Annotated in this window: 204 protein-coding genes, 4 tRNA genes, 1 rRNA gene, 1 other RNA gene and 1 riboswitch; of the genes, 94 read left to right on the forward strand and 116 right to left on the reverse strand. The window is 41.8% G+C overall.

The genetic code is table 11. The features are described 5' to 3' along the window. Positions 1–86 (forward strand): 5S ribosomal RNA (gene rrf, locus DFQ04_RS11440); the annotation flags it as partial. Between the two features lie 203 nt (positions 87–289). Here rrf and DFQ04_RS11445 read toward each other — a convergent pair. The 3 genes from DFQ04_RS11445 to DFQ04_RS11455 all read right to left on the reverse strand — a co-directional run bounded on the left by DFQ04_RS11445 (position 290) and on the right by DFQ04_RS11455 (position 4,229). After that, on the reverse strand, positions 290–730 hold the full coding sequence (locus DFQ04_RS11445) for a DinB family protein (protein WP_133555957.1): 441 nt from the start codon (positions 728–730) through the stop codon (positions 290–292). A gap of 74 nt (positions 731–804) precedes the next feature. Next, positions 805–3,201 carry a ribonucleoside-diphosphate reductase subunit alpha gene (locus tag DFQ04_RS11450; protein ID WP_133555960.1) on the reverse strand — a complete coding sequence of 799 codons (2,397 nt, stop codon included), beginning with the start codon at positions 3,199–3,201 and terminating at the stop codon, positions 805–807. 41 nt (positions 3,202–3,242) lie between these two features. Further along, entirely contained in the window at positions 3,243–4,229 is a 987-nt protein-coding gene (locus DFQ04_RS11455; RefSeq protein WP_133555962.1) for a ribonucleoside-diphosphate reductase small subunit, read from the reverse strand. A 579-nt stretch (positions 4,230–4,808) separates the two neighbouring features. On the opposite strand from DFQ04_RS11455, the gene rplU reads away from it, so the two are divergent. From rplU to DFQ04_RS11470, 3 genes are all read left to right on the forward strand, one after another. Beyond that, entirely contained in the window at positions 4,809–5,120 is a 312-nt protein-coding gene (gene rplU, locus DFQ04_RS11460; protein WP_133555964.1) for a 50S ribosomal protein L21, read from the forward strand. A 35-nt stretch (positions 5,121–5,155) separates the two neighbouring features. Beyond that, positions 5,156–5,416, forward strand: a complete 261-nt coding sequence (gene rpmA / locus DFQ04_RS11465; RefSeq protein WP_133555966.1) for a 50S ribosomal protein L27 — start codon at positions 5,156–5,158, stop codon at positions 5,414–5,416. A gap of 148 nt (positions 5,417–5,564) precedes the next feature. Beyond that, the gene (locus tag DFQ04_RS11470; RefSeq protein ID WP_133555968.1) at positions 5,565–8,627 is read left to right on the forward strand and encodes a VPS10 domain-containing protein; all 3,063 of its coding nucleotides are present in this window, start codon (positions 5,565–5,567) and stop codon (positions 8,625–8,627) included. A 38-nt stretch (positions 8,628–8,665) separates the two neighbouring features. On the opposite strand, the gene DFQ04_RS11475 is transcribed toward DFQ04_RS11470, so the two are convergent. From DFQ04_RS11475 to lipB, 6 genes are all read right to left on the reverse strand, one after another. Then, positions 8,666–9,295: a rhomboid family intramembrane serine protease gene (locus DFQ04_RS11475; protein WP_133555970.1), complete on the reverse strand. Its 630-nt coding sequence runs from the start codon at positions 9,293–9,295 to the stop codon at positions 8,666–8,668. A gap of 3 nt (positions 9,296–9,298) precedes the next feature. After that, positions 9,299–10,285: a polyprenyl synthetase family protein gene (locus DFQ04_RS11480; protein WP_133555972.1), complete on the reverse strand. Its 987-nt coding sequence runs from the start codon at positions 10,283–10,285 to the stop codon at positions 9,299–9,301. After that, entirely contained in the window at positions 10,248–12,455 is a 2,208-nt protein-coding gene (gene rnr / locus DFQ04_RS11485) for a ribonuclease R (protein WP_133555974.1), read from the reverse strand. Before rnr ends, DFQ04_RS11480 begins: the two co-directional genes overlap by 38 nt. A 154-nt stretch (positions 12,456–12,609) precedes the next feature. Further along, a complete protein-coding gene (locus DFQ04_RS11490) occupies positions 12,610–13,359 on the reverse strand; it encodes a 3'-5' exonuclease (protein WP_133555976.1) in 750 nt (249 codons plus the stop codon). Positions 13,360–13,370: 11 nt separating this feature from the next. Beyond that, positions 13,371–13,772, reverse strand: coding sequence for a hypothetical protein (locus DFQ04_RS11495; protein ID WP_133555978.1), 402 nt, complete (start codon positions 13,770–13,772; stop codon positions 13,371–13,373). Continuing rightward, positions 13,773–14,495: a lipoyl(octanoyl) transferase LipB gene (gene lipB, locus DFQ04_RS11500; RefSeq protein WP_133555980.1), complete on the reverse strand. Its 723-nt coding sequence runs from the start codon at positions 14,493–14,495 to the stop codon at positions 13,773–13,775. Positions 14,496–14,577: 82 nt separating this feature from the next. On the opposite strand from lipB, the gene DFQ04_RS11505 reads away from it, so the two are divergent. Then, entirely contained in the window at positions 14,578–14,934 is a 357-nt protein-coding gene (locus DFQ04_RS11505; protein WP_133555982.1) for a YraN family protein, read from the forward strand. 19 nt (positions 14,935–14,953) lie between these two features. Next, on the forward strand, positions 14,954–15,481 hold the full coding sequence (locus DFQ04_RS11510; RefSeq protein ID WP_133555983.1) for a YSC84-related protein: 528 nt from the start codon (positions 14,954–14,956) through the stop codon (positions 15,479–15,481). Here the strand turns inward: DFQ04_RS11510 and DFQ04_RS11515 are convergent. Further along, on the reverse strand, positions 15,478–16,338 hold the full coding sequence (locus DFQ04_RS11515) for a toxin-antitoxin system YwqK family antitoxin (protein WP_133555985.1): 861 nt from the start codon (positions 16,336–16,338) through the stop codon (positions 15,478–15,480). The two genes, DFQ04_RS11510 and DFQ04_RS11515, sit on opposite strands and share 4 nt — an antisense overlap. Before the next feature lie 221 nt (positions 16,339–16,559). Here DFQ04_RS11515 and DFQ04_RS11520 point away from each other — a divergent pair, with 221 nt between their 5' ends. Together DFQ04_RS11520 and DFQ04_RS11525 are read left to right on the forward strand one after the other, a co-directional pair. Then, a complete protein-coding gene (locus tag DFQ04_RS11520; RefSeq protein ID WP_133555987.1) occupies positions 16,560–17,762 on the forward strand; it encodes a pyridoxal phosphate-dependent aminotransferase in 1,203 nt (400 codons plus the stop codon). A gap of 92 nt (positions 17,763–17,854) precedes the next feature. Beyond that, on the forward strand, positions 17,855–18,565 hold the full coding sequence (locus tag DFQ04_RS11525; RefSeq protein WP_133555990.1) for a glycosyltransferase: 711 nt from the start codon (positions 17,855–17,857) through the stop codon (positions 18,563–18,565). 1 nt (position 18,566) lies between these two features. Here DFQ04_RS11525 and DFQ04_RS11530 read toward each other — a convergent pair whose 3' ends face one another. After that, entirely contained in the window at positions 18,567–19,346 is a 780-nt protein-coding gene (locus DFQ04_RS11530; protein WP_133555992.1) for a glycosyltransferase family 2 protein, read from the reverse strand. A gap of 302 nt (positions 19,347–19,648) precedes the next feature. Between DFQ04_RS11530 and DFQ04_RS11535 the strand changes: the two genes are divergently transcribed. Further along, complete coding sequence (locus DFQ04_RS11535) at positions 19,649–20,674, forward strand: DUF4421 domain-containing protein (protein ID WP_133555994.1); 1,026 nt, start codon at positions 19,649–19,651, stop codon at positions 20,672–20,674. 59 nt (positions 20,675–20,733) lie between these two features. Further along, on the forward strand, positions 20,734–22,278 hold the full coding sequence (amaB, locus tag DFQ04_RS11540; RefSeq protein WP_133555996.1) for an L-piperidine-6-carboxylate dehydrogenase: 1,545 nt from the start codon (positions 20,734–20,736) through the stop codon (positions 22,276–22,278). A 40-nt stretch (positions 22,279–22,318) separates the two neighbouring features. Here amaB and DFQ04_RS11545 read toward each other — a convergent pair whose 3' ends face one another. Then, complete coding sequence (locus tag DFQ04_RS11545; RefSeq protein WP_208110531.1) at positions 22,319–23,284, reverse strand: polyphosphate kinase 2 family protein; 966 nt, start codon at positions 23,282–23,284, stop codon at positions 22,319–22,321. A 151-nt stretch (positions 23,285–23,435) separates the two neighbouring features. Here DFQ04_RS11545 and DFQ04_RS11550 point away from each other — a divergent pair, with 151 nt between their 5' ends. Both DFQ04_RS11550 and DFQ04_RS11555 read left to right on the forward strand, forming a co-directional pair. Continuing rightward, positions 23,436–24,527, forward strand: coding sequence for a 6-phosphofructokinase (locus tag DFQ04_RS11550; protein WP_133555998.1), 1,092 nt, complete (start codon positions 23,436–23,438; stop codon positions 24,525–24,527). Between the two features lie 35 nt (positions 24,528–24,562). Beyond that, the gene (locus DFQ04_RS11555; protein ID WP_133556000.1) at positions 24,563–25,882 is read left to right on the forward strand and encodes an acetylxylan esterase; all 1,320 of its coding nucleotides are present in this window, start codon (positions 24,563–24,565) and stop codon (positions 25,880–25,882) included. 22 nt (positions 25,883–25,904) lie between these two features. On the opposite strand, the gene DFQ04_RS11560 is transcribed toward DFQ04_RS11555, so the two are convergent. After that, on the reverse strand, positions 25,905–26,285 hold the full coding sequence (locus tag DFQ04_RS11560) for a hypothetical protein (protein ID WP_133556002.1): 381 nt from the start codon (positions 26,283–26,285) through the stop codon (positions 25,905–25,907). 3 nt (positions 26,286–26,288) lie between these two features. Continuing rightward, positions 26,289–26,711: a hypothetical protein gene (locus DFQ04_RS11565; protein ID WP_133556004.1), complete on the reverse strand. Its 423-nt coding sequence runs from the start codon at positions 26,709–26,711 to the stop codon at positions 26,289–26,291. Positions 26,712–26,987: 276 nt separating this feature from the next. Between DFQ04_RS11565 and DFQ04_RS11570 the strand changes: the two genes are divergently transcribed. Both DFQ04_RS11570 and DFQ04_RS11575 read left to right on the forward strand, forming a co-directional pair. Then, a complete protein-coding gene (locus DFQ04_RS11570; protein ID WP_133556006.1) occupies positions 26,988–27,383 on the forward strand; it encodes a PAS domain-containing protein in 396 nt (131 codons plus the stop codon). Continuing rightward, positions 27,380–28,213: an MBL fold metallo-hydrolase gene (locus tag DFQ04_RS11575; RefSeq protein ID WP_133556008.1), complete on the forward strand. Its 834-nt coding sequence runs from the start codon at positions 27,380–27,382 to the stop codon at positions 28,211–28,213. Before DFQ04_RS11570 ends, DFQ04_RS11575 begins: the two co-directional genes overlap by 4 nt. Positions 28,214–28,216: 3 nt before the next feature. On the opposite strand, the gene DFQ04_RS11580 is transcribed toward DFQ04_RS11575, so the two are convergent. The 7 genes from DFQ04_RS11580 to DFQ04_RS11610 form a co-directional block, all read right to left on the reverse strand. Then, entirely contained in the window at positions 28,217–28,957 is a 741-nt protein-coding gene (locus DFQ04_RS11580; RefSeq protein WP_133556010.1) for an MBL fold metallo-hydrolase, read from the reverse strand. A gap of 66 nt (positions 28,958–29,023) precedes the next feature. Next, a complete protein-coding gene (locus DFQ04_RS11585; protein WP_133556012.1) occupies positions 29,024–30,346 on the reverse strand; it encodes a Zn-dependent hydrolase in 1,323 nt (440 codons plus the stop codon). A gap of 167 nt (positions 30,347–30,513) precedes the next feature. Further along, entirely contained in the window at positions 30,514–31,152 is a 639-nt protein-coding gene (locus DFQ04_RS11590) for a hypothetical protein (protein WP_133556014.1), read from the reverse strand. A gap of 104 nt (positions 31,153–31,256) precedes the next feature. Next, the gene (locus tag DFQ04_RS11595) at positions 31,257–32,330 is read right to left on the reverse strand and encodes an alpha/beta fold hydrolase (RefSeq protein WP_208110532.1); all 1,074 of its coding nucleotides are present in this window, start codon (positions 32,328–32,330) and stop codon (positions 31,257–31,259) included. A gap of 142 nt (positions 32,331–32,472) precedes the next feature. Continuing rightward, entirely contained in the window at positions 32,473–34,242 is a 1,770-nt protein-coding gene (locus DFQ04_RS11600; protein ID WP_133556016.1) for a S41 family peptidase, read from the reverse strand. Between the two features lie 37 nt (positions 34,243–34,279). Then, entirely contained in the window at positions 34,280–35,443 is a 1,164-nt protein-coding gene (locus DFQ04_RS11605; RefSeq protein ID WP_133556018.1) for a hypothetical protein, read from the reverse strand. A gap of 98 nt (positions 35,444–35,541) precedes the next feature. Further along, a complete protein-coding gene (locus DFQ04_RS11610; RefSeq protein WP_133556020.1) occupies positions 35,542–36,159 on the reverse strand; it encodes a hypothetical protein in 618 nt (205 codons plus the stop codon). 194 nt (positions 36,160–36,353) lie between these two features. Here DFQ04_RS11610 and DFQ04_RS11615 point away from each other — a divergent pair, with 194 nt between their 5' ends. Further along, complete coding sequence (locus DFQ04_RS11615; protein WP_133556022.1) at positions 36,354–37,250, forward strand: winged helix-turn-helix domain-containing protein; 897 nt, start codon at positions 36,354–36,356, stop codon at positions 37,248–37,250. Positions 37,251–37,622: 372 nt separating this feature from the next. On the opposite strand, the gene DFQ04_RS11620 is transcribed toward DFQ04_RS11615, so the two are convergent. The 7 genes from DFQ04_RS11620 to DFQ04_RS11650 form a co-directional block, all read right to left on the reverse strand. After that, positions 37,623–37,934 (reverse strand): HNH endonuclease, encoded by a 312-nt coding sequence (locus DFQ04_RS11620; protein WP_133556025.1) that lies wholly within the window; start codon positions 37,932–37,934, stop codon positions 37,623–37,625. Positions 37,935–37,937: 3 nt separating this feature from the next. Further along, positions 37,938–38,804: a GIY-YIG nuclease family protein gene (locus tag DFQ04_RS11625; RefSeq protein WP_133556027.1), complete on the reverse strand. Its 867-nt coding sequence runs from the start codon at positions 38,802–38,804 to the stop codon at positions 37,938–37,940. A gap of 389 nt (positions 38,805–39,193) precedes the next feature. Next, a complete protein-coding gene (gene tnpA / locus DFQ04_RS11630) occupies positions 39,194–39,667 on the reverse strand; it encodes an IS200/IS605 family transposase (RefSeq protein WP_133556029.1) in 474 nt (157 codons plus the stop codon). 58 nt (positions 39,668–39,725) lie between these two features. After that, positions 39,726–41,264, reverse strand: a complete 1,539-nt coding sequence (locus tag DFQ04_RS11635; protein WP_133556031.1) for a YifB family Mg chelatase-like AAA ATPase — start codon at positions 41,262–41,264, stop codon at positions 39,726–39,728. Positions 41,265–41,329: 65 nt separating this feature from the next. Then, positions 41,330–41,698, reverse strand: a complete 369-nt coding sequence (locus DFQ04_RS11640; protein WP_133556033.1) for a hypothetical protein — start codon at positions 41,696–41,698, stop codon at positions 41,330–41,332. 29 nt (positions 41,699–41,727) lie between these two features. Then, positions 41,728–43,560, reverse strand: a complete 1,833-nt coding sequence (locus DFQ04_RS11645; RefSeq protein ID WP_133556035.1) for an ABC transporter ATP-binding protein — start codon at positions 43,558–43,560, stop codon at positions 41,728–41,730. Between the two features lie 101 nt (positions 43,561–43,661). Beyond that, entirely contained in the window at positions 43,662–45,353 is a 1,692-nt protein-coding gene (locus DFQ04_RS11650; RefSeq protein ID WP_133556037.1) for a hypothetical protein, read from the reverse strand. A 190-nt stretch (positions 45,354–45,543) separates the two neighbouring features. Between DFQ04_RS11650 and pafA the strand changes: the two genes are divergently transcribed. Further along, entirely contained in the window at positions 45,544–47,172 is a 1,629-nt protein-coding gene (gene pafA, locus DFQ04_RS11655) for an alkaline phosphatase PafA (protein ID WP_133556039.1), read from the forward strand. Positions 47,173–47,226: 54 nt separating this feature from the next. Here pafA and DFQ04_RS11660 read toward each other — a convergent pair whose 3' ends face one another. Further along, positions 47,227–48,390: a homogentisate 1,2-dioxygenase gene (locus tag DFQ04_RS11660; RefSeq protein ID WP_133556041.1), complete on the reverse strand. Its 1,164-nt coding sequence runs from the start codon at positions 48,388–48,390 to the stop codon at positions 47,227–47,229. 129 nt (positions 48,391–48,519) lie between these two features. Between DFQ04_RS11660 and DFQ04_RS11665 the strand changes: the two genes are divergently transcribed. Next, positions 48,520–49,314 carry a glycoside hydrolase family 16 protein gene (locus tag DFQ04_RS11665; RefSeq protein WP_133556043.1) on the forward strand — a complete coding sequence of 265 codons (795 nt, stop codon included), beginning with the start codon at positions 48,520–48,522 and terminating at the stop codon, positions 49,312–49,314. A 93-nt stretch (positions 49,315–49,407) separates the two neighbouring features. Continuing rightward, a complete protein-coding gene (locus tag DFQ04_RS11670) occupies positions 49,408–50,058 on the forward strand; it encodes an MCP four helix bundle domain-containing protein (RefSeq protein ID WP_243739674.1) in 651 nt (216 codons plus the stop codon). Here the strand turns inward: DFQ04_RS11670 and DFQ04_RS11675 are convergent. The 5 genes from DFQ04_RS11675 to DFQ04_RS11695 form a co-directional block, all read right to left on the reverse strand. Further along, positions 50,055–50,948 (reverse strand): sugar phosphate isomerase/epimerase family protein, encoded by an 894-nt coding sequence (locus tag DFQ04_RS11675; RefSeq protein ID WP_133556045.1) that lies wholly within the window; start codon positions 50,946–50,948, stop codon positions 50,055–50,057. The two genes, DFQ04_RS11670 and DFQ04_RS11675, sit on opposite strands and share 4 nt — an antisense overlap. 65 nt (positions 50,949–51,013) lie before the next feature. Beyond that, positions 51,014–51,568, reverse strand: a complete 555-nt coding sequence (locus DFQ04_RS11680) for a gluconate 2-dehydrogenase subunit 3 family protein (RefSeq protein WP_133556811.1) — start codon at positions 51,566–51,568, stop codon at positions 51,014–51,016. Positions 51,569–51,588: 20 nt separating this feature from the next. Then, the gene (locus DFQ04_RS11685; protein WP_133556048.1) at positions 51,589–53,268 is read right to left on the reverse strand and encodes a GMC oxidoreductase; all 1,680 of its coding nucleotides are present in this window, start codon (positions 53,266–53,268) and stop codon (positions 51,589–51,591) included. 25 nt (positions 53,269–53,293) lie between these two features. After that, the gene (locus DFQ04_RS11690) at positions 53,294–54,166 is read right to left on the reverse strand and encodes a hydroxypyruvate isomerase family protein (RefSeq protein ID WP_133556050.1); all 873 of its coding nucleotides are present in this window, start codon (positions 54,164–54,166) and stop codon (positions 53,294–53,296) included. A gap of 7 nt (positions 54,167–54,173) precedes the next feature. Beyond that, positions 54,174–55,406, reverse strand: a complete 1,233-nt coding sequence (locus DFQ04_RS11695) for a nucleoside permease (protein WP_133556052.1) — start codon at positions 55,404–55,406, stop codon at positions 54,174–54,176. 244 nt (positions 55,407–55,650) lie between these two features. Here DFQ04_RS11695 and DFQ04_RS11700 point away from each other — a divergent pair, with 244 nt between their 5' ends. From DFQ04_RS11700 to DFQ04_RS11715, 4 genes are read left to right on the forward strand one after another with little or no spacing between them, the layout of a single operon-like run. Continuing rightward, complete coding sequence (locus DFQ04_RS11700) at positions 55,651–56,820, forward strand: Gfo/Idh/MocA family protein (protein WP_133556054.1); 1,170 nt, start codon at positions 55,651–55,653, stop codon at positions 56,818–56,820. Between the two features lie 32 nt (positions 56,821–56,852). Beyond that, complete coding sequence (locus DFQ04_RS11705) at positions 56,853–57,905, forward strand: sugar phosphate isomerase/epimerase family protein (protein WP_133556056.1); 1,053 nt, start codon at positions 56,853–56,855, stop codon at positions 57,903–57,905. 19 nt (positions 57,906–57,924) lie between these two features. After that, entirely contained in the window at positions 57,925–58,350 is a 426-nt protein-coding gene (locus DFQ04_RS11710; protein ID WP_133556058.1) for a c-type cytochrome, read from the forward strand. A 2-nt stretch (positions 58,351–58,352) separates the two neighbouring features. Next, on the forward strand, positions 58,353–59,093 hold the full coding sequence (locus tag DFQ04_RS11715; RefSeq protein ID WP_133556060.1) for a DUF1080 domain-containing protein: 741 nt from the start codon (positions 58,353–58,355) through the stop codon (positions 59,091–59,093). A gap of 35 nt (positions 59,094–59,128) precedes the next feature. On the opposite strand, the gene DFQ04_RS11720 is transcribed toward DFQ04_RS11715, so the two are convergent. Beyond that, the gene (locus tag DFQ04_RS11720; protein ID WP_317129598.1) at positions 59,129–59,758 is read right to left on the reverse strand and encodes an SH3 domain-containing protein; all 630 of its coding nucleotides are present in this window, start codon (positions 59,756–59,758) and stop codon (positions 59,129–59,131) included. 183 nt (positions 59,759–59,941) lie between these two features. Here DFQ04_RS11720 and DFQ04_RS11725 point away from each other — a divergent pair. The 5 genes from DFQ04_RS11725 (at position 59,942) to DFQ04_RS11745 (ending at position 63,263) form a co-directional block, all read left to right on the forward strand. Next, positions 59,942–60,014 (forward strand) — tRNA-Lys (locus DFQ04_RS11725). A gap of 35 nt (positions 60,015–60,049) precedes the next feature. Then, positions 60,050–60,123: transfer RNA gene (locus DFQ04_RS11730), tRNA-Pro, on the forward strand. Positions 60,124–60,152: 29 nt separating this feature from the next. After that, positions 60,153–60,226: transfer RNA gene (locus DFQ04_RS11735), tRNA-Arg, on the forward strand. A gap of 38 nt (positions 60,227–60,264) precedes the next feature. Next, positions 60,265–60,337 (forward strand) — tRNA-Lys (locus DFQ04_RS11740). 364 nt (positions 60,338–60,701) lie between these two features. Then, positions 60,702–63,263 carry a M1 family metallopeptidase gene (locus DFQ04_RS11745; RefSeq protein ID WP_133556064.1) on the forward strand — a complete coding sequence of 854 codons (2,562 nt, stop codon included), beginning with the start codon at positions 60,702–60,704 and terminating at the stop codon, positions 63,261–63,263. 1 nt (position 63,264) lies between these two features. Here DFQ04_RS11745 and DFQ04_RS11750 read toward each other — a convergent pair whose 3' ends face one another. Next, positions 63,265–63,885 (reverse strand): LON peptidase substrate-binding domain-containing protein, encoded by a 621-nt coding sequence (locus DFQ04_RS11750; RefSeq protein ID WP_133556066.1) that lies wholly within the window; start codon positions 63,883–63,885, stop codon positions 63,265–63,267. Between the two features lie 75 nt (positions 63,886–63,960). Continuing rightward, the gene (gene gap / locus DFQ04_RS11755; RefSeq protein WP_133556068.1) at positions 63,961–64,965 is read right to left on the reverse strand and encodes a type I glyceraldehyde-3-phosphate dehydrogenase; all 1,005 of its coding nucleotides are present in this window, start codon (positions 64,963–64,965) and stop codon (positions 63,961–63,963) included. 245 nt (positions 64,966–65,210) lie between these two features. Between gap and DFQ04_RS11760 the strand changes: the two genes are divergently transcribed. Beyond that, the gene (locus DFQ04_RS11760) at positions 65,211–66,083 is read left to right on the forward strand and encodes a S1 family peptidase (protein WP_133556070.1); all 873 of its coding nucleotides are present in this window, start codon (positions 65,211–65,213) and stop codon (positions 66,081–66,083) included. Positions 66,084–66,115: 32 nt separating this feature from the next. Here the strand turns inward: DFQ04_RS11760 and DFQ04_RS11765 are convergent, their stop codons facing one another. The 5 genes from DFQ04_RS11765 to DFQ04_RS11785 all read right to left on the reverse strand — a co-directional run bounded on the left by DFQ04_RS11765 (position 66,116) and on the right by DFQ04_RS11785 (position 71,038). Continuing rightward, on the reverse strand, positions 66,116–68,344 hold the full coding sequence (locus DFQ04_RS11765) for an NADP-dependent isocitrate dehydrogenase (RefSeq protein ID WP_133556072.1): 2,229 nt from the start codon (positions 68,342–68,344) through the stop codon (positions 66,116–66,118). Positions 68,345–68,515: 171 nt separating this feature from the next. Next, complete coding sequence (locus tag DFQ04_RS11770) at positions 68,516–69,316, reverse strand: amidohydrolase (protein ID WP_133556074.1); 801 nt, start codon at positions 69,314–69,316, stop codon at positions 68,516–68,518. Then, on the reverse strand, positions 69,316–69,870 hold the full coding sequence (gene def / locus DFQ04_RS11775; RefSeq protein WP_133556076.1) for a peptide deformylase: 555 nt from the start codon (positions 69,868–69,870) through the stop codon (positions 69,316–69,318). The genes DFQ04_RS11770 and def overlap by 1 nt, the downstream gene beginning before the upstream one ends. Further along, positions 69,867–70,280: a Holliday junction resolvase RuvX gene (ruvX, locus tag DFQ04_RS11780; protein WP_133556078.1), complete on the reverse strand. Its 414-nt coding sequence runs from the start codon at positions 70,278–70,280 to the stop codon at positions 69,867–69,869. The genes def and ruvX overlap by 4 nt, the downstream gene beginning before the upstream one ends. Further along, the gene (locus DFQ04_RS11785) at positions 70,280–71,038 is read right to left on the reverse strand and encodes a hemerythrin HHE cation-binding protein (RefSeq protein ID WP_133556080.1); all 759 of its coding nucleotides are present in this window, start codon (positions 71,036–71,038) and stop codon (positions 70,280–70,282) included. Before DFQ04_RS11785 ends, ruvX begins: the two co-directional genes overlap by 1 nt. A gap of 158 nt (positions 71,039–71,196) precedes the next feature. Between DFQ04_RS11785 and DFQ04_RS11790 the strand changes: the two genes are divergently transcribed. After that, positions 71,197–72,852 carry a S41 family peptidase gene (locus tag DFQ04_RS11790; protein ID WP_133556082.1) on the forward strand — a complete coding sequence of 552 codons (1,656 nt, stop codon included), beginning with the start codon at positions 71,197–71,199 and terminating at the stop codon, positions 72,850–72,852. 100 nt (positions 72,853–72,952) lie between these two features. Beyond that, the gene (locus tag DFQ04_RS11795; RefSeq protein ID WP_166637305.1) at positions 72,953–73,384 is read left to right on the forward strand and encodes a VOC family protein; all 432 of its coding nucleotides are present in this window, start codon (positions 72,953–72,955) and stop codon (positions 73,382–73,384) included. A gap of 6 nt (positions 73,385–73,390) precedes the next feature. Here DFQ04_RS11795 and DFQ04_RS11800 read toward each other — a convergent pair whose 3' ends face one another. Further along, complete coding sequence (locus tag DFQ04_RS11800) at positions 73,391–74,122, reverse strand: nitroreductase family protein (RefSeq protein WP_133556084.1); 732 nt, start codon at positions 74,120–74,122, stop codon at positions 73,391–73,393. Positions 74,123–74,199: 77 nt separating this feature from the next. Here DFQ04_RS11800 and DFQ04_RS11805 point away from each other — a divergent pair, with 77 nt between their 5' ends. Genes DFQ04_RS11805 through DFQ04_RS11830 form a run of 6 tightly spaced genes read left to right on the forward strand, consistent with a single transcriptional unit; the run spans position 74,200 to position 79,612 of the window. Further along, complete coding sequence (locus tag DFQ04_RS11805) at positions 74,200–75,687, forward strand: DUF5687 family protein (protein WP_133556086.1); 1,488 nt, start codon at positions 74,200–74,202, stop codon at positions 75,685–75,687. Then, complete coding sequence (locus tag DFQ04_RS11810) at positions 75,684–76,379, forward strand: ABC transporter ATP-binding protein (protein ID WP_133556088.1); 696 nt, start codon at positions 75,684–75,686, stop codon at positions 76,377–76,379. The genes DFQ04_RS11805 and DFQ04_RS11810 overlap by 4 nt, the downstream gene beginning before the upstream one ends. Before the next feature lie 42 nt (positions 76,380–76,421). Beyond that, a complete protein-coding gene (locus DFQ04_RS11815) occupies positions 76,422–77,354 on the forward strand; it encodes an aldo/keto reductase (RefSeq protein WP_133556090.1) in 933 nt (310 codons plus the stop codon). 25 nt (positions 77,355–77,379) lie between these two features. Continuing rightward, positions 77,380–78,405, forward strand: a complete 1,026-nt coding sequence (locus DFQ04_RS11820) for a zinc-binding alcohol dehydrogenase family protein (protein WP_133556092.1) — start codon at positions 77,380–77,382, stop codon at positions 78,403–78,405. 3 nt (positions 78,406–78,408) lie between these two features. Continuing rightward, positions 78,409–79,221 carry a sugar phosphate isomerase/epimerase family protein gene (locus tag DFQ04_RS11825; RefSeq protein WP_133556094.1) on the forward strand — a complete coding sequence of 271 codons (813 nt, stop codon included), beginning with the start codon at positions 78,409–78,411 and terminating at the stop codon, positions 79,219–79,221. 49 nt (positions 79,222–79,270) lie between these two features. Further along, entirely contained in the window at positions 79,271–79,612 is a 342-nt protein-coding gene (locus tag DFQ04_RS11830; protein WP_133556096.1) for an L-rhamnose mutarotase, read from the forward strand. 11 nt (positions 79,613–79,623) lie between these two features. On the opposite strand, the gene DFQ04_RS11835 is transcribed toward DFQ04_RS11830, so the two are convergent. Beyond that, on the reverse strand, positions 79,624–79,977 hold the full coding sequence (locus DFQ04_RS11835; protein WP_133556098.1) for a hypothetical protein: 354 nt from the start codon (positions 79,975–79,977) through the stop codon (positions 79,624–79,626). A 118-nt stretch (positions 79,978–80,095) separates the two neighbouring features. Then, positions 80,096–80,497, reverse strand: a transfer-messenger RNA (tmRNA) gene (gene ssrA / locus DFQ04_RS11840). Positions 80,498–80,770: 273 nt separating this feature from the next. On the opposite strand from ssrA, the gene DFQ04_RS11845 reads away from it, so the two are divergent. Continuing rightward, complete coding sequence (locus tag DFQ04_RS11845) at positions 80,771–81,913, forward strand: DNA polymerase III subunit gamma/tau (RefSeq protein WP_133556100.1); 1,143 nt, start codon at positions 80,771–80,773, stop codon at positions 81,911–81,913. A gap of 281 nt (positions 81,914–82,194) precedes the next feature. Beyond that, the gene (locus DFQ04_RS11850) at positions 82,195–82,488 is read left to right on the forward strand and encodes a hypothetical protein (RefSeq protein WP_133556102.1); all 294 of its coding nucleotides are present in this window, start codon (positions 82,195–82,197) and stop codon (positions 82,486–82,488) included. Here DFQ04_RS11850 and DFQ04_RS11855 read toward each other — a convergent pair. From DFQ04_RS11855 to DFQ04_RS11870, 4 genes are all read right to left on the reverse strand, one after another. Then, positions 82,485–83,477 carry a DUF3078 domain-containing protein gene (locus tag DFQ04_RS11855; RefSeq protein ID WP_133556104.1) on the reverse strand — a complete coding sequence of 331 codons (993 nt, stop codon included), beginning with the start codon at positions 83,475–83,477 and terminating at the stop codon, positions 82,485–82,487. The genes DFQ04_RS11850 and DFQ04_RS11855 overlap by 4 nt on opposite strands. 23 nt (positions 83,478–83,500) lie before the next feature. After that, the gene (locus DFQ04_RS11860) at positions 83,501–85,093 is read right to left on the reverse strand and encodes a lytic transglycosylase domain-containing protein (protein ID WP_133556106.1); all 1,593 of its coding nucleotides are present in this window, start codon (positions 85,091–85,093) and stop codon (positions 83,501–83,503) included. A 62-nt stretch (positions 85,094–85,155) separates the two neighbouring features. Next, positions 85,156–85,800: an O-methyltransferase gene (locus DFQ04_RS11865; RefSeq protein ID WP_133556108.1), complete on the reverse strand. Its 645-nt coding sequence runs from the start codon at positions 85,798–85,800 to the stop codon at positions 85,156–85,158. A 1-nt stretch (position 85,801) separates the two neighbouring features. Then, positions 85,802–87,028 (reverse strand): M16 family metallopeptidase, encoded by a 1,227-nt coding sequence (locus tag DFQ04_RS11870; RefSeq protein WP_133556110.1) that lies wholly within the window; start codon positions 87,026–87,028, stop codon positions 85,802–85,804. Between the two features lie 128 nt (positions 87,029–87,156). Between DFQ04_RS11870 and DFQ04_RS11875 the strand changes: the two genes are divergently transcribed. After that, on the forward strand, positions 87,157–87,990 hold the full coding sequence (locus tag DFQ04_RS11875; protein WP_133556112.1) for a glycosyltransferase: 834 nt from the start codon (positions 87,157–87,159) through the stop codon (positions 87,988–87,990). Positions 87,991–87,997: 7 nt separating this feature from the next. Next, complete coding sequence (locus DFQ04_RS11880) at positions 87,998–89,287, forward strand: aminopeptidase P family protein (protein ID WP_133556114.1); 1,290 nt, start codon at positions 87,998–88,000, stop codon at positions 89,285–89,287. Between the two features lie 49 nt (positions 89,288–89,336). Here DFQ04_RS11880 and DFQ04_RS11885 read toward each other — a convergent pair whose 3' ends face one another. The 10 genes from DFQ04_RS11885 to DFQ04_RS11930 form a co-directional block, all read right to left on the reverse strand. Next, positions 89,337–90,494, reverse strand: coding sequence for a DUF4221 family protein (locus DFQ04_RS11885; RefSeq protein WP_133556116.1), 1,158 nt, complete (start codon positions 90,492–90,494; stop codon positions 89,337–89,339). Between the two features lie 51 nt (positions 90,495–90,545). Continuing rightward, positions 90,546–90,725, reverse strand: coding sequence for a hypothetical protein (locus DFQ04_RS11890; protein ID WP_133556118.1), 180 nt, complete (start codon positions 90,723–90,725; stop codon positions 90,546–90,548). 178 nt (positions 90,726–90,903) lie between these two features. Beyond that, positions 90,904–91,734 carry a translation elongation factor Ts gene (gene tsf / locus DFQ04_RS11895; protein WP_133556120.1) on the reverse strand — a complete coding sequence of 277 codons (831 nt, stop codon included), beginning with the start codon at positions 91,732–91,734 and terminating at the stop codon, positions 90,904–90,906. Positions 91,735–91,911: 177 nt separating this feature from the next. Beyond that, complete coding sequence (rpsB, locus tag DFQ04_RS11900; protein ID WP_133556122.1) at positions 91,912–92,673, reverse strand: 30S ribosomal protein S2; 762 nt, start codon at positions 92,671–92,673, stop codon at positions 91,912–91,914. A 38-nt stretch (positions 92,674–92,711) separates the two neighbouring features. Further along, positions 92,712–93,098 carry a 30S ribosomal protein S9 gene (gene rpsI, locus DFQ04_RS11905; RefSeq protein WP_133556124.1) on the reverse strand — a complete coding sequence of 129 codons (387 nt, stop codon included), beginning with the start codon at positions 93,096–93,098 and terminating at the stop codon, positions 92,712–92,714. Positions 93,099–93,108: 10 nt separating this feature from the next. Continuing rightward, complete coding sequence (rplM, locus tag DFQ04_RS11910; RefSeq protein ID WP_133556126.1) at positions 93,109–93,552, reverse strand: 50S ribosomal protein L13; 444 nt, start codon at positions 93,550–93,552, stop codon at positions 93,109–93,111. Positions 93,553–93,816: 264 nt separating this feature from the next. Further along, positions 93,817–94,527, reverse strand: coding sequence for an RluA family pseudouridine synthase (locus DFQ04_RS11915; protein WP_133556128.1), 711 nt, complete (start codon positions 94,525–94,527; stop codon positions 93,817–93,819). 112 nt (positions 94,528–94,639) lie between these two features. After that, positions 94,640–95,704 (reverse strand): sensor histidine kinase, encoded by a 1,065-nt coding sequence (locus tag DFQ04_RS11920; RefSeq protein ID WP_133556130.1) that lies wholly within the window; start codon positions 95,702–95,704, stop codon positions 94,640–94,642. 3 nt (positions 95,705–95,707) lie between these two features. Next, entirely contained in the window at positions 95,708–96,397 is a 690-nt protein-coding gene (locus DFQ04_RS11925; protein WP_133556132.1) for a response regulator transcription factor, read from the reverse strand. A 150-nt stretch (positions 96,398–96,547) separates the two neighbouring features. After that, positions 96,548–97,336: a DUF3108 domain-containing protein gene (locus DFQ04_RS11930; RefSeq protein WP_133556134.1), complete on the reverse strand. Its 789-nt coding sequence runs from the start codon at positions 97,334–97,336 to the stop codon at positions 96,548–96,550. A 175-nt stretch (positions 97,337–97,511) separates the two neighbouring features. Between DFQ04_RS11930 and recA the strand changes: the two genes are divergently transcribed. Then, positions 97,512–98,540, forward strand: a complete 1,029-nt coding sequence (gene recA / locus DFQ04_RS11935; protein ID WP_133556136.1) for a recombinase RecA — start codon at positions 97,512–97,514, stop codon at positions 98,538–98,540. A gap of 55 nt (positions 98,541–98,595) precedes the next feature. On the opposite strand, the gene DFQ04_RS11940 is transcribed toward recA, so the two are convergent. Next, on the reverse strand, positions 98,596–99,843 hold the full coding sequence (locus tag DFQ04_RS11940; RefSeq protein WP_133556138.1) for an ABC transporter permease: 1,248 nt from the start codon (positions 99,841–99,843) through the stop codon (positions 98,596–98,598). A gap of 126 nt (positions 99,844–99,969) precedes the next feature. Here DFQ04_RS11940 and queA point away from each other — a divergent pair, with 126 nt between their 5' ends. The 5 genes from queA to DFQ04_RS11965 all read left to right on the forward strand — a co-directional run bounded on the left by queA (position 99,970) and on the right by DFQ04_RS11965 (position 104,577). Continuing rightward, on the forward strand, positions 99,970–101,019 hold the full coding sequence (queA, locus tag DFQ04_RS11945) for a tRNA preQ1(34) S-adenosylmethionine ribosyltransferase-isomerase QueA (protein ID WP_133556140.1): 1,050 nt from the start codon (positions 99,970–99,972) through the stop codon (positions 101,017–101,019). Between the two features lie 106 nt (positions 101,020–101,125). Then, positions 101,126–101,803 (forward strand): 2-C-methyl-D-erythritol 4-phosphate cytidylyltransferase, encoded by a 678-nt coding sequence (locus tag DFQ04_RS11950; protein WP_133556142.1) that lies wholly within the window; start codon positions 101,126–101,128, stop codon positions 101,801–101,803. Between the two features lie 136 nt (positions 101,804–101,939). After that, a complete protein-coding gene (locus DFQ04_RS11955) occupies positions 101,940–102,773 on the forward strand; it encodes a LiaF transmembrane domain-containing protein (protein ID WP_133556144.1) in 834 nt (277 codons plus the stop codon). A 35-nt stretch (positions 102,774–102,808) separates the two neighbouring features. Beyond that, the gene (locus DFQ04_RS11960) at positions 102,809–103,849 is read left to right on the forward strand and encodes a sensor histidine kinase (RefSeq protein WP_243739675.1); all 1,041 of its coding nucleotides are present in this window, start codon (positions 102,809–102,811) and stop codon (positions 103,847–103,849) included. Beyond that, positions 103,846–104,577, forward strand: coding sequence for a LytR/AlgR family response regulator transcription factor (locus tag DFQ04_RS11965; protein ID WP_133556146.1), 732 nt, complete (start codon positions 103,846–103,848; stop codon positions 104,575–104,577). Before DFQ04_RS11960 ends, DFQ04_RS11965 begins: the two co-directional genes overlap by 4 nt. Positions 104,578–104,623: 46 nt before the next feature. Here the strand turns inward: DFQ04_RS11965 and DFQ04_RS11970 are convergent, their stop codons facing one another. Continuing rightward, positions 104,624–104,845, reverse strand: a complete 222-nt coding sequence (locus DFQ04_RS11970) for a DUF2795 domain-containing protein (RefSeq protein ID WP_026952747.1) — start codon at positions 104,843–104,845, stop codon at positions 104,624–104,626. Between the two features lie 72 nt (positions 104,846–104,917). Continuing rightward, positions 104,918–106,168, reverse strand: coding sequence for a DUF349 domain-containing protein (locus tag DFQ04_RS11975; protein WP_133556148.1), 1,251 nt, complete (start codon positions 106,166–106,168; stop codon positions 104,918–104,920). 132 nt (positions 106,169–106,300) lie between these two features. Between DFQ04_RS11975 and ettA the strand changes: the two genes are divergently transcribed. After that, positions 106,301–107,980: an energy-dependent translational throttle protein EttA gene (gene ettA, locus DFQ04_RS11980; RefSeq protein WP_133556150.1), complete on the forward strand. Its 1,680-nt coding sequence runs from the start codon at positions 106,301–106,303 to the stop codon at positions 107,978–107,980. A gap of 76 nt (positions 107,981–108,056) precedes the next feature. On the opposite strand, the gene DFQ04_RS11985 is transcribed toward ettA, so the two are convergent. Then, on the reverse strand, positions 108,057–109,289 hold the full coding sequence (locus DFQ04_RS11985) for a metallophosphoesterase (protein ID WP_133556152.1): 1,233 nt from the start codon (positions 109,287–109,289) through the stop codon (positions 108,057–108,059). Between the two features lie 491 nt (positions 109,290–109,780). Here DFQ04_RS11985 and DFQ04_RS11990 point away from each other — a divergent pair, with 491 nt between their 5' ends. Together DFQ04_RS11990 and DFQ04_RS11995 are read left to right on the forward strand one after the other, a co-directional pair. After that, complete coding sequence (locus tag DFQ04_RS11990) at positions 109,781–109,960, forward strand: hypothetical protein (RefSeq protein WP_133556154.1); 180 nt, start codon at positions 109,781–109,783, stop codon at positions 109,958–109,960. 119 nt (positions 109,961–110,079) lie between these two features. Then, positions 110,080–111,384, forward strand: coding sequence for a pyridoxal phosphate-dependent aminotransferase (locus DFQ04_RS11995; protein WP_133556156.1), 1,305 nt, complete (start codon positions 110,080–110,082; stop codon positions 111,382–111,384). 1 nt (position 111,385) lies between these two features. Here DFQ04_RS11995 and DFQ04_RS12000 read toward each other — a convergent pair whose 3' ends face one another. Then, on the reverse strand, positions 111,386–112,333 hold the full coding sequence (locus DFQ04_RS12000) for a zinc dependent phospholipase C family protein (protein ID WP_166637306.1): 948 nt from the start codon (positions 112,331–112,333) through the stop codon (positions 111,386–111,388). A 210-nt stretch (positions 112,334–112,543) separates the two neighbouring features. Between DFQ04_RS12000 and rpsT the strand changes: the two genes are divergently transcribed. The 9 genes from rpsT (at position 112,544) to DFQ04_RS12045 (ending at position 120,791) form a co-directional block, all read left to right on the forward strand. Next, on the forward strand, positions 112,544–112,798 hold the full coding sequence (rpsT, locus tag DFQ04_RS12005; RefSeq protein WP_133556158.1) for a 30S ribosomal protein S20: 255 nt from the start codon (positions 112,544–112,546) through the stop codon (positions 112,796–112,798). A 99-nt stretch (positions 112,799–112,897) separates the two neighbouring features. Then, positions 112,898–113,593 carry a RadC family protein gene (radC, locus tag DFQ04_RS12010; RefSeq protein WP_133556160.1) on the forward strand — a complete coding sequence of 232 codons (696 nt, stop codon included), beginning with the start codon at positions 112,898–112,900 and terminating at the stop codon, positions 113,591–113,593. A gap of 3 nt (positions 113,594–113,596) precedes the next feature. Beyond that, positions 113,597–114,214: a DUF1684 domain-containing protein gene (locus DFQ04_RS12015; protein WP_133556162.1), complete on the forward strand. Its 618-nt coding sequence runs from the start codon at positions 113,597–113,599 to the stop codon at positions 114,212–114,214. A 101-nt stretch (positions 114,215–114,315) separates the two neighbouring features. Then, the gene (gene pheT, locus DFQ04_RS12020) at positions 114,316–116,730 is read left to right on the forward strand and encodes a phenylalanine--tRNA ligase subunit beta (protein WP_133556164.1); all 2,415 of its coding nucleotides are present in this window, start codon (positions 114,316–114,318) and stop codon (positions 116,728–116,730) included. A gap of 3 nt (positions 116,731–116,733) precedes the next feature. Then, positions 116,734–117,018 carry a hypothetical protein gene (locus tag DFQ04_RS12025; protein ID WP_133556166.1) on the forward strand — a complete coding sequence of 95 codons (285 nt, stop codon included), beginning with the start codon at positions 116,734–116,736 and terminating at the stop codon, positions 117,016–117,018. Between the two features lies 1 nt (position 117,019). Continuing rightward, the gene (locus DFQ04_RS12030) at positions 117,020–117,304 is read left to right on the forward strand and encodes a cell division protein ZapA (protein WP_133556168.1); all 285 of its coding nucleotides are present in this window, start codon (positions 117,020–117,022) and stop codon (positions 117,302–117,304) included. A 64-nt stretch (positions 117,305–117,368) separates the two neighbouring features. Further along, positions 117,369–118,934 (forward strand): ribonuclease Y, encoded by a 1,566-nt coding sequence (gene rny, locus DFQ04_RS12035; protein WP_133556170.1) that lies wholly within the window; start codon positions 117,369–117,371, stop codon positions 118,932–118,934. Between the two features lie 64 nt (positions 118,935–118,998). Beyond that, positions 118,999–119,763, forward strand: a complete 765-nt coding sequence (locus DFQ04_RS12040) for a zinc-dependent peptidase (protein WP_133556172.1) — start codon at positions 118,999–119,001, stop codon at positions 119,761–119,763. Next, a complete protein-coding gene (locus tag DFQ04_RS12045; RefSeq protein WP_133556174.1) occupies positions 119,760–120,791 on the forward strand; it encodes a Gfo/Idh/MocA family protein in 1,032 nt (343 codons plus the stop codon). Before DFQ04_RS12040 ends, DFQ04_RS12045 begins: the two co-directional genes overlap by 4 nt. Positions 120,792–120,886: 95 nt before the next feature. On the opposite strand, the gene DFQ04_RS12050 is transcribed toward DFQ04_RS12045, so the two are convergent. Further along, complete coding sequence (locus DFQ04_RS12050) at positions 120,887–122,521, reverse strand: ABC-F family ATP-binding cassette domain-containing protein (RefSeq protein ID WP_133556176.1); 1,635 nt, start codon at positions 122,519–122,521, stop codon at positions 120,887–120,889. 168 nt (positions 122,522–122,689) lie between these two features. Here DFQ04_RS12050 and gndA point away from each other — a divergent pair, with 168 nt between their 5' ends. The 3 genes from gndA to DFQ04_RS12065 all read left to right on the forward strand — a co-directional run bounded on the left by gndA (position 122,690) and on the right by DFQ04_RS12065 (position 127,440). Further along, complete coding sequence (gndA, locus tag DFQ04_RS12055; protein WP_133556178.1) at positions 122,690–124,588, forward strand: NADP-dependent phosphogluconate dehydrogenase; 1,899 nt, start codon at positions 122,690–122,692, stop codon at positions 124,586–124,588. A 194-nt stretch (positions 124,589–124,782) separates the two neighbouring features. Further along, positions 124,783–126,150 (forward strand): amidohydrolase family protein, encoded by a 1,368-nt coding sequence (locus DFQ04_RS12060; protein ID WP_133556180.1) that lies wholly within the window; start codon positions 124,783–124,785, stop codon positions 126,148–126,150. A 153-nt stretch (positions 126,151–126,303) separates the two neighbouring features. Beyond that, complete coding sequence (locus DFQ04_RS12065) at positions 126,304–127,440, forward strand: aldose epimerase family protein (protein WP_133556182.1); 1,137 nt, start codon at positions 126,304–126,306, stop codon at positions 127,438–127,440. Positions 127,441–127,452: 12 nt separating this feature from the next. On the opposite strand, the gene DFQ04_RS12070 is transcribed toward DFQ04_RS12065, so the two are convergent. The 14 genes from DFQ04_RS12070 to DFQ04_RS12130 all read right to left on the reverse strand — a co-directional run bounded on the left by DFQ04_RS12070 (position 127,453) and on the right by DFQ04_RS12130 (position 142,137). Beyond that, positions 127,453–128,562, reverse strand: a complete 1,110-nt coding sequence (locus tag DFQ04_RS12070; RefSeq protein WP_133556184.1) for a sterol desaturase family protein — start codon at positions 128,560–128,562, stop codon at positions 127,453–127,455. Between the two features lie 127 nt (positions 128,563–128,689). Further along, positions 128,690–130,174, reverse strand: coding sequence for a phage tail sheath family protein (locus DFQ04_RS12075; protein ID WP_133556186.1), 1,485 nt, complete (start codon positions 130,172–130,174; stop codon positions 128,690–128,692). Positions 130,175–130,349: 175 nt separating this feature from the next. Then, positions 130,350–130,631, reverse strand: a complete 282-nt coding sequence (locus DFQ04_RS12080) for an addiction module antidote protein (RefSeq protein ID WP_133556189.1) — start codon at positions 130,629–130,631, stop codon at positions 130,350–130,352. Beyond that, a complete protein-coding gene (locus DFQ04_RS18495) occupies positions 130,632–130,937 on the reverse strand; it encodes a type II toxin-antitoxin system RelE/ParE family toxin (RefSeq protein WP_208110539.1) in 306 nt (101 codons plus the stop codon). It lies immediately after the preceding gene. Continuing rightward, entirely contained in the window at positions 130,876–131,169 is a 294-nt protein-coding gene (locus DFQ04_RS12090) for a type II toxin-antitoxin system RelE/ParE family toxin (RefSeq protein ID WP_133556191.1), read from the reverse strand. The genes DFQ04_RS18495 and DFQ04_RS12090 overlap by 62 nt, the downstream gene beginning before the upstream one ends. Then, positions 131,163–131,336: a hypothetical protein gene (locus DFQ04_RS18355; RefSeq protein ID WP_166637307.1), complete on the reverse strand. Its 174-nt coding sequence runs from the start codon at positions 131,334–131,336 to the stop codon at positions 131,163–131,165. The genes DFQ04_RS12090 and DFQ04_RS18355 overlap by 7 nt, the downstream gene beginning before the upstream one ends. Before the next feature lie 15 nt (positions 131,337–131,351). After that, positions 131,352–132,851: a glycoside hydrolase family 3 protein gene (locus tag DFQ04_RS12095; protein WP_133556193.1), complete on the reverse strand. Its 1,500-nt coding sequence runs from the start codon at positions 132,849–132,851 to the stop codon at positions 131,352–131,354. A gap of 89 nt (positions 132,852–132,940) precedes the next feature. Next, complete coding sequence (locus DFQ04_RS12100) at positions 132,941–134,203, reverse strand: MFS transporter (RefSeq protein WP_133556195.1); 1,263 nt, start codon at positions 134,201–134,203, stop codon at positions 132,941–132,943. Continuing rightward, positions 134,200–134,679: a GNAT family N-acetyltransferase gene (locus DFQ04_RS12105; protein ID WP_133556197.1), complete on the reverse strand. Its 480-nt coding sequence runs from the start codon at positions 134,677–134,679 to the stop codon at positions 134,200–134,202. Before DFQ04_RS12105 ends, DFQ04_RS12100 begins: the two co-directional genes overlap by 4 nt. Beyond that, positions 134,676–136,319 (reverse strand): glycoside hydrolase family 10 protein, encoded by a 1,644-nt coding sequence (locus DFQ04_RS12110; RefSeq protein ID WP_133556199.1) that lies wholly within the window; start codon positions 136,317–136,319, stop codon positions 134,676–134,678. Before DFQ04_RS12110 ends, DFQ04_RS12105 begins: the two co-directional genes overlap by 4 nt. Before the next feature lie 6 nt (positions 136,320–136,325). Next, positions 136,326–136,994: an N-acetylmuramoyl-L-alanine amidase gene (locus DFQ04_RS12115; protein ID WP_133556201.1), complete on the reverse strand. Its 669-nt coding sequence runs from the start codon at positions 136,992–136,994 to the stop codon at positions 136,326–136,328. An 81-nt stretch (positions 136,995–137,075) separates the two neighbouring features. Then, entirely contained in the window at positions 137,076–139,157 is a 2,082-nt protein-coding gene (locus DFQ04_RS12120; RefSeq protein ID WP_133556203.1) for an acylase, read from the reverse strand. A 153-nt stretch (positions 139,158–139,310) separates the two neighbouring features. Next, positions 139,311–140,981, reverse strand: coding sequence for a bifunctional metallophosphatase/5'-nucleotidase (locus tag DFQ04_RS12125; protein WP_133556205.1), 1,671 nt, complete (start codon positions 140,979–140,981; stop codon positions 139,311–139,313). Positions 140,982–141,153: 172 nt separating this feature from the next. Then, positions 141,154–142,137: a c-type cytochrome gene (locus DFQ04_RS12130; RefSeq protein WP_133556207.1), complete on the reverse strand. Its 984-nt coding sequence runs from the start codon at positions 142,135–142,137 to the stop codon at positions 141,154–141,156. Between the two features lie 229 nt (positions 142,138–142,366). Here DFQ04_RS12130 and DFQ04_RS12135 point away from each other — a divergent pair, with 229 nt between their 5' ends. From DFQ04_RS12135 to DFQ04_RS12155, 5 genes are all read left to right on the forward strand, one after another. Continuing rightward, positions 142,367–143,791, forward strand: coding sequence for an amidohydrolase (locus tag DFQ04_RS12135; RefSeq protein ID WP_133556209.1), 1,425 nt, complete (start codon positions 142,367–142,369; stop codon positions 143,789–143,791). Positions 143,792–143,821: 30 nt separating this feature from the next. Continuing rightward, complete coding sequence (locus tag DFQ04_RS12140) at positions 143,822–146,170, forward strand: patatin-like phospholipase family protein (protein ID WP_133556211.1); 2,349 nt, start codon at positions 143,822–143,824, stop codon at positions 146,168–146,170. Between the two features lie 100 nt (positions 146,171–146,270). Next, positions 146,271–146,810 (forward strand): gluconate 2-dehydrogenase subunit 3 family protein, encoded by a 540-nt coding sequence (locus tag DFQ04_RS12145; protein WP_133556213.1) that lies wholly within the window; start codon positions 146,271–146,273, stop codon positions 146,808–146,810. Between the two features lie 12 nt (positions 146,811–146,822). Next, entirely contained in the window at positions 146,823–148,520 is a 1,698-nt protein-coding gene (locus DFQ04_RS12150) for a GMC oxidoreductase (protein ID WP_133556215.1), read from the forward strand. Positions 148,521–148,609: 89 nt separating this feature from the next. Continuing rightward, a complete protein-coding gene (locus DFQ04_RS12155) occupies positions 148,610–149,476 on the forward strand; it encodes a sugar phosphate isomerase/epimerase family protein (protein ID WP_133556217.1) in 867 nt (288 codons plus the stop codon). A gap of 15 nt (positions 149,477–149,491) precedes the next feature. On the opposite strand, the gene DFQ04_RS12160 is transcribed toward DFQ04_RS12155, so the two are convergent. Then, positions 149,492–150,172, reverse strand: a complete 681-nt coding sequence (locus tag DFQ04_RS12160) for a response regulator transcription factor (RefSeq protein WP_133556219.1) — start codon at positions 150,170–150,172, stop codon at positions 149,492–149,494. Continuing rightward, positions 150,169–151,713, reverse strand: coding sequence for a sensor histidine kinase (locus tag DFQ04_RS12165; RefSeq protein ID WP_133556221.1), 1,545 nt, complete (start codon positions 151,711–151,713; stop codon positions 150,169–150,171). The genes DFQ04_RS12160 and DFQ04_RS12165 overlap by 4 nt, the downstream gene beginning before the upstream one ends. A 116-nt stretch (positions 151,714–151,829) precedes the next feature. On the opposite strand from DFQ04_RS12165, the gene DFQ04_RS12170 reads away from it, so the two are divergent. From DFQ04_RS12170 to DFQ04_RS12180, 3 genes are all read left to right on the forward strand, one after another. After that, the gene (locus DFQ04_RS12170) at positions 151,830–152,669 is read left to right on the forward strand and encodes a GLPGLI family protein (RefSeq protein ID WP_133556223.1); all 840 of its coding nucleotides are present in this window, start codon (positions 151,830–151,832) and stop codon (positions 152,667–152,669) included. Positions 152,670–152,689: 20 nt separating this feature from the next. Continuing rightward, a complete protein-coding gene (locus DFQ04_RS12175; RefSeq protein ID WP_133556225.1) occupies positions 152,690–155,365 on the forward strand; it encodes a TonB-dependent receptor in 2,676 nt (891 codons plus the stop codon). A 248-nt stretch (positions 155,366–155,613) separates the two neighbouring features. Continuing rightward, a complete protein-coding gene (locus DFQ04_RS12180) occupies positions 155,614–156,600 on the forward strand; it encodes a c-type cytochrome (RefSeq protein ID WP_133556227.1) in 987 nt (328 codons plus the stop codon). 7 nt (positions 156,601–156,607) lie between these two features. On the opposite strand, the gene DFQ04_RS12185 is transcribed toward DFQ04_RS12180, so the two are convergent. The 3 genes from DFQ04_RS12185 to DFQ04_RS12195 all read right to left on the reverse strand — a co-directional run bounded on the left by DFQ04_RS12185 (position 156,608) and on the right by DFQ04_RS12195 (position 163,529). Next, complete coding sequence (locus DFQ04_RS12185; RefSeq protein WP_133556229.1) at positions 156,608–158,029, reverse strand: DUF1501 domain-containing protein; 1,422 nt, start codon at positions 158,027–158,029, stop codon at positions 156,608–156,610. A 52-nt stretch (positions 158,030–158,081) separates the two neighbouring features. Next, entirely contained in the window at positions 158,082–160,496 is a 2,415-nt protein-coding gene (locus tag DFQ04_RS12190) for a DUF1549 domain-containing protein (RefSeq protein ID WP_243739676.1), read from the reverse strand. Between the two features lie 222 nt (positions 160,497–160,718). Continuing rightward, complete coding sequence (locus tag DFQ04_RS12195) at positions 160,719–163,529, reverse strand: PQQ-dependent sugar dehydrogenase (protein WP_133556231.1); 2,811 nt, start codon at positions 163,527–163,529, stop codon at positions 160,719–160,721. Between the two features lie 257 nt (positions 163,530–163,786). On the opposite strand from DFQ04_RS12195, the gene DFQ04_RS12200 reads away from it, so the two are divergent. Both DFQ04_RS12200 and DFQ04_RS12205 read left to right on the forward strand, forming a co-directional pair. Beyond that, positions 163,787–165,148: a M20/M25/M40 family metallo-hydrolase gene (locus tag DFQ04_RS12200; RefSeq protein WP_133556233.1), complete on the forward strand. Its 1,362-nt coding sequence runs from the start codon at positions 163,787–163,789 to the stop codon at positions 165,146–165,148. 148 nt (positions 165,149–165,296) lie between these two features. Next, entirely contained in the window at positions 165,297–166,964 is a 1,668-nt protein-coding gene (locus DFQ04_RS12205; protein WP_133556235.1) for a formate--tetrahydrofolate ligase, read from the forward strand. A gap of 73 nt (positions 166,965–167,037) precedes the next feature. On the opposite strand, the gene DFQ04_RS12210 is transcribed toward DFQ04_RS12205, so the two are convergent. Then, entirely contained in the window at positions 167,038–167,484 is a 447-nt protein-coding gene (locus DFQ04_RS12210; RefSeq protein WP_133556236.1) for an Hsp20/alpha crystallin family protein, read from the reverse strand. A 266-nt stretch (positions 167,485–167,750) separates the two neighbouring features. On the opposite strand from DFQ04_RS12210, the gene DFQ04_RS12215 reads away from it, so the two are divergent. Further along, a complete protein-coding gene (locus tag DFQ04_RS12215) occupies positions 167,751–168,788 on the forward strand; it encodes a patatin-like phospholipase family protein (protein WP_133556238.1) in 1,038 nt (345 codons plus the stop codon). Positions 168,789–168,829: 41 nt separating this feature from the next. Here DFQ04_RS12215 and DFQ04_RS12220 read toward each other — a convergent pair whose 3' ends face one another. Together DFQ04_RS12220 and DFQ04_RS12225 are read right to left on the reverse strand one after the other, a co-directional pair. Continuing rightward, entirely contained in the window at positions 168,830–169,792 is a 963-nt protein-coding gene (locus tag DFQ04_RS12220; protein WP_133556240.1) for an NAD(P)-dependent alcohol dehydrogenase, read from the reverse strand. A 35-nt stretch (positions 169,793–169,827) separates the two neighbouring features. Continuing rightward, entirely contained in the window at positions 169,828–170,604 is a 777-nt protein-coding gene (locus DFQ04_RS12225; RefSeq protein WP_133556242.1) for a CHAD domain-containing protein, read from the reverse strand. Between the two features lie 173 nt (positions 170,605–170,777). On the opposite strand from DFQ04_RS12225, the gene DFQ04_RS12230 reads away from it, so the two are divergent. Further along, positions 170,778–171,233 carry a hypothetical protein gene (locus tag DFQ04_RS12230; RefSeq protein ID WP_133556244.1) on the forward strand — a complete coding sequence of 152 codons (456 nt, stop codon included), beginning with the start codon at positions 170,778–170,780 and terminating at the stop codon, positions 171,231–171,233. Positions 171,234–171,284: 51 nt separating this feature from the next. Here the strand turns inward: DFQ04_RS12230 and DFQ04_RS12235 are convergent, their stop codons facing one another. From DFQ04_RS12235 to DFQ04_RS12255, 5 genes are all read right to left on the reverse strand, one after another. Then, positions 171,285–173,702, reverse strand: coding sequence for a penicillin acylase family protein (locus DFQ04_RS12235; protein ID WP_133556246.1), 2,418 nt, complete (start codon positions 173,700–173,702; stop codon positions 171,285–171,287). A 78-nt stretch (positions 173,703–173,780) separates the two neighbouring features. Further along, a complete protein-coding gene (locus tag DFQ04_RS12240; RefSeq protein WP_133556247.1) occupies positions 173,781–174,200 on the reverse strand; it encodes a rhodanese-like domain-containing protein in 420 nt (139 codons plus the stop codon). A 68-nt stretch (positions 174,201–174,268) separates the two neighbouring features. Then, positions 174,269–175,510, reverse strand: a complete 1,242-nt coding sequence (locus DFQ04_RS12245; RefSeq protein WP_133556249.1) for a glutamate-5-semialdehyde dehydrogenase — start codon at positions 175,508–175,510, stop codon at positions 174,269–174,271. After that, a complete protein-coding gene (gene proB / locus DFQ04_RS12250) occupies positions 175,503–176,585 on the reverse strand; it encodes a glutamate 5-kinase (RefSeq protein WP_133556251.1) in 1,083 nt (360 codons plus the stop codon). The genes DFQ04_RS12245 and proB overlap by 8 nt, the downstream gene beginning before the upstream one ends. 138 nt (positions 176,586–176,723) lie before the next feature. Continuing rightward, complete coding sequence (locus DFQ04_RS12255) at positions 176,724–177,581, reverse strand: geranylgeranylglycerol-phosphate geranylgeranyltransferase (RefSeq protein WP_133556253.1); 858 nt, start codon at positions 177,579–177,581, stop codon at positions 176,724–176,726. Between the two features lie 151 nt (positions 177,582–177,732). On the opposite strand from DFQ04_RS12255, the gene DFQ04_RS12260 reads away from it, so the two are divergent. Next, positions 177,733–179,103: a Gfo/Idh/MocA family oxidoreductase gene (locus DFQ04_RS12260; RefSeq protein ID WP_133556255.1), complete on the forward strand. Its 1,371-nt coding sequence runs from the start codon at positions 177,733–177,735 to the stop codon at positions 179,101–179,103. A 183-nt stretch (positions 179,104–179,286) separates the two neighbouring features. Here DFQ04_RS12260 and DFQ04_RS12265 read toward each other — a convergent pair whose 3' ends face one another. Genes DFQ04_RS12265 through DFQ04_RS12280 form a run of 4 tightly spaced genes read right to left on the reverse strand, consistent with a single transcriptional unit; the run spans position 179,287 to position 181,937 of the window. After that, positions 179,287–179,901: a DUF4230 domain-containing protein gene (locus DFQ04_RS12265; RefSeq protein WP_133556257.1), complete on the reverse strand. Its 615-nt coding sequence runs from the start codon at positions 179,899–179,901 to the stop codon at positions 179,287–179,289. Positions 179,902–179,945: 44 nt separating this feature from the next. Beyond that, the gene (locus DFQ04_RS12270; RefSeq protein WP_133556259.1) at positions 179,946–180,896 is read right to left on the reverse strand and encodes a carbon-nitrogen hydrolase family protein; all 951 of its coding nucleotides are present in this window, start codon (positions 180,894–180,896) and stop codon (positions 179,946–179,948) included. Between the two features lie 7 nt (positions 180,897–180,903). After that, positions 180,904–181,335 carry a VOC family protein gene (locus tag DFQ04_RS12275; protein ID WP_133556261.1) on the reverse strand — a complete coding sequence of 144 codons (432 nt, stop codon included), beginning with the start codon at positions 181,333–181,335 and terminating at the stop codon, positions 180,904–180,906. Positions 181,336–181,355: 20 nt separating this feature from the next. Beyond that, complete coding sequence (locus DFQ04_RS12280) at positions 181,356–181,937, reverse strand: hypothetical protein (RefSeq protein WP_133556263.1); 582 nt, start codon at positions 181,935–181,937, stop codon at positions 181,356–181,358. Positions 181,938–182,092: 155 nt separating this feature from the next. Between DFQ04_RS12280 and DFQ04_RS12285 the strand changes: the two genes are divergently transcribed. The 5 genes from DFQ04_RS12285 (at position 182,093) to DFQ04_RS12305 (ending at position 186,444) form a co-directional block, all read left to right on the forward strand. Then, positions 182,093–182,632 (forward strand): hypothetical protein, encoded by a 540-nt coding sequence (locus DFQ04_RS12285; RefSeq protein ID WP_133556265.1) that lies wholly within the window; start codon positions 182,093–182,095, stop codon positions 182,630–182,632. A gap of 12 nt (positions 182,633–182,644) precedes the next feature. Continuing rightward, positions 182,645–183,745, forward strand: a complete 1,101-nt coding sequence (locus DFQ04_RS12290; protein WP_133556267.1) for an endo-1,4-beta-xylanase — start codon at positions 182,645–182,647, stop codon at positions 183,743–183,745. A gap of 289 nt (positions 183,746–184,034) precedes the next feature. Continuing rightward, on the forward strand, positions 184,035–184,607 hold the full coding sequence (locus DFQ04_RS12295) for a YceI family protein (RefSeq protein WP_133556269.1): 573 nt from the start codon (positions 184,035–184,037) through the stop codon (positions 184,605–184,607). Positions 184,608–184,619: 12 nt separating this feature from the next. Continuing rightward, positions 184,620–185,909 (forward strand): hypothetical protein, encoded by a 1,290-nt coding sequence (locus tag DFQ04_RS12300; RefSeq protein WP_133556271.1) that lies wholly within the window; start codon positions 184,620–184,622, stop codon positions 185,907–185,909. Positions 185,910–185,919: 10 nt separating this feature from the next. Further along, positions 185,920–186,444 (forward strand): hypothetical protein, encoded by a 525-nt coding sequence (locus DFQ04_RS12305; RefSeq protein WP_133556273.1) that lies wholly within the window; start codon positions 185,920–185,922, stop codon positions 186,442–186,444. A gap of 85 nt (positions 186,445–186,529) precedes the next feature. Here DFQ04_RS12305 and DFQ04_RS12310 read toward each other — a convergent pair whose 3' ends face one another. The 3 genes from DFQ04_RS12310 to DFQ04_RS12320 all read right to left on the reverse strand — a co-directional run bounded on the left by DFQ04_RS12310 (position 186,530) and on the right by DFQ04_RS12320 (position 188,918). Next, positions 186,530–187,846 carry a polysaccharide deacetylase family protein gene (locus DFQ04_RS12310; protein WP_133556276.1) on the reverse strand — a complete coding sequence of 439 codons (1,317 nt, stop codon included), beginning with the start codon at positions 187,844–187,846 and terminating at the stop codon, positions 186,530–186,532. 179 nt (positions 187,847–188,025) lie between these two features. Then, positions 188,026–188,523: a heme-binding domain-containing protein gene (locus tag DFQ04_RS12315; protein WP_133556278.1), complete on the reverse strand. Its 498-nt coding sequence runs from the start codon at positions 188,521–188,523 to the stop codon at positions 188,026–188,028. Next, complete coding sequence (locus DFQ04_RS12320) at positions 188,523–188,918, reverse strand: heme-binding domain-containing protein (RefSeq protein ID WP_133556280.1); 396 nt, start codon at positions 188,916–188,918, stop codon at positions 188,523–188,525. The genes DFQ04_RS12315 and DFQ04_RS12320 overlap by 1 nt, the downstream gene beginning before the upstream one ends. A gap of 290 nt (positions 188,919–189,208) precedes the next feature. On the opposite strand from DFQ04_RS12320, the gene DFQ04_RS12325 reads away from it, so the two are divergent. Further along, the gene (locus DFQ04_RS12325; protein WP_133556282.1) at positions 189,209–189,928 is read left to right on the forward strand and encodes a class I SAM-dependent methyltransferase; all 720 of its coding nucleotides are present in this window, start codon (positions 189,209–189,211) and stop codon (positions 189,926–189,928) included. Positions 189,929–189,937: 9 nt separating this feature from the next. On the opposite strand, the gene DFQ04_RS12330 is transcribed toward DFQ04_RS12325, so the two are convergent. The 6 genes from DFQ04_RS12330 to DFQ04_RS12355 form a co-directional block, all read right to left on the reverse strand. Then, positions 189,938–191,266 (reverse strand): ADP-ribosylglycohydrolase family protein, encoded by a 1,329-nt coding sequence (locus DFQ04_RS12330; protein ID WP_133556284.1) that lies wholly within the window; start codon positions 191,264–191,266, stop codon positions 189,938–189,940. A gap of 27 nt (positions 191,267–191,293) precedes the next feature. Continuing rightward, on the reverse strand, positions 191,294–194,296 hold the full coding sequence (locus DFQ04_RS12335; protein WP_133556286.1) for a PVC-type heme-binding CxxCH protein: 3,003 nt from the start codon (positions 194,294–194,296) through the stop codon (positions 191,294–191,296). Between the two features lie 62 nt (positions 194,297–194,358). Then, positions 194,359–195,018, reverse strand: coding sequence for a CDC27 family protein (locus tag DFQ04_RS12340; protein ID WP_133556288.1), 660 nt, complete (start codon positions 195,016–195,018; stop codon positions 194,359–194,361). Between the two features lie 44 nt (positions 195,019–195,062). Next, positions 195,063–196,043 carry an ABC transporter ATP-binding protein gene (locus DFQ04_RS12345; RefSeq protein WP_133556290.1) on the reverse strand — a complete coding sequence of 327 codons (981 nt, stop codon included), beginning with the start codon at positions 196,041–196,043 and terminating at the stop codon, positions 195,063–195,065. Positions 196,044–196,045: 2 nt separating this feature from the next. Next, positions 196,046–197,065, reverse strand: a complete 1,020-nt coding sequence (locus DFQ04_RS12350) for an iron ABC transporter permease (RefSeq protein WP_133556292.1) — start codon at positions 197,063–197,065, stop codon at positions 196,046–196,048. After that, positions 197,062–198,228 (reverse strand): ABC transporter substrate-binding protein, encoded by a 1,167-nt coding sequence (locus DFQ04_RS12355; protein ID WP_243739677.1) that lies wholly within the window; start codon positions 198,226–198,228, stop codon positions 197,062–197,064. Before DFQ04_RS12355 ends, DFQ04_RS12350 begins: the two co-directional genes overlap by 4 nt. A 98-nt stretch (positions 198,229–198,326) precedes the next feature. Beyond that, a riboswitch (cobalamin riboswitch) is annotated at positions 198,327–198,555 on the forward strand. A gap of 122 nt (positions 198,556–198,677) precedes the next feature. On the opposite strand from DFQ04_RS12355, the gene DFQ04_RS12360 reads away from it, so the two are divergent. Further along, a complete protein-coding gene (locus DFQ04_RS12360; RefSeq protein ID WP_133556294.1) occupies positions 198,678–200,522 on the forward strand; it encodes a TonB-dependent receptor plug domain-containing protein in 1,845 nt (614 codons plus the stop codon). Further along, on the forward strand, positions 200,519–201,571 hold the full coding sequence (locus DFQ04_RS12365; RefSeq protein WP_133556296.1) for a YncE family protein: 1,053 nt from the start codon (positions 200,519–200,521) through the stop codon (positions 201,569–201,571). Before DFQ04_RS12360 ends, DFQ04_RS12365 begins: the two co-directional genes overlap by 4 nt. A gap of 45 nt (positions 201,572–201,616) precedes the next feature. Here the strand turns inward: DFQ04_RS12365 and DFQ04_RS12370 are convergent, their stop codons facing one another. Beyond that, positions 201,617–202,030: a nucleotidyltransferase substrate binding protein gene (locus DFQ04_RS12370; RefSeq protein ID WP_133556298.1), complete on the reverse strand. Its 414-nt coding sequence runs from the start codon at positions 202,028–202,030 to the stop codon at positions 201,617–201,619. 60 nt (positions 202,031–202,090) lie between these two features. Beyond that, positions 202,091–203,536 carry a S1C family serine protease gene (locus DFQ04_RS12375; protein ID WP_133556300.1) on the reverse strand — a complete coding sequence of 482 codons (1,446 nt, stop codon included), beginning with the start codon at positions 203,534–203,536 and terminating at the stop codon, positions 202,091–202,093. 218 nt (positions 203,537–203,754) lie between these two features. Here DFQ04_RS12375 and DFQ04_RS12380 point away from each other — a divergent pair, with 218 nt between their 5' ends. Next, on the forward strand, positions 203,755–204,921 hold the full coding sequence (locus tag DFQ04_RS12380; RefSeq protein ID WP_133556302.1) for a 1-deoxy-D-xylulose-5-phosphate reductoisomerase: 1,167 nt from the start codon (positions 203,755–203,757) through the stop codon (positions 204,919–204,921). Further along, positions 204,922–206,241 (forward strand): RIP metalloprotease RseP, encoded by a 1,320-nt coding sequence (gene rseP, locus DFQ04_RS12385; protein WP_133556304.1) that lies wholly within the window; start codon positions 204,922–204,924, stop codon positions 206,239–206,241. A 45-nt stretch (positions 206,242–206,286) separates the two neighbouring features. Here the strand turns inward: rseP and DFQ04_RS12390 are convergent, their stop codons facing one another. From DFQ04_RS12390 to DFQ04_RS12400, 3 genes are read right to left on the reverse strand one after another with little or no spacing between them, the layout of a single operon-like run. Then, a complete protein-coding gene (locus DFQ04_RS12390; RefSeq protein WP_133556306.1) occupies positions 206,287–207,558 on the reverse strand; it encodes a cation:proton antiporter domain-containing protein in 1,272 nt (423 codons plus the stop codon). After that, complete coding sequence (locus DFQ04_RS12395; RefSeq protein WP_133556308.1) at positions 207,558–208,253, reverse strand: hypothetical protein; 696 nt, start codon at positions 208,251–208,253, stop codon at positions 207,558–207,560. The genes DFQ04_RS12390 and DFQ04_RS12395 overlap by 1 nt, the downstream gene beginning before the upstream one ends. Before the next feature lie 11 nt (positions 208,254–208,264). Beyond that, entirely contained in the window at positions 208,265–210,655 is a 2,391-nt protein-coding gene (locus DFQ04_RS12400) for a P-loop NTPase family protein (RefSeq protein WP_133556310.1), read from the reverse strand. Positions 210,656–210,938: 283 nt separating this feature from the next. On the opposite strand from DFQ04_RS12400, the gene DFQ04_RS12405 reads away from it, so the two are divergent. The 5 genes from DFQ04_RS12405 to DFQ04_RS12425 all read left to right on the forward strand — a co-directional run bounded on the left by DFQ04_RS12405 (position 210,939) and on the right by DFQ04_RS12425 (position 219,087). Next, positions 210,939–212,204 carry a hypothetical protein gene (locus tag DFQ04_RS12405; protein ID WP_133556312.1) on the forward strand — a complete coding sequence of 422 codons (1,266 nt, stop codon included), beginning with the start codon at positions 210,939–210,941 and terminating at the stop codon, positions 212,202–212,204. Between the two features lie 4 nt (positions 212,205–212,208). Continuing rightward, positions 212,209–214,242 carry a hypothetical protein gene (locus DFQ04_RS12410; RefSeq protein WP_133556314.1) on the forward strand — a complete coding sequence of 678 codons (2,034 nt, stop codon included), beginning with the start codon at positions 212,209–212,211 and terminating at the stop codon, positions 214,240–214,242. Positions 214,243–214,374: 132 nt separating this feature from the next. Further along, a complete protein-coding gene (lon, locus tag DFQ04_RS12415; protein WP_133556316.1) occupies positions 214,375–216,852 on the forward strand; it encodes an endopeptidase La in 2,478 nt (825 codons plus the stop codon). A gap of 73 nt (positions 216,853–216,925) precedes the next feature. Next, entirely contained in the window at positions 216,926–218,323 is a 1,398-nt protein-coding gene (gene hslU / locus DFQ04_RS12420; protein WP_133556318.1) for an ATP-dependent protease ATPase subunit HslU, read from the forward strand. Between the two features lie 32 nt (positions 218,324–218,355). Further along, complete coding sequence (locus DFQ04_RS12425; protein ID WP_133556320.1) at positions 218,356–219,087, forward strand: SDR family NAD(P)-dependent oxidoreductase; 732 nt, start codon at positions 218,356–218,358, stop codon at positions 219,085–219,087. Here DFQ04_RS12425 and DFQ04_RS12430 read toward each other — a convergent pair. Continuing rightward, positions 219,084–219,575: a SixA phosphatase family protein gene (locus DFQ04_RS12430; RefSeq protein WP_133556322.1), complete on the reverse strand. Its 492-nt coding sequence runs from the start codon at positions 219,573–219,575 to the stop codon at positions 219,084–219,086. The genes DFQ04_RS12425 and DFQ04_RS12430 overlap by 4 nt on opposite strands. Positions 219,576–219,664: 89 nt before the next feature. Here DFQ04_RS12430 and DFQ04_RS12435 point away from each other — a divergent pair, with 89 nt between their 5' ends. Next, complete coding sequence (locus DFQ04_RS12435; protein ID WP_067545283.1) at positions 219,665–219,856, forward strand: cold-shock protein; 192 nt, start codon at positions 219,665–219,667, stop codon at positions 219,854–219,856. A gap of 37 nt (positions 219,857–219,893) precedes the next feature. Here the strand turns inward: DFQ04_RS12435 and DFQ04_RS12440 are convergent, their stop codons facing one another. Together DFQ04_RS12440 and DFQ04_RS12445 are read right to left on the reverse strand one after the other, a co-directional pair. Then, positions 219,894–221,561 (reverse strand): mechanosensitive ion channel family protein, encoded by a 1,668-nt coding sequence (locus tag DFQ04_RS12440; protein WP_133556325.1) that lies wholly within the window; start codon positions 221,559–221,561, stop codon positions 219,894–219,896. A 386-nt stretch (positions 221,562–221,947) separates the two neighbouring features. Further along, positions 221,948–222,388 carry a hypothetical protein gene (locus tag DFQ04_RS12445; RefSeq protein ID WP_133556327.1) on the reverse strand — a complete coding sequence of 147 codons (441 nt, stop codon included), beginning with the start codon at positions 222,386–222,388 and terminating at the stop codon, positions 221,948–221,950. Between the two features lie 196 nt (positions 222,389–222,584). Here DFQ04_RS12445 and DFQ04_RS12450 point away from each other — a divergent pair, with 196 nt between their 5' ends. The 3 genes from DFQ04_RS12450 to DFQ04_RS12460 all read left to right on the forward strand — a co-directional run bounded on the left by DFQ04_RS12450 (position 222,585) and on the right by DFQ04_RS12460 (position 226,049). After that, entirely contained in the window at positions 222,585–223,013 is a 429-nt protein-coding gene (locus DFQ04_RS12450) for an Hsp20/alpha crystallin family protein (RefSeq protein ID WP_133556329.1), read from the forward strand. Between the two features lie 164 nt (positions 223,014–223,177). Next, entirely contained in the window at positions 223,178–224,680 is a 1,503-nt protein-coding gene (locus tag DFQ04_RS12455; RefSeq protein WP_133556331.1) for a S1C family serine protease, read from the forward strand. A 91-nt stretch (positions 224,681–224,771) separates the two neighbouring features. Then, positions 224,772–226,049, forward strand: a complete 1,278-nt coding sequence (locus DFQ04_RS12460) for a serine hydrolase domain-containing protein (RefSeq protein ID WP_133556333.1) — start codon at positions 224,772–224,774, stop codon at positions 226,047–226,049. A 43-nt stretch (positions 226,050–226,092) separates the two neighbouring features. Here the strand turns inward: DFQ04_RS12460 and DFQ04_RS12465 are convergent, their stop codons facing one another. Further along, complete coding sequence (locus DFQ04_RS12465; RefSeq protein ID WP_133556335.1) at positions 226,093–226,764, reverse strand: HAD family hydrolase; 672 nt, start codon at positions 226,762–226,764, stop codon at positions 226,093–226,095. A 166-nt stretch (positions 226,765–226,930) separates the two neighbouring features. On the opposite strand from DFQ04_RS12465, the gene DFQ04_RS12470 reads away from it, so the two are divergent. Next, a complete protein-coding gene (locus DFQ04_RS12470; protein ID WP_243739678.1) occupies positions 226,931–227,617 on the forward strand; it encodes a dioxygenase family protein in 687 nt (228 codons plus the stop codon). A 37-nt stretch (positions 227,618–227,654) separates the two neighbouring features. Here the strand turns inward: DFQ04_RS12470 and DFQ04_RS12475 are convergent, their stop codons facing one another. Together DFQ04_RS12475 and DFQ04_RS12480 are read right to left on the reverse strand one after the other, a co-directional pair. Then, positions 227,655–229,055 carry an MFS transporter gene (locus DFQ04_RS12475; RefSeq protein WP_133556337.1) on the reverse strand — a complete coding sequence of 467 codons (1,401 nt, stop codon included), beginning with the start codon at positions 229,053–229,055 and terminating at the stop codon, positions 227,655–227,657. A 77-nt stretch (positions 229,056–229,132) separates the two neighbouring features. Next, the gene (locus tag DFQ04_RS12480; protein WP_133556339.1) at positions 229,133–230,617 is read right to left on the reverse strand and encodes an amidohydrolase family protein; all 1,485 of its coding nucleotides are present in this window, start codon (positions 230,615–230,617) and stop codon (positions 229,133–229,135) included. Positions 230,618–230,686: the final 69 nt, after the last annotated feature.

A 230,686-nucleotide genomic window follows, 5' to 3' on the forward strand; every position in this document is an offset into this window, starting at 1 on the left:
CCTCTTCCCATCCCGAACAGAGAAGTTAAGCCCTGCAGCGCCGATGGTACTGGGGTTACACCCGGGAGAGTAGGTCGCCGCCACATTATTCAAAAAGCCCTTCGATCATTCGGAGGGCTTTTGGCGTTTATAGGGGTTAAGAACAAAGACACTAGACACTAGACCTAAGACCTATAAAGGATACTTTTGCATCTTAGCACACAGGAAAGAAGCCGACAATGGTCAAGGGGCTATAATATGATTCAAGCCAGCTGGAAGCTGGAATTTTTATTACCAGATTTTATACTTTTTAAACTCCAAACTGGCCCAAGTGGTGGCCAATATGTTTTCCATGGAAGATTATCCACTCATTTTGAGTTAATTTTCCAAATCGTGGATGGGTTGGTTTTGCTTCTGGATTTTGTGAAAAGTAGTCTTCGAATCCCTGAATGCTTTTAATTAATTCCTCCTTTGCAGCTTCCAAACTTGGAAATCTAAGATCCATCAATTGATCATTCAATCCTGGTGCTTTTGCACCAATTGGAAATATCATATCAGTATGGATCAAAGCATTCTTCTGAGCGAGTTGCTTTTCTGTAGGCTCAAAATCCGGAATTTTAATTCTCCCATTTGAAATCTTGAGTGTTAAAATGAGATGCTCCACCATATGTTGAGGTGTCATGATTCCAAATTTCGCAGGAGTATCTACTTCTAATTTGGAAAGTCTATTTTTTACTTGTTCTTTTTCCATGTCTTGAAATTTAATTCAAAAAAAAAGCACTTGAAACTATCAAGCGCCTTTCTCCATTTTACGAACTCTAGATTTTAGCTTCCGCACATTTCGCATCCTTCTGGATTATCCAAAGAACATGCGATTGCATCCTGCTTTTGATTTTTTATGGTTTCTACTTCGTTGGCCTTTTCTACTTTAGGTTCCAAAGCAGATTTGTCTAAGGTAAATTTGATTGCAGCTGCAGCAGCCTGAGATCTTAGGTAATACATACCTGTTTTTAATCCTTTTTTCCAAGCATAGAAGTGCATAGAAGTAAGCTTTCCGAAGTTAGGATCTTGCATAAACACGTTCATACTTTGAGATTGACAAATGTATGCACCTCGATCAGCGGCCATGTCAATGATCACTTTTTGAGAGATTTCCCAAACGGTCTTGTAAAGATCCTTGATATTTTGTGGGATTCCAGGCACGTTTTGAACAGATCCATTGGTCGAAATAAGTCTATTTCTCATGTTCTCATTCCAAAGACCAAGATTGATCAAATCTTTCATGAGGTGCTTGTTCACCACGATGAATTCACCTGAGAGAGTTCTTCGGGTATAAATGTTTGAAGTGTATGGCTCGAAACATTCATTATTTCCAAGAATCTGAGAAGTGGAAGCAGTTGGCATTGGAGCAACCAAGAGAGAGTTTCTCATGCCATATTTCTTCACTTTTTCTTTCAGGTCAGTCCAATTCCATCTGCCTGATTTTGGAGTAACTCCCCACATGTCAAACTGAAGAATACCTTGAGAAGCTGGACTTCCTTCATAGGTCTCGTAAGTTCCTTGAGTTTTTGCCAGCTCCATGGAAGTTTCTACTGCAGCATAGTATATGGTCTCAAAGATGTCTTCATTAAGCCCTCTTGCTTCTTCAGAATCAAAAGGCATTCTCAACATGATGAATGCATCTGCCAAACCCTGTATACCCAAACCAATTGGTCTATGTCTGAAGTTGGATCTTCTTGCTTCTTCTACTGGGTAGTAGTTAATATCAATTACCTTATTGAGGTTCTTGGTTGCAACTTTGGTGATCTCATAGAGCTTCTCGTGATCAAAATAAAGCTTTCCATCAGGTCCAGTTGTAATGAATTTTGGAAGTGCAATAGATGCTAGGTTACAAACTGCAACTTCGTCAGGTGCAGTATACTCTATGATTTCTGTACAAAGATTTGAGGACTTAATGGTTCCCAAATTTTTCTGGTTGGATTTTCCATTTGCTGAATCTTTGTAAAGCATGTATGGAGTTCCGGTCTCGATTTGAGACTCAAGGATTTCAAACCAAAGTTCTTGTGCCTTGATAGTTTCTCTTGCCTTTCCTTCACGCTCGTATTTTTCATACAATCTTTCAAACTCTTCTCCATGGCAGTCAGAAAGTCCTGGTGCTTCATTTGGACAGAAAAGAGACCATTCCTCGTTCTTTTCCACTCTTTTCATGAAAAGGTCAGGAATCCAAAGCGCATAGAACAAATCTCTTGCTCTCATTTCCTCTTTTCCGTGATTTCTTTTCAGTTCAAGAAAATCCTTGATATCAGCATGCCATGGTTCCAGATAGATCGCAAAGCTTCCTTTTCTTTTTCCACCACCTTGATCTACATAACGAGCGGTCATGTCAAAGTTTCTCAACATGGGCACAATTCCATTGGAAACACCATTGGTGCCTTTAATGTAGCTGCCCTTGGCTCTGATATGATGAATTGATAGTCCGATGCCACCTGCAGATTGAGAGATCTTAGCACACTGCTTAAGCGTGTCGTAGATACCATCAATGCTATCATCCTTCATGGTCAAAAGGAAGCATGAAGATAACTGTGGCTTAGGAGTTCCCGCATTGAAAAGAGTAGGAGTGGCATGTGTAAACCACTTTTCAGAAAGCAGATTGTAAGTTTCGATCGCTGATTCAATATCCTCTCTATGGATTCCCACGGCAACCCTCATCAACATATGCTGAGGTCTTTCTACTACTTTGCCATCCAAACGGATCAGATAGCTTCTTTCTAAAGTCTTGTACCCAAAATAATCATACCCAAAGTCCCTTTTGTAATCAATAGCTTCATCCAACTTGGCAGCGTGCTTTTTGATGATCCCGTATACTTCTGTGTCGATCAACTGGGCGTTTTCACCAGTTTTTGGATTGACATAAGTATAAAGTCTCTTCATGGTATTTGAAAAAGACTGACTTGTAGTTTTATGAAGATTCGAGATGGCAATTCTTGCAGCTAAAATGGCGTAGTCTGGGTGACGTACAGTCAAGGAGGCACAAACCTCAGCGGCTAGATTATCCAATTCTGAGGTGGTCACCCCATCATACAATCCGTCGATTACTTTTTTGGCAACCTCGATAGGTTGGATGAATTTTGGATCCAATTCATAGCAAAGATTTTCTATTCTTGCTGTGATCTTGTCGAATCTAACTGATTCTCTTCTGCCGTCTCTTTTGATTACTAACATACTATGGGAATTTTTAGGTTGATGGGTTAGAAAAGTGGTGGTTAAAAATCTTCTTCAATTGAAAAACGAGAAGAAGAAGATTCGGTGGTTTCTGTAGATTTCATTACTCCGGCCTTTTGGTAGTCACCCACTCTCTTTTCGAAGAAGTTGGTTTTACCCTGCAAGGAAATCATGTCCATGAAGTCAAATGGATTAGTACTGTTCCAAACTTTTTCACAGCCTAATTCCATCAATAGTCGATCAGCTACAAATTCAATGTACTGACACATCAAATCTGAATTCATACCGATCAATCTCACAGGAAGCGCGTCAGTCACGAATTCCTTTTCAATAGCTACAGCGTCGATAATGATTTCTCGGACAGTATCTTTTGGAAGTTGGTTGACCACATGTTTGGTATAGAGGTGGCAAGCAAAATCACAATGCAGTCCCTCATCTCTTGAAATCAATTCGTTGGAGAAAGTCAAACCAGGCATCAGACCTCTCTTTTTCAACCAGAAAATAGAGCAGAAAGAGCCAGAGAAAAAGATTCCTTCAACCGCCGCAAAAGCGATTAGACGCTCGTGGAAGGAACCATTGTCGATCCAGCGAAGAGCCCACTCTGCTTTTTTCTTTACACAGTCAATGTGCTCAATAGCATTCAACAAACGATCTCGCTCAACACCGTCCTTTATATAGGTGTCGATTAATAGGGAGTAGGTCTCTGAATGGATATTCTCCATGGCAATCTGAAAACCATAGAAAAACTTTGCCTCTGTGTATTGTACTTCAGCAACGAAATGCTCAGCTAAGTTCTCATTTACTATCCCATCACTTGCAGCGAAAAATGCCAACACATGAGAAATAAAATGTCTTTCCCCGTCATTAAGGTTTTTCCAATCTGATAAGTCTTGACTTAAATCGATTTCTTCCGCAGTCCAAAAGCTAGCCTCAGCTTGCTTGTAGAATTGCCAGATATCTGGGTGCTGGATCGGGAAAAGAACAAATCGATTGCTATTCTCTTGTAAAATGGGTTCTTGCTGCATCATTCTCTCTGTTTTGTAATTTTTTAATTGAGTGAAAGCAAAAAAAGCTTTCTTAATAGCGCTTGGGGATAGCAAAGGCTGCCTTTTCAGAACAGCCTTGAACAAATATGTAAAGCAAAATCATAAAAAAAAACCGCTAAAGTGCCGGTTTAATGTTGTTTTTGACCAAAAGTCGAAAAACAAATATCTAGCTATAAATCAATATAATAAATGTTGCTATATAAACTCAAGAATCAATCAAATGGGCCTTTTTGGGGGTTTGGAATAATTTTCAACATTTTAAAAAAAGTTTTCCACAAAGATTTTCGACTTATATTTTGACTGATAGTCAGAAAATAATCCTGATTGCTGAAGAAAATTTTAAATTGATCTTCAACGAGTTAGGCTGTTTTGTGAATTTTCCAGACTCAAACTTAGGTGATTTATTGGGGTAAATAGTGTATAGACCCATTCCGTATCATCTCCTGCACTTCCATTGGTTAATTATTTTCAGGTCAATCATTAGCTTGAATTTGGCACTTTGTTTTTTTCTTCAAAATCTCTTCCCTATATTTGCACTCCGATTTCGATAAATCAATTCTCATGTACGCAATTGTTAACATCGCAGGAAAGCAGTTCAAAGTAACAAAAGATCAGTTCGTTTACGCTCCAAAATTGGACGGCGAAGCTGGCGCTTCCGTGGAATTCGACCAAGTACTATTAGCTGAGGCTGATGGTAATGTGTCTGTAGGTGCTCCTATTATTGCAGGAGCCAAGGTATCCGGGAAAATCCTGGATCATGTAAAAGGTGACAAAGTGATTGTCTTCAAAAAGAAGCGTAGAAAAGGCTACAAGAAGAAGAACGGTCACAGACAAGACTTCACCAAAGTATTGATCGAAACTATTACTCTATAAGATTTTCCCCTCGAAAATCATAAACGAATAAAACCATGGCACACAAAAAAGGTGTAGGTAGTTCCAAAAACGGTCGTGAGTCACATTCCAAAAGATTGGGTGTGAAGAAGTTTGGTGGCGAGGCAGTAATCGCCGGAAATATCCTTGTAAGACAAAGAGGCACTAAGCATCATGCTGGCCTTAATGTTGGAGTTGGTAAAGATCACACATTGTTTGCTTTGGCAAATGGTGTTGTAGCTTTCAAAACCAAATCTGATGGCAAGTCTTACGTAAGTGTTGTTCCTTCTGAGGCTTAATACTTACCTACAAAAAATATAAACCTCTTCCTCGGAAGAGGTTTTTTTTTGCCCTGATCTGATTAATTCGCCTTTGATCATTTTTTAGAAAATATATCTTTTTATTCCTTCTAAATTCTAAATTGAAACATCACCAATCAGACCTTACATGAAAAATATCATGAGAATTAGTTGGTCAGGACTACTGCTCGTCCTGATCCTTTCTGGAAATATGCTCTTTGGGCAGCAGGTTCCAGATCCCAAAGTTTACGATGCAGTACAATGGAGATTAGTCGGCCCGTTTAGAGGTGGACGTGCAGATGGAGTAGCTGGGGTAAAGGGTAGTGAAAAGACTTATTATTTTGCCTCAACTGGAGGTGGAATTTGGAAGACCACCAATGCCGGACAAACATGGAAGTCAGTTTCTGATGGATTTTTTGGAGGTTCTATGGGAGCAGTGGCAGTAGCAGAAAGCGACACTTCTGTAGTCTATGCAGGAGGTGGGGAAAAGACTGTTCGCGGTAACGTTTCTTTTGGCTATGGGGCTTGGAAAAGTACCGATGCCGGGAAGACCTGGTCAAGAGCGGGCCTTGATAAAACCCGCTTTATTTCCAGAATGAGAATTCACCCTTCCAATCCCGATGTAGTTTATGCAGCAGTTTTGGGAGATATTTTTCAGCCTTCCGACATGCGGGGTGTTTACAAGACAACAGATGGCGGTAAGAATTGGGAAAAAGTTCATTATGTCAATGATCAAGCTGGGGCGGTGGATTTGATCTTGGATCCAAATAATCCAGAAATCTTGTATGCTACCACCTGGGAAATAAAAAGAACACCTTATAGTTTGGAAAGTGGTGGACCTGGGTCCAAAATGTTCAAATCTGTAGATGGAGGTAAAACTTGGGATGAACTTTCTGCGAAAGAAACTTTCCCTAAAGGTGTTTTGGGAATCATGGGAATTACCGTTTCTCCGAAAAATTCGAATAGGTTGTACGCGATTATTGAGAATGATAATGGAGGAGTTTTCACTTCTAAAGATGCCGGTCAAACCTGGGAAAAAGTCAATGAAGACCGTAGCCTTCGCCAGCGAGCTTGGTATTATTCCAGAATTTTTGCAGATACCCAAGATGAAGAGACTGTTTACGTCCTCAATGTGAGCTATCACAAATCCACCGATGGAGGAAAGACTTTCAAAAGTGCAAATGCTCCACATGGAGACCATCATGATCTTTGGATAGATCCATCGAATAATCAAAGAATGATCATTGCTGATGATGGGGGAGCGCAGATTTCCGAAGACGGAGGAGCGACTTGGTCTACTATGATGAACCAACCTACATCTCAGTTTTATCGAGTGACCACGGACAATAGCTTCCCTTATAGAATTTATGGTGCGCAACAGGATAATTCTACGGTAAGGATCAGACATAGAAATGATGGAAATGCCATCACTGAGAATGATTGGGAGCCTACAGCAGGTGGTGAATCAGGCTGGATAGCACCAGATCCTAAGGATAATGATATTGTGTATGGTGGCTCATACGGAGGACTACTCACACGAGAAAATCATAGAAATGGAACATCCCGAACAGTTAACGTTTGGCCGGATAATCCTATGGGGCATGGTGCAGAAGGAATGAAGTATAGATTCCAGTGGAATTTCCCGATTTTCTTTTCTCCACATGATCCAAATTTGCTTTATACCACAAGTAACCAGTTTCACCGATCTACTAATGAGGGACAAAGCTGGGAAGTATTTTCTCCGGACCTGACTAGAAATGATAAAAGCAAACTAGGCCCATCAGGAGGTCCGATTACAAAGGATAATACCTCTGTGGAATACTATGCGACAATCTTTACAGCTGCAGAATCACCCATCAAAAAAGGAGTCATCTGGGCGGGATCAGATGATGGACTAGTTCATGTCACTACCGATAATGGAGCAACCTGGCAAAATGTTACGCCAAAGGATATGCCTGAATGGTTGCAAATCAACTCTATTGAGCCAAGTCCATTCGAGGCTGGTGAGGCCTATTTTGCCGCCACTGGCTACAAGATGGGGAATTACGAGCCATACCTCTTCAAAACCAAGGATTACGGAAAAACCTGGACCAAAATCGTTTCAGGAATCGATCCAGAGCATTTTACACGAGTAGTTCGTGCTGATCCTGTCAAGAGAGGAATGCTCTATGCAGGTACGGAAACTGGCATCTATTACTCCAAGGACGATGGAGCAAGCTGGCATTCGCTTCAGTTGAACCTTCCGATTGTTCCTATCACGGATTTGACGATTAAGGAAAACAATCTGATTGCAGCTACTCAAGGTCGTTCATTCTGGATTATTGATGATTTGACCGTTTTGCATCAAGCAGAGCCTGGAATGGAGAATAAGGCATTTCATCTTTATAAGCCTCAGGATTCTTATCGAATTGATGGTGTAAAAAGAACTAGCTTGACCGATGGATCGAATAGACCTGGGGGCGTTTTGGTGTATTATTTCTTAAAGGAAAAACCACAAGACGAGCTTAAAATCGAATTCTTCAATGACAAGAACGAGCGCATCCGATGGTTCTCCACCAAAGGAGTGAATGGTGATACCTTGAAAGTTAAATCTGGAGCAGGAGAATTTAACTGGAACTTGAGAGTGGAAAATGCGGAAGGGTTCGATGGACTCATCATGTGGGCAGCCAACCTGAGAGGACCAAAAGTGATCCCGGGAACCTACAAAGTGAAAATGACTGTGGATGGAGAGGCTCAAGAGCAAAGCTTCAAAGTACTTGCAGATCCGCGCTACGAATCCACTCAGGCAGAGCTTGAAGAACAATACAATTTCCTATTGGCAGTTCGAGATAAACTCACTGAAACTCATCAGGCGATTAAATTGATCCGTGCATACAGAACTGAGTTGGATTCTTTGGGATCCAAACCGGAAAATCTGGAGCAAATCCAAGCCGAGATGAAGCAAATTGAGGAGACGCTCTACCAAACTCAAAATCGAAGTGGTCAGGATCCTCTTAATTTCCCAATTCGTCTAAACAACAAATTGGCTCACTTAAGCAGCGTGGTTGGAAACGGAGACTATAAACCTACCGATCAATCAGAAGCGGTGAGAACTGAACTGACCGAACAAATCGATGTTCAGTTGGCAAGGTTCAGGAAGTTAGAGAGAGAACAGATTTCCCGACTGCTCAATATTGAAGAAATGAAAACGAAACTCGAAATCAAAAAGTAATAAAAGAGGCCTCTGGGATTTCCAGAGGCCTCTTTCTTTTAAAATGGTTTAAAATCTTTCAATTGCTCGATAAAATGTAAGGCACTGGAAGGAGATAAAATCAAAATAAAAACAATCCCAAAAATGGCTCCGTACAAATGCGCATCATGGTTGATACCGTCATTTTCCTGCTTCGCTTTGACATAGGAGTAAATCAGGAATAATCCTCCAAGGATGAAACCAGGCAGGCATAAAATCCCAAACAAACAGATATCTGCCAAAGGCAAAATGATGATGCTGGCAAAAACAGTGGCAGCCGTTCCTCCAGATGCACCAAGAGCTCGATAGGAGCTGTTGTCTTTATTTTTACTGTAGGTCGGGAGGTCAGAAATAATTATCCCTAATAGGTAAAAGGCGACAAATAAAATTCCTCCAGTTAGCTGACCAAATTGATACCTCAGAAACATTTCCACGACTCCACCAAAAAAGTAGAACGTAAACATGTTGAAAAGAAGGTGGATGTAATCCTTATGGATAAATCCAGAGAGTAAGAATCTATCCCATTCTTTTCTATGCTTGATCCGATAGGGGATAAACATCCACCGGTTGAGCATTTCATATTTATTAAAGCCAATGATACTCGTGATCGCCGTAAGGACAATCAGAATGGTGGTTATCGATAAATCCATAGCTTATTTTTCCCGGTGAACGAGATCTTGGACAATCGCCGAAAGGTTCTGGAAATAGTCTTCATTTTTGAAGTGAATGCTTTCCAATTGCCTGAAACCAGAATCAAAATAATACTGCATTTTGGCTTCTGTCAGGGCTTTTATTCCCAATTTTTCATAGATACCCTTTACGGCATTTACTTTTTCTTCCTTATTAAAATCCTGAAGAGAAAGCCAATGATTTAATTCCTTGGCATCTGCCCCCTCTGCTAGTTCCAAGGCTTTCAGAAGGAGAAATGTTTTTTTATTGGAAATGATATCTCCTCCGACCTGCTTTCCAAACTTTGCCTTATCCGCATAGACATCAAGCAGATCGTCTTTCAACTGAAATCCCACGCCGATATTCACACCAAAATCATAAAGCTTTTGAGCATCCTCTTTCTCAGCACCTGCTAAAATTGCTCCGAGTTGCAAAGCGAAACCCAGCAAAACTGCTGTTTTGAGCCGGATCATATTGAGATATTCTTCTTCAGATACCGTTTCATAGGTTTCGAAGTTCATATCCAATTGCTGGCCTTCACAGACTTCAGCAGCAGTTTGATTGAATAAACGGATGACTTCAGGAAGTAAAGAGGGTTCTGTACCAAGCAAAAGATCATAAGCCCTTACCAACATCACATCTCCGGAAAGGATGGCAATATTGGAATTCCATTTTTCATGTACCGTTGCCTTTCCTCTACGAAGCGGAGCATTGTCCATGATGTCATCATGCATCAGAGTGAAGTTGTGAAAAACCTCTACGGCAGACGCCTGAGAGAGGATTTCCTCCGGATTTTTTCCATAAATCCCATATGCCAACAAGGAAAGGAGCGGACGGATCCGCTTTCCTCCAAGACTCATGATGTAGGTAATGGGTTCGTATAGTTCGTTTGGTGATTCTCCGAAATTGTGGGAGGTAATATGATGCTCAAGCTTAGTTAAAAGAGCGTGAGCGAGGCTTTTTTCTGTCATTATCTGCAAATTCCAAATCGATTGTCCTGCGGTCGATATCGGTATTAACTACCCTGACCGACACTTTGTCTCCCAAAGTGATCATTTTTTTACTTCTCGTCCCAATCAAACGCATGTTTCTTTCGTCAAATTCATAGTAATCATCGTCCATGTCCTGAACTCGAATCATGCCTTCACACTTGGTTTCTGTGATTTCCACGAATACACCCCACTCAGTCACTCCACTCACAATTCCGTCATAATCTTTTTCCTCAGCAAGGGACATAAACTCCACCTGCTTATATTTAATAGAGGCTCTTTCTGCATCTGCTGCCCGCTTTTCCCGCTCGGAAGAATGCATACACTTTTGCTCCCAAGGCTCTGCATCAGGTGATTTTCCTCCTTCCAAATAGTGCTCCAAGAGTCTGTGAACCATCATGTCCGGATAACGACGGATTGGGGAGGTGAAGTGCGTATAATGTGCAAAGGCCAAACCGAAATGTCCTTTAGGCTCGGTGGTATATTTGGCTTTGGCCATACTTCGAATCGCTAATTGCTCCAAAACATTTTGCTCAGGCTTTCCTTGGATTTCATCCATCAGCTTATTCAATGCAGTGGAGATTTTTTTCTCGCTGGTAACGTCCATTTGGTGTCCAAAGCGCTTGGCGAATCCGGAGAATGTTTCCAATCGATCCAAATCTGGACTGTCGTGAGTTCGGTAGACAAAGGTGTCTGCTCCCTGATGTTTTCGGAAAATAAACTCTGCCACATACTTATTGGCCAAGAGCATAAACTCCTCGATCAGTTTGTGGATGTCTTTTCTTTCTTTGACAAAAAGTCCCAGAGGTGTTCCTTTTTCATCCAGTTTGAATTTGACTTCCACCGTTTCAAAATTGACGGCTCCGTGATCAAAACGTCTTTTTCGGATTTTCTTGGCCAATTCATTCAGAAAGGTCAATTCCTTGAAATAATCCCCGGATTGGGTGTCAATGCATTCCTGAGCTTCCTCATAGGCATAGCGTCGATCGGAATGAATAATTGTCCTTCCAATCCAATGATTGACCACATTGGCCTCTTTATCCATTTCAAAAACACAGGCAAAAGTTAGCTTATCTTCTTTTGGTCTGAGCGAGCAAAGGCCATTGCTTAAGCGCTCTGGAAGCATGGGAATGGTTCGGTCTACCAAATAAACTGAAGTAGCTCGATTGAAGGCCTCTTTTTCTAAGGCAGTTTTTGGCTTGACGTAGTGAGTCACATCTGCGATATGCACCCCGATTTCCAGATTTCCATTTTCCAATTCTCTGTAGGAAATGGCATCGTCAAAATCTTTTGCGTCAATAGGATCTATAGTAAAAGTCAAGACATCTCTAAAGTCTTTGCGAGCCTTGATCTCTTTGGCAGAGATTTTTTCAGGAATAGCGTTGGCTTCCTCATCTGCATCTTTTGGATATTCGAATGGAAGACCAAATTCTGCCATGATGGAGTGAATCTCGACTTCATGAAGACCGGCTTTACCCAATACCCGGGTTACTTTTCCGGTTGGGTTTTTATCATCTTCTCTCCATTCGGTGAGTTTGACGATGACTTTTTCATTGTGCTCGGCGCCCATTAGATCTCCACGATGCACGAAGATATCCTTGTGCATCTTCTTGAAGTCAGGTACCACAAATGCAAAACGAGGAGAAATTTCAACACGGCCCACAAATTCATCTCGGTTTCTTTCTAAAATCTCGAGTACACGGCCTTCAGTCCGACCTGATTTTCCTTTTAATGGAAAAACCATAACCCGAACCTTGTCTCCATCCAAAGCCTGCTTAAGGTCAGCTTCTTTGACTAAAATATCACCGGTCTCCGCCTTTGGGTCCTCAGGAATTATAAAGGCAAATCTGGGATTCACAAAATCCACGGTGCCAACTATAAAATCCGGATCTTGGTTGGAGGAGAAATAGTTTCTAGGAGTTCGGGAGATTTTTCCGGTCTCTACCAGACGGTAGAGGGCTGGTTCCACGCCACCTTTTTGGATGGCGTCGCGAATTTCCAATCGTTTGATGATCTGCTTGGCGTTGAATTCTTCGCCAAAATGTGCGTCTAAAAATTGTAGAATCTTTTTGGCTAGCGTTCCCGAGTCATTGCCTTCCCGGAAGCCTCCTTTATTTTTTTTCGAATGTTTTCTATCTGATTTTCTTCCCATGAGGGTTTTTATTTCTTGTGTTAATGGTTCATTTCAAAGGCCATTTGGAATCCTGCCGAAGAATGAATAATCCTTATGTGTGATTTTTTTGTCAAGCCTTTCTACTTTGGGCAGGCTTGATATCTAAGGTAAAAAGAATTGGATGCCTTAGGCATTAATCTATGTGATCTTTTTTTGAATCTTCTGGTCTGACAATTTCTATTTGGAGTTCTTCGGTTTGTGGATGCATAGCCATGAATATTCTAGCCGTCACTTCCACGTCTCGAAGGCAATAGTTTTTGATTTTTTCCAAGTCCTTTTCTTTATAAAAAGTAGCATTGACTTCACTTCCATCGATGCTTTCCTTGGAAGTTGGGATCCCAAATACTGCTGCCAAAAGTTCCAGCCGGGTGTAATATTTATAATCTCCGAATCTCCACATTTCCATGGTGTCGAAGTGGCGAACCTCCCATGGCTTTTTACCACCAATTTGTAAGGGTTCCGGTAGAGTGATCCCATGGATCAGCATTCTGCGGCAGAGATAGGGAAAGTCAAACTCCTTACCGTTATGCGCGCAAAGCATCCATTTTTTCTTCCCTAATAAGTCTTTTAGTGCTAAAAGAAGTTCCCTTTCCTCTTCATGTGAAAATACTTTCGAGCGGAAGAGGAGTTTTTTATCTTTCTTTTTGCTTTGGAAATAACCTACGCCAACGCAGATTACCTGGCCAAATTCTGCGTGAATTCCTGCCCGATCAAAATACAAAGAACCCGGTTCGGATACGGGTATTTCGGTTCGGATCAGTTTTTCTTTTTTCAGCCATTCCTGCTGAAGGCGTGGATCCACGTCTTCAAAATTCTCGGTTTGGGATGCGGTCTCGATGTCCAAAAACAAGATATCCCCCAATTGGTCTAAAAAATCTGCCATATGGTCTAAACTTAACTGTGAAGGATGCCCTCCAATCCCAATTCTGGAATTACTCGGAGGTTGACAGGGTCAAAACTGCCAGGAGTAAAGATAAACTTTTTGTCAAAAATCTGATCCAGAATGTAATAGCTTACCCAGAATTCATTGGTCAAAACAAATACTGCAGGGTCTATGGGCTCTACTTTTGCCACGGCTTCCGGCCCAAGCTCCTGTATCATGTGACGAAGAGTGGAGGTTTGACGCTTTTCTCCTTCCAAAATCCCATAACCTTTGGAAGTGATCATCACTGTGTTTAATTCAATCAGGTTAAAATTAATGATGTAAACAGCCCATTCGGTACCTGTGGATTTCTCCTCCTTTGCAATCGCCAATTTTACCCCGGTGACAGGAGAGAAGTCTATGTCTTTTTTCATTTAAGTTTCTATAAGATTCATTTCAAAAAGCTCAGCGAGGTGTTTTTTCATCAGAGCTTTGACTTTATTTTCATCCACGGCCTTACCCAATTCTAGATGGAGGGAGGTAACGGCTTTATCATCAATGCCGCAGGGGATAATATGCCCGAAATATGTCAGGTCAACATTCAGGTTAAAGGCAAAACCATGCATGGTGACCCAACGGCTTGATTTTACACCCATCGCACAGATTTTTCTCGGATTCTCCTGTTTGATGTGATCAAGCCAAACGCCAGTCAAACCATCAATTCTTCCAGCTTCGATGTCGTATTCTGCCAAAGTCCGGATCACAGCTTCCTCTAAAAACCTGAGGTATTTATGGATGTCGGTGAAGAAATTATCCAAATCCAAAATCGGGTAGCCCACCAACTGCCCTGGACCGTGGTATGTGATATCTCCTCCACGGTTGATCTTGTAATAGGTCGCATGGTGGGTTTTCAATCCTTCCTCATCCAGAAGTAGGTTTTCAGGTTTTCCACTTTTCCCCAAAGTATAGACATGGGGATGCTCCACGAATAGCAAGTAATTAGGAGTACTGGTTTGAGAGGTTGGTGGGAGATTTCTGTTCTGGATTTTTTGGGAAACAATTTCTCCGAAAATCTTTTCCTGATAATCCCAAGCCTGCTGGTAATCCATGCGTCCGAGATCTCGGAATTCTACTGTTTTGTTGATATTTTCGTTCATAGGATTTCCTTCCGGAATTCACTTTTAAACAGCCCTTTGGGACGTATCGTTCTTGAATTTTTCAAAATTAACTTAATTTCTCATGGCAGAGCACAATGAATCGGGAAGACTGGCTGAACAATTGGCCGCAGATTGGCTAATCAGCAAGGGATATGAAGTGATCACCCGCAACTATCGACACGGGCATGCTGAGATTGATCTGATTTGTCAGCATCGGGGTTTATTGATTTTTATTGAGGTAAAATTTCGATCTGGAACCGGCTTTGGTTATGCAGAGGAATTTGTGGATTCGGTAAAGAAAAAACTCTTGGTTAAGGCTGCAGATCAGTATATTTATGAAAGTGATTGGAAAAAAGACATCCGTTTTGATATTGTCGGGGTGTATCGGGATCGTACGGGAACCATTCATTTCAGGCAATTTGAAGACGCATTTTATTAAACTAATTATAAATCCCACCATGAAAAAACTATCCCTTTTATTATTCATGCTTTTGGCTGCAGCCATTACTTATGCTCAAAATGACTCAAAAAATCAGCGTATTATCGACGATTCAGAGGAGGCAAAAGAAGGCTTTTTGAAAGACGATCCTGAAATGGACAAGTTATTTTCCTCTTCCTATGGATACATAATATTACCCAATGTTGGAAAAGGTGGGCTTGGAGTAGGAGGAGCTACAGGAAATGGAGTGGCTTTCGAACAAGGTGAAAGAATTGGTTTTGCAAGAATGACTCAGGTGACCATTGGTTTTCAAGCTGGAGGACAAGCCTATAGCGAGGTTGTTTTCTTTGAAAATAAGGAAGCTTTCGATCGATTTAAGGAAAGCAAAATTGAAATGTCCGCACAGGTATCGGCAGTTGCAGCAGCTTCTGGAGCTTCCCTAAATGCAAAATATGTGGATGGAGTGATGGTTTTTACCAGAACCAAAGGCGGATTGATGTATGAAGCCTCAGTGGGAGGGCAGCAATTTAAGTTTACAGAGAATTAATTCACGTTTTCTTTCCTATACACCAGATTTCCGTCCTTATCCCATTCCGCTCGGATATAAGGGCGGAAATTTTTTGTATAGGGCTCTTCCTGATATTGAATCTCTCTTTTTCTGACCGCCTTGGTGTTATTGGTGTCCCAGTATTCTGTCCATAGCCCTACTTTTTCACCGTATTTGTATTCTCCGGTGACCGCGATTTGCTGATCCTCGTGGAAGTAGAAATAATTGCCTTCCTTTAATCCATATTGAACCGGGATAATTTCTTCAATAGACTTGGAAGCGCGGTTATAGTAGGTTACGGTGGATTCTCTGGGCCATCCTTCAGCAAAATGGCTTTTATCCTGAAGGACATTATTGGAATCAAATACCATCCAGGTTTTATGCTTCATCCCGTAATAAAACATGCCGCTTTCTACGACTGTTTCATTTACTAATCTTTCATATGGGCCATGGAGCAGGTATCCATTTCCCGGGGTATAGCCTTCTGTACGGATAGCTTTTTCACTTGGATCATACCAATAAATATCGCGGATGTAGGGATTGGGCATCCGCTCCGCATCGGTGTAATTAAAATATTCAAAGTATGACTGTCCCCGAATTTCCCTTCTGGTAAATCCACGTTGGGTTTTGACATCAAACCAAATATTTTTTCTGGCTTTTTTCTTCTTTTCTTTTTTCTCTTCCTTCTCTTTTTCCTCGTCAAACAATAACAAAGGAGCTACTGTAGGCAAAAGGGCTGAGCTGACCACTCCTGTGGAATCTGGGTCAGATTTTTTGTCTTGATCGTTTTTCTGGGCAAAAGCAGATTTACCTAAGCCAAACAAAATCAACAGAAATACAGGAATTGCCTTTTTCATTTCAGAAAAAACGGCCCAAGGGACCAAGTATTTTATTCAAAAATAACATTTCATGCGATTATACCTTGAATTTAATTGGACTCCAAAAATCTTCCAAGACAAGTAACTTCCCATGAGATTTTTCCTGTTCTAAGGGATTTCCACATCAAATCCTTCAGATTGTTTAGAATTACTAATCTTTAGGCTATTTTTGAGGAATTTGTAAAAAATAAACCTAAAAAATGAATTCTATTCTATCAGATCGCATCTTGAATATGGAGGAATCAGCAACTCTTGCTATGGCAAAAAAGGCCAGAGAGCTGAAATCCCAAGGTATTGACATTATCAGCTTGAGTTTGGGTGAGCCGGATTTTAAGACCCCTAAACATATTCAGCAGGCTGCTAAAGATGCGATCGATGAAGGAAAATATTTTGCCTATCCTCCAGTAGCAGGCTATCAGGATCTCCGTGAAGCTATCGCTAAAAAACTTAGAGAGGAGAATAATATCACCCAAGCAAAAGCTGAAAACATTGTGGTTTCTGTGGGTGCAAAGCATTCAATCGCCAATACCTTTATGTGTTTGCTCAATGAAGGGGATGAAGTAGTAATTTTCTCTCCTTACTGGGTGAGCTATGCAGAAATAATTAAGCTCTGTGGAGGAGTTCCAGTATTGATCGAAGGGAATCTGGAAAATAATTTCAAAGCTACCGCTGCTCAATTGGAAGCTGCAATCACCCCAAAAACCAAGGCGGTAATCTATTCCTCTCCTTGTAATCCAACTGGTTCTGTGTTTTCTCAGACTGAATTGGAGGCTATCGCTGAGGTAGTGAAAAAACATCCAAATATGGTGGTGATTGCTGATGAAATTTATGAATTGATCAACTTCACCGGAAAGAATTTCAGCATCGCTTCTATTCCTGGAATGTTCGAAAGAACAGTTACCGTCAATGGATTTTCCAAAGGATATGCCATGACAGGTTGGAGAGTGGGTTATATCTGCGCTCCTTTGGAAATCGCCAAAGCTGTTGAAAAAATGCAAGGTCAGTTTACCTCTGGAAATACGGGTATTGCCCAAAGAGCTGCATTGGCAGGGATTGCAGGTGATCAGACTCCATCCAAGGAAATGGCTGAGCAATATTTGAAAAGAAGAGATTTGGTATTGGGACTATTGAGAGATATACCTGGAATCAAAACTCACGTGCCAGAGGGTGCATTCTATTTCTTCCCTGATGTGACAGCTTTCTTTGGAAAATCTGCTCATGGGCATACGGTTTCAAATGCAGATGATCTGTGTATTTATTTGTTGGCTGTTGCCAATGTTTCCTTGGTTACTGGAGGTGCATTTGGAGCTCCGAATTGTGTGAGAATTTCTTACGCAGCTTCTGAAGCTGACCTAATTGAAGCCCTGAAGCGAATTAAAAAAGCCTTGGGAGACCTGGCTTAATTCAAGCGAATAAAATTTGTTAGCCTCGGTGAAAATCGGGGCTATTTTTTTGCCTTGGCAGAAAGGCTTAATTTTGAACCAAATCTATTTTCATGGCCGAAGTCTTAGTCATTACCCCGGTAAAAAACTCCATTGAAACCACCCTAGATACTGCTAGAGCTATTGCCGGGTCCTCAGTGCAGGTAAAGCATATCATTTTTAATGATTTCAGTTCGCCTGAAACCAAGGAGCAACTTGAAAAGCACAAGAGTGAAATCGGATACGATTTGGTTCATTTGGAGGATTTGACAGATCACCCTTCTCCAAACTACAAATTGGTCCTTCAAATCTCCCAAAAGAAAGCCTTGGAGGAAAATCTTCCCCTTTTGGTAGTGGAGTCCGATGTGGTGATCAAGTCAGATACCATTAAAAGACTTCTTGATAGCCTTCAAAAAGAGAAAGAAGTGGGATTAGTTGGTTCGGTGACAGTGGATGAAAATGGGGTGGTGAATTTTCCCTATCTAAAATTTAAAGGGGTAAAGGAAAAAGTAATTCATACCCATCGAAGTCTAAGTTTTTGTTGCACCCTTTTTTCATTGGACTTTTTGAAAAGCTATGATTTCACAGGTTTGGATGAAGCTAAGGATTGGTATGATACTTTTATATCTAAAAAGTCTATTGAATTGGGTTTCCAAAATACCGTCTTGATGGATGCCCCGGTCTGGCATAGACCACATGCCAGCAGACCTTGGAAGCAACTCAAGTATTCTAATCCTCTGAAATATTACTTTTTAAAATTCTGGAAGGGTTTGGATAAAATTTAAACTAGAGAAGCCCTAGCATTTTCATCAGGGTATTATAGGGTTTTGACCAAGTTCTCTGAATTCTGAGAGGACCATTCAATTCTCTTTCAAAAAAGTCCATGTGTTTGGCATTCAAGTAGGCCAAACGCTCAATTTTCTTTTGATGTGTTGCCGTCTTTTTCCGTTTACTTGTTGGAGTAAGTCTATAAAAATAGCCTGTGAATGGAAGCTGAATCACTTCTCCACCGTCTTTGAGCATCTTGATCCAAAATTCCCAGTCCTCTCGACCCATTCGCATATCCTCTGAAAATCCACCCACAGCTAAGGCATCCTTTCTCCAAAAGAATGCAGAAGGAAAGATCATGTTGTTTCGAGCTAAATTATATCTGCTGAAAGGTTTGAGTTTCCAATTTTTCTGGCCCTGTTCATTGAACTTGATCCCTTTGCAATAGACTACCTTCACTTCAGGTCTTGAAGTCAATGTCTTCACAGCTTCTTCCATGTAATTCGGAGTGATCAAATCATCACCGTCTAAGGGAAGAATGATGTCTCCTTTTGCAGATTGAATCCCATTATTTCTCGCCACGGATACTCCTCCATTAGGCTGATCTAATACTCTTACTTCAGGAAATTCTTTTTCCAGCTCTTTAGCGATCTCTAAGGAATTATCAGTCGAACCGTCGTTGATAATCACCAATTCGATAGGGCGATAGGTAGATTGGAGTGCATTTTCTACCGTTTCCCTTAGGTATTTTGCCTGATTGTAGCAAGGTGTGATGATAGAAACGAGTGGGTTTTTCATGATTTGAATTTACAATCTCGAAAGGTAATCATTAATTTTTTTTGGGTTCGAAACATAATAATATCTGAAAATCATAGGTAAAACCTTATGTAATTATTTCGATTCAAGATTTAAATACAAATAAAAATTTGGATAGTTCTATTTTTGATTTATATTCGTTTCGGTGATTAACAACTTTTCTCTGCTATTCTTTCAAAAAATGAGATTCTCACGAATCCATTTTTCGAACTCTTAGTTTTCTGAAAATCCGGGTCAACCGCCCGGATTTTTTTTTGATATTTACTATCTACAGATCCTATTTTATGAATAAAATCCTTGCCTTTATTTTTTGGTTTTTGATTTGTTTGCCAGCCTTTTCTCAAGACAAAGGAGAAAACTACGACTCCTCTTACTATGTCGAGCTCCAAGAACATATGGTGTTGCGCTTATACTATTCAAAAAAATACACTGATTTAGTGATAGGTAGTACCCAAGGAAGTGACTCCTATACTTATCTCCCTAACTCAGGAAATAATTTAGGTATAGGATTTACCTATCAAAATTTTACCTTAAATCTTGCAGGGCCTTTTTCTTTTCTCAATCCAAATCGTCAAAAGGATTTTCCAAAATATATTGACTTACAAGTCCATATTTATCCCCAAAAGATGATTATTGATTTATTTGGGCAGTTCTACGATGGCTATACTTTGGCAGCGGAGCAATTGCAGAATTCTGATCAGAATTACCTGAGAAAGGATATTAAGGTTCGAAAAATCGGGGCAAATTACAATTACCTCTTTCAAGGAGATAAACTTTCTTTGGAGGCTTCTCTTAATCAATCCAGTATTCAGAAGAAATCTGCTGCATCCCTTATGGCAGGATTTGAAGTTTATGGAGGATCCATCAAAGGTGACTCTCTGATCCTTCCGTCAATTGAAAACCAAAGAGAAATTAATTTTAAAGAAAGTTCCTATTTCCAGTTTGGCCCTAACGTCGGAGCTGCTGGAACTTTGGTTTTTGGAGGTGGATTTTTTCTGACCGGTGTGGCCAGCGCTGGACTTAATTTGGGGACCTCGGGTTTTAATAACGGGGTGAGTCAAAATAAATTTGGCCTAGTGCCCAGCTACTTGCTAAGAGGATTTTTGGGATACAATGGAGAGAAGTTTTCTATTAATGCCAACTATGTGTACAAGAATAATCGCCTAATTCGCCAGGATCCCTTTCAAACTGATTTGATTACGGGTAACTATAGAATCAATATTGTTTACAAAATCAGACCAAGTGAAAAGTTTAAAAATGGATTCAATAAAATCAATCCAATCAAACTTATCGAGAAAGTATTGAATTGATTTCTGGGCATTCCTAGTCATTTGCCTTAGCTTTGAAAAGCAAAAAACCTGAATTAATCATGAAAGACAAATTTGGTATTCAGGACTCCCTGAGAAGATTGGGGATCAAGTCCGAAAATATCGGGACCTCCACCGGAACTCAATGGATAGATACTGGAGGAGAATATATCTCTTCATATTCCCCTGCAGATGGGGAACTTATTGCGAAAGTTCAATTGACCACCAAGGAAGGCTATGAGCAGGTAATTTCCTCAGCTCAGGAGGCTTTTGAACTATGGAGAACTGTCCCTGCTCCGAAAAGAGGAGAAATTGTTCGTGAATTTGGAAATGCCTTGCGCGAGGTCAAAGCTGATCTTGGAAAGTTGGTTTCCTATGAAATGGGAAAATCCTACCAGGAGGGTTTGGGTGAAGTGCAGGAGATGATTGATATCTGTGATTTCGCAGTGGGTCTTTCCCGTCAGCTTTATGGCTTGACCATGCATTCGGAGAGACCAGGCCATCGAATGTACGAGCAATGGCATCCGCTGGGAATTGTTGGAATTATCTCTGCATTTAATTTTCCAGTTGCGGTTTGGTCTTGGAATACAGCCCTTGCCTGGGTTTGCGGTGATGTTTGTGTTTGGAAACCATCCGAAAAGGCACCTCTGTCTGGAGTTGCCTGTCAATTGATTATCGCCGAAATCTTTAAAAAGCACGGGTTACCAGAAGGGATTTCTTCTTTAGTTGTCGGAGATTATAAAGTGGGAGAATTGATGTCCCATGACCCTAGAGTTCCTCTGGTTTCAGCTACAGGATCTACCCGAATGGGAAAACTTGTCGGACAAGCCGTAGGAGCAAGGTTGGGTCGTTCCCTTTTGGAGCTTGGAGGAAACAACGCCATCATCATTACCGAAAATGCCGATTTGGATATGGCGATCCGGGGAGCATTATTTGGCGCCGTAGGTACCGCAGGTCAGCGCTGTACCTCAACCCGAAGATTGATTATCCATGAAAATGTCTTTGAGGAAGTAAAATCCAGATTGGCTTCTGCCTATTCAAAGTTGGTGATCGGAAATCCACTTGATGAAAAAAATCATGTGGGTCCGGTAATCGATAAAGATGCAGTTCATGGCTATTTGAAGGCAATTGAAAAAGTAAAAGCAGAGGGAGGAAAAGCAGTTGTTGAAGGTGGAGTTTTAAGCGGAGAAGGATACGAATCAGGCTGCTATGTGAAGCCAGCAATTTATGAGGCAAAGAATCACTTCGAAATTGTGCAGCATGAGACTTTCGCACCGATTCTTTATTTGATCAAATATTCCACTTTGGACGAAGCTATCGCTATCCAGAATGGAGTTCCTCAAGGCCTTTCTTCAGCAATCATGACTACCAATATGCGGGAGGCTGAGGCTTTCTTGTCAGTTGCAGGTTCGGATTGTGGGATTGCCAATGTGAATATCGGGACTTCTGGGGCTGAAATCGGAGGGGCTTTCGGTGGAGAAAAAGAAACAGGTGGTGGCCGTGAATCTGGGTCTGACGCCTGGAAAGCCTATATGCGTAGACAAACCAATACGATTAACTATTCCTCAGCTTTACCGCTGGCGCAAGGAATCAAGTTTGATATTTAATCAAAAGGCCTCCTGAATTTTCAGGAGGCCTTTTTTGATTTTAAGGTTGGTTTGGTTTAATACCTTCATTCATCAAAACTTCCCGCATTTCTTGAAGCTTGGACTGTTCCTCAAGAGAAAGAGTAGGGTAGGCCAAATCCATCTCGTCCAAAGCTTGGATTATCGCAGAGGCTACTGCAATTCTTGCGTAGGATTTATTGTCTGCAGGGACCACATACCAAGGAGATTCTTTGGTGGAGGTTTTGCGGATAGCGTCTTCATAGGCCTTCATGTATTGATCCCAATAGCCTCGCTCTTTTACATCTCCGGAACTGAATTTCCAGTTCTTTTCCTTTTCATCAATTCTCTCTAAAAATCGCTTTTTCTGTTCCTCTTTGGATACATTCAGAAAGATCTTAATCACTTTGGTCCCATTGCGATGGAGGTATTTTTCAAAATTCCGGATATCCTCCAAACGCTGATCCCAGATTTTTTTGCTGATCAGTTTTTCGGGGAGCTTTTGGTTATTTAGGATTCCTTCGTGCACTCGCACTACCAAAACTTCCTCGTAATAGGATCTGTTGAAAATTCCAATTCTCCCACGCTCAGGAAGTTCTTTAATACATCTCCAAAGAAAGTCATGGTCTAATTCTTCCGCGCTTGGCGCTTTAAATGAGCTTACCTGGCAGCCTTGCGGATTGACTCCAGAAAGTACGTGCTTGATCGCTCCGTCTTTACCTGCCGCATCCATGGCCTGAAAAATCAACAAAAGAGACCATTTGTCCTGAGCATAAAGGATTTCCTGAAGTTCTGCCAATGCTTCAATTCCTTGGTCCAAGGCTTCTTTGACCATAGGCTTATCCTCCGGTCCAAAAGTCATCTTAGGTTGGCTGGAATAATCTTTGAGTTTGAACTTCTTCCCATCACCGACACAATACTTTTTGGACATTTTCTTGGCCCGTTTGATGAGTTCGGCATCGCTCATTTTTTTCAGTTTATCTACGGTGATTCTGTCGTTTTCTAGCATGGATTTCAAAAGTTTAGAAGTTGGAAAAAACCCTGAAAACTCCTTTTTCAAGGATTGAAGCAATAAGTTAAGGTTATTAAATCAAAAAAGTGGTTAACTTCTTAGGTCAAAAGCCAAAACTTAAAATCAGATTACTTTTTATTAACGAATTATGAAAAAGCTATTAATCGCCACTGGAGGTGGAGATTGCCCGGGATTGAATGCAGTGATTAGAGGGGTTGTAAAGAGAGCGGCAAAAGAAAAAGACTGGGAGGTTTGGGGGTCATATGAGGCGTTCAATGGAATTATGGAAGACCCTGTCCGGTTGGTAAGACTCGATGACAAGGCTGTTGCCGGTATTCATGTCCAAGGAGGTACAATTATCGGTACTACCAATAAAGGGAATCCCATGAGTTTTCCTGAGAAGCAGGAGGACGGCAGTGTGAAAATTATCAATAAAATTCCCTGGCTTGTAGAACGGTTTAAATCTAATGGTTTTGATGCGGTCATCAATATCGGAGGAGATGGTTCTCAAGCTATTTCTCAGGCTTTGTTTGAGGCAGGATTGCCAGTTGTTGGTGTTCCAAAAACGATTGACAATGATTTATCTTCTACGGATTTCACCTTTGGGTTCCAGACGGCAGTGCAGACGGCTTCGGATGCTTTTGACCGATTGGTCACTACAGCGAATAGCCACCATCGGGTGATGATCATGGAGGTGATGGGAAGAAATGCGGGTTGGATAGCATTGTATACGGCCATTTCAGGGGGAGCGGAAATTTGCCTCATTCCTGAAATACCTTATGACCTGAATAAGGTGGTTGACAAAATAAAGAGCCGCTATAATAATGGAAGAGGCTTTGTCAATATCGTGATTGCGGAAGGTGCAAAGGCAATAGATGGGACGATCACCGCATCCAAGGGAGAAGAAGGTAGACACGCTGTCCGACTTGGAGGAGTTTGTTTTACCCTAAGTCAGCAGCTAAAGGATGCTGGGGTGGAAGCTGATGTCCGGGAAACAGTCCTTGGCCATACCCAAAGAGGAGGAACTCCGGTCGCATTTGATCGGGTGATTGCCTCAGTATTCGGAGTGAAAGCGATGGAATTGGTACTGGATGGAAAGTTTGGGCAGTTGGTGGTATTGAAAAACAATGACTTTTCTTCTGTACCCATCAAAGAAGCCATCAGTGAATATAATTATGTAGATCCTAATGGAACTCTGGTAAAAGCCGCCAAAGGCTTAGGGATTTCCTTCGGAGACTAAACTTTCAATATACTTTACCAAAAAATACAACCCATATGACCAATTCTCATTTCCAGGCAAGTAAGAAATTCCTTTATGGAATTGTCTTTCTCTTTTTCATTCTTCTTTCTCCAGAAGGATTCTCCCAGATTGCCAAGCAATATTTAGACATCTCGGTTTCCCCGAGTAAGGTGGACTGGAATTACAGTTTGGGTGAGAAAGTGGAATTCATTGTATCTGTGACGCAATCCGGCCGGCCTGTTCCAGTAGAAAATGTCCGATACTTTGTGAAGGAGGAGAAAATGGATCCCTTGCAGGAAGGGCCTTTGGAATTGAAAAATGGAATGGCGACTATTTCAGCTCCAGGAATGAAAACTCCCGGATTCCTGCGCTGTGAAGTCTTTGCTACTATCGATGGGAAGGAATATCGAGGTTTGGGAACAGCAGCTTTTGAAGCAGAAAAAATTCAGCCCACTGTAGCCATGCCTGCGGATTTTGAGGCTTTTTGGAATGCAGGAAAGGAAGAATTAGCAAAGATTCCCATGGATCCCAAAATGATCCATATCCTTGAGAGAAGCACAGAAACAGTGGATGTTTACCATGTCAATTTTCAAAATGTAAAAAACAGCAGAATCTATGGAGTGTTAACTGTGCCAAAAGGGGCAGGAAAGTTTCCTGCAATTCTTCAGGTTCCTGGCGCTGGAATCAGACCTTATACTGGAGATCTTGCGAAGGCTGCCCGAGGAGCCATTGTTCTTCAAATTGGGATTCATGGAATTCCGATAGATATGGCGCCTGAAGTTTATTCCAATTTGGCAAGCGGGGCTCTGAATGGGTATTGGAATTTCAATGTGCAGGACAAGGATATCTATTATTACAAACGAGTTTATTTGGGCTGCATTCGAGCTGTGGACTTTTTGGTTTCACTTCCTCAATATGATGGGGAGAATCTCGCCGTCCAAGGGGGAAGTCAAGGTGGAGCCTTGTCCATTATCACCGCAGCTCTGGATTCCAGAATCAAATATCTGGTTTCCTATTACCCAGCATTGAGCGATATGACAGGATATTTAAATGGAAGAGCTGGTGGATGGCCTCATATTTTCTCACCCGCAAATCAACAGTATTATGCCACTCCAAAGGGTATCGAGACGATCAGCTATTACGATGTGGTGAATTTTGCAAGAATACTAAAGACTCCTGGTTTTTATTCTTGGGGATACAATGACGACACCTGTCCACCCACTTCATTCTATTCCGCCTACAACCAAATCAAAGCTCCGAAGGAGGTTTTCGTAATTCCTGAGACCGGGCATTGGACCTACCCAGAACAAGGAATCAAGGCTGATAATTGGCTTTTTGAAAAGCTGAAAAAATAAATCCGCGATATGCCTGAAAATCCTAAAGTGGGATTTTCAGGCTTAGGGAAGGGATATTCCGGGGTTGACCTGGAAAGATTGAAGGATGATTAAGGGTCTGATTTTTTAAGGAAAGTTTAGCTGCTAAACGGGCATTATTACCTGAGGCTACAACTAGGGGAACCCCAATAATTAACATTGCCGCACCAATTAGACTCATTGTGCCATCACCAGGACCAGTACTTTGGTGAAGGGCATCAGCAATTACAAGTAAACTACCACCGCTTAAAAAGATGATTCCTCCTGTGAATTGGCTATCACTTTTTTTCATGAGATCGGCAGAAGTGATCATTGGATTGGTAGTTTGGGCTTTCAACAAGAAAGGAATCCCAATGAAAAGGGCCATCATTAATAGAGTTTTCATTTTTCAATGGTTTAGTGGAATAGAAAAGGTGACTGTGGGAATTGATTTGCTGGACAAATTCATGTTTGGGTGAATTGCCTTTACAATTTCTGTCCCCAAACTTAATTTGGCGGCTTTCCTAGCTTTGGATGTAGAGCCTATTAATATGGGTATACCAATCACCATCATTGCCCCTCCTCCAACAAAGAGTACCACCCCAGTACCAAATCCCGTGCTTCCCCAATCATCAGAATTAATCATTAGGAGAGTTCCCAGGCCTGTTGTAGCAGCGCCTACCCCTATGAATGTCCATCCCGTCTTTTTCTGTTTTTCACTTTGAGCTAGTAATTCTTCGGCAAGAATTTTATTGGGGTTTTCTTGGGCAAACAAGGGATTTATGATCCCTGTGCAGATAATTAGGAGGAAAAATAGTGCGAATGCTTTCATTTTTTTTCACTTATTGTTTCCTGAAGTTGAGCAGGATTTTTTTTTCACCTTCTCAGAAAATCCTAATGTGTAAAATAGAATTTGCAAAAAATCCCATCCCTCTATTTTTAGTGACAAAAACTATGTTAACTTTTAATCTCTCAAGATTTGCAATGGGTTAAAAAAGAAAAGAGAGACTTTTTGTCGCCCAGTAGTTTTTTTAACTGAAAATCAAGAATGATGAAATAAAATTATTTAACTTGATTCTTAGCTTAAATCCAAAAAACTTTTAATCCTATGCCAGCTCAACCTCTTGAGTTAATTCTTGCAAGGCAATTTGGTGACAGCCTTAACATGCCTGTATTCCTTGTCGATACAGAGGGAAATCTTTTGTTTTATAATGAACCAGCCGAGGAAATATTTGGATTGAGGTTTAATGAAACAGGAGGAATGCGCTTAGAGGAATGGGCAACTATCTTCAAACCTGTTGATGTGGATGGCAATCCCCTTCCACCTGAGGGTTTACCTCTTGTGAAAACCTTGACTACCAGAATTCCCGCTTCAGGATCCTTTTACATCGACAACATGAAAGGAGAGCGGTATTTTATCTCCGTAACCTCAGTTCCAGTAATCGGGCGGGCTAATCGTTATTCTGGGGCTATGGCTATGTTTTGGAAAACGGCATCAATATGAAAGTCAAAATCTGGGGTTGCAGAGGTTCTTTACCGGCACCAGGTCCAGAAAATGTGATCTATGGTGGCAATACTTCCTGTGTTCAAATTACCCATGGGGATACCTTTATTGTATTAGATGCTGGCTCAGGAATCCAACGTTTGGGGAAATACATGAACCCCAACGTAAAAGAAATTCACATCCTGCTTACCCATCTCCATATTGATCATATGATGGGATTGGGATTTTTCCTTCCTCTATATGATCCTGAAGTCAAAGTCCATATTTGGGGACCGGATTCTGGAAAAGAATCCTTGTTAGGAAACTTGAGAAGATATTTCTCTCCGCCACTTTTTCCGGTTACTTTCAGTGAATTGCCGCATCATCCGGTTATCCATGAATTGAGTCAAAACACCTTTTCTCTTGGAGGGTTGACGATTTACACCGATTACCTATGTCATCCAGGGGCGACTTTGGGTTACCGGATCACTGATGGGAAATCCACCGTGGCCTATATTCCCGATCACGAATTGGGTTTGGGTTCTTCAAATTTTCCCCATGATCCAGAATGGACCAGTGGATATGAAATTGCAAAAGCTGCGGATTTGCTACTTCATGATGCTGCCTACAACTCCAAGGAGTATTCAACCAAAATAGGATGGGGACATAGCTCCGTCAGAGATACAATTGGATTCGCAAAGATGTGCAAGGTGAAAAAACTTGCCCTTTTCCATCATGAGCCTACTCGTTCAGATGAGCAGATAAATCACCTTTTAGATACTTCTTTGAGAAATCAGGATTTGGACTTTGAAGTGATTATGTGCGCAGAGGGGGATGTCTTCGAATTTTAGCATTTAATTTTCTGCATACCAGTTTCTCAATCTCACATCCACTTTTGGTGCGGACTGATTGACCAAGGTTTTGAATTTTTCCACATCACTAAAGCCTTGAGAACCTCTGAAATGGTAAGGATAAACAATCCCAGGTTTGAATTCTGATACTGCACTGGCAGCCTGCTCCTCGGTCATGGTAAAAGGCAAATTCATACACACAAAGGCGACATCGATATTTTTCAATGCTCTCATTTCAGGAATGTCTTCGGTGTCTCCTGAGAAATAGAAACTCTTTCCGCCCATTTCTACCACATAGCCATTTCCTCTTCCTTTTGGATGTCGGCTATCTTCAGTTTCCGGAAGATTGTACATTGGAATAGCTTTGATTTTTGCACCCATAAAGGTGGTAGTCTGTCCATTTCCCAGGATTTCAATAGCCTTATATTTTCCCGCTGGAAGTTTTTCAGCCACTTCCTTTGGAGCAATGATGGTGGTCTGGCTTAAATCCAATCCATCCAAAGTCTCCTGATTGTGGTGATCTCCGTGTATGTCTGTAATCAATACCAGATCGGCAGGTTTTTGCGAAGCAAATCTTGCAGCTCCGCCATAAGGATCCACATAAACGGTCAGGTCTCCATAGTCTACCACTAGAGTTCCGTGGAAAATTGGTGTGATGACTACATCATTTCCTTTGGCAGGGATTCGGTCCTGGGCAAAAGAAAGGCTAGGAATAAGCAAAAGGAGGTATATCAGTTTTTTCATGGGTCAATGCTTTTTAGAATTAATCGAATTGGAAACAAATTGTTTCGGATCTTAATGACTTGAGGTTTATCCTTTGTCTAAACTCAGGATGGTATGTAAAAGCACATTGGCTCCATTTTCCATGTCTTCAGCCTTGGTGAATTCATTGGGTGAATGGCTAATTCCTCCAACACTTGGGACGAAAATCATTCCCACTGGAGCTAGCAGGGAAATTTGCTGGGTATCGTGTCCGGCTCCGCTTTGCATATGTTTGGTTTTCAGTCCCAAGGCCATTGCGGATTCCTGAATTTTCATTTGGACTGAAGCATCGGTCAAAGCAGGAAGATTAAAACTTGGCTCTCTTCTGAACATAATGCTGGTCTGGGTTTCGGTTGCTATTTCCTGGGCCTTATTTTGAATTTCCCCAAGCAGCATTTCGATTTTTTCAAAAGACAAATCCCGAATCTCCAAGCCCATGATCACCTTGCCGGGGACCACATTGTAAGCTCCGGGAAAAGCTTCGATTTTTCCCACTGTTCCAACTTGGCTTCCAGGGAAACTGTTTATGATTTCATTTACTGCCACAGTCAGTTTGGAAGCGGCAAGCATGGCGTCTTTTCTGAGTTTCATTGGGGTGGTTCCTGCATGATTGGCGAAGCCCTCCACCGTCACTTCCACATCTAGAATCCCCACAATTCCTTCTACTACGCCGATTTGCAGGCCTTCTGCATCCAGAATCCCTCCCTGTTCGATATGCAATTCCAGCCAGGCATGGAAGGCTCCCTTTTTTCGCTCAGCGGTTCCGATATCTTCCGGTTTTCCGCCTATTCGGCTAATTCCCTCAGCCATTACCAGGCCGCTTTGACTGATCTGTTTTAACCCGTCTTGGGTGAGTTTGCCTACCATGGCTTTACTACCAATCAGGCCTCCTTCTTCATTGGCAAAAATGACGACCTCCAAAGGATGCTCGGTTGAGATCTTATTTTCATTCAGGATTTCGATCACTTCCAAGGCTGCCAAACTTCCCAAGGTTCCGTCGTAATTTCCCCCATCTGGAACCATGTCGATATGCGAACCAAAACCGATTGGTTTTAAGGCAGGATTTTTCCCTTCCCGTCTTCCGATGATATTTCCACCTGCGTCGATTTTTGGATTCAAACCTGCTTTGGACATCAAGTCCATAAACCATTTCCTTCCCTCAATATCCCCCTGGGTATAGGCTACCCGGTAGCCATGGCCTTTTTCATCCTGACCAAATTTGGCCAAAGCCATTATCCGGTCTTCAATTCGTTTTTTATTGACTTTGGGCAGGCTTTGGAAATAAGAAAGTGCCTGGGTCTCCAGCCATCCAAAGGCTGATAATCCCAAACCGGTAAGGGCTGTTTTCTTTAAAAAAGATCTACGACTCATGGGGTAAGAATTGGTGGTGCAAGAAGATAGGGATTTTTTGGGAGAAAGGGGAAAGAGTATGGGTCAGGTAAGAAAAATGGCTCGCCGTTTAGGTAAAAACCTTTCCCTTCGGCGATTAGACGTTGATTTAATTAGAAGTGCTTCACTGGTCCATGGATGGACTTGAATCAATTTTCAGGAAATGAAAGGTAAAGAGCGATCACAAAATAAGGATCCTTTCGGAAGGGATTGTACCAATAGCTGGACAATTCGAACCACCTGTAGGTGAAATCAAGCATGGCTCCAAATTGAGGATCCAGGGAGCTCCGGTAAAGCCGGGTCCTTTGAATACTCAACCCAAACGACATCCAATCCAGTGGAGCATAGGATAGGTCGGTCCAATTGTAGTAAAAGTCACTAGTTCGATCCTTGAAATCGAAAACATATTGGGAACTTGAGTTGAAATTGAATCGATGGAAATCGAGATTGATTTCCAATCCGGGAGAAAGCCCATTGAGATTGCCAACCAGGCCTCCAAGCATCGGAGTAAAAGTGTATTCCAAGTTTTTGCCTCCGCTCAAATTGTAGCCAAACCAAGCGGAGAAAGTATTCAAATCTTCGTAATTGTAGCGAGCCTCCAGATGAAGCCAATCCCGATCTAGCCCATAAATAGGGGAAAATATTACCTGATCAGGCATGAGGTATAGCCAGCCTTCGAGATCGTGGTTCCACTTGGGTTTTGACTCAGTGCTGTGGATCTGCCCAAAGGCAACGGGCTGAGTGAAGAATAAAAAAACATAGAGTACTAGAAAAACAATTTTTTTCATCCATCCAGCTTTTGAAATGATTGTTATCATCGTTTGGATTTTCACAGAGGTGCAAAATGGCTGTCTTCCGAATTTTCGAAGTGGGTAGAGCGCATGGGTAGAAGCTATTTTTCTAACGCATCATGAAATTCAAAAAAAGCCTGTAAAACTTCTTTTGGAGTTTCTAGATGGGGATAATGTCCGGAATTTTCGAGAAGGACAATGTCTGCATTGGGAATCACTTCGGCAAAACGATCTGCGGCATGTTTCCCGGAAATAGGGTCTTCAATTCCGTTGACCAGTCGGATCGGAACTACCGCATTTTCCAGAGGCCTAACCCAACGTTCCCGATTAGTCCTGCGCTCCACCATATAGCGAATTAGTTTCGGGATCATGGTTAAACCCTTGTTTTCTATAGTCAGCATCCAGGTTTCATGGACAAACTCATCTGTTGGAGGATGGGCTTTGCTGAATATTTTGGTAAAACTTTTTTTCATGGACTTTTCTGACATGAAGTTAACCAGTAGCGGTCCGAGAGGAGAGAGCAATAACTTCTGGATCAAAAGAGGTCGGTGGGTTTCCGGGAAAATTCCTCCATTCAAAAAAACACAGGAAAGCCAGTTAATGGTGGATGACTTTTCAAATTGACGGGCTAAAAGTTCCTGAGCCACCGTATCTCCCAAGTCATGGGCTAAGAGATGAGCCTCCCTGATTCCAAGCTTAGTCAGTAATCCTTCGATGATATCTGCCTGTAAACTAATGGTCAAAGACTGCTTGGGTTTTGCAGACCTTCCCAATCCAATCAAATCAGGAGCAATGACCTCAAATCGTTGCGTTAAGGAAGGCCAAATCGCCTCAAAGTCCCAGGAAGAAGAAGGGAATCCATGAATGCAAACCAGCGTCTTGCCTTTTCCTGAACGCTTGTAAAAAACGTTTTGTCCCTGAATTAGGGTTGTTTTTCCGTCCTTATACCAATCTGGTGCGTTCATATTTAGTAATTGCTGTCTAAACTTGGGATCAATTGTAGAAATGGCATTAGGTCGAAAAGAACAATTTTTCTCAGGTAAGAAAGGTTTGTCGTTGGAATAAGTTAGGATTTTTTGGGTAGAAAAGGTGCCTCCTCCAATTGTGTTCTTTTCTGAAGGTTTTTCAAGTAATGGAATTTCAAATCCCCTGAAATAAAAAAGCGTAGGTTTCATCTACGCTTAGGTGGGGGCATTTTCTTTTTTTTGGTCGATTTTCGGAATGAATTTCATCCTCAAAAAACTTCCCTTGATTTATCCAATACCGACCAAGGATTTCATACACTCGGTGAAGTATCATGCTCTTCTAGCTAAAATTCTATTTTTCTTCAATCAGCATTAAGGCGCGGGCTTTTACGGCGTCTATTCTGTTTAAGTATTCGTCCACAGTCTGGGTTACGTAAATATCCGGCAAAATTCCGATTTCATCAGGAAGATCGGTTGCCATGGATTCGTGCGTGTTATCGGCCACAGTATAGACCAACTTGGTATGAGGTAGTCGGAATATTTTTCCCCCAGCGGAACAAAATTGATTAGATCCTAATTCCTCTCCGATGATAGTTCCAAGCTTAAGCACCTTAACGATGGACATAAAATGGCCTGTAGTCGAATTGCCTACCCCATCTATTAAAAAATAGAGATTTCCATCAAACCTGTTTTCATAAGGATTGACACTTTCCTCACCTTCTATTTTTTCCTTTTTGCCCTCAAAATCAGCATTGGAATAATAGGTAAAGGGCTTTTCAACCAAATACCTCAACAAATGAATACTGGCCGATTGCGAACCTCCGCCATTATTTCGAACATCTATAATTAGGTTTTTACTTTTTTTGGAATTGATTTCTACAAAGCTGCTGTCAATAAAATCCTTAAAATACGCATAGCTATTCCTGACTTTATAATAATTGAATGAGCTAATAGTTAACACGGCCGTTTGGTTATTTTGCAGGAATTCCAAACATAAACTCTTTTCACAGTGATGAATCGATGGATCTTCAGACAGGATTCTTTTTTCTTCTGCTTTGTTCAATGTTATTGGATTTGAACTCCCTTTTAGCGTGATGACATAGGAGTCCGGGAAATCCATCGCGTATGGAATTAAACAGGTTGACCAGACATTGAACAAATGCCTTTTGGTAGTTTCTATGTATCCCTGTGAGGGTAAATGCTGATAGATTTCCTGAATAAGTTCCTTAGTCGGCACGCCATTTATACTGGTTATTTCAGCTTTCACTTTTACTTTATTGGCATTGTTGAGCGGATCTATGACAAATAATTTCTCGTTAATCCAGCGAGTCTGCAATGGGAAACTCAAGCCTACAGGAAGCATATCCAATTCCTGATAAAATCCACTTACGGAGGTATGGGAACAGTTCACACTGGCGATTATTTCATCACAATGCCAAATAAATTCCGCGAAAGTGGTGCTTGGTGTAATTAGTTTTTTCTTTGCTTCTATAAGATTCCAGAAGTCTTTTTCGGTAATGAATTTGAAAATATTGGGATGGGTAGCTGTTATTCTTTTCCCCATTTCATCTAGATCCGCTCGATAATCGGCTTGTTGATACACTTTTGAAAACTTATCCCTTGGATTTTCAGGTTTTAGATTCGGGTCAAGTAGCATAGCGATTTGATCCTCGGCATTAAAGTTATCGGGGTTTAGTTCAAGTGATTTTTTGTAATGGATCAAGGCTTGATCTTTGTCTCCGATCGCAAGATTTATTTCACCAAAACTATCATGGGCATTGGATGAATTGGGGAATTCAGTGACGATCAATTTAAAGATCAAAAAGGCCTCCTGTTCTTGATTATTCCAAAGCAATTGGTAGGCATAAAAATTTAAGGCCTCTTCATTTTCAAAGTCATAGGCCGCTGGACTATCCTTTTTGAGTTTGTAGAACAATTCAATTCGCTCCCTCATGGGCAATTGATCCTGCTCTCGAAATACTTGAACGATTGACAGCTTTTCATTTTTATTAGAAGTCGTGTCTAACTCTGCGAGAGGAATTTGCTTTGTTGCATTTGTATGACATGCCACTGTTGTCATGCATATTAAAAAGATACTCCCTAAATGGATATTGAATTTCATAATGTTTTTTTAAGACGGTACTTAAGGCGCAAGAGTCTTATTTTTCATCGTTAATTAACTTCCATATTTCCTCGTTATAATTTGCTTTCGTAATCCCTGTTAGGTTTTCCAAGGTGAGGTAATATTTTTCATTTCCTTTTTCAGCTGGTCCAACATTCAGTAATTCCCAAACACCCTCAAACCCCTTTTCCTTTTCTATTTTTTGAACCAAAAGGGCATTCACTATATAGTCGGCCGAATTGTTAAACCCACTGGTCTTAAAGTAAACTGGAGTCTCTTTGATTTCGGCCCAATTAGTATTTCTATTACTCGCGACTTGTGCTTTAAAAGCCTGGAATATTTCGTTCCAAGTCATACCCCAACTGCCGCCATAAAGGTAGGCACAGCCTTCGTCTACGGCTCTGTTGAGTTTGCTCCTCGAAATCACTAGGCTCAATCTGTCATGAAATAAATCGTGGGGATCAAAATTGTTGAATGTTGCGTTTTGGTTGCCGAAAACGACTACCTTTCTATCACCCAATGTAGAACTCCAGACACTTTGGACGATACCATTATAATCTGATTTATACTGAACACCAACCAGTTTTTGCAATTCAATTAGATTGTCGGTGCAATAAAAATCTGTCAGTTTATTTTCGGATTTGAGTTTTGAATCAAAAGCAAAAGCTAATTTTCCAAATTCCTTTACTTTGGTTTCGTTGATCGTGTTTTTGTAATGAAAAATATTGTTTCCTACCTTCTCAACTTTCCAATTTTGTGTATTTCTTAAAAGCGGTGAAGAAAATACGAATGAGTCATTTTTTTTATGTGCAATCAATTCGAAACTTGCCCTTAAAAATGCGTTGTTTTCATGAGTTCCAATGTAAGATACTTGTATCAAGAAGTTGCTTGCTTCTAGAGCAACCACGTTTGTCAAATAGGGTTTGTAGAAAAAGGCATCATTGAATTCTTTGCTTTCCTGGATGCCATTTATCTCGTCAAGTAAAATAAAGGTTTCTACTTTTTGGCTCTCAAGAACTAGCTTATTTTCATCATTAGGTTTTTGGGCGGCATTCAGGAAATCGTTTAGTGCAGTGGTCAATTTTTCACTCTCGATGCTGTCCTTTAGCAAAACAATACCTGGATTAATCAGTAATTTATTTGACTGAGCATGAACTAAAGTACCAACGATTAAAAGTAAAGAAGTATAGATGAGTTTCATTTTCTGGGTTTAGTAAATTGTTTCTTGATTTGAGTTCTACAACATCGTAATTGATCTAGAGTCATTGGTTAGTTGAATAAATTAGGCCTCTGTTTTAATCAATTCTCACATACACCATGCAGAACTTTTACCTCATTCAGTTTCTCCCATGTTTTATGATCAAATTCTTTGGGAGAGAACTTAAATAAGATAATCGCCTTTTTGGGTTGCTCGCAAAAGTATTGTTCGATGGTGACGTTTAAGGTTAAAGGCTTTTTTGTATATCGGCTTTCGAAAATTTTGATTTTACCTAGGTAAGCGGACGTATTTTTAGTCCTGTTCTTTTCCTCAAAAAAGGCATTGGTTTTTAGCACAGTAGGATCGTTTTTTTGCCATGTTTCAATACTCAATAACCCATCAAAATAAAGCTCCAAGTTATCTTCTAGGGTTGATTTGATTAGTTGATCTTCGGCATCTATTTCCCATACAAAGGCATAAGACCAAAACACTTGACTTTCTGAATTCCCCCATCCTTTTGGAAAAAGAGCTACTTCTTTACCTTGGAATTTGATTTCTGGAGCAAAACTTATCGGGAATTGAAACAACTCTTTGCTCCAGGTGCTATCTGCACTAAGTAATCCTTCAGTCATCTTGTCCTTTTCGTGCTCTTGTCCAAAACTCAATATTGAGTTGAGGAATAGGACTAGGGTAAGAATGATATTTCTTGTTGTTTCCATAGGTCTTAATCCTTGCTAATTTTTCAGGGTATTTAATACTTTTAAAAAGAAGGCAATTCTGAATTATTTTGCCCTTGAAGTAATTTTAGACTGCAGTTGTAAACCTAAGGCTAAAGGCATCAAGAGGTGTCAAATGAATGTCAAATAAGTGTCAAAGACCGTAAGAATTAGACATTTTTTAGCTTATTTAAACTATGATGAGCAGAAGGAAGATTTATTCGATTAGCGTTTTGACGGTTGTAGCATTTTTCATTTGGATTTTCTCGAGCCAGATTGAAAGAGCTGAAGACTTTTCGGGGCAAGTTAAAGTTGCTTTAAGGGTTGTGGGAAACCAACTACTGCTCTCCAATAAAGACTCAACTTCATTGGTTTTGCCAGTTATTGAATTAGACGAATCAAAGTATCAACTTTCTTTTCAAAATAAACTTTCATTGACTCCCGATCACTTGGTGTCCGTTATTGATGAAAGCTTTCAAGCTTCGGGGCTTCCTAATTATTACCGTGTCGAAATAATTCAAAACTCAGATCAAGAAATCGCATACAGCTATGAGATAAAGAATGGTCTAGAAAACAGTCTTATACCTTGTTTGAGCAGAGAAATGTCTCACAATGCATATACTTTGCAGGTGAAGTTTACTGAAATGGAACCTTCTCTTTTGAGTCAAAAAGCACTTCTGTTAGCCCCGGCTATAGCCTCTTTACTACTCTTTGCAATTCCTTCTTATAAAAGAAAGAAGCCTGTGAAAGAGAGAGAAATTCACCGAAATTCTACTTCACTTGGCAGGTTTGAATTTTATCCAACACAAAATAAACTCATGAAGGGCAGCTTGGAAATCCCCCTTTCCAAGAAGGAATGTGAGCTGTTACAGATTTTTTCAAGCAAGCCAAACCAAATTATTACACGAGATGAACTTACCAAAAGGGTCTGGGAAGATCATGGTGTTTTTGTTGGACGCAGTTTGGATACATTTATTTCAAAACTCCGCATGATCCTAAAAGAGGATAAAACAATCAAGCTGACCAATGTGCATGGAGTAGGCTATAAGTTGGAGCTAGGTGAATTTCCAATTCCCGGAAAAAAAGAAGCATAAATGCAATCTACGCTTAGGTCAATTGAGTAGGTTAAAAAGGTACTGGACTACCTTCAGAAGCTAGTCGAGTACCCAAATAAGGTACCTGACTACCCTCTGATCCTAGTCCTGTACCCAAAAAAGCTACACCTGTACCCTATTCGCCTACTGCTGTATTCTAATCGCCTACAGCTGTATCTACAAAAGCTAAATCTGTACCCTCCCAAGCAAACCATTTATCTTTATTCAGAACAGCTGTTCCAAATCAGGGTAAATCAGTAGGCTCCGAAGGTAGAGAACTGGGTAAAAAGGGTACTGGTGTGTGTGTGGAGGTAAATAATCTTAGGGAAATAAAAAAAGGTAGATGGAATCTGGGATTAGGAGAAGGGAGATTTATTTTCCTTTAAGATAATCCAGAACCACAGGAGCCAAAGTAGAATTACCAATTCCCTTTTTCTGACAAAAGTTACTTTCCAGCCAGATTTCTAATTTTTTTGCGCCCTTACTGGCATTGCAGGAGCGGCAACACAAAGCAATATTCTCCGGGCCATTAATCCGAATATCATTGATGATATGCTCCCAAGAAGGATTTGTTTTGGTTAAGCCATTCGATTTTTCAAAGGAAACACCACAATAAACACAGTTTAAATCCCTCGCTTTTACTAATTCTTCAACCTCTTTTGGAATGCCCCAGCGATTAGCCATTTTTCAACTTTCAGATTTTGTTTTGTTATCAGATTCGAAGTCCTTCAGTGGATTCCCATCTTTCATTTTCCAATCTAAAAGACCATTAGAATTCCTTCCTAAAACGATGGTGGAAGCTGTGGAAGGGCTGCTAAAAATATAATCATCTTGAAATTCCAAATAATCCACTTTATCTAAAAGAATTCCTTGATCGATCAATTTTTGTCTTAGTGTTACAAAACTTGTAGTCATTGATGGAACAGTAGATCCTGCTGCTTTTGAACCTTTAAATACTAAAAATCCATCAGAAGTTGGTTCTCCCTGGCCATCAGCACCTCGAGCCGCCTTGGCATAGAAGATTGCTTGTTTTTGTTTGGATTTGATTTCCCTTTTTTCTTCAAACACTTTATGACCAAGAGTATTGACTAACATTTTTATGTATTCAATGAACTCTTCCATTTCTGCTCTATCTGATTCTGAAATGGAGGACTGGGTTGGAATTATTGAATTTTCAACCTTATATCGATTTACTTTTTTTGCAATTTCATGGAGTCTATTCTCCAAATACTTTATATGGGCTTTGTTAAGATTTTCATCTTTGCTGATAAATACAATTGATTCATTCCAAAAGTCCTTGGATGTTAATTGCTGATTTAATCTCCTCAGAATCGATTCTGCTTCCCCTATATAAACTTGATCTTTACCCTCCTCATCTTTTCCAAATAGAAGGTAAACGCCGGTGCTGCTGAGATCATCTCGATCTGTACAATCTTTGATTTTAATTCTTGGGATTTTATAGGCTTTTCCTGACCAGTTTGAAAGTTCACAACTCATTCGCCCATTTGGATCTCCATCAATTAGAAAAATTTTTATTGTCTTCCCGAATTTCATAGTCTCTTTTTCATTTTACAATTTCGAATAAGTAGTCCCTTTAGGGACAGAATATTGGTAGAAGGTAAGCGGCCCTCTTTCTTCCGTCCCATCCGGGACGGGATATTTTTGGTTTGAAACTTTTCTACCCACCTGCAGTGCCTAGCGGCACTAGCTACTATAAGAATCACTCATTCGCCCATTTGGATCCCCATCTATTAGAAAAATTTTTATTGTCTTCCCGAATTTCATAGTCTCTTTTTCATTTTCGAATAAGTAGTCCCTTTAGGGACAGAATATTGGTAGAAGGTAAGCGGCCATCCATCTTCCGTCCCATCCGGGACGGGATATTTTTGGCTTGAATCTTTTCTACCCACCTGCAGTGCCTTACGGCACTTGCTTGAATAATCTCACTCATTACCATACGCCACTTCCCTAAAAATATATCGCTGGTCAAATTCTACTTCGAATTTTTCTAACAGGGTTTTGTATTCTTCCAAAAAGCTCCATTTTTTGTGATGCTCCTCCTGATTTTTGATATAATCAATAACTTGTTTGATATGGGATTTGCTGTAGCTAAAAGCTCCAAAACCTTCCTGCCAAGAAAATTTCCCTTTGGTAAACCTCTTTTGATTGACCCATTTTGAGCTGTCTCCTTTTACATCTTGTATCAAATCTGACAGCGATTGAGTTGGCCTCATCCCGATAAGAATATGTACATGGTCTGGCATACCATTTATCGCAAGGACTTTATGATTGTGGTTTTTTATAATTCCAGAGATATATTTATAAAACTCTTCTTTCCAAGTTTCTTGAATGATGCAATTGCGATTTTGAACAGTGAAAATCACTTGGATGTGAATTTGAGTATACGTGTTAGCCATAAATCTAAAAGTAGTTTTTCGGTTTCACTTTAATTCCCAATTCTTCATTCCTAATTCCTCACCCCGCCCATCCTTCTCTATCCAGGCTTCGATATTGAATTGCTTCGGCTAGGTGTTCCACTTTGATGGTTTCACTTTCGGCGATATCGGCGATGGTTCGGGCGACTTTGAGGATGCGGTCATAGGCTCGGGCAGATAATCCAAGACGCTCCATGGCGGTTTTGAGTAGGGCTTTGCCGGCTTCGTTAATTTGGCAGACTTCCTTGACCATGTGGGAAGGCATCATCGCATTGCAGTAGACTTCGGGATTGTTTTGGAAGCGTTGCTTTTGCCGTTCCCTGCCCAAGATCACCCGCTCCCGAATGGCTTTGCTGGATTCGCTTTTGCGGGTGGAGGTCATCTCGTCGAATTTCACCGGAGTCACTTCCACATGCAGATCGATCCGGTCGAGTAAGGGACCACTGACTTTGTTGAGGTAGCGCTGCACGATACCCGGCCCGCAGACACATTCCTTTTCGGGATGGTTGTAGTACCCACAAGGGCATGGATTCATACTGGCGATCAACATAAAGTTGGCCGGATAGTCCACGGAAACCTTGGCTCGGGAGATGGTGACTTTCCGCTCTTCCAAGGGTTGGCGCATGACTTCGAGAACGGTGCGCTTGAATTCTGGGAGTTCGTCCAGAAACAAGACCCCATTGTGGGCCAAAGAAATTTCTCCGGGTTGGGGATTTCCTCCTCCGCCTACCAAGGCTACGTCAGAAATGGTATGGTGAGGACTTCGAAAAGGTCGCTGAGCGAGAAGGGAACCGTTTTTCCCCAGTTTTCCCGCTACCGAATGGATCTTCGTCGTCTCCAAAGCTTCCTGTAAGGAAAGTGGAGGCAAGATGGAAGGCAGGCGCTTTGCCAGCATGGTTTTTCCTGCTCCGGGTGGGCCGATCATGATGACATTGTGACCTCCGGCAGCGGCGATTTCCATAGCGCGCTTGATATTTTCCTGACCCTGCACATCAGCAAAGTCAAACTCATTATCATCCAGGGAATGGTAAAAGATCTCTCGAGTATCGGTGACCAGAGGTTCGATTTCCAATGTTCCCTGAAGAAAATCGGCCGCCTGATCCAAGGTTTCCACCCCGATGATGTCCAGATTATTGACGATAGAGGCTTCCTTTGCATTTTCTAAGGGAAGAATAAACCCCTTGAAGCCTCTTTTTCTAGCTTCGATTGCGATGGGTAATACTCCCTTTATGGGACGGAGATTTCCATCCAGAGAAAGCTCGCCCATGATCACATACTTTTCCAATTCGGGAAAACTCGCCTGCTCCGAGGCCTGCAAAATCCCGATGGCAATGGGCAAGTCATAAGCCGAACCTTCCTTTCGGATATCCGCAGGGGCCAGGTTGATCACGACCTTTTGACGGGGCATGCGGTAGTTGAAATATTTCAGGGCAGATTCTACCCGCTGCTGGGATTCTTTGACCGCGGAGTCTGGGAGACCTACCATAAAAAAGCTGGTGCCCTGTCCCACATTGACTTCGATGGTGATTAGGTTGGCGTCCACTCCAGAGACGGCGCTTCCAAAAGTTTTTGCGACCATAATTGAAATAAAAAAAGGAAACCTGTTTGGCTTCCTGAATATACTCGATTGAGAAAATTAAATCTTTATTGATCGGTGAAATTTTGCCGAGGTCTAATCGGCCCGGTGCTATCCTCCTGATTTTTTTGAGGAATTGGATTCGTTCCAGGTTTGGTTTTGGGATGCTCTAAATCGTACAACTTGGCCTTTAGCGCATTCATTTCCGATTCCATCTTTTTGATTTTGTCATTCAGTCCACTTTGGTGAATGCCCATAGCTCCCCAAGCTGCCAGGAAAACAATCGTTCCAGTCAGAAATACCTTGACCATGGACTCTGCCAAAATTGGATCCATTCCGAAGGTCGATCCCAGTGTGTCAAAGAAGATGAAGAACATCAAAAACACGAGGAAGAAGATCAACAGGGCTATTTGCAGGTAAAAGGCTATTTTTTTCATGTTCTGAATTCTAATTAATCACTAAGTTATTAAACGGATTGAATACTGGAAAGCTTTTGGTAAAGTCCTTCCACCGCCATCAGTTGGGCATGCGAACCTCGCTGCACGATCTTCCCTTTTTCTACTACCAAGATTTCATCTGCATGCTGAATCGTACTCAATCTATGCGCAATGACCAAGGTAGTTCGGTTAGTCATCAACTTGGTCAAAGCTTCCTGAACCAATAGTTCGGATTCAGAATCAAGGGCTGAGGTCGCTTCATCGAGGATAAGGATTGGGGGATTTTTCAACACGGCACGGGCTATGCTCAATCGCTGCCTTTGCCCGCCGGAAAGCTTACTTCCCCGGTCGCCGATATTGGTTTGGTAGCCATTTTCCAGTTGGGAAATAAAGCCATGAGCATTGGCGATTTTCGCTGCTTCCATTACCTGAGCCTCGGTTGCTCCCTCAATTCCAAAGGCGATATTGTTGAAAACCGTATCGTTGAACAGAATGGACTCTTGGGTCACAATTCCCATCAGACTTCTTAAGTCTGAAGTAGAAAAATCCCGAAGATCGGTTCCGTCCAAAAGGATTTTTCCGGAAGTCGGATCATAAAATCTTGGAACCAAGTCCGCCAAGGTGGATTTCCCACCACCTGAGGGACCTACCAAAGCGATGGTTTTTCCCTTTTCCAGAGAAAAATCAATGTCCTGCAATACCAGGTTATCTTGGTAGGCGAAACTTACTTTTTGGAACTCAATCTTATTCTCAAAAGAGTGAAGAGGCTTTGGAGAAGAAGGAGAGGAGATTTTTGAAGGGGTATCAATGACTTCGAAAATTCGCTCTGCCGAAGCGATTCCCCGCTGTATGCTGCTCATGGCCCGGGAAATTTCCTTTGCAGGATTCAAGACCTGAGTGAAAATGATAATATAGGTGATGAAATCGGATGCACCCAAATTAGACTCTCCACTCAAAACCAAACTTCCTCCATAGACTAGGATTCCAGCGACCACAGTTACGCCCAAGAATTGAGAAATAGGGGAGGCCAATTCATTTTTTCTGGCCATACTCACATTGACCTTGGAGTAGTATTCCGTTTCGGAATCGAATTTTCCCCGGACAAATCGCTCGGCATTGAAGGCCTTTACGACTCGCATTCCCCCCAGCGTTTCATCCAAAATATTGACGATTCGGCCAAGAGATTCCTGACTTTGAACCGCTCTTCGCTTGAGACGTTTGGTGATCCCCCCAATGATTGCCCCTGAAATCGGGATAATCAAAATGGTGAAAAGGGTCAGCTTCACCGACATGAAAAACAGCACAGCGAAGTATAAAATGATGGTAGCAGGTTCTCTGAAGACCACCCTCAGTGATTGTACAATGGTATTTTCAACCTCCTGCACATCATTGGTCATCTTGGACATCAGGTCGCCTTTGCGCTCATTGGAGAAAAACCCAATGTGGAGGCGGCTGACTTTTTCGAAGATGTCCATCCGCATGCCTTTGATCACCACCGCTCGGACTTTGGCCAAAACTACCCCCGAGAGGTAAGTGAAAAGGTTGGAAAGGAAGACTGAAATCACGATGATGATGCAGACAAAAATGAGGGTTCCCATTTTGCCATAGGCATCCTGTACGCTTAGAAAGCGATTGTAAAATAGTGTGGTGAAATACTCAATGGTCAGCGAAAAAGGAGGCATTTCCCGGAATTTCTCGAAAGACTGAGGATCTACCTGCTCAAAAATGACATCGAAAAGAGGCTTGAGCAGGGTGAAATTCAGCAAGCCAAAAACAATGGATAAGAAGGCGTAAAGAATATAAATCGGAGCAAACCTGCTAAATGGGCGGGCATAAGACAGGATCCGAAGGTATGTTTTCATTAAATCACCAAAAGGTTTCGACCCGCAAGTTACGCAAATTTGCGGCAGGAGGTTTTCTTCTCTCCTGCCTCTAGCGATTTGCTTCGTTCTTCAAAAGGCCCTTAGTAGTTAAAATCCGGTCGGATAAAATTCCATCGGAAGGCCAATTGGATGTAATGACTGCTTACTGGAGCATTCAGATCTTGGGCAGTTCTTCTTCTCAAGTAATGGGAGGCATCAATAAAGAAATTATGCTTAACCATATAGGAAGCGGTCAGGTTGGTTTGGATGACTTGATTTTCTACACCTTGTCCTATATAATTCCCGAATAATCCTGTTGGACTTCCTTCCAGACGATTTTTCAAAAGATCTCCACCCCAATTGACCTCCGGACTTTCGTCAGCACCAAAGAGTTGATACATTCCAGTTAGGTTGAGATCGAGCCTAGGTAAAGGCTGATAGCACAGGATTCCGACAAACTCCCTGAAATTCGCCCCTCTTGGGTGGGTGAGGGGAGTTCTCCAATTCGTGTAGGATTGGTAGTCCACTTTTTCCTGAAAGGTGTAGGGTCTAGCCTGATTCCATTCCAGCTGCAGATCCAGATTGTTTAAACCGAAGGCATTGATGTACTTGTAGCCGAGTTGGGCTCCGTATTTATTCCGCTTGGATCCCTTTCCATCAATTCCGAAAAACTCATTGAAGACAAACTCATCCAAGGCAAATTGTCCGTAAAGTTCCATTCCCGGAGTGAAAATCCATTTCCCATCCAAGCCCAACATTACCTTGTCGGGTGTTCCCTGCTGTTGCTCCACCCAACGGAGGAAAATGAAAGGGTTGAAGTAATTGAAGTTGATTTTATCGGTCATGATGGAGGAGAAAAAGCCGAAATTCATGCTTTTGCCCACATTCATGCCCAGTCTGTTGTATGCGAAATATTTTTGAGGATAACGCCCATCGGTGGGTCTGCCGCGGTTATAAAAAACATCCGCGGTCATTTGAGTCCAGAGGTTGGTTAGCTGAAATTTCCAAACCTTGGTGTTGAACTTGACAAACATGTAAGGATTGGAAAAGTCCGAAATCTGGAAGGAGCGATACCCTTCCCCGGCAAAGTTTCGGTCATGTCCCACCTGGATTTCGATGTGTTTGGTTATTTGAAAAGAGACATGTCCCAAGGCGGAAAAATAGTTGTAGCCATCGGTGTTGTATTCCTTCCAGAATCCCTCGCCCGGAACGGCTCCATTGTATTCAGCGTAGTCCTTCACCCATGAAGGAAAATACACTTCTGAAGTAGTCAGGTAAGTATAAAAGCCGACTTTTTTATCCACTGAACCTCTAATGACAAGACCTCTCGCTAATCGGGCAGGATTTCTTTCGTTGTCAGTTTCGGTTCCACCACTCAGGTAAATCACCGGGCTGAGGTGAATCCCGAATTCATCCCCTTCATAATGGGCCAAATCACCCGGCCGTCGATAGAGCGATTTGAGGAATGGCTTTTTAGATTCCGGTAAATCTTGGGATGAAAATTCCCAGTTGTCCTGACTTAAATAAGCGAGGTTAAACTCGTCAGCTTTGGAGCGGATGACCGAATTATCCTCTGCCAGACTATCCAGATACTTGGCTACGATATCTCTTCGGAAAGGCTTAAACCCAGTATTGAATTCGGGATTGTTTCGCTTTTGAAGGATCTCATAGCGCTCGATTTTATGGTAATAATCCCTGTTGTAGGGGATGTAAGAACCTTGAGAAAATGCTTGTTGAGAAAAAAGAAGCAGAAAAATCCTGCTGCAAAAGCATAAAAACCGGAAGGAGAGCATGTTTTTTTCCATTGCCCTAAGCTAAAAAAGATTTGCTGATATCTGCAAAGGAATCCCTCAGCCTATGATTTTCAATTTTATCCCGAGGGCTAAATCCTTCTACCCAATGTAATCTTGGTTTTCAGTTAACAAATGGTATGGCTCTTGTAATCAGGATATCTTTATCTTTGAGTAAAAATAAAGAACAGCTATGCGAAAGGTTTTTGCGGTAGTTTTTGCCCTCCTTACAATTTCTCTATCGGCTTTATCCCAGCAAAAGGCAGAAAAGCCTAAACTGGTTGTGGGTATTATTGTCGACCAAATGCGTCAGGAATACCTGTACCGATTCAGTGATCGATTTGTAGAAGGAGGATTCAAGAGATTCATAGATCAGGGATTTATGATGACCAATGGTCACTACAACTATATTCCAACTTACACCGGCCCGGGACATGCCTCTGTGTACACAGGCACTACTCCAGCTACACACGGAATCATTGCAAACAGCTGGTACCATAAGCAATTGGGAAGATCAGTTTATTGTGCGGAAGACAGCACGGTAACCAATGTGGGAGGAACTCCAGAAAACGGGAAAATCAGCCCGAGAAACATGCTTTCTACCACCATTTCTGATGAGATGAGATTTGCCACCGCCATGCGGTCCAAGACTGTAGGGATTGCTATCAAGGACAGAGGAGCATCTCTTCCGGCAGGACACACAGGCGATGCCTATTGGTACGATGACGCCAATGGAGATTGGATGACTTCAACCTTTTATCATGAAACTTTGCCTGAATGGGTAGCTGGTTTTAATGCAAAGAAGCGTCCGGATTATTACTTGGGATTGACTTGGGAAACACTTTTTCCAATTGATACCTATGTGAATAGCATCGCCGATGACAATGATTTTGAAGGGCCTTTTGTAGGAAAAGACAGACCCACTTTCCCTTATATTTTGGATTCTCTTCGGGCAAATAATGGTGGCTATGGATTAGTTGCTTCCACTCCTTTTGGAAATAGCCTGACGGTGGATTTTGCTATGGCAGCCATTGAGGGAGAGAAATTAGGGCAAAGAGGAGTGACGGATATGCTGGCAGTGAGTTTTTCCAGTCCGGATTATATAGGACATAGATTTGGGCCTTCCTCTGTGGAAATAGAAGACAATTACCTCCGCTTGGATAGAGACTTGGCCAATTTTTTTGAATACTTGGATAATAAGATCGGAAAAGGGCAATACCTGGTATTTATCTCTGCTGACCATGCGGTAGCCGAGGTTCCTAATTACCTGATCAGTCAAAAAGCTCCTGCCGGCAATTTCAATACTACGGTAGCCATCGGACAGCTTAGAGGATACACTCAAGCTAAGTACGGAGAGGGAAATTGGATTTTAAATTATTCCAATGAGCAGATCTTTTTGAACAAGGATTTGGCGAGAGATAAAGGAGTGGATTTTGACATGCTCCAACGAGATATTGCTGATTTCTCCCTGAGAATAAAAGGTGTAAAAGAAGCTTATGCAGCTGTTGATATGAAAACCACGGAATTTACTCAAGGCCGAGCCTCCAGTTTACAAATGGGTTTCAATCATAAAGCTTCAGGTGATGTACTTTTGATTTTGGAGTCGGGATGGCTTGCAGGAGGATTGAGAGGAACCACCCATGGCTCGGGCTTTAGCTATGATACGCATGTTCCGGTTGCTTTTTACGGTTGGGGTATCAAGCATGGCAAAAGCGCTGCTTATACTTCCATCACCGACATTGCTCCTACCATTGCAGTGATGCTGGGAGTGAAATTTCCAAGTGGCACCACTGGACAACCCATAACGGAGATTACAGACTAAATAAAAAACCTCGGCTTCAACCGAGGTTTTTTATTTTCATCAAAGAAAGCCTTTCTATTCGGTCCAGCTCATTGGATATTTTTTGTCTACAAATTCCAAGGCATCTGTTGTAAGCAAAAGTGGTCGGAATGTGTCCAGCATTACTGCATATTCCTTGGTTTCTTTGGCACCGATGGACTTTTCCACCGTTCCAGGATGTGGGCCATGTGGAAGACCTCCCATGTGAATGGTGAAAGATCCCCGGTCAATTCCTTTTCTGCTCATAAATTCCCCTTCAGCATAGTAGAGCACTTCATCAGAGTCGATATTGCTGTGGTTATAAGGAGCAGGAATAGCCAATGGATGGTAATCAAACAGTCTTGGGACAAAAGAGCAAATCACAAATCCCCAAGCTTGGAAAGTCTGGTGCACTGGAGGCGGCTGATGGATTCTACCGGTAATGGGTTCGAAATCATGAATGGAAAGCGCATAGGGATATAAGTATCCATCCCATCCTACAATATCCAATGGACTGTGTCCATAATGGTATTGGTGAAGCATTCCCTGCTTTTTGATTTGGACAAGGTAGTCACCCTTTTCTCTTTCGATGTGTAGTTCATGCGGAGGGCGAATGTCTCGCTCACAATAAGGGGAATGTTCCAGAAGTTGGCCGACCTCATTTCTATATCGCTTTACAGTCTCGATAGGACCATGGGATTCAATCACCAATAGTCTCAAAGGACCGGATTCTTCGAATTCAAATCTGTAGATGGTGGTTCTTGGGATGACCACATAATCCCCTTTTCTGACTTCCAGTTTACCGAATTGGGAGTAAAGCACTCCTTCTCCATCGTGGATGTAGATCAGTTCGTCTCCGTCTGCATTTTTGAAATAATAATCCATTTTTCTCTGCTTGGGAGAGCAGATTCCCATCATGACGTCATTGTTCATCATGAGCATTCTTCTGGCGCTGAGGTAATCCTCGCCGGTCGTTTCTACTCCTGATGTTTTCAGATGGGTTTGGTTGAGACCAAAATCCTTGGCAGGCTCCCATTTGTAGGGTTTTGGCTCGCCTATGGATTTGACTTCGTTGGGATTATAAATGTGATAGAGGTTGGAATAGATTCCTGAAAATCCTTTGGAACTCACCAATTCCTCTTTGTATAAGCTTCCATCCGGCTGGCGAAATTGAGTATGCCTTTTCGGTGGGATTTGTCCAAGTCTAAAATAATAAGCCATGTTTTTGGGTTTATATTGACTGCTAAATTAACATTTATCCTAAAGCCTTTGCGGGAAATTTCCCTTTTCCTGAATTCAACTTGAGCCCAATCGAGAAAGTTTTGTAATTTTCTCCCAAGCCAAAAACCTATGCGATTAAACCTTACCCTTTGCCTATACCTTTTTCTTTCTGGTGTGGCCTTTTCCCAACAAAGTAAAAAAGCCAAACTTATTTGGTCTGATGAGTTTAAAAAAAGCGGATTGCCTGATCCTAGCAAATGGGATTACGACGTCGGAGACCATGGTTGGGGCAACAATGAACTTGAGTATTATTCCAAGGAGGATGAGAGAAATGCCCGGATTGAAAAGGGAGTTTTGATCATTGAGGCACACGCGGATCCCTCTCATCCAAAAGGCTATACTTCTGCTCGTCTAGTGACCAGAGGAAAGGCCGCTTGGCAATATGGATACATTGAGGTAAAGGCAAAACTACCTCAAGGTGTAGGTACCTGGCCTGCGATCTGGATGTTGGCAGAGGAAAATAGGCATGGAGGCTGGCCAAAAAATGGAGAGATCGACATCATGGAGCATGTGGGATATGACCCGGGAACAGTTCATGGGACAGTTCATACCGAGGCCTTCAATCACGTCCAAGGAACCCAAAAAGGAGCTCAAATCCAAGTCCCTACCTTCCATGATGAATTTCATCTCTACGCCATAGACTGGACCGAGGATAAAATAGATTTCTACATGGACGGGGAAAAGTACTTTACTTTTACCAATACCGGGAATGATTATAAAGAATGGCCCTTCGATCAGAAATTTCATTTGATCATGAATATTGCTGTCGGAGGGGGATGGGGAGGTCAGAAGGGTGTTGATCCTTCGATTTGGCCTCAAAGAATGGAAGTAGATTATGTTAGGGTTTATGATAAAAAGCCCTGATTCTAATCTTTTTGAATACAAACTAATTACAACCGATCTTTGAGGATCAATAGCTTTCCAAATTCCGGTTTCAAAAAGCTGAAAACTTAAGTTATGAAGGATACCTATATCAAAAAGCGAAAAATCAAGGCACTTATTGTAATCAGTATTTTGCTCTTGTCTTTGTATGGAAAAAACCTTTTGGAAAGAAGATCCTTCAAGCAAATTAGCAGCACCTTCACTGAAGTTTACAATGATCGCTTGTTGGTTGAGAGCTATATTTTTGATATTTCGGAGCGGCTTTTTCAGATTCAAAAACTGATTGATCACTGTGATTTGGATTACGATTATTCCAAAGTGATTGAGGAGATTTCAAAAAATGAAAATGAGATTCTCGGGATAGTTGTTGAATTTGAACAAACCCAACTTACTCCTGAGGAAGCGACTTATTTATCCGATTTCAAAAAGATTATTACCCAAGATCTTACGATCAAAAATTACGGATTGATTTATTCAGATTCTTCTGGAGTCAATAGAGAACAGGTGAAAATCTACGATCAGAAGATCAGTCGGGCCAGAAAAGATTTGGATGATCTGAGCAAAATCCAGCTTCAGGAAGGAGAAAAAATAATCAGCAAAGCCAAAACCCTTATTAATCGTTCCCAAATCTGGGCTCAATTTGAGGTGGCTCTGCTGATTATCTTGGTGATTGTATTGTTCCTGTTAATTTTTAGAAACAGCGAACGTACAAAAGGAATGATTTAATATTCCAGACTTCCTAGGTATTTGGCATTGGATTCCGCAGCTTCCAATGGAGTTCCTGTTGGAAATCTTTCCTGCTCCACGATGAAATATTCCATTCCCAAATTCAAAGATTCTTTGATCAGTTTGGCATAAGGGATTTCTCCCTGACCTAGCAATACTCCACGCTGATGTGGATCTCCTGTTCCTGCTTCTGCATCTTTCACATGGCAAAGGCGGAATCTTCCGGGATATTTTGCCAAGTATTCTGCTGGATTAATTCCAGCAACATAAGCCCAATACATATCAAGTTCGAAGTCTACAAGCGCCGGGTCTGTTTCCTCCATAAGAATGTCTTGGGGTATTTTCCCTTCCATATCCACAAAGGTGTAATCGTGGTTGTGGTAGGCGAATTTTAAGCCAAACGGTTTCAATTTTTCGCCGATTATATTGAATTCAGCCGCTTTCTTTTTGTATTCCTCAAGGGATTTTTGAGGTCCTATCCATGGGCAAATCAAATATTTCATTCCTACTTCAGCTGCCATTTCAGCCTGGGATTCCAGGTTTTCAAAGACATTGCAATGGGAAGAGACCATTTCAGAACCTATTTCTGTCATTAGGGATTTGAATTCTGTTGGCTGCATACCCCACAGAATTCCTTTTCCCCCATCGAATCCCTCTAATTGTTTGTAGCCAAATCCTCCCAGAGCTCTAAAAGTGGCAATGGGGTCAGTATCCATATCCTCTTTTACAGAATAGATCTGGATTCCAAATTTTTCTAGTTTCAAAAGTCCTGATGCGTTTTCGGTTGAATCCTCTTTTTTTGGAGAGCTGCAATATTGAAGCGGAAGTCCCAAGGCGCCAAGTCCAAGTACAGTTCCTAATTGAATAAATTTTCTTCGTTGGTTAATCATAGGTGGAAAAAGAAAAAAGAAGCCTGCCTCGTATCAAGGCAGGCCAATTAAATAAAAAGGTCTAATTAGATGGCGTATGCTTTATCACCCGCCTTGAAGTCAATGCATGGATCGAATCTTCCAGGAACTTCCACATAATTCAAAGCCTGAGTCGCTCCGATTTCCGAAGTGAAATAGCCTAATACAGTCAAATCTCTCAACATGTTGATGATAATTGGCTGTCTGGCATCTCCGCTAGCTCGGAATTGCTCATGAAGTCCATTTAGGTAAGCCAATCTGTCTTCAGCACTGGCCTGAACGAAATCGCTTCCTTTTTCTGCTTTGAATTCTTTGCGGATGGTATTCAGCCCGTCAATAAATGCTTGTTGCTGTTCAGCATCGTAGCAGTCTTTTACCATCATTTGCATGAACTCACCGATTTTGGTTGCTTTCGCGCCCGGAGTATCGGTAGTTGGGATAATGGTTTCTCCGATTTCATCCAAGAAAGCCAGATCCTCAGGACTGAAGTTTAAATCTTTAATCTGATGCTCTGGAGCACATCCGGTTAAAAGTGCTGTTGCACCGATCATCGTACCTCCCATCATCAAGGCGACACTTTTGAGTGCATCTCTTCTGTTCATTGTTGTCATAACTTTATGGATTAGAGGTTTTGTCTTTTAAGTTCTTCTACCGCAAAGCTTGCAGCTCTTGCAGTAAGCGCCATATAGGTTAAGGATGGATTTTGCGCGGCAGCAGAAGTCATACAAGCTCCGTCCGTCACGAAAACATTCTTCGCATCCCAAACCTGATTGTTGCCATTGAGGACAGAGGTTTTAGGATCACGGCCCATTCTGGCGGTACCCATTTCGTGGATACCCTGTCCGAAGGTGTAGCCGTTGTCGTAGGTTCTTACATCTTTGAATCCTGCCACCTCAAGCATTTCTGCAGCATCATTCATCATGTCCTGGCGCATTTTGAGTTCGTTTTCTTTGATTTCAGCATTCATCACCAATGCTTCCATTCCCCATTTGTCTTTGACTGTATCGCTCAGGCGGATATGGTTGTCATGGTAAGGAAGAATCTCTCCAAAGGCAGTGATACCCATTGACCATGGCCCTGGTTTGGTCAGTTCGTCCTTCATGCCTGCTCCAAATCCTAGTTCAGCTACATCACGACTCCAGCCACTTCTGCTGGCGCCACCTTGGTACCCAAATCCTCTTAGATAATCTCGCTTATCTCCGTTGATGTTTCGGAATCTTGGGATATAAAGACCAGTAGGTCTTCTTCCGAAATAATATTTGTCTTCGAAACCATCATAAGTTCCTGCTGCACCAAGTCTGAAGTGGTGATCCATCACATTATGGCCCAATTCTCCGGAGCTGGAACCTAATCCGCCAGGCCAAATATCAGTGGCAGAACGCATCAAGATCGCAGTAGAATTGAAAGCTGAAGCACAAAGGAAAATGATCTTTGCATCAAACTCGTAGGTCTGATTGGTTTCGGCATCCAAGACCTCTACTCCGGTCGCTTTTTTAGTATCCTTATCATAGATCAATTTTCTTACAATTGACCAAGGGCGGAGAGTAAGGTTTCCTGTAGCCATGGCTGCCGGTAATGTAGAAGCCTGGGTACTGAAATATCCTCCAAATGGACAACCCAAAGAACACTTGTTTCTGTATTGACAACCAGGTCTTCCAGGAAGTGGCTGGGTAATATTTGCTGGACGACCGATGGTCCAAGTTCTTGCTCCTTTATAATGTTCCTTGATTTTCGCTGCGCCAGCTTCTTCAACACAGTTCATCGGCATTGGAGGCTGAAATTCCCCATCAGGAAGAATATCCAATCCGTCTTTGGAACCGGATACTCCAATGAATTTTTCAACATAGCTATACCAAGGAGCGATGTCATTGTATCGAATTGGCCAATCTACTGCGATTCCTTCTTTGGCGTTAGCTTCGAAGTCTACATTTGCCCAACGATAGGATTGTCTTCCCCAAAGCAGGGATCTACCACCTACCTGATATCCTCTGAACCAAGTAAAAGGTTTCTCTTCTACATAAGGAGAATCGCTTTCATGAGCCCACCAATCCAAGTTTAGCTCATTAAGCACATAATCTCTTTTAAGATTAGGGTGGTTATCCAACATTTCTTGGGTTCTTCTTCCTCTGTGAGGAACTTCCCAAGGTGGTAAAGTAGCTGTTTTGTAATCTTTTACATGCTCGACCATCGGGCCTCTCTCCAGGAGCAAAACTTTCAGCCCCTTCTCCGTAAGCTCTTTTGCGGCCCATCCGCCGCTTATCCCTGACCCAACTACGATTGCGTCATACGCTTCATTTGCCATAGGTTATGGTATTTGGTTTAATTAGTTACACGTCACAAACTTGCACTGCATGACCCAGTGCGGCTATTTTATCTTCCCCTTTTGGGATAAATTCATGAGAAACATATCCCTTGAAGCCTGAATCCACAATAGCCTGCATGATTGGAGGATAGTAGATTTCCTGCTTGTCGTCCAAGTCTCTTCTACCGGGATTTCCCGCAGTATGGTAATGACCAAAGTATTGGTGATTGGTTTGAATGGAACGAATAATATCTCCTTCGTCAATCTGCATGTGGTAAATATCAAACAGCAACTTGAAGTTGTCACTGGAGATTCTCTTGCAGAGCTCAATGCCCCAAGCAGATTTATCACACATATAATCTTTGTGATCCACACGGCTATTCAATAATTCCATTTGAATGATTACGCCGTGTTTTTCAGCAGTGCTCAGGATTTTCTTGATTCCGATTTCGCAGTTTTTTAGTCCGGTTTCATCATCCATGCCTCTTCTGTTTCCCGAGAAAGCAATTATATTGGTATACCCGGCTTTCTGAACCAGAGGGATGACCTCCTTATAATTATTTTCCAGCTGATCATGGAATTTTGGATCGTTAAATCCATCTGGTATACCCAATTCTGCGCCATTGCACATGGAGCAGTGAATGTCGTATTTTTTGAGGGTTTCCCAGTTGTTTGGTCCGATGAGGTCAATTGCACCTACACCGACCTTTTTGATATTGGCACAAAGTTCCTCAAGGGAAAGAGGTCTCATGGACCAAGCACATACGCCATGAGTGATATTTCCTTTGAGTTGGAAAGGAGCTTCGTCCTTCCATTGAAAGGAAGAAAGACCACCTAAAGCAGCTCCTCCCAAGGCAAGTTTTTTGAAGGAGTCTCTTCTCCCAGAATTGAATTTCATAGGTTAGTTAGGGTTTGTGTTCAGGTTTGATTTCTTCGCTTTTGAAAAAAGAAATGAAAAATAGCAAAACCAAGAGGGAAATCCCAGCAGGAATCAGCCAAATTGATTTCCAATCGTGAAATCCTTCTGTATTTAAGAAATAATTAGAGATCTGTCCTGCTGCCCAAAAACCAATCAGCATCCCGACTCCATATGTTGCAAGTGTGATTAGACCCTGAGCAGAAGACTTGAATTTTTCCCCGGCATGGGAGTCGGTGTAGATTTGCCCGCTGACGAAAAAGAAGTCATAGCAAACTCCATGAAGGGCAATTCCCACCATCAGCATCCAAACTCCGGAATCGGCATCCCCAAAGGCGAAGAATACATATCGGATCGCCCAAGCCAGCATGGCTACAATAAGGGTCTTCTTGAGTCCAAATCTTGAGAAAAAAACCGGGAGCGCCAGCATGAACAATACCTCCGAGATTTGCCCGATGGTCATTTTTCCCGTTGAGTTTTCAACTCCAATTTCTGTCAGAAAAGGACTGGCATTTTGATAGTAAAATGCAAGTGGAATACAAATCAAGATAGACGACAGGAAAAATATCGCATAGTTTTTATGCTTCAGGAGTGCCAAAGCATCCAGCCCAAGAGCTTCTGAAAGTTTGAATTCTCCTGATCTTTTGGCCCTTGGTGGAGTAGAGGGCAAAGTGAAACTGTATATTCCCAATGCCAATGAAACAAAGGATGCCATTATCCAGGTGTTTTTCAATAAGCCATTGGCCAATCCCTCCTGGCTATCCCAAGCTAAATAGGAAATCAAAATTCCTGCAGCAATCCAGCCGATAGTTCCCCAAACTCGGATCACGGAGAATTCCTTTTCCGGACTTTTCATTTGGTTAAAAGAGATGGAATTGACTAATGCCAGCGTGGGCATAAACAGGATCATGTAAATTAAAAGGAATGGGAAAAAGCCAGAAAATTCCTTTGAGCTATACAATAAATACATCAGCCCAGCTCCCAAAATATGAATGACTCCAAGGATTTTTTGAGCCTGAAAATATCGATCAGCAATCAATCCCACGACAAATGGGGCAATGATGGCACCAAGGGATTGGGTAGAAAATGCAAGAGAAATATCCTGATCCTTTGCCGCTAAATTATTCCCTAAAAAAGTCCCCATAGTCACATACCAAGATCCCCAGACAAAGAACTCTAAAAACATCATGAGGGAAAGGCGAAATTTGGTTGTTGGGTTCATGGGCGATTTTGGTGAAGGTAATTTCTGAATTTAGGCGCTTAAATTTAGAATTTGGCCTTTTTGCCGTATTTTAAGCATCTCCTTTGAAACTCCGAATAAAGGGTTTAAAAAGTTTTGTCCAAGCCATTCATAACCCAATGAAGCTATTGGTCATAAACCGCCTTTTTTGCTGGCAGAATCCTCGAAATTTCAAGGGAAATTCAAGTTTCTTCTCAAAATAACCTGATAAACTAATCATTTGACTATGTCAACTGCTAAAAAACTTAAGCTCGGTCTTGTAGGTGGAGGACCGGGATCTTTTATTGGAGCAATACACCTCAACGGAGCCCTAATGGACGGAATGTTTGAATTGGTTTGTGGGGCATTCAGCTCCAACCCAGCCAAGTCCAAACAAAAAGGCGAAGAACTTATGCTTGACCCATCCAGGGTTTATGGAAGCTACGACGAGATGTTTGAAAAGGAATCCAAGCTTCCAGAAGGAGTAAAAATGGATGTGGTAGCGATCGTTACTCCAAACAATGTTCATTTTGATCCAACGGTAAAAGCATTGAAATATGGATTCCATGTGGCTTTGGACAAGCCGCTTACCCTAAATTATGCCGAGGCAAAGGAGCTATATCATATTGTAAACAACTCCGACCGAAGATTTTTATTAACCCACACCTACACCGGCTATCCCATGATCAAGCAAGCCAAGCAGATGGTCATGGATGGAAAAATCGGAAAAGTGAGAAAAGTCTATGTGGAATATCCTCAAGGCTGGTTGTATAAATTACTGGAAACAGAAAACAACAAGCAAGCCGAATGGAGAACAGACCCTGCCAGAAACGGTTTAGCTGGTTGTATGGGTGATATTGGAACGCATGCTTTTAATATGGTGGAATATGTGACTGGGGAAAAAGTTTCTCATGTCTGTGCGGACTTGTATATCAAAATCCCGGGAAGACCGATTGATGATGACGGTGTTGTTTTGCTTCGATTCGAAAATGGGGCTTCTGGAGTTTTGATGGCTTCTCAGACGGATACAGGTTGTGAAAACAATTTGAAGATCCGAGTGTATGGAGAAAAAGGAGGATTGGAGTGGGAGCAGGAATTGAACAATTCCTTGACTGTAAGATTCCCAAATGAACCTGCCCAGATTTTCAGAGCAGGAACAGGTTATTTGGGTTCTTTGGCACAAGAAAATACCCGAACTCCAGCAGGACATCCTGAAGGCTATGTGGAGGCTTTTGCCAATTTGTACAGAAACTTCGCTCGTTGCATTTATGCGGATCGAGAAGGTGTAAAACCAAAATGGGAATGGGAAGACTATCCGGGCATCGAAGATGGAATCAGAGGCATGGCTTTTATTGACCACGTCCTCAGAAGCAACCAGTCCGAACAAAAATGGACTCCTTTTATCGTAGAAAAATAAAATATCTCAACTTATTTAAACCCGAAACCAAAATGAAAACTATCAAAGGACCTGCGATTTTCTTGGCTCAGTTTGCCGATGACAAAGCTCCTTTCAATAACCTGAAAAACATCAGCCGATATATGGCTGATTTGGGATATAAGGCAGTTCAGATTCCTTCTTGGGATGGACGAATGATCGATCTTCAAAAGGCTGCAGAAAGCAAAACCTATGCAGATGAAATCAAAGGAATCGTCGCAGAAACAGGAATGGAAATTTCTGAGCTTTCCACTCACCTCCAAGGACAATTGGTAGCTGTTCATCCGGCATACAATGAATTGTTTGATGGATTTGCCCCGGCAAATCTTAAAGGTGATTTGAAAGGAAAATCCGAATGGGCTACCCAGCAATTGAAGTATGCAGCAAAGGCTTCTGCCAATTTGGGATTGAATGCACATGCGACCTTTTCAGGTGCATTGATGTGGCATACGGTTTATCCTTGGCCGCAAAGACCTGCAGGATTGGTTGAAACTGGATTTACAGAATTGGCAAAAAGATGGAAGCCGATTTTGGATGCGTTTGATGAAGTAGGAGTGGACGTTTGTTACGAACTTCACCCTGGCGAAGATCTTCATGATGGAATTACCTTCGAGATGTTCTTGGAAAAAGTAGGAGGACACAAGCGGGCTAATATCTTGTATGACCCAAGCCATTTTGTTTTGCAGTGCCTGGATTATCTCCAATTCATCGATTTCTATCACGATAGAATTAAGATGTTCCACGTCAAGGATGCTGAATTTAACCCTACCGGTAAACAAGGAGTTTATGGTGGATTCCAAGGATGGGTAGAAAGAGCAGGAAGATTTAGATCATTGGGAGATGGTCAGGTTGATTTTGCAGGAATATTTAGCAAACTTTCGCAGTACAATTATAGCGGATGGGCCGTTTTGGAATGGGAGTGTGCAATCAAGCATCCAGAGCAGGGTGCAGCTGAAGGAGCACCATTTATTTCAGATCATATTATCAGAGTTACAGAAAAGGCATTCGATGATTTTGCAGGCACTGGCGCTGATGAAGCATTAAACAGAAGAATTTTAGGCATTTAATTATCCAAACTCAATAAACATGAAAATTACAAAACCATTAAACCTTGCGCTTCTTGCTGTAGCAGGATTGACTTTTGCTTGTGGAGGCGGAGAAAAATCAACAGAAACAACGGCTGAAACAGCTGCTCCAGCCGCTGCGCCTGCTCAGGAAGTCAGCTTGGAGGACAAGTACAAAGACAATCCTATCTACATCAAGGGAATTGAAAAAGTAAAAGGGTCCGATTGTACTTCTTGCCACATGGTGGATAGAAAAATCGTAGGTCCTTCCTACGCTGAAGTTGCTGCTAAATATGAGAGCACAGAAGAAAACATTACTATGCTTGCGCAAAAAGTAATCGCGGGTGGAGTAGGCGTTTGGGGTGAAGTTCCAATGCCTGCGCATCCGGGATTAAGTGAAGAGGATGCCAAAGACATGGTTGCCTACGTTTTACTTTTGAAAAAATAAGAATGAAGAAAAGTTATTTGAGCCTTTGGGTAACAGCTGGTTTAATGGCAGCTTGTTCTTCCCCGAAGACAGAAGAAACAGCTACGGCGGATACACTTGCAATTGAAGTTCCTGCAGAGGAATGGATTTCTCTTTTTGATGGACAAACCTTTAATGGCTGGTCCAAATATGGAGGAGGAGAAGTAGGAAAAGCCTGGAAAATTGAAAATGGTGAGATTTATCTTGATGCGGCAAATAAAGACGGCTGGCAAACTGGAGATGGCGGAGATATCGTGACTAACGAGGAATTTGAAAATTTCCATTTTAAGTATGAGTGGAAAATAGCTCCTAATGGAAATAGCGGAGTGATCTTCTTAGTCCATGAATCTCCTGAATACCAATATCCATGGCAAACTGGCCCTGAAATGCAGGTTTTGGATAATGCAGGGCATCCAGATGCTAAAATTATTAGCCACAGAGCTGGTGACTTGTATGACCTAATCGTGAGCAGTCAGGAAACCGTTAAGCCTGCTGGCGAATGGAATCAGGCAGAAATCATGATCAATCAAGGGAAACTGGATTTATTCCTTAACGGAGTAAATATTGTTTCTACCCAGCTTTTCACTCCTGAGTGGGAAGCATTGATCGCCAAAAGTAAATTCAAGGATATGCCGGGATTTGGTAAATACAAGAAGGGGAAAATTTCCCTCCAAGATCATGGAGATGTGGTTCACTACCGAAACTTGATGATCAAAAAACTATAAAACAAAAGGGCTTCGAATTTCGAAGCCCTCTCTTTTTATAGACGTGTAACTTTTTCTTTTTTGATGTAGGCGATTTGATCTTTCCATTCAACTTCATACCAGACGTCCTTGCTGGCTCTGATTTTTACCCGATGGCCTGGTTCTACACGATCGACTAGTTCACCCCCTGCGGATGGCTTAGAGACGATATAGGTAGGACTTCCTGTCACCAGTCCTGTATTAGGACCTTTGAGGAAATTATTCAAAAGAAAGATCAAAGAAATTAAAATTACCGAAGGCCAATAAAATCTAGCTTCAATCAATTTATTGCCGCGAGCCCAAAGGAAGATCAGAGAGATAATTAGAAAAAGAGCAAATGTCCCTACAATGATTTCCTTGTATTCCACAAGCAAAAGAACGAAACGCATGCCGTCACTCACCTCGTAGCCTACCAGTTCATTTTGGCCGGTAAGACTTTTGATTTTGGTAATGGTCTGAGGATTAGGGTTTAAATCGTAATACTTACTTAGGTAAAGCGAAGCGCTTTCTTTATCTCCTATACCTTCAGCTATGAAAGCCATTTTAAGAAGCATGGAAGGTGAGTAAATGCCTAATTGATAATTTACCTGATAGATCTCCATTGCTTCTTTATAGCTTCTCTGATTAAACAAAGAATCTGCTATCATAAGCTGAGGCACATTGGCCTGACAATGAATGCTTTGTAGAAAAAGGAAAAAAATTATAGAAAGTTTTGCTAGAAAGATTGATTTCTGGTTTGGCATTTAGAATTCAGAGTCATAAATTTGCAGTCCAATTACGGCAATGATCTAGCAAAAAGCAAGCTCAGGGAGCCAATTTGGAAGATTTAAGATTCCGTAGCTCAGCTGGTAGAGCAATACACTTTTAATGTATGGGCCCTGGGTTCGAATCCCAGCGGGATCACAAGTTTAACTTGCAAGGAGTTAAAACAATTACTTCGGGGTGTAGCGTAGCCCGGTATCGCGCCACATTTGGGATGTGGAGGTCGTAGGTTCGAATCCTGCCACCCCGACTTTATTAATAACTAGTAGTAGTTATCCAGGTCCGCTAGCTCAGCTGGATAGAGCAACTGCCTTCTAAGCAGTAGGTCTTAGGTTCGAATCCTAAGCGGATCACAAAAAAATGAGCGGAATTACGTTCCGCTTTTTCTTTTGATTCCGTAGCTCAGCTGGTAGAGCAATACACTTTTAATGTATGGGCCCTGGGTTCGAATCCCAGCGGGATCACAAAAGCAGGCTAAGAAGTCTGCTTTTTTGTTTTAAGCCAAGGGAGAAGTTAGGAGAGGTATTTCCAGAGATAGTTTGTATGGGCCCTGGTCCGCGATAGCCATCGGGACGAATCCCAGCGGGATCACAAAAGCAGGCTAAGAAGTCTGCTTTTTTGTTTTAAACCAATGGAGAAATTAAGAGAAGTATATCTAGAGATAGTTTGTATGGGCCCTGGTCCGCGATAGCCATCGGGACGAGTCCCAGCGGGATCACAAAAAGCAGGCTAAGAAGTCTGCTTTTTTGTTTTTGTTGAATTTCTCTTTTCCAAAATCACTCAGATAATTCTGTTTGTAAATCAGCTTGATTTTCACAAGGTTTCGGGATGAAATATTCATTCATCCTATTCACCTTTTTTCTGGGATTAGCTTCTTGTAAGCAGCCGGTTTCTGATGCCCATTTTTATGACCCGGGAATTTCCATTGAGTTGGCGGAGTACCGAAGCCAACAGGTGAAAAATATCCACTATCAATTAGATTTTTCCATTCCTGAGAAAAAGTCCGATCCCATTCCAGCCCGATTAATTCTGGATTTGGAGGTCATGAACCTGGATCATCCCCTGATTTTAGATTTTAATGAATCATCAGAAAAGGTGCTATCAGTCGCGATAAACGGATCTGAAATCCCTGTCCGTCATGAAGAGGAACACTTAATCATTGCTAAAGAGAATCTAATTAAGGGGGAGAATAAAATTGATATTTCATTTATCGCAGGAGACTTATCTCTTAATAGAAACGATGAGTTTTTATATACTCTCCTAGTTCCAGACCGAGCCAGCACCTTATTTCCTTGCTTTGATCAGCCAGATTTAAAAGCAAATTATTCCTTGACCATTTCCGCTCCCAAAGACTGGAAAGTTTTGGCTGGGGCTTCACTAGTTCAGAAAGAGGAAAAAGGAGAATTTGCAATTCACCGGTTTGCCAAGTCAGATTTGATGAGTACCTATCTTTTTTCTTTTGTTGCAGGGAAATTCCAATCCGCCAAATCCGAAAATGGATATGCTCAAGAAATGCTCTACAGGGAAACTAATGAGGAAAAAATCCAAGCTAGCAAGGGTGAAATCTTCAAACTCCATCAGCAAGCTGTGACATTTTTGGAAAACTATACGGGGTATAAGTTTCCATTTCAAAAACTGGATTTTGCGACCATTCCTATCTTTCAGTACGGGGGAATGGAACATGTAGGAGCTATCCAGTATAGGGAAAGCACCCTCTTTTTGGATCCTTCAGCTACTGATTCGGAACTCCTAAGTCGAGCTAAGCTCATAGGACATGAAACAGCCCACATGTGGTTTGGGGACTTGGTGACCATGAAGTGGTTTAATGATGTTTGGATGAAGGAGGTTTTTGCAAACTTCATGGCTGGTAAAATCGCTAATCCTGCTTTCCCAAAAATCAACCATGATTTGCTTTTCCTGACCTCGCTTTATCCAGGGGCCTATGCTGAGGACCGAACTAGAGGGACTAATCCAATCCGGCAGGAACTTGGAAACTTGAAAAATGCCGGCTCCTTGTATGGAGGGATTATTTACAATAAAGCCCCAATCATGATGCGCCAACTCGAGACCCTGATGGGCGAGGAGGCCTTCAAAAAAGGAATTCAATCGTATATAAGAACTCTTGCCAATGGGAATGCAGACTGGAATGATTTGGTCAAAATACTGGATAAGGAAACAGAGGAAGATCTCGTGGCTTGGAGCGAGGTTTGGGTAAATCAATCGAGCAGACCCATTTTTTCTGAGAAGTTAAAGATTAATGAGGAGGGGAAGATTTCTTCTTTAGTCCTCACCCAAACTGCGGAAGACGGTACAGATAAAGTTTGGCCGCAGGTTTTTGATTTGACTTTAGTCTATGAAAATGAGCAGAAGATCGTTCCAGTTTCAATTAAAGGGAAATCATCGGAAATTCTAGAAGTGCAAGGAATGTCTAAACCAATTGCCATTCTTTACAACAGCAATGGATTGGGATACGGAGTATTTCCTGTGGATTCAAATTATATAAGTGAATTCCCAAAAATCGAAGATGAGTTGAGTAGGGCAAGTGCTTACCTTAATTTGTATGAAAATACGCTAAATGGGACTATTAAGCCTTCCCAGAATATTACAGTCCTAAAGCAAGGTTTAGCGTCCGAAAGTAATGAGATTGTAGTCCAATTGATGGCCGGGCAATTGGAATCCCTGTTTTGGAAATTTCTTTCCAAGGAAAAAAGAGAAGCAGAACTTCAGTCACTGGAGCCCTTTATTTGGGATCTTCTTCAGAAAGAGCAATCAGCAAACGTCAAAAAGAATCTGTTCAATTTGTACCAAAGTATAGCCTATTCAAATGAAGGTATTGAAAGGTTATATCAGATTTGGACTAAGAAGATGGAAATAGCCAATCTCAAACTAAGCGCCGACAATTTTACAAGTCTGGCCATGGATTTGGCCTTGTATGGGCATCCAAAAGCCGAAGAAATTTTAGAGGAGGAAAGAACCAGAATTACCAATTCAGATCGTAGGGATAGATTTGATTTTTTAGTTCCGGCGCTTTCGGAAGATGCTTCAGTAAGGGATTCCCTTTTTATCTCATTTAAGTCCCCGGAGATGCGAGAAAAGGAATCCTGGGTTTTGGCTGCTTGTGGGTTTATTCATCACCCACTTCGGCAAGAGGAAAGCTTGAAGCATGTGGAACTGTCTTTGGCTTTGATGGAAGAAATTCAAAGGACTGGAGACATTTTCTTCCCCAAGGGATGGGCAAGTAATACTGTGGGGCAATACACGGCCCCAGAGGCTCTTGAATTAGTGGAATCCTTTCTGAAAAGTAAACCTGACTACAATCCGGTGTTAAAAAACAAAATCCTTCAGGCTACAGACAATCTATACCGAGCTCAAAAGATTATGGAGAAATAACTCAGAAATTCAGCGGGTCGAGGTGCTTGAAATGACCGTTTTGTTTGATTTTCTCTTTTGCTTGTTCGGCGGCTTTAAGGACTGGGATCATTCTCTTGAAATGCTTGATCAAAGTCTCTGTACGCTCTTTTTCTGATTCCATTTTCAAAAGCTCCAATTCCTCCTCCAGAGTCAGTCCAACTTTATGGGAGAAAGTGAATGAAGTGAGCGTAAGAGGATTAACCTCTTGAGAAAAATTAAGCAGGTGGAGCATTTCCTTTAAGTAAAAAATATATTCATGCTGAAGGGTGGAGGTGATGCGCATATCATCTTTTAGAAATTGAACTCTTCCCCCGGCATATAGCTTTCCTTCCATTGGGTTTTCAAAAGATAGAATTCGAAATCTTCTAGTACCCCTAGTTTGGATATCCAATCTTCCGTCTTCGTATCTTTTGTAGACTTTTTCCAAAATAACCTCGGTGCCAAATCCGCTCAGCTGATTTGTATAGGTTAAAATCCCAAAACTGAGTCCTTCCTTTTCTACGTCTTCCAGTAATTCCTTATACCTAGGTTCAAAAATGTGAAGATTTAAGGCTTCCTCAGGAAATGCAACCAGTTTGAGCGGGAAGAGAGGTAAATACATGTACAGACTTAGGTTGATAGGTTTATCCAGAATTGAGCCAAGAAAAAGCCCCGAATCTCTTCGGGGCTTCTTGCTTTATTTTTTCGCAATGTAGGTCAGTAGATCTACTACCTTATTGGAATAGCCCCATTCGTTGTCATACCAAGATACTACTTTTACGAAAGTATCAGAAAGCTGAATTCCAGCTTCTGCATCGAAAATTGAAGTTCTTGCATCACCGATAAAGTCATTGGAAACGACAGCATCTTCAGTGTATCCTAGCACACCTTTCATAGTGGTCTCAGATGCTTCCTTCATTTTAGCACAGATCTCTGCGTACTTAGCAGGCTTCTTCAATCTGACAGTCAAGTCAACTACAGATACGTCTGGAGTTGGTACTCTGAAAGCCATACCAGTCAATTTGCCGTTCAATTCAGGAATAACTTTACCCACAGCTTTAGCTGCACCGGTAGAAGATGGGATAATGTTTTGTCCGGCACCACGTCCGCCTCTCCAGTCTTTAGCTGAAGGACCGTCAACGGTCTTCTGGGTAGCAGTGGTAGCATGCACTGTAGTCATCAAACCTTCCTCAATTCCCCAGTTGTCATTCAAAACCTTTGCGATTGGAGCAAGGCAGTTGGTAGTACAAGAAGCGTTGGAAACGAAAACCATGTCAGGTGTGTAAGAACCTTCATTCACACCCATTACAAACATAGGAGTGTCGTCTTTTGAAGGTGCGGACATGATTACTTTCTTTGCTCCTGCATCGATATGACCTTGAGCGGTGTCTTTGGTTAAGAAGATACCGGTGGACTCAATTACATAATCAGCGCCTACTTCACCCCATTTTAGGTTTGCAGGGCTCTTCTCTGCAGTTACTCGGATAGTATTTCCATTGACGATCAGGTTGCCGTCTTTTACTTCTACAGTTCCTTTAAATTGACCATGGGTGGAGTCGTACTTTAGCATGTAAGCCATGTAATCCACATCGATAAGGTCATTGATAGCGACAACTTGAACGTCGCTTCTTTCTTGTGCAACTCGGAAAGCCAAACGGCCAATTCTTCCGAATCCGTTGATTCCTACTTTAATCTTGCTCATAAGTATTGTTGATTTTGAGTATAGGTTTGATTTCAAAAACTCGATCGGGTGAGCCACTTTTGGCTAAAATTTCCCGAAGGCAGGCTAAGTTATTACAAATAAATGGTCTGCCCAAACTTCTTACCTTCTTCAAAAAAGGGAATTACCAAGATTTCAATTTCAAACGATTTCGTGTTTGAAAATTTTTATTTTGGTCTTTTTAAAGATGAAAATTTTCTAGAATCGGGACTATACCACTAAAATTTATGTTTGTAGAAGCAATCCTTTCTGTCGCACAATTTACCCGATCCATTCATTCCATCTCCAGGAATTTTGGGAGCCAAAGAGTCGAAAGGGGAGCAGCCACCTTATTTTTTATCAATGAAGAAGGCTGGGCTTTGACCTGCAAGCACGTGGCCGAGTGGATCGCGCAAGCAGATACTATCAATAGGCGTTTGGATCAGTACCAAAGGGAATCCAGAGGCCTTTCTGCAAGTCTTTCCAAAACAATCGCCAAGAAGCTTGGGATAAAGGACACCCAAACTGCAGAGATGCGGATCACTTTCGTGGATTGTGTGGATCGGATTACCAATATTCGCTTTCACAATCATCCCGAGTACGATTTGGCTTTGGTGAAAATTGAAGGATTTGAAAAGATGGCGGTTAATAAATTTCCTGTTTTCGTTGAAAATGATCAGGAGGTTCAGCCCGGCCAAATGCTTTGCAGACTAGGATTTCCCTTTCCTGAATTTTCGAATTTTCAATTAAATCTTGAAAAAGATCAGCTTGAATGGACCCAAACCGGGCAGCCTAGGTCCCCAAGATTCCCAATTGAGGGTATGGTTACCCGATTTTTGGGAGATCAGAACGGGAGAATTTATGGAATCGAGATGAGTACACCTGGACTTCGTGGTCAAAGTGGAGGCCCTCTATTTGATACTCAAGGACGAGTAGCCGGGATGCAAAGTAGGACTAAGCATCTTCATCTTGGTTTTGATATTGAGGAGAAAGAAATCATTGCACATGGCAAAGCCAAAAAAATCAATGATTATGCTTTCATCCATTTAGGAGAATGTATCCACTCCTCGGTCATCAAAGAGTTTATGACCCAGCATGGAGTGAAGTTTCAAATGGCATAAAAAAAGCCGGGATACTCTCCCGGCTTATCTTTTTATACCAATTGAGAAAGGATCTCATTGAAGGTAGGGCTAGGTCGCATAGCCTTGGAAGCTTTTGCTTCCTCTGGTCTATAATATCCCCCAATATCTACTGGCTTACCTTGAGAGCCATTGTATTCCCCAACGATTTTTGCCTCATTTTCCTCCATAGCCTTGGCAATAGCGGTAAATTTTGAAGCCAAAGCACGGTCTTTAGTTTGCTTGGCTAATTCTTCAGCCCAATACATGGCTAGGTAATAATGTCCTCCTCGGTTATCCAATTTACCTACCACACGGGCAGGAGATTTATCTTCTTCAAGCCATCTTCCGGTTGCCTTATCCAAAGTTTCACCCAAAAGAAGTGCTGTAGGATTATCGAACGTTTGACCAAGATGTTCCAAAGAAACTGCCAAGGCCAGGAATTCACCAAGGGAATCCCATCTCAAATGACCTTCTTCTGTGAATTGCTCCACATGCTTAGGTGCAGATCCACCAGCACCAGTTTCAAACAATCCGCCACCATTCATCAACGGAACGATAGAAAGCATCTTAGCTGAGGTTCCTACTTCCAAAATCGGGAACAAGTCTGTCAAGTAATCTCTTAGCACGTTACCGGTAACAGAAATCGTATCCTTACCATCTTTGATTCTTTCGCAGGAGAAAAGAGTAGCTTCTATCGGTGACATGATTCGGATATCCAAACCTGTAGTGTCGTGGTTTGGAAGGTATTTATTGACCTTTTTGATCAATTCAGCATCATGTGCTCTGTTTTGGTCTAGCCAAAAAACAGCGGGAGTATCTGAAAGTCGAGCTCTCGTGACAGCTAATTTCACCCAATCTTGAATAGGTGCATCCTTGGTTTGACACATTCTCCAAATGTCACCCGCTTGAACCTGGTGAGAAATCAAAACGGTCCCATTTGCATCTACCACATTGACAGTTCCTGCAAAAGGTATTTCGAAAGTCTTGTCATGAGAACCATATTCTTCAGCTTTCTGGGCCATCAAACCCACGTTAGGTACTGAGCCCATGGTAGCTGGATTGAATGCTCCATTTTTCTTGCAGAAGTCAATTACAGCCTGATAAACTCCAGCATAACTTCTGTCTGGAATTACAGCTTTGGTGTCTTGAAGTTTTCCAGCCTTGTTCCACATTTGACCAGAAGTTCTGATCATGGCAGGCATGGAGGCGTCGATGATTACATCACTTGGAACATGGAGGTTGGTAATGCCTTTGTCAGAATTCACCATTGCAACGTCCGGAGAATCTGCATAACAAGCATCGATATCGGAAAGGATTTCAGCTTTTTTGTCCGCTGGAAGTTTTTCCAGATTGGCTAGAAGATCCCCGAATCCATTATTTACATCCACACCGATTGATTCTAAAGTGGCAGCATGCTTGGTGAATACAGGTTCAAAGAAAACCTTCACAGCATGACCAAAAATAATCGGGTCAGAGACCTTCATCATGGTCGCCTTCATGTGGATGGAGAAAAGAACTCCTTTAGCTTTGGCGTCTTCCTTCGCTTTTTTCAAGAATGCCTTCAAAGCAGAAACACTCAAGCAAGAAGCATCAATCACTTCCCCTTCCTGAAGTTTTAAGCCAGACTTCAATACCTCTTTCTTTCCATCTTCTCCAACCAATTCTATAGAAACAGTGGTTGCAGCAGGCATGGTCATGGATTTTTCACTTCCGTAAAAATCACCGCTACTCATGCTATCCACGTGAGTTTTAGAATCTGAGCTCCACTTGCCCATGGAATGAGGGTGTTTTTTGGCATAGTTCTTCACCGCCAAAGGAGCTCTTCTGTCCGAGTTACCTTCTCTCAAAATAGGATTTACTGCCGAGCCTTTGATCTTGTCATATTTGGCTTTGATGTTTTTTTCTTCCTCGGTTTTTGGCTCCTCAGGATAGTCAGGAAGAGCATATCCTTTTCCCTGAAGTTCCTTGATGGCAGCTTTTAGCTGAGGAACAGAAGCGGAGATATTAGGAAGCTTGACAATATTTGCCTCTGGGGTAGTGGCAATTTGACCTAGTTCAGCAAGATCATCATTGATCTGTTGCTCAGGTTTGAGGTATTCCGGAAAGTTGGCGATGATTCGACCGGAAAGGGAAATATCCCTAGTCTCAACTTGGATTCCAGCCGATTTGGTAAATGCTTGGACGATAGGCAATAAAGAATAAGTGGCTAATGCCGGTGCCTCATCTGTCAGTGTGTACAGGATTTTTGTAGATTTACTCATGTTTTCAATAGGATGCTAAAAAGGATGGGACTGTTTTGCTTTTTGATATTAGGCCGGTGATCTGCCAAAGGGTAAAAAGTAAAACAGGGTCTAAATTCGCGCCTAAAATACGAAAATTAGATAGGTTTCAAACGCCGCTTGCGGAATCGGAAGATATTGGAAAAGTAAAGGCTAGTGAAGAATTTCAAAAGAATCCGAATCCCTCCAAGCTGGAAATTTGGTTCGGTATTCTTCTAAGGACTTTGAGGAAAGCGTAAGGATTTGGATACTTTCTGTTTCTCCTAAGTCCAGTAATTTTTCTCCTTTGAAATCAAATGCAGCTGAATGTCCATTATAAGCAATGCCATTTCCATCTAGTCCAATTCGGTTGACACCAATGCTGAAGGAAAGGTTTTCTATGGCTCTTGCAGGCAAAAGTGCATCCCAGGCAGATATCCTAGCTGCTGGCCAGCTGGCCACATAAAAAATCAAATCATACCCGGCTATTCCATCTTCCCAGCCATTCCTTGACCAAACAGGGAAGCGTAAATCGTAGCAAATCTGAGGGCAGATTTTCCACCCATTGAGGTGAAAAATGGGGAGTTTATTTCCAGAAGAGTAGGTTTCATGCTCATTGGCCATTCTGAACAAATGCCGTTTGTCATAATGTTCGGTGTAGCCATCCGGTGAAACCCAAAGAAGACGATTAAAAAATTTCCCTCCTTCAGTGATGATTGCGCTTCCGGCGATTACAGTTTGTGTCTGGGCGGCAAGTTGACGCATCCATTTTTGGATTCCCAAATTCATGGGTTCTGCCAACTTTTTGGCTTCCATGCTGAATCCTGTTGGAAACATTTCCGGCAAAAGGATAAGATCACATTTGCCCTTTAAATCCCAGATTTTTTCCTCCAGCATCGCAAGATTGGCAGTTTTGTCTTGCCAATGAAGATCCGTTTGGACCAAACCGATGCGGAGTTCTGGACTTTTCTCCATTATTTCAAAGGATAGATCATTCGGTAATCTGTGGAAACCTTACCCTTACTCACGTCGATTAATTTGGATTGGATCAGTCGCTTTTTCAGACCTTTGAGATAGTCCACAAATAGAATTCCTTCCAAATGGTCGTATTCATGTTGGATTACTCTTGCGGTCATTCCTGAAAACTCTTCTTCCTTCAGATTCCAGTTTTCGTCGTAGTATTCAATGGTGAGTTTTTCAGGGCGGATGATTTCAGCTCTTACATCCGGAATACTAAGGCAGCCTTCCTCGAATCCAAAATTGTCTCCGTATTCATCCAGGATGATAGGGTTGATAAAGGCTCTTCGGATACCTTTTTCCTCATCATTTTCGTCCAGCATCAGCGAACTATCAATCACGAATAATCGGATTCCCTGATTGATTTGAGGGGCAGCAAGTCCTACACCACTGGCATGATCCATGGTGGAATACATGTCCTGAATGAGTTGGGAAATATCTGAGCCTTCAGCAATGTCTTCTGCTTCTTTTTTAAGGATCGGATTGCCGTAAGCTACAATTGGGTAAATCATTGTCTTTCTAAATAGGATTGAAGGATAATAGCAGCGGATACTTTATCCAGATTACCTGCTTTCTCTTTTCTGTCTTTTTTCTTACTTCCCATGGCAATCATGGTTTGCATGGCCATTTTGGAAGTAAATCGTTCGTCGATAAGTGAAATTTTTTTGTCGGGAAAAGCTTTTTCAAGTTCTTCCTTGAGTTTCATGACTCTTGGAGTCATTTCATTGTCTTGTCCATTGAGTCGGGTAGGCAGGCCTAAAACAAGCGCTTCCACCTCTTCTTTTGCACAGTAATTCTTTAGGTAAACCATCAACTGCGAAGTCTCTATGGTTTCCAATGGATTTGCGGTGATCTTCAACGGATCAGTAACAGCCAAACCAGTCCGCTTAGTTCCTAGATCAATAGCCAAAACTCTAGCCATCAGTTGGTCCGGATTTGTTTTCGGATTTTTCTGAGGGCTTCTCTTTCGAGTTCAACTGCCTTAGGGAAAAGCAATTCGTCTTCGATTTTGGCATGAATAGAAAGTTCCTTTTCAAAATTTTCAAGTTCATGATAAAGAACTTTCATGGCCAAAGGAGCACTTTCTTCCAAAAAATAATCATGGGTAAGTTTCCGGATTCCCTCCATTTCATCGTCATGGACTTCGTGGTGGTCAGCCAAATGCTGCACAGGATCTTTTTCCAAAATTGTCAAGGCATCGTGAATCTTAAAATGCCCGTCTTCGATATCCTGAAGAAGTTCTATTCGCTTAAATAATCGACTTTCCTCTTCATGAATGTGATGGATGAAGTCCTGAACAAAAAGAGGAAACATGATTCTCAAGTCTGCCATTAAGCTTGAAAACTCCTTTTCAGGTTGAATTCCGGAAATCAAATTGGAAAGAAAGGGAAGTTCCTGTCTGACGAAATAGTAATGCTTTTTCTTAAGGTAAGCGACGAGGAGTTCAATCGGATTGAGGTAGAGTTCCTCAACTGTAGGATCTTTTGCCTCTGCCCAGCTTTCCAGATGGCTAATCAGCTGACGGGGATTGACTTTGTGCTTTTTGCAAACTTTCTCCAAAGAGTCGGTTGGGTACTGGTAAAAGCTGATTCCAAAATAGTGGAGGACCGATGCGAAAACATAGTTTTCTGACACCAATTCGCCAACTGAGGCTTTTTCAAAATCCCGCTTCAACTCCATTGGACAAAAATAATTTTTTTTAGATGAAAAAAGGGGAATAAATCTCACCTTTATCTTTTCCGGCCGTATAAACAATCGTTAATTTTATCTAAAATCCGTTTGATTGGGGATTATTTTAAGCTAGTTTGAGTTAATTCGAGTAGATAAAGAAAGTTAAAGTGAGCGAAACCAAAAATACTAAATCGCAAATCCGATTACCTATCCTCTTGGCACTCTCCATTTCCGCAGGGATTTGGATTGGGGCAACTTTTGCGGAGCCAAAAAGTAATCAAAATGACCTGAGAGCAGCCTTATACAAGCTTCAGGAAATCATGACCTATATCAACCGGGACTACGTGGATAGCGTAAATACCAATGATTTGGTCGAATTCGGGATCAATAAAATGCTGGAGCATTTGGATCCCCACTCCAGCTATATTCCTGCCCGAGATGCCTCATTGGCGCAATCCCAACTCGAAGGCGAATTCGATGGGATCGGGGTAGAGTTTGGTATAATCCGGGATACAATTTATGTAGTTGCTCCTTTGACTGGAGGACCTTCAGAGGCGTTGGGTATTCAATCTGGAGATCAGATTATCAAGGTTGATGGCAAAAATGTAGCAGGAATTGGAATTACCAATCGTGATGTATTTGATTACTTAAGAGGCCCAAGAGGATCTAAGGTTGTGGTGGATATCAAGCGCAGAAACAGCCAAGATTTAATCACTTATGAGATTACTCGGGATAAGATTCCACAGTATAGCATACCAGCTGCCTACATGGTGAATGAGGAGATCGGTTACATCAAAGTGACCCGATTTGCTGCCACTACCTATGATGAATTTAGAAAATCAGTTTCTGACCTTCAGATCAAAGGAATGAAAAAACTGATCATTGATTTGCAGGGAAATCCTGGAGGATACATGGGGGCCGCAATCAATATGGCTGATGAGCTTCTTGGTGACAGAGATTTGATCGTTTCTCAAGAAGGAAAAGTAAGTCAGTACAGCCAAAAAGCTTTTGCCTTTAAGCCCGGTATGTTTGAAGAAGGATCAATTATCGTATTGATCAATGAGGGCTCTGCTTCTGCTTCGGAGATTCTTGCTGGTGCAATTCAGGATAATGACAGAGGATTGATTGTAGGTAGAAGATCTTTTGGAAAAGGATTGGTTCAGATGCCAATTGACCTTTCTGATGGCGCCGAACTTAGATTGACCATTGCAAGATATTTCACTCCATCCGGTAGATCTATTCAAAAGCCTTACGACGAAAACTACGAAGCGTATGAAAGAGATTGGATCAACAGATACGAACACGGAGAGTTTTTCTCAGCTGACAGCATCAAGTTCAATGACAGCTTGAAATATCAGACCAAAAAAGGAAGAATAGTTTATGGAGGAGGAGGTATCATGCCTGATTACTTTGTTCCTTTAGACACTACCATGAACAGTGCCTATGTCACCAAACTGTTTAACTCAGATTCTTCCAGAGAATTCATTTTGGATTACGTGACCAAAAACAAGGCAAATTTCGAGAGCATGACTTTGGATCAGTATTACGCTACTTACAAAGTTTCAGATGGAATGCTGATGGAGTTGGTGGAATATGGGAAAAAGAACAAGGTTGAATTTGATTCCAAGGATTTCAACAAGTCAAAAGAATACTTGAGACTTTTGGTGAAAGCCCATTTAGGAAGACAAATCTATGATGACAATGCCTTCTATAAGGTTGTGAATGACATCAATGAAGTTTACCTCCAAGCCTTGAACTTATTTGACGAAGCTGATAGAATATCCATGGCTACAATTCTTGGCACTACTGTAGAGCAAGAGTGATTTTCACCAATTAGATTTAAATCAGCCAACTCCTTAATTGGGGTTGGCTTTTTTATTTTCTAAAAAATGACCTAACATTAGTATTCTAATCCAAGATGCCATGAAATCAATCCTAACCCTTTTTTTGCTATTCTTTGCCATGAACTCATTTGCCCAGCTCAAAGTCAATCATATTGCGGTCCATGTTTCTGACTTGAAAAAGAGCATGGACTTTTATCAAAATGTTCTTACGCTTAAGGAAATTGAAGAACCATTTAAAGATGGTTTGCACGCTTGGTATGATATAGGAGGAGGGGCTGCTTTGCATTTGATTGAAGCTTCAAACCGCCCAAAGGAAATCTCAAAAACCAATCACTTGTGCTTCAGTATTCCGGATATGGCCGTATTTGTGCAAAATATGAAAGACCGGAACTATCCATTCGAAAGTTGGGCGGGAGTGAAAGGCGAAATCACCAATCGTGTCGATGGGATCAAGCAGATTTACATCCAAGATCCGGATGGATATTGGATCGAGATCAACGATAATTTCTAAGCTTTTTTAGCGAAGTGAAATCAATTCTTCCTTAGGGATTCGGAAACGCTCACCATAAATCCCTTCTGGCAGCCCTTTCCCGCAGCCAATGATCATGCAAATCTCGGCGGCAGCTGGAAGATTCAATAATTTCTTTACCCTGTCGGAATCAAATCCTTCCATAGGGCAGGTATCATAGCCAGAAGCTTTCATACCTAGCATAAAGGTCATAGAGACTAAGGCTGCACTTTTGTGTACAGATATTCTGACTTCAGTCTCTCCAACTTCCCTAACCATAGGACGTCTCAATCCAACCCACCAAGAAATGACTTTCTTGATGATTGACCAGCCAAAGTATTTGCTGTAAAGTTTGGGAATCAGATTGCCATAATAACCCAGAGCCTGTTTTAATTTTTTGTCAGGCTTTCCCTCGTAGGTGCTTTTGATATAATCGTAATTGGCTTTTGCTCTTGATTTCCAAAGGTCTCTCCGCGTCACCACTACCACCAATTCCCTTGCAGTGCTTGCGGCTTTTTGCCCCATGCACAGTTTTGCCAAAGGGCTTTTGAGAGGAGAAGTTTCCGGAACTCGAACTAGTTCAAAGAGTTGAAGATTGGAGGAGTTTGGAGAAAGTATGGCAGCTTCCAGGCATTTCTGGACCACCTCATGGTCAAAAGGACCACTTTGGTCAAAAATCCGTACAGACCTTCGCTGCTCCACCGCCTCAAAAAATCCTAATTCAACACTTGTATTCTGCATTTGTCGGGTTTGATTTTATCGTTCAGGAAGATTGGCCTATTTTAGGCTATCCATAATTGAAGATTCAAATATAGCCTATGTTTTTTACCCTAATAAGGTTACAATTTCTAAAGAGTGTTCGATCTACCTCTTTTGCAAAAAGCCTAATCACCAAATTGGTGATGGGATTTTTGGCACTGCTTCTTTTGACTTATGTCTTGGGGGCAGGATTTCTATTGAAAAGAATCCTGGAGCAATTTTCTGATGGAGGAGACTTGATTCAGATCCTGAATAGTTACTTAATCTATTTCTTCCTTGGGGAATTTATGTATAGGTATTTTATCCAGAAACTCCCCGTCGTGGACTTGGAGAGCCTGTTGCATTTGCCGATTGGGAAGAAAAAGATTATCCATTCTTTATTGGTGAGGTCATTCTTTTCTCCGCTTTCTTTAATTGCCCTACTTCTCTTTTTGCCATTTTCTTTAGAAGTAGTTGGGACTGAGTTTGGTTGGATGGGAATAATCACATGGCTAGGTTCAATTCTGATGACCAGCTGGTCTCTTCACTGGATTATGCTTTGGTTTAAACAGCGATTCGAAGACAGTCTAATAGGCTTATTTGTGGTATTTGGAGTTTTGGTCTTGGGAGCCGGTTCGAGTTATTTGGGTTGGTTTAATCTAGGAGAACTAATGGGTCCTGTATTTGACCTTGCTCTAGTGAATCCGATGCCTTTTTTAGCGCTGATAGGTTTTTTCGCTGGGGCCTATTACTTTTGCTTTTACTATTATGTTTCCAATGCCTACTTGGAAGATCTTACCGAAGAGGAGGAAGTTCGATTTGCTAATCAAAACATTGGATTGTTTTCAAGGTTTGGCTTGCCAGGAGAAATGGCCAATTTGGAATGGAAACTAATCATACGCCACAAAAAGAGCCGGACCTACCTTATGCTAGCCGGTTTTTTTCTCCTGTATGGATTGATTTTCTACAAAAACCCACAATACCAATCTGAAACTGGAATTCATTGGATTTTCATTTTCGTGGGAATATTCATCACAGGGATTTTTATGCTTCAGTATTCCCAACTTTTCTTGAGCTGGAACTCAGGAAATTTTGATTTCTTCCTTTCTAAAAGGAATGGGGTTTCATCCCTTATTCGTGGAAAATACCTGCTATTTATGGGCTCATCACTGGTTTGCTTTCTGCTTTCTGTTCCTTATGCATTCTTCGGATGGCAGATTTTACTTATCCATATCTGCTGTTTCTTCTTCAACATCGGAATCTTGATGCACCTGATCATTTATTTCTCCCTTTGGAAGCCAAAGCCGATGGATCTAAACAAAGGAGCCATGTTCAATTACGAAGGTGTAGGTGCTGCGCAATGGCTGATGATTTTGCCCATGTTCGTATTTCCCTATGCCATATATGTTCCTTTCTGGTTTCTATTTAATGAAGTCATCGGGATTCTGGTCTTAGGGGTTTTGGGACTGGCAGGTGTTCTGGCCTTTAAGCCTTTGTCTCAAATCAATATCAATCGAGTACTATCCAACCGTTACGAAATATCTTCTTCATTCCGTCAAGAATTATGATTCAAATAGCTCAACTCAAAAAACAATACAAAGAAACTGTCGTGCTGGACGTTCCGGCTCTGGAGATTTCCAAGGGGGAATGTTTCGGTTTGGTAGGAAATAATGGTGCAGGAAAGACCACCTTATTCCGAATAATCCTCGACTTAGTCAGAGCAACTTCAGGACAGGTAAAAATAAACGGGGAAGATGTTGCACAAACGGAGGCTTGGAAGTCTATTGTTGGCGCATATTTGGATGAGCATATGTTGCTGGCCTACCTTACTCCGGATGAGTATTTCGAGACTTTGAGAAAAATCTATGGAATGTCAGAGGCGGACCTTAAGCACCATCTGGATAGATTCACCGAGTTGTTCAATGATGAAGTTTTAGGCAAAAAGAAATATATCCGGGACCTCTCCAAAGGGAACTTGAAGAAAGTGGGAATAGCTGCTGCTTTGATGGGAAATCCTGAGGTTGTTATGCTTGATGAGCCTTTTGAAAATCTGGATCCAAGCTCCCAAATCCGATTGAAAAAGTTGATTTTACGGGAAATAGAAAACTCCAAAGTCACCTTTTTGATCTCCAGCCATGACCTTAACCATGTGACTGAAATTTGTGATCGAATAGTCCTATTAGAAAAAGGCAAGGTAATCCGAGACCTTCGTGAAAAAGCCGAGATGATGAGCGAATTGGAAGCTTACTTCACCGGTTGATTTCCCAGTTCATTTGAATTTTAACTTCTTCAAATTTCCTGCATGGACTATAAAATTCTTGGAAAAACAGGGCTTGAAGTATCTGTTTTAGGTTTTGGAGCTTCTCCCATGGGGAATGTTTTTGACCCAGTGGATGAAAAAGAAGCGATCAGTGCAGTTCATTATGCACTAGACCATGGAGTGAATTTTTTTGATGTTTCTCCTTTCTACGGATTGACTTTAGCTGAAGAGCGATTGGGAAAAGCTTTAGAAGGAAGGCGACATGAAGTGGTTTTGGCAAGTAAGTGTGGGCGATATGATTTGCAGCATTTTGACTTTTCCAGAAAGAGGATTTTGGAAAGTATTGATGAGAGTCTACGCCGATTAAAAACAGATTATCTGGATTTGTTTCAGTTGCATGACATTGAATTTGTTGATAAAAAAATCATCCTTGAAGAGGCTGTACCAGCGATTCAGGAAGTGATACAATCCGGTAAGGCGAGATTTTGGGGGATTACAGGTTTGCCGGTCAGATATCTAGCTCAGATTGCCAGAGAAACCAATCCCGATACCGTCCTCTCTTGGGCTCATTACAATCTGCTCGAAAATGAGATCAATGATGAACTTGTTCCGCTCTCCCAAGCCCAAGGGTTTGGGTTGATGAATGCCGCTCCGCTGATGCAAAGGATCCTTTCTGATGCAGAATTGCCGGCTTGGCATAGATCTCCAGAAGAAGTAAAGGCAGTTCAGAGGCCTTTGTTGGATTTGTGCAAATCTTATGGAGTCAGATTGAGCGATGTGGCTTTAAAATTTGCCATGGATCACCCGGCGATTTCCACAACTATCGTTGGGATGTGCGAACTTGAAATTGTCAAGCAAAATATTGCTTCCTTGAATCAGGAAATACCGGGGGAACTTCTTGAAAAAATTCTTGAAATCACCAAGCCAGTCATGAACAAGATGTGGTTTGAAGGAAATCCAGCCAATAATATTTAGCCCATTTTATTAAACCCAAAGAGCCATGAAAGCATTTTTTCTCACCGAGATCGGGAAAACAGAAGTTAGGGAAATTGAAGTTCCTAAACCAAAGTCTGGAGAAGTTTTGCTTGAGGTGGGAATGGTGGGTTTTTGTGGAGGAGACCTTAATGGATTCAAAGGGCTTTTTCCACTACAGGAATATCCCAATATTCTTGGGCATGAAGTCGGAGCAAAAGTCGTCGAATTGGGAGAAGAGGTCCCCGATTCTATCCAAATCGGAGCAAAAGTAACCCTTTACCCATATCAAAATTGTGGAACCTGCGTTGCTTGCAGGAAGGGAAGACCCAATGCCTGCAAAACCAATAAGACCATGGGGGTACGCCGTCCCGGAGCAATGACCCGATACATTACCACTCCTTGGCAGGATTTATTTGAATCAAAGACCCTTTCATTGAAAGAACTCGCTTTGGTTGAGCCTTTGACAGTTGGGTTTCATGCTGTTTCCAGAGGGAAAGTAGAGGCCCAAGATCGGGTTGCCGTGATGGGATGTGGAATTGTAGGCTTAGGTGCTGTTGCCTCAGCTTTAAATAGGGGAGCAGAAGTCATTGCGATTGATATTGATAATTCTAAGCTGGAAATAGCAAAAAAGATTGGGGTGAGGCATACCATCAATCCTTCCCAAGAAGATTTGCACGAAAGGCTTCAGCAAATAACAGAAGGAGACGGGCCTGATGTGATTATTGAAGCCGTGGGTAGCCCAACTACTTATAGGTCAGCTGTAGAGGAAGTGGCATTTTTAGGGAGGGTGGTTTGTATTGGTTATGCCAAAGCCCCGGTTGAGTTTAATACTTCTCTTTTTGTCCAAAAGGAAATTGAAATTTTAGGTTCTAGGAATTGCGTGGGGAAAATTGATTTTCCTGAAGTCATTGCCTACCTAGAAAAAGGAAAATTCCCGGTCAATGAGGTAATCAGTAAGGTGATTTCTATCGATCAGGCGCCAGAAACCATGGATGCTTGGGCTAAAAATTCCCAAGGAATTGTGAAAATCATGTTGGACCTTGAGATTTGAATTATGATTCTTTCCGCTGCAACCATTGCTTTAGTACCTCAGATTAAAACTGGGCCTTGGATTTTTTGGGATGATTTGGAGAGTTCAATGGAAAAAGCTTCCCAGCTTGGGTTTGATGGAGTAGAACTTTTTACTGAATCTGCTGATTCACTCGATCCTGATTTTCTTCAAAAAAACCTGGAGAAACATTCTTTGAAATTAGCAGCTGTTGGAACTGGAGCTGGTAAAGTAATTCATGGATTGACCTTAACAGATCCCAATCCGGAAATCCGAGAGAAGGCTATTTCCTTTATATCAGATATGATTTCTTTAGGGGCAAAGTTTGGCGCTCCTGCAATCATAGGTTCCATGCAGGGAAATGTACCTCAAGGCGGAGATCGGGAGAAGACTTTGGATTTCCTTCGGGAAGGGTTGGAAATTTTAGGAGAAAAGGCAGGAGAGGTAGGAGTTTTTTTGATTTACGAACCGCTAAACCGATACGAAACTAATTTGCTCAACACTTTGGAAGCAGGAGCTAAGTTTTTGGACTCCCTGAAAACTCGACATGTTCGTCTTTTGGCTGATTTATTTCATATGAATATTGAGGAGACTAATCTTCCTGATAGCCTGAGAAAATATGGAAAATTTGTCGGGCATGTGCATTTGGCGGATAGCCACCGTGGGCCTATAGGTTCAGGGCATACTTCCTTTGAACCAATTGCTTCAGTTTTGAAAGAAATCGGATATTCTGGTTTTGTATCTGCTGAGGCTTTTCCATGGCCTGATTCTGAATCTGCAGCGAAAATGACAATCGATACTTTCCTCAAAAATTTCTAACACTCTATTTTCACCACATCCCATTTTAACCTAAAATTCCATCCAGATTATGAAGAGATTTTGCTTGGCTTTGGATTTAGTAGATGATCCTGAATTGATCAAAGAATACGAGCAGTATCATGCTCCCGGGGCTGCCTGGCCGCAAGTTACCCAGCATGATATTGATTGTGGAATTTTGAATATTGAGATATTCCGAACTGGCAACCGGATGTTTATGATTTTGGAAACGGTGGATGAGTTTACTTTTGAGCAAAAAGCTGAAATGGATGCCGCTAATCCGATTATCGCCAAGTGGGAAGAGCTGATGTGGAAATTTCAACAACCCCTTCCCTGGGCCAAACTAGGTCAAAAATGGGTTTTGATGGACAGGATTTTCAAATCCGGTCTTTGACTGGGAAATCCTTACTGAAGGAAAAAGCGCTTATCGTCACAAATCCGCCTAGTTTTGGATTGAATACAACCCCTAAAAATGTATTCTCCGGGTTGGGTTCCCTTGTATTTTTTGGTTAATGAAAAGGTTCCTGCCTTACCCGTGACATCTTGGGTGAAAACATCCTGACCATTTATTTCCCAAACCATTTTCCAGGAATTAGTGGGAGGAAGCCCCCGAGTTACGAGCTTAAGGCCAACGCTGTCCTGGACACTGTGAACTTCTCCTCCTTCAACAGAAACTTCCTCAATAGTATAATCTGAGGGTTCCGGAGGGATCACGTTACAACCAAAAAGAATAAAAATCAGGATGGTAAATTTTCTCATTTTCTTGCCAATCAACCCTATAAAAGAATAAGTGCAAAATAATTAGAAGAATCTTACTTGGGGAAAAAGATTCGAATAAATTAAAAAATCCCTCCCGATTTAATTCAGGAAGGATTTTTAGTGGAGCTGGCGAGATTCGAACTCGCGTCCAGATAAGGAAACACCGTACCGTCTACATGCTTAGTCACCTGTTGGGTTTTCGACCAAACTATGCTGGGTGACACACCTGAGTTTGGCTTAGCTATTGGTCTTAGACCTGCTTAATAGCATCGCAAGTCGCAGCCCGATCAAGTCGACACCTCAATTCCACCCGGATCAGACAACAGGTGGTGAGATGTGGCTGGGGAATCACTCTCGTGACTCAACCCTTTAAGCGATCTATCCTAGTTAGGTTAGATTAAGCAGCCATGGCGTAAGAAGTTTCGCCATTTATCTTTTGTATGAATCTTTCAAGGCCGTACATACTCCAGCCTGCATGCGAGCCCAATCTTTACACTTACTGTCAAAACCGGTCAGCCCCATTAGTACAAGGGAGACAAAGGTAAGAGAAAAAAGGTTCCTTTCAGAAATCCTATTGAGGATTTACGAATGACGAGGGGATGGGAAAAATGGAGGCTTCTTTCCCATAGTATCACATTGAAACCTTACAACTTTGCCACTTCCTAACTTCCCTGCCTCCCAACTTCCCAGCTCCACAATTTTCCTTACCTAGTTCTCAGGATTTTAGGTAAAAACTTTCCAAAAGGGGCTTTTTCCGGCTTTCTGTGTATGCACTTTTTTATATCTTGCAGCGATGGAAAATTTCGTCGTTTCGGCAAGGAAATACAGACCGGCAGATTTCAAAAGTGTAGTGGGGCAGCAGCATATCACCACCACACTTCAAAATGCTATCAAAAACAATCATCTTGCCCAAGCTTTTCTTTTTTGCGGTCCACGTGGGGTAGGAAAAACGACTTGCGCCAGAATTTTGGCAAAAACCATCAACTGCGAAAGCATCACCAAAGACTTTGAAGCTTGCGGAAAATGTGAATCCTGCGTTTCCTTCCAGAATAGCTCTTCTTTCAATATTTACGAGCTGGATGCTGCCTCCAATAACTCAGTAGATGATATTCGGAATCTAGTAGATCAGGTGCGCTATGCTCCTCAAAAGGGCCAGTATAAAGTCTATATTATTGACGAAGTTCACATGCTTTCCACTGCTGCCTTCAATGCATTTTTGAAGACCTTGGAGGAGCCGCCTAAGTATGCCATTTTCATTTTGGCTACTACTGAAAAGCATAAGATCATCCCAACCATTCTTTCTCGTTGTCAGATTTTTGACTTCAACCGTATTCAGATCAAGCATATTTCAGATCATCTGAAATACATTGCCGAGAAGGAAAAAGTCGATTACGAAGAGGAAGCTCTTCGATTGATTGCAACCAAAGCCGACGGAGCTCTTCGAGATGCTTTGTCGATTTTTGATTTGATCGTTACTTATTCCGCGGGGAAAAAGGTCACTTATCAGGAGACGATTGAAAATCTTAATATCCTCGATTATGACTATTATTTCAAAGTCGTGGATGCTTTATTGGCGGAAGATATTTCATCCACGCTTTTGATTTTTGATGAGATTTTGAAAAAGGGCTTTGATGGGCATAATTTCATTGTCGGCTTGAGTGAGCATTTCAGAGATCTTTTGGTAGTGAAGGATGAGGCAACAGTGGAATTGCTTCAGGTTTCCGAATCAGCAAAGGAGAGATACCTTCAGCAGACTCAGGCAGCATCTACCTCCTTTTTGCTGTCTTCTCTCAATCTCGCTAACCAATGCGATATCCATTACAAAACCAGTAAGAATCAGCGTCTCCATGTGGAATTAGCTCTTATGAAAATGGCTAAGCTCCCTCAGGCGTTTCGTTTGGCTGTATTGGCTGAAGACTCAAAAAAAAAAGTCTGAGTGATTCGGAGCCAGAAGCTCCAGCAAAAGTAATTCCTTCAATTCCTTCTCTCCCCAAGTCAAAAAGCAGTGCTTTAAAAACTACTGTTTCTATTCCTACCAGCCTACATCATACCAAAAAACTGGTAGATGAAAAAAGTAAAGAGGAAGCCAAAGTCGAGGTCAAAGAATCTGTACTAGAGGAGGCTTCTCAGGAGGAATCCAAAGTTGTTTTAACTCAAGAAATGTTGAATTCCTGCATTAGCCAAGTCAAGGGTTTTTTCAAGGCGGCTGGGAAAAATATGGAATTGGCCATATTGGATCAAGAAATCAAGGTGGAAAATGGAGTGGTTACCATTGAAGTAGTGGGATCCGTTCAGGAGGAAATTGCTAATAAAATGCGTCCTGATTTGGTAAGTCAAATTAGAAGTTTGTCAGGAGCTGATCAGCTGTCTATTCAAATCCTTCTTAAGGAAGAGGTCGAGACCAATTCGAACAGACTTTACACCAATTCTGAAAAGTTGACCTACTTGAAGGAGAAGCACCCTGCCTTGATGGAGCTTCAGCGTAAATTCGGATTGGAAGTGGATTTCTAAAAATCCAGAGAGACTCCAAAATTAATTAGGTTTTGGAGCTGAACGGCCTGTTTGCTCGTCCCATCATCTTGCTTGATAAATACATCCTCGTCATAGATGAGCACGGTTTCGATTCTGGTCGAAATGAATTTATTGACCTTTAGGCGGATATCTGAACTGAAGTTCACCACCAAGTTCCCAAAGCTTTCATAATTGGAAAACAGGTTGATGTTGGACCTCCAGGTGACATTTTCCATCAAGATAAAATCAGTGATTTTGGCAGACAGGGAAACGCCGGCCTCAGCTCTGACATTTTCTCCTTTGGTTACCCCAAAAGCCCCTGCATTACTCAAAGAATCATTGAGAACAATGGTAAATCGGCCTGTAAAAGGAGAGGCAATTATCGAAAGTTTGCTTTTGTCCCGTAGGGTTTTTCTATAGTTAAGACCCGTGGAGGATTGGATGTATCCCGGTGAAAGTAAGTCTGAGATTTTGGTTCTCAAGTCGGATTCACTTCCAGCAGGACGACTGTATTTGTACCCTTCCAAGAGCTGAGTTCGGGCATCAAGTTGAGTGGATAGGTAGTAAGTTTCTGAAAGCTCCCGGCCATAATTACTGGAGAAGACAAAGTTGTCATTTGTCTTTCGTGTTGGATAAGCCCGGTCATTTTGCTTGCTAAAGCCAAGGTTAAGGGTCATCTGCGTATCCCACACTTTCTTGTCTTTTTTATAATTGGCAAAAACCGTTACGCCTGAGTTTAGAGCAAATGAACTTGCACCCCCTGCAGCCCAATTGCTCAAAGTAACCTGCTGAATATTGAGATTATAATTTCCTCCGGTATTCCAGAAAATTTCTTTCACGGGCTCATCCACCAAAATAGAATCCCCCAGCATGATCAGGGTATCTCCGTTGATCAATACGGTATCAGGTATGATCAACCGGTCCTGAGCAAAGCCTTTTGAGCCAAGGAAAAAAAATAAAATTCCAATGAGAACAAGAATTCTAGGCATTCAATAGGGTGGTAAGAGCGATGTTAGGGCTTGAAGATAACCAATTTCTGTCCGACGGAAATGATGTTTTGGCTTCCGATTTGGTTCCAAGATTTCAGTTGATCGACTGTCACTCCATACCTTTTGGATATTGAATACAGGGTTTCTCCTTTGGAAACGGTATGATAAGAGGAGCTGGTAGAAATGGAATTAGTCTCCCTTTCCTCGTATCTGGATTCTGTTTGCACTGGTTCTTGGTAAGTTTCAGTTGTCGCGATCACAGTTTTTGGGCTTTCCTTAGGCTGAGAAATTGGCACTACTGGGATTTCTTCCCCTCGCTTTCTTGGTTCTCTTAAATTCAATACCATTCCCGGTTTGAGGTCGGTTTCTTTTCTGATTCGATTTTTGGATTTCAAGGAAGAAAGACGAACTCCATATTTTTGAGAAATGCTCCAAAGCGATTCTCCAGGCTGCACAATATGAGTTTCTACCTCAGCGCTGGCCTTTTTCTTTTCTGTGTAATAATATTTGCCAATTTCCACTCGCTCACCAGGCTCCAAGTCATTGAGCTTTCTGAATTTCTTTTCCTTGATTCCAATTTCATCCGCAAACTTGGTTTGAGAAGTTGTTTTGGAAGCTTGTACACCGTCTAGCTCGTTTACTGTAATCTGGTTAGGTTTACTGGCTTGGGTGGTATTTCCGCTAATTCTTGGGTAAGAATTAGCTTGCTTGTAAGCGGGGGAATTTTTGGAAGAGGCCGATTGGCTGGAAGTATTGGTCTTAGGCTTTTCCTGATTCTGGGTGATGGCTGGCTGAACAGGCAAGGAGCCAGAAGCAACATAAAATAAGGTATATGAACCAGCAGGAACTTTCCCGTTAACCGCCCATTTATTGAATTCTTTGAGATGATCTTCCGAAACTCCAAACCTTTTGGCCAAAGCAGAAAAGGTAGTTGGCCCTTGGATTTGAACCTCCGCTAATTTTTGATTGGAAGCAAAAACTCCGATTTGACCTTCATAAGCGACCTTATGAGCTAGGAATTTTTTGAAATACCAATGGCTGTTTCTATCGATCTCGATTACTTTTTTTCCGGAATATTGGTTGCCAAAGTAGGATTTCGCTCCACCCAAGCCCATTTGATAAGACACGACTGCAGTCATCCAATTGTCCATGACCGCTTGGTGTTTTTTCAGGTATTTGGCGGCACCTCTTGAGGAAGTAATGATGTTTTTTCTTTCGTCAACTTGCCCATCTACCCGAAGTCCGACTTCTTCTGCGGTTCCTTGTTTGAACTGCCAAAATCCAACTGCATTGGAAGTAGAAACCGCATCGGGGATAAGTCCACTTTCCTGAATAGCCAAATACTTCAAATCTTCAGGTACGCCTTGGCTTCTCAACTCTCGTTCAATGATCGGCATGTAGAGATTTACCCGGTCTTGTTTGATTTTGAAATAGGTTGGATTTCTGTAAAGTGCATCGACATCCAACTGGATTTCGCGTTTAGCCTGAGGATTGATTCGGATTACTAAATCCGCAAATTCTATCTCCGAAGGCACTTGAGGGATTTGGGCGAAAAGGTATCCTGACTGGATGAAAAGTAAAAGTGTCCAAATGAAGCTAATTCTTCGGAATTTCATGGGAAATACTAGTCTGGTAAGTTTAGTCCAGATTTAGCAAAAATGATTCCCAATTTGATCTTTCAGCGTTTTCTCGCCATTAAAACCCCATCTCGGATAGGAAGTAGAATATTTTCTACCCTTGGGTCATTCTGAACTTTTTGATTGAAATCCAAAAGTGCCTGAGTGTCTTTGTCGATTTTCTTGCCCTCCTCTATTAAGATTTTACCTGACCAGAGGACATTGTCTGCCAGAATAATTCCCCCTTTGCTGACCTTATCGATCACCAAGTCATAATATTCAGCATAGTAAAACTTATCTGCATCTATAAACACCATATCAAATGGACCCTCTAGACTTGGGATAATTTCTCTGGCATTTCCCAGGCGGTAGTCGATTTGACTTGCAAGTCCGCTTTCTTTGAAAAAGCCTCTCACCATGGTTTCCAGTTCATCGTTGATGTCCAAAGTAATTAGCTTTCCTCCGGGTTTGAGTCCTCGGGCAAGGCAAATTCCAGAATACCCGGTATAGGTTCCGATTTCCAAGATGGTTTGAGGATTGAGCATTTTGGTAAACAATTCCAGCATTTTACCTTGGAGATGGCCAGAAAGCATTCTTGGCATCAATACTTTGGCTTGGGTTTCTCGAGTTATTTTTTTCAAAAGAGCATCTTCCTCAGAAGTATGAGTCTCGCAATAAGCCAGAAGTGCCGGGTCAATAAATTCCATTTTAAGCAGGGATATAAGTCAAAGTACTCAATTGGCTGGGGTCAAATATTTCCTGGGCAATGTCCTGGATTTCTTCAGAAGTGGTAGACCTGATTTTTTCAAAAATGAGTTCCAATGGATCTATTTTGTTGTGGTCTATCAGGCTTTTGCCATACACCAGCATCAGGGCAGCATAATTTTCCTCAGCCATAGCCATTTGTCCAATAGCCTGTTCTTTAGCCATATGGAGTTGAAGTGTCCCCAGTTTTTTATTCCGAAGTTTTTCCATTTCCCGGATTACAATGCTTTGGGCTTTTTTCAAGGTTTTCTCTTCTGTTCCAAAATAAATCCCAAAAAATCCAGTGTCAGAAAAGGGTTGATAGCTGGATTCAATGCTGTAGACATAGCCGTAGTTTTCCCTTAGAGAAAGGTTCAATCGGCTATTCATGCTCGGTCCACCCAGAATATTATTGAGCAAATAAAGCTTGTATCGATTGGGATCATGAAGGGAATAAGCGGGTCTTCCGATCGCGCAGAGTGACTGGGTCACTTCTCTTTCGACGATTTTTGTTTTGGGAGAAAAGCCATGAAAGCCATTTCTCACATATAGGGTGTGTTTGGGTTGGATTTCTGAAAGTGGTCCCTCGATAGCTTTTAAAGCTTTTTCAAAAGAAATATTCCCCACAATGGAGAAGATGACCTGAGAAGTGTCCAGGTGAGTGGAAATAAAGTCAAAGAAATCCTGCTGAGAAAATCGGGAAACTGTCTCCTCAGTTCCTAGAATATTTCTTCCCAAAGCATGATTTTCAAAAACCAAGGCATCTAACTCATCCTGAATGGAATCATCAGGAGAATCACGGTACATGGCCATTTCTTCCAGAATTACCTGCCTTTCTTTCTCAATCTGTTTTTCTGGAAATGTACTGTTGAAGGTAATGTCATATAGAAGTTCTGCTGCTTTCGGATAATGATCTTTTAGAACTGAAGCGTAAAAGCAGACTTTCTCCTTGGTGGTATAGGCGTTGAGCTCCCCACCAAGGGATTCCAGTCGGTTGATGATGTGGAAAGTTTTTCGCTTATGGGTTCCCTTGAAAGCCATATGCTCCCAAAAATGGGTCAGTCCTTCCTGCTCCTTGTCCTCGTCCCGACTGCCTATATTCAAAATGAAGCCGCAATGGACCAGCCGGGTATGGGTGACCTGTTGATGAACTATCCGGATGCCGTTTGCAAGTTCTTTGATTTGGTACATGAAATTCAGTTTGAAATTGAAAGTAGCGAAAAAATCAGCTTTTTATCTTCTTTGGAATAGCCTTAAGTTTGTATGGTTGGATTTTCTAACAAGAAAATGCCAAGATGAGTTTGGTTCCGCAAATCTATATGTCAAAATCTTCTTCCCTCAAGTCCTCCCTAATCATTTCTGTCTATAAAAACACGAAGTTTTTGGATGCAGTAATGAAATCAGTGGAGATCCAAACTTTTCGCGATTTTGAGGTGATTATTTCTGAAGATGGAGATAGTGAGGAGATGAAGAGCTACTTGAGCACGCTTAAAACTTCATTTCCAATTTTACATCTTACCCAAGCAGATGTTGGATGGAGAAAAAATCAAGCACTTAATCGGGCCATACAAAGCGCAAAGACTGATTGGTTGGTTTTCATTGATGGGGATTGTGTGCTTCATCCTCGATTTATGGAGTTTCATTGGAAACTTTCAGACAAAAATTCAATTCTCGCGGGAAAACGAATCAAATTAGATCCTCAAACTTCTGATTTACTTCTCAATGGGGAGCTTGCACTGGAGGAAATGAATAAATTCATCCGGCAAAATTCTTCCAAAATCAAAAAAGAAGGAGGAAGTTTTGTTGAAGAAGGACTTTTTATTGATCCCAAGGGTTTATTGGGTTTTATTCCAAGATTAAGAAAAATGAGTCAGCTCAAGGGGTGTAACATGTCCTTTCATCGGGATGCAATTGAAGCGATTAATGGATTTGATGAAGACTATATTCGTCCAGCAGTTGGAGAGGATATTGATTTGCACTGGAGGTTTGAAGGATTGGGATTCAAATTGAAATCCCTGAGAAATCTAGCGGTTCAATACCATCTTTGGCATAAAGAAAGCTGGACCGACCAAGAAGAGAATATGGAAATGATGCGCCTAAATCAGGCGAAAAAACAATTTGTCTGTAAAAACGGAATCAAAAAACTGAATTAAGAAGAAAATGAAATACACTTCCCTAACCAAAGAACTTTACATCCGAAACCGGGATAAGTTTGCTACCAAAATGGCAAAGAATTCCGTGGCAATTTTTAACTCAAATGACATCATGCCGACAAATGCAGATGGTACGATGAAATTTCGCCAAAACAATGATCTTTTTTATTTATCCGGGATAGATCAGGAGGAAACTATTCTTTTGGTCGCTCCGGATTGCCCCAATCCTGCGTGGAGGGAAGTTTTGTTTCTTAGAGAAACGAATGAGCATATCGCCGTTTGGGAAGGACATAAATACACCAAAGAGGAAGCAGAGGCTGCTTCAGGGATTAAAAATATCCAATGGTTATCTGGCTTTGAGTTGATTTTCAATTCCGTAATGGCGCTTTCAGAACGAGTTTACCTGAATACCAATGAGCACCTGAGAGCAGGAGTGGTAGTGGAGACTAGAGATGCCCGGTTTATCAAATCCTGCAAGGAAAAATTCCCGCTTCACGAATACGAAAGAGCCGCTCCGATCATGCACGAACTAAGAGCTGTGAAGGAGCAGGAGGAAATTGATCAAATGCAGATTGCCTGTGATATTACTGAGAAAGGATTTCGAAGAGTTCTTTCTTTTTTGAAGCCGGGAGTGACAGAATACGAAATCGAGGCAGAATTCATCCACGAGTTTATCCGAAATCGAAGCAAAGGCTTTGCCTATGAGCCTATAATTGCCTCTGGACCTTCAGCTTGTGTTTTACATTATATAGAAAACAACAAGGCCTGCAATGCCGGTGAGTTAATCCTTTTAGACGTAGGAGCAGAGTATGGCAACTACAATGCCGACATGACTCGGACTATTCCGGTGAGTGGTAGATTTACCAAAAGACAACGTGAGGTATACGATGCTGTTTTGAGAGTGGAGCGGCAAGCAGCTTCCATGCTTCGGCCTGGAGTGACCATTCAGGAATATCACAAGGAAGTTGGCTTGATCATGCAGTCTGAATTGGTCGGATTGGGATTAATTGACCAAACGGACATAAAAAATCAGGATCCGAATTGGCCAGCGTATAAAAAGTACTTTATGCATGGAACTTCTCATCACTTGGGTTTGGATGTGCATGATGTAGGAACGATGCATTTCCCGATCAAGCCAGGAATGGTATTTACGGTAGAGCCTGGGATTTATATTCCAGAGGAAGGTTTTGGCATTCGACTGGAAAACAATATTGTCGTACAGCAGGAAGGATATTTTGACTTGATGAGAAATATTCCCATCGAGGCGGAAGAAATAGAGGAATTGATGAATTCCTGATAAAAGGAAAAACCCTCTCAAAAATTAATTTGAGAGGGTTTTTTTATGATTATTCTTTTTTTTCTACAAATTCTAAAAGTTCGAATTTAATTTCATCTTCCTTAATTTCTGGATTGAGTGGATGGCTTGTTGAAATGTAAATTCCTTCAGGTGTTATAAAATAGTCGAAAGGATGATATCTGTTCGCAGGAAATGGAGTTTCGCTCATTAGGTTGAGATCTTTATCAAAAACCTGAATGGAAAAAGGTCCTGAATGGTTCCTCATGTCTGAGGGTGAAACACTTTCATCTTGTTCATAGGGATGAAAAGCAAATCTGATAAATACCTCCCGATAAGGATCGTATTCTAAACTTTCATAATGAGGACTGTAATAAGAGTATTTTCTAAAGTCTAGACCATCACCTTTTAGGGGGAACAGTGGAAGAGATTCTGGTAAATAATCACTTTTCCCATTGACAGATTGAAGGGAATCTCCCAATTCCTCCACAAAAAATAACCGATGATCTCCGAAAAGGGAGTACACATATTTTCCAGCTCCTTTTGCAATTGAGGCCTCAAATAGTTTCAATCCATCTGGCATGTAGTCTTTTGGGAATTTGAAATCCAAAAACCATGTTTTTCCTGTTTTCAAGTCAATTTCATAGGCCAATTCTTTTTCTTGAAGTTCACTTTGGGTCATATTCTGAAGTGGTCCATAGAAATGGGTTTTTACCAGAAGCCGGTTATTTTCTAAAATCGGAGGACTGGAAAAGTATGCGTTATGGATAAAAGCTGGACTATATTGATCAGGCGTTTGATAAGCTAATTTGCTTTTGATTCTCCCAGAAGTATCAATCAAGGTTATTTGTGGCTCAAGCTGATTAAAAAGAAAAATGCTGTCCACAGAATGTGGATAGATTCCCATAATATCTAACACCCCAAAAGGACCTTCATATTCAAATTTTAAATCCTTTACTTTCTTTCTTGAATTAAGATCATAAATCTGAATACTGTTTTGCATCCAGTTGAGACTAAATAAGAAATTTTCTTCTTGTAAATAGGTCAAACCATCACTGATATTGGAGCTGCTGTCGTCAATAGGTAGAATTAACTGAATTTGAGACTCATTTAACTCAAAATTTTTGGATTCTTTATCTGACTTTTTGCAAGAATAAAAGGTTAATCCTAAACAAGAAATAATTAAAAGAAAGAGGAATGATTTTTTCATAAATGAATGGATTAATGATAAGGCAGGGGAGAACTCCCCTGCCAAAAACTATTATTGCTCACCAGGACATAATCTGGTACAACTCCCAAATCCCTGTGGATCACAATACTTGGATGGATAGGTCACATCATAAGCAGTTGGGCAAGCAGCATCCGCTTTTTGAATTGGAAGAAACATGGCTAATCCCAGCCCAAAAATGCTGGCAAACAGAATTTTTTTTACGTTTTTCATTTTTTTAAAGAATTGATTGTTGAAAAAACTTTTGGCCAAAAGTGGCTAACCGACTAGTTAGTTAATGCTATTATATTATTATTATTAGGCAAATAGTTTTAATTTTTTTTTTTAATTAAAAGAAAAACCCTCTCAAAAATTAATTTGAGAGGGTTTTTTGATTTAGAGAATTTGGAGATTATCCGATAGAAATTCTCTTGAACGTATTTACTGTCAAGCCTTTGCTTACACCGTCAAGGTATTGAGCGATAGACTTGGAGTTGTCTTTTACGAATTGCTGGCTCAACAAGGTGTTTTCCTTGTAAAACTTCTGAAGCTTACCCATTGCGATTTTTTCCAACATCTCTTCTGGCTTACCTTCAGCTCTAGCCTGCTCCTTACCGATTTCGATTTCTCTTTCGATCATAGAAGCGTCTACTCCATCCTTGTCTACAGCTACTGGATTCATAGCAGCGATTTGCATAGCTACGTCTTTTCCAGCATCTTCTACATCAGCACCGGAAGTATTGACCATACCTACCAATACGCCCAATTTACCATTGGAGTGGATGTAAGGAACAACTTTCTCAGCATTAACTACTTCGTAGTGAGAGATCTCGATTTTCTCACCGATTTTACCGGTCATTTCAATGATTTTCTCAGCTACAGTGATATTATCAAATGGAAGAGCGAGGATTTGCTCAACTGTAGTAGCGTTGTTAGCTACTGCAAGGTCAATCAATGTATTGGCGAAACCACCGAATTCTTCATTTTTTGCTACGAAGTCAGTCTCGCAAGTCAAAGAAAGTAGAATGCCTTTTGCGCCATTATTAGCTACTCGAGTTACTACTACTCCTTCTTTGGTTTCACGGTCAGCTCTGGAAGCAGATACTTTTTGACCTTTTTTTCTGAGGATGTCTACTGCTTTTTCGAAGTCGCCTTCAGCTTCTGTCAAAGCTTTTTTGCAGTCCATCATACCGGCACCGGTCATTTGTCTCAGTTTGTTTACGTCTTGTGCAGTAATTGCCATGTTGTGATCAGTTTTATATCAACGATTAATAAATTCATTCAAAGTCTCCGTCTCAGATTTTTAACTCAAAATCGATTTTGAGGGAACTTGAGAGTCGAGAAGATTGAGTAAAAACAAAAAATTGAACATCGACCGAAGCCAGATGTTCAATTTTTCTGTATTCAAATCGATTGTGGATTATTCTTGTGTTTCAGCATCCACTGCTCTCTTTGCTTCTTCCTCTTCAGAAAGTTTAGCATCGTCCTTATCTTTCTTACGCTCAGAAAGACCTTCTTCGATAGCAGCCCCGAAAGCTTTCACCAACAAAGAAACAGACTTGAAAGCATCGTCATTTGCAGGGATTGGGAAATCCACCTCGTTAGGGTTAGAGTTGGTGTCCACCAATGCAAAAACTGGAATGCCTAATTTTTGAGCTTCAGCGATAGCAATGTGTTCTCTTTTGATGTCCACTACGAAAAGAGCAGCTGGAAGTCTGCTTAGGTCAGCGATACCGCCCAAAACACTTTCCATTTTTTCTTTCTGACGGCTAACCATCAAACGCTCTTTCTTCGCCAAGTTCTTGTAAGAATCTTCCTTCATCAATTTCTCAAGGCCGGACATTTTCTTCAAGGACTTTCTGATAGTAGCGAAGTTGGTCAACATACCACCCAACCATCTTTCGGTCACGTAAGGCATATTTAGACGCTGAGCTTCTGCAGCTACCAAGTCTTTGGCTTGTTTTTTCGTAGCGACAAACATTACTTTTTTGCCGGAACGTACGATTTGCTTGATTGCGTTGGATGCTTCGTCGAGGCAAGCAAGCGTTTTGTTGAGGTCGATAATGTGGATACCGTTTTTCTCCATGAAGATATATGGAGCCATTCTTGGATCCCACTTTCTCGTCAAGTGTCCGAAGTGAACACCAGCATCCAGTAAGTCTTTGTATTCGATTTTTGACATGAATAAAATTGTTTTCTATGGAATGAAGATCGTCCCGATTAACGCTTGGAGAACTGGAATCTTCTTCTTGCTTTTCTACGTCCTGGCTTCTTACGCTCGACCATTCTAGGATCACGAGTAAGGAAGCCTTCTTTTTTCAAAGGACCTCTGTGAGCTGCATCAAATTCGCATAGTGCTCTTGAGATTGCCATACGAGCTGCTTCAGCCTGTCCTTTAATTCCTCCGCCGTCCACATTGATTTGAACGTCGTAGTTACCTTCTACACCTACTAGTGCCAAAGGCTGCTTTACCACGATTTGATGTAAATCGAATGGGAAGTACACTTCAATTGCTTGATTGTTCACGGTAATTTTTCCATTTCCCGGAGTCATGTAGATTCGGGCTACGGAGGTCTTTCTTCTACCGATTTTGTTGATAGTATCCATGATTTAGCGATTAAAGGGTGATAGCTTTTGGCTGCTGTGCTGCATGAGGATGCTCTGCTCCTTCATACACGTACAGGTTACCGTACAATTTTCTTCCCAATCTGTTTTTAGGCAACATGCCTCTTACAGCCTTCTCAACCAAGATCGCTGAAGACTTCTGCTTCAATAATCTAGGTGTAGAGATTCGCTGTCCACCTGGGTAACCGGTGTGGCGCACATATACTTTTGCATCCCACTTGTCACCTGTCAGTCTTACCTTGTCTGCGTTGATTACGATGACGTTGTCACCGCAGTCTACGTTAGGAGTGAAGCTAGGCTTCGTCTTTCCTCTCAAGATTTTCGCAACCTCACTCGCCAATCTTCCTAGAATAGCAGCTTGGGCATCCACAATGACCCATTGCTTTTCTACGGTGGAATTGTTGGCTGAGATGGTTTTATAGCTCAGAGTATCCACTGTGTAACTGTTTAATTTTTAGCTTTTTAAATTATTATCGACCCCAAAAAGGGACACAAAGATAGAAGTATTATTTTTTTCATGCAAACTATTTGCAATCCTAATCCCTAATTTTCATGTGGTTACTTGAGTTTTTCAAGGCCACATGTAATCTCGCGGGGAACTTTGAGCTTATTATTCAGCCAAATTCGCTTGCTCGATTTCATAGGATTAGGATGAATTCTCCAAAGAGAATTTTGTTTTTGAGCGATCCTTTGCCTTTGACTAGGCCGTTTTTTCCAATTGCTGGACCAAAACTTGAAAGTCTTTGGGGTAAGGAGCTTCTACTTTAATCTGCTTTCCATCCAAGCCTTCGAAACTAATCGAGTAGGCGTGAAGAGAAACCCGCTGCATGATGGGTAATTCTTCCGTGTTCTTTTTGAGATTGAAGCGGCGCTTGAGTGAAGAAAGAAATAAAGGGTTCCCACCATATAAGGTGTCCCCACAAATCGGAGACTTTAAATAGGCCAAGTGTACTCTGATTTGGTGAAGCCTGCCCGTAATGGGCTTGCATTCTACCAGAGTGTGTGCATAGTAGGTTTTCAAGGTATTGAAAACTGTCTGCGCTGGCTTGCCTTCTTTACTTACTTTGGCGATTCCTTTATTGTTTGCGAGTAGATTTCTATCCACCAATTCCTGGTGGAATTCTTTAATCCCCTCTACCACGGCATGGTAGACTTTTTCCACTTTTCTATTTTCAAACTGAATGGCCAAGTGCCTGTAGGCCTCTGGATTCTTGGCAATCACCAGACATCCTGACGTTTCCTTGTCCAGTCGGTGACACAGCTGGGCATCTGCTGTGTGAGCCTTGGCAAGGTCTAGGATATTCTGCGCCTCATGCCGGTCGTCTAAGCTCGACAGGTAAGGCGGCTTGTTGATTACCAGGTAATCCCCGTTTTCAAATAGAATAAGGTTTTGAAAATCTACTTTCTTCATGGATCTCCCGCTACTTCAAAGAGGGGGCAAAGGTAGGGAATTCAAATGGCAAAAAGTTAATTTCTTCAAATCCTTGAAGATTCTTTAGAAAATCTTGACCAGGCGGATTTAATTAGGATTCAACAACCTCTTTGATTTCTTTTTTCTCAAGAGGAAGTGAAAAACTAAAAATGGATCCCTTCCCTACAGTAGAGCTCACAGAGATTTTACTTTTATGGCCTTCTAAAATGTGTTTGACTATGGCTAATCCGAGACCTGTTCCGCCTTCTTTTTTATTTCTGCTTTTCTCTACACGATAAAAACGCTCAAAAATCCGCTTCAAATCTTCTGGCGGGATGCCTTGACCATTGTCTTTGATTTCGACCTGAATATTACTCTTCTGTTGCTTTAAACTAACCTTAACCTCTCCTCCATTATGATTGTATTTGACCGCATTGAAAATCAGGTTTTGACAAACTCTGTAGATTTTTTGTCGGTCAGCTAGGGTTAGATATTTCTTTTCGGGGTCAAAGTCAAAAATGATCTTCACATCCCTTTTGGACGCTTTATGCTCGAGCTCTTCGATGACTTCTAAAATAAGGTCCTTAAGGTCAAATTCGCTGAAATTGAATTTAATTACCCCGCTTTCCATCTGGTTAAGCGTAAGGAGATCTTGGACAAGAATGTCCAAAGAATCCAAACTTTTTGCCGCACGCTTCAGAAATTTCATCCGAACCTGCTTGTCTTCTATTGCTCCATCTAGGAGTGTATGTATGTATCCCTGAGTTGCGAAAATTGGGGTTTTGAGCTCGTGGGAAATATCAGCGATAAATTCCCTTCGGAATTCGGCATTTTTTTGAAGCGTTTCGATCTCCCTTTGCCGTGCATTAGCGTAGGAATTAATGACTGAATTGATTCTTCTTAGCGGAGAAAGTGAGGATCTAAGGGATTTGTCGTGGATTTCGGAGAGTTCTTTTTTCTGAATTTTCTCCAGTAAAGAATAAATATTTCCAATCTCCCGATAAACCAGAAACTCCAGCATGATGGTGATCAACAAATAGGAAATGGAGAAACAAAGCACCCAGGTGGCTCCAAGAATAAGCGAGTTGCTTGCGGAGAATAAAGAAAGAAAGGCCATCACCAAGGTGGAAATGGCCACTGCAAGTATTAAAGAAATTCCCCTTGAACCGGTTAGCATTAATTATCCCAAATCGAACTTGTATCCTACACCTTTTACGGTAGTGATGTAGTCTTCTCCGATTTTCTCACGGACTTTACGGATGTGTACGTCTACCGTTCTGGCTAGTACAAACACGTCTGAGCCCCAGATATTATGGAGGAGTTCATCTCTACTAAAAACCATATTAGGGTTTTTGGCAAGAAAATACAAAAGCTCGAATTCTTTCTTGGGAAGGGTAATTGTTTTTCCTCCTTTATCAATAGTGTAGCTACCTCTGTCGATTACTAAATCTTTGATCTTGATTTGGGATTGCTCCACTTCTTTTTTGGATTCCCTGCGGAAAAGAGCAGCAATTCTACTCATTAAAGCTCGTGGCTTTATGGGCTTGGTAATGTAATCGTCAGCGCCTACATCAAATGCGGCTACCTCTGAATATTCTTCCATTCGGGCTGTGAGGAAAATGACAAAAGTGCCTTGCAATTCCGGGACTTCGCGAATTTGTCGGCAAGTTTCCACTCCATCCTGATTTGGCATCATGATGTCGAGAAGAATTACATCGGGAAGAAATTTTTTGGCAGTCTTTACTCCCTTGATTCCATCCTCTGCGGTGGCTACTTCATAGCCTTCTTTTTGAAGATTATATTTAAGGATTTCGACGATATCTGGTTCGTCATCGACTATCAATACTTTAATCTTCTTCTTGTCGCCCATAAAGCTTTTGTAAAGGTTTGGTTAAAAATAATGATTATTTGAAGATTGACCCCAAACAATCATCTGTCATTAGTTTGAAATGCTAAAGAAAAATATCGGATTTCAGGATAGTGTTACCCCAAGGTTAATTTTGAATAAATTTCCTGTAAATCAATTGTGTTTCAATCCTTTGGCCGAAGCAATATCCAGATTTAGGGAACCGATGAACAGATTGGCCTTGATTTTCACTGGGATTTTGTTTTTGTCTCTTGTGACCCAAACTTTGACCGGAAAGTCTCCTCTAAACAGCTTGTTTTGAGGGATTTTGGGTGAAAAAACATAGGTTTCTTTTTCCCCAAGATTGGTTTCCAATCTTTCGGTGCCCTCGTATATTAATTTTAGGTTATATATTTCTTTATCAAAAAATCCGGTGATCAAGATCTCCTGTCCCTTCTTGAGATTTTCGAGATCCATAGTTCTCAAAAAATAAAACCCACTCACCAAATCCTGAACATAACCAGGCAATTTGTATTCTTTGACCTCCTTCAGGACTTTATTGTCCCGGTCATAAAGCTCCATTTTGGCGACTTTATTTTTTTGGTCAAAAATCACCTTTTCATGTTTCCTGTAATTTCCTTCTTCTATATGTCTATAGGAAAGAGAAGGTAAAATGCTGCCTGTATCTAAGTGAGTCCCCCAATTGTCATTGACCCGTCCAAAAATCGTAGCTGCCCCTTTGGTTTTGCCGAAGGCATCGATTTTATAATGAGGTCTTGAATCTTCCATCACAGCTTTCTTCCCAACTTGAAGTTTTGCATCTGCGAGATTCAACCAGCCATAGCTCACTTCAAAATTCAGCTCTTCTCCAAACGTAAAAGCCTGATTTGCACTTCTGTTTTGTGCAAAGAGGAAAGAAATACTAATGAAAATCCCACAAAGCAGGAGTGACAACTTCTTCATTAACTTCTGACAATAGGTGACAAAAACAAAGTTTTTTAAAGAGATAAACGAAAAAAAGACCTGTTTGGATAAATAAAAGTACAAATTTGGGAATCTAAAACAATCCCGCTCCCGCATTGATTATGCAGGGGTATTTGGTAAATTTCCTTAAATCTTTTTCTAATCAGTCATACATATGAGTAACAACGCAGAAAAACTTAAAGCGCTTCAGCTGACCATCGATAAACTCGAAAAAACCTACGGAAAAGGGACAGTCATGAAGCTTAGCGACAATAAGGTTCAGGACATCCCTGCTATTTCCACAGGTTCATTGGGGTTGGATATGGCTTTAGGGGTAGGGGGTATTCCTAGAGGTAGGGTTATTGAAATCTATGGACCTGAATCTTCAGGTAAGACCACGCTTACTTTGCACTGTATTGCAGAAGCTCAAAAGGCTGGTGGTTTGGCTGCATTCATTGATGCAGAACATGCCTTTGATAAAACCTATGCAGAGAAGTTAGGGATCGATACGGAAAACCTGCTCATTTCCCAGCCAGATAATGGAGAGCAAGCTTTGGAGATTGCTGAACATTTGATTCGCTCAGGCGCTATTGATATCATCGTCATAGATTCTGTTGCCGCCTTGGTTCCCAAAGGGGAATTGGAAGGAGAAATGGGAGAAAGCAAAATGGGCCTTCAAGCTAGATTGATGTCACAGGCGCTAAGAAAGCTAACTGGTGCTATCAATAAGACCGGTTGCTCTTGTATTTTTATCAACCAGCTGAGAGATAAAATCGGCGTAATGTTTGGTAATCCAGAGACTACAACTGGTGGTAATGCCCTTAAATTTTACGCTTCAGTAAGATTGGATATCCGAAGAGTGGGTCAGATCAAAGAAGGTGCTGACAATGTTTTGGGTAACCGAACTAGAGTGAAAGTGGTGAAAAATAAAGTTGCTCCTCCCTTCAAAGTTGTAGAATTTGATATCATGTATGGTCAGGGGATTTCCAAAGTTGGGGAAATAATCGACCTAGGCGTGGAATTGGATATTATTAAAAAGGCCGGATCTTGGTTTAGCTACAATGGAGAAAAACTAGGACAAGGCAGAGATTCTGTAAAAAATCTCCTTTTGGACAATCCGGAATTGATGGAAGAGTTGGAAGCTAAAATCAAAGCTGCTTCTGGTCTTTTACCAACTGAGCCAACAGTTGGCGTAGAGGATTGATTTATTTTTAAAGTTTGAAAAAGAGAAGGGCTGCATCACTGCAGCCCTTTTTATTTTATGCCGTTCTGATAGCTTCCACTGGGTCCAGCCTTGCTGCCAAGGTAGCCGGTACAATTCCCGCGACTACTCCGATAATCGAAGAGACACCTATTCCTAGGATAATATTTCCAAATGATAGAATAAGATCAAGACTTCCAATAGGGACAAAACTCAAAAGGAACACCAAAAGTATTCCTGTACCACCTCCAATAAGACTTAAGAAAATAGCTTCAAACAAGAATTGGAATAGGATAAAATAGTTTTTGGCTCCAAGGGACTTTTGAATCCCGATAATATTGGTTCGTTCCCGTACAGAGACAAACATGATATTTGCAATTCCAAATCCACCCACCAAAATCGAAAATCCGCCAATTACCCATCCAGCTACAGAAATTACATCAAATATTGACCCGATTGTATTTTGGATAAACTCAGTTTTATTCAAAGCAAAATTGTTTTCCTGAGTTGGTTTTAGTCCTCTTTTTGCTCGAAGAAGACCAGTTAGTTCATTTTCCAAAGCAACCAATCCTACATCCTCATCTTTACCTTTTAAAGCAATTGTAGGCTCAAGTCCATTTCTGCCTGTGTAATACATTTTGGTAAAGGCCCCATAAGGAATCAAGCAAGCTTCATCTTTGGACGGAAGCTCCAAAAATCCCTCACCTTCCTCCTCAAAAATTCCGATGACGATAAACTTCATCCCTTTAATTTTCACTTCTTTGCCTAAGGCTGGCTGATTGGGAAAAAGTGTAGTTGCGATTTTCTTACCGATAACAGCTAGATTTCTAGAAGCGTTAATTTCTGATTCGGAAAAGTATCTTCCTTCCTCCAAAGCAACTTCATACACATCTTGATAGGTGTAGGCTACCCCGGTTAGGGCCATTCCTTCGAAGGCATTGCTGCCTGCTTGGGCCGTAGTCGTGGATGAGGCTGAAATAGTAACACCTTCTGCATTTTTTATTCTCTCCTCCAGAAATTTATATTCAGAAAAAGTGGCAGCAGGTCTCCTGAAATATTTCCACCAAGGGTAATCGGGTCCTCCTCCTTCAAATGGAAAGCGGTCAACTCGCATCACATTGGTTCCAAGAAATGCAAAAGAGGACTTGATTTTATTCTCCAGTGAATCCACCAAGGTAAAAACCGTAATGATGGCAAATATCCCTACAGTTACACCCAAAAGGGATAAAACGGTACGGGTGAGGTTAGTTTTCAGGGCATTGATCGCAAAGCGGAAACTTTCCCAAGTCAGGCGGAAAAAGAGCATGCTTTTTAATAGTTGGTTAAAACAATTTGTTAAGTTAGCTGAATTTGGACATTATTGTTGTTAACTTTGCATTTTTTAAAGCAAAAAGAATAATTACCAAAAAGGAAAGACTTCTAAATCTCCCATATGAAATTATCAGATTTCAAATTTGACGTTCCAAAGAAACTTATCGCACTTTATCCAACCGAAAACAGAGATGAATCTCGTTTGATGGTTGTACACCGAAAGACTGGTCAAATTGAACATAAATCCTTCAAAGATATCCTAGATTATTTCGATGAAGGTGATGTTTTTGTTACAAATGACACAAAAGTTTTTCCTGCTAGACTTTATGGCAATAAAGAAAAGACCGGAGCTAAAATTGAAGTTTTCCTTCTTAGAGAGCTGAATCCTGAGTTGAGACTTTGGGACGTTTTGGTAGACCCAGCCCGAAAAATCCGAGTAGGAAATAAATTGTATTTCGGAGACAGTGATTTGGTGGCAGAGGTAATTGACAATACCACTTCAAGAGGAAGAACCATCCGTTTCCTTTTTGACGGAACTCCGGAAGAATTCCAAAAGACTATTGATTCCTTGGGAGAGACACCACTCCTAAAGGAATATATCGATAGAAAAATTGAGCCAGAAGATCGAGAAAGATACCAAACAGTTTTTGCTAAAAATCTGGGTGCGGTTGCAGCTCCTACAGCTGGTCTTCATTTTACTCCACAATTGCTCAAGAGGCTTGAATTGAAAGGAATCGATGTGACTCCAATTACTTTACATGTGGGCTTGGGGACTTTTAGACAAGTTGATGTAGAAGATCTTACCAAACATAAAATGGACTCAGAAAACTATGACATTCCGCAAAAAACCGTGGATCTGGTTAATGAGGCTTTAGACAATAAGAGAAAAGTGGTGGCTGTTGGGACAACTTCCCTTAAGACAGTTGAATCTTCAGTAACTGCAGGCGGAAGACTTAAAGTAAGTAGCGGATGGACTGATAAGTTCATCATTCCTCCTTACGAATTCAAAATCGCCAATGCCTTGATCACCAATTTCCATTTACCAGAGTCTACTTTGCTGATGACCGCTGCGGCCTTTGGTGGATATGATTTGATCATGAAGGCTTACAAAGAAGCTATCAAAGAAAAGTATCGGTTTTTCTCCTACGGAGATGCCATGTTGATCTTGTAAAAGATAAGAGCTCCGAAAGGAGCTTTTTTTATGCTTCATATTTTGATAAAACAGAAGGATTATCCCAATTCACCTTTAGTTTTACCTTTGTTTCAAAATTAGCGAAATGAAGAAAGCGGCAATTTTGGTGGCAGGTGGGCGCGGCACTCGCATGGGTGGCCCTGTTTCTAAACAATATCTTCCCATTGGAGGAAAGCCTGTATTGATGCATACTTTGGAGGTCTTCCATGAGGCAGATCCAAGCATGGAATTGATTTTGGTCCTGCCTTCGGATGATTTCGATTTTTGGGAAAATCTTTGTCGTAATTTTTCTTTCAACTTATCTCACCAAGTAGTTGCTGGAGGTAATTCACGTTTTCAATCTGTGAGAAATGGACTCCTAGCTTTATCTCATGATGTAGATCTTGTGGCTATCCATGATGGGGTTAGACCTTTTGTCAAAAAAGAAGTCATTCAGGAAAGCTTTGCTCAGGCCCAAGCAACTGGAAGTGGGGTTGCTGTAGTTTCTTTGAAAGATTCCCTTCGAATGCTTACTGACGATGGGAAAAGCTTTTCAAAGGAAAGACAGGATTATCGATTGGTTCAGACCCCACAGACTTTTCAGGTGGAAAAAATCAAAAAAGCTTTTCAGTCTGAGGAAATTCCTCAATTCACCGATGATGCCACCGTATATGAATACCAAGGCTGGCAGGTGACTTTGATTTCGGGAAATCCTGAAAATATCAAAATCACAACTCCTGAGGACTTGGAATATGCAGATTACCTGATTTCCAAAAGAAAGTAAGTAGGCGAAATTTCACCCTGCATTTTTACCGACGATTTTATCATTTTCACCGACTTTTAGCTTTTTCAGGCCTATTCCTTATTCTCTTGCCTTGGCGGTTGAAGTACTTTTGATCATCAACTTTAACAAACTAGCCATGAGAAATCAAAGAAGATTAAACAATGATGGAAACATCGCCTTCGGGTTTATCATCCTCGGAATAGGGGTGATTTTACTTTTGAAAAAAATGGGAATTTTCATTCCGGGTTGGGTTTTGACCTGGCCAATGATTCTAATTGTCATCGGGGTTTTCACCTTGATCAAACATGAATTCAGAAGCTTTTTCGGTGCGGTCATGCTATTCCTCGGCTCTTATTTTCTCCTTAGAAATGAATTCGATCTTGATTTTGGTTTAGGTCAATACGTCTGGCCTCTGGGATTGATAGCGCTCGGGATTTATTTGATCACCCAAAAGAAAAAGGAAAATAAAATCCTTGAAGAGGTGAGAAAAAACTGGGAAACCAATAGAAAATCAAGCAGCTCTTTTTCTTCCAGTTCAAGTGCAACAGTAGAAGACGCCAAGATTATGGATGACTCTGGAAGTACCCTAGGTGGGGATACCGGATTTACCAGAACCACAGGAACTTCCTTTGCTGACAGATTGAACATTGATGCCATCTTTAGCGGGGTAAATAGAAAAGTGATGTCCAAAAACTTCCAAGGAGGAAAAATAACAGCTGCTTTCGGCGGAGCGGATTTAGACCTGACCCAAGTGGATTTCAATGGAGTGATCACTATTCAGGTAGATATCATCTTCGGTGGAGTAAAAATGATCGTTCCTCCTCACTGGGATATCCGTACCGAAGTGACCAATATCGCTGCAGGTTTGGAAGACAAGAGATTCTTTAGAGAAGGAGGAGTGGATCCTACCAAAGTGGTGGTCTTGAAAGGCACTATCCTCTTTGGCGGTTTGGAAATCAAATCCTTTTAACGACCTTATACCAACTATTAACAACCTACACCGCTTTGCTTTTTAACGCTTTTTCAAATCCCAATTTGGGAAAATGGATCATCCCCGGAACCGGAATCCTCTGGTTCTCGGGATGTTTCTTTTTGTTCAGGTTTTATGGATTAGAAGTCGAGGAAGCTTTTACGGATGCATTTTTCTTTGCCCTTCTCTTTGCATTAGGGATCTGGGTTTTGGATATGGTCTTCAGTCTTTTTTCTCCAAAAGGAAGAAATCTTTGGCTGATCTTCTTGGTGCCAGTGACTTTGAGTTTCCTTTCTGTCTTTGCCCATCGGTTTTTTATGACCTGGTGGATGGAGGATCAGGAGGAATATCTGGAATTCCTTCATCATACGACCTATGTCAGATTGGCTTTTTTGGCACTTTCTGAACAAATGATCGCTTTCCTTGCATTAGTCGTGTCAAAACTGGAACGGCAAGAGGAACTGAATAAGCGGGAAGCTCAAATGCTTCAGTTGTCCAAAGACGCCGAACTAGCTCAATTGAGACAGCAGCTTCAACCCCACTTTCTTTTCAACAGCCTGAACTCGATCAATGCTTTGGTAATTAAGCAGCCTCAAAAAGCCAGAGAAATGGTGCTTTTGCTTTCTGATTTTTTGAGAGGGACGATTAGAAAAGACACCAAATCCTGGATTTCCTTGGAGGAAGAAATGAACTACCTCAAAATGTATTTGGAAATTGAGCGCGTGAGATTTGGCCACCGATTGGATGTCGAATTTTCTATCGATGAGCGCACTGAAAAATTAAAAATCCCTCAATTGCTCATCCAGCCCTTAGTGGAAAATGCGATCAAGCATGGACTCTATGGAGTCACAGGTGAGGTAAAGATTAAAATTGAATGCGAAAAGGAAGGAAATTACCTTCTTTTAAAAGTTGAAAATCCTTTTGACGCTCAAAGCTCAAGTCAGGAAGGAACAGGCTTCGGCCTAAATTCTGTGGAGCGCAGGCTATATTTATTATTCGGAAGGAAAGACCTTTTGGCTACTTCATCAGAAGAAAATGTCTTTCAAGTCCAATTGAAAATACCTCAATACCAATGATCAAGACCTTAATAATTGATGATGAACCTCTGGCCGCGGGAATTGTGGAGGAATACCTGATGGATTTCCCCCAGTTTCAGGTGATTCAAATTTGCCACGATGGATTTGAAGGATTAAAGGCTGTTCAGCATCATCAACCCGATTTGATTTTTTTGGATGTCCAGATGCCTAAAATCACAGGCTTTGAGATGCTGGAATTATTAGATGAACCTCCGGCCGTAATTTTTACTACCGCATTTGATCAATATGCCCTGAAGGCTTTTGATGCCAAGGCTTTGGATTATTTACTCAAACCATTTTCCCAAGCAAGGTTCCGACAGGCCATTGATCGGTATTTGGAACAAGCAGCCAAAGAGCAAATTGAAGAAGAAAAGTCTGCCTTGAATGCTTTAGCCGAAAAGAGCAATCGCCTGGTGGTAAGAGTAAAAAATGACATCAAAATTATTCCAGTGCAGGAAGTCAGTTATTTTGAAGCTGAGGACGACTACATCGGGATTCATACTTCGGAAGGAAAATTTCTGAAGAAAATGACCATGAAGTCACTGGAGGAAAGTTTGGACTCCGGGAAATTTGCTCGAGTTCATCGCTCTTTCATTATCAATTTGAATGAAATAACCGGAATAGAACCTTATGAGCGGGATTCGTATTTAGTCAAACTCCGGAAAGGCGAAAAAATTCCGGTAAGCAAAACAGGGTATTCTAGATTGAGGCAAGTTTTGGGGATGTAATCCCATCAGTTAAAAAGACAAAAGCCCCGCATAGCGAGGCTTTTGATTAATATTCGTCTTCATTGAAGAAGAAATCGTCTTTCGTCGGATAATCCGGCCAAATTTCTTCAATAGTTTCATAAGGCTCTCCGTCATCTTCAAGCTCTTGAAGGTTTTCCACTACTTCCAGTGGAGCGCCTGAGCGGATCGCATAATCAATCAATTCGTCTTTTGTGGCAGGCCATGGTGCATCCTCAAGGTAGGAAGCAAGTTCAAGTGTCCAGTACATAGTGTTTATTTTAAGGTGTTCCGGATTTTTAAGAGTGCAAGAATAGTAAATTTTTGAATATGTAGTTTGTACTCAATATCTGGGAGAAAGTTGTTTCAAAATATAATTTTTTACATCAACTTTTCTTTTTAGCCCTGCGAGCTTCTTTTTCATCATCATTTCGAAGTCCGGAGTCTGCACTCTGAAGTTGTCAGAATTGCTCTGCATGGTCTCCAATTCGCTTTGATCCCGATGTAGCAAGTCCTTCAAAATTGATGACTTGATTTTGTTTTGTTCCTGCACATCTATGGAGTCAAAATCAGCATATTTTCCATGAGCCAATTTTTCCAAAAAGGCCTTTTCAAAGATGATATCCATGAAAAACTGATATGATCTAGCCGGAAGATTAGCCTCTTTAGGTTTTCTCATAGGAAGTTTTTTCCAGTCTTCCTGAATGGCCTTGGCACGATGGGTAAGGGATGGTGAAGTGGGCTGATGCGCCATCTTTTTCAATTCCTCGACCATGCCTTCAATCTTTCGAACTACCTCCCGAGGATGCATCTGAGGTCCTGGATTAAGGCCTCTTTTGTACCGAGAAAATATTCTGTTATTCAGTTTGGAAAATTCATCCCAAAGCGGTTGTCTTCTTTCAGCAGGGACTTTTCCGGCTTCTTTCCACTCTCTTTGGATTCGCTTGGAAATTTCAAAAGCCATTTTTGCATCAGGCAGATCATGGGCTTCTCTGGCCTGAACTACTAATGCTTCATAAACTTTGATGTTTTCTTCGGCCTGAAGAGCTAGTCCTTCAAAGAAATGTCTTCTGTTTTCGAAGAAAGTTTGGACGGCATCATTAAACTCCTGTTCGATTTCATCCTGTATTTCTTTGTCCACAGGACCGGTTTTGATCCAGCGGAGTTTGAGGTCTTTAAATTTTTCTGCGGTTTCTTTCCAGTCTGTATCGTTTTTCAACTCTTCAGCTTCCTGGATTAATACTCGCTTTACTTCAAGGTTTTTGGTTCTATTGGCTTGGATGATTTCATTTAGAAAAGCCTCCTGCTGGTTTAGCTCTTCGATCAATGGAATAAAATCTCCTAAGGCGTCACTTTCAAAAAGAGAATCTCTGAGATGGATCAATTTCATCAGAAAAGAACCCTTGTTTTGGTTTTCCTGAATATCCGATTTGAGTTTTGCTACTTTCTCCTTGATTTGCTCGAATCTAGCCTCAAAATAACTGATCGTGGAGGCCTCATCTTCTTTTACTTCTCCTATTTCCCGGTCAGTTTTTTCTAAAAATCCTTTCAAAAAGACTTTTCCGTCTTTGATATATCCATACGGATGCTCCATTTCGCTACAATTAGGTTATAGGTGGTCGTTTTCAATTTTTTGCAAAATAACCAATTAGCCCCCATTAATCCTAAAAGAGGGATATTTTTGCCATCTTTGCCAACTAGGTTAAAATAAGCATAAAAACAGACGATGAGCGCAGAAAAAATCATCTTTTCCATGGCTGGAGTGTCCAAAGTATACCCTCCCCAGAAAAAAGTACTCAAAGACATTTATCTCTCATTTTTTTACGGAGCCAAAATCGGCGTCCTTGGTCTCAACGGTTCGGGTAAATCATCTTTGCTTCGAATCATAGCCGGAATAGACAAGGATTTCTTAGGTGAGGTCGTCTGGTCTCCGGGTTACACCGTGGGCATGCTCGAGCAGGAGCCCAAACTTGATCCTTCTAAGACAGTCAAAGAAGTGGTGGAAGAAGCGGTAGCTGATACAGTGAACCTGCTTAAGGAATTCGAAGAAATCAACGAGAAATTCATGGATCCGGCCTTGATGGAGGATCCAGATGCCATGGACAAACTCATTACCCGTCAGGGTGAGGTTCAAGAAAAACTGGATGCTGCCAATGCATGGGAACTGGATGTGATGCTGGACAAGGCCATGGATGCGCTAAGACTTCCGCCTTCTGATGCCAATGTGGCTAACCTTTCCGGAGGTGAAAAAAGAAGAGTGGCACTTTGTAGACTTTTACTTCAGGAGCCAGATGTGCTTTTGCTTGACGAACCGACTAACCACTTGGATGCCGAATCAGTTCTTTGGTTGGAGCAGCACTTGCAAAACTATAAGGGTACGGTAATCGCCGTGACCCACGATCGATATTTCTTGGATAATGTAGCAGGCTGGATTTTGGAATTGGACAGGGGAGAGGGGATTCCGTGGAAAGGAAATTATTCTTCTTGGTTGGATCAAAAACAACAGCGACTGAAGCAGGAGGAAAAAACAGAGTCTAAGCGTCAGAAGACCTTAGAGCGGGAATTGGAATGGATCAGGATGTCTCCAAAAGCCAGGCAATCCAAGGGGAAAGCCCGTTTGAATGCCTATGATAAATTGGTCGGAGAGGAAGCAAAAGAGAAAGAAGCGAAGCTGGAGCTATTCATCCCTCCAGGACCTCGCTTGGGAGCTAAAGTGATTGAAGCTAATAATGTCTCCAAGGCATATGGAGATAAATTATTGTTTGAAAACCTAAGCTTTTCCCTTCCTCAAGGGGGTATTGTCGGAATTATTGGTCCAAACGGCGCTGGTAAAACGACCCTATTTAAGTTGATCACCGGCCAAGAAAAACCTGATTCCGGAAATTTCGAAGTAGGGGAGACCGTCAAGTTGGCTTACGTAGATCAAGAGCACGATAGATTGGATGCAAATAAGACAGTTTATCAAACTATTTCTGAAGGAAATGAGCTGATGAAGCTGGGGAACAAGGAAGTGAATTCTAGGGCCTATGTTTCCAAATTCAACTTTGCCGGATCTGATCAGGAGAAAAAAGTTGGGGTGCTTTCTGGTGGAGAAAGAAACCGAGTTCATCTAGCCTTAACTTTGAAAGAGGGCGGAAACTTGCTGCTTTTGGACGAACCGACCAACGACTTAGATGTAAATACACTTCGTGCTTTGGAAGAAGCTTTGGAAAACTTTGGTGGATGTGCGGTGATTATCTCCCACGACCGTTGGTTCCTGGACAGAATCTGTACCCATATTCTGGCCTTTGAAGGAGATTCTCAGGTGTATTGGTTTGAAGGCAACTTCTCCGATTACGAGGAAAACAAGAAGAAGCGACTGGGCGATGTGACCCCGAAGAGAATTCGATATAAGAATTTGAAGTAAGACTGAAAACCAAATTTCTTCATAAAAAACCCTCTAAGTGTCTCTTAGAGGGTTTTTTGCTTAAGGACTTTAGCGATTAAATTGACCTTCTTTTCAATTCCAACACCGTAATCTCCGGCCAAATCCCCACCCTTCCCGGAAAGGCCAAGAATCCAAAGCCTCGGTTTACATGTAGGAAGCGTCCCATTTCCTCATAAAGTCCAGCCCATTTGGGATAGCGAAGAGATGCAGGACTCCATTTGATCCATCCCGGGATTTCAATTCCAAACTGCATTCCATGGGTATGCCCGCTTAGCGTGAGATGGATATGATGCGCAAAGGATTTTACCTCCTCGTCAAAGTGCGAAGGATCGTGACTCATAAGGATTTTGAAGCTTTGGGCAGAAAGATTTGCCGCAGCTTTGGCCAAGTCTCCATATTGAGCAAAGCCTTTTCCCCAGTTCTCTACACCAATCAGATCTATGCTAGCCTCTCCCTTTTGGATGGGTAGGCTTTCATTTCGAAGGAGCTTAAAGCCCAATTCCTCATGGACTTCAAAAAGTCTCTGAAGATTGGCCACTTTAGCCTCCTTGCTTGGCCAGGACATGTAGTCTCCATAATCGTGATTGCCAAGAATGGAGTATTTACCCATACGGGCTTTCAGCTTTTGGAAGGTTTCCATCCAAGGTTCCATTTCACCAGCATGGTTATTGACCAAGTCTCCAGTGAAGAGAATCAAGTCGGACTCTTGTTTATTGATCAGGTCTACACCGTACTCCAGTTTCTTTGGGTCATCAAAGCTTCCCGAGTGGATGTCTGAAATCTGAGTGATTCGAAACCCATCGAATTCCTCCGGTAAGTCATCAAATTCCAAAGTATGTTTGATCACTCGGTATCTGTATTTTCCGATCAAAACTCCATGAAGGATTCCTAAAAATGGGATAGCAGCGATTGCAAAGGCCGTCTGACTGATAAATTTTCTCCGGTCAGGGAGGAAATCTCCTTCCCTCCCACCGGCAAAGGATTGAAAAGCTCCTGAGAAAAATCGCAGAATATCCTCTCCAAACAGAAATGCCAGAATAATCAGCTTGGGAATCAAAGAAAGAATCAGAAGTGAAGCCATCCTTCCAAAGCTTGGATTCATCGCTTCCCTACTGAATGTCAAAAATGCATAAGCCACAAACAGATACACAAAGATGGAAAAGGCCCAATACCCAATTTTTACAAAGGTTTGGGTGGGGAAGATGGTCTTGAAGGCTTGGAAAGAATACCAGTCGATCAGGCCTATTACTAAAAGGAAAATGAAAATGCGAACAAGGATAGAAACCACGTTTAGGAATTTATTTAAGGTAAATCAAGGTTTGAGTTGTATAAACAACCCAAACGGGAAAGGGAATGGCAAGTTTGGAAATGATAGGGAAAGTCAGAATATAGAGCCTAAAAATTGAACATGCCTTGAACTAGTCTGAAGAATTTTTTCAAATAGATTTTTAAGTCCCTACTTTAAGATTAGTTTTAAGAATTATGAGCAAAAGAAAAGTTTATTTCCATTTTTTCATCCTCGTTTCAGCTCTGATTGTAGGAGGATTGTCTTTTTGGTATAGTGGCTTTTGGATGGAGGGGAGAAATAAGGTTCCCAATTTCACCTTGATTGCCATGGTTCTTCTGGTGATTAGTCAGATAGGTTATTTAAAAGCTGAATTAAGGAAAGGCAAATCTAAATTTTAACGCAAATGAGGATTGCAATTTTTACCCTTTCAATTAGTTTTTGGCCACAGGTTTTTCAGGAAAAAGAATCTGTTCAATACTTTTAATTAAAATATGAGCAAGAAAATCATCGATCGATCCTATGGATTGCCATTTGCCTTGATCATTCTAATTCTTTTAATCCAATATTTGGACCTATTTGTGATTCCTGCTTGGATTTTAGGAGGGGTTATATCTTGGGCCGCAGTTACCTTTATTCTAGTGGCGATTCGACGTAGGGAAAAAGGTAATTAAGCTGACTTTATTCTGTTTCCTTGCTGGAAATCCTTTGGCTTTTTAAGCCTATTCTAAAATTTAACCTTGCTTTTACCTTTCTTTGTGGCGGAATATTTTCCAAACCAGCCTATTGACCTATGAGACAGCTACTCCTCCGGCCTGGGGCCGAAGAACTCTCCTATGAAATTCGAGGTATAGTAAAAAAAGCCCGACAAATCGAAGCTTTGGGGTATCCCATGACTTGGGAAAATATCGGAGACCCCATCCAAAAGAGCAATCACGTGCCGGAATGGATGAAAGCGATTATTGCCGATTTGCTCAAGGAGGACAAAACCTATGGCTATGCTGATTCCAAAGGAGTTCTAGAAACCCGGAAGTTTTTGGCTCAAGTAAACAATGAAAAAGGCGGCACCCAGATTACTGCCGAGGATATTCTCTTTTTTAATGGACTAGGAGATGCCATCGCCAAGCTGTATCAATTCTTGATCCCTACAGCACGGATCATTGGCCCTTCCCCGGCTTACTCTACCCATAGTTCGGCAGAAGCTGCTCATGCCAATACAGCTCCGATCACTTACAAACTCGATCCGGATAATCAATGGCTTCCTGATATGGAAGACTTGTATTTGAAGGTGAAATACAATCCCTCCATCGTGGGGATTTTGATCATCAATCCTGACAATCCAACCGGGATGGTTTATCCAAAGGAAGTGTTGGAAGGATTTGTCAAACTCGCGGAGGAGTTTAATCTGCTATTGATTGCGGATGAGATCTACCAAAATATCACCTACAACGGAATTAAGGCGGTTGCTTTGGCCGAGGTGATTGGTAATCGTCCAGCTATTTCTCTCAAAGGCATTTCTAAAGAATTTCCATGGCCTGGGGCGAGATGCGGTTGGATGGAATTTTATAATCGGGAAGCATCGGTAGAGTTTTCCAAACTTTGTCAGACGCTTGAGAATGCGAAGATGATTGAGGTTTGCTCTACTATTTTACCCCAATTGGCTATTCCGAGAATCATGAGTCATCCCCAATACCATGGATATCGGGAGCATGCCAACGCACAAATTGGGAAAAGGAGCGAATTGATGTCCGAGATTTTGGGAGAGATTCCAGGGATTAAATTCAATCCAACACAAGGAGCCTTTTACAATACCATTGTTTTTGACGAAACCTTACTTCATCCAAACCAAAGTCTTCCGATTGAGGATTCTCGTCTTCAATCTCTTTTAAATAGCTGGTTGGAGGATAAAAACATGCCATTAGATAAACGATTCGTCTATTATCTTCTTGCAGCTGAGCGGATTTGTGTGGTGCCTATTTCGTCCTTCTGCTCAGACCTGAGAGGATTTCGGGTGACCTTATTGGAAGAAAATGAGGAGGTATTCAAAAATACCTTCACCAGGTTAGGCGAAGCCATCAAGAAGTACCTTAATTCCTGATTCATAAATTATCATGACTCCTCGCTTTGATTTTGGGGTTGGGAGTCTTTTTTTCTTCTTTTTCGGAATTGACTTCATCTAATTTAGTCAAATCAGGTTGTCCAGCATTAATCCAGGCGGTATACCAAAAGTCAGCGATCATTTTGATAGATTTTCTCATTTGCCTTTCTACCATTCCATCTAATGCTCTGGAATAAGCTTCTGAAAAATCTCTTGAGTAAACCCTAACCGTCAATCCGTTTCTTTCTTCGAAACTGTACTTCTGGTCCTCTGGGAAAAGTCGCGTAAGTTCCCGTTCAATTCTTAATACACTATCTACTTTAGAGGAGGTCAATGCAACCGCTTCCCAGATCGCCAGTTGGGGCTTTTCTATATACTCAGCTTTCCCAACCCAAAAAGAGTAGTCTTTAGCCTGTAATTCAGGTACTCTACTTTCCCAAAAACCATGAATTCCTTCTTGTCCTGTGAGTTGACCATTATAGTTTTGAGTTGTGTGCAAAGGGACATTCAAATCAGCAAGGTAGTGCCCGAGATCTGCGGAAAGTCTAAGAATGGCCGCTTTATTCTTTTGCTCAAAGGCTTTGGTAAGACTCAGAAATGTTTGGTAAGTCGACCATGGGCCGATTCCGTGACTTCGAAGTGAGTCTTCAGAGAGTTTTTCAATTGCCTCAGGCCAATACTTTGGTAGAATAAAAATCGCACTATCTCCGTAATGGTCCAGGTCAATGAAATGTTTTTCAGCCTCACCTTCCACTGCGTATCTTCTTCTGTCAGGATTTACCGCATTTTCAGATAAAAATTCAATTTCAGTTTTAAACAAAACCAACATTTCTGGGGGAAGGGAATAAACAGCCTGTCTATTAATCAATTGGTGACTAAAAAATCCCCAGTAAATACCTTCAGGCAGCCCTAGAAAGAAAGAAAAAGCCCAGATTATAAAAATTCTCATAGGTCAAATTAATCAAAAGAAATATCTTTTAGAATACGAAAAAAGCTATATTTGTGGCCTGTTTTAGCCCAAAAGCCAAATAGTTTGATTTGGTCAAAGTCTAGAATAAAAGGAATGTTTGAAATTCCTTTGGCAGAATTAATTATTTACAATAACTTTGCACTCCAATTCGGACCAGGGGAAGTAAAGAAAATATTTTAAAAACGAGATATGGCAAATCATAAATCAGCTCTTAAGAGAATTCGTGCCAACGAAGCGAAGCGTTTAAGAAACAGATATCAGGCCAAAACAACCAGAACTTTCATCAAGAGACTGAAGGCTGCTACCGACAAAGTAGAGGCTTTGGAATTGTATCAGAAAGTATCTTCTATGTTGGACAAACTGGCCAAGAAGAATGTAATTCATAAGAATAACGCTAGCAACAAAAAGTCAAGATTGGCAAAGTTTGTCAATGCATTGGCTTAATTTCTAAAGACTTTCTATTTCTGAACCCTGCTCCAAAGGCAGGGTTTTTTTATTGAAATTTTTTAAATAGATTTTGTCAAACTTTTTAAATAACTACTTATGGACCAGACTTTTTCTACCAAAATCTCTGAGCTTGCCGAAGAGGATCGTCCCAGGGAAAAGCTTTTGCTAAAAGGGAAATCAGCCTTGACTGATGCGGAATTGATAGCAATTTTGATTGGTTCGGGGACAAGGACTATGAGCGCAGTTGACCTTTCTAGGCTGATTCTTCGAAATGTGGGGAATGACTTGGCTGCTTTAGCCAAACTTTCCATCAAAGACCTGATGAAATTTAAAGGAATCGGTGAGGCCAAGGCAATAACCATTGTAGCTGCAATGGAACTGGGCCGAAGAAGAAAAGAGCAAGAACCCAGCGTCAAACCCAAAATCTCATCTTCTAAAGATGTATATGAATTGATGCGACCCGATCTTTATGATGAAGTTGTGGAGCATTTTTACCTGATCTTGATGAATAGATCCAATCAGGTTATCAAAAAACATCTGATCAGTCAAGGAGGCACTTCTGGCACCGTGGTGGATGCCAAAATTGTCTTTAAAACAGCCTTGGAGCATTTGGCTCAGTCCATGATTTTGGTTCATAACCATCCCAGTGGAAGCCTGACTCCTTCGGAGCAAGACAAAAGATTGACCGAAAGATTGGTGAAAATTGGCAGGGATATGGATTTACCTGTCTTAGACCATGTGATTTTTTCAGATCGTGGCTATTTTAGCTTCGCCGATGAAGGCATTCTTTAATCCATGAAAGCAAACCAAATCATTTTACTAGTAATCGGGATCGTTGTAGTTGTAGCTGTAGGGTATATGTTTACTGCTATTGAGAGCCCTGAGGATTATATTGAGAAAATCGAAAAAGAGCGGGAAAGGCAATTCAAGTATATCCGTTTCAATGCCGAGTCTCCTTTGACTGAAGAACAAAAAGCTAATTTTAAGACCCTGACTTTTTATCAAATCAATCCGGAGTATAAGGTTAAAGCTCGTTTGGTCCCTATTGAAAATAAAAAAGTAAGAGAAGTCCCGCTTACTGATGGTTCCAAAGAGCGATACATCGAGCATTCCTATGCTGAATTCGAACTGGGAGGAAAGACCAACAGCCTTTTGCTTTTGCAATCTGTCAAAGAAATAGATATGAGAAATTTCTTTTTAGCCTTTGCTGATGAAACCAGCGGAAGAGAAACCTATGGTGGTGGAAGATATCTCAACGTTCGACAGGATGGAAAAAACAGCATTACGATTGACTTCAACTTGGCATATAATCCCTACTGTGCCTATAATCCGGAATTTGCCTGTCCGTTGCCACCTAAGGAGAATCTCTTGACGATTTCCATTGAAGCAGGGGAGAAAAATTATTCCAAATAGGCTTCCCCTCCTGCAATTCTTATAAATTTGCCCATTAATTCTAAAAGGTGCCTTTGCACCTTTTTTCTTAAGCCTCGGAGATTCTCCGAAATCAAAAGAATATGAAAATTTCAATCAACCGATTAAAGCAATACATCCATCTCACCGAAACTCCTGAAGAAATAGCCGCCTTGCTGACCCGATCTGGGTTGGAGGTTGAGGCTGTGGAAGAATTTCAGTCCGTTCCGGGTGGTCTTGAAGGAATTGTCATTGGGGAGGTTTTGACTTGTGAGAAGCATCCCGATGCGGACAAATTGAGTATCACCACTGTAGATATAGGAAAAGAAACTCCTTCCCAGATCGTTTGTGGGGCATCCAATGTGGCTGCTGGACAAAAAGTAGTCGTCGCAACAGTGGGTGCTATGCTTTATCCAACCGAAGGAGAGCCTTTCGAAATCAAAAAGGCAAAAATCCGTGGTCAGGTTTCTGAAGGGATGATTTGCGCTGAAGATGAGATTGGAATCGGGACATCGCATGCCGGAATTATGGTGTTGGATACCGATCTGCCCAATGGAACTCCTGCTTCCGAATATTTTGAAATTTCAAACGATTCGATCCTCGAAATCGGACTTACTCCGAATAGAGCTGATGCTGCATCTCATTTAGGTGTGGCAAGAGATCTTGAAGCCCTGCTTCATCGACCGATTTGTCTTCCTGAGACCCAAGAATTGAAGATTGAAAAATCAGGTCCAGCTATCTCTGTGGAGGTGAAAGATCCTTTGGATTGTCCTCGGTATGCAGGGGTTGTGGTGACTGATCTCAAAGTAGGTCCTTCCCCTCAGTGGCTTCAGAATTTTCTTCGTTCCCTGGACTTGGAGCCGATTAATAACGTGGTCGATATCACCAATTTTATCCTTCATGACTTGGGGCAGCCTCTGCATGCTTTTGATGCGGAGAAAATTTCCGATGGAAAAATCATCGTTGGGAAACTTCCAAAAGGAACTCCTTTTGTCACTTTGGATGAAAAGGAAAGGAAACTCTCAGGTGAGGAATTGATGATTTGTGATCCAAATGGTGGGATGTGTATTGCAGGTATCTTCGGTGGAAAAGGTTCTGGAGTAAGCGATCAAACGACAACCATTTTCCTTGAATCTGCCTATTTCTCTCCTGATGTGATCCGAAAAGGTTCCCAGTTTCATGGATTGAAGACCGATGCATCTTTCCGATTTGAAAGAGGAACAGATCCCAATATGCCGGTATTTGCCTTGAAAAAGGCAGTAGCCTTGCTTCAAGAAATCGCAGGCGGAAAGGTTTCTTCTGAAATAATTGATGTCTATCCTAATCCAATTCCTGATTTTGAAATAGATGTGGAATACGGGCATGTGGACCGACTGATCGGGAAAAAGATTGAGCCCAAAGAGGTCAAATCCATTTTGGAAAGCTTGGATATCCAAGTTGTAAATGAAACCGAAAAAGGCTTCAAAGCTATCGTAAAACCTTATCGGGTAGACGTCACCCGTGAGGCAGATATTATTGAGGAAATCCTTAGAATTCACGGTTTTCATCAGGTAGAACTTTCTGAAAATCTCAGAACAGACTATTTGGCTGAGCATCCTGTGAAGGATCTAAACAAGCTTCAATACCGCTTAACAGAAATGCTAGCTGGTCAAGGCTATTTTGAATTGATCACAAACAGTTTGACCAAACCTCAGTATGCAGAGAAGTCAGGTTACTTGGATCCGAAGCTTAGCGTTGAAATCTACAATAAGCTAAGCGAAGACTTGGGAGTGATGAGACAGACGCTTCTTTTCTCAGGATTGGAAGTGATGGCGCACAACATCAATCGAAGACAAACAGACCTCAAGGCCTTTGAATTTGGAACCGTTTACCAAAAAACAGCAGAAGGATATAAAGAGGGTAGGAGATTGGCACTATTCCATTCGGGCGATCGTTCTTCTGAAAGTTGGTTGGATGTTTCCAAGCCTTTTGCTTTCGCAGATTTGTATGCTACCGTTGAAAAGATTCTGGAGCGTCTGAATATTGACAATGCCCAGATCCATGTAATTGAATCTGCTCCTTTGGCTTATGGGTTGGAATTGAAGTTGGGAGAAAAGGTCTTGGGAATAGTTGGTTTGGTAGATGACAAAATTCTTAAACTAGCCGAGGTTCGACAAGATGTATGGTATGCGGAATTGGATTGGGATTTGCTTTGCAAGAAAGCTTCAGGTTTGAAGAAATATCAGGAGATCTCCAAATTTCCAGAGGTAAGGAGGGATCTTTCCTTGGTGATAGACAAAGCGATTACTTACGAACAGGTAAAATCCGTAGCTGAAAAGGCGGGAGGAAAATTAGTCAAGCGAATCGGATGCTTTGACGTTTACCAAGGAGATAAAATTGACTCGGGTAAAAAAGCTTATGCACTGAGTTTTATCCTTCAGGATTCAGAAAATACACTGACGGATAAGGTAATTGATAAAACAATGAGTAAATTGATTCAGGCCTTTCAAGATCAAGTGGGGGCTGTTATCAGAAGTTAAAAAATGATTCACGAGGAACTGCAAAAACTGGAAAAGCTGGCGGTTTTAGCCAGTAAGAAAATCGAAGCTTTGAGTGCTGAAAATGAGCAATTAAAGTCTAGAATGGCTGATTTGGAGCAGAATATTCAGGAAAAGGAGCAGGAAATCCATCATTTTAAAAATAAGATTAAAATTAGTAACATTGTGGACAACCGGCCGGTAACCTCAGAAGATACTGCCGAAATGAGTGACTTAATCAACAATTATATACAAGAAATCGATCATTTGATCACCTACCTTTCCGAATGATATGGAGACGCTGGCAATCAGAGTGAAAATCGGAGATAGGGAATATCCCATGCGTGTCAAGCCTGAAGATGAGGCTAAAATTCGGCATGCTGGAAAACTGATTAATGAAAAAATGAGAAAGTATAAGGCTGAATTTGGTTTGGATGATGCCACAGATCTTTTGGCGATGGTCGCCTTTGATTGCATGGTAGAATCCCTAGAAACCAATGAAGTCAATGCAGAAGACAGCGAGCATATTCAGCGCAGTCTTTCCCATATTTCAGCGCTGTTGACCAAGGCTGTTTGATTGTTGATATCCACTTAATTTCTGGGACTTTTCTGATCCGGTAGGTAGCAATTTATACATACCTATGGCAGACGTACTATTTATCATCCTTGCAGCCCTGGCGGGGCTAGGTGGGGGTGCCGCATTAGCGGGGTTTTTTATTAAAAATAAAAATGCAAAGCTGGAAGAAGAGACCAAAGAAAGGGTCAAATCCATGCTTAGGGAGGCTGAAATTACAGCTGAATCAATCAAAAAAGATCGCATTCTTGAGGCTAAAGAAAAGTTTCTGAAGATGAAGGCGGATTTTGATGAGGAGATGAGCAATAAGAAAAACATCATCATCACCAATGAAAACAAAGTCAAGCAACTTCAGCAGCAAGTATCCAAAGAGCAAGAACTGGTAAAGCGAAAAGAAGCTGAATTGGATAGTAAAAAGGAAAACCTTACCGCCCAATTGCATGCGGTTCAGGTCAAAAAAGAGGAACTCGATCGGATTACCAATCAGCGAATCGCTGACTTGGAAAAAATCGCAGGTTTGACCCGTGAGGAAGCCAAGGAACAATTGGTAAATATGCTCACAGAGGAAGCCCAATCCAAAGCTTCTTCCCAAATCAAGGATATCCTTGACGAAGCCAAACTTACCGCTACCAAGCAGGCTAAAAAGATCGTTTTGGACACTATCCAGCGTACGGCTACTGAACATGCGGTTGAAAACTGTGTTTCTGTTTTCAATATTGAAAGCGATGATATTAAGGGTAAAATCATCGGTCGGGAAGGCCGAAATATCCGGGCTTTGGAAGCGGCAACAGGCGTGGAGATTGTAGTGGATGATACCCCAGAGGCTATCATTATTTCAGGATTTGATCCGGTAAGAAGAGAAATCGCAAGACTATCTCTTCACCGATTGGTTCAGGATGGAAGAATCCACCCGGCTAGAATCGAGGAAGTAGTAGCCAAAACTGAGAAAAACATCGAGGAAGAAATCGTTGAAATCGGCGAGAGAACCTGTATTGATTTGGGAATTCATGGTTTGCATCCTGAGTTAATCAAGATGGTTGGCCGAATGAGATTCCGTTCTTCCTATGGACAGAACTTACTCCAGCACTCCAGAGAGGTAGCCAAATTAGCAGCAACCATGGCTGCTGAAATGGGCTTAAATGCCAAGTTGGCTAAGCGTGCCGGATTGCTTCATGACATCGGTAAAGTATGGCCAGAGGAGCAGGAACTTCCTCACGCAATTCTAGGGATGGAATTGGCAAAGAGATACAAAGAGCATCCTGAAATCTGCAATGCCATCGGAGCTCACCACGATGAAATCGAAATGACTTCAATGATTTCTCCAATCGTGCAGGCATCTGATGCGATTTCTGGTTCCAGACCAGGTGCAAGAAGGGAAATCATGGATAGCTACATCAAGCGTCTCAAGGAATTGGAAGAACTAGCTTTGGGATTTGATGGAGTAAATAAATGCTTTGCGATGCAGGCAGGCCGTGAGTTGAGAATCTTGGTCGATGCTGATCATGTAGATGACCAGACTGCAAGCAAGCTTTCCTTTGATATTTCCCAGAAAATCGAAAAAGAAATGCAATATCCCGGACAGATTAAAATCACCGTGATTCGGGAAATGCGGGCGGTGAATTACGCCAGATAATTTTAGAAATTGTTTTATTCTAAAATGGCAGTTACTTTAGGTGGCTGCCTTTTTTTATTACTCTATGTTTGGATATTTAGCTACCAAAGCTGTAATCGAATTGATCAATGAAGCCCGATGGAGACTTTTTCCTAGGAAAGTAAGTCGGGATGAGATCAAATTTTTAGAAAATCATTTTAAGTATTATTCCCGGCTTAAGCCTCAGCATAAAAAAGAGTTTATTGATAAACTGGAAATGATCCTTTCCACCAAAAGGTTGATTGCAAGAGGAGGTTTGGAGGAAATTACTTGGGAGATGGAAATCTTGGTTGGGGCAACGATCGCAATGGTTACGTTTGGATGGAAGCGTTTAAAGCTTGCTCACTTTCATACCATCTTGATTTATCCCAATCCATATTTCAGCACTATCAATAAGATTTATCATCGCGGAGAGGTCAATCCCAAGCATGGATTGATTATTCTTTCCTGGCAAAGTTTTGTGGAAGGATATGCGGACTTTGAGGACGGAATCAATTTGGGTATCCATGAAATTGCCCATGCCTTGAAGTTGGCCAATCAAATTGACACAGATGGAGAGCGGGAATTTGATCCCAAGTCTTTTGCTGAATATAAAAAGTGGGTTCCTATTGAAATGGAGAAAGTTAAGGCAGGGGAAGAAACCATATTTAGAGAAAGAGCGGCTTTCAATGAGCATGAGTTTTTTGCCGTGATCATTGAGACCTTTTTTGAAAAAAGTCAGGAGTTCAAGACCTATAATCCTGAGTTTTACCAAACTGTAGTTCATCTCCTGCGCCAGGATCCATTAACCCTTCAAAAACCAATTCAATGAAATTTGGAATAGGAATTATCGGTACAGGAGCTATCGCAATCAAGCATGCGCAGGCCATTGAAAGTCTGGACAATGCTCGATTACTTGGTCTTTTTAACCCGAATCCTTCCAGCGCTGAGAAAGCGAAAGAAAAGTTCTCAGCTCCAGTATTTCAGGATTTAAAGGAGTTCCTAGCTATTTCAGGTTTGGATGTAGTGTGCATTTGTACACCAAGTGGTTTGCATCTTGAACCTGCCCTTGCAGCTTTAGAAGCCAAAAAGCATGTTTTTATCGAAAAACCGATTGAGGTGACCTTGGATCGTGCGGACCGCTTAATTGCCTCTGCTGATAAAAATGGAGTTACCCTCGGAGTTGTATTCCAGAATCGATTTTCTTCTGATTTTCAAAAATTAAGAAAAGCTGTCCAAGCCGGAGAATTCGGCAGACTGCTCATGGGAAATGCCTATGTAAACTGGTTCCGAACTGCTGAATATTATTCTTCCAGCCAATGGAAAGGAACCCTCAAATGCGATGGTGGAGGAGCTTTGATCAATCAGGCCATCCATACCTTGGATCTGCTTTTGGATGTGATGGGAGAAGTGGATTCTGTTTTTGGGAAAGTGAAGACCAGCCTATATCCAATAGAAGGAGAGGATTTGGGTGCTGCTTTGGTCAATTTTAGATCAGGTGCTTCGGGGACAATTACAGCAGGAACCTCACTTTATCCCGGCTATCCTGAGCGCTTGGAGATTTATGGAACGGAAGGAAGTGCAATCTTGGAAGCCGGAAAGTTGATAGCTTGGACGATTAAAGGAAAAGATAGTCCTCTTGAGAAATCTGAGAAAATCAGCACTTCAGGCTCTTCCGATCCGAATGCCATAGGATTTGAATTGCACGCAGCTCAATGGAAGGACTTTTTAAAATCAATAGCAAATGGCACCTCTCCGGAAGTGGATGGTCCAGAAGCAAAAAAATCCCTCGAATTGATCCGAGGGATTTATAAGTCCAGCAAGGAAGAGAAGTTGGTGAAGTTTCCTTTTGAGGAATAAATGATTTCTCACAAATGACTCAGATGAGCACAGATTTTCGGCTTACAGACTTTAAAAGTCCAGCCTTTCTACTTTCACTGCAAACTGCTAACTGCCTACTTTCTCTCCACTTCCCTCAAATTCTCCAGCTTCTTATTTCTCAGGAATCCATTGATATCCTCGAAATGCTCTTTTACTCGCTTGTTTCCAAACTCAAACACCTTGGTCACTAAGCCATCCAAGAAGTCCCGGTCGTGAGACACGACTACCAAGGTTCCATCAAAGGCCTTCAGCGCATCCTTGATGATGTCTTTGGTCTTCATGTCCAAATGATTGGTCGGTTCATCGAGAATCAAAAGATTGACTGGCTCAAGCAAAAGTTTGATCATCGCCAATCGGGTCTTTTCACCACCGGAAAGCACTTTGACCTTTTTGTTGATGTCATCTCCTTTAAACATGAAGGCACCCAAAATATCCTTGATTTTGGTTCGGATTTCACCCACCGCGATATAGTCTATGGTTTCGAAAATGGTCAGGCTCTCATCCAAAAGGGAAGCCTGATTTTGGGCGAAATAGCCAATCATGGCATTGTGACCCAGCTCACATTTTCCCTGAAAGTCAATCTCTCCCATGATGGCTTTGATCATGGTGGATTTTCCTTCTCCGTTTTTCCCTACAAAGGCTACTTTTTGCCCCTGCTCGATGGTCATGGAGGCGTCTTTGAAAACCACATGAGACCCATAGCTTTTACTCATTTCATCGACGATGACCGGATATTTTCCAGATCGTGGCGAGGGTGGAAAGCGAAGTTTCAAAGCGGAAGTATCCACCTCATCCACTTCGATGATTTCCATTTTTTCGAGCATTTTCACTCGAGACTGGACCTGAAGGGTCTTCGAGTAAGTTCCTTTGAAACGATCAATGAATTCTTGAATATCTGCGATTTGGCGCTGCTGCTCCTCGTAGTGTTTTTGTTGCTGTTCTCGTCTTTCTTTTCTTAGCTCAAGATAATGGCTATACTTCGCTTTGTAGTCATAGATTCGACCCATGGTCACCTCGATCGTTCGAGTGGTAATGTTGTCCACAAAGGCCCGGTCGTGGGAGATAACCACTACTGCTTTGGCTTTATTCATCAAAAAGTCCTCCAGCCATTGGATGGATTCGATATCCAGGTGATTGGTAGGCTCATCCAGTAGAATTAGGTCGGGCTTTTGGAGCAAGATTTTGGCGAGCTCGATACGCATCCTCCAGCCTCCGGAAAACTCTGAAGTAGCCCGCTGAAAATCCTCACGAACAAAACCCAGACCCAGCAGTACTTTTTCTACCTCAGCTTCATAGTTGACCTCTTCGATGGCATAAAATTTCTCACTCAATTCGGAGACTTGTTCGATCAACTTGTAATACTCTTCGGATTCGTAATCCGTACGTACTGTCAATTCTTCATTGATTCGGTCAATTTCAGCCTTCATTCCCAAATAGCTTGCAAAAGCCTTGGACGTCTCTTCCATGACACTGCAATCATCCGCAGTCAAGAGATGCTGTGGAAGGTATGCGACAACATAGCCTTTGGGTGCGGCTACTGCACCAGAAGTAGGTTTGGTTTGACCAGCAATAATTTTGAGCAAAGTGGATTTCCCAGCTCCATTTTTTCCCATCAAAGCGATCTTATCGCTTTCGTTGATGTTGAAAGTAATGTTGCTGAAAAGCGGAGAACCGCCATGCATGACGGACACGTTATCTACTGAAATCATGAATCTTGGAATTGAAGGCGCAAAGGTAGGGATTTGAGGATTGAAAAATTGGAAGATTGGAAAATTAGTCCATGGACCGGAGTCGACAGTCCACCGAGGGATGCTTATTCTTAATTCGGTGGACTGTCGGCCGTTGTCTGTTGACCGCAAAAAAGTTACCTTCGCCCCATGCTTGTAATCGTCACCGGGGTCTCCGGTACAGGAAAAACCACGCTGGGGACTTTATTGGCCGAAAGGCTTAGACTTCCCTTTTTTGATGCCGATCATTTTCACCCTGCTGAAAACATCGCCAAAATGAGTGCTGGTCATCCCCTTAACGATGAGGACAGGCAGCCTTGGCTTCAGGCTTTGGCAGATCAATTGTTAAATTCGGAAACTAAGGGAGGGGCAGTTTTGGCTTGCTCCGCTTTGAAAAATACCTACAGAGAAAAGCTTTCGGTATCAGAGAATCTACGCTGGATTCACTTGACCGGAGAAAGGGATTTGATCTGGGAGCGAATGTTGGCACGTAAAAACCATTACATGAAAGCCGGCATGTTGGATTCCCAGATTGCCGTTTGGGAAAAGCCTTTGGAGGGTTATTTATTGGATATTTCAGGGGCTCCGGAAGAGATGCTGGAGAATTCCCTTAACTACTTAAAATCTCAACCTATGAAAATGAAAATGGGAGTGATCGGAATGGGTGTGATGGGTAAAAGCCTTGCGCTCAATTTGGCCGAAAAGGGTGTTTCTGTGTCACTTTACAACCGATTTGTAGCAGGAAAAGAAGAAGGAATTGCTCAGAAAGTCGTAGATGAAAACCCGGAGTTTTCTAATATGCTCGCCTTCGAGGACTTGCAAAAGTTCGTGGATTCTTTAGAAAAACCCCGTCGTATTTTAATGATGATTCCTGCTGGCGCCGCTATTGATGCACAGTTGGATACGTTGATTCCGATTTTGGATAATGACGATCTGGTCATCGATGGGGGTAATTCCTTCTACAAAGATTCTGAAAGACGAGTGGATCGAATGAAGGAAGTCGGCATGCACTTTTTGCCTATGGGAGTTTCCGGAGGAGAGGAAGGAGCGAGAAAAGGTCCGTCCATCATGCCGGGTGGAAATGCCGAAGGCTATGCCATGGTGGAGGATTTCTTGGGAAGAATCTCTGCCAAAGATAAAGACGGAAAGCCTTGCGTCACCTATATTGGCCCGGGAGGCTCAGGGCATTTTATCAAGATGGTCCATAATTCCATTGAGTATGGGGAGATGCAGGTTTTGGCTGAATTGACGCATTTGTTGCGATTTGGATTTGGCCTGAGTGCAGAACAGGTTTCTGAAATTTTTTCTGATTGGGGAAAGGGAGAATTGAAATCCTTCCTGCTCGAGATCACTGCAGATTTGCTCCTTTTCAAAGAAAACGGAGAATTGCTATTGGATAAAATTCTGGATCAAGCCGGACAAAAGGGAACTGGCGCTTGGTCTTTGACCACCGCTTTGGAATACGGAATTCCTTACAGCCCATTGGCTGAAGCGGTGAATGCCCGCGGAGTTTCGGGAGAGAAAGCCATGCGAGTGGCATTTTCCAAGACTTTCCATCATGAATTCCAAAAAGTAGAAGGTTCCTTAGATTCCTGGCTTCCAAAAATCAAAGCGGCTTATTCTTTGGCCAGAATCATCAATCACGAAGTTGGTTTTAGACTTATGAAGACAGTTTCGGATACCAAAGATTGGAAGTTGAACTTCAATGAAATCTCCAGAATCTGGACCAATGGATGTATTATCCGATCAGGCTTGATGGAAAATATTTCTTCCAATTATTCTGATACCCATTCTTTCTTTGAAATGAAAGGCGTTAAAGAGCAGGTAATTTCAGGGAGAAAGGCCTTGGCGGAATTGGTTGGTTTGGGCTTGACTCATGGCTTTGCCTTACCTGTAATGAGCGCTGGAATCAATTACCTTCTAGGAAGAATCACCGCAGAGTCTTCTGCATCGGTAATTCAGGCACAGCGGGATTATTTTGGAGCACATACCTACCAGCGAAAAGACGATCCAAGCGGGAAGTTTTACCACACGCAGTGGAATTCATAAATCAGAAGGGCTGGAATTTTCCGGTCCTTTTTTGTTTCTGACAGATGGCAAAGATTTCTACAGTCTCATTCTCTGTGTAAATCTGTGTTATCTGTGAGCCTTTTTGACTTTGCCGCAAAACAAAAAATCCACCATCGGATTGGTTTACAGTTGGGAAAGGGCGAAATTAAGTTTTGCATTAACCTCCAACGCTTATGAAACCTTTTAAAATCCTTCTCCTCCTCCTTTTGACCTGTACTTTTTTGGTTCCTTCAGAAGCACAGGAATTGGTCATCAATCACGTGAATATCATCACCATGCAGGATGATCAGGTCCTTGAGGATCATTCGATTTACGTCAAAGATGGAGTGATTATGGAAATTGCACCTGAGGATGAAATTACCGTTGCGGGTATTCGCTCATTGGATGGAAGAGGGATGTATATTTTCCCGGGATTGGCAGAATTTCATGCGCATCTTCCCAATCCAGAGCAATTCGGCCCCGTTTTTCAAGAGGAGGTTTTGTGGATGTATCTGGCTAACGGAGTACTGAGAATCCGAAGTATGCTTGGTCATGAATCCCATTTGGAATTAAAGAAGCGAGTTGAGGCAGGAGAATTAACAGGTCCTCGAATGTTTATTTCAGGGCCATCGCTAAATGGAACTTCTGTAGCTGATCCAGATTCAGGTAGAAAAATGGTAAGGGATCAAAAAGCTGCTGGATATGATCATCTGAAACTTCATCCCGGTCTGGATGATCCTAAGTTTCTGGCGATAGCTGATGAAGCAAAAAAAGCCGGAATCTATTATGGAGGACATGTTTCTCTGGATGTGGGCTTGGTGACTTCGGTGAAAAATGGCTACCGTTCTGTCGAGCACATCGATGGGTTCTTGGAGGCAATGCTTCCGGATGGAACAACCATTGACCCTACAGTTTCAGGCCCATTCAATATGAATTTGGTGGGTCAGGTAGATCAAGCCAAACTTGATGCATTGATTCAGCTTTGTTTAGAAAATAAAACCTGGATTGCTCCAACTTTAACCTTGTTTGAACGCTACTTTGGCTACCAACCTGCCTATGAATTGCGTCAGCAGCCGGAAATGTTTTACCTCCCAGGGCAGTTGACCACCCAATGGTACAATACCAAATCCAAGTTGGAAGCGGATGGTGTTTTGGCGGAGGCCAAGGTTAAGCCTTATCTGGAATTCAGACAAAAACTTTTCCTTGACCTTCACAAAGCTGGTGTTCCGATGATCATGAGTTCGGATTCTCCACAAGTCTTCAATGTACCGGGATTTTCTATTCATCGGGAAATCGAGTCGATGTCAAAGGCTGGAATGTCGAATTATGAGATTTTGAAAACGGGTTCGGTGAACTGTGCAGATTATTTTGAGGAAAGTGGAGAATGGGGAGTTCTGAAGCCAGGTGCTGCTGCTGAATTTGTGATGGTACAAAAGAATCCTTTGGAAGACTTGACAACGATGCAAAAGCCTCAGGCGATCATGATTCAGGGAAAATTCATCCAAAGAGATGAATTGCAGTTGCAATTGAATCTGATCCGACAGAAGTACCTTAGGCAATAGTTCTAGCTAATCGTAATCAAGTCTTCAATGTTCGATATTCAGTGTTCATTATTCGATATTAGGAAATAAAGAATGTTGAATGTCGAATTATGAATATCGAATCTAGCTTCATCAATAAAGCTTCTCACAATCCAATTTTGCAATAAACACCCCATGAAATACGCCTCAATCCTAGGCACGGCTGCTATCCTTTCACTAGCTTTTGCCTGTGCACAAAAACAAACCCAAGAACCTATTAAAGAAGAAATCAACCTTATGATCAAAGCAGAACAAGTGGCTGAACATAATGGAAAGCCAGTTTATCATTATGTCCTAGACAATGGCACCATGCAAGTAGAAATGTCCAACTATGGTGGGTTGATTTCAAAAATTATAGCTCCCGATAAAAACGGGAATATGGAGAATATCACCCTTACTTTGGATACAGTTGAAGAATACCTGACCAAGCCAAACCCATTCTTTGGGGCTACTGCCGGAAGGGTTGCAAATCGGATTGCCAATGCTGAGTTTACTCTGGATGGCACAAAATATACCTTGGCTAAAACCAATGGAGATAACCATCTCCACGGAGGAGTGGAAGGATTTAATAAGAAAGTTTGGGATGCCGAGACCTATTCAAATGACTCAACTTTAGGCGTCAAGATGACCTATCTCAGTGTGGATGGAGAAGAAGGCTATCCCGGTAATTTGCAAACTACACTTTGGATGGAGTTGACCACGGACAATACCTTGAGAATCCGTTTTGAAAGTACCACGGACAAAAAGACCATTCTCAACTTGACTAACCATACCTATTTTAACCTAGGGGGAATCAAGCGGGATATTCTGGATCATGAGTTCCAATTTTGGGCAGATTATTATACTCCTGTAGATGAGGAATTGATCCCAACCGGGGAGGTGAAAGATGTGACAGGAACTCCCTTTGACTTCAGAACTCCAAAAATCCTAGGTGATCAGATTGCAGCTAATGCCGGCGGCTTTGACCACAACATGGTCATGAAGATGGAAAGAACACCGGAAATGAAGCACTTTGTACGGGTTAAGCATCCGGAATCTGGAAGGGTGATGGATATGTATTCCAATAATGCAGGGGTGCAGTTTTACACAGCGAATTTCTTGGCCAACTATGCAGGAGCAGATGGCAAGACTTATGATAAGCACTGGGGTTTTTGCCTTGAGTCCCAAAATTGGCCCGATGCAATCAATCATGAAAACTTCCCAAGCCCAATCTTAAATCCCGGAGAGAAATACGAGCACACGATTGAGTATAAGTTTTCGGTGGAGAAATAATATCTAATCCGCCTACTTATTCATTTTGAATGGATGAATAGTTTGCTTCAGAATTCCCTTTGGCATTTCAGGATCATTCAATCCGGTTTTACTTGGCCATTCATCCCCTTTATCCAAATAGGTCCCAAAGATCATGTCAATGAAGGGAAAGTGAATGGCAAAATTCCTATCGTAGTATTCCGCTTCCGCTGAATGATGCCAATGGTGGTATTGTGGAGTGACGAAGATGTACTTCAAAAAACCAAAATTTATTCGCGTATTGGAATGTGCCAAAACTGCCTGAATGGAAACCCAAACCAGATAAGTCAGAAACACAGCATTGCTAAAACCCAATACATAAATCGGGATAAAGGTGAAAGACCTAACTACAATCAAATCGATTAGGTGAATTCTTGATCCAGCTAGCCAATCGATTTCCTTTATCGAGTGATGGATGGCATGAAACCTCCAAAGAAAAGGGACTTTATGGAAAAGAAAATGAATGGTCCATTGAAAAAGGTCGGTGATGAAAAGGGCCAAGAATAATTGAAGAGGAAAGGCAATAGCAGAGATTTTACTTTGGATTTCTGCAATCGGCAAACCCGAAAAAGAAACTACTGCAGGTGTTCGGATTATGATCCCAAGGATTTGAACCAATAAGTGACTGTAAATAAAATAAGCCAAATCAGTTCTCCATTCCGAGTGGAATTTGGTCTGGTCCAGACGCTTCGGAAGAAATAATTCAAGGGGAATAAAAATGGCTGAGGTAAAGAAAATATCCAATACCAGCCAATCCAATCCGATGGTGAAAAGCGTCGAAACCTCTGAAGTTTGTCCCGGGAATAGGTAAAATAAAAGGATGGTGGACAATAGAAATCCTAGGCCTATCGCAGCGATATCCGCTTTTTTCCGAAGGATAAAACTGGATAAGGCAAAACCAATTCCCAATACCAAAAGAGAAAGGATAAATGCTTCCACAAATCCTTCAGTGTACAAATGCCGAAATTCAGAAGTCGTTAAAACATTGGGGAAATACAGGCAGACAGTAAACAAAAAGGAACAAACTCCAATAAAAATGGATAAATATCCGCTGATCTTTCCTTCTCCAATTTTTAACCTTTCATTCTCTGTTTTGAAATCCATATCAGCTTACTCTTCAATAGAAATGCCTTCTATCCTTCTCGTTTCATCAAGGCTTAATCTTTCTCAATCTAGAGAAATACCAAAGAAAATAAGAATTTGAATTAAAGTGAACTTGGACTGATTGTATTCAAGCTTCTTGAAAAGCCAAATTCAATTTTAGCAAGATAAATTCTGCTGGCCTGACTAGGGCCATTCCGATTTCTATAATTCCTTTCCCTTCTATAATATCCTGAGAAGTCATGGTTTGCCCTAATCCCATTCGGACAAAAAATGCCTGATCGGGTTTGATTCCCTGAAAAGCTCCATCCCTCCAAAGATTAGTCAGAAAATTTTCTACCATTGCCCGTATTCTAGCCCAAGTATTGGCATCATTAGGCTCGAAGACGAAAGAGGTTAGGCTTGAGTGTATGGATTCTCTTACCATCAAATAGGTTCTTTTGACGGGGATATACCTCCATTCATTGTCATTTCCAGCTAAAGTACGAGCTCCCCAAACTAGGATGCCTTTTCCCTGAAAATGTCGGATAGAATTTATGGATTTCCCTGAAGAAGGATCAATATTTAGTTCTTCCTGCTGAATAGTTGAAAAAGAAACACTTGGCTTTTCAAATCCATTTAGAGCTACGTTTGCGGGAGCTTTCCAAACTCCTCGAGTTAAATCCACTCTGGAATATACTCCGGCTATTGCGCCTGAAATAGGAGAGGGCTTTAGGATTTTACCCATCGCTTTAAGGATATGCTTATAGGTAGGACTGGTATTCAACAAGCCCAAATGCAGATCCTTTTCGTTTGATAAATTGGAATTCAAAACCTCCTGTGCATTCTCTTCCAATAGAATTTCTGAAAGCTTGATCTTAGGGTCAAGATTGGAAAAATTCAAGGAAAGTTGGTTTTCAGGTCGATCCAACCAAGGGTAATAGGCAGCTCCAAGACTAAGGTTTGAATTTCCAATTCCATTTCGGAATTCGCTAATGCAACCCTGACTTTGGTTTATATCTTCAAATCCATTGTATAGATCAAAAATTGAGAACCGATTTCCATGATCATGACAATGTTTGAGCATTTCCTGGTACACCTCGGTGCTTTGGCTGCCTAATGCCACCGCATCCGGAATCACCAAAATGCTGGGTTTCCGAAGATCCATTAATGCTTTTAATCCTTTAGGGCTTGAATTCCTCGAAGAAGTAATTCCCAATAGTCCCTCTTTTGAAATTGGCACTTGATCCTTTTCCCCATAAGTTCCTACAGAAACCACATAGCAGGCCTTTCCTCCATTAGAAAAGAAATCCGAAACAGCCCGAAAAAGGTAAGCTCTTTGGTTAGTATTAAGCTGGAGGCTAAAGTCCTGATTTCCGATTCTGATAGGGCTGGGATCTTGAGGGGTTTTGGGAACCAGAAGAAATTTGGGAATATAATCCCCACCGAAATTGTCTCGGAAATCTAAGATGGAATGAACCTTCGTGGGTTGGTTGAGCAAGGATCTCCCATTTTTTTCTGCTTTTTCAGTATACCCGACAAAGGCTGGAATAGCCGTCTCAACTTGGGCTATAGAAGGGGGGAAAGAGCTTATTTCCTCTACATATACATCTGGAGTTTTATAGATTTTGGACATTTGATGGAGGAGGGAAGAATGAGCAAAAGACCTTAATATAAGGTTAAATATCCCAGTGAAAAAGTCTTTGTTTAATTGATCCTTATTGGTAATGTTTTCCTAATAATGAACCTCCTTGGAAGGTTTTGTCATTTTTAGTCACCAATTCAAAAAAACCTGATTAGGTATGAAAAAATTACAAGCTAGCCTTTAATTGGAAGTTTTCCCCGATCGCCCGGATTACTTTTAAAATGGTTTCAAATTGAGGTTTGGAGTCTGGGGAGAGGGCTTTGTACAGGCTTGGACGGCTGAGTCCGGTTTGTTCAGCAATGCGGGACATTCCTATGGCCTTTGCCACATGGCCAAGCGCAACGATGATTTCTTGGGCATTTCCTTCTTCGAGTACGGTATTCAGGTATTCCTGAACCATCTCCTCATCATCGAGGTACTCGGCAATGTCAAATTTTGTGGTATCCATTTAGTTTTCTTTGTATTGATTCCAGAGAGCTTTTGCTTTTTTGATGTCGGATTCCTGTGAACTCTTATCCCCACCCACAAGTAAGAGTATGATTTTTTCTCCCTGCCTTCGAAAGTAAATTCTGTAACCCGGACCATAATGGATCCGAAATTCTTCAATTCCTTCGCCCACGGCAGAGACATCTCCTAAGTTGCCTGCTTCTACCCGTTGTAGCCTCAGGAGGATGTCAAAGACTCTTTTGAATTTATTCTTTAATGAAGCGTAAGAGAAGCGCGGAATGATGTACTCGAAGGATATAAGCTGAATTTAGGTCTACAAAATAAACTATTCGATAATTGCCTTCTATCAATTCTCGGATCTGAGAAATTGAAAATTCGGGGACTATTCTGCCCGAATCAGGGAAATTTACAAGTTGATCGACCCGCTTTATTATTTTTTGAATTTGCCGATCAGCATAAAACTTAGAATCAACTTGAATAAAGGAATGGATAGATTTGAGGTCATTTACTGCCAAATCAGACCAAAAAATCTCTACCATTGCTTAGCTAATAATTTTAGCTGCTCATGGGAAATTACTTTTCCATCTTTTACCTGGTCAAGACCTTTTTCGACTTTTTCTATGAAAATCAATCGTTCGATCAAAACTTCCAAGTCAAAGCTTTCAGGCAACTCCTGAATAGCCTCCAATACTTTCTTCTTTTCCATAATCCAAATTACGAATTATTCTGAATGTAGTCTATTTTCCACCACCCTCTGCACCTCCTCAAATCCCTGAAACGCACAAATCACCGCTTCAAAATCCTCCATTTTTCCTAGGTGCTTCAGCGCCAGTGGATTTCCAAAATGAACGAGGATACAAGGTTTGCTTTTTGCCAGTTTTTTAATATCTGCTAAGGTTTCGGGGTCCATTCCGAATTGATTCAATGGCTTGTGGGACGGAACAAAAACCGCAATAATTCCCTTTTCAGAATTTCCCCAATTATAGTCTGAAATTGCTAACTGGCTTGCGAAAAGGCTTTTTTGGGAAGTGAAATATTCCCTGTAACCCAGCTTTCCGACTTTCGCTAAAGCCTTGAGTTCTGATGGATTGATCTCTCCAGAAATCACTGAAACGTAGTTTTCTGCCAATTCAATTTGCAGTTGGGAATGACTTTCCCAATCGAAAGAAGGAACTTGAATAGGCTTAAAGTCCATCACGCCCAAGCGCTTCTTCAAATCCATGATTTTTTCAAAAACCGCATCCACTTCCTCCTCTGATGCATTTTGGGAAATTTTCTCAATTCCCTCTTTCACATGATCCGAAAAACAAAGGATGTCATTTCCGGCATGAAACGCCTCCCATTCCAGTATTCCCGGTTCGGGAAAATGCTTGGCCACGGCTTTCATATTCAGCGCATCGGAGATTACGAGCCCATTAAAACCCATTTCCCCCTTGAGCAAATCTGTAATCAGTTCGCGGCTGATGCTGGCAGGGATTTCCTTTCCCCCAGTCAAGGCTGGAACAGCTAAGTGTCCCACCATGATCATTTCCACACCCCGATCGATTCCATATTGGAAAGGGAGAAGTTCCTCTGCCTGTAGTTGGGTTTTGGACTTGTGCAAAATGGGTAGACCCAAATGAGAATCAGTTTCTGTATCTCCATGGCCTGGAAAGTGCTTCAAGCATGCTCCGATTCCTGCCTTTTTCATCCCTAAATAGGCTGCAAAGGAAAGTTTGGCTACTTTTTCAGCATTATCACCGAAAGAACGATAGCCGATGACTGGGTTGTTTGGATTGGTGTTGACATCGGCGCAAGGAGCAAGATTGAGGTGAATTCCAGATTGTTTCATATCCAAACCCATTCTATATCCAACTTCCTCCACCCATTTTTCAGCATCTTTTTTCAAAGCTCCCAAGGTAATCGCAAAAGGATATTGAGGCGTTTTTTCAATCCGCATAGCTAAGCCATATTCTCCATCGATGCTGATCAGCAAGGGAATTTTGGAAATGGCTTGGTATCGGTTGATTAACCCAATCATTTTTTCAAAAGTCCCACTGACATCCAGCACCTCAGCCCGTTTTTCAAAGTTGGCTGCGGCCGAATGACGGCTATGGAAAAAGGTTAGTCCTCCGATTTCCTGCTCCCGAATTAGCGTTTCGATGGCTTGGTAGTTTTCCTCGGTATCGTGAATAAACGCCGCAGGAGAGAAGCATTGGGCTATTTTTTGGGATTTCTGCATTGGAAAATTCAATGGTTGTAAGGTTGGAGGTGGTAAAGTAACGTCAACTCATTTCACCACCTCGTAAATCGTAATTCGTAACTCGTAAATCAAGAAGCTTTTTTCCCAAATTCCCTCGGATACTTAGCCATATAGGCCATCGCGAATCCAGGAATCGTAGCGATCACCACCCAGACGAAGAACCCGGGATAGCCCAACCACTGCTGCATGTAGCCACTGAGCATGCCGGGGAGCATCATTCCCATAGCCATAAAGCCTGTTGCTAGGGCATAATGGGCAGTTTTAAATGCTCCTTCAGCCAAGAAAATCAGGAAGATCATATACGCGGCAAAGCCAAAGCCGTAGCCAAACTGCTCTATCGTCACTACAGTAGCTGCAAAGGTGATTGACTCTGGCTGTTGCCAAGAAAGGAGAATATAGCCAATGTTTGGGGCGTTGATCGCAAAGGCCATCGGCATCATCCAACGGCCTAAGCCATCTCTAGAAATGACAATTCCTCCCAGAATTCCTCCCAGAAGCAGGGCAATTACCCCAAGCGTTCCATAGATAAAACCAACCTCTGTGGTACTTAAGCCCAAGCCTCCAGCTGCTCTTTCGTCCAAGAAAAAGGGGGAAGCCATTTTCACCAATTGGGATTCTCCCAGGCGATAAAGCAGGACGAAACCTAAGGAAAGCCCGATATTTTTCTTGGTGAAAAAGGTGGCAAATACCTTCCCAAAACTAGGTTGGTCAGCTTTAGCGATTCGCTCTTCGATCACTTTTGGAGTAGCCAGATAATTGATTCCTGTCAATAGGAGCATCAGCCCACTTACTCCAATCATTGTCCAGGACCAAGCTTGACTCGGATCAGCAAATTTTTTTTCCAAGAAACCAGCCATAATTACGATCAGGCCTTGGCCTGTTATCATCCCAACCCGGTAAAAGGTACTTCTCAATCCCACAAAAAAGCTTTGCTCCCCCGGATTTAAGGCAATGAGGTAAAGTCCATCCGAAGCAATATCATTGGTGGCTGAAGCAAATGCTCCCATCCAGAAAAAAGCTAAAGTCACAACAAAGAACTGATCCAATCCAGTCGTTAACCCAACTCCCAAAAAGACCAGTGAAAGGATGAGTTGCATGCTGAGAAACCATTTTTTCTTATTGCCAAAAAGCTCCAAAATCGGACTCCAGATGGGTTTGATCACCCAGGGCAAATAAAGAAAGGAGGTGTACAAACCGATGTCGGCATTGGATATGCCCAAGTTTTTGTACATGATTACAGAGACCGTAATGATAACCACATAGGGCATGGACTCCGTGAGGTAAAGCGAGGGTACCCAAACCCAAGGGGATTTGGATTTATTTTGGGTCATGGTTTACGAAGTAGATTTTGGTAAATGCTGCGTTCGGAACCTTCGATTACCTTGGCTCCCACGGTTTTTTCATAAAATTCGATTGGCCCCACTCCTCCGATGATGGCATAGGCATAGCCCATTTCTTTGAGTGATTCCAAGGCTTTGATCAGGAGAATTTTCCCGATTCCTTTTCCCCTTTCAGATTCTTTGGTGCCAGTAGGGCCAAAGAAATTCCGTGCGGTGCTTTCATAGCAAGCAAAGCCCAGAATCCCATTTCCGCGTTGAGCGATCCAGCAAGAAACAGGTTGCCGGGAGAAAGCCACTTCCACCTCAGATTTCCAATAGGCTCCGAATTGCTCGTTGACCCATTCGGTAAGCAGGTGCTTTTCTGGAGCAATAGCTTTACGAATGACGATGTTTTCCTTTTCCAGAAGCTTGGCCTCCAAAGCCCAGATTTCTGGGAGTTCCATCAGTCTTACGAGCATGTCTTTCATGGGCGGGTGGATTTTGGGGTTTGAAATACCTGAGTCTGAACAATCCTGCCATAATGGTCAATCCATCGGATGGCTAGAAATTCTGTGTTTAAACTTGGCACTTCTAAATATCGCACTCTTGATCCACCTACCCAAGCGGTGTGGATAGAGGCATCGTGAAGGGTATTCAGGTCATTTCCTCCTTGAACCATCGCAAAGCGAATCGCCGGGTCAAGTGGTTTTTCCAAGCTGATTTGGGTTTTCTGCGTGTCAGTTTTCACATCAAAAACTACAGGAATCTCTATGATTGCTGGACTTTTGGGTTGGAAAGAAGGAGGAAGAGTGGGTTCGTTGTACACCTCTTTTTTCAGCAAATCGGCGATGTCCCTATTTTTCTGATAAATGGATTTGGCAGAAAAATAGGCGTTTCCATGAATCTGAGGCAGGGTTCGAGTGTAGTTGACTTGGGTATTGATTTCTCCCGGATTTTTCCAGGCGGCATCCGAATCTTCCCGGATTTTGTATGGGCCATTCCCGATGTAGACGTTGACTCCATAGCTGTTATTGGACCACCAATCAGCTAATTTGCGATAGGAAGCCAAAGGATGTTCCATGCTCCAATAGAGCTGGGGAATGAGATAGTCTATCCAGCCATTTTTCATCCAAAGCAAGACGTCGGCAAAAAGGTCATCGTAATTGGTTTGTCCTGCACGGGTTGGAGAGCCTTTTGGATCCTTGTCCTGATTTCTCCAGACTCCGAAAGGAGAAATTCCAAACTGAACCCAAGGCTTTTTGCTTTTGATGGTTTGATTGAGCGCAAAGATCAACTCATTTACATTTTGCCTTCTCCAATCGTCCCGGCTTTGTCCCGGCTTCTTGTATTTGTCGAAGGAGGCCTTGTCGGGAAATTCCAACTTAGGTTCCCGATAGGGATAAAAATAATCGTCGAAGTGGATGGCATCGATATCGTAATTGTCTACGATTTCACCGATCACATTGAGCAGATGAGTTTTTACCTCCGGCAAACCCGGATCATAGTACCACTTGGTGCCATACTTCAGCATCCAATTTCTATGGGTATAAAAGTCATGCTCTTTGCTCAGCTCTTCGGTTTTCAAATCCATGGTCGCCCGGTAAGGATTCAGCCAGGCATGAAATTCAAGTCCACGGTCATGGGCTTCCTTGATCATCCAAGTCAAAGGATTTTCAGAAGTGGAGGGCGCTTTTCCTTGTTGCCCTGCGAGATATTTGGACCAAGGGGCATAGCGGCTTGGAAAAAAAGCATCACCTGAAGTCCGAACCTGAACTATAACTGCGTTAAAATTCAGGTTTTTGTAATAATCCAAAAGGTCCGTAAACTCCTTTTTTTGGGTTTCCCAGGAAGCTGTGGAGGAGATTGGCCAATCGATATTTGCTACCGTAGCGATCCAAACTCCCCTGAATTCCCTGGGAATATCTGGCAATCTGTAGCTCAAAGGCTTTAAAGCTACTGGAGGTTGAGGAAGAGTTTTGGTTGGTAAAGTTTCTCCTGTTTTTGGGGCTCCTGTTACCGCACCATTAGGTTTGGAGGTAGGAGTAGTGGAAGGTTTTTGCGACTTGCAACTGGCTAAAAAAAGTAAGCAACACAGGGTCCAAAGAACCCATCTGGAGTTAAAACGCATGGAAATTTAAAGCTTGGGTACAGGTTTGAGGTTGAGGTCGGAAAGGTTTTTTCTCAATTTGTTCATGAATTCATCCCCCGGATCGGTTTTGACAGTTCTGTAATTCGGGTCAGTTTCTTTCCACAGATCTGTGCCCTGAAAGTTTTGGTATTCATGGTGTCCGATCACGTAGTCGATGGGATATTTTCTTTTTAAATGACGAATGAGTTGTTCGTTCGCTTTGAGTTGGGCTTTGGTTAAAGGCATATCATCGCTGCCGATATTTTCAATCCCAATGGCTAAATAATTCAAGCCAATAACATGCCGAGCGAAGGTGGTATCGGGCAAAAGTCTAAAAATTGTCCCGTCCCGATCAATTAAAAACTGGCTGGACACATTCAAATTACTGGCTCCAGTCAAATCCGCTCTTCCCCCTAAAGTAGATGGATTGAACACATCAAATGTGACCTCAATGTTGCTGATTGCAGTCCAGTGAACCACCACCATCTGTGGATCAATAGAAGCAGCTGTCTTGCTTAGCCCATGCCGGTCCTTGAGGTATTGAAGGGAAAGTTGCTCCCGTTCTGCATTCCAGGTTATTGGTTTGTCGATGATCCTGAAAGTAGCTTTGGGACTACAGGAAAATATGGCTAGGGCAAAAACTCCAAGTAAGATTTTGGGAAATAGACACTTCATAGTTCTGGGGTAGGAAAGTCCGGATTCTTTGCACTAAACTAGCCAGAAAAAGGGAGGGAATCAGAGAAATCAAGCCAAAAATTAATCCCCGGGCCTATAGATTCTCTTGGCAGATTTAAGGACGGTTTCCTTATCCAAGCTCATCGGCTTTAGTTTCCGATTGAGAAAATACTCCATTTGGTCAGAATAGTGAGGACTTTCCGGTCGATTGCTTGCACCGTAGACATTTATGGTTTCTATCTCCGGCAATCCATCTCCAAACTTTACCATCATGATATAGGATTCTCCCTGAGCGCCTTTTCGCATTCCGTTTTCCCATGGAGTAGAGCGCATTGCTGCGATTACATCGTCAATTCCCCATAATGGTAAAGCTTTATCCCCTCGTACCAATTTTTGATATTCTCCAAGTGGCACCAAAGACTTTTCAAAGTGTGTTTCAAAATGAGTTTTAGCAGCCTGAATTCCCTGAATAGCCTCTTCCTCGGTCAAAACGGTTTCAAAGCTTCTGCCGGTTTTGGCAAATTCATCCCACCAATAGTAATAGATAAAGGCAAAAAGAGCCGCTCCTTCACTGTCCACTCCTGCTGATTTGTCCCAAGTAGCAAGAGTTTTTATCTGTTCAGAAAATTCTGGGTATTTCAAAGTGTCCAATTGGAACAAAACCTCCATATCTGTTCGGAAAGCAAGTTTTTTAGGTAAGGTCTGGTCAAATTTGATCCGCTTGAATTCTTCATAGCTTATCCTTCCAGTGTCCGGCATCAATTCCCGGAATCTCATGGAGCGGTTATTGTCCCGGAGGATATACCCCATCTCTGTGGGATAATCTTCTGGATGAAGATTGTCGGCATAGGAGCTTGCCTTGAAAGGGGAATGGTTGGTGTTGAATAGATAGCCTGAAGGTGGATTCACCTGCTGGGGTAGTTCTGAAAATGTATGATACTCCGTCCAAAGCGTCTTTTTCGTATTTCCTGGAACGGTTTCCGAATAGTCAAAACCTGGCGTTCGCTTTGGCAAAAGTCCATTACTCACGTAGAAAATCGTATCGTACCGATCTGCATAGACCGTGTTGAAATTGGTGAGCTGCATGGTGTTCATTGCTGCCTCCCATTCGGCGAAATTCTTTGCCTTATTCATTCTCCACCATTGTTCTGGAGCACCCACTCGTTGCAAAGCCCCAAAACGGATAGAAAAAGCGCCCTGCTCCGTGACCAACGTTGGCCCATAAATGCTTTTCCAGACTTTTTTGGGAACTGGTAAAGTGATCCAATCCCAAAGTCTCACCTTCAGCCAGACATACTTAGATTCCAGTTCCAGCCACTCCCCATCGACTAAATATTCGTCCTCATCTTCCGGATTCATTTCAAGTTGGTATAGGTCTAAAAAGTCAGGAAAATTCACCGTATGCGCCCAGCCCAGATGTTCATTTACCCCATGGAAAATCATCGAACCTCCCGGGAACAGACCTCCCAAAATATTCCAGCCCTCCTCAGATTGCAAATGCGCTTCATACCAAGCCACTGGTCCCTCGAGGGGCTGATGGGAATTGATGGCGAGGAAAGTTTCTCCAGAATCTGTTCTTGAGGAATGAATTGCTATTGCATTTGAACCTTTAGGATTGGAATCAATAGGAATTAAATCAACCTTTCCGTTTACAATTTGCTGAACAGCTCGATCAGCTCCGGACATCTGGGCAAGGGAGAGGATATAAGCGGAAAGAATTTCTTTGGGATTGATGGGGAAAGCCGGGCCATACAATACTTCTTCAGGATGAGCCAAGGCGTAATCGTTTAAGCCAGCAGCGTATCCTTCAAGGACTTTTTTGAATTCCGTAGAAAAGGTGGTTTCATATTTTTCCTTGGCGATTTCCTTGGTTTCGAGTAAGTGGACAAAAAAATCAACACCAGCGCCTTGCTCCCCAAAAACCCTTCCTGCCAATGCTTTTCCAGCTAAGACAGTTTTTTGAATAGTTTCAAAGTCATCTTCCGCATGAGCCCAAGCCAAGCCATAGGCCACATCGGCATCCCTTTTTCCAAAAATATGAGGCACTCCAAATTCATCCCTTGCAATTTCGATTTGTGTGGTGTCCCAGCCTGAGGGTTTCAATACTCTTTGGCACGAAAAGAAAAGCAGGATAATTAAGGCAAAAGGAAAAGACTTTTTCATCGGAGGCGACTATAATTTCAAAATATAAGAGGAGCTAAAGGATTAACCAAGTTTTGGCGATTTCCTCTTTTTTAAAAAAGCAAAAGCCGACTTTCGCCGGCTTTCTGGGGGTGATCAACCACTTTTCTCCTTTTTAAGAATCTAGCAATTGAATTATCTGAACTCATAATCCACTCCACTCACCTGAGTCAGCAAGGTGGCCGGAGCATCGAGCGCTACGGCAGAATTGGGTGGTGTTGGGGTGACGGGAGAGTTTTCCGCCAAGTAATTTTTTACTGCCTGGTGAAGGGTGTATTCTGTGTTTTCCGTATCCATCACTCCTCTGAATCGGCAAAGCATATCATCAGGGTCACCATCTCTTTCGCAAGCGCATATTTTGTAAACCCGATTTGGGTCTAAAGGCTGTCCATGGACTAAGGCCGATTGCACTCTTTTCCCTTCCTCTCCGAAAGCATTGAACTTAACTTCCATTCCACGGAATTTGATGACCCATCCTCCAAATCGCTTCGATGCATCCGCTGCGAATACATTATTCAATTCTTTTTCCAACCAGTTTTTGATTTGTTCACCGTTGACTTTACCTGTTCTGATGGTGCTGTCCACTGGAAGCATGTCGAAGATATATCCATTCGTGATGGGGATATTTCCGGTTTGGTCTGGAGTAGATCTTGGTGGACAAAATCTAAACCCATTGGAAAGCACAATATCCACATCAGGCACTTGCCAGGAAATCGCATCCAAAATCATCGTGTCAATAGTGTTTTCTATAACAAAATAACGATAAAGGGGTATGGTTGAGTATCCGGCAACCTCTTGAATGTCCTGTAAATAAGGCCCTTCATTTTGGGCAATGATCTTTTTCATTGCAGGAGACTCGGGATATTTTTCCGCATTTACCTCCATCAAATCGTAGTGGTCTTCCACTACTTTTCCATCTTTGATTTTGAGATCTAGTTTTCCAACAAAGGACCCAAAAGCTCCGGGTTCTACCACTTTGGCATATTTTGCCTTGATGGGTTTTCTAACCCGCTCGTGAGTATCCCCGCCCAAAATATAATCCACACCCTCGCAGGCTGGAATATTCGCTAAGTGGATTTGTTGGGACAATCCCAAATGGGCCACTATGGCTACGAAAGCGCATTTTTCCTGATTTCGAAGGACATCCATGTAATGTGCCAGATTTTCTTCAGGCTTAGTGTATACAATTCCCTTACTATAATTCGGGGATTGACGGATAGGGACCAAATGATCGGTGTAACCCAGGAATCCAAATTTTACTCCATTGACTGTCCAGATATGGTAAGGAGGGAAAATCAATTCTCCTTTTTTTCCATCTCCCAAGTCATGGTACATATTCGCGCAAACCTTGGGTGCAGTCAAGGAACCCATCAGGTGTTGCATGGATTTTTTATAGTAAATCACCTCCCAGTTGCCTGGAAGATAAAGGTCGTAATCTAAAGCGTTCAAGATGGGTACCATGGCCTCTCCGGTTGTCTTTACAGACAATTCAGAGCCTTGAAACATGTCTCCCGTATCAATCAAAAAGCTGTTTTCCAGTTTAGCTCTTTCCTGGTCGAGGAAAGTTTTGAGGTGTGAGTAGCCCCCGGTTTTTCGAAAAACCGATTTTCCATTTTCCCAAAATAACTCGTCATGGGCATGAATCTGACAGTGTACGTCTGTTGTTTGTAAAATGGAAACAGTGAAGGAATCTTGATTGGTTTTAGGCTTTCCTAAGGCCTGGCTTGCTTGAGGAATTCCTGCCAAACCAGTACTTGCTCCAAGAGCTCCAAGTTGTGCTAGGAATTTTCTTCTAGAGGGCTTCATTAGGGTGATTAGGGCTTATTGTGTTTACTTTTTTTTTTTCTGATAGGGTAACATTCTCCCAATCTTTTGGAAAAATACTACCAAGCCCAAAGAAAAATTTGTGATAGGTGTCACAAAACATAAAAAAAGGACTCCATTTCCTGAAGTCCTTTTTAAAGTTTTAATCAAAATTTCAGTTTGAGGCGGTGAATTTTACCACTTCGTTGGTGATCGGTTTGATGGTTTTTAGATAAGCATAAATTGCCTTGAGATCTTCTTCTTTCATCCCGGAATACATGCTCCATGGCATAATGGAATTGAATTCGCCGGGATTGACTTTTGGAATTACATACCCAGAATCTGCATATTGTTGGAATCTGCCAAGGAACATTTCTTCTGTCCAATTACCAATTCCGGTATCTGGGCACTGGGTAATATTCGATGACGTCACCACTGATCCATCAGGAAAAGGAAAACTTCTTCCTCCTGAAAAGGCCTTTTCAGGAATGATTACCCCATCTGGACTTACTTGGGTATGACACTCGATACAGCCTGAAGCATTTACTAAATAAGCCCCGTAGGCAACTTGATCGGATGGAGATGGTTTTTTGACCATTTCTGCATTTTTAGGAATTGTTCTCAAGATGAGATTTACCGGAAAATCTGCCTTAGAGTCTGGAATTTCATTTTCTACAGGATCGAGAGATCGGATATAGGCAATGATATCATAAATATCCTCAGGGTCCATTTTACCATAATAGGGATAAGGCATAAGTGGAAACATCGGTCGACCATCATTGGTGACTCCAGTAGTTATCAGTCGATACAATTCCCCGTCGGAATAGTCGGAGATTCCAAAGGGGGTAATATTTTTTGCATAAAAAACTCCGGGTAATCCCATTTTATGATCGAATCGATCTCCACCAGCTCCTAGAGTTCCTGGGGTTGGGGGACCAGAAAACAAAGAAAAATCCCGGGTAGAATGGCAATCCATACAAACGGTCACATGGTTTGCCAAATAAGCTCCCCTTTCTATCCGGTCAGGAGTGTATTCAATAGAAATTTTTGGGGCTGGATCCACTTTTGGGAATCCTAATTCTAAAAATGCAAGTGCGCAGACAAGCAGGATAATGATGGCACCGAATAAATAGGCTGCCACTTTTAAAATTCTTTTCATAGTGCTTTAAAATTGAGGTTAAGAAAATTTACTAAGAATCATAAGTAATTGAAATACAAAGCGAAAAATAATTGGAGTATGCCTTGAATAGTTATTTAATATCTTGAATCGATTCTATTCTGGGAGATTTATTTTGGGCGAAATTCTTCAAAATCAAATTATTGAAAGGGAATTTCTTTACCCATGACAAAAGACTTTCTATTTTCACCAAGTATAACCATCAATCACCATGAAGAAAATTCTACTCTTATTTCTGCTTTTACCTGCCCTTACTTCATTTGGACAGGATACTGAAGTATTGAAAAAGCTGGATTCCCAGGCTGATCAATACGGAAAAATAGCCATGCAAATCTGGAATTATGCCGAATTGGGCTATTTGGAAACCAATAGCTCTGCGCTTTTACAAAAGACTTTGACTGATGCTGGCTTTAAGGTGACAGCTGGGGTGGCTAATATTCCAACCGCTTTTGTGGCAGAATATGGATCAGGCAAACCCGTAATCGGAATTATGGCAGAATTTGATGCACTTCCGGGAGTCTCACAAAAAGCTGTTCCATTCAGAGATCCGGTGGTAGAAGGTGGAGCAGGCCATGCTTGTGGGCACCACCTATTTGGTACTGCTTCTGTTGCTGCAGGAATTTCTGTAATGGAATGGATGAAGGAAAATAAAATCCAAGGCACTCTTCGTGTTTATGGAACTCCAGCAGAAGAAGGAGGGGGAGGAAAAGTTTACATGGCCAGAGCGGGAGTGATGGACGATGTGGATGCCATGCTTCACTGGCATGCTGGATCTCAGAATGCCGCGGGAGCTACTTCTTCTTTGGCAAACATTTCCACAAAATTCAGATTTTATGGGGAGGCCTCCCATGCTGCTGCAGCACCTGAAAGAGGAAAGTCTGCCTTAGACGCTGTAGAAGCAATGAACTTCATGGTCAACTTAATGCGTGAGCATGTGCCAATGGAAACAAGAATGCATTACGTGATCACACGAGGTGGAGAGGCTCCAAATGTGGTTCCGGCTTTTGCAGAATCCTATCACTACGTAAGACATCCTGATGCTCAAGTAGTTCAGGATATCTTTGCTAGAATGGTAAAGGCAGCTGAAGGGGCTGCATTAGGTACCCAAACCCGAATGGAATACGAAGTGATCAATGGGGTGTACAACCTTTTGCCAAATGAGACTCTAGCTAGAATCATGCATAAAAATCTAGAAATCGTCGGAGGGGTATCTTATACAGCTGAGGAAAGAAAGTTTGCTGAGGAAATCATCAAGACCTTCCCTAAAGGAGTTTTGGCTTCGCCAGACGATGCCGCTAAAATTGTTCCTTTTGTAGTCAATGAAAAAGGAGGTGGGGGCAGTACTGACGTGGGGGATGTGTCTTGGCTAGTACCAACTGCCGGACTTAACACTGCAACTTGGGTTCCGGGAACTTCCGCGCATACTTGGCAGGCAGTAGCAGCTGGAGGCACTAGTATTGGCCAAAAAGGAATGATGGTAGCTGCAAAAACCTTGACCTTAACTGCCATGGATATCTTTAAAAACCCTTCAGTTACATCCACAGCTTTGGAGGAATTAAATAAAAGAAGAGGTCCTGGATTTGAATATAAGGCCTTGGTAGGAGATAGAAATGCTCCTTTGGATTACAGAAAATAAATTGTCCTAAAGGCTGAATTGTCCATCTGAATGAAACAAACAGGTTTTTTTATTTCTTTCCTTCTTGCCGCTGCTTTAGTTTTTATTAATTCAGCACAAGCATTTCAGAAAAACAATTCAGCCAACCCCAAACCTAAAATCGGTCTAGTCCTCAGTGGAGGAGGAGCTAAAGGCATGGCTCATGTGGGAGTCATTCGGGCTATGGAAAAAGCCGGAATCAGACCTGATTATGTGGTAGGTACCAGTATGGGCTCAGTGGTGGGAGGTCTTTATGCCATGGGCTATAATTCTGAAGAATTGGAAAAGATCATCCGATCCATTGATTGGGATTTGATCATTTCCAACCGGGTAGGATTCGAAACTATTGCCTTTGAAGAAAAGGAATACTACAACCGATATCTGGTAGAATTACCAGTTCGAAATGGCAAAATAAGTCTTCCTTCAGGTCTTATTGAAGGACAGATGCTTTCAGAAGTACTTCAATACTACACCTGGCCAGCTCGGAAATATGCCAATTTTGATGAATTCCCAATTCCATTTCGATGCATTGCCACGGATATAGGCACCGGAAAGGCCATTGTTTTTGATCGCGGCTATTTACATGACGCCTTGAGGTCAAGTATTGCAATTCCCACTGCATTTACGGCGTTTCAACTTGATTCGACCGTTGTGGTGGATGGAGGAGTGGTGAATAATTTTCCAGTAGATGTAGCCAAGGGATTAGGAGCAGACATTGTGATTGGTGTCAATGTCAGTGATGAGGATTTTATTGAAGCTGAAAAATTAGAAGGGTTTGGAGCCATTTTGATGCAATTGGCGATGGCTCAATCTTTGGGAAAAACCAGTGAAAACATTGCCCTGACAGATATTTACATCAAACCCGAACTTGGACCTTATGGAACAGCAAGCTTTGGGGATTTTGATGCCATTTTAAAAATCGGAGATAAAACCGGAGAAATTTTTTACCCTCGTTTCAAAGAGCTTGCGGATAGCTTGGGATTGAATTCAGTGCCTAATGGAATCGGCCTGGAGGCCAGACCAGTTAGATTTAGTTCAATTAAGGTTGAGGGAAATCGAATATTCCCAACCAGCCTAATCCTATCCAAACTGGGAATTAAACAAGGTCAGGAAGTAAGCAGAGAGGAGCTACAGGATGGAATTAACCGTGTTTTCGGAATCAACGGTTTTTACAAAGTCGATTATAAGTTAGTCCCTACGGGCTCCGATGAGTATGAGTTGGACATTCGGGTAAAGGAAAAATCCAGTCATTTATTGAGCACATCGGTTCACTACGACAATCAATTTTCGGCGGGGATTCTCTTGAATTATACGATGAGGGATTTTATTGGGAAATTTTCCAGAACAGTCCTTCTCGCTGACATCAGCCAAAATCCGAAGTTTAGGTTTGATTATTACAAATACATCGGTAAGGAAAAGCGATTTGCGTTTAATCTAAAGGCCAATTATTTAAATCAAGGCCAACCCACATATGAGAATGGGAAAACCACGGGTTTACAGAAATTCAGAAATTCCAAATTGGAAGCTCAACTGATTTCTACCTCCTCCCTCAAGCAGGCATTTTATCTAGGGATGTATTTTGAAAATGAAAATTCAAAGTATTTGCTAAATGACTTGGCTTCTGAGGAATTGAAAAGTGCCTATCAGCGCTTCATTGGCTTAAGGTTCCGATACTACAGAAACTCTCAAAATGACCGAAACTTCCCAACACATGGGGCAGAAGGATTGATAGAAACAAATTTTAACCTTAAGGATTGGCTGGGAATAAATACTGTTGCCGGCGCAGACTCCTTGAGTATCAAATTGGGAGAAGATTTTTTTAGGGTTTCCATTGAGGATTTTTCAGATTTGGTCCAATTATTTAGACCTAATCCCTATGGAACTATCAATGGTCGGTATTCGAAATATTTTTCTCTTTCCCCTAAGCTCCAATTTCACCCGAATACTGCATTTGGGGTGATTTTATCCGACGAATCTTCATCAAAAATTTACAGAGAGTTTTTTGTGGGAGGGTATCAAAATATCCGCTTTGGAGATACTCCATTTTGGGGACTAAACTATGCTGAAGTTCAGACCTCGAACTTTTTGAAAGTCGGAGCAGAATTCCAGTTGGAGCCCATTTCTAAAATTTATCTTCGAGCTGGGGCGAATTGGCTGGGCTATAGTCAGCAATATCCTATAGGAGATCCTGATTGGACTGGAAAAATTTTTCAGGATGAATCTTATCTTGGATATGGAGCGGATGTTAGCTACAATTCTATTTTAGGTCCTATTTCATTTGGGATTTCCAGTAATTCGAGAGATAAGCAAGTTCGGACATACTTTTCCATAGGGCTTTCCTTGAATTATTCAGATAGGTAAAAATAAATCTTCCGCTGATGGAATTCTTTACGAATTCCTGTACCTGTTTTTCAAAAAAATCTAACTTGAACTTCCGTAAATACCCAAAATACAGAAGATCATGGATAGACGTAAATCCCTCAAAATTCTTGGTGCAGCTGGGGTCGGCATTGCCGGTTTGGCCTTGGTAGATTGGAAATGGCAACTGGTTGACCGTATCACCCACCAAGGCTTTTTCAGTTTTGAAGAGGAAAAAATGATAACAGCAATTGCTGAAACTTTTATTCCTGAGGGACATCCACCGATTTTACCTTCTCCTGACGCTAAACCCATTGGAGCCTTGAGTACAGGTACAGATCAGTTTTTGATCCGACTTTTTGAAAAATGCTACGAAAAAGAAGATCAAGACTTGATCAAATCAAAGCTTAAGGCGCTGCATAAGTCAGGATTTTTAGATCAAACCCAGGAAGAGAGAGAACAGGCCCTTTTGGCCTTGAATTCTTCCGAAAATGAGGAGGACAAAAAGTTCTATGGCCTGATCCGCTCCAATACGATTCTTGGATTCACCACGGTCAAGGAAGTCATGGTGGAATATAGAGGATACCAGGTTGCGCCTGGTTTTTATCATGGATGTGTAGACGTACCTGCTTCCCAAGCCTAAACCCAAAACGACATGTTGCAAGACTCTAAAGAAAAACGCACCTACGATGCCATTGTGATCGGTTCGGGTGCTTCAGGCGGCTGGGCTGCCAAGGAATTAACCGAAAAAGGCCTGAAAACTCTGGTTCTGGAAAGAGGAAGGATGGTCAGACATATCGAAGATTATCCTACCGCTTCCAAAGCCCCTTGGGAATTTGAATTCAGAGGCGTAGTGCCGGTCGACAAGCGTTCGGGAGTGGGCGCAGCCAATTGGAAACGTGAAGAAACCATGCACTGGGCTTTGGCAGAAGATGAGCAACCCTATATCGAGGAAAAGCCATTCCGCTGGTTTAGAGGATACCATGTAGGAGGAAAATCTCTGCTTTGGGCTCGAGGAACTCAGCGCTGGTCAGATTATGATTTTGAAGGCCCAGCCCGTGATGGATATGCAGTGGATTGGCCCATCCGGTATAAAGACATGGAGCCTTGGTACACTTACGTGGAGACTTTTGTAGGCTTTGCTGGTAGCAGAGATGGATTGGATGTATTGCCAGATCAGGTGGTCCAGCCAGGATTTGAATTGAGCTGTGTAGAAACCTACTACAAGGAAAAGCTAAAAGAACTCTACGGTTCGGAGAGACACTTGATCCAAGGCCGATGTGCACACTTGACCGATCCTCAGCAGATCCACAAAGATCAAGGACGAAACAAGTGCATGAACCAAAACATGTGCAACCGAGGCTGCGTCTATGGTGGATATTTTTCAGCAAATGCATCTACTTTACCTTGGGCAGAAAAAACCGGAAATCTGACCATTCGACCCGATTCGGTCGTTGAATCCGTTTTGTATGATGAGCAAAAGGGAAAGGCAATCGGAGTTCGGGTGATAGACAGACATAGCGGAGAGGCGATCGAGTTTTATGCAAAAGTCATTTTCCTAAATGCCTCTACCCTGAATTCTAATGCGATTTTGCTCAATTCCAAATCTTCCAGATTTCCCAATGGATTGGGAAATGACAATGGGCTGATGGGTAAATTCATCACCTGCCACAATTATCGAGGAAAGGGGTATGCCACTTTCGAGGGCTTTTTGGATAAGTTCAATGAGGGTAGAAACCCAGGTCATGCCTATGTGCCTCGATTCCGAAATGTGAAAAGGCAGGAAACGGACTTTCTCAGAGGCTATGCAATTGGCATGTCCGGCAGTCGTCAATTGGATGGGAATGGTGAACTGATCGGCAGCGCCCTGAGAGACAACTTGCTCAATCCAAAGTATGGGATCTGGGGTATGTCTGCCTGGATGCAGGGGGAAATGGTCCCTGAAGAATCCAACCATATTCGCCTTTCTCCTACGGAAAAAGATAAATACGGCATCCCCAAATTGATCATGTCTGTAGAGTGGAAAGACAATGACAACAAGATGACGGCCGACTTCGTCCAGCAGCAATCGGAAATGTATGAGCGAATGGGTTTCAAAAACATCAACGTAGAGGATACCCAAGCTCCTCCGGGCTCGGATATCCACGAAATGGGCGGTGTGCGCATGGGAAATGACCCTAAAACTTCCTTGCTCAACAAATACAATCAACTGCATCATTGCAAAAATGTCTTCGTGACTGATGGTGCCTGCATGACCAGTGCGAGTACGCAAAACCCAACCCTCACCTTTATGACCTTGACTGCTCGGGCGGCTAATTATGCAGTGGAAGAGTTGAATAAATTGAATTTATAAATAGCTCTCACAGATTTCACAGATATTCACAGATGATTTTTATCTGTGTTTATCTGAGTTATCTGTGAGAAATATCCCTCCTAAAAACTATGAAGAAGACCCTCGTCCTATTATTCCTTGCTTTTGCCTGGATGATCACACCTATGGAATCCCAAGCCCAAAAAGCAGGTGACCCCATGTTTAAAGTTCCTCTGGGAATTGCTTCCTACACGTTCCGAAACCAGTGGAAAAATGGTGTGCCACAGACTCTGGATATAATCCAGCAAATGGGTTTTGTGGAATTTGAAGGAGGGGCTCCTCAGGGAGTTAGTCCGGAGCAATTCAGGAAGATGTGCGAAGAACGGGGGATTTCCATTCCTTCCACCGGAACCGGCTTCGAGCAATTGGAATCAGATCCTCAAGCAGTGGCTGATCGGGCTAAAGCTTTAGGGGCTAAGTATGTGATGTGTGCCTGGATTCCGCATAAGCGTGGACAATTTTCTAAGGAAGATGCGGATCGAGCCATCAAGGCATTCAATGCCGGAGGAAAAGTGTTAAAGGAGAACGGAATTACTTTCAAGTACCACGTCCATGGCTACGAGTTTCAGCCTTATGAAGACGGGACCCTTTTCGATTACTTGGTGAAAAATACTGACTCGAGATACGTTTCCTTGCAAATGGATGTGATGTGGACCCACTTTGGAGGAGGTGATCCTGCTGCTTTGTTGAAAAAGTATGGAAAAAGATGGGTTTCCCTTCATTTGAAGGATTTCAGAAAAGGAGCTCCTAAAGACATGACCGGGTTAACCGGTCCTGAAAATGATGTGGTTTTGGGTCAGGGAGAATTGGATTTTCCAGCCATTCTTCGTGAAGCCAACAAAATCGGCATCAAACACATGTTTATCGAGGACGAAAGCGAGCATGAGTTGGAAGCCCTTCCGAAGAGCATCGCTTATCTAAAGAGTCTGAAATATTAGAATACTAGAGAGACTTTAGCATACCAGCTTAAACCCATAACCCCGTACATTCAGAATCTGGATTTCCGGGTCGTCCTGGAGCTTTTTCCTGAGCTTGGTGATAAAGACATCCATACTGCGGGCGTTGAAAAAGTCGTCGGAACCCCAGATCTGATTCAAGATCAGCGTACGGTCGGTGATCTCATTGGCATTTTCCAATAAGATTTGAAGCAGTTGGCTTTCCCGGGATGTGAGGGGAGATTCCTCTTCTTTGAATTTTAGGACCTGGCGTGTAGGGTGAAACTCATACTTGCCCAAAGGAATCCAATCGCTTTGATTTTGGCGCGTTCGGAGTCTGTCGAGGTGGGCTTTGATCCGCACGATCAGTTCCTCCATGCTGAAGGGTTTTCTGACATAATCATTGGCTCCAATCCCAAAGCCTTTGACCACATCCTCCGTCTGGCTTTTGGAAGTCAGGAAAATAATCGGGGTGTAGGGATCAATTTTTCGGATCTCAGTAGCCAGAGCAAATCCATCCTTTTTGGGCATCATCACATCCAAAACCAGAATATCAGGCTTATCCTGCTGGTAGCTTTCCCAGGCTTTCTCTCCATTTTCACAGAGCCTGACTTTGAAGTCCCGACTCTCCAAACTTTCCTGAATGATCATGCCCAAGGCCATTTCATCCTCGGCTAGCAATACTTTGACTTTGCTCATGGCCAGTAGGTGATAAAAGTGGTAGAATTCTTTCCGGTTTCCAGTTCGATTTTCCCCTCGTGCTTTTCAAGAATCTTTTGGACATAGTATAGGCCGATTCCAAAGCCTTTGACATCATGGACATCCCCTTTCGGAATCCGGTAAAACTGCTCAAAAACGCGTTCCTTTTGCTCCAAACTGATATTTCCCCCATTGTCATGGATGCGGATTTTATTCAATCCATTTTGGTCTAGGCAGATTCTGATTTCATTTCCACCATATTTCACGGCATTGTCCAAAAGATTGGAGAGCGCATTTTCGAAATGAAAGGGATCCGCATGAATTGGTTTCAAATGAGCGGGAAGGATCAAATCGATTTTCTTCTCGGGAGCCAAAGTTTGGAACTTTTGGACGAGTTGACGTAGTAGCGGCTCGGGATCGATAGCCTCTTTTTTCAGGACTAATTGATCGGTATCTAAAGTGGCTGTTTCCAGAATTTTTTCCACCATTTGGTTCAGCTTATGCATCTGAACCTTGGAAATGCCGAGGTAACGCTTGGTCTTTTCAGGGTCATTCCCAGGATTAAATTGCTCAATTCCTTCGATGGCAGAAAGAGTCGTGGCGATGGGAGTTTTGAATTCGTGAGTAATATTCGAAATCAAATCCTGCTTGATTTCGGCGATTTCCTTTTGGTTTTTGATGGTTTGGTAGAGGTAGTAAAAAGCATAGATGATAATGCTCAGGAAGAGAAGAGAGGTAAGAATTTCAACCAAACCTCTACGCAAAATGGTGGCGGCTGTATTTTCAAAATACATCATCAAACTTTGCCCGGCTGGCAGGAAAGTGGATCTTGATACCGTTTGAAAGGGCATTTTTTCAGTTGAAGCTAACAGGGTGCTATCCGCTTTTGGATTTCCTACTAAATGAAGGAGACGGTAATCGATATCAATTTTTCTTCTTGCCAGTTCATCAAATAGGAATCTATTGATCCGCTCAAAATCCAGGCTATCACGGGTAATGGAAATGATGATTTTACTGGTAAGAAACTTTAATTGATTGATGCTGTCGGCCTGACTTTTCCCAAAGAAAATCTTCAAATCATTTTTCTTATCCACGGCTATCCTCTTGCTGGAGTCCAAAATAACCATGCTTGAAGAAGAATCGGTGACCAGCTCTGACCAGAATAGAGAATCGAAACCTCTGCCTTCTGAATTTTCCAAAGTCTCAAAAAGCATTTTATTTTTTGTCACCCTTTCTAAAAAATCTCCAGCGCTATCTATCCTGTCGATTTTAATATGTGTGATTTGTTTTGGGTTTTTAAGGGAATCTAAACGATTGAAATTTTCAGGCATTGAGAGGTCAGTTAAGGCGACCACGTCAGTTTTAGCCAGTTCCGCATAATAGTTTTCCACCGCATTGTCCAAGCTTTCCTGAATATCGGACTGAAGTTGGGTTTGGATCACTTCAAATTGAGAAACTATCCTCCAGGCTTGCATACCAATCGCAAAGAGTAAAGTCACTCCGATCAAAAATCCTATGCGTTTGAATTCCAGTCTTTTCATTCTGCTAAATTAGAGGCAATAAAAAAGGGATAAAACCCACCTTAACACACGTTAACAGTGCTTAACATAGTGTTTTCTCAAGCTTCAATTCATTTGCATTGTAAACGACACAAACCATGAAAGTAAAACTTATTCTATTTACCGCATGCCTTGCCTTGGTTATTATGACTTCTAACGTCATGGGACAGGGTATTACAGGAAGGGCTTATTACAAATCTACCTCCTCCTTTAAATTTTCCATGGACTCTACCCAAATGAGTCCGGAACAAATAGCTGAAATCCAGGCTCAGCTTAAAAAACAGATGGAAAGAGAATATGTCCTTTCTTTCAACCAGATCGAATCTAATTGGAAACAAGTGGAAAGCTTAGGTGGAGGTCCCGCTACTGCTTCCTCGGGAGGAATGCAAATCGTGATCAATACGGGAAGTCAAGATCGGATTCTTTACAAAAACATTGCTGACCAAACCTACGAGCAGGAGCAGGATGTAATGGGTAAAGAGTTATTGATCAAGGATGTGCTGGAACCAGCAGAATGGGAGCTTACTGGAGAATCCAAGAAAATCGGCAACTATACCGCACAAAAAGCGACCTACACCAGAATCATTGATTCCCAAAGATTTTCGACAGGAATGACTGAGATGGAAAATGTTAAGGATACCGTTCAGGTAGTAGCTTGGTATACTCCCGAAATCCCAGTTTCTCATGGACCAGAAAATTATTTTGGCCTTCCTGGGTTGATTTTGGAGCTTCAAAATAACGGCAGAACCCTAATCTGTGAGAAAATAGAATTGAATCCTTCTGCTGAGCCTGTAGCTATCATCCGACCAAAGCGTGGTAAAGAAGTGACCAATGAAGAATTCAGAGCTATGCAGGAAGAAGGAATGAAACAAATGATGAATAGATATCAGGGCAAGCCTGGTGAAGGAAATCAGTTTACCATCAGAATAGGCAACTAATTAAGAAAACTAAACCAACTATGCCTTTTTTGAAACGTTTGATTTTACTGTCCATTTTTTCTTGGATGGCCTTTCCGGCTCTTGGCCAATCCAAAGCTCTCGTTGGACAAGTTTTGGACACGCTTAACCGACCCATTCCTTACGCTAATGTGGTGGCTATCAACCAAAGTACCCAGAAGATCGGTGGATTTGGGATTTCCAATGATGAAGGAAGATTCAAAATTACTTTGGCGCCGGGCGCTGAGTACTTGCTTCGGGTTTCTTTTGTTGGATACAAGCAATTTGAAATGCCAGTGAAGGAATGGGATTCCGAAACTCCCATGCTGATCGTTTTGCAGCAGGCTGATACTGAATTGGGATTGGTGGAGGTGGTTTCTGAGCTGCCTGTCACAATGAAGGGAGATACCCTGACTTATAAAACTGATGCGTTTACCACCGGAACAGAACGAAAATTAGAAGACGTTTTGGAGAAACTTCCAGGATTCCAAGTGGATGAAAATGGGGAGGTAAAAGTCCAGGGTAAAAAGGTAGACAAAGTGCTGGTCGATGGAAAAACCTTCTTCGATGGAGACACCAAATTGGCTACCAAGAACCTTCCTGCCAATGCCGTGGATCGGGTTCAGGTGTTGAAAAACTTCAACGAAATATCTCCGATTAGAGGACTGGATAACGATGAGACTTTGGCGCTCAATATTCAGCTCAAAGAGGGGAAAAAGAACATGGTTTTTGGTGATCTGACTGCTGGGGGAGGATTGCAGGAGCGATACCTAGCCCACGCAAATATGTTCTACTACGCCCCTAAATTGAATCTCAATCTGATCGGTGGTTCCAATAACGTGGGGGAGCAGACTTTTACCTTGCAGGATTACTTTCGATTTAGCGGTGGAATGGGAGGTCTGGGAGGACGTACAGGTTCCAGAGTTCAGTTTAATTCGGACGATTTGGGAATTCCTTTGGCCTCAAGAACCAATGCTTTTGATCTAAAAACTCATCTGGGAGCGCTGAATTTTAACTATTCCCCAAGTAAAAAATGGAGACATTCCGGATTTGTTATTGCCTCCTCTTCAGACAACCAACTGGGAAGTAGTTCCTTGAGAACTTATCTCAATTCTGAAGAAAATGTCCAAGAAATCCTGAATTCAGCTAGCCGAGTTGAGAATAAATCTGGCTTGGCGAAATATGGGCTAACCTATACTCCGAAGGAAGAAACCTACCTCAAGTACAGCTTCTTTGGGAAGCTCTCAGACATCAGCAATGGGAATCTTTTGAATTCAAACTTTGGGAATATTGAGCAGAATATTGAAGCAATAAATTCCCGTAGACCTTATTCCTGGCAGCATAGATTGGATTGGTTTCATGCCCCAAGTGACCGGCATGTATTTTCCATGGAGTTAAATGCGGAGAAGAAATTTACGGATCCGTTCTTCGATCTTACAACAAACCAAAAGCCTCTTTTGGGATTTTACCCGATTGCTGATGCAGAGACGTATAGGTTTTTGCAGGCTCAGGAAATCGGAACCCAAACTCTTGAAGGAGCTTTTAATTATTACTACATCCTAAATCCAACTAATCACCTGAACTGGTCTGTAGGTTATCAAAACCTTGCTCAAACTCTTACTGGAAATCTTGCTCAAGAAGGTTCTGCTGAGGATTTTGAGGAGTTTGAAAATGACAATGAGTTTGGTTTTCAGGACTTGTATTTAGGGATGACTTGGAAAACCAAATGGGGAAAATGGATCATCAGTCCATCAGTCTTCGTGCATCGCTATGCTTGGAATGATCAACAGCTAAATTCAGAATTGAATTTTGATAAGACCTTGGCTCTTCCTGGACTTTATGCAAAATGGAATATCAAGTCCAATAAGTCCTTTACTTATCGCTACCAGACCGAGGCGAATTTTATGGATATCCAGAAGTTGGCTCAGGGCTTTGTTTTGCAAGATTACAATGCCATTTTCCAAGGTAATAGAGCCTTGGACAATGGACTTTTTTCCAACCATTCCCTTAGCTACAATCATTTCGACATGTTTTCAGGGTTGACACTATTCGGTAACCTAAATTACCAACGAAAACGCAATGAGATCACGACCACGACAGACTTTGCAGGAATCAATCGACTCCTTTCCTTGGTCAATGTGGAGCCAGTGAATGAAACGCTCAATGGGGATATCCGCCTGGATAAATCCTTGAACAAAATGAAATTTGAGGTGGGAGGAAGATGGAATGCCTTTAAGACTAATCTGTTTTTGGATGAGCTGCCTGCAGAAAATCAGCAGTTTTCACAAACCTATGATACCAAATTGACCACTACTTTCTTTAAGGTTTTGGAAGTTGATTTGGGCTATTCCTTCACAGCCAATAATTACAATTCTGGCGCTATCCAAAACACGTTTACCACCCATAGCCCAAAGGTTGAGATTGATTTGGACATCTTCAAAGGCCTGAAGTTAAATGCAGATTATACCTACAATACCTATCTTAATAAGGCCTCAGGCACCCAAAGTGACTTTGATTTTCTGAATGCATTCCTGAGTTACCAAGGAAAGAAAAGCCCTTGGGAGATCAGGTTGTCGGTTTGGAATATTTTGGATACCCGATCAATTCGAAGAGACAGTTTCTCCGAAAACCTGATCAGCACTTATTCCTATTTGGTTCAGCCCAGATACGGTTTGCTAAGCGTCAAATTTGATTTGTAATCGATTTTCATTTTAAAGAATAAAGCCTGGCTGAAAAGCTAGGCTTTTTGATTTTCAGGGATTTAGCTCAAAATATTTTAGCCTTTAGGTCAATTATTCTTGGAGAAATTTTAACTTCTAATGTTTTTAATTTTTCCCAAGCATACCGATTTTCCAAAGTAATAAAAACTGATTTTAAGGAAAATCTTACCCAAGCCAACTAGTAGAATTCTACCACGAATTCCTTCATTTTAAACTATTTCTTAGGTATGAAAAAAGTATTCAAAATTCTGTTTTGGGTGGTTGGTATAGTGGCCCTCCTAGTTGTGGCATTTGTTATTTATGTTTCCCTTTCTTGGGATAAAAAGTTCGAAGCGGAGTACCCGCAGATTCAATCCACAACAGATTCTGCTGCGATCGCTAGAGGGAAATATCTGGTTTATGGACCGGCACATTGCGTAGCATGCCATGTTCCTAATGATCAGTTTGAAGCAGTGGATAGAGGTGAACAATTACCCTTGATTGGTGGAGGTTTGATCAGTTTTGAAATTGGAAATTTCAGAACCAAAAATTTAACTCCTGATGTAGAAACGGGAATTGGGGGACTTTCAGACCAGGAAATTGCCCGGATTATGAGAAATTCTGTAGGGCACGATGGGAGGTTGATATTTCCTTTTATGCCATTTCAGGATATGTGTGATGCTGACTTAGCTGCAATTATATCCTTTTTGAGATCCCAACCTCCGGTGAAAAATAAGGTTGAACCAACGGATTATACCTTTCTAGGAAAGGCAGTAATAGCACTTGGGCTAATCAAGCCAGTTGGACCTACAAGTACTCCTGCGGCAAATGTTTCAATTGACTCTACGGCAGTTTATGGGGAATATTTGGTCTATTCAGTAGCCAATTGTGTGGGATGCCATTCCCCAAGGGATTTGACAAATGGAGATTTTATAGGGCCAAAACTTTCAGGAGGAATGGCTATGTTGGAGCCCAATCAGCATACCTACGTGTCTCCAAATTTAACACCTGATCCAGCTACAGGAGTAATGGCTTCCTGGACTGAAGAAGCGTTTATTTCCAGAATGAAAGCAGGTAGAGTAGTGGAAGGTTCGCCCATGCCTTGGGGTAATTTTGCCCAAATGAATGAGTTGGAATTGAAGGCAATTTATCGCTATCTCATGACCTTGGATCCAGTGAAAAATAGGGTGGAAAGAACCGATTATGGTCCGGGAGAATACCCACCTTCGGAATAATTAATCACTAAGCTAGAAGGCCAAATTCTACTTTTCCATGCCCATCTGGTGTGGTGAAAAAGGGTCTTTTTTCGATCTCGTAGTTTAAGTCAGAGGGAATCCCCAAAGCATGGTAAATCGTCTGATGAATGCTGTCGATTTTGATGGGGTTTTCAATGGTTTTGCAGGGACGTTCATCGGCGGTTTTTCCAAAGACGTGACCTCGTTTGATTCCTCCTCCAAACATCAAGATGGAGCAACCGTCCGTAAAATGCCTGTGCATTCCGTAATTCTTAAGGTCTTCAACGATATCAGGAACCACCACCTGATCTTTGACTTTGAGATCAGGGCGGCCTTCTGTGAGCATATCACGGCTAAATTCACTGGCAACAATTACGATTGTCCGATCAAGCTTTCCGCTTTGATCCAAGTCTTTGATGAGCTGAGCTATAGGCGCATCGATCAATTTTTTCATGTCCTTGAGCCGGGTATGGCCATTGTCATGAGTATCCCAACCCATGAAAGGCTCGTATTCTGTGGTCACAGTGATGTATCGAGCCCCTTGATCTACCAGTCTTCTTGCCAAAAGACAGCCTAAGCCAAACTTACCAGTATTGTATTTATCGTAATTTTCTTTGGGTTCCTGACTAAGGTCAAATGCCTTTGCTTCCGGGGAATTGAGCAGCATATAGGCCTGCTCCATGGATTGACGGAGAGATTCCTTTTGGTAATCTGATCCAAATTCTCCCATGGGTCCAGCAGCGATCAAATCTTTGTACAATTGATTTCTGGATTCGAATCTTTTGGTATCCATTCCTACTGGAGGTCTGACTGCTTCCAAGCCTGATGTAGGATCAGGGATCAAAAAAGGGCCATACTCCGAACCTAAAAACCCTGCCGAATGGAAGGCTTTCAATTCTTCTCCTTCACCTACAGTAAACCGCTGACCAATATTGATAAAAGGAGGAATCACAGGATTGAGCGCACCTTTTTCTTTAGCTATCCAACTTCCCAAATGGGGAACAACCACAGATTGTGGGGGCTCATAGCAAGTGTGAAAATGGTATTGATGTCGGGTGTGGAGGATATGTCCTAAATCAGCAGCCTGGTAGGAGCGGATCAGGGTTCCTTTATCCATCACTGAGGCGATATTTTCCAAACCTTCAGAAAAGAAAATCCCGTCCAACTTGGTAGGGATGGAAGGGAAAGTGCTCAGGATTTCCTTGGCCTCCATCCCTTTTCTAAAAGGAGTATGTCTTTTAGGATCGAAAGTTTCGGTATGCGCCATTCCTCCAGCCATAAAAAGTAAGATAACCGAGTCCGCCGATGCAGGTATTTTATTTTCGCAGGAGGAAAGTAAACCCGCCAAGGGAGCGCCCATACCCATGGTTGCGATGGCTGCTGCGCTGGTTTTCTTTAGAAAGTCGCGTCGGGTGTGGAGGTTTTTCATGGTTAATGGTGGCGATTCCGGTGGGTGAAGATACCCACCGGGGTAAGTTTTGTTAATAGATCAATTGAAATTCCGGAGAAAGGAAAATAGCCCAAAGAAAATCTTGGATTTCATCAGGTTCTGCCTTTGCACCGAAGGTTTTCTTGGCCAGTTCCAGCTCTTTTGAGTTAGGCTTCCTTAGAAATGCGTTTTGGTAAATCTGTCCTGTAAATTCCTCAGGATTGGAATAGGCCTCGGCCCATTTTTCTCCTCCTTTCGCCAAAGCCTTGTTCAATTTTTCCCCATTACTTAATTCCAGTGCTTGCAACAAACTTGCCTGGGAATCGCGACTTGTGGAGACAATTTCACGATTTGGTCTGCCAAGTGCTTTGAGAAATTCATTATTGGCTACCAAAGAAGCCCTAGTATAGGAAAGGTTTGGCCTCGCCTCAGGAATCAATTCATAAGGTCGAAACTTAACCTCAACAGAATCAAACAAAGGAGCAGCGATTTTTCCCACTGCATCGGCAAATTGCTCGGCGGTGATTCTTCTTTGAATTACTCCTTGGAATTTGAAGTTTTCTCCCAAAAGCTGATCTGGAGAAGCTACCTTGATTACCTGGGTTTGGTAAATTCTGGAAGTGGTGATTTGGTAGACCAAGCGCTTGAGGTCGTAGCCATTTTCCACAAAATCCACTGCCAGCCAATCCAATAAATCCTGGCTCCAAGGTTCATTGTCCATTTCGTCAACTGGCTCCACGATTCCTCTTCCCATCAATTGCTTCCAGACTCTGTTGACAATAGTTCGATACATTCTACCATTGGCAGGCTGAACCAGTTGCTCGGAGAGTTGCCTGAGTTTCTCAGCCTTTGGAGCCAAGCTGTCAATTTCCCCCAGTTCTTCCCAGAGAATTTCTGTCTTCGCCATCACACCAGTTGGTTTTTCACAACGACTAACTTCCAGTGTGGTGTCAGCGAAAATATTGGCAAAAGCGTAGGATTCTTCCAGTTTCCAATCGCTGATAAAGCTATCGTGGCAGGAAGCACATTTGAGGTTTAAACCCAAAATTACCTGTCCCACATTTTGGGCAGCCTGCATTTCGGTTCGTTGGGAGGCATTTACGGTTCCCCTCCATCGGATTCCTTCAATGAACCCCTTCGACTTTTCATCGGGGTTTAGGAGTTCTTTGACAAACTGATCATACGGTTTGTTTTCCCGAATTGAAGTATAAAGCCAATCTGTGATCGCATACCTTCCTTTAGTGATATAGCCCGTTCCGGTATAGTCATTTCTCAAGGCATCATTCCAAAAGGTCAGCCAGTGTTGGGTGTAATCATCCTTTCTTTCCAAAAGAGATTGGATCAAAATGGATCTTTTGTTAGGTCGTGAATCACCCTCCAAGGCTTTCAAATCTTCCGGACTAGGAAGCAAGCCGATAATATCTAAATAGGCCCTACGGATAAAAGTCCGTTCGTCGATTTGCTCTCCCCAGGAAAGTTGATTTTCTTCAAAATATTGATTCACCCATAGATCGATCGGGTTTTGTAAGCCGGATTTTGGAGTAGGTAATTCAGGTTTTCTTGGAGCCAATGCTGCCACCCGGTAGACCGATTGTTGTTCTACACCATCCGGCCAAGGAGCTCCCTTTTCCACCCAAAGAGTCAAAAGTCTGATTTCATCTTTGGACAGCAAATTCCCCTTCTCAGGCATGACATCCTTATGGTTTTTGGAAAGGGAAATTCTGCGAATTAGCTCGCTCTTTTCGGGATTGCCTGGTTCCAGGATGGGTCCACTTTCTCCTCCCGCAAATACAAATTCCTTTTCATCCAATCGTAATTCCCCTTCTATTTTTGCTCCAGAGTGGCATTTGTAGCAGTTGTGCGCAAAAACTGAACGGACATTGGTTACTAGCTGTATTTCTTGATCTGGACTGATTTCGGATGAAAATGTAGCCAAGTCAATGGTAAGGGATGGTGGAGCAGAGGTTTCGGAATTTCCAGGAAGGACTTCGGTCAAGTAATCCTCTCCATGTGTCAAAGAAGCCCCGAAGTGCCCAGCAAATCCTACCCCAATTGAGGTTAAAAAGAGAAATGCTCGATAAGTCCTAATTGATCTAGAATCTCCTTTTTCAATCGCGTTTTTTGAAAAGAAAAGAAGGAAAATCCCGAATACAGCACTTCCAAAGCCCAGGAATTTATGAATATCCAAGGTGCTTCCACTGGTTGCTTCATTGGTAGCTAGGAGTAAACCAAAAATGGCTGAAATCACCGCCGACAGCACACCAAAAGTCACTAAAAGACCAATTGCTTTTCGAAGAGGTTGATGGAAATTTTTGAGGGTATGCAGTTCCAGAAAAGCAGCGAAAACTAGCAGTGCGATCGGGAAGTGAACCAACATGGGATGAAGCCTTCCCAAAAATTGACTCAACCAAAAATCAGAAAGGAGTTCAGCATTCTGGCTGAGTGCCATAATTGCTGAAAACAGCATCAAAAAGATTAGGGTTGGTAAAAACTTCTTGGTTAGCAAGGTGAGAGTGACTAGTACTTTGGGCTTGAGAAAATTGAATTACTGAAAAAATATAAGGGTTTTAGGCAGACTTTCTATCCTGAGCCCGAAGGAAAAATGTTGATTCAAAAAGATTTCTTCAGAGATAAGAAATAAAAAAAGCCCAAACCGAATTTCGGTTTGGGCTAGATCTAGCTGATCAGTTTATTGATCTGCTTTGTTTTTGAATTCTATTTCGTTGATACCCATCAGGACTTCCTCGTTTTTGGCATCAGCGTTTTTAAATACGAAGTAAATATCCTGCATACCTGCCGTCGGCTTGATCATTACCTTGGCTCGGTTGGAGTTCATTCTTTGCCATTCCTGCATGCTCACTCCTTGTGGTGGTCTGAACCCTCCTCCGTCTTTTCTGCCAATCTTTTCAGATTGTCCAAGTAGTTCTCCAGTAGGAGATCCAAGGCGGATTTCGACAGAACCTCCCAAGGCTCCATTTCTTTGGGTTATGGATGCCAAAACATCAATTTGAACTATTCCACTCAGGTCAATTCCTTTCAAGGCAAAATGAGAATTGTCACCCGCCATCAAAAAACTTACCCGTGGTGTGGTTAGCAATTGTACCCCTTTTCGGTCAACAGATATTTGTGGATCTACAAAAGGAGATCTCAAGGCAATGAAATCTACTCCATTCAAGGAGCCAATTGATCCTGAACCTTTGTCAGCGTATGCAGCTCTAAGCAAGAAGCTTCCTTGTCCATTTTCACCTTCAGGGATCACTGCAGTCACTTTTCCAGTCAAAGGAAGAGAAGCAATATTAGCCTGCTCATCATCCATTGCAAGAATGTAATCTACCATTCTTCTGGCATCCGCATCGCTCAAGGATGGATGGGCACTCATTCCATGCTCACCCCAAACTCCAGCACCACCATTTTTGATTTTGCCAATGAGGTAGCTCACATTTTCCTCTGAATTCGGATATTTTTCAGCCACTGCCTGGTAGCTTGGACCGATTGATTTTTCCTGGTATTGGTGGCAGGATTTACAATCACTCGCCTCAATTAGGTTTTTACCCAAATTCAAAATTGCGACGTTCTCCACTCCGCTTTGCTTGGAGGCTATCTCGATTGGATCAAAACCTGCCGGAACATAATCAAAGGTTACAGCTACTTCTTCTGTCTTGATCGTGCCATCGCCTGTATTTCCGTCTTCCTTATCTGAAACAGAAATCGCATAGGTCAATTCCTTATCTCCAAACCAGAAGCTCTTATTCATATTTCCAAAATCAATAGCAACCACTGGAGGCTCATTACCTGCTGTGATTTCCAAAGAACTTGAATTGCTTTCGCCTTTCGTATCAGTCACTGTAAGGGTTACTTGGTAGGTTCCGGCTTCGCTGAATGTAAAGCTTGGATTTGCGTCTGTAAGCGTTTGGTTAAAGCCAGCGCCATTGGTGATAGTCCAAGAATAGGTCAATTTACCTTGATCGTAATCATCAAAGTCATTGGTTCCTTCAGAACTGAAATTGACCGTTAAAGGCGCCGCGCCAGAGTTCTTGTCCGCAGATGCAGAAACATTCGGTTTGCGATTGCCTTTATTGTATTCGATTTTGATTAGGCGGGAATTCGCATTTCCACGGAACCAAGCAGATCCGTACTCCAAAATGTAAAGCGAACCATCCGGTCCGAAATCCATATCAATAGCAGAGCTGAATGTTTCATTTGGCAGGAATCTTTCCATTCCGACATAGTCCCCATTTTCATCCATAGAAACCGCGAAAATCCAGCCTCTCATAAAGTCCACTATCAGCCATTTTCCTTCGTAATAAGCTGGGAAAACATAAGGAGCGTCCTTTTTGAAATCAGCTTTTCTGAAAACAGGACCCCCAGTCGCACTTCTTCCTGAGCTTCCCAATTGAGGGAAAACCTCAGAAATTCCATAAGGATAATAAATCATGGCCGGAACTACCGGAGTTGGTAATTCTCTCAGACCGGTATTGTTTCTGGATTCGTTTACCGGTTTGTTGACATCAAAAGGCTCTCCATAGGTGCCAGCATCAAAGTCATGTTTGTTATAAGGGAAATTATCCCCGATGAAATAAGGCCATCCAAAGAATCCCGGTCCTTTAGCTTGGTTGAATTCATCATATCCACGAGGACCCCAAATGGAGTCTACAGAAGCATCTGGTCCCACTTCACCCCAATAGAGATAGCCAGTTTTGCTGTCCAAAGTTGGTCTCCATGGATTTCGATGTCCCATGGTGTAGATTTCAGGACGGGTTTTTTCAGTTCCTTCTGGGAAAAGGTTTCCTTTAGGGATAGTATAAGAGCCATCATCTTCCGGATGGATTCTTAAAATTTTACCTCTCAAGTCATTGGTATTTCCAGGTGCTCTCTGGTCATCATTATTTTCAAATCCAGGACGATCGTCCAAGTTTGAAGAGCCTTCACGAGGATTAACAGTATTATTTCCAACGGTCAGGTATAGATTTCCCTCCGCATCGAATACCATCCCGCCTCCGGTGTGGCAGCATTCCTCTCGCTGCGTAGGCACTTCCAGTACGATCTTTTTTGAAGATTCAACAAGCTCATTTCCGCGAAGCTCCCATCTGGCCAAGACATGTTTGGTGTCTGTTGGATCTGCATAATACATGTAGATCCAGTTGTTTTTTGCATAATCCGGGTGAGCGATGACGCCCATCAAGCCTTCTTCAGCCTCTCTGGTTACACCTTCTTTGTTGGTGTATTTGGTGTTAACCGGAATAGTCGCTACCAAAGTCACTTCTCGTGTCGCCTCATCCAGAATCTTCACTCCACCTTTTCTTTCCACAAAAAGAATTTTTCCACCTGGAAGGAAGGTCATTTCCATAGGCTCATCCATTCCCTCAGTCAAAACGACTTTGGTGAATCGGTTGTCCTCTGGTTTGATAGTAGGGTCATCTTCCGGTTCTGATTTACAAGCCATAACGGCTAGTGTCAATAGCACCGCAGAAATTGATTTCCGTTGCAAAATTTTCCACATAGGATTATCGGGATTTTTTAAACTGGTTTATTTCTATTGTCTCAAGTCTGGACAAAAGAAAATCAATATCCAAAATGTATTTCGGTTTCGGTAAAAATTCAGGATAAATGCCTTATGGAACTGATTGATAATTTGGGTGAAAGGAAATTCTAAAAGGTGTTTATCGAGCAAGATTAAATTCTCTAAAAAATGCCAATCGTAAAAAACTCTCTCTACTCCTCAGATCTTTTTTTAATTTTTACCCAAAGCCAAATCCTATGAAAAAATTATTGCTCTTTCTTACCCTGTTTCCCGCGGTGGTTTTCGGCCAAAATCATGAAGAAAATATCCGAAAAATTTATGATGCGGAATTGAGCTCAGGGCATACCTATGAAAACCTTCGATACCTCACCAAGCGAATTGGTAACAGGCTTGCTGGTTCCTCAGGTGCTGCGGCGGCAGTGGAATGGACCAGGCAATTGATGGAAAATTATGGCTTTGATACCGTTTACCTTCAGCCTGTTATGGTTCCCCACTGGGACAGAGGTGGGAAGGATGTGGTGAAAATCGTCAATTCCACAAAGCACGGAACACTAGAATTAAGTGCACTTGCTTTGGGAAATACAGAAGGAACAGGCCCATCTGGTCTAGTCGGAAATGTAATCGAAGTAAAAAGCATAGCTGAGTTACGAGAACTTGGAGATAAGGTGAAAGGGAAAATTGTCTTTTTCAATGGACCGATGGACCCCAAGAAAATTGACGCCTTTGAAGCCTATGGGGAAGCAAATCCTCAAAGAAGTTCGGGAGCCGCTGAAGCAAGTAAATTGGGTGCCATCGCCACCTTGGTGAGATCACTGAGCAATAGAATAGATGATTATCCCCACACTGGAAATCAGCGGTATAATCCAGATTTCCCCAAAATTCCTGCTTTAGCGATCAGTACTGAAGATGCAGAATTGCTGAGTTCCTTACTTTCAGATCAATCTGACCTAAAAGTTTACATGGAGTCTTATGGTCAGATGAAGACCGAAAAACTTTCCTATAACGTAATCGGAGAAATCCGAGGAAGTGAAATTCCGAAAGAAATTATTGCAGTAGGTGGACACTTGGATTCTTGGGATGTGGGAGAGGGAGCACACGATGATGGCTCCGGCTGTATGCAGGCTATAGAAGTGCTGAGACTGTATAAAGAATTGGGGTGGAAACCTAAGCGGACCATTCGTGCAGTAATGTGGATGAATGAGGAAAATGGCCTTCGAGGAGGTCAGGAATATGCCAGAGTAGCCAAAGAGAAAGGCGAGAAGCACATTGCTGCAATTGAATCAGATTCGGGAGGGTTCCTTCCCATCGGGTTTTCTTCAACTGGTACCGAAAGCCAAAGAGAAAAATTGAAATCTTGGGGAGATTTGTTTAAGCCTTATCAAGTTTGGAATTTGGATAGACCGGGTGGTGGAGCGGATATCGGTCCACTTCGTGATCAAGGCCCGATTCTTATCGGTTTGAAGCCGGATTCCCAAAAGTATTTTATCTACCATCATACGGAGGCAGATGTTTTTGAAGCAGTGGATCAGCGTGAATTGGAGCTGGGAGCGGCTGCAATGGCTGCTTTGGTGTACCTGATTGAACAGGAGGGGATTTGAGTCTTATCTCAGGCTTTTAGGAATTAATTGAGCAGTAATTCCAAATTCCCCAACTTGGTCCATAACCCTGATTTCTATCATCTTTCAACCCAAGAAATATCAAGCAAGACCAAAGGAAATTCTGTTTCCTTTGGAAAAAATATCACCCATGAATGACCTTCAAATTGCCAATTCGGTAGCGCCCTGGCCTATCCAAGACATAGCTGATCGATTACATATTTCCAGGGAACAGATGGAGATGTACGGAAAATACAAAGCAAAAATACCTATCAGTTTGATCGATGAGGAAAAGGTACAGCAATCGAATCTGATTCTGGTTACTGCCATCACCCCGACTCCGGCAGGAGAGGGAAAAACAACGGTTACCATCGGTCTAAATGATGGTTTGAATCAATTAGGAAATTCTTCCATAGCGGTAATTCGCGAACCGAGCTTAGGACCAGTCTTTGGAATTAAGGGTGGCGCTGCTGGTGGAGGTTGGTCACAGGTGATTCCCATGGAGGATATCAATCTTCACTTTACAGGGGATTTTCATGCTATTGAAAAAGCCAATAATCTGCTTTCTGCATTGATAGATAATAACATTCAAAGCAAGACCCGAAATCAAGGATTAGACCCAAGGACTATCCTTTGGAAGAGGGCTTTGGATATGAATGACAGGGCTTTGAGAAATATCCTGATTGGATTAGGAGGGAAAAACGGAGGGATTCCGAGAGAAACTGGCTTTAATATCACGGCAGCCTCTGAAGTGATGGCTATCCTTTGCATGAGCAAAGATCTTGAAGATTTAAAGGAAAGATTTGCCAAAATTTATGTTGGAGACCGATGGGACGGAACCCCTGTTTTTGCAAGGGATTTGAATGCTCAGGGAGCAATGGCAACCCTGATGAAAGAAGCGATCATGCCGAATTTGGTTCAGACTTTGGGACACAATCCTGCGATTATTCACGGGGGTCCTTTCGCGAATATTGCCCAAGGAACAAACTCCATTTTGGCAACCAAATTAGGTTTGAGTCTAGGAGACTATGTGGTTACCGAAGCAGGTTTTGGATCCGATCTAGGGGCTGAAAAGTTTTTCAATATCAAGTGTCGGGCAGCAGGGATTTCTCCAAGGGCGGTGGTTTTAGTGGCCACAATCCGGGCGTTGAAATACCATGGTGGCAAATCATTGAAAGAGCTTGCGGAGGAAGATTTGGTGGCATTGGAGAAGGGCCTACCTAATCTGGAAAGGCATTTAGAAAGCCTCCAAAGTTTTGGAATTCCTGTGGTTGTTGCGCTAAATGTATTCAGCAGCGATACCGATGCAGAGAAACAGCTGGTATTGGATCATTGCCAAAAACTGGGTGTTCAGGCTGCCTTGAGTGAGGGTTGGGCCAAAGGAGGCGCGGGTTGTCTGGATTTGGGGCAAAAGGTGATCGATGCCGTTGAAAGTTGTCCAAATAGTTTCCAGCCGACATATGATTTGGAGGATTCAGTTTTGGAGAAAATCAAAAAAGTAAGTCAAAAGATTTATGGAGCAGACGAGGTGATTCTTTCTCAGAAAGCTCAGATTCAATTGAAGAAAATTGAGGAGTTGGGCTATTCAAATTTTCCTGTTTGTATTGCCAAGACCCAGAAAAGTCTAAGCGATAACGAAAAGCTGAGAGGAAGGCCAAAAGGATTTGCAATTACTATCCGGGAATTTGAAATAGCGGCAGGAGCCGGTTTTTTGGTGCCCATAGCGGGAGAAATTCTTCGAATGCCAGGTTTGCCTGAAGTGCCATCTGCGGAATCAGTGAATATCAATTCTGATGGGGTGATTTCTGGCTTATTTTAATTCGAGTTATACCAAAAAGGAAAACCCCGTGCAGCCAATGCCGGGGTTTACCCTATGATTAAAAAATATCCTTTCAGACTACTTCAATGGCCTTTTTTGCTTTAGGCATATTCAATGCTTTTTTAGGTAGGATCAGGTTCAAAATTCCCTTTTCGTACTTAGCATCAATTTTATTTTCATCGACGTATTCTGGAAGTGCAAACGATCTCCTGATGCTGGAATAGGAAAATTCTTTTTTCATGTAATTGTCCTTTTCCTCTTTCACCTCATTCTTTTTCTCAGCGGAGATGTTAAGAACTCCTTCCACCACCTCCACCTTGAAATCTTTCTTTTCAAAGCCTGGAGCGGAGAGTTCCACCTTAAATTCATGATCATTTTCAATGACATTGGCAGAAGGGATTTCTGCGGATTTTTCCATAAATCCGAAGTTTTCTTCCAACTCAAAGGGATTTTCTGTGCCAAAAAAATCCTGCATCATTTTTGGCCAGAAGCTTCGATTTTTTCTAACTAGAGTGCTCATGGCTGGTAATGTTTATGGTTAATACTTTATTTACTCTCCTAATTTCGCTCGTAAAAGCCTGAATACGAATGACAAAAGTCACATGCTGAATTGATTTTCTGGTAGGAAAATCGGTCTTTTCAGGAAAGTTTTCAGTTGTATTTTTCTTGAATGACTGATTTTCATCTTTTGGACTTAAAGTTGAAAAAATAAGATTTAACTGAGGTTTTTTCTTTGGAAATCAGGAGATTATCGCTTAGCTTGGATTACTTTTAAACTCAATTTTTATGAAGAAGATTAGAATTTTATCCATTGATGGAGGGGGAATTCGGGGAATATTACCCGGGACAATTCTTACCTACCTTGAAAAGAAAATCCAAGAGCTTTCTCAAAATCCAGATGCCAGAATCGGGGAGTATTTTGATTTTGTGGCAGGCACAAGTACGGGAGGAATTTTGGGTTTGATTCTGCTTTGTCCAGATGAAAATAAGAAATACAGATTCTCTGCAAGCGATGCCCTGAAACTCTACTTGGATCAGGGTGATGAAATATTTGACGTCACCTTTTCAGACAAGATCAAAAGGGGAGGAGGCTTATTTGATGAAAGATATTCAGAGAAGGAATTGGAAAATGCGCTCAAGAATTATTTTGGGGAGCTGAGGTTGAGTCAATCTTTGAAACCTTGTCTGATTACAAGCTATGATATCCGAAACAGAAAAGCTCATTTTTTCACCTCATGTGATGCCAAGTCCGATATCAATGATTTTTACTTTAAAGATGTGGCCAGATCCACTTCCGCAGCGCCAACCTATTTCGAGCCCGCTCATATTTATTCCATTTTTGGCACTCCTCATACCTTGATTGACGGAGGAGTATTTGCAAATAATCCGGCATTGTGCGCTTATTCTGAATGCCGAAAACTCAATTTCAAAACAGAACTTTCGGATGAGAAAAAACCGGTAAAGCCTTCGGCAAAGGATATGCTGATGGTTTCCATTGGTACAGGTTCCGTGAAAACTCCCTATTATTTCAAGGAATTTAAAGATGCGGGTTTGATCAAGTGGGTTCAGCCGCTGATCGATATCATGATGAGCGGAAACTCAGAAACTGTAGATTACCAACTCAGAAAAATCTACGGAACTCTTCCAGGTAAGAACAGCGAAGACTACTATCGGATCGAGCCCCTGCTTCAGAATGCAAGTTCTGAAATGGACAAAGCTGACCTACCTAATCTAAAGGCACTTCATGAGGACGGCTTGCTTTCCGTGCAAAAATTCCAAAGCCAATTGGATGAAATAGCAGCAAAACTAGTCAAGCATCATTAGTGATAAAAATGGGCTTTTTAGCCCTAAAAAAACATTGAGAATTAAATTTCCAGAATCACATTTCCAATCTTTTTGCCTGAGGAAACATAGGTAAAAGCCTCGCGGATTTGGTCCAATGTGAATCTTTTCGGGTCAATCAAAGGCTTGAATTTTCCTTGCAAGTATAGGTCTTGAACCTTTTTCATGCTTTCCTGAATATCAGTGGGAATAGGAAAAATAACCTTTGGTTTTCCCAAAAAAGGTGTTCCCATGGCTCTCCAGAGGTTTTCCCAGTTAGGGCCTAATTCCGAAGAAATGTAAATTCCATCAGGTTTGAGGATTCTTTTGCAAAGGGAAAATCTACTTTTTCCCACTGCATCAAATACAAAATCATAGTGGTGATTTTCTTGTGTAAAATCCTGTTTTTCTATTTCAATTACCCGGTCGGGTCCTAAGCTTTTCACGAGTTCAGCATCTTTTTGAAAGCAAACCGCTGTAACTTCTATTCCCATAGATTTTAGGATTTGGATGGCCGCTGAACCAATAGCTCCAGTTCCTCCATTGACCAAAACCTTCATTCCTGCTGATAGATTCACTTTATTGATAAAGTTGACAGCATAATGAGCTCCTTCGGCACAGGTTACCATTTCAGCAAAATCGATGGAATCTGGGAATTTCAGCAAAGCATCCTTTACTGGGTAGCAGGCAAATTCAGCATGAGTCCCTGCTCCATTGTCATTGAATCCCCAAACCCTGTCTCCTTCTTTGAATTCCTTGACTTCTGCCCCAACTTTTTTGATTATCCCGGCAAAATCTGTCCCCGTAACGGGCTTTTTGGGATTGGGAAAACCCGCAAAAGCCCGCATGGCATAGGGTTTTCCGGTAAGGACACCCATATCTGTACGGTTAACTGTGGTTGCCTTAATTTCCACTAAAACCTCATTTGCTTTAGGTTCAGGAATGGGGATTTCCTTTAGTTGAATTTCATCGGGAGAGCAATAGTGAGATCTATAGGAGGCTTTCATTGGAGTTGGTCTAGTATTTTTTAGAATTAAAGATTTTACTGAAGAAGAGCCAATTTGGTTTGGATATCCTGTAAATAGTTGTCTGATTCTTTGGTCATTTGTGCAATGAAGCGATTAAAAATTTCCCGCTCAGATTCTGCTATTTTTTCTGACAAGTTTTGATTTTTTACTCGCTGAAGAAATACATCCCTATCGTGCCAGGCTCCTAAGAGTTTGCTCAGCTCTTCCACCTCGGCAAAATGGATGGGTAAGGTGTTCTTCCCTAAAATCTCCAGTGCATATTGATAGGTTTTTAATTTTTTCCTCAGCAAATGTGCATTGCTAAAATCTATTCCATCTGAAACCAAATGAAGGATATCTTCCCATTGCCCTTCCAGAAAATAGGAGAATTCAGAAGGCTGAATTTTCTTAAGATCCTTTTTGATCAGCTTGAATTTCTTTCTGATTTTTTTGGAACTAGAGTAGGTTCTGATTTTGAAAAACTCATTTCTCTTTTGCTGGATTTCCTTTCCCAGGTCTTTTTTCAAAAAAGGAAGCTGATCTAGAACTTTGTCTTCAGAAAGCAGATCTTTTTCAATTTGGAGCTCCCGGATTTCCCCTGCTTTCCTGAAAAGTTTCAGAAGCGGTTTCTTCAAGGCTTTTCTATCAAAATTTTGATCTGTTGCTTGGATAATTAGGAGTAAGGTGTTCATCTTTTTTACCTCTACCCGGAATCGGTGAAAAGCTTTTTGGCTAAACTTTCTTTTGGAATACCTCAGCAAAAAATTCAGGGACTTTTTTCTGGACTTGAAATATTTCAAAAGAGATTGCATGAACGGGGTTTACGTGAAAAGGAATGATCAAATTAATTTTTTTCATCCCCAAAGTCCAGAATTATCTGAATTCAAATTGGAAGTCCTTGATAACAACCAGTTTTCTGGGTGACTTTCATCATTTTTTAAGAAGATAATTTAAGGTAGACTTGAGTAACCAAAATCCCAAAGCCATGAAGGATGCACGAATTCCCAAAACCAGTATTCTCGAAGCTTGTATCAAAAAACAAGAATTGATTATCGCGGATTTCGAAAAAGAAATTGAGATCATTCGGGCTGAGATTACGACTCGGGATGAAACCGAAAGTCAGGAAACGAGCAGGGCGGCAGGGCAGAATGAACTTCTGGTAAGAATGGAACATGAGTTGACCTTCCTCCAAAATGAGCTCAATACTTTAGAAACCATAAACCCGGAAAAAGTTTGCGAGAAAGCCGAGTTTGGGGCAGTAGTAGTGACGGACCAGAGAATTTTCTTTATATCAACTTCCGTGGAGTTGGTGGAGGTAAATGGGACTTCACTTTTTGGGATTTCTTCCAAGGCTCCCATATTTCCAGCTATGAAAGGAAAGAAAAAAGGGGAGTCATTTGATCTTGCAGGGGTCCATTATGTGATTTTGGATCTTTATTGATCAAATGGGGAAAAAGTAAGGCCCAATTTCTTGGGCCTTTTTTCTTGTTATTTATTTTGATCCGGGGGAAAGTAGATTTCTTTGAAAAGAGGAATTTTGAATTTTTTCTTTTGAAAAAGGAATAGTCAGGAACCTGTCTTCTGCCCAGATCGGGAATAAATTTCCATAAAAAGGGCTTTCCGGATTGCCTGATTGGCCTGGGGTATTGATCCCTAGGGTTTTCTCCCAATCTCCTGTGTCCACTATTATTCGAAAGGAGGCTCCTGAACTGTTATTGTCTCCATAAGAATTTGCACCAGGAGTATAGCTATAACCGCCTCGAGGTACTGGCCCATGATTTAATTTCTTTTCCCAATCTGAAGAAACTGCAGCGCTCAGAGGATGGCGAATAATAGCATGCTTGTAGGCTTCCTGTCCGTATTGCCAAGCTGATAAGTTATTTCCCAATTTTATCTTAAGCGAAGAAATTGCCTCTTCAAAGCTGGATTTGAGCCAATTGTTTCTTTCTTCCTCGGCGTTTTTAGCAATTATTAGACCGGGATTTTCTACCCATTGGATTACTCGGGTCATAGATAGACTTCCAACTAGGCTCCGGATTTTCTCCGGCACAAAAAGCTCTGAAGCTTGGTTTCTAAGGGTTCTTTCCCACATCACATAGACGCCAGCCGGGATTGAGTTTTTATCCAATACAAAATCCCATTTCAAAATCACTTGTCTCAAAGAATCAGCCTGAGGGTCTTCGAAGGTTATTTTCTCCAAAAAAGGAATCAATTTTCTTGCAGGAAGAGATAAATAGTCGTTCTGAAGCGCACCCATTTCTTCTATTGAGAATTTTTTGTTTTGGCTTAAAACTTCTTGGATTCTTTTTGCCCGGAAATCATCTGCCCACTCGTATCCCAAGGCATCTCCGAAGGGATAATTTTCCGGAGCCACATTTTGATTGGCTGTCGCAATAAATCCTCGATCCGGATTGTATTCATGAGGTTTTTCGGCAATGGGGAGATACCCATCCCATTCCTTGCTTCCATCTCCCAAAGTCGCCACCAAACCAGAAAAACCCCTTCGAATTGGCGGGATTCCAGTGGCTTGCCAGCCGATATTTCCTGCCCGATCAGCCCAGATCATATTTTCCCCAGGAACAAAATTCAAGGTACAGGCGGCCCGAAATTCCTCCCAGTTTTTTGCCTGGCCCATACTTAAGCTTGCCAAATAAGGAGCTGCTCCTGGTTCAAGCCAAGCGCATTGCATGCCAACTGCTTTTCCCAATTCGGTATCTACAAAGGTCACAGGACCATGGATGGTATATAAATGTCTGATTGGAACTGGGTTCTTGCCTTTAACCTGAATGGTGTCGTATTCAATTTTAAAGTTTACCCATTCACCCTTGTAGAAATATTGATTAGAGTCAGAAGGATTGAGTTCATACACCCGAATGTCTTCGAAATCCGTGCTGAAAATGGTAAGTCCCCAAGCACCAAAATCATTGTGGCCAATGGAAACTCCAGGGATTTCTGGTTCTCCTCCTCCTATCACATTCCAGCCTGGAGCATTGAGATGAACCCAGTATCGTAGCGATGGTACGGCCTGAGCGCGATGGGGATCATTTGCCATAAATGGAAATCCACTTTCTGTTTTTGATCCACTGATTACCCAGTTATTGCTTCCATTTGCAAATTCATCTGACCTTTCGGTGAGGTCCTTTTCTTCCTTCAAAAAGGATAAAGCCTCTTGAAATTCTTTTTCCTCTTTCCTGAATTCGGGCTTGATATCTTCCGGGTAAAAATCTACGGAATTTCTAAAGGCCCGATATGGACCAAGAATATCCTTGAAAAGCAATTCTTTTGGAATCGAGGGATCCAAATCAAGGACAGGATCATTTGGATGAAAATTGAAGTATTTCTTTGTTTCTTCTGATCCGATTAGACTTACAATTCTGCTAAAATTCAATTCATTGGTTGCATTCCCTAAAAGCCCCTGATGTCTTGAAATGACCACCTCCCAAGTCCAAGGCTCTGGCAGGATTCCCAACATTTGAAATTCAATCGGAAGATTTTCCGGATTGGATCTAGCCTCTGAAATGTATTGGTTGACTCCTGCCACAAAGGCATCCACAATCATCTCCCCCCGGGGGTGGTAGTGATTTAATTCCTTTGATTTTTCTCCCCTGAATTTAAAAAGTCTGACCCCAATATCTCGTTTTAGCTCTCTTTCGCCAAGTATTTCGGACAATGTACCGGTAGCCTGCCTTCTCCAGATTTCAAATTGGAAAAGACGGTCTTTTGCAGCCATGTACCCTTGAGTGAAAAACAGGTCATGCTCGTTTTGGGCGAAAATGTGGTTGATCCCGATAGAATCCCGGAATACTTCCACCTTTTCTTCCAGTCCCTGAATTTCAACTTGAGATTTTGGATCAGCACAGGATAAAAGGAGAATCAAGATCCCCCAGAAATAGATCGATTTAAAGTTCATAAACAGGGTGATTGAATTCCCCTTAAGCAATAAACCTATTCCTAAAAAATCAAGAAGAATGGGATAAATGGAGGAAATTTATTCCTGAGAAATGGGAAGTCCGTTTTGATACCAAGCTTGAATCCCACCTTGCAGATGGTAGACTTTGGTGTATCCTTGCTGGATTAGTTTCTGTGCAGCATCCTCACTTCTCGCTCCAACAGCACAATACAGATAGATCTCCTTGTCCTTGGGATATTCCTGGACTTTGTTCCAAAAATCTGGCTGATAATAATCCATTGCCACAGATCCCGCGATTTTTCCTTGTGCGATTTCGGCAGGGGTTCTTACATCAATGATTACCCCATTCGGACTTTTTTCCAGAAACTTTTGAGGAGAAAGATTTACTACGGCAGCTTGGGTAGAAACTGTCTCAGTTGTTTGGGATTCGGTTTTATTTCCTGAACAGGAGCTTAGGGCAATAATAATGGTAAAAACTGGAGCTAGGATTCTTTTCATAATTCTGGATTTTCACCAAAACTATTGAAATCTTCAAAAAGAAAGTGTGAGTTTGGACACAAAAGGCCTCAAGCCCTAATCTGCCCATCTCCTTGAACAATCCATTTGTAGCTGGTCAATTCCCTAAGAGCCATAGGCCCACGGGCATGAAGCTTCTGGGTGCTGATGCCTATTTCGGCTCCTAAGCCAAATTGATTTCCATCAGTAAAAGCAGTAGAAGCATTCGCATAAACCGCTGCTGCATCCACTTCCAAAAGGAATTGACGAACATGTTCAGGATTTTCTGAAATGATTGCCTCTGAGTGTTTGGAAGAGTAGGTCGCAATATGCTCCAAGGCTTCTTCTAGATTTGATACGGTTTTGATGGCCATTTTCAAGCTCAAAAATTCAGTTCCAAAATGACTTTCTTCAGCTTTTTGGATTAAGGGATTGGAGGAAAGGGCATCGAAAGCTTTTTCATCTGCGAAGATCTGAACCCCACTTTGCAACAAGGGTGAGACTAATTCATCCAAATTCGAAAGCAACTTTTCGTGAATGATCAGGCAATCCAGAGAATTGCATACACTTGGACGGCGGGTTTTTGAATTATGGACGATCTGCTTGGCTTTAGTCAAATCAGCCGTTTCATCCACATAGGTATGGACAATTCCAGCACCTGTCTCGATCACGGGAACTTTTGAATTTTGTCTCACAAAATCAATCAGACCCTGAGATCCTCGGGGAATAATTACATCCACAAAACCAACTGCCTCGAGTAGGGCCTTGGTTGCCATCCGATCAGCGGGAAGCAGAACAAATGCTTCTGTGGGAATATTGTGTTTTTCTAAAACTCGGTGAATCAGACTTAGAATTGCACGATTTGAAAAATCTGCATCCGAACCGCCTTTAAGAATCAAGCCATTTCCTGACTTAAGAGCTAAAGTAAATACATCAAAAGTGACATTGGGTCTGGCCTCGTAAATGATCCCAATGACTCCAAGAGGAACAGTCGTCTTGGTCAGAAGCAGCCCATTCTCCAGAGTTTTTTCTTCTAAAATGATTCCTAAAGGGCTGGGGAGGGTTTTTACCTGTAGTATTTCTTTAGCGATTCCTTTTATTCTCGACTCATTTAGCAAAAGCCTATCATACATGGGATTGCCTTGATCCATTTTGGCTAGGTCTTTATGATTTTCTGCCAATAAGAAATCGACTTCTTGTACAGCTAAATCTGCTAAATCAGAAAGGACTTCATGGACAGTTTTGTCAGAAATCCCAGAAAGCTTCCGACTCGACTTTTTTACGGATTGAAATATGGAATCCAGCTCACTCATGATCAAAAAGGTATAGGTAATCGTAATGAATCAAGGCCTTTTGGTTTTTTTGACCCAAACGCTCTGCTGCTAGTTTGGAGGTGTATTCCGCCCTGCCCAAACCTATCTTTTCACCCTTTTCATCTCGGATTAAGAGGATATCACCCTTGGAAAATTCCCCTTCAATCTGGGTAATCCCAATCGGCAAAAGACTTCGGATAACGGAGGAAGTGAGGGAGTTTTTTGCCCCTTCATTGATGGTGATTTCTCCTTTGTAATATTGTGCTCCATGAGCCAACCATTTTTTGGTGGCTTGTTTGACTTTTTTGGGTTCAAACCAGGTGCATCGAAGTTTTTTGGAAGCGAAATCAGACAAAATCCCATCCTTTTTCCCATTTGCAATTATGACCTGAATACCCAAATCGGCTGATTTCTTGGCCATGGCATACTTGGTCAGCATGCCTCCCCTTCCAAAAGAAGATTTGGTTGCAGAAATATAGCTAGACACCTCAGGCATGGATGAGGCCACTTTTTCGATCAATTCTGAAGAAGGATCTGAAGGATTGCCGGTGAAAATCCCATCCACATTGGTGAGGAGCATCAAGGTATCCGCGTTGATCATCGCCGCGGTTAGACTGGCCAATTCATCATTGTCGGTGAACATCAGTTCCGTAATCGTTACGGTATCATTTTCATTGATGATGGGAAGGATTCCTTGCTGAAGCAAAGCTTCGACACAGTTTTTCATATTTAGAAAATGCTTTCGATCCCTGAAGTCCTCCTTGGTTACCAAAATTTGTGCAATAGGTTGATTCAGTTTTCCAAAGAAATCCTGATACTGATTGATCAGACGGATTTGACCCGTAGAAGCCCAAATCTGTTTTTTAAAAACCGGGTTAAGTTTTTCAGGCAAAGCTATACTTTGTCTCCCGAAAGCAACAGCACCGGAACTAACCAAGACAACTTTTTTCCCTGAGGAAATTAAGGCATGAATCTCCGTCACCAAATGCTTCATTCTATCCAAATCCGGCAAGCCATTGGCCTGGGTGAGGACATTTGAACCGATTTTAATGACCAAGACCTTTGCTTCACGCATTTTTTAGAAAATTTGCATGAAAGTAAGGCTTTAGCTAGGGAATTGCTAAATGAAGATCGTTTTTATTGATAAGATGGAAGTTGAAAATTTGTAAAGTAGGTGTAGTTTTTTTAGATCTCGTAAATCCAAAATCATAAATCAAAGAAATGCCATACTCATCGTTCCTGCCAGCATCAATAGTTTGGCCCAGGCGCTCAATTGGGTGAATTCTCTTTTTCGGTCGGCTTTATAGACTTTCCACATAAATCCGAAAAAAACCACACCCAAGATTCCGAAAAACGCAAATAAATTGGAATTGGAGAGTTGGAAAGTTACCGTTAGAATAGCCCCAACAAAGCAGATTGCGATCACAAAAATCACCTGTTTGGTCTTTCGAAATCCGATTACGATGGGCAAGGTTCTGCACCCATGTTTTCGATCGCCGGGACGATCCTCTATGTCCTTGATGATTTCCCGGATAAGGTTTAGGAAAAATGCAAAAATGGCATAAGTCAACACCAACAATTCATTTTTCTGGTAATAAAAAGCCACCAAATAAATGGAGAGTCCGGTCAGAAATGCCACGGCAAGATTGCCAATAAATGGCTCCCGTTTGAGTTGATTGCTATAGAGCCAAAGCAGAAAAGCGGCAAAGAAATTGACCATCGCAATTCTTGGAGAAACCAGCCAACCTAAACCAATGGCAGTGAAGTTGAACAGGGAATGAAGAAAGATTACCATTCTTCTTTTGATCCCCTTGCCGACCACGACTTCCTGAGGCCGATTGACATAGTCTATTTTGACATCGTAATAGTCATTGATCATGTATCCTGCCGCGGTGATCATTACCGTGGAGAGCACCAATAGATAAAGCCTAAAATCCTGAAGAACCGGCAGTCCGATATTGCTCGTTTCAATTAAAAAATAGGCAGCCATAAACTGGGCGAAGGCAACCATCAGCAGATTGATTGGTCTGCTAATTCGGAAAAGACTCCGAAACGAAAGGGTGCGGTCCATAGGTTAGGCTTGAGGTTTTAAAAATAATTGAAAAGTCTTTCAGAATAGTTGTTTTCCGTTCCTGTACTTAGGAAAATCGTTTCCGTAACTTTTGGTTTCGCTTTTTCTTCAATTGTTTAACTTGATTTCGATTACTATTAACCCAAATACCATGAAAAGTAAACAACTTCAATCCAGAAGAGACTTTATAGCCCTAACGGGAAGTGCATTAGCTGGTTCAATGTTTTTGCATCCAGTTGCAGAGGCACTTACTATTTTTAACCGACCTGGGGAGAAAATGAAATTGGCCTTGGTTGGAACAGGAGTTCGAGGTTTGGCTATGTGGGGTAGGGATGTGGTCAGAGCCTACAAAGATCAGATTGAATTTGTGGGATTGGCGGATAAAAATGAAGGACGTCTTGCCTATGGCAAAACCTATATGGGAGTCACTTGTCCTACTTTTTTGGATACAGATCAAATGCTTCGGGAAACCAAACCGGACGTTTTGATTGTGACCACCATGGACTCTACCCATCATGAGTTCATCATCAAAGGCCTTCAGGCTGGAATGAATGTGATTTCCGAAAAGCCTATGACCACCGATGAAAAAAAGATGCAGGCGATTTTGGATGCAGAGCAGAAATCGGGGAAAAAATTGATCGTAACCTTCAACTATCGCTATTCTCCCCATAGACAAAAATTGTATGAGCTACTTCGAAACGGGGAAATAGGAGATCTTACTTCTGTGGATTTTCATTGGTATCTCAACACCTCACACGGAGCGGATTATTTTCGAAGATGGCATGGACAGAGGGAATACAGCGGAACCCTTTTGGTGCACAAAGCAAGTCACCATTTTGACTTATTAAACTGGTGGATCGATTCCGATCCTGAGGAAGTTTATGCCTATGGAGACCTTGAGTTTTACGGGAAAAATGGCCCTTATCGTCATACCACTTGTAGAGGTTGTCCTCATGCTTCAAAGTGTGATTTCTTCTGGGATATCACCAAAAGCGAGCACCTGACCAAGCTCTATGTAGATGCAGAAAAGTACGACGGCTATCATCGAGATGGATGTGTTTTCCGTGAGGAAATTGACATTTACGACAAAATGGCCGTGCAGATCAAATACAAAAACAAAGTCCAAGTCAGCTATTCACTGACCACTTATTCGCCATACGAAGGCTATAGAATTGCCTTTAATGGTACAAAAGGAAGATTAGAGGCTTGGATTAAAGAGAGTCAACCTTGGCAAGAAAAAGCCGAAGATGAAATCCATCTGACCAAAAATTTTGGAGAGCGGGAAATCATTACTATTCCTCACGGAGGCGGCGGCCATGGTGGAGGAGATACCCGACTAAAAGACAAACTCTTCTTGGATCAAAATGCTTCCGATCCATGGAGACAATCCGCTGGAAGTCGAGATGGTGCCATGGCATGTTTGATTGGAATTGCAGCAAGAAATTCAATCGAGCAAAGTAAACCTGTGAGAATTCAGGATTTGACGGATATTCCTTTGGCGGCTTCGGGAAGAGGGGTTTGATTGGAAGTGGTTTGTGGGGACACAAACCACGGTGAAGGGAACACAAGCCACGGTGAAGGGGATATAAACCACGGTAAAGGAGACACAAACCGCAGCGAAGAAAAGTTGAAATGGCCGGGTTTAAGTGGTTTGAAATTGTGTGAGCCTATAAATCAGAAAAGCTGGGTTTAGATTGTTCTTCATCTATCTTCTGATCAGCTGCAGTTGCTCCTGATTCTCGATGATTTCTCCTTCGTACATCAGAGTCCATTCCATTGATTTGGTCAGGACAAAGAGATTGGTGAGTTCTACCATGAGGCGCTCTCTGGAGTTTTTCATTAGGTCAGATTGCTCGATTTGAGCCCTGATTTGAGTTGTGACGGAGTTTTTGATTTTATTGTAATCCTTTTCGTCAAAGGCATTGAAGTAATCCTGCGTCACATCATAGTACTCGATTTCGGGATAGATGTTGAGGACGGGTTCAGGGATTTTTTTCAGAATCAGTGTCCTCTCAGCTTCATTGATTTCTACTTCGAGCTGCCTGAGATCGTATTCTACAGTAGCCTTGGTATTGACTACTACCAAGGCTTTCTTGTCTGAGGAGAAAAGATTTAAAAATAGGCTTTGAGAGTTTTTGAAAGTGAAAACTTTAGAATAGTATCCTTCAGTGACAATAAGCTTTCCTACTTGGTTGACTTGTTTTTGGATAAGCTCAGAGCTTGCACGAAGTTCCTCCCGCTCTTGTTTCCCTTGGTAGAAAATCCAAAAACCGGCAAAAAGAATCACCGCTATAAGAAACCCGAAGCCAAATTTGTTCATAATGAAATAAAAGTGGTAAGTACTGAATAGTTCAATCCGTAAATTTACTCAAACCTAACGCTGCTTTGTCGGGACCGGTTTACTTTGAGCTCAAGTACATCAGGTCTTGAATAATGGCCTACTGGATCGAAGTTTTGTCTTTCTTCCAAGACTCGGTTAAAATCCAAAGTTTGGACAAATAAGCCCTCCTTCAAAACTACAGGCTCTAAAATCCATTTCCCATCCGGTCCGGCAATACAACTTCCTCCATCAGAAAGGACTTCTGGGCAATTTTCCAAGATAAAATCTAGATGGGGAGTGCTTTCTGGAAAGTCCGTTTTTCGCATCAAACTCGAAACAGAGATCACAAAGGACCTTCCTTCTTGAGCAATCATTCGGGTAATATTTTCTGTGTTTCGGATTGATCCTGGCCAAACGGCTACGTGGAGGTTCTCTCCCAATCCATACAATGCAGTTCTAGCTAATGGCATCCAGTTTTCCCAACAGTTCAATCCCCCAACTGTAAAGTCCTTGAGTGGATGAACCTGCAGTCCATTTCCATCTCCTGGAGACCAAGTCAATCGCTCGTCGTAGGTTGGCTGTAGCTTTCGGTGAACAGACTGAATTTCACCTTTTGGGTCAATGTAAACCAATGAGCAATAAAGGCTATGTCCACCGCGATCCACTGGTCGCTCAATGATGCCCAGGTAAATGGCCATTTTACTTTTTTTGGCCATATCCTGGATTTCTTTCAAATCATCCCTTTCAATCTGAACGGCGTTTCGGACATAGTGAGCATGGATTTCTTTTTGGATTTTATCATCCCAAGCGGAAGCGTTGGTGATTGAGGTCCACCAAGGATAACCAGGTACAAGTCCTTCTCCGAAGATGATCAATTCGCATCCTTGGTCAGCGGCTTCTTTGATTGAGTTTTTTACTTTGGAAAGGGTGGCTTCTTTATTTAGCCAAACTGGGGCGATTTGAGCTAAGGCTACTTTCAGTGATGAATTTGTCATAAATGATTTATTCTTCTCCGGATTTTAGGTCGTAATTAATCATCCAAGAGATTCCAAATTTATCCTCAAAACTACCAAAATATGCTCCCCAGAAAGTTTTTTGGTACTCCATTTCCACTTTTCCTCCGGCGGAAAGTCCCTTAAAATAGCGCTCACCTTCTTCTTTGCTAGGCGCATCAATGGAGATGTAGTTGTGATTTCCTTTGATCCAAACATGTCCCATAAAAGGGCTGGTGTCTGATGCCATGATTTTGACCGAGTCATTGATTCTAAGTGACGCGTGCATCACCCGTCCCTTTTCCTCCTCTGGAATATCCATTCCCGGGATTTCACCAAAAAGCCCGATCGGGCCTTCGAATTCTCCGCCTAATATGGATTGGTAAAAGCGCATAGCTTCTTCGGCTTGGCCATCAAAATTGAGATAAGGAAAGATTTTCATTGTGCTGATTTTGGAGATGATTAATGGGTTTGAGTAAAGTGTTGATCTGTTTTAAAGGATAAAATTCCGGTAAGCAAGCCAAGACCGGCCATGACAAATGCTGCGACCAAGTTTTGGTAGGAAACCCAAATAGAAGCCAAGCACAGCCCTAATCCGCTCAACCAAACCAAATGACCGATCCAGGTTTTGGAAGATTGAATACTTTTTGGGAAATCTGTTGATTCATTCAGGATGGGTTTGAAGTAATTTCGGTATTGCCAGAGGACAAAAATATTCATGGCTAAAAGACCTGTCAGGACATAAGGGGTTCCTCTCCAGTTTTGGGAAATGGTCACCATCAAAATGTTTAGGATCATAGGAATCAACATGATTCCCCCAAGTAATTTATAGCGGGTCGTAATCAGCATAAATCCAATGATGATTTGGCAAATCGCAATGAACTGGGCAAAAAGACCCAGGTCAAACTCCACCAGCCTTTCCACCAACCAAGGGGGACCAATCCATTGGATGAAATTGTGTCCATTGTAGAGTTTGACCATTCCGGCTCCCCAAAAGGTAAAGCCTAGGAAGGCCGATGTGCCTTGAATAAAAAATTTCTTCATTATATGCTGGGTTTGGGAAGGTAAGTTAAGAAATACCTATGCAAATGGATTAATGCTTTCGATTTAGAAATGTTACATGCAAGTTGAATTTTGAGGGCAAGAATTTAAATTCTAGCCTTTCTTTCTATTTTAGGTAAGTAAAAATTATTAAAACTATGTCAGCAAGTGAATTAGGAGTTGGAAGCCGAATTGGCCATCCTAAGTTTGGGTCCGGAGTGATTGTTTCTGTGGATTCCACCTATTATAAAATCTATTTTTCAAACACCGAGGAGGTAAAAACTCTGGCAAGAGATTACGAAGGATTTACCATTGAAGAAGCAAAAGTGCCCGATTTTCCCATGCTGACCATGAAAGATGTGGAAAGAGCCATTCGAGAGGCATTAATGGCCACTTCAGAGCGAGCACCTTTAATTCCCTTGGGAGGAAAGTGGATGGGGGGGACTTTGGTTATTGAACCTTCAGACAAAAGCTTGCAATCCAAGGAAATTCCTTTGGAGACTTTCTTTCATAAAATCGTAATGGTTCGGGAAAAGCTTAGGGTTTTAGAGCAAAATATCAATAATCATCCCAAGCTAGACGACGAAGACCGGGTGGGATTGCAGCAATACATTACCCGTTGTTATGGTTCCTTGACCACGTTCAATATTCTTTTTGCCTATAAGGAAGATCAATTTAAGGGAAGCGGTAAAGACTAAGCCCAGACAAAAATGAAAAAGTCCCTACTGCTTCTACCCCTATTCCTTCTCCTAGTTTCTTTTGATTCTTCTCAAAAAGAGGGACTTTATAAGCTATTCGAATCGGATTTTAAACTTGGGGCAGCCGTCAATTTAGCTCAAGTGACGGGTAAAGAGGCGGGAGCGGATTCCTTGCTGAATTTGCATTTCAACTCCATTACTTCAGAAAATGGACTGAAATGGGGACCAATTCATCCTCGACCCAATGAATATAATTTTGAATTTGGAGATGCTTTTGTGGCTTTTGGGGAGCGTATGAATGCTTTTGTCATCGGTCATACCTTGGTCTGGCATCAACAAACCCCGGAGTGGGTTTTTAAAGATGAAAAGGGGAATTTTCTTAGCCGAGAAGATCTAACTCAAAGAATGGAGGATCATATCGCCAAGGTTGTGGGAAGATACAAAGGGAAAATTGACAGTTGGGATGTGGTAAATGAGGCTTTTGAGGATGATGGAACTTGGAGAAAAACCAATTGGTACACTTTGATAGGGGAAGATTTTATCCAAAAAGCCTTTAAGAAGGCTAATGAGGTAGATCCAGGAGCTGAACTCTATTACAATGATTACAATGTTTGGAAACCTGAGAAAAGAAAGGCCATTCTGAAAATGGCAATTCAGTTAAGAGAAAAGGGGGTACGAATAGATGGGATTGGAATGCAGGGACATTATCGTTTGAATTCGCCAAGTTTAGAACAAATCGAGCAAGCGATTTTAGATATCCATAAGGCTGGATTTAAGGTGAGCATTACTGAGCTTGATATAGATATGCTTCCCCGACCTTCAGATTCCGAAGGGGCTGATCTGAATATCAATTTTGCAGAATCCGAAGAATGGAATCCATATAAAGTCGGCTTGCCTAAAGAATTGGAAGTTCAACTGGTGGAGCGCTACGTTTCCCTTTTTAAGCTTTTTCAAAAACACGGCGACAAAATTGACCGGGTTACTTTTTGGGGACTACATGATGGCAGAACTTGGTTAAATAATTGGCCTGTGCGAGGGAGAACTAATTACCCTCTGCTTTTTGATCGGGAGAAAAAGTTAAAAGAAGGATTTTTGGAAGCAATCCAGAAATAAAAACACCATTTTCAATAGCCTTTAACTCCAAAAAAGTGGGCTTCTGTGTCAAAAAGCACTGAAAATGTTGATTTATTTCCCTAAATCTCATTTTTAAAAATATAATATTGAAAAATTCTAATGAATGTAATTTATATTCTGAAAATGGTCAATTATTCGGTATTTACCATATAAAATTCCAAAAAGTCATTTCTTCATCTGCGATCAATCATCCACTTTACTGATTTTCGTCAGGTAATTCTTTTCAACAAAGGCTGAATTTAGCTTCATCAAAACGTCCAACTGAACGATGAAACTAGCAGCCAAATTCCTCATTCCAGTAAGTGCATTTTTAGTTCTTTGCACTACTGAAGTTTTCTCCCAGATAAAATACACCTTGTCCTCAGCTCCGACTTTCAAAGTGGAAGGGGGATCCACCTTGCACGATTGGCATATGGAGTCCTCTACCGCCAAAGGTGAGGGACTATTTATTGTCGAAGCAGGACAATTTAAAGGGGCTCAAAATTTAAGCCTTAGCATCCCGGCCGAAACTTTAAAAAGCGGAACCAAGGGACTGGATTCAAATGCATACAAGGCTTTGAATACCGATAAAAACAAAGAAATAAAATTCAATCTGAAAGAATTGACCGGCTCTGGGAGCTCATTCACAGCGAAAGGTGATTTGACCATTGCTGGAGTTACCAAGGCAGTAAGCTTCCCAGTCAAATTAAGTACTGCGGCTGGGAAATTCACTTTCGAAGGTAGTCTAGATACTAAGCTGACATTCTTTTCCATCACACCTCCAACTGCCTTAATGGGTACAGTAAAAACGGAGGATGATGTAAAACTTTCCTTTAAAACTTCATTCCAACCTAATCTTTAATCCAAAAAAATTATGAAAAAGTTTATTACCGCTGCGCTATTGGTTGCTGGATGCGCCACAGCAGCATTCTCCCAAGGATTACAAAGAGACGTTCAATACTGGAGATCTTATGATCAAAGAGGTATCAATGTCTTTGAAACTAGTAAAGTTGACTCAGTTCCTTTTGAAGGAATCAAGGTTCGTATCGGGGGCCATTTTACCCAACAATTTCAGAGTTTAAGCCATGAAAACACTGCCACTCCAGTTTTAAACCCAGGTGGAGTAAATCTAAACCAGTTAATAGATATTGGATTTGGATCTAATTTGGCAACAGCCAACTTAAATATCGACGTGGAATTATTGGATGGGGTAAGATTAAACCTGATCACTTACCTATCTTCTCGTCACCACCAAGAAACTTGGGTGAAAGGAGGATATTTACAAATAGATAAACTTTCTTTTTTTAATAATCCGGAATGGTTTTCAAAATATTTGACCTTGAGATTAGGTCACATGGAAATCAACTATGGTGATGCTCACTTCAGAAGAACAGACAACGGTAATGCCATGTACAACCCATTCGTAGGAAACTATATCATGGATGCATTTACCACTGAGGTTGGTGGTGACCTTACCTTCCAAAGTAAAGGCTTTTTGGTTGTGGCTGGTTTGACAGGTGGTGAAATTCAGGGCGGTGTTACCAATCCGGACAAGAGAAAAGCTAGCATTATCGGTAAAGTTGGTTATGACAAGCAAATCAGTGAGGAGTTTAGACTAAGAGTCACAGGGTCTATTTACACCACTTCCGGTTCTGCTAGAAACACCCTGTATGGTGGAGATAGAACAGGATCTAGATACTATTTGGTGATGGAAAACACCTTGGCTTCTACCTCTGCAAACTTTACCTCAGGTAGATTTAATCCAGGTCTTACTGATAACGTAACTGCGATGGTTTTCAACCCATTCATTAAAATCAAAGGTTTAGAATTGTTCGGGAACTTTGAAACTGCAAAAGGTAAAGCAGGAAATGAAACAGAAGATCGTAAATGGAGTCAAGTTGGTGGGGATTTAGTATACCGATTTGCAAGAAATGAGAAGCTTTATGTGGCGGGAAGATTCAACAAAGTAAATGGACCTCTTGCTGGTAGCGGATTGGAAGTTTCCATAGATAGAGTTCAGATTGGTGGTGGATGGTTTATCTCTAAAAACATCCTAGCCAAACTGGAATATGTGAATCAGAACTACAAAGGCTTTGCTGCCAATGACATTAAAAATGGCGGTAAATTCAATGGTTTAATGATTGAAGGTGTAATCGGTTTCTAAAACCAAAGCCATGCATATCCTAATTCTTTGGATCAGTTTGATTTTCTCTCCTGGATTCCAGGAGAGAAATCAATTGATAATCACCAAACAAAAAGTACTTGTCCAAGGATATACTTCCTTAGGCAAATTCAATTGTGATTTTGAGATTTTAGGAAAAGTAGATACGCTTAATTTTAATTCTCGAGGAACACAAAAAATAATGGAATTTCAAATTCCTGTAAAAAATTTCTCCTGTGGAAATTTTCTTATTACCAGTGATTTCCGGTCTACACTCAAAGCCGATGAATACCCTTACGCGAAGGTGGTAGTCAAAAATTTCAGGGAAAAGTCTGGGAAGATTTTCTGCCATTTAAGTGTGAATTTAGTCGGTAAAAGGTTGGAGTTTCCTGATCTGATGCTTGAAAAAGTACCAGATGGATTGAGTGGCAAATTGATCCTTAACTTTCAAATGCTTGAATTGACTCCACCAAATAAGTTTGGGGGATTGGTATCAGTCGAAGACCAACTAGATCTGGAAGTGGTACTGGGGATTTGATCCCAAAGTAAAAAGCCCTGAAAATTCATTCAGGGCTTTTTCATTTTTATAGGCTTGGTCTTTACAATCTACTGGAAATTCAATCTCATTCTTTGACCAACTTGGCAGTTTCCGATCCAGGGATCAATTCATAGAGAACATAAACCCCTTTTTCATCCTCCTGAGTGGTAAGTGATCTCGTGTTTCCAGATGCATTCAGTGAAACAGAAGTCCAATCTTTAGGTACATAGGTTTTTAAAGTAAGAGGTTCAGAATAAATCTGGGGATCCAAATTGGAGCTAAGCTTAATAAGGATTTCATCTCCCGTAAACTCAGTTTCAACCTTAGTTGCTTTCCGCTCTCTGAGATATTTTGTGATGTTTCTAAATGGAGCTATCCAAAGATTAGACTCATTTGATTTCATGTAGGAAAAGTATTCGACCAACTCCGGTCTTGCCTTAGGTTCCCAGCCTAAATTTTCTACCCCATGAAAAACCAAGACAAGCCATGTATTGTCGTGAGTCATCACTGTATCGACCCATGCTTTCATTTGGTCTACGCCTATCCGCGTAATTGGCCCTCTTTGCCACTGAACGTATTCTTTGGAAGATTGTCCGGGAGTCATTTGGCTTCCTCGATTGATTTCCTCCAGCCAGTCTTCAGGCATTCTATTTCTAAGGGAAGGATAAATTTTATGTGCATACTCCATCACCCGCTCATTTTCGGTTCCATAAGGTCCTTCTGCACTGAAAATGGATTCTTGTCCGATAAATTTTTCCAAATCCGCTTTGCTTTGCTCCAGCTCGTAAAGCATGTTTACTTCATCCAAAACTGCCAATCTAGGATGGGTAACGGTATGGGAAGCGATTTCATGCCCCTGTGCTGAATAGGATTTATACTGTTCCCAGGAAGTCGTATCCTCTCGGTTGTTATGAAATACCACTGCGTCTGTATTTTTCATTTTTCCCGTTCTGATTTTTAGATATCCCTCATCTAAAAGGGTATATGCCTCTTCAATTTTCCCCTGCTCAAAAAGAGACCCGACTCTGGCGTGGTAGTCTTCGGCCTCAGTGGTGCCTGTAAAGGCTATTAAGGAAGCCCGCTCAAAGAAGTTCGAGGAATCAGTTTTGATCCGTGAAGTTTCTTCAATAATCTCCTTAGGATTTCTACCTATAAATTTTCCTTTGCCTGATCCTTCTACTTTTCCAGTGATGATGTAGAAAGTGGCCTTAAGATCCAAGCTGTCCAATATCGGTTTGGCAATCGTCAATTGGTTGACGATCCCGTCATCAAAGGTGATGGAGATGGCACCGGTTTTATTCCCTTGCCATTTGGTGATTTCTGTTTTTCCAACTTGTGGATCAGGAGTTGAACAGGAAAGGAGGAGGGCTCCAAGTCCAAGTAAGTATAGGTAAGATTTCATGGGGTGAATGTTTCCAGCAATTTTTTAAAAAATCCATGACTTCCCAAACCATTGATATAAAGGTGGAAGTATGTCCAATTTTGGCATCTTTTTTTAATGCGCTCACAGATGACTTTCAACAAAAAAAGCATTGGGATTACCAATGCTTTTTTAATTTTTGAATCCAAAGACAGGAGGGATCACTCCACACTGTCCTCTTCCTCTAATTCTTCTTCTTCTTCCTCTACAACCAAGTCCATTGTAGTTTCTGCCCACTCAACTAGCTGCTTGATTTGAGCTTCATTAAGCTTGGCGGAGCTATGGATTGCAGTATAAATTCCCATAGGCATTTCCCCTTCACTGACCTCAATACTGATGTCATCCAGCTTTTCAAGCTTTTCCATCATATCGTAATCAGTCCAGGTAGAAAAATTAAGTTCCTCTCTTGCTTCCCTTACATCCTTGGCGACTAGCCAAGAAAAAGGAGCAACATGGGAATACCAAGGGTAGTTTGTAGTGTTGCTATGGCAGTCGTAGCAGGATTGTTTAAGCATTCTTCCGACTTCATCAGAAACAATTCCGGTTCCGATCAGGTCTCCGGGATTTTCTGTTTCCACTACGGGTAATTCATTGGGGACAAATTGAAGGGCGACTAGGATTACTCCCAAGCCGCCCAATAAGTACTGCCAAGTCTTCATTATTCACTTTTTTTCTTCTTACCGGTACTCCAAGCCATAAGAGTTGCGGTTTCCTCTGCAGTTAATTTTTTATCAGGGTTGGATTCCAAAAATCTAGCAGGAGGCATTGCACCTTCTTCAAGTTCTTCGGTGATTTTACCCATGGTAGCTAAAGCCTTTGACTTTTTGGCTGCTTCCAAAGCATCCCAGTCTAATTTTGCCTTGCCTTTTTCATTTTTGGATTCTGCATTATGGCATCCGTAGCACTTCTGCTGAACAATCGCTTTGACATCAGCCGGAAGGGCAGGAGCCTCAGGATTCAAAATAGGATGATCGTTGGATTCCGATTTTGGAATTGCCTGAAAGAAAAGAACAGCCACGATTGCTGCTACTGGGAGTAAAGAAAGTTTTTTCATAGGTAGATAGTGTTGAAGGATGTGAAAGAAATTTCTGTAGTAAATTTTAATAGTGCAATTTTATTTTACAAAAATGATCAATGAAGATAATCAATCATTATGGATTGCTTACGTTGCCAAATAGTATTGCGTTGTGTGAAATAGATGAAACTTCTCTTTTATGGGGCTGAATCTTGCTATTCCATCGACCAATTTTTTTGTGTAATGAACCTTCTTTTTTGGATTCCAAGCTAAAATTTAAACCCTATCAAACCCTTTTCTCGTGAAAGGGTTGATAAAAGAAAAACTGCATGAGAAGAATTTTAATAGGATTGGTTTGTATTCTGAGTTTTAATTTTTGTTCCTATTCTCAGCAAAAACAAAATGAGGAATCTCCCTACACCTACAAAAAGGCCAGTCCCGATGGAATTGGGAAAGTATATTTGGGTAGGGAAATTTCGTTTGTCATGGGTTTTGAAGGTGCCGTTTGGCTGGAACGTCAGACAAGAGAAGTGGAGGAAAGTGTTTCTCTGGCCATCAAAAATCTACCCATTTCAAGTGCAAGTGTCGTAGCAGATATCGGCGCTGGCTCGGGTTATTATACTTTCAAAATTGCTCCCAGAGTTCCAAAAGGCAAGGTTTACGCTGTGGAAATTCAGAAAACTGCAGTGGATTACCTGACTAAAAGAAGGACCGAGTTGGGATTTCCCCAAGTGAGTCCAATTTTAGGAGATGAAAAATCACCAAGACTTCCTCAGAATTCAGTTGACTTAGCCATTATGGTCGATGTATACCATGAATTGGAATATCCAGTGGAGATGCTTGCTGAAATCCGAAAAGCTCTGAAGCCTCAGGGTAAATTGCTTCTGATTGAATACCGAGGGGAGGATGAGTGGATTCCCATCAAGCCACTGCATAAGATGACAGTCCGTCAAGCGTCCAAAGAACTGGAAGCTAATGGTTTCAAATTGGTTGAGAATGGAAAATTCCTTCCCATCCAGCACTATCTGATTTTTCAGAAAACAGATTGAGTCGGATTGTTATTTGGCAGGGATAATTTGGAGTGCGCTTTTTTCTACGCTCCATACTCCATTTTCCAGTTTCCCGCCCATTCTTTCCTGCATTACTCTGTCTAGGATTTGCAAGCCTTTGTCGGCCATATTTTCAAAGGTGTCAATCCCGTCATTTGGGAATCCTTTTCTAGTCCGGTGAATCCAGAATTTGTTCGAGAATTTTCTTCCAAAAGCCTTTTCTACTCCCTCTTTTCCATACATAAAACCGAGCATTCCTCCCCAGGTGGCCGTTGGATTGTCTGAATCCCATCCGCAAAGCGCACCAATTTTTATAGTCTCTTTCAGGTCACCCTCCCCATAAAGCAAGGAAATAATACTTGCTCCGAAATTAATTCCTGCAGCGGCGCATCCGTGACAATATTCTTCCCTCGTGGCTAAATCGTAGCCGTCTTCTTGAAGGATTTGATATTTTTCGTGTAAAGCGTCACGGGTGGCTTCCCAAGGTAATCCAGCTTCATAATTCCCTTTTACGAAATCAAACATTTTAGCCGAATAGGAATCCTCGGGAAGTCTTTTTCTTGCCTCCATGGCCATCCATTTGGTCTTTTCCTTCAAACTCGGATGCGCTGTTTCCAAGCCAGCCAAAGAATACATGATCACATAGAATTCCGAGATCCAAGCGGCATTTTCCTGAGCCGTGGTTCTGATCGGTAAATGCGCCATTTCCAAGGCAATATCAGGCCTTCCCGGAGCGAATAAGCCAAAAATCTCAGTAGTCAATTGGGCATCGATCATTTCGAATTGAGAATTCAGGGTCGGATCAGAAGTCTGTGGAGGCAAGATTCCCTTTCTCATTAGATCAAAGGCTTGCTGATTGGAAACCCAGAGGTAATTTTCTTCTTCCTCTAGGATATGATCTAGCCAACCTTGGCGGATTTGTTCCGGGCTGAGCTGAGTGGTTTGATGCTTTAGAAGCAATTCCTGGTAAATGTATTCGATGTCTGTATCGTCATCTGCTCCCCAAATACTGTCCTCCTTTGCGAAGATGAAATCAATGATGGGAGAGTAATTATTAGATCCCCAAATATTGGGTTGGTCGGGCTTTCCCCAGTCCTCCCGAGTATAAAACCCTTCACCCTTACCTTCTTTGGTCGGAATGCCGATTTTATCCATTTCAGTGATCAGACCAGTCCAATTGGCGATGCATTGTCCCAGCCAAAAACCATAGAGTTTTTCACCATAGGCATCTCTTGAATACTGGAGGGTTTCGACTTGGAAGGTCGTTTCTGGATTTTTACACCCTGCAATAGAAATCAGGAGAAAAAGGCTTAAAAGAATTAGCTTGTGTTTTTGCATGGCTGGGTTGGATTTGATTTTTTTATTCTATTTCAAAGTCCCCAAATACTCCACCAAATCCACCAATTCCTGTTCAGTAAGAGGAAATGCAGGCATTAATGATTCTCCCAATTGAGTGACAGATTCAATATCTGCCAATTTGTAAATGGTCTGCTCACCACTTCCGACCAGTTTGACGATTAAGTCATTTTCGGTTTTCGAGTTGACAATGCAGCGGATTTCTTTTCCGTCTTTGAATTTTACCAACTGGGTTTCATAGCCGAATCCCATTCCCTCGGATGGGTAAATGATGGCATTGATCAAGGCTTCCCGGCTTAGCTTCGCACCGATTTGAGAAAGAGCAGGACCAAAGTCAACTCCTTCCTTATCGATTTTGTGGCAGGCAAGACAGTAGGTTGCCGCGATAGTTTTTCCGACCGCAGCATCGCCTTTGGAAGACATCATTTTAACCAAATCATAGCCTTGGGCAATGCTATCTCCATATTTTTCAGCAGCCAACTGGCGGATATTTGAATTCCAGGAGCCCATTAAAATCTTTTGAGCTATAGGAAGAAGATCGGCTGGGATTTCATCTTTTTTGGCAAATTCCCAAAGAACGGCTTCAGATTGGTAGCCTTTCGCTTCCTCCATGGCAGCAGTTCGTATCGCATTTGAAGCATTGGGATTTCCCCAGAATTTATTCAGGAGAGTTGCCATTTCTGGACTGTCCACAGCTCCAAATTTCCGAATCGCCAAAATGGCCTTGGCCTCATCGGTATCCTTCATCGCCTTTTCGATATCCGTTATTCCATACAACTGGGTAAAAATCCCCGCAGAAGTATTCGCCAGACTTCTATTGTCATTTTGGTAAATGAGACTAAGCAGTCGTTCTTTTTGATCCTTGAGTTGGTATTTTCTGACAATCTCCAGGAAATCTCTGTCATCTGGAATAGAACCCGCTTTGGACTTGGCAAGAGATAAGAGCTGGCCGTCAGGCTTTTTCGAATCAAATGCCGCTTGGCGTAAAATGATTACCTGATCTTCGTTTTGCCCTTTTGCAAGCAGGTTTTTCAAAGTTTGATTTTTTAAATCGGGATTTTGAAAGTCCAAAGCCCGATAGTAGCGATAGTCAGCAGGACTAGCTTCTTCTAAAATCAATTCTTCCAGCAAAGCTGGAGTAGAAGATGATCTGGACCTCCAGACAATATCTTTTGCCTCAGCCTTGGATTTCCAATCTGGCCCTGCTTTTTCAAGGTACACAGGAAGGTAAGTTTCCCATTGGTATTCCCCAGCTATCCCAAGTGCTTCCAAGTACCAGCGATCTCCAGACCTATAGCCTTCAGCCAGTTTTTGCCAAATTTCCGGCGCGTCTTGATAGCGAATTGCCTCCGCTACTTCCCTTTTTACTTGATCTGATGGGTCCCCGGCCATTTTCAAAAGAAAGGCAGGATCATTCATTTTTTTGATTCGATAGGCTTTTATGGCAGCGACACGGATATTCTCATCTTGATCCTCAGCAGCTTTTTTGATGAATTCATTCCCATTTGGAAGTTGGATCAAAAGCCAAAATGCCCTCGCCTTCATCCTTGAGTTTTCAAGGGCATAGAATTTTTCTAAAATCCCTCTGGCTTCTTCTCCTTTTTCCTTTAGCGCCATAAAGGCCTTGAAATGGATGGCTCTGTTTGGATTTTGAAGCAATTCAATCAAAGACTCATCGGTGGAATAGTCCGGAGCACTTACCCGATACTTAGATCTTTTAGGAGCTAGGCGATAAATTCTCCCTTTTTCCAAATCTCCAACTGCATGTCCACCCACTCCCGGATCATACCAGTCGGAAATAAAAATCGATCCATCCGGAGCCACTGTCACATCGGAGGGCCTAAACCAATTGTCCCGGGCATTGCCATCGAGGATTTTGACCACTTCCCCAGTAAAACCAGCACCAGACGGCTTGACTGGATACATGCGGATTACGTTTGGTCCGGCATCGGCATGAATGACCTGATTTTGGTATTCTTCAGGAAGTAATTTGCCTTCATAGACCAAAATTCCTGTAGGAGAACCCGCATAATTCTGAATCAAATTGGGAACTACACCCGGATCGTTGAGATGCCAGTGCTGCTGCCAAACCGAATCCTCCATATTGACTCGACGTGTTCTCCAGTCGGCTTTGGTGATTTCATCTTTGAAGCCATAGTTGCCATAATCCATCACAAAGTTGATTCGGGTGGAGCGGTTGCCATCGTCATCGTTGTCACTTTGCCACATCCGTCCATAGCTATCAACCGAGACCTCGTAATTATTTCTGAAGTTCCAAGCTAAAACCTCCGGATTGCTTCCATCGGGATCACATCGGAAAACCATTCCTTCCTGATAAGGGGCTGTTTCTGAAGTAACTGGTCGGCCTAAAGGATCCAAAATCGGGCTACCATCGGCATAGTGAAGCCCTTTTCCTTCATTTCCATAGTTAAAATAGAGCTTCCCATCGGGGCCAAAAGTAAAGGCATGCATACCATGGTCATGTTGAACTCCGCCAACTCCAGTGAAGAGTACTTCTTTTTTGTCGGGGATATCATCTCCATTTTCATCGGTAAATACAAAGACATTGGGGCTGACAGATACAAAAACCTTATTTCCGAAAACAGCTATTCCCAATGCTGCATTAATATCAGTTCCCTGATAAAAAACGGTGGACTTATCTGCTTTTGAGTCCCCATCTGTATCCTCCAAAATCAGAATTCGATCTCCCTCAGCCTTGGTTGGGTTTTTGGGATTGAGCTGAATCCTGTAATTGTAAGCCTCGGTGACCCAAACCCTGCCCCGATCATCAATGTCCATATTGGTTGGATTCGTGAGCATGGGTTCAGAAGCAAAAAGCTCCAATTCCAGCCGATCATCCAAAACCTCAATTCCATCCAAAGCAAACTCAGGAGATCGCTTTTGCTCCTCAGTCAGAGCGTCGTATTGTTCTTGAGTGAGTTTTGGTTTTTCTTTTTCGCAGGAAATAAGGAAAAAACTGGCCAAGACTAGGCCTGCAATAGAGGATTTCATAAGTGTTCAGGTTTATCGGGCTTGATTGTCTTGAAAATAAACCTTTACACTCTGAATACCAATTATTTCATTTTCTCGAGTATGACCTGCGCATTTTGCTGATTTAAATCGTAAATATTGGAAGCCTTTAAGAGATGAGTTTTGGCTTCTTCCAACTTGTTCATCTTGAGGTAGGATAGGGCAGTATACCAAGGTACAAACTGGGCACTTTCTGAGTCTGGAGAAATCATACTCATAATCGGAATGGCTTTTTCGGGACGGCCATTCGCCAATTGACTCAATCCCAGGAATAATTCTGCTTGGTCGGATTCTCCCTGAGTGAGTACTAATTCAAAAATTTCAATTGCCTTGGGGTAGTTTTTGGCTTGGTAAGCCTCCAGTCCTTCTTTAAGCTTTGAATTTCCTGTTTTTGAAAGAAAGGAATCCACTGGAATGGGTTGGTAATATTTCGAATAGAGCTTTTCACCCGGAGGTGCACTCAGGCTTAAAAAAAGAAAAATTCCAGAAGCGACGATGGCTGTAGCAATGACGATCGAGATTATCCAGGATTTCGGAGAAAAGGGCTCTTTTAGGGTAGTTTTGGGTTCCAGAGAAGCTTTAAATGCTTCTAATTCGGCTTGGTAACTCGGATTTTCACGCAATAGGCTTTCTAGCAATTCCCGATCTTTGGGATCAAGTTTTCCCTCAAGGTAAGATTTGAAAAGTACGTTTTGGTCCAGCATCAATCAATCCCATTTAAAAGTAAAATCCAATTTAGAAAAGGGAATCAAGAATCCAAGGATTGAATAAAGGAGTCAAGGGAAGAAAAATTCCCTTTTTCGGTCTGTATTGTAAATGGTTCGGATAAAACTGAAACCTCATGCTCCAGCCTTGAAATTCCAGCTTTGAGCAAGGCTTTTTCTACCCAAAACACCTGTTCTTTTGGTCCTTTGATCTTAAGCTGATTTTCTAAAAGCTGGGCCTCTACCTTGCCTCTGCTTAAATTGAAGGCATATTTTTCGCCGGGTAAAAGCTGATTGATCGATCCATTCAAGATCAAGGATTCCGGCCTGTCCGCTATCAGAGGCGTTCCGCAATTGAGCAACCAAAATCTATCTGCCGTCTCCAAGGCTATATCCAAATCGTGCGTGACGACTAAGACCGCATGATCCTGATTTTTTGCGATTTCCCGAAGTAGGGTCATGATTTCGAATCTATTGACCAAGTCCAAATGGGCTGTGGGTTCATCCAGAATAAGAATATCTCCATCCTGAGCCAATGCCCGGGCAATCATCGCTTTTTGTCGCTGTCCATCGCTGATTTCGCTGAGCCTTTCTTCTTTGAGATAGGTGATTTTGGTGTCAGAAAGGGCCTTTTCAACGATTTCATGATCTTCCAAGCTTAGCTTTCCTGACCAACCAGTATAGGGTGTTCTTCCCAAAGCCACCAATTGTCCCACAGTCATATTTCCCGGGAAAACCGGATCCGTAAGGACGACGGCTATCTTTTTTGCCAAGGTTTTCAGATCAAAAGATGAAATGGGCTGATTCTCCAAAGAGAGTGTTCCTTTCCATGGGGTGATTTGTCCGAGAATTGCCTTGATTAATGTGGATTTGCCCACTCCGTTTGGTCCGAGAAGACAGGTGAGTTCTCCTGAAATGAGCTGAAAATTCAAGTCTGAAAGGATTTCCTTTCGTTGCTTTTGATGAACATAGCCAAGGCTTAGTCCCTTTCCTTCTAAGGCGATATGTGCTTTTCTAGTACTCAAGCTTAAAAATCTCGACTTAGGTTTCGTTTCAAAATCAGGGAAATAACTATTGGAGCCCCGACTAAGGAGGTAACCGCATTGATAGGTAAGGTGCTTGCGTATCCAGGTAGCTGCCCTACGGCATCACATAGCAATAAAAGGATGGCGCCTACTAATACCGATCCGGGAAATAAAACCCGATGATCTGATGTCTTCCAAATCATTCTTGCCAAATGGGGGACTGCAATTCCAATGAAGGCAATGGGACCACAAAAAGCAGTGACGCTTCCGGCTAGAATTCCGGTACTTAAAATCATGATCCAGCGCATTTTTCCGGTATGAATCCCCATGCTTTGGGCATAATTTTCCCCCAAAAGCAATGCATTGTAGGATTTTATTGAGGTGAAAACTGGGATGATTCCGACCAAAAGAAGGATGGAAAGAATTCCGACCTGAGACCATCCCAAGGCCCCCAAACTTCCCATAGACCAAACGGTGTAAAGTTTCAGGGCTTCAGCACCTGAAAAGAAAGAAAGTACTGAAATCACCGCAGAAACGGCACTTCCAAACATCAATCCCACAATCAATAAAGTCATGCTGTCCTTGACTTTCCAAGCCACCAAACTAACCATAGAAAGCACCATGCCAGCACCCAAAATCCCCGCCAAAGCTATGGACCATGAATGGATGCTACTCAATGAAAATCCCAAAACCGTCCCCGCCAAAATCAAAATCGCCACTCCCAATCCTGCCCCTGAACTTATTCCCAATACAAAAGGTCCTGCAAGGGGATTTCTGAAAAAGGTTTGCATCTGCAAGCCACTTAAGCTCAAGGCTGAACCTGCAAGAATCGCAACCAGAGCTTTTGGAAAGCGGTAATTTAATATGATTTGCTCCCAGGATGCCTTGCCCCAATTACCTGTAACTAGCCCTTCGATAACTTCTCCAAAAGGAATCCATACCGATCCCAGGCTGAGATTGAGCAGAAAGCTCAAGCCCAGAAGTAGTAGTCCTAGGGGAAATAAATAGGGACGGAGGTTCATGGTAACTTTTGGTAGAAATATAACTCATACTCCGGCAAAAGTTCCGGATGGAGAATTTTGATCAGGTCTTTGAGGATCAAATCAGGTCTCATGTAACCTAACTCAAAGTATTCCAAGCCCCCAGTTTCCCCTTTTTTATTGGTATAGGTATAGATATTTCCCTTTTTCCATGCCTGAAAATTCTGATATCTGGATTCGGATTTTCCCATTTCCTCCAAACTGCTAAAGTCCGCAGAGCCTATCCAAAATTCAGCCTCCAGCCCTTTATCCAGGACAAATTCATAATTGAGTTGGAGACTTCCTGTTCCCGATTGGTCTGAAAAAACATAATTCCCTCCGGCATTATCCAGGATTCTAGCTCCCCAACTTTCAGCTCCTGGAGCATACCAAATATCCTGATACATGACTCCGCTAAGGACCTGTGGTTTTTGGGAAGGAGAAAGATCGGCTGCCAGCTGAATAGCTTGAAGATATTCCGATTCGATTTTTTCAAATTGTTGGACAGCCTCCTCGTATTTTCCTAAAATGACCCCGGTAAATTTGATCCATTCAGCTCGTCCCAAAGGATGCTGCTCCACATATTCCCCATTGATCAAAGCGGGAATTCCAGCTTGTTCAAAAAGTTCCAGATACCTTAGATCTTCGCCAAGGGTAGAAATCATCATCCAATTGGGCTGGAGATCAATCACCAATTCAGGGTTTGCGGATGGACCACTTCCTAGATCTTTTACTTTTCCTTGGTTGATCAATTTCCGGGTTGAAGCTGAGGAAATAAGATCGAGTTGGGGAAAACCTGCCAAAAGCTCCGTTTCTCCCAAAAGATCCAAGTGAGGAATTTGTGTGGTGGAAGTGAGTACAACTTTGGAAACAGGAAGTTGGACCACTGCATCAAATCCTTCTTTGGGCAAGCTGACTCCTTCTTCCAAAACTAAATACCGAAAGGTTCTATCAGCCTGAGTGTATCCCTGAGTCACCAGAATTTCCCAAAACCCCTCTCCCTTTTTTAATTCAAACCCTTGGGCATAAGTCAAGGGAATTGGTGTGGATTCGAGGGTTTGGGTAACTTTTTTTTCACAGGAAAAAAGAAAAAAAACTAATCCAAAACCGAGAATGGATTTGAAGTGAAAAGTCTTGAAAAACCTGATTTTCCAGATGGACATCATGAAGTGTGACTGCCGAATTTTTCCACCAAGGTAGATTAGATCAAGCCTGCTTTCCAAAATATTTGCTTGAATGGCGTTTTTCAAAGCATAAAATCCCCTTTCTTTGCTGGGATGAAGGTTCCCAAACCCTTCCGGATTTTCGGAATGGACCTTTGGGATTAAAAGGGAATCCGGTGTAATACCGGAGCTGTCCCCGCAACTGTAAGTCTGCCCTAGCTTTTAGGGAAACCGCTTTTGCTCCACTTGCCATTGAGCCGATAGTGATCGGCTTGAGAAGGCTGCAAAAGTCAGATGAGCCAGGAGACCTGCCTTGATCATTAGATTCTGTGCTTTCGGAGGAAAAGCGAAGAAGACTTGTCGATTTCCCGGGGTGGATTCCGGGTATGTTTTCATTTCTTCCCATTTCTCTCAAGCCCGAATCGAATTGGTTTTAAACTTTTCGATTAGGCATGATGCTTTTGGTATGGGTGTTTTTTGGATTGGGGATTTCTCCAGTTCAGGACACGGTTTCTTTAGCTCCTGTGGAGGTTTATGCTCCAGCAGTGGATCGATTTGCCCAAGGGCAAAAGGTAATTTCTTTTGAAAAAAGGGAATTGCAAGCTTATGCCTCCAGGTCAATAGGGGATTTACTTCAGGAAAAAAGTCCGGTTTTTGTACGTCAATACGGAGCCGGAATGCTTGCTTCCCTTTCTTTTCGTGGAACTTCAGCAGGTCATACGGCTGTATTTTGGAATGGGCTTCCGATTTCCAGCCCTTCTTTGGGGCAAAGCGATTTAAGTGTTTTGCCAGTGGCTGCAGTGGATCAGGTCCAGTTGCAATTCGGAAGTGCAGGGGCACTTTATGGAAATGAAGCAATCGGAGGTAGCCTTCATCTGAGTTCGCAAACAGATTTTAAAAAGGGTTTTAAAGGGGGTTTTTCTCAGGCTTTTGGCAGCTTTGGCCTCTCTAATTCGATTTTCTCGGGTGGATTTTCATCCCAAAAAATCAGTCTTCGATCTCGTCTTTATCGGCAATTTTCAAGAAATGATTTTCTCTACCAGGACCTTTCCCTTCCCGGAACTCCTGAAAATAGGCAAGATCATGCACAAGTTGAGCAAAGAGGATTTGTGCAGGATTTTGCATGGAACCTGAATTTCTCTAGCCAGATTAAGGCTTCTGTTTGGTACCATGAAGCTGATCGAGAAATTCAACCTGTCATGGGTTCAAAAACTCAAGACCAGCAAAAAGATGCCAGTATACGCGCAGTGGTAGATTATTTCCGATTTGGGAAGAAGTCGGTTCTGAATTTAAAAACGGGATGGGTTCGGGATCAATTGATTTTCAATACTTCGAAAAATGAAACCAGCCAATTTTTATTAGCCAGCGATTGGGATATTCAAGCCACAAAGGATTGGACTTTTAAGTTGGGTGCGAGAGCCAGTTTCATCGAAGGGGATCTAAGCACCTATTCTGCCACAGACCGAAGAATCGAAGGATATCAGTCTGCAAAATGGACTCCCAATTCAGCTGTAGCTTGGTCATTTAACCTTCGTCAGGTTTTCTTTTCGGAAAAAATAATTCCCTTTTTACCCTCCTTTGGTTTGGATTGGCAATTTTTGGAAAAAGGGAATCAGCAGTTTTTACTTAAAGCATCTGGGGGAAAGGGATTTAAAATTCCTACGCTAAATGATCGATTTTGGGAGCCGGGAGGAAATCCAGATTTGCTTCCTGAAGAAAGTATCTCAGCCGAGCTAGGGATTCATTGGACGAGAAAAGGGGATATTAACTTGGAAAGCCAGGTGACCTATTACCTCATGCAGGTGGATAATTGGATCATTTGGATGCCAAAGGGTTCTATTTGGTCTCCAGAAAATATCCGGGAAGTGAGAAATCAAGGTATAGAATGGGAAGGCAAAGCCAGTTGGAAAACTGGAGCATGGGGCTGGAAAACAGGCCTGAGTTATACATTCTCTGAGGCCTTGGACCAAACAACCGATAGTCAGAATCCAAGACAATTACCCTATACTCCCAAGCATCAAGCCAATGGAACTTTGGAAGTAAGCAAAAGTAAAGTCGCCTTAGAGCTCAATTCTTCTTTTGTGGGTTCTAGAACTATTGGAACAGGAGAATCCCGAAGTATGAACCCGTTTCAAGTTTGGAATGCAAGACTTTCCTATTCGAATCTTAGCTGGGGAAAAGTCAATTTCCCGCTCAGTTTTCAGATTCTTAACCTTTTCAACCAAGACTATCAAGTGCTCTACCTGAGGGCAATGCCAGGAAGATCTTATCAAATCAATTTCACCATACAAATATGACCAACTATTTCAAAAAGCAAATTTGGGCCCTTGCCGTACTTTTAATCGCCTTCTCCTGCCAGGATAATGGAGGAGAAAAGCCCCAAGGCAGATATGATTCGGGAGTTTATATCATGAATGAGGGCAATCTCGGAACCAATGACGGGGAAGTCTATCATTACAATCCGGGACTGAGAGCACTAACGGGAGGAATTTTTGAATTCGAAAATAAAAGACCCTTTGCTGGCCTACTCGAAGATATGGTTCTGGAGGAGGGAAGACTTTATTTGGTAGCAAATACTGGTAAAATTGAGATCGTAGAACCCGGTAATTTCAGATCCTTGGGTGCAGTCACAGGCGATTTGGATCAGCCTCGATCTTTGGCTACTGCTCGGGGAAAGCTCTTTATTTCAGATTATGGACCTTATGATCCCAGTTTTGCGACACCAGATTCTTATATCGCCATTGTTGATGGCTTAGACGGAGGCACCGTCAAAAAGAAAATCCCGGTTTCCAATAAACCTGAGGACCTTTTTGTTTCTGGTAAAAATGTATTTGTCGCAGGTTCGGAGGAAGGAAAAATTGAAATCATCGATGCAGAAACTGAAGCCCTCGTCAAAACACTGGAGGTAAGTGGAAGCCCGGTTCAATTTTTTGAGCAAAGGGGAGACTTGTGGGTATATTCTTACGATGACTCAAAGGTTTATTTCCAATCCTTCCACTTGGACAACTTGACCAAAAAAGAGTTCAGGGAGCTTCCTATAGCCCAAGCTACCAGTAGAATTGCTTTGGGAGAGGATGACAGGATTTATATTTTGACTAGCTCAGGTTGGCCCGATTATAAAGATGGAATTGCGGTTGTTTCCATTTACGACACCACCCTGATCCCAAGTTGGAAGACAGGTTCAGGATTTTATGGAATTGGTTATGATCAAGAAAGAAGGGAAATCTATGTAGCCAATGCCAAAGGATTTCAGGGAAATGGGGAGGTGATTATTTATCAAAAAGACGGCAAAGAGATCGGTAAATTGGGAGTTGGTCGAGGCCCTTCAGGATTTTTATTTAGGTAATCATAAGAAAAAAATGAAGCCCCGGGTTTAAACCTTGGGCTTCATTTATTCCACCAACTTTTTCTCCATGGTGTCCTCGAATTTTTCAAAAGCTTCTATGTATTTGTGCTGGATGTTGTCCAGAAATTTGGTTTGGGTATCCAGTTCGTAAACAGGATTGTACTGAATTCTGTCGATTACCATATCTAGCCAGGTTTTGCCATCGTCGATAAGTTCGGCATGAAAAGCTTCCACGGTAGTATCTCTTGAACCAGAAAACGGCCCTTTCCCCATTTTGTGAAAGTATTTGCTGATCAGCTTCAAAGCCAATTCATGGGTGATTTCAAAATTGATAATCAGTTCCCTACTTGCTTCGGGGGTTTTCAGTTTTTTGGCCCGGTTGGAATAAATTTTCAAATCTTCCAAAGCGAGGGAAAATTCTTTCAGGCATTGTTCACAGGATTGAGGCAGGGTTTTCATGTCAATTCATTTTATGGAATTTAGGGAAAAAGAATGGGGTAGGCTACTAGTATTTCAATTTCATCTCACATTGTAGCTCTGCATAAATGGCTGTCCATTCGGTGAAACTCCTTCCAACTTGAGCCTGCCGCTGAATTCTTCCAGATATTTCCCAAAAGCTTTCGGATCTTTTGCAGGCATCTCATTGACATGGGTAATCACAAATCCATCGCGGAAACCAAGATCACGAAGGTATCCTCTGCTCAGAGAACTGATTTTTATACCATAAGGAATTTTTAAGCGGTCTTTTTCCACCGTATTCACTGCTTCCAAACGTGCCCCCAAAAGGCTTGAAGCATAATATTCCCGCTTGATCACTCCAGTGCCTCCTTCCAGATTCTGAAGGGTAAGCGTAGCAGTTTTTAAGTTCCCATCTCGGGTAAATTCCACATTGATTTTTTCTCCCGGATAGTAGTAGGAAAGCGCTTCTTCAAAGGATCCTTTTCCGGTGATTTTCCAGTCCCCGATGCTGGTAATCACATCATTTTTCTGAAGACCGGCATTCTCAGCCGATCCACCTCTAAGTGTATGCGTGACAATGACTCCATCCAGGTTTTTCAATTTCATCTCCTCAGCCAACTCCGGAGTCACTTCAACTACATCTACCCCAGGAATTGCTTTTTGAACTTCCCCATACTGAATCAAGTCGTTGGCCACTTTCATTGCCACATCCACTGGTACAGCAAAACCATAACCTGTGTAGGAACCTGTTCGAGAAAGGATTGCAGTATTGATTCCAACCAATTCTCCATTCACATTGACCAAAGCTCCTCCAGAGTTACCCGGATTAATAGGTGCGTCAGTCTGGATAAAGCTTTCTAATGGAAAATCTCCCCCCAGGATATTGATTTGCCGCTCCTTAGCTGAAACAATTCCGGCAGTCACAGTAGAAGTCAAGTTGAACGGATTGCCGACAGCCAAAACCCATTCTCCGATTTTCAAATTTCGGCTTGAGCCTTTTTTGATTTCTGGAAGGTTTTCAGCATCAATTTTCAGGACAGCGATATCCGTATTTTTATCTGTCCCTACCAACCGTGCTTTGTAGGTTCTTTTTTGGTGAACCACTTCAATGGTTTCTGCTCGGTCGATTACGTGATTGTTAGTGACGATATATCCGTCTTTAGTGATGATTACACCCGAGCCAGTGGACACTTGTTGAGCGGGTCCGGTTCCAAAGAAATAATCAAACATGGAATACCTTCTGTAATCCGTCCCACTGAAGTTTTTGATAAAGACTACAGATTCGGTGCTGTTTTGAGAGGCCTCTATAAATGAAAGCGGTGGATCCGTCCTCAGGGAATTTGAGTTGGAATTGTAGTCATTTACCACTTGGGTTGGAATTCCCGAATCCAAGGATCTATCAAAAGAAGGTTGATTTTCTTGAGGATTTTGGATCGAAATCCAAAGTGCTGCACCTGCAATTCCTGAAATGAAAGGAATGACGAAAGATTTTATGCTTGTGTTCATGGTAATAATTTACTGAAAGGATGGGTTTTGGTTTTCTGCCAGGTTTTCCATTCACATTTTTTAAGACCTGAATCCAGACTCCACAGTTCAAAAATTATCCCAATTGCCAAAATGTGACGAGATGTACAAGGAAAAGTCAGTCCATTTGGTAATTTTGTCAGCCTAAGATTGAACCTTCCGTCTCTCGGAAGGTTTTTCATTGGTTACAACCACACTGAATGACAGCACCCAAGCGCATAGCTATCCTCGGAAGTACAGGAAGTATCGGAACCCAAACCTTGGAGGTGATCCGACAGCATCCTGAGGAGTTTACCGTAGAAGTCCTAACTGCCCAAAACAATTGTGATTTGCTCATTGCCCAAGCTTTGGAGTTTAATCCAAACGCGGTGGTTATTGGAAACGAGGCAAATTACCTAAAGGTGAAAGAGGCTTTGATTCCGCACGATATCAAAGTTTTTGCCGGACAAAAAGCTTTGGCTCAGGTGGTAGAAATGGAAACCATCGATGTGGTTTTGACCGCATTGGTTGGGTATTCTGGTCTGATTCCTACGGTTCATGCGATAAAAGCTGGAAAGCAAATTGCCTTGGCAAACAAGGAAACCTTGGTCGTGGCGGGAGAGATTATTACAGCGCTTGCCAAAGAAAATGGAGTAAATATCTACCCAGTTGACTCAGAGCATTCCGCAATTTTCCAGTGTTTGGTAGGGGAGTTCCATAATCCAATAGAGAAAATAATTCTTACGGCTTCAGGTGGTCCTTTTCGGGGAAAAGATCGGGCCTTTTTGGAGACCGTCACCCGGGAGCAGGCGCTCAAACATCCCAACTGGGACATGGGAGCCAAAATCACCATTGATTCGGCATCCCTGATGAATAAGGGATTGGAAGTGATTGAGGCCAAATGGCTTTTTGGTTTAAAGACCGAGCAAATCGAAGTGGTCGTGCATCCTCAGAGTATCATCCATTCCTTGGTTCAGTTTGAGGATGGGTCGATCAAAGCACAACTTGGGCTACCTGATATGCGTATCCCTATTCAGTTTGCTTTAAGCTTCCCTCATCGCCTCAAGAGTGATTTTGAACGATTTGATTTCACCAAATATCCCCAATTGACCTTTGAGCAGCCTGATTTGAAAACCTTCAGGAACCTTCAGCTGGCATTTGATGCTTTGGCAAAAGGAGGAAATGCTCCTTGCATTCTCAATGCAGCCAATGAAATTGCTGTGGCAGCTTTTCTGAGTAGGGAAGTTGGGTTCTTGGAAATGTCAGATTTGATCGAGGAAACACTAGCAAAAACCGAATTTGTCCAGCATCCTACTTTGGAGGATTATGTGGAAACAGACAAGCGGGCAAGAGAAATAATTGAAAATTTAATTAAGTCAAGAGTATAAATGGAAACTTTGATTATGGTGGGCCAGCTGCTGCTGGGATTGTCAATCCTGGTAGGGCTTCACGAGCTGGGACACTTGCTTACAGCCAAAATGTTTGGCATGCGTGTAGAAAAATTCTCCATCGGTTTTCCTCCGAAAATCGCAGGATTTCAATGGGGAGAAACTGAGTATTCTATTGGAGCAATTCCACTTGGAGGATTTGTAAAAATCTCCGGAATGGTGGATGAATCCATGGATACCGCTCAATTGGCTACAGAGCCACAACCTTGGGAGTTTCGATCCAAACCAGCCTGGCAGCGATTGATCGTGATGCTGGGAGGTATTATCGTCAATGTCATCACAGGGATTATCATCTTCGTTTCCTTGGTGTATAAAAACGGGGAGACCTATTTTTCAAGAGAACAGGTTATTGAAAACGGAATTGTTGCCTATGAATATGGGGAGGCAATTGGTTTACAAACCGGAGATAAAATTCTTGACATCAACGGAGAGCCTTATCAGAGCATTACCGAGCTAACTAGCGGAGCAGCCTTACTCAGCGAAAATGGATACTATTCTGTGGAAAGAAATGGTGAAGTGATTCAGGTGGAGATTCCTCGTGGATTCATCAATACCTTCAATTCAGAGGAAGCTTTCAGCAAATTCGTTTCAATCCGATTTCCATTTGAAGTAGGTGAAGTAGATAAAGGAAGTGGTGCGGAAGCCGCTGGAATCCAAGTGGGAGATAAGATCTTATCCGTAAATGGGCAGGAGATCCAATACTTTGACGAGATGCAATCCGCATTGAAAGGCTTGGTTAATCAATCCGCTCAAATCGTAAGACAAAAGGGTGCTGCCACCGATACCTTGACTATTCCTGTTACGGCTGATGCCAGAATCGGTATTGCTGTCCAGCCTTTGGTCGAGCCAGTACGAAGAGAATATGGAATTGGGGAATCCCTTTCTAAAGGCACTTCAAGAGCATTCGGTGTGGTAATTGTGAATGCAAAAGCTTTGGGTAAAATGTTCACCGGAGAGGTTTCTGCTAAAAACGTCAGTGGGCCGATCGGGATGGCAAAAATTTATGGCAACAGCTGGGATTGGACCAAATTCTGGAGCATCACCGGTTTGATTTCTATGATTTTGGCATTTATGAATTTATTGCCGATTCCTGCCTTGGATGGAGGGCATGTGATGTTCCTTCTTTATGAAATGGTATCCGGAAGAGCTCCTTCTGATAAGTTCTTGGAGAATGCCCAGAAGGTCGGAATGGTGATTTTGCTGGCACTGATGGTTTTTGCCATTGGCAATGATATCCTGAAGTTATTTACAGGAAGTTAAGATTTCCTTAAAAGAATGAAGGCCGGAATTTCCGGCCTTTTTTATTTACTCAGGTTTTTCTTCCAAAACGCTTGGGGCTTTCCACTTGATGGAGCCTACACCCCGGTTTTCGGCGATTTTTAAAGCCTTGGAGCTTCTTTTCTTTTCATAGATCATGGCAAAGGTCATGATCAAACTGGTGCCGATAATTACAAACAACAAGATGCCTGGCTCAAAACTCGCGATCTGGGCTTCAACAGGAATTGCATAAAAAAGCAATACCGTGATCAAACCTCTTGGAGCAATAAATACCTGAGGTAAGATGTCTTTTCCTTCGAAAATAAAAACCAAAACGAATCGGATCGCATAAATCGAGGCGATCAGGAGCGTACTTATCAGGGCAACTTCGACACTGAAAAGGGAAGTGATGGCAATGGTTAATCCGAAAATGACAAAGAAAAAGGTTCTTACCACAAAGGCTGTTTCTGCGGTAATAGTATGTAGTTCATGATAGATCTGATGCGCTTTTTCAAAATTCACCCATTTGGCAAGTTTCCCCTTGAAAAACAACTGCATGTTGGCAATCACCAACCCGAAAATCAAAATGATAATTAGGGAGGATAAGTGCATTTTCTTTCCTACTGCATAAAGCAATAGAAGAACAGCGATCAATAGGAAAAGCTTGACTTGACTTTTGATATTCTGGAAAATCAAAATGATCGCATAACTGGCCACAATGGAAATGGCAACTGTCAATAGGAAATTTCCTCCAAATCCTACCAAACCAGTATCCTCTGCTGGGTCAAATTTCCCTGAGAGAAAATAGAAAAGCATAATTCCGAGAATATCTGAAAAGGTGCTTTCATAGATATGGAATTCCCGCTTTTTGCCCTTAAGCCCCGATACACTGGGGATGATAATCGCACTGGAAAGAATCGAAAGCGGAGTGGCATACAGCCAAGCCGATTGCCAGGTCATCTCGGGGATATAGTAGTATAAAATGTATGCTGCTGCCCAGGTAGATGCTCCCAATCCTATGCTGGCTATTGCCATGGATTTGAGGATTGGAATCAGTTTTTCACGTTTCAATTCCAACTCCAAAGCAGCTTCCAAGACAATCATGATCAAACCCACAATTCCCAAAACTTCCAGGATAGGGAAAAAATCCACCTGATCTGAAGTGTAGTGTTTGAGCACATATTGAAGAATAATCCCTAAACCAATCAAAAGCAGTACAGCAGGGATATTCGTCTTTTTTGAAATGCCATTAAATAAAAAAGAAAGAATGATGATGACCGAAACTTCGATGATCAGATTATAGGAAGAAATGAGTTCCATTAGTTTTCAAATTTTTCTGAGTTGTTAGTTGCCATTTCGTTTTCATGGAGGAAATTGATCAAATCCTCATTCGAAGCTCCTTTGGCCAAGGTGTAATGCAGCAGGTAAACATGCTCGGTATTCATTTTTTTCAGTCTGATCTCCTTTCCCAAGGCAAGGACAGGATGAGCGAAAATCAGAGTTTTCATTTCCGAATAAGGCAATTTACTCTTCAAATAAATCGCTCTTTGTTGGGCTGCCTGATTGGAAACTAAGGTAAATCCTGCCTTATCAAAGCTTTTGTACCAAACCCAGCGTTCACCTTGATCTGTACCGATTGCCATCCCTAAACTGGCTATTTTATGAATTCTGCCTTTTATTTTACCAGCTTGTACCAAGGTCCCTTCGGCCACCATGGCACTGGATCGAATGACCAATCCGCTAACATAATTTTCAAGTTGTCTGAATCCCAGGGCAGAAATCAGCAAAACAAGAAATCCATGCGGGAGAGGATCTAGGGACACAAATCCACCAATCACGATGAGCCAGGCAATGGGCTTGTAAAGAAGTCTAATCCTTCGGAGAAGAAATAAATTTCGCTCACTGATCCGCTTTTTCTTTAGGTATTGAGAAAGCAAAAGAAAGGAGACGGAGAGGACTAGGTAGGCTCCCGAAACGGTAAGAATTAAGAAGAAAAGATCATTCCAAGCTGTCATACGAATCAGGGCTAGTTGGCAAGTAGTTCATGGTAAACCAAAACAGCATTCAAGTCCTGTCTTACTGAGTTCTTCACAAGCAATTGCCCTTGAACATTTCTCTCTAAAATTCCAATATTCAACAGTTTTCTGACCGCAGGTTTGAACTGGGAATCATAGTTTTTGGTAAATAGATTTTTCAATTCCAGATCGGTGCTGTATCCGAATAACAGGCATTGCTTGATTACCAGCAATTCAGGAGTTTTTAGGAAATCATTCAGGTGCGTCTCTTTTTCCGTGAATCGGATATTACCGTCTATTTGTACATCGGTGCAGAATATCCAGGCTTGAAGAACGGCTCCGACATTGAAATCATGTTTTTTGGCCAGCCAATAAATCTTCTTTCTGATTTGCCCCTCAGTCATCCAGATTCCTTCTTTTTCGAAAATCTTCTTGTGAGAAGCCCCATGTCTTAGCATAACGGCTTTGTAGATCTCATCAAATTTTGCCGTTTTGGTTTCCAAGAGATTGGTAAATCCCTCCGAAAAGGGCATCAAAGTATCCAAATGAAGACTCAGGGATTTGGTGGCTCCAACGACAACAAAGGCCTTGGAGAAATTGGTATTTACAAAATCAATCAGGCTTGAAGCATTGTCAGCAAGGGAATTTTCTTCATCTCTCCAAAGGTGGAGGTCGTCGATAATCAGGATTTTTTTGGTATTCATCAGTGACCTGTTGATGAAACTCAAGGCTTGCCCGAGATCCTTTGAGGTTTTGAATTTTCTTCCTTCGACCGTAATATTTTCATTGGGCTGAAGAATCAAAACTTCCTTTGCGGGAAAAAGGTGAGCAGCAAATTCCAAAAGGGTAGACTTTCCACTCAAAGGCGGACCAAGTATGGCCAAAGATCTTGCATGGCCTTTTTTCCAATGGTCCACCACTTTTTTGATTTCCTCTTCAAGAGCAGGTCGTCTGACCATAAACAGGTCCCCAAGGAAATTTTTGTTTTGGAAAAGTGCATGGTAATGGTCAGGGATTTCCTTTTCATTTCGGGTTTCTAGTATGCCCAAAGCGACTTCCAACTTTTGGTGAGGGGAGTCTTCGGTTACTACCTTAACTTTTTTGCCTAAGTTGGATAAGAGATTTCCAATTGTCTTTGACCAAATATTTTTCTTTATAGAACCTCCAGTCAACCGTGCAAAATTAGTTTGTAAAGGTACCTTGAGGTATTCCGCCTGGGTATAAACTTCAGAAACCTTAAACCCTTTCAACAAGTCTTCAATCAGTTCGACTGGGCCTTGGTTTTGCACTGAGGTCTGATTCTCTTTTTCAAAAATTTCATTCCAGGAGCTTATTTCTCCTTGAATTCCATTGGAATTGGAGGATCCTTTGGCGAAGCTTAGGCTGTTCTTGATCCGGTTGGCTACATTTAGCCGATGAGAACTCAGGGCCTCCAGATTATCCCAAAGATCAATCAGTTCAGGAAGGATTTTGTAATCCATCCATTTTTGAGTGCTTTTTCTGAAATCAATTTTTTTGGTAAGGAGATAACCTTCTTTGGAATCTACTGGAATGGAATATTCCTTAAGCAAATTGATCTGGTCCTCAAGCTGTCTGATCTTAGAATCAGAGTTGATTTCTTGAGCCTTTGCCGCATTGAGTAAGCTGTCGAAGTTGGAGATGACCTGATCTATTTCCCTTTCATTTTTTTCTAAGAGAATTAATTCCTCAAGGCAAATCCTGGTCTTTTCCCTGAAAAATTCACTTGCTTCCAAAACCTCATCCTTCATCTTAAGGACCAAATTGGAGATACTTTTAAATTCCTCACTGGTAGTCCGTAACTGAGAGCCGCAATGAGTGATTTCTGAAAGTTGATTTTGAATAGACTTGAATTGGGTGATATAAATCTCGCTAGGATTTGCAAAGTGTTTGACCGATTCCAGTTTTTGCTTAAAAAGATCTTCTCGGCCCATCATGGTCTGATATTCACTGGAGAAAAATCCGGCGATTTTTTCCGTTTCTTTTCCCAGCAATTCTTGAGTTTGGGAAAAATGCTTAGCATACGTCTGATCTGAAATAAACCCTTCCGAATGTCTCAATTCCGCTATGGAAAGTTGGAGCAGACAATCTCTGAGAAGAAGTAAAATTGACTTAAACCGATCCGGGTAAGAAAAATGGAACAAATACCGGCTTGCTTGGATTTCTTTTGATTCACTTTCCTCAGCTGAGCAGGCCAAATCACTGCTCAGGTTAAAAGAATCAATTAACCTGGGACCCTCATGCTGTAGATACTCCTGAAGGGAAGAGGGGGCATTGGGCAGTAAAAGCCCTTTATTAAACTTCCCAAAATCCTCTAAAAATCTATCCACCAGGGAATTGATTTCCTCCCGAGAAGTTTTTGTTGGCTCTAGAGTTTGTGTCATTAGGTTAAATTCTCCTTCAAAGTAAAAAAAATGCAATGAAATTAATTGGAATGATAGGTTTTTGAACTTTTGACAATGGAATTGAAATCATCGTTGTCTTCTTTTTATGGACCTTATTTAAAGATTTTTTTGCTAATCCTAACCAAGAAAATTCACAGAAATCAGGCGATTTTTATTTGACTAAAAATAAAGGTTAAGAAAATCAATAAGTTAGTTTGAATTAACATTTACAAACTTGTTAGTTCAATACTTTTTTTCTTGCTTTCAGCTTTCAATTGTGATTATGAATAGATTTTCTTTTTTGGGATTTTTCTTTTTCAGTTTCTTTTGGTTAAATGCCCAATCGGTAAAAAGTCAAGAATTAGATCCGATACTTTGGAGTAATTTGAATCCCATCACGGCCGAAGAATCCGATTTTGTGGTCTTGGGGTCCAATCAAAAAGTTTTTGGTAAGATTAACCGTAATTATAACCAAGCCAATTACGACCAGATAAGTTTCGAAGAAAATGGCCTTGAAAAGGTTTTGGAGCCAAAAGACATTGTGGGGTTTGGCCTTAAAAACGGTCAGATTTTTCTTTCCAAAGTACTCCCGGGTGAAACTTCCCCTGTCTTCTTACAACGATTGATTTCCGGCCCAATTGATTTCAGTGGCTACAAGGGTAGATATTTTCTCGAAAAGGGGGAGGAATTTGTAGAGCTTCAAGCATTTTACAAGCAGGTAGAAATCCCTTTGGGGGAGACGAGGAAATTTTTGAAACCCTTCGTTTCCACGCTGAAGTTGATTCTAGAGGGTGGATGCGGAGTGGAGTTATATCCAAAAATTGAAAGGATTCCTTTCACTGAGGAGGCGATCACCAGTATTTTGGTCAGCTATTTTGAGTGTACTAATTCATCTTTCCAGAGCCATGTAGTTAGGGCTCCGTTTTTGATTCTTTCTCCGACATTGAGTTTGGGCCCCAGTTATTATTCTCTGACTTCTGTTTCTCGAACAGTAGAACGAGCTGACCAATTTGAAAATAATATTGGTTTCCAGGGATTTATTGGGGTCAGATTGCATGAGCTAAGAAAGCTCCCTCGATTTAGCATGGATATCAGATTTGGCTTCTCTAATTTTTCTACCCAGTTATTTTCCAGCTATGAGGGTACCCAAGCCATATGGACAGGTTCTGAGAAGGTGAAAGAAACGGCTATTTACCTTCCTGTAAGTTTTAATTATAGCATCCTAAAAAATTCCAAAAGGGAGATTTATCTGGGATTGACAGGAGGTTTGTGGAACCAGAAAACCGAACTCTCTGAAGGAATTCTGGATGAAAGGTTACTCACCTATGAAGAAGTGTATTTGACAGAGACCTCTATTGTGCGAAACACTGGAGTGAAATTTATACCCGGGATAAAAGCTGGATTTAATTTGGGATTGGGGCAAATGAGGCGATTGTTTTTTGAAATAGAGGGAAATGTTCAAAAAGAATATTACCGGTTTTTCCTTTTTCAAAACGAGGCAGATTACACCAGAAACAGACTTTCTCTACAGTTAGGAATAGAATTTTAAGAAAATGATTAGACGATTATTTATCCTTTTTGGACTGGCTTTTTTGGGTTTCTCTTGTGCAGAAGATGAGGTAGTTCCCCGTACGAATCCTCGTTTTAGTGTCGCCTTAATACAGGGAGTAAATGAGGATGGGGTGGAGTTTTCCGCGAATATTTATGATTATGGCTCTGAAGAAATCTTAGAATATGGGTTTGTATTTGGAGCTAATCCCAAGTTGAATGATCCAAATGCCGAGATTTTGTCCATGTCAGGAAGGCCTGAAAAGGAGTTTAAATTAAGGGCCGTTCAAGGTCTTGAAAGAGGAAAACCTTATTTTGTTGTGGCCTACCTAAAGACTCAATCGGGAATAGTTTATTCTGGAATAAAGGAATTTGTAAGCGAAGGATCTAGAGGGTATGTACTGGGTCAAATAATCGCTCCAGAAGAAGTCTTTTTTGGAGATATTTTGATTTTTGAGGGAGAAAATCTACCCAAAAATCAATCCCAAATCCAGGTTAAAATTGAGGGTTTTCAAGCTGAAGTAATCAGTATGGAGGGCTCTCAGTTTAAGGTGAAAATCCCTGATGTTTTTGAGTTTGATCCAGAAAGGGCAAAGGAAGGTCGCTTTCAAATTGATCTAAAGGTATCAGTAAAGCAGTTGTCGGTCGAAAAGATTTTGAATTTCCGAAAGCCAAAATTTATTCTTGAAGAAATTCCAGAGGTAGCCTATACAGACAGGATAAGAATTAAAGGCGCTGATCTTAGGGATTTAAGCCTCCAAGTCAAATATGAGGATGAAAATGGAAAGATATCCAATCTTGAGGTTCTGACCAGAGGGGATAATCTAGTTGAAGTTTTGCCTAATGCCTTATTTACTGAAGCCAATCCAAAACTCATTATTCGAGTAAGAGGTATCGAATACCAAGTTGCCAATTCATTTAAGCTTAAGCCTACTAAGCTAAACAAGGCTCAGACCAGCAAATTTGATGGTTGGTATGCTTATATCGAGTTGAATGGGGAGAACTTTAATCCATTAGGAAAGGAATACAACAGAGTTGAATTACAAGGGTCTACTTATCATTTGGCAGAAATCACCGAGTTTTCGGCAGACCGGATGAAAATAACCTTAGTACCGGATGAAGGGGTTTATTCAAGGGAAATCCTAGTTCGGACTAATATGGGACCTGGATTAAGTCAAGATGCTTATAGATTAGAAGTATCTGACCCTAGGATACCTGTTCAAGAATTCCCATATCAATTTATTACTAGTTTATATTCAGTAGGAGTTAGCTTTCAAAACAAAGGATATTTTGTTTCAAGTGAAGGTGTTTTTGAGTTTTCTTCTTCCATTTCCTCACCAAAAAGACTATTTGGGCCATTTCCTTCAGCGTTGCAATTCCCATTCAATTTCACGGCTTCTGGAGAGGGTAATTTGTATTTTTCAGACGGGAAAAAATTGATGCGATTTAATTTAAACTCAAATCAGCCTCAAGCTTTGCCAGATCTTCCCAATAACGCTACTGAAAATTTAGGATTCTTTGTAAACGAAGGGTACTTGTATGCAGAATATGGCACCTTAAGGGGATATTTCTTCGATCCTTCTTGTTCCAGAAGATTCAGACTAAATTTATCTACACTTATTTGGGAAGAACTAGCTGCAGATACAGGCAGATATTACATCGGAAATAAAACTTTTAAGGTTAATGGAGATCTTTATTCTTATAGAACCCGAGTAAATGAGAATACAAACAATACTGAAATTGCTCGTTTTAATTCGAACACCAAAAGTTGGGAATTTGTAAAAACTATTTTACCTGGAGGCGTGCAAGTAAGAACTAATGAAGTCTACGTGATAGGAGAAAATGTTTACTTCCTTGAAAGTTCGAATTCTTTTGTTTTGAATTCATCCAATTGGACTCAAAAAAATATAGATAATGTGACCCTTGGAATTTGGCCAAAATATGGCTTTCAAATTGAGGATAAACTATACCAGTTTAATTTCCATAGGGAAAAATCGGTTCTTTATGAGATAGATCCTGATTATTTTGTTTTTAGATAAATGGATTACCTGCCATTCTGACCCCTTTGCCTTTTGGCACTTACCTTGAACCAATTGGAAGAACCTTCGTATTTTGAGGGTTCTTCTTTTATTTTAGCTATTCCCTGACAGCTTGGCTGTCATTCTGTCTATATGAGCCAATTTGATAAAAACATTTTCCAAAATCTGATGAATGGGGACTTTGCAGGTGAGGGTGATCTGATCCAATTGATTACCGATGAGGACGATCAGGATCTCAGCACCGAATCATTTGTAGAGGATATTCCTATTCTTTCAGTAAGAAATACCGTTTTGTTTCCTGGGGTTGTGATTCCAATTACTGTTGGAAGACAGCGCTCCATTCGTCTAGTCAAAAAGGCTTACAAGGGAGACAAGTTGATCGGGGTATGTGCCCAGATCAATCCTAACAATGACGATCCTGCTTGGGAAGATATTTACCATGTGGGTACTCTTGCCAAAATCATCAAGATGATCGTGCTTCCTGATGGGAACACTACGATTATTATTCAAGGGAAAAAGCGATTCAAAATCCGTGAAACGGTCACAGATGATCCATATTTCATGGCAAAAGTGGATTATTTGGAGGAGAATTTCCCTAAGAACTCCAAGAAAATCAAGGCCTTGGAAGAGTCTCTAAAGGATGCTGCAATCAAGATCCTTCATCTAAACCCGGAGATTCCAAGAGAGGCTCAGGTTGCTTTGGATAATATCGACAATACTGCCTTCTTGACTCACTTCCTTTCCTCAAATATCAATGCGCCAGTTGAGTCAAAGCAGCGCTTGTTGGAAATCAACGATGGAGTGGAGCGTGCTACCCTTTTGCTGGAGTTCATGATGAAAGACATCCAGATGCTGGAGCTGAAGTCTGAAATCCAAAAGAAGGTTCACACCGATATCGATCAGCAGCAGAGAGATTATTTCCTTCGCCAGCAAATGAAGGTACTTCAAACCGAACTTGGTGAAGAGGGACCTGAAAAAGAGGTAGAAGATCTTAGGCTTCGTGGCGCTCAGAAAAATTGGCCTACTGAGGTAAAAAAGCATTTTGAAAAGGAGCTGGATAAAATCCTTCGGATTAATCCTTCAGCCGCAGAATACCCTATAGCGCTCAATTATTGCGAGACCATGGTGGAATTGCCATGGAATGAATTTACCCAGGATAATTTCGACCTTAAGCATGCCAGACAGATTTTGGATGCGGATCACTTTGGTCTGGAAAAAGTAAAAGACAGAATCATCGAATACTTGGCTGTTCTCAAGCTCAAGAATGATTTGAAAGGACCGATTCTTTGTCTCTATGGCCCTCCTGGGGTTGGAAAGACTTCGTTGGGTAGATCTATTGCAGCGGCATTGGGTAGAAAATATATTCGAATGTCCTTGGGTGGTTTGCATGATGAAGCTGAGATCCGTGGACATCGTAAAACCTACGTGGGTGCGATGCCAGGGAAAATCATCCAAAACATGAAAAAGGTAAAAATCTCCAATCCGGTTTTTGTCCTGGATGAGATTGATAAGCTTTCTTCTGACTTCCGAGGCGATCCTTCCTCAGCATTTCTTGAGGTATTAGATCCAGAGCAAAACTTTGCCTTTTTGGACAATTACTTGGAGGTAGAATATGACCTGAGCAAGGTTTTGTTCATCGCGACTGCCAATAGTTTGGATACAATCCAGCCTGCCCTTCGTGACCGTATGGAAATCATCGAAGTGACGGGATACACCATGGAGGAAAAGCTTGAAATCGCCAAGAGACACTTGGTGCCAAAGCAAAGAAAAGAACACGGGCTTAAATCTAAAGACGTGACTTTCGAAAAGGCTGCCTTGGTGAAAATCATAGAGGATTATACCCGTGAGTCTGGGGTTAGAAATCTGGAAAGAGCCATTGGAAAAGTGATTCGAAACATTGCCAAGTCCATTGCCATGGAGGAGGAATACAACCATAAAATAACTACCGAGGCTGTTCGTAAGATTTTAGGGTCTGAGATTTTCGATAAGGAAAGTTATATTGATAACAGTGTTGCAGGCGTGGTTACCGGACTTGCTTGGACTAGCGTAGGTGGGGAAATTCTTTTCATCGAATCCAGCTTAAGCAAAGGTAGAGGGAAACTAACCCTTTCTGGACAGTTGGGAGATGTAATGAAGGAATCCGCGATGACCGCACTTTCCTATCTTAAATCCCAAGCTGAAACTTTGGGAATTGATCATCGGGTTTTTGATCAATACGATCTTCATATCCACGTGCCAGCTGGAGCTGTACCTAAAGACGGCCCATCAGCAGGGATTACCATGTTGACCGCCATGGCTTCGGTGTATACCCAGAGAAAAGTCAAATCTAAATTGGCGATGACTGGAGAGATCAGCTTGATCGGAAAGGTCATGCCTGTAGGTGGAATCAAGGAAAAAATCCTTGCCGCAAAGCGTGCCGGGATCAAGGAGATCATTCTTTGTAAAAAGAACCTTCGGGACATCGAGGAGATCGATCCGCAATATGTCAAAGGAATTCAATTCCACTTCGTAGACAAAGTAAGTGAGGTATTGGAAATAGCCTTGACCAAATCTCTGGTGGATAAACCGCTGAAATTCACCTTTACATCTGAAAACAAAACCAATGACTAATAAGCTGATCTTCTATAAAAGGAAGATCGGCACTTTTAGGAGGATTTCTCCTCCATACTAAAACCACAACAACATGAATTCAATCGAATCACTTACTCCAAGACAAATCGTCGAAGAGTTGGATAAATACATCATCGGACAAAAAGACGCCAAAAGAAATGTGGCTATTGCCCTGAGGAATAGAATTCGCAGGATGATGGTCAAGTCCGAAATTCAAAAGGACATCGTTCCAAATAACATTTTATTGATAGGAAGTACCGGTGTGGGTAAAACGGAAATAGCCCGTCGTTTGGCGAAAATCGCTCAGGCTCCATTTACCAAGGTCGAAGCATCCAAGTTCACAGAAGTGGGCTATGTAGGCAGGGACGTAGAGAGTATGGTGAGAGATTTGGTCGAGCAATCCGTTCACTTGGTCAGAGAAGTAAAAAAGGAAGAAGTCAAGCTCAAAGCCACTGATGCTGTGGAAGAGGTGATTTTGGATATTCTTATTCCTCCGGTGAAAAGTGCAGGATTCACCCGTCAGCTTTCTGCCAATCCGGAATTGGAAAACGAACCCAATTCTGACGCTGATCTCAATGAAAGAACTCGAGATAGATTCCGGGAAAAATTGAGAAACGGAGAACTCGACGATCGAAAAATCGAAATCAATGTCAAGGCCAGTTCACCGGTTGGAATCGGAATGATCGGTAACGGAATGATTGACGATGCCAGCATGGCTGGACTTCAGGATATGATTTCTGGCATGATGCCGAAAAAGACCAAAAAGCGTAAGCTTTCTATTGCTGAAGCCAGAAAGGTTCTTTTGGAAGAAGAAATGTCCAAGCTCATTGATCATGATGAGGTTAAGGAAGAAGCGATTCGACTAGCCGAAAACAATGGTATTATCTTCATCGATGAGATAGATAAAATAGCCTCCAAGTCTGGTAAAAATGGAGGTGGACCTGATGTAAGTAGAGAAGGAGTGCAGCGAGATCTTTTGCCTATCGTAGAAGGTTCTGCTGTGAATACCAAATATGGGGTGGTCAATACAGACCACGTGCTATTCATTGCGGCAGGAGCATTCCATGTCAGTAAGCCTTCGGATTTGATTCCTGAGCTTCAAGGCCGTTTCCCGATTCGTGTTGAATTGCAAAGTTTGACGCAGGAGGATTTTTCCAGAATTCTTCGCGAGCCAAAAAATGCCTTGACTAAGCAGTATCAGGCATTGTTTGATTCAGAGCAGGTGGCTTTGGATTTTACTGATGAGGCCATTGAAGAAATAGCAAGATTAGCCTTTTTGATCAATCAGGAGGTAGAAAATATCGGGGCAAGAAGATTGCATACTGTGATGAGTCATTTGCTAAATGATTTTCTATTTGAAGTTCCTGATCTTATTCAGCCAAATTCAAAAATCATGGTAACAAAGGAAATGGTACTGGAAAGACTAAGCGCATTAGTTAAGAACCGAGACCTTTCACAATATATTCTATAAAAAACTAGGCACTGAAAGGTGCCTTTTTTCATATGAAAACTTTACTCGTTATCACCGGTCACTCCAAGGGTTTGGGAAAAGCCATTTTGGAGAAATTTATTAATGAAAAAGACATTCTGATTTTGGCAATTTCTCGAACTTCCTTGGATTTGGAACGGGATAATTTGCAGGAAATTCCTTTGGATTTAAGTGATTTGAATGCCTTGGAAGTACAGCTTCCAGCTCTTTTTCCCAAGGAGAAATTTGACCGGATGCTATTGATCAATAATGCGGGTTGGATAGGGGAGGTGAAGCCGGTTGGGAAGCTGCATCCTAAGGGAATTCGCCAGGTTTTAAATCTGAATTTGGTTGCACCCATGATACTATCTGATGCCTTTGCCAAAGCCTATGCGGATCAAAAGGGTACAAAAATCATCATCAATATCAGTTCGGGTGCCGCGAGCAAGCCTCTGCCGGGTTGGGGAGAATATTGTACCAGTAAGGCAGGCTTAGCCATGTTTTCAAAAGTTGCAGCAGAAGAATTAAAGGAAAATGGATTCCGGGTTTTTTCCCTGGCTCCTGGAATAGTGGATACAGAAATGCAGGCAGAAATACGGGAGGCAGATCAAAGTGATTTTCCGGCTTTGGAAAGGTTTAAATCCTATAAATCCGAAGGGCAATTAAGTCAAGCGGAAGAAGTTGCTCAAAAGATTTACTTTCTTGCTACCCACCCGGATCAGTTCGAGGATGTGGTGCAGGATGTGAGGAATTTTAAAGCAGATTAATGGATTTTCTTTGGATAGTCCATAAACCAAAATTCTGTGGTTTTAGGGTCGGTATCTGCCCAATGCTCGCTTTTTACCTTAAAGCCAAATTGCCCTGAGGTGGGTAAATTATCCAGTTTTCCTCCCAAATATTCAATCAATTCATTAAATCCTGGATTATGTCCTACCACAAATAGGGTGTTAATGGAATCGTGCTGCATCTTGATATACTTTAAGATGGTATGTGCGGATGCATGATATAGCTTATCAATCACCACGATTTTTTCTTCCTCAATTCCCAAAGCTTCAGCAGTAATTTTAGCTGTTTCAACTGCTCTAACTGCTGAGGAACTCAGGATCAAATCGGGAAAAATTTCTCGCTTTTGAAGTCTCTTAGCCATTTTGGGAAGATCTCTCAATCCCCGATCAGCCAGAGGCCTATCATGGTCAGAAAGGAAGGGTTGGTCCCATGCTGATTTTCCGTGCCTTATCAAAATAATTTTTTTCATATCACTCGAAAAAAAAACGATTATTTTGTTTTTTTTGATCAAATATTTACATTTAACGCTCTTACAATTACAATTTATATCAATTTATTATGTTTACCGGCACAGTAAAATTTTACAATGAAGCAAAGGGTTTCGGATTTATCGTAGATGATGAAACTCAGGGTGATGTGTTTGTTCACGCCACTGGGTTAGTTGATAAAGTCGCTCAAAACGACAAAGTCACCTACGACATCAAGGATGGAAAAAAGGGACCAAACGCCATCAACGTCAAAAAGGCCTAAAATATTCTGAAGAATAGATTAGCACTTCCCCCGAAGTTTATTCTTCGGGGGATTTTTTATTTTCCTCCTGTTGGGATTTTTTCAACTCAGGAAGTGATTTGATATACAAATCTCTCTTAGGGAAAGGAATTTCTACTCCATTTTCCAAGAAAGATTCAAAGATGTTATTCATTACCTCATTTCGCACATCGAGGTAAATATCCATGGATTCAACCCAGAAGAGGACCCTAAAGTCAACTGAGCTATCTCCGAAGTTTTGCATGTGAACTTTAGGTTCAGGAAATTTCATGATTTTATCATTTTTCAAGACCTCAGAAATCAGTTCTTTGACTTTTTTCATGTCTGAATCATAGGCTACTCCAATGATCAGCTCCACTCGTCTTCGCTTATTAGACAGCGTCCAGTTGATCAGGCTTTGAGAAAGCAAATCTCCATTGGGGACTACAATTTCGGATCCATCATAGGCTAATATTTTACTTGCCCGGATTCCTACTTCTTTGACTTTTCCGGTCATATTTCCGACTTCAATATCATCTCCGATTTGAATGGGTTTTTCAAAAGCCAATATTAGCCCTGATACCAGGTTGTTGATGATAGTTTGAAGACCAAAACCAATACCCACGGAAAGGGCACCAAGAACAATGGCAATTTTATCAAGAGGGATTTTTGCAGCAGTCGCAGCAATAAAAAACCCTACAGTAAGGATACCTAGTCGAATAATTAAAACGGAGCTCCCCAATTTTTTTTGAGGGGCTGAGGATATGTTTTGATCATTAAGTGAAATGAAGTAGGAAACGTTGTTTGCAATTAGGCTGGACAAATAAACCAATCCTGCAAAAAGGAATAAGCTACCGAAAGTAAATGTTGAATCTCCTAGTTTCCTTTCCTGATCCATGAATTCAGTGAGGCTTCCTAGTATATATTTGTTTAGGCTAAGGTTCTGTAGCAAAAGGGCAACCCAGATAAAAATTGCCACTATTACAAGAATATTTCTAAGTCGCCTCTGAATTTCCTGAAAATTAAGGTAAGCGGTGATGTAGTCTACATTTTTCTGTTTTTCGATCATTAGGAAAATAATCTCAGTTAAAACTTTAACAAAGAAATATAGCACTACAGCATAGGCAAAACTTGAAATACCAGCTATGCTGAGGATCTTACTTAGGCTAAATCTTCCTAATATATTGGCCACTGTAGCCAAAACTAGGAACAGTACGGTCAAATTTCTTACCCATGTAATTAATCTAGTTTCCTCGACAAGTTCACTTTTGAATTTGGTTTTTATCCCAACCAATACAGCTAGGATTAGTAAGTTTCCTATTAAATAGTACATTCTTTCTTGGTAGGCGATTTCCCAATAAAGGTTGCTTACAGTAAAAAATAAAAAGACGATTACCCCTACTGCCCACTTTAGGAATATCAATTTTTCATAGTTTCTGAAAATGATAATCGACGCAAGTATAACTTGCGCTGCAAGAGAAAAAGTCATAAAAGCGAAATAGCTAATTTCGAAAAGAAGAAGTAATAATGGAGTTAAACCGAGAATTACCCCAATAATTGGGTTCTTTTTTAGGAACCTTATTCGGCTGAAAACGCCGCCTTCATTGGTTTCATTTTCGTCTTTTTTAAGTTTTTTAAGTGTAGAGATTACGAGATAAAAAGTCACTAAAAGTATAAGAGCAGAAATGATTGCACTGATTTTTTGCATTCCAATTTGGATCAAAAAAAGCTTCCAATTCAGTTCTAGTGACTCAAATGTTATACTAAAAATTGATTTTGGTGATGGGATAGAATAGTCCTCCCAAATGAAGTTTATTTCTTTTTTGAATATGGACTTTTCTAAGGCTATCTTGCTTTTTTCAACATAGTCCTTCAGCTCCTCAATTTGAATAATGGATAAATTCAGTCGGGATTGAAGCCGAGCAGCCTGAAGCTCCTGTCGAAAAATAGTACTGTCAATGGACTGGATATTTTTCTTAAGCAGATTTATTTCAAGACTATAATTAGGGAGGAGTAAGGAATCCCTGATTTTGTATTTGAAATAATCATCCGTACGGATACTGATTAGAAGGCTGTCTAAGTATCCCAATCGGTCTAATTTTTCCTGAATTGTTTTTCAAAAGACAATGACTTGGCCATTGAATTATCTAGAATTCCACCTAAGGCATTTACAAACCTAAAATTGTAATTAGTGTTAACAATGTTTTTCCTTTCTTGAAATGCCTGAAGTATTTTTTCGATTTCAAGAATCTCCGAATCTAATAATACTGTATCTAAAGTATTTTCTAATTCCCGTTTGATTTCATTGGACTGTAGCGTGAATCTTTTTCCCTTTTTTATGAATTCGTCCAAAGTAGGAACGAAGCTAGGCGTAAGAGTGTCAGTCCTATTTTCTGAATCTGTTCTGACAATCAAACTGTCTTTTTGGGAAATTAAAAGACTATCAATTTGGTCTTGAGCAAATAAGCCGGTGGAAAAAGAAAAAATAAGCAGGAAGCAATTGAGTATGAAAATCTGAAAGGAGGATGTTTTCATGTTTAAAGTTCTATTCAACTAAAAATAGACATTTATTTTCAATCCGGTCAAAATTTTCGAGGCTGGGAAATCGAGTTTTTAAGTCAAAATGTCTCGATTTGATCAATACGAGCCCATTTTTTAAGTCAAAATGTCTCAAAAAAGCTGCTGGTACAAATTTTACAGAATGATTCCCGTAAACAAAACCAACACAACTATGAAACTTGTAAGATACAACCAACTCGAACCCCAAGTTCCTGCGTCTTTCAGCAGCATGATTGACCGATTGTTCAATGAATCTTTGGGCGCGAATCTAAAGCAGTTTAGTCCTGCAGTGGATATCGCAGAAGATGAAAAAGCCTATGAGATCCATGTGGCTGTTCCCGGAGTTAAAAAGTCTGATTTTAAGATCGAACTCCTAGATGGAAAATTGACCATTTCCGGGGAACGCAAGCAAGAAGAAAAGAAGGAAGGAAAAAATTTCCACAGCATCGAGACCCAATACGGTTCGTTCAAAAGATCATTCTTTATCCCAGAAGATGTGAAAGAAGATCAGGTGGAAGCAGCTTATGAAGATGGATTATTGAAAATTTCTCTTCCAAAAAGAGAGAAAAAAGTAAATAAATCCACCATTGAGGTGAAATAATACAGGAGCGGGAAAACCCGCTCCTTTTAATTTGGTTAATTTTCTAACCGCCGGAAAAGCGGTTAATTCTTGTTAATTTGAAGGCTTGAAGTGATCCTAAAGCTTTTAAAAAATGTATTAGGATTAGAAAATTTGTAATCATCAAACTGAAAGGAAACAAAAATATGAGTAAGAAACAGTTCTTTCTGGGAATGTTGCTAGCCGCATTTATCGGTGGGGTAGTGGCATTGGCAGGGGTTAGCTTTCTATTCAAACCCCAGAGTGCCGGGAACTTTGACGAAAAGCAGCAGGCTAGCTTTGTCAATATGCTTTCTGGTAAAGATTTCACGATTCCTGATGGGATCAATTTTGTTGCTTCCGCACAGGTGGTCACTCCGGCTGTAGTCCATGTGAAAAGCCAAATTGCCTATAGTCCAAGATCACAACGAGATCCGATTCAGGAATTCTTTGGCTTTCCTGACCCCAGAGGAGATCAAGGCCAAGGTGGAGGAGCAATGCCAATGAGCTCAGGTTCGGGAGTGATTATTTCTCCTGACGGATACATTGTCACCAATAATCACGTGATCGATGGAGCTACCAAAGTGGATATTTCTCTGGAAAACAATAAGCGATACGAGGCAACCATTATCGGTACTGATCCAACCACGGATTTAGCCTTACTGAAAATTGAAGCGGATAACCTTCCGTTTGTAAAGTTTGGAGATTCAGACCGAACCAAAATCGGAGAATGGGTTTTGGCAGTGGGAAATCCATTTGACTTGAACTCTACAGTTACTGCAGGTATCATTTCAGCAAAAGCCAGAAATATTGGTATCCTTCAAGGTGTAGAAAATAATCTACAAGTCGAATCCTTCCTGCAAACAGATGCCGTGGTAAATCCAGGAAACTCCGGGGGAGCCTTGGTTAATTTGGCTGGAGAATTAGTCGGAATTAACACAGCCATTGCCACTCGTACTGGAACTTTCTCAGGATATTCATTTGCCGTTCCAAGTACATTGGTAAAAAAGGTAATGGATGATTTGATGAAGTATGGAGCAGTTCAAAGAGGTTTATTGGGAGTTCAGATTCAAAATGTAAGTCCTGAATTGGCGGATTACTTGGATAAAAAGTTCCCTGTTGAACAAGGAGTTTATGTAGGTGGAGTAAATGAAAACTCTGCCGGTAAGGAAGCCGGACTTAAAGAAGGCGACATTATCACCGCAATTGATGGAAAGGCGGTAAATAATGTAGCCATGCTTCAGGAAATGGTAGCTCGAAAGCGTCCAGGGGATAAAGTGGAGGTGGAATATCTACGAGATGGTAAGAATGCAAAAACCACTGCTACCTTGAAAAACTTCTCTGGTGATACCAATATCGTGAAGCGGGAAGTTCCCAAAGCCTACAATTTCGATGGGCTTCAATTTGAAGATTTGAGGGATAATCAGAAGCAACAGCTTGAAATCGCCGGTGGTGCCGTGATTAAATCCAATGCAAATGAGGTTTGGAGAAATGCAGGAGCCAGAAATGGATTTATCATTACCTCCGCAATTGCTGATAACGGTAGAGCAAAAATTACCAACGCGCAAGAAATGATTGACTTTCTTGAAGATCACCGAGGTGAGGAAATAGTTATTCTGGGTATGTTCCCTGATGGCACTGATTACTACTTCGAAGTAGAATTAAACTAAGCTATCCTCAGCGATTCCAAACGGCCGGTTTTATCCGGCCTTTTTTGTTTGGTTTTTTTGTACTTTGAGTACCTAATAACCCCCCAACCTAATGAAAAATAGAACCTTATTTCTCCTGATTTTCCTGCTGGGCATTTCAGGAAGTACTTTTTCCCAAACCCTTTCCTCCACTGTCAATTCATCTGTATCCGGAATTTCCAAAGAAAGGGTAACAAAGTTGGATGCGATGCTTGAGGAGGCCATGCAAAAAGAACAGGTCCCAGGACTAGTCGCTATGGTGGTGAAAAATGGACAGGTTGTATATCATTCTGCCAAAGGATTCGCTGATGTGGAAAGTAAAAAAGCCATGGAGAAAAATTCCATTTTTCGAATCGCTTCCCAATCCAAGGCCATCACTTCCACAGCGGTAATGATGCTTTGGGAAGAGGGAAAGTTTCGACTGGATGATCCTATTTCCAAATACATTCCTGAGTTCAAGAATCCACAGGTTTTGAATACTTTCCGCTATGGTGATACTACCTACACAACCAAACCAAGTAGCCGGGAGATAACTATTCGGCATTTGCTCACCCATACTTCTGGCTTGGGATACGGAGTGATCGATGGCGACGAGCGGATGAAAATGATTTACCACAAAGCTGGCGTGGTGGACCTTTTTACCACTGAGAATGTAACCATTAAGGAAAGCGTAATGCGACTCGCCAAGCTTCCACTTCATCACGAACCTGGGGCAAAATACACCTATAGCGAAGGCTTGGATGTTTTAGGTTATTTCATCGAGGTGATTTCGGGAATGCCTTTCGACCAGTTTTTGAAAACTCGGATTTTTGATCCTCTGGGAATGAATGATACCCGATTTTACTTAAATGATGCCCAGGCTCCAAGATTGGTGACTGTTCATACCCGAAAAGATGGGAAATGGGCACCTTATCCGGTAACATTTTATGACCCAGCCTATCCAAAAACCGGAGCAAAGACCTTTTTCTCAGGAGGAGCTGGGCTTTCCAGTACCACTGAGGACTATGCAAAGTTTCTTCAGATGTATCTCAATGGTGGGATTTATAACGGAAAGAGAATCCTGAGTCCCCATACTATTCAAACCATCATGACCAATCAGGTTGGTGACTTGTTGGGAGATGGAGGAAAGGATTATGGATTAGCCTTTGGTTTGGTGGATGAAAAGGGTGTTCAGTTAGGAGGCCAGGGTAGTTTGGGGACTTTCGATTGGGGAGGATATTTTAATACTCAGTACTTCGCAGATCCAAAGACCGGTATCATAGGTCTAATTTTCAAGCAGACTTCCGGCGCAGGAAATGGGGATGAAACGGGCTGGAAATTCCGTCAAATGGTATTTACGCTGGTAGAATAGAAATTTTAAAATCATTAGAAAAAGGAGCTGAAAGGCTCCTTTTTTAGTTTGTAAACCAGGCTTTGACTTCCTTAAAATCAGAAAAAGCTTCTTGACATCCCATTTCCAGCAATTCTCTTTTGGTGTGAGAGCTTGCTATTCCAAAGACCCGAATTCCTGCTGCCTTTGTGGATCTGATTCCTCCCCCAGAATCTTCGAAGACCAAAGCGTTTTCGGGTTTTTGTCCTGATTTTCCCAAGGATTTCAGAAAAATTTCCGGATCAGGTTTTCCTTTAAGCACTTCATGCCCTCCGGTAATGGTATCAAAAAAATGTCGGATTCCCAGACCATCCAAAGTGAAGTCAATGTTGTTTTGATCTCCCATCGTAGCCAGGTGAATGGATTTTCCCTTGGATTTTAAAAATTCCAAGAACTCCGTTAGACCTTCAATTTCTTTCAAGTCGGATTTGTAAATAGTCCGAAAGGTCACCTCCTTTTCTTCTCCGAGTTCCAATCGCTTTTCCCTTGATTTTTCATGAGGGAAAAATCTAAAAATCATTTCATTCAAGGTGCCATGATTTTGGGCATGAAAATCCTCCGGAAGAAGGTGGATTCCGTGATTGCCCAAAAACCTCAACCAAGCCTCTTGATGAAAAGGGATGCTATCTATTAAGGTTCCATCCATGTCAAAAACTACTGCTTCGAAAGACTTAAGAAACTCCGGGTTTGATTTCATGATTTGAACTAAAAAAAATAAAAGTAAGTGTATTGAATTGTTTGTTCAATAAGAGCGGATTATAGGATGATTAAATTTTCCTTGGCAGAAAACACCAAAATAAAATTGCTCAGAACCATTCAAGTCCATGGAAATCAGTAACTTTTAGTATTCCAAACACGAAAGCATGATGAAAAAGAGAGATTTTTTAAAGAAAACACTGGCTGGTTTTGGAGGAATTGTAGCCTTGCCTGTGGTTGGAAGTGATTCCAAAAAAAGTCAGGGAAATTCCGATAATGAGGTTTGTGAGACTTCTCCCAAAGAAACCAGAGGCCCATTTCCCAATAAAACTCCAGCGGAATTGATGCGGGCAAATATTGTAGCAGACCGACAAGGGGTAGCTCTTTTGGTTAATCTAAAAATCCAAAGCCAGGGAAATCCATGTGAAGCCTTGGCTGGTGCACACGTAGATATTTGGCATTGCGATGCCGAGGGATATTACAGCGAGTATGGAGCTCATCGCTTGCAGGAAAAAGACTTCCGTCAGGTTTCTTTTTTAAGAGGAAGACAGACTACCAATGCCAATGGAGAGGTTTCTTTTATCAGTATTTTTCCGGGTTGGTATCCAGGCAGGGCGCCTCATATTCATGTGGATATTTTACAAGGAGAAAAAATAATCCTTAGCACCCAAATTGCCTTTCCAAAGGAAAGTACCAATGCTGTTTATGCCAGTAGGGGATATAAGGGAGAAGAGGACACGCCCAATGATAAGGATGGAGTATTTAGAAACAGTTTAGCAGGAAATATGGCTGATTACGTAGTGGGTAATCTTTCAGATGGATTTACATTGAGCAAAGTGATCACGGTAGGATAAATTCACCCAAAGTCGACTAGAAAAGAAAGGCCCGGGTTTAATTCTGGGCCTTTAAATTTTCCCCGTCTTTAAAATGAAGTCTTCTAAAGACTAATCCTGATAGGATGGTCAAACTGCCGATTACCAAAAACGTGTAGCGGAAAGCCTGATGAATTTCATTCTGGATCAATTTTTCATCTCCTTCAAAAAGCTTCAATACGATCAGTCCAAAAGCTACCCCAAAGCCAATTGCCAGTTGCATATTGACAGAAACCAAGGAATTCCCGCTGCTGGTATGATAGGATCGCAGGTCTGCGATGGAAATTGAATTCATGGATGTGAATTGGATGGAATTGAAAAATCCCAACAAGAAAATAATGGGAAGGTGCCAATAAATAGATACTTCAGGACTCGGAATTGCCAACGCACAGATCAGGAGCCCTATGATAAATGTATTGGTCATCAGTGTGGTTCGGTAGCCGAATCGATTCAAAATTTTAATTACAACAGATTTCCCAAACATGGCGGTCAAGGCCATTGGGGCGACTATCCAACCTGAAACCACGGCTGATTGTCCATAAGCAATTTGAACCATCAGAGGCAAAAGCAAGGGTACAGAGCTGATTCCGATCCGGGTTGCCAGATTGCCTAAAATTCCAACTCGGAAAGTTCTTACCTGGAATAGGTTTAAGGGAAAAATCGGGTTCTCTTCCTTTTTAGCATGGCGGTAATAGAAATACAGCATCAAAAATCCCAAGACTAAGGCCAATAGAATTGGGGTCACATTTACTGAATTTCCCAGAAGTTCTAAAGAAATGGAAAGGAGAAAGGAAGCTGCCGCAAAAATCAAAAAGCCTTTCAGATCAAAATCCAGAATCTTGGATCGGTAGTCTGGAAGGTAGCTGAGACTCATTCCTATTCCAATTAAAGCTATTGGGATATTGATCAAAAAAATCCAGTGCCAGGACAGGTAATCCACCAAATATCCTCCAACCAAGGGTCCCAGAACAGGTCCAATCAAGGCAGGCACGATGGCGTAGTTCATGGCCTGAACCAATTCATTTTTTGGATAAGTCCGTATTAAAGTCAGTCTGCCTACCGGCGTCATTAAACTTCCGCCCACTCCTTGTAAAACTCTAGCCACAACCAACTGGGTAAGGTTTTCTGAAAGTGAGCAAAACAAAGAACCCAAGGCAAACAGAACCAAGGAAAGAAAAAAGATCCTTTTGGTGCCGAATTTATCTGCCAAAAAGCCACTGATGGGCATTAGCAAAGCCAAAGTCAGCACGTAGCTGATAATGGCATTTTGCATATTTAGGGGAGATTCATTGAGGTCTTTGGCAATGGCCGGAAGCGAGGTGTTTAGAATCGTAGAATCCAGCATCTGCATAAATATTGCAGTCGCCAAGATGATTGGGAGTACTTTCTTAAGTTGAGGGCTGGCTGAAGCCTGATTCATGAACCTGACCGAGGTAGAATTGAGGTTGAGATTAGGCTATAGGTTTTCAATTATTTGATTGAAAAAAAGGTTCTTTTTCACTTTTTGAATTTGCCGTATATAGGTTGTCCGGGCATAACTCCTGATACCGTTTTCCCATTTCTTAATACTATTGTTCCATTGACCAATACATATTCTACTCCTTCTGAAAATGCCAAGCCTTCTTCAAAAGTTGCTTTGTCGATTATAGTATTGGGATTGAATATGGTCAGGTCTGCATCCGCTCCCACTTGAACCCTTCCCTTAAAGCGCATCATAGGAGCCATGTTTTCCAATCTACGGGCAGGAAGTAAGGTCATTTTTTCAAGAGCAGTAGGCAAATCGATTACTTTATCTTCTCTCACGTACTTTCCCAATACTCGGGAAAAAGTCCCTGCAGTTCTAGGATGAGCTAGCTTGGCATAAGGCATTCCATCAGAGCCTATGATAACTCCTAGGGAGGCAATTCCTTGCTTGATCCATTCGGGCTTCATCATATGGATGATTACTGTTCCGCCTGATTTTCGGTATTCTTCAAAAGTTTTCTCGGTTAATCTTTCTCCACTTGCAACCCATTGCAAGTCTTGATAACTGATGCTCATTTTTTCCTGCCATCCAGGATCAAACATAGCAGATTCCAAGGCTGTAGAGGCGGCAGTATAGGGATACAGTTCTGTAGAGATGTCATACCCTTGACTTTGGGCTTTTTGAATCATTTCTAAGGCAAGTCCAATATTTCCCAAAGACATGCTATTGATATGGACGATATGAAGAGAAGCTTGAGTCAACATTGCATTGGAAATGGCTTCCTGTACTGCCAATAAATTCGGTTGCCTAGCATGGACAAAAACAGGTACATCCATCTCAGCAGCAATCTCAAAAACCCGATAAAACTCTTCCGGCTGAGTTTTGGGTAGGTAGCCAATAGGAGCACCAATTCCGATTCCACCTTGTGAAAGGGAATTCTTTATGTTCCGAATCATTCCATTTACCTCTTCATCGGAAGGATTTCTCAAATAAGAGTCAGCCATTATTCCGATTGTTTTTTCAATAGAACTTCCAGATTTGGTCAATGACTCTAGTTGTGAAACCAAGTTTTCATTTCCTTCCATCGCTTTAAATCGCTCATAGGGCCACATCACACTCGCTCCGTAATTGATCAGCGCCTTGGACTTGCGTGTTTCATACCAAGCACCCAAATTTTCGATTCCCCATTCTAACTCCAAAGCCGTGGTGATCCCGTCATGTACTTGGTATTCTTGTTCGACATTGGTTCGGCCATGGATATGCAGGTCAATAAATCCTGGGGCTACGACCAGCCCGGCCACATCCAAAACTTCTTTACCTTGAAGTGGCTCTGAACTGATTTCGGCAATCCGATTTTGTATGATTCCGACATTCCGGATCCCATCCAATTTGGTTTCCGGATCGATGACCCGACCACCTTTCAAGACCAGGTCATAGGTGATTTGTGAAAACGAGGAATTGATTTGGAATAGAAAGGATAGGACAAAAAGGAAAAATCCTTTGATAAAAGATTCCATAGGATAAAAGTTTGGTGGTTTTATAAGTAAGGTAAGGATTTACACAGGATTTTTTATTAAGTCAAAAGG

The organism is Algoriphagus boseongensis (genome assembly GCF_004362805.1).
Taxonomy (GTDB): Bacteria; Bacteroidota; Bacteroidia; order Cytophagales; family Cyclobacteriaceae; genus Algoriphagus; species Algoriphagus boseongensis.

Excerpts from the sequence above, each read along its gene's own strand:
- DFQ04_RS11495 (WP_133555978.1), bottom strand. The coding sequence starts at position 13,772 with ATGAAAAAAGACATAGACTTCTCTCCTGTCACCGGGGTAAAATTGGCG.
- DFQ04_RS12330 (WP_133556284.1), bottom strand. The coding sequence starts at position 191,266 with ATGCAAAAACACAAGCTAATTCTTTTAAGCCTTTTTCTCCTGATTTCT.
- rpsB (WP_133556122.1), bottom strand. The coding sequence starts at position 92,673 with ATGTCAAAAATCGAATACAAAGACTTACTGGATGCTGGTGTTCACTTC.
- DFQ04_RS11845 (WP_133556100.1), top strand. The coding sequence starts at position 80,771 with ATGGAAAATTTCGTCGTTTCGGCAAGGAAATACAGACCGGCAGATTTC.
- DFQ04_RS12400 (WP_133556310.1), bottom strand. The coding sequence starts at position 210,655 with ATGACACAAACTCTAGAGCCAACAAAAACTTCTCGGGAGGAAATCAAT.
- DFQ04_RS12030 (WP_133556168.1), top strand. The coding sequence starts at position 117,020 with ATGGAGACGCTGGCAATCAGAGTGAAAATCGGAGATAGGGAATATCCC.
- DFQ04_RS11885 (WP_133556116.1), bottom strand. The coding sequence starts at position 90,494 with ATGAAAAAATCATTCCTCTTTCTTTTAATTATTTCTTGTTTAGGATTA.
- DFQ04_RS12390 (WP_133556306.1), bottom strand. The coding sequence starts at position 207,558 with ATGGAACTCATTTCTTCCTATAATCTGATCATCGAAGTTTCGGTCATC.
- DFQ04_RS12025 (WP_133556166.1), top strand. The coding sequence starts at position 116,734 with ATGATTCACGAGGAACTGCAAAAACTGGAAAAGCTGGCGGTTTTAGCC.
- DFQ04_RS11450 (WP_133555960.1), bottom strand. The coding sequence starts at position 3,201 with ATGTTAGTAATCAAAAGAGACGGCAGAAGAGAATCAGTTAGATTCGAC.
- DFQ04_RS12150 (WP_133556215.1), top strand. The coding sequence starts at position 146,823 with ATGTTGCAAGACTCTAAAGAAAAACGCACCTACGATGCCATTGTGATC.
- DFQ04_RS12395 (WP_133556308.1), bottom strand. The coding sequence starts at position 208,253 with ATGACAGCTTGGAATGATCTTTTCTTCTTAATTCTTACCGTTTCGGGA.
- DFQ04_RS12130 (WP_133556207.1), bottom strand. The coding sequence starts at position 142,137 with ATGAAAAGAATTTTAAAAGTGGCAGCCTATTTATTCGGTGCCATCATT.
- DFQ04_RS11745 (WP_133556064.1), top strand. The coding sequence starts at position 60,702 with ATGAAATATTCATTCATCCTATTCACCTTTTTTCTGGGATTAGCTTCT.
- DFQ04_RS12060 (WP_133556180.1), top strand. The coding sequence starts at position 124,783 with ATGAAACCTTTTAAAATCCTTCTCCTCCTCCTTTTGACCTGTACTTTT.
- DFQ04_RS11560 (WP_133556002.1), bottom strand. The coding sequence starts at position 26,285 with ATGAAAACTCTATTAATGATGGCCCTTTTCATTGGGATTCCTTTCTTG.
- rpsT (WP_133556158.1), top strand. The coding sequence starts at position 112,544 with ATGGCAAATCATAAATCAGCTCTTAAGAGAATTCGTGCCAACGAAGCG.
- DFQ04_RS11575 (WP_133556008.1), top strand. The coding sequence starts at position 27,380 with ATGAAAGTCAAAATCTGGGGTTGCAGAGGTTCTTTACCGGCACCAGGT.
- DFQ04_RS11550 (WP_133555998.1), top strand. The coding sequence starts at position 23,436 with ATGAAAAAGCTATTAATCGCCACTGGAGGTGGAGATTGCCCGGGATTG.
- DFQ04_RS11930 (WP_133556134.1), bottom strand. The coding sequence starts at position 97,336 with ATGAAGAAGTTGTCACTCCTGCTTTGTGGGATTTTCATTAGTATTTCT.
- DFQ04_RS11890 (WP_133556118.1), bottom strand. The coding sequence starts at position 90,725 with ATGAAAAACGTAAAAAAAATTCTGTTTGCCAGCATTTTTGGGCTGGGA.
- DFQ04_RS11990 (WP_133556154.1), top strand. The coding sequence starts at position 109,781 with ATGAGCAAGAAAATCATCGATCGATCCTATGGATTGCCATTTGCCTTG.
- DFQ04_RS11850 (WP_133556102.1), top strand. The coding sequence starts at position 82,195 with ATGGAATTGGCCATATTGGATCAAGAAATCAAGGTGGAAAATGGAGTG.
- DFQ04_RS12200 (WP_133556233.1), top strand. The coding sequence starts at position 163,787 with ATGAAAAAATTATTGCTCTTTCTTACCCTGTTTCCCGCGGTGGTTTTC.
- DFQ04_RS12280 (WP_133556263.1), bottom strand. The coding sequence starts at position 181,937 with ATGAAGAAATTTTTTATTCAAGGCACATCGGCCTTCCTAGGCTTTACC.
- DFQ04_RS11535 (WP_133555994.1), top strand. The coding sequence starts at position 19,649 with ATGAATAAAATCCTTGCCTTTATTTTTTGGTTTTTGATTTGTTTGCCA.
- DFQ04_RS11975 (WP_133556148.1), bottom strand. The coding sequence starts at position 106,168 with ATGGAGCATCCGTATGGATATATCAAAGACGGAAAAGTCTTTTTGAAA.
- DFQ04_RS12365 (WP_133556296.1), top strand. The coding sequence starts at position 200,519 with ATGACCAACTATTTCAAAAAGCAAATTTGGGCCCTTGCCGTACTTTTA.
- DFQ04_RS12230 (WP_133556244.1), top strand. The coding sequence starts at position 170,778 with ATGAAGGATGCACGAATTCCCAAAACCAGTATTCTCGAAGCTTGTATC.
- DFQ04_RS11525 (WP_133555990.1), top strand. The coding sequence starts at position 17,855 with ATGGCCGAAGTCTTAGTCATTACCCCGGTAAAAAACTCCATTGAAACC.
- DFQ04_RS11555 (WP_133556000.1), top strand. The coding sequence starts at position 24,563 with ATGACCAATTCTCATTTCCAGGCAAGTAAGAAATTCCTTTATGGAATT.
- DFQ04_RS12180 (WP_133556227.1), top strand. The coding sequence starts at position 155,614 with ATGAAAAAAGTATTCAAAATTCTGTTTTGGGTGGTTGGTATAGTGGCC.
- DFQ04_RS12000 (WP_166637306.1), bottom strand. The coding sequence starts at position 112,333 with ATGAGAATTTTTATAATCTGGGCTTTTTCTTTCTTTCTAGGGCTGCCT.
- DFQ04_RS12335 (WP_133556286.1), bottom strand. The coding sequence starts at position 194,296 with ATGAAATCCTCTATTGCAGGCCTAGTCTTGGCCAGTTTTTTCCTTATT.
- DFQ04_RS12015 (WP_133556162.1), top strand. The coding sequence starts at position 113,597 with ATGAAAGCAAACCAAATCATTTTACTAGTAATCGGGATCGTTGTAGTT.
- DFQ04_RS11815 (WP_133556090.1), top strand. The coding sequence starts at position 76,422 with ATGGACTATAAAATTCTTGGAAAAACAGGGCTTGAAGTATCTGTTTTA.
- DFQ04_RS12080 (WP_133556189.1), bottom strand. The coding sequence starts at position 130,631 with ATGGATACCACAAAATTTGACATTGCCGAGTACCTCGATGATGAGGAG.
- DFQ04_RS11660 (WP_133556041.1), bottom strand. The coding sequence starts at position 48,390 with ATGGCTTATTATTTTAGACTTGGACAAATCCCACCGAAAAGGCATACT.
- gndA (WP_133556178.1), top strand. The coding sequence starts at position 122,690 with ATGCTTGTAATCGTCACCGGGGTCTCCGGTACAGGAAAAACCACGCTG.
- DFQ04_RS12305 (WP_133556273.1), top strand. The coding sequence starts at position 185,920 with ATGCATATCCTAATTCTTTGGATCAGTTTGATTTTCTCTCCTGGATTC.
- DFQ04_RS11610 (WP_133556020.1), bottom strand. The coding sequence starts at position 36,159 with ATGGAAACAACAAGAAATATCATTCTTACCCTAGTCCTATTCCTCAAC.
- DFQ04_RS11860 (WP_133556106.1), bottom strand. The coding sequence starts at position 85,093 with ATGAAATTCCGAAGAATTAGCTTCATTTGGACACTTTTACTTTTCATC.
- DFQ04_RS11855 (WP_133556104.1), bottom strand. The coding sequence starts at position 83,477 with ATGCCTAGAATTCTTGTTCTCATTGGAATTTTATTTTTTTTCCTTGGC.
- DFQ04_RS11700 (WP_133556054.1), top strand. The coding sequence starts at position 55,651 with ATGTCAACTGCTAAAAAACTTAAGCTCGGTCTTGTAGGTGGAGGACCG.
- hslU (WP_133556318.1), top strand. The coding sequence starts at position 216,926 with ATGAATTCAATCGAATCACTTACTCCAAGACAAATCGTCGAAGAGTTG.
- DFQ04_RS12090 (WP_133556191.1), bottom strand. The coding sequence starts at position 131,169 with ATGGTAGAGATTTTTTGGTCTGATTTGGCAGTAAATGACCTCAAATCT.
- DFQ04_RS11475 (WP_133555970.1), bottom strand. The coding sequence starts at position 9,295 with ATGGATTTATCGATAACCACCATTCTGATTGTCCTTACGGCGATCACG.
- DFQ04_RS12245 (WP_133556249.1), bottom strand. The coding sequence starts at position 175,510 with ATGAGTGAGCTGGATTCCATATTTCAATCCGTAAAAAAGTCGAGTCGG.
- DFQ04_RS12135 (WP_133556209.1), top strand. The coding sequence starts at position 142,367 with ATGAAGAAAATTCTACTCTTATTTCTGCTTTTACCTGCCCTTACTTCA.
- DFQ04_RS12140 (WP_133556211.1), top strand. The coding sequence starts at position 143,822 with ATGAAACAAACAGGTTTTTTTATTTCTTTCCTTCTTGCCGCTGCTTTA.
- DFQ04_RS11705 (WP_133556056.1), top strand. The coding sequence starts at position 56,853 with ATGAAAACTATCAAAGGACCTGCGATTTTCTTGGCTCAGTTTGCCGAT.
- DFQ04_RS11635 (WP_133556031.1), bottom strand. The coding sequence starts at position 41,264 with ATGGTCGCAAAAACTTTTGGAAGCGCCGTCTCTGGAGTGGACGCCAAC.
- DFQ04_RS11670 (WP_243739674.1), top strand. The coding sequence starts at position 49,408 with ATGAAGGATACCTATATCAAAAAGCGAAAAATCAAGGCACTTATTGTA.
- DFQ04_RS12195 (WP_133556231.1), bottom strand. The coding sequence starts at position 163,529 with ATGTGGAAAATTTTGCAACGGAAATCAATTTCTGCGGTGCTATTGACA.
- DFQ04_RS11590 (WP_133556014.1), bottom strand. The coding sequence starts at position 31,152 with ATGAAAAAAATTGTTTTTCTAGTACTCTATGTTTTTTTATTCTTCACT.
- DFQ04_RS12045 (WP_133556174.1), top strand. The coding sequence starts at position 119,760 with ATGAAATTTGGAATAGGAATTATCGGTACAGGAGCTATCGCAATCAAG.
- DFQ04_RS12065 (WP_133556182.1), top strand. The coding sequence starts at position 126,304 with ATGAAATACGCCTCAATCCTAGGCACGGCTGCTATCCTTTCACTAGCT.
- DFQ04_RS12410 (WP_133556314.1), top strand. The coding sequence starts at position 212,209 with ATGATTAGACGATTATTTATCCTTTTTGGACTGGCTTTTTTGGGTTTC.
- radC (WP_133556160.1), top strand. The coding sequence starts at position 112,898 with ATGGACCAGACTTTTTCTACCAAAATCTCTGAGCTTGCCGAAGAGGAT.
- DFQ04_RS12170 (WP_133556223.1), top strand. The coding sequence starts at position 151,830 with ATGAAAGTAAAACTTATTCTATTTACCGCATGCCTTGCCTTGGTTATT.
- DFQ04_RS12295 (WP_133556269.1), top strand. The coding sequence starts at position 184,035 with ATGAAACTAGCAGCCAAATTCCTCATTCCAGTAAGTGCATTTTTAGTT.
- rpsI (WP_133556124.1), bottom strand. The coding sequence starts at position 93,098 with ATGGATACTATCAACAAAATCGGTAGAAGAAAGACCTCCGTAGCCCGA.
- DFQ04_RS12155 (WP_133556217.1), top strand. The coding sequence starts at position 148,610 with ATGAAGAAGACCCTCGTCCTATTATTCCTTGCTTTTGCCTGGATGATC.
- DFQ04_RS12235 (WP_133556246.1), bottom strand. The coding sequence starts at position 173,702 with ATGAACTTTAAATCGATCTATTTCTGGGGGATCTTGATTCTCCTTTTA.
- DFQ04_RS12165 (WP_133556221.1), bottom strand. The coding sequence starts at position 151,713 with ATGAAAAGACTGGAATTCAAACGCATAGGATTTTTGATCGGAGTGACT.
- DFQ04_RS11830 (WP_133556096.1), top strand. The coding sequence starts at position 79,271 with ATGAAGAGATTTTGCTTGGCTTTGGATTTAGTAGATGATCCTGAATTG.
- rnr (WP_133555974.1), bottom strand. The coding sequence starts at position 12,455 with ATGGGAAGAAAATCAGATAGAAAACATTCGAAAAAAAATAAAGGAGGC.
- DFQ04_RS11650 (WP_133556037.1), bottom strand. The coding sequence starts at position 45,353 with ATGCTCTCCTTCCGGTTTTTATGCTTTTGCAGCAGGATTTTTCTGCTT.
- pheT (WP_133556164.1), top strand. The coding sequence starts at position 114,316 with ATGAAAATTTCAATCAACCGATTAAAGCAATACATCCATCTCACCGAA.
- DFQ04_RS12075 (WP_133556186.1), bottom strand. The coding sequence starts at position 130,174 with ATGTCCAAAATCTATAAAACTCCAGATGTATATGTAGAGGAAATAAGC.
- DFQ04_RS11955 (WP_133556144.1), top strand. The coding sequence starts at position 101,940 with ATGAGAAATCAAAGAAGATTAAACAATGATGGAAACATCGCCTTCGGG.
- pafA (WP_133556039.1), top strand. The coding sequence starts at position 45,544 with ATGCGAAAGGTTTTTGCGGTAGTTTTTGCCCTCCTTACAATTTCTCTA.
- DFQ04_RS11445 (WP_133555957.1), bottom strand. The coding sequence starts at position 730 with ATGGAAAAAGAACAAGTAAAAAATAGACTTTCCAAATTAGAAGTAGAT.
- DFQ04_RS12175 (WP_133556225.1), top strand. The coding sequence starts at position 152,690 with ATGCCTTTTTTGAAACGTTTGATTTTACTGTCCATTTTTTCTTGGATG.
- DFQ04_RS12470 (WP_243739678.1), top strand. The coding sequence starts at position 226,931 with ATGATGAAAAAGAGAGATTTTTTAAAGAAAACACTGGCTGGTTTTGGA.
- DFQ04_RS18355 (WP_166637307.1), bottom strand. The coding sequence starts at position 131,336 with ATGGAAAAGAAGAAAGTATTGGAGGCTATTCAGGAGTTGCCTGAAAGC.
- DFQ04_RS11965 (WP_133556146.1), top strand. The coding sequence starts at position 103,846 with ATGATCAAGACCTTAATAATTGATGATGAACCTCTGGCCGCGGGAATT.
- DFQ04_RS12260 (WP_133556255.1), top strand. The coding sequence starts at position 177,733 with ATGAAAAGTAAACAACTTCAATCCAGAAGAGACTTTATAGCCCTAACG.
- DFQ04_RS12370 (WP_133556298.1), bottom strand. The coding sequence starts at position 202,030 with ATGAAAACCCTGCCTCAATCCTGTGAACAATGCCTGAAAGAATTTTCC.
- DFQ04_RS11925 (WP_133556132.1), bottom strand. The coding sequence starts at position 96,397 with ATGGGCGACAAGAAGAAGATTAAAGTATTGATAGTCGATGACGAACCA.
- ettA (WP_133556150.1), top strand. The coding sequence starts at position 106,301 with ATGAGCGCAGAAAAAATCATCTTTTCCATGGCTGGAGTGTCCAAAGTA.
- DFQ04_RS11545 (WP_208110531.1), bottom strand. The coding sequence starts at position 23,284 with ATGCTAGAAAACGACAGAATCACCGTAGATAAACTGAAAAAAATGAGC.
- DFQ04_RS11765 (WP_133556072.1), bottom strand. The coding sequence starts at position 68,344 with ATGAGTAAATCTACAAAAATCCTGTACACACTGACAGATGAGGCACCG.
- DFQ04_RS12375 (WP_133556300.1), bottom strand. The coding sequence starts at position 203,536 with ATGAACACAAGCATAAAATCTTTCGTCATTCCTTTCATTTCAGGAATT.
- DFQ04_RS11680 (WP_133556811.1), bottom strand. The coding sequence starts at position 51,568 with ATGAACAGAAGAGATGCACTCAAAAGTGTCGCCTTGATGATGGGAGGT.
- DFQ04_RS11770 (WP_133556074.1), bottom strand. The coding sequence starts at position 69,316 with ATGGAGAAAAGTCCAGAACTCCGCATCGGTTTGGTCCAAACGGATCTT.
- DFQ04_RS11950 (WP_133556142.1), top strand. The coding sequence starts at position 101,126 with ATGAAGAAAGCGGCAATTTTGGTGGCAGGTGGGCGCGGCACTCGCATG.
- def (WP_133556076.1), bottom strand. The coding sequence starts at position 69,870 with ATGATTTACCCAATTGTAGCTTACGGCAATCCGATCCTTAAAAAAGAA.
- DFQ04_RS12355 (WP_243739677.1), bottom strand. The coding sequence starts at position 198,228 with ATGATGTCCATCTGGAAAATCAGGTTTTTCAAGACTTTTCACTTCAAA.
- DFQ04_RS12325 (WP_133556282.1), top strand. The coding sequence starts at position 189,209 with ATGAGAAGAATTTTAATAGGATTGGTTTGTATTCTGAGTTTTAATTTT.
- DFQ04_RS12050 (WP_133556176.1), bottom strand. The coding sequence starts at position 122,521 with ATGATTTCAGTAGATAACGTGTCCGTCATGCATGGCGGTTCTCCGCTT.
- DFQ04_RS11505 (WP_133555982.1), top strand. The coding sequence starts at position 14,578 with ATGGCAGAGCACAATGAATCGGGAAGACTGGCTGAACAATTGGCCGCA.
- DFQ04_RS12185 (WP_133556229.1), bottom strand. The coding sequence starts at position 158,029 with ATGAAAAACCTCCACACCCGACGCGACTTTCTAAAGAAAACCAGCGCA.
- DFQ04_RS11835 (WP_133556098.1), bottom strand. The coding sequence starts at position 79,977 with ATGAGAAAATTTACCATCCTGATTTTTATTCTTTTTGGTTGTAACGTG.
- DFQ04_RS11595 (WP_208110532.1), bottom strand. The coding sequence starts at position 32,330 with ATGAAACCTACGCTTTTTTATTTCAGGGGATTTGAAATTCCATTACTT.
- DFQ04_RS12215 (WP_133556238.1), top strand. The coding sequence starts at position 167,751 with ATGAAGAAGATTAGAATTTTATCCATTGATGGAGGGGGAATTCGGGGA.
- DFQ04_RS12270 (WP_133556259.1), bottom strand. The coding sequence starts at position 180,896 with ATGACAAATTCATCACTGAAAGTAGCCTTAGCTCAAATCGCCCCAGTT.
- DFQ04_RS12360 (WP_133556294.1), top strand. The coding sequence starts at position 198,678 with ATGATGCTTTTGGTATGGGTGTTTTTTGGATTGGGGATTTCTCCAGTT.
- DFQ04_RS12190 (WP_243739676.1), bottom strand. The coding sequence starts at position 160,496 with ATGCTGTTTTCAGCAATTATGGCACTCAGCCAGAATGCTGAACTCCTT.
- DFQ04_RS11620 (WP_133556025.1), bottom strand. The coding sequence starts at position 37,934 with ATGGCTAATCGCTGGGGCATTCCAAAAGAGGTTGAAGAATTAGTAAAA.
- DFQ04_RS11455 (WP_133555962.1), bottom strand. The coding sequence starts at position 4,229 with ATGATGCAGCAAGAACCCATTTTACAAGAGAATAGCAATCGATTTGTT.
- DFQ04_RS11870 (WP_133556110.1), bottom strand. The coding sequence starts at position 87,028 with ATGTACCAAATCAAAGAACTTGCAAACGGCATCCGGATAGTTCATCAA.
- rny (WP_133556170.1), top strand. The coding sequence starts at position 117,369 with ATGGCAGACGTACTATTTATCATCCTTGCAGCCCTGGCGGGGCTAGGT.
- DFQ04_RS11865 (WP_133556108.1), bottom strand. The coding sequence starts at position 85,800 with ATGGAATTTATTGACCCGGCACTTCTGGCTTATTGCGAGACTCATACT.
- DFQ04_RS11940 (WP_133556138.1), bottom strand. The coding sequence starts at position 99,843 with ATGCTCTTTTTCCGCCTGACTTGGGAAAGTTTCCGCTTTGCGATCAAT.
- DFQ04_RS11585 (WP_133556012.1), bottom strand. The coding sequence starts at position 30,346 with ATGAGTCGTAGATCTTTTTTAAAGAAAACAGCCCTTACCGGTTTGGGA.
- DFQ04_RS11825 (WP_133556094.1), top strand. The coding sequence starts at position 78,409 with ATGATTCTTTCCGCTGCAACCATTGCTTTAGTACCTCAGATTAAAACT.
- DFQ04_RS11520 (WP_133555987.1), top strand. The coding sequence starts at position 16,560 with ATGAATTCTATTCTATCAGATCGCATCTTGAATATGGAGGAATCAGCA.
- rpmA (WP_133555966.1), top strand. The coding sequence starts at position 5,156 with ATGGCACACAAAAAAGGTGTAGGTAGTTCCAAAAACGGTCGTGAGTCA.
- DFQ04_RS11715 (WP_133556060.1), top strand. The coding sequence starts at position 58,353 with ATGAAGAAAAGTTATTTGAGCCTTTGGGTAACAGCTGGTTTAATGGCA.
- DFQ04_RS11675 (WP_133556045.1), bottom strand. The coding sequence starts at position 50,948 with ATGATTAACCAACGAAGAAAATTTATTCAATTAGGAACTGTACTTGGA.
- gap (WP_133556068.1), bottom strand. The coding sequence starts at position 64,965 with ATGAGCAAGATTAAAGTAGGAATCAACGGATTCGGAAGAATTGGCCGT.
- DFQ04_RS12265 (WP_133556257.1), bottom strand. The coding sequence starts at position 179,901 with ATGAACAAATTTGGCTTCGGGTTTCTTATAGCGGTGATTCTTTTTGCC.
- tnpA (WP_133556029.1), bottom strand. The coding sequence starts at position 39,667 with ATGGCTAACACGTATACTCAAATTCACATCCAAGTGATTTTCACTGTT.
- DFQ04_RS11490 (WP_133555976.1), bottom strand. The coding sequence starts at position 13,359 with ATGGCAGATTTTTTAGACCAATTGGGGGATATCTTGTTTTTGGACATC.
- DFQ04_RS12285 (WP_133556265.1), top strand. The coding sequence starts at position 182,093 with ATGTCAGCAAGTGAATTAGGAGTTGGAAGCCGAATTGGCCATCCTAAG.
- DFQ04_RS11690 (WP_133556050.1), bottom strand. The coding sequence starts at position 54,166 with ATGAAATTCAATTCTGGGAGAAGAGACTCCTTCAAAAAACTTGCCTTG.
- DFQ04_RS12435 (WP_067545283.1), top strand. The coding sequence starts at position 219,665 with ATGTTTACCGGCACAGTAAAATTTTACAATGAAGCAAAGGGTTTCGGA.
- DFQ04_RS11760 (WP_133556070.1), top strand. The coding sequence starts at position 65,211 with ATGTTTGTAGAAGCAATCCTTTCTGTCGCACAATTTACCCGATCCATT.
- DFQ04_RS12380 (WP_133556302.1), top strand. The coding sequence starts at position 203,755 with ATGACAGCACCCAAGCGCATAGCTATCCTCGGAAGTACAGGAAGTATC.
- DFQ04_RS12480 (WP_133556339.1), bottom strand. The coding sequence starts at position 230,617 with ATGGAATCTTTTATCAAAGGATTTTTCCTTTTTGTCCTATCCTTTCTA.
- DFQ04_RS12240 (WP_133556247.1), bottom strand. The coding sequence starts at position 174,200 with ATGAAAAGAATCCTAGCTCCAGTTTTTACCATTATTATTGCCCTAAGC.
- amaB (WP_133555996.1), top strand. The coding sequence starts at position 20,734 with ATGAAAGACAAATTTGGTATTCAGGACTCCCTGAGAAGATTGGGGATC.
- DFQ04_RS11720 (WP_317129598.1), bottom strand. The coding sequence starts at position 59,758 with ATGATAGCAGATTCTTTGTTTAATCAGAGAAGCTATAAAGAAGCAATG.
- DFQ04_RS12205 (WP_133556235.1), top strand. The coding sequence starts at position 165,297 with ATGAATGACCTTCAAATTGCCAATTCGGTAGCGCCCTGGCCTATCCAA.
- DFQ04_RS12405 (WP_133556312.1), top strand. The coding sequence starts at position 210,939 with ATGAATAGATTTTCTTTTTTGGGATTTTTCTTTTTCAGTTTCTTTTGG.
- DFQ04_RS12225 (WP_133556242.1), bottom strand. The coding sequence starts at position 170,604 with ATGCAATCTCTTTTGAAATATTTCAAGTCCAGAAAAAAGTCCCTGAAT.
- DFQ04_RS11920 (WP_133556130.1), bottom strand. The coding sequence starts at position 95,704 with ATGCTAACCGGTTCAAGGGGAATTTCTTTAATACTTGCAGTGGCCATT.
- DFQ04_RS11605 (WP_133556018.1), bottom strand. The coding sequence starts at position 35,443 with ATGAAACTCATCTATACTTCTTTACTTTTAATCGTTGGTACTTTAGTT.
- DFQ04_RS11785 (WP_133556080.1), bottom strand. The coding sequence starts at position 71,038 with ATGGAGTTGAAGCGGGATTTTGAAAAAGCCTCAGTTGGCGAATTGGTG.
- DFQ04_RS11995 (WP_133556156.1), top strand. The coding sequence starts at position 110,080 with ATGAGACAGCTACTCCTCCGGCCTGGGGCCGAAGAACTCTCCTATGAA.
- DFQ04_RS12275 (WP_133556261.1), bottom strand. The coding sequence starts at position 181,335 with ATGAAAATCTTTCCTTATCTCAATTTTGATGGCCAAGCCGAAGAAGCT.
- DFQ04_RS11795 (WP_166637305.1), top strand. The coding sequence starts at position 72,953 with ATGAAATCAATCCTAACCCTTTTTTTGCTATTCTTTGCCATGAACTCA.
- DFQ04_RS12115 (WP_133556201.1), bottom strand. The coding sequence starts at position 136,994 with ATGAAGTGTCTATTTCCCAAAATCTTACTTGGAGTTTTTGCCCTAGCC.
- DFQ04_RS12455 (WP_133556331.1), top strand. The coding sequence starts at position 223,178 with ATGAGTAAGAAACAGTTCTTTCTGGGAATGTTGCTAGCCGCATTTATC.
- DFQ04_RS11695 (WP_133556052.1), bottom strand. The coding sequence starts at position 55,406 with ATGAACCCAACAACCAAATTTCGCCTTTCCCTCATGATGTTTTTAGAG.
- DFQ04_RS11750 (WP_133556066.1), bottom strand. The coding sequence starts at position 63,885 with ATGTATTTACCTCTCTTCCCGCTCAAACTGGTTGCATTTCCTGAGGAA.
- DFQ04_RS12070 (WP_133556184.1), bottom strand. The coding sequence starts at position 128,562 with ATGGATTTCAAAACAGAGAATGAAAGGTTAAAAATTGGAGAAGGAAAG.
- DFQ04_RS12440 (WP_133556325.1), bottom strand. The coding sequence starts at position 221,561 with ATGCAAAAAATCAGTGCAATCATTTCTGCTCTTATACTTTTAGTGACT.
- DFQ04_RS12425 (WP_133556320.1), top strand. The coding sequence starts at position 218,356 with ATGAAAACTTTACTCGTTATCACCGGTCACTCCAAGGGTTTGGGAAAA.
- ruvX (WP_133556078.1), bottom strand. The coding sequence starts at position 70,280 with ATGGCTAGAGTTTTGGCTATTGATCTAGGAACTAAGCGGACTGGTTTG.
- DFQ04_RS11515 (WP_133555985.1), bottom strand. The coding sequence starts at position 16,338 with ATGAAAAAGGCAATTCCTGTATTTCTGTTGATTTTGTTTGGCTTAGGT.
- DFQ04_RS11915 (WP_133556128.1), bottom strand. The coding sequence starts at position 94,527 with ATGAAGAAAGTAGATTTTCAAAACCTTATTCTATTTGAAAACGGGGAT.
- lon (WP_133556316.1), top strand. The coding sequence starts at position 214,375 with ATGAGCCAATTTGATAAAAACATTTTCCAAAATCTGATGAATGGGGAC.
- lipB (WP_133555980.1), bottom strand. The coding sequence starts at position 14,495 with ATGAACGAAAATATCAACAAAACAGTAGAATTCCGAGATCTCGGACGC.
- DFQ04_RS12210 (WP_133556236.1), bottom strand. The coding sequence starts at position 167,484 with ATGAGCACTCTAGTTAGAAAAAATCGAAGCTTCTGGCCAAAAATGATG.
- DFQ04_RS11470 (WP_133555968.1), top strand. The coding sequence starts at position 5,565 with ATGAAAAATATCATGAGAATTAGTTGGTCAGGACTACTGCTCGTCCTG.
- DFQ04_RS11820 (WP_133556092.1), top strand. The coding sequence starts at position 77,380 with ATGAAAGCATTTTTTCTCACCGAGATCGGGAAAACAGAAGTTAGGGAA.
- DFQ04_RS12290 (WP_133556267.1), top strand. The coding sequence starts at position 182,645 with ATGAAAAAGTCCCTACTGCTTCTACCCCTATTCCTTCTCCTAGTTTCT.
- DFQ04_RS11645 (WP_133556035.1), bottom strand. The coding sequence starts at position 43,560 with ATGAAAACATACCTTCGGATCCTGTCTTATGCCCGCCCATTTAGCAGG.
- DFQ04_RS11970 (WP_026952747.1), bottom strand. The coding sequence starts at position 104,845 with ATGTACTGGACACTTGAACTTGCTTCCTACCTTGAGGATGCACCATGG.
- DFQ04_RS12110 (WP_133556199.1), bottom strand. The coding sequence starts at position 136,319 with ATGCGTTTTAACTCCAGATGGGTTCTTTGGACCCTGTGTTGCTTACTT.
- DFQ04_RS12220 (WP_133556240.1), bottom strand. The coding sequence starts at position 169,792 with ATGAAAGCCTCCTATAGATCTCACTATTGCTCTCCCGATGAAATTCAA.
- DFQ04_RS11600 (WP_133556016.1), bottom strand. The coding sequence starts at position 34,242 with ATGAAATTCAATATCCATTTAGGGAGTATCTTTTTAATATGCATGACA.
- DFQ04_RS12320 (WP_133556280.1), bottom strand. The coding sequence starts at position 188,918 with ATGAAAAAACTTTCTTTACTCCCAGTAGCAGCAATCGTGGCTGTTCTT.
- rplU (WP_133555964.1), top strand. The coding sequence starts at position 4,809 with ATGTACGCAATTGTTAACATCGCAGGAAAGCAGTTCAAAGTAACAAAA.
- DFQ04_RS12310 (WP_133556276.1), bottom strand. The coding sequence starts at position 187,846 with ATGAAATCTTACCTATACTTACTTGGACTTGGAGCCCTCCTCCTTTCC.
- DFQ04_RS12350 (WP_133556292.1), bottom strand. The coding sequence starts at position 197,065 with ATGAACCTCCGTCCCTATTTATTTCCCCTAGGACTACTACTTCTGGGC.
- DFQ04_RS11665 (WP_133556043.1), top strand. The coding sequence starts at position 48,520 with ATGCGATTAAACCTTACCCTTTGCCTATACCTTTTTCTTTCTGGTGTG.
- DFQ04_RS12145 (WP_133556213.1), top strand. The coding sequence starts at position 146,271 with ATGGATAGACGTAAATCCCTCAAAATTCTTGGTGCAGCTGGGGTCGGC.
- DFQ04_RS12255 (WP_133556253.1), bottom strand. The coding sequence starts at position 177,581 with ATGGACCGCACCCTTTCGTTTCGGAGTCTTTTCCGAATTAGCAGACCA.
- DFQ04_RS12160 (WP_133556219.1), bottom strand. The coding sequence starts at position 150,172 with ATGAGCAAAGTCAAAGTATTGCTAGCCGAGGATGAAATGGCCTTGGGC.
- DFQ04_RS12095 (WP_133556193.1), bottom strand. The coding sequence starts at position 132,851 with ATGCAGAAATCCCAAAAAATAGCCCAATGCTTCTCTCCTGCGGCGTTT.
- DFQ04_RS11710 (WP_133556058.1), top strand. The coding sequence starts at position 57,925 with ATGAAAATTACAAAACCATTAAACCTTGCGCTTCTTGCTGTAGCAGGA.
- DFQ04_RS12300 (WP_133556271.1), top strand. The coding sequence starts at position 184,620 with ATGAAAAAGTTTATTACCGCTGCGCTATTGGTTGCTGGATGCGCCACA.
- DFQ04_RS11810 (WP_133556088.1), top strand. The coding sequence starts at position 75,684 with ATGATTCAAATAGCTCAACTCAAAAAACAATACAAAGAAACTGTCGTG.
- DFQ04_RS12430 (WP_133556322.1), bottom strand. The coding sequence starts at position 219,575 with ATGAAAAAAATTATTTTGATAAGGCACGGAAAATCAGCATGGGACCAA.
- DFQ04_RS12340 (WP_133556288.1), bottom strand. The coding sequence starts at position 195,018 with ATGCTGGACCAAAACGTACTTTTCAAATCTTACCTTGAGGGAAAACTT.
- DFQ04_RS12040 (WP_133556172.1), top strand. The coding sequence starts at position 118,999 with ATGTTTGGATATTTAGCTACCAAAGCTGTAATCGAATTGATCAATGAA.
- recA (WP_133556136.1), top strand. The coding sequence starts at position 97,512 with ATGAGTAACAACGCAGAAAAACTTAAAGCGCTTCAGCTGACCATCGAT.
- DFQ04_RS12105 (WP_133556197.1), bottom strand. The coding sequence starts at position 134,679 with ATGAAAGACATGCTCGTAAGACTGATGGAACTCCCAGAAATCTGGGCT.
- DFQ04_RS11880 (WP_133556114.1), top strand. The coding sequence starts at position 87,998 with ATGAAATACACTTCCCTAACCAAAGAACTTTACATCCGAAACCGGGAT.
- DFQ04_RS12460 (WP_133556333.1), top strand. The coding sequence starts at position 224,772 with ATGAAAAATAGAACCTTATTTCTCCTGATTTTCCTGCTGGGCATTTCA.
- DFQ04_RS12450 (WP_133556329.1), top strand. The coding sequence starts at position 222,585 with ATGAAACTTGTAAGATACAACCAACTCGAACCCCAAGTTCCTGCGTCT.
- DFQ04_RS12445 (WP_133556327.1), bottom strand. The coding sequence starts at position 222,388 with ATGAAAACATCCTCCTTTCAGATTTTCATACTCAATTGCTTCCTGCTT.
- proB (WP_133556251.1), bottom strand. The coding sequence starts at position 176,585 with ATGCGTGAAGCAAAGGTCTTGGTCATTAAAATCGGTTCAAATGTCCTC.
- DFQ04_RS11580 (WP_133556010.1), bottom strand. The coding sequence starts at position 28,957 with ATGAAAAAACTGATATACCTCCTTTTGCTTATTCCTAGCCTTTCTTTT.
- queA (WP_133556140.1), top strand. The coding sequence starts at position 99,970 with ATGAAATTATCAGATTTCAAATTTGACGTTCCAAAGAAACTTATCGCA.
- DFQ04_RS11510 (WP_133555983.1), top strand. The coding sequence starts at position 14,954 with ATGAAAAAACTATCCCTTTTATTATTCATGCTTTTGGCTGCAGCCATT.
- DFQ04_RS12100 (WP_133556195.1), bottom strand. The coding sequence starts at position 134,203 with ATGACCCAAAATAAATCCAAATCCCCTTGGGTTTGGGTACCCTCGCTT.
- DFQ04_RS11640 (WP_133556033.1), bottom strand. The coding sequence starts at position 41,698 with ATGAAAAAAATAGCCTTTTACCTGCAAATAGCCCTGTTGATCTTCTTC.
- DFQ04_RS11530 (WP_133555992.1), bottom strand. The coding sequence starts at position 19,346 with ATGAAAAACCCACTCGTTTCTATCATCACACCTTGCTACAATCAGGCA.
- DFQ04_RS11570 (WP_133556006.1), top strand. The coding sequence starts at position 26,988 with ATGCCAGCTCAACCTCTTGAGTTAATTCTTGCAAGGCAATTTGGTGAC.
- DFQ04_RS12475 (WP_133556337.1), bottom strand. The coding sequence starts at position 229,055 with ATGAATCAGGCTTCAGCCAGCCCTCAACTTAAGAAAGTACTCCCAATC.
- DFQ04_RS12315 (WP_133556278.1), bottom strand. The coding sequence starts at position 188,523 with ATGAAGACTTGGCAGTACTTATTGGGCGGCTTGGGAGTAATCCTAGTC.
- DFQ04_RS11565 (WP_133556004.1), bottom strand. The coding sequence starts at position 26,711 with ATGAAAGCATTCGCACTATTTTTCCTCCTAATTATCTGCACAGGGATC.
- DFQ04_RS11615 (WP_133556022.1), top strand. The coding sequence starts at position 36,354 with ATGATGAGCAGAAGGAAGATTTATTCGATTAGCGTTTTGACGGTTGTA.
- DFQ04_RS12125 (WP_133556205.1), bottom strand. The coding sequence starts at position 140,981 with ATGAAGCCCTCTAGAAGAAAATTCCTAGCACAACTTGGAGCTCTTGGA.
- DFQ04_RS11685 (WP_133556048.1), bottom strand. The coding sequence starts at position 53,268 with ATGGCAAATGAAGCGTATGACGCAATCGTAGTTGGGTCAGGGATAAGC.
- DFQ04_RS12465 (WP_133556335.1), bottom strand. The coding sequence starts at position 226,764 with ATGAAATCAAACCCGGAGTTTCTTAAGTCTTTCGAAGCAGTAGTTTTT.
- DFQ04_RS11805 (WP_133556086.1), top strand. The coding sequence starts at position 74,200 with ATGTTTTTTACCCTAATAAGGTTACAATTTCTAAAGAGTGTTCGATCT.
- rseP (WP_133556304.1), top strand. The coding sequence starts at position 204,922 with ATGGAAACTTTGATTATGGTGGGCCAGCTGCTGCTGGGATTGTCAATC.
- tsf (WP_133556120.1), bottom strand. The coding sequence starts at position 91,734 with ATGGCAATTACTGCACAAGACGTAAACAAACTGAGACAAATGACCGGT.
- DFQ04_RS12120 (WP_133556203.1), bottom strand. The coding sequence starts at position 139,157 with ATGAAAAAGTCTTTTCCTTTTGCCTTAATTATCCTGCTTTTCTTTTCG.
- DFQ04_RS11625 (WP_133556027.1), bottom strand. The coding sequence starts at position 38,804 with ATGAAATTCGGGAAGACAATAAAAATTTTTCTAATTGATGGAGATCCA.
- DFQ04_RS11800 (WP_133556084.1), bottom strand. The coding sequence starts at position 74,122 with ATGCAGAATACAAGTGTTGAATTAGGATTTTTTGAGGCGGTGGAGCAG.
- DFQ04_RS11875 (WP_133556112.1), top strand. The coding sequence starts at position 87,157 with ATGTCAAAATCTTCTTCCCTCAAGTCCTCCCTAATCATTTCTGTCTAT.
- DFQ04_RS11480 (WP_133555972.1), bottom strand. The coding sequence starts at position 10,285 with ATGACAGAAAAAAGCCTCGCTCACGCTCTTTTAACTAAGCTTGAGCAT.